The 172,032-nt window shown below is 37.0% G+C and carries 154 protein-coding genes, 1 rRNA gene, 1 pseudogene and 3 riboswitches; of the genes and pseudogenes, 35 read left to right on the forward strand and 121 right to left on the reverse strand.

Annotated features, from left to right (window positions below; translation table 11 throughout):
- Positions 1–280: 280 nt before the first annotated feature.
- On the forward strand, positions 281–775 hold the full coding sequence (locus tag MJG50_RS04305) for a L,D-transpeptidase family protein (protein WP_240253061.1): 495 nt from the start codon (positions 281–283) through the stop codon (positions 773–775).
- Between the two features lie 251 nt (positions 776–1,026).
- Here the strand turns inward: MJG50_RS04305 and MJG50_RS04310 are convergent, their stop codons facing one another.
- From MJG50_RS04310 to MJG50_RS04365, 12 genes are all read right to left on the reverse strand, one after another.
- Positions 1,027–2,319: an MFS transporter gene (locus MJG50_RS04310; RefSeq protein WP_240253062.1), complete on the reverse strand. Its 1,293-nt coding sequence runs from the start codon at positions 2,317–2,319 to the stop codon at positions 1,027–1,029.
- A 129-nt stretch (positions 2,320–2,448) separates the two neighbouring features.
- Positions 2,449–3,603: a winged helix-turn-helix domain-containing protein gene (locus MJG50_RS22085; RefSeq protein WP_275695503.1), complete on the reverse strand. Its 1,155-nt coding sequence runs from the start codon at positions 3,601–3,603 to the stop codon at positions 2,449–2,451.
- Between the two features lie 223 nt (positions 3,604–3,826).
- The gene (locus MJG50_RS04320) at positions 3,827–4,498 is read right to left on the reverse strand and encodes a YdeI/OmpD-associated family protein (RefSeq protein ID WP_240253063.1); all 672 of its coding nucleotides are present in this window, start codon (positions 4,496–4,498) and stop codon (positions 3,827–3,829) included.
- Between the two features lie 146 nt (positions 4,499–4,644).
- Positions 4,645–5,982, reverse strand: coding sequence for a glycoside hydrolase family 30 protein (locus tag MJG50_RS04325; RefSeq protein WP_275695504.1), 1,338 nt, complete (start codon positions 5,980–5,982; stop codon positions 4,645–4,647).
- Between the two features lie 48 nt (positions 5,983–6,030).
- Entirely contained in the window at positions 6,031–7,365 is a 1,335-nt protein-coding gene (locus MJG50_RS04330) for a GH1 family beta-glucosidase (RefSeq protein WP_240253066.1), read from the reverse strand.
- A gap of 67 nt (positions 7,366–7,432) precedes the next feature.
- Positions 7,433–8,425 (reverse strand): ABC transporter ATP-binding protein, encoded by a 993-nt coding sequence (locus tag MJG50_RS04335; protein WP_240253068.1) that lies wholly within the window; start codon positions 8,423–8,425, stop codon positions 7,433–7,435.
- Positions 8,418–9,416 carry an ABC transporter ATP-binding protein gene (locus tag MJG50_RS04340; protein WP_240253070.1) on the reverse strand — a complete coding sequence of 333 codons (999 nt, stop codon included), beginning with the start codon at positions 9,414–9,416 and terminating at the stop codon, positions 8,418–8,420. Before MJG50_RS04340 ends, MJG50_RS04335 begins: the two co-directional genes overlap by 8 nt.
- A complete protein-coding gene (locus MJG50_RS04345; protein WP_240253071.1) occupies positions 9,391–10,338 on the reverse strand; it encodes an ABC transporter permease in 948 nt (315 codons plus the stop codon). The genes MJG50_RS04340 and MJG50_RS04345 overlap by 26 nt, the downstream gene beginning before the upstream one ends.
- Positions 10,338–11,324, reverse strand: coding sequence for an ABC transporter permease (locus MJG50_RS04350; protein WP_240253072.1), 987 nt, complete (start codon positions 11,322–11,324; stop codon positions 10,338–10,340). The genes MJG50_RS04345 and MJG50_RS04350 overlap by 1 nt, the downstream gene beginning before the upstream one ends.
- 68 nt (positions 11,325–11,392) lie before the next feature.
- Positions 11,393–13,051: an ABC transporter substrate-binding protein gene (locus MJG50_RS04355; protein WP_240253075.1), complete on the reverse strand. Its 1,659-nt coding sequence runs from the start codon at positions 13,049–13,051 to the stop codon at positions 11,393–11,395.
- A 255-nt stretch (positions 13,052–13,306) separates the two neighbouring features.
- The gene (locus MJG50_RS04360) at positions 13,307–14,311 is read right to left on the reverse strand and encodes a LacI family DNA-binding transcriptional regulator (RefSeq protein ID WP_240253076.1); all 1,005 of its coding nucleotides are present in this window, start codon (positions 14,309–14,311) and stop codon (positions 13,307–13,309) included.
- A 173-nt stretch (positions 14,312–14,484) separates the two neighbouring features.
- Entirely contained in the window at positions 14,485–15,939 is a 1,455-nt protein-coding gene (locus MJG50_RS04365) for a DHA2 family efflux MFS transporter permease subunit (protein WP_240253078.1), read from the reverse strand.
- Between the two features lie 199 nt (positions 15,940–16,138).
- On the opposite strand from MJG50_RS04365, the gene MJG50_RS04370 reads away from it, so the two are divergent.
- Positions 16,139–16,567, forward strand: a complete 429-nt coding sequence (locus tag MJG50_RS04370; protein ID WP_240253080.1) for a MarR family winged helix-turn-helix transcriptional regulator — start codon at positions 16,139–16,141, stop codon at positions 16,565–16,567.
- A gap of 72 nt (positions 16,568–16,639) precedes the next feature.
- Here MJG50_RS04370 and MJG50_RS04375 read toward each other — a convergent pair whose 3' ends face one another.
- From MJG50_RS04375 to MJG50_RS04390, 4 genes are all read right to left on the reverse strand, one after another.
- Entirely contained in the window at positions 16,640–17,227 is a 588-nt protein-coding gene (locus MJG50_RS04375; protein ID WP_240253082.1) for a GNAT family N-acetyltransferase, read from the reverse strand.
- Between the two features lie 281 nt (positions 17,228–17,508).
- Positions 17,509–22,449, reverse strand: coding sequence for a DUF4132 domain-containing protein (locus MJG50_RS04380; RefSeq protein WP_240253084.1), 4,941 nt, complete (start codon positions 22,447–22,449; stop codon positions 17,509–17,511).
- Between the two features lie 11 nt (positions 22,450–22,460).
- Entirely contained in the window at positions 22,461–22,880 is a 420-nt protein-coding gene (locus tag MJG50_RS04385; RefSeq protein WP_240253086.1) for a hypothetical protein, read from the reverse strand.
- Between the two features lie 148 nt (positions 22,881–23,028).
- Positions 23,029–23,481 carry a helix-turn-helix domain-containing protein gene (locus tag MJG50_RS04390; protein WP_240253087.1) on the reverse strand — a complete coding sequence of 151 codons (453 nt, stop codon included), beginning with the start codon at positions 23,479–23,481 and terminating at the stop codon, positions 23,029–23,031.
- Between the two features lie 349 nt (positions 23,482–23,830).
- Here MJG50_RS04390 and MJG50_RS04395 point away from each other — a divergent pair, with 349 nt between their 5' ends.
- A complete protein-coding gene (locus MJG50_RS04395; protein ID WP_240253089.1) occupies positions 23,831–24,253 on the forward strand; it encodes a cytochrome C oxidase subunit II in 423 nt (140 codons plus the stop codon).
- 527 nt (positions 24,254–24,780) lie between these two features.
- Here the strand turns inward: MJG50_RS04395 and MJG50_RS04400 are convergent.
- Complete coding sequence (locus tag MJG50_RS04400) at positions 24,781–25,626, reverse strand: sulfurtransferase (protein ID WP_240253090.1); 846 nt, start codon at positions 25,624–25,626, stop codon at positions 24,781–24,783.
- 18 nt (positions 25,627–25,644) lie between these two features.
- Positions 25,645–25,848 (reverse strand): hypothetical protein, encoded by a 204-nt coding sequence (locus MJG50_RS04405; RefSeq protein WP_240253092.1) that lies wholly within the window; start codon positions 25,846–25,848, stop codon positions 25,645–25,647.
- Positions 25,849–26,148: 300 nt separating this feature from the next.
- Between MJG50_RS04405 and pyrH the strand changes: the two genes are divergently transcribed.
- Positions 26,149–26,883, forward strand: coding sequence for a UMP kinase (gene pyrH / locus MJG50_RS04410; RefSeq protein ID WP_240253095.1), 735 nt, complete (start codon positions 26,149–26,151; stop codon positions 26,881–26,883).
- A 243-nt stretch (positions 26,884–27,126) separates the two neighbouring features.
- Here pyrH and MJG50_RS04415 read toward each other — a convergent pair whose 3' ends face one another.
- The 3 genes from MJG50_RS04415 to MJG50_RS04425 form a co-directional block, all read right to left on the reverse strand.
- Complete coding sequence (locus MJG50_RS04415) at positions 27,127–27,357, reverse strand: hypothetical protein (RefSeq protein WP_240253096.1); 231 nt, start codon at positions 27,355–27,357, stop codon at positions 27,127–27,129.
- Between the two features lie 138 nt (positions 27,358–27,495).
- On the reverse strand, positions 27,496–27,966 hold the full coding sequence (locus tag MJG50_RS04420; RefSeq protein ID WP_240253098.1) for a hypothetical protein: 471 nt from the start codon (positions 27,964–27,966) through the stop codon (positions 27,496–27,498).
- 237 nt (positions 27,967–28,203) lie between these two features.
- A complete protein-coding gene (locus tag MJG50_RS04425; protein WP_240253099.1) occupies positions 28,204–28,461 on the reverse strand; it encodes a hypothetical protein in 258 nt (85 codons plus the stop codon).
- 77 nt (positions 28,462–28,538) lie between these two features.
- Between MJG50_RS04425 and MJG50_RS04430 the strand changes: the two genes are divergently transcribed.
- The 4 genes from MJG50_RS04430 (at position 28,539) to MJG50_RS04445 (ending at position 32,439) form a co-directional block, all read left to right on the forward strand.
- Complete coding sequence (locus MJG50_RS04430) at positions 28,539–28,892, forward strand: PadR family transcriptional regulator (RefSeq protein ID WP_240253101.1); 354 nt, start codon at positions 28,539–28,541, stop codon at positions 28,890–28,892.
- Positions 28,877–29,395: a hypothetical protein gene (locus tag MJG50_RS04435; RefSeq protein ID WP_240253103.1), complete on the forward strand. Its 519-nt coding sequence runs from the start codon at positions 28,877–28,879 to the stop codon at positions 29,393–29,395. Before MJG50_RS04430 ends, MJG50_RS04435 begins: the two co-directional genes overlap by 16 nt.
- Positions 29,392–30,840, forward strand: a complete 1,449-nt coding sequence (locus tag MJG50_RS04440) for a serine hydrolase domain-containing protein (RefSeq protein ID WP_240253104.1) — start codon at positions 29,392–29,394, stop codon at positions 30,838–30,840. The genes MJG50_RS04435 and MJG50_RS04440 overlap by 4 nt, the downstream gene beginning before the upstream one ends.
- Before the next feature lie 171 nt (positions 30,841–31,011).
- A complete protein-coding gene (locus MJG50_RS04445; protein ID WP_240253105.1) occupies positions 31,012–32,439 on the forward strand; it encodes a hypothetical protein in 1,428 nt (475 codons plus the stop codon).
- Positions 32,440–32,543: 104 nt separating this feature from the next.
- On the opposite strand, the gene MJG50_RS04450 is transcribed toward MJG50_RS04445, so the two are convergent.
- Positions 32,544–35,144: a putative bifunctional diguanylate cyclase/phosphodiesterase gene (locus tag MJG50_RS04450; RefSeq protein ID WP_240253106.1), complete on the reverse strand. Its 2,601-nt coding sequence runs from the start codon at positions 35,142–35,144 to the stop codon at positions 32,544–32,546.
- A gap of 157 nt (positions 35,145–35,301) precedes the next feature.
- Here MJG50_RS04450 and MJG50_RS04455 point away from each other — a divergent pair, with 157 nt between their 5' ends.
- Positions 35,302–35,568, forward strand: a complete 267-nt coding sequence (locus MJG50_RS04455; protein ID WP_240253107.1) for a hypothetical protein — start codon at positions 35,302–35,304, stop codon at positions 35,566–35,568.
- Positions 35,569–35,658: 90 nt separating this feature from the next.
- Here the strand turns inward: MJG50_RS04455 and MJG50_RS04460 are convergent, their stop codons facing one another.
- The 3 genes from MJG50_RS04460 to MJG50_RS04470 all read right to left on the reverse strand — a co-directional run bounded on the left by MJG50_RS04460 (position 35,659) and on the right by MJG50_RS04470 (position 38,004).
- A complete protein-coding gene (locus tag MJG50_RS04460) occupies positions 35,659–36,576 on the reverse strand; it encodes a nucleoside hydrolase (RefSeq protein WP_240253109.1) in 918 nt (305 codons plus the stop codon).
- Between the two features lie 16 nt (positions 36,577–36,592).
- Entirely contained in the window at positions 36,593–37,516 is a 924-nt protein-coding gene (rbsK, locus tag MJG50_RS04465; RefSeq protein ID WP_240253110.1) for a ribokinase, read from the reverse strand.
- A gap of 191 nt (positions 37,517–37,707) precedes the next feature.
- Positions 37,708–38,004: a nucleotide pyrophosphohydrolase gene (locus tag MJG50_RS04470; protein ID WP_240253111.1), complete on the reverse strand. Its 297-nt coding sequence runs from the start codon at positions 38,002–38,004 to the stop codon at positions 37,708–37,710.
- Positions 38,005–38,288: 284 nt separating this feature from the next.
- Between MJG50_RS04470 and MJG50_RS04475 the strand changes: the two genes are divergently transcribed.
- The gene (locus tag MJG50_RS04475; RefSeq protein WP_240253309.1) at positions 38,289–38,510 is read left to right on the forward strand and encodes a multicopper oxidase domain-containing protein; all 222 of its coding nucleotides are present in this window, start codon (positions 38,289–38,291) and stop codon (positions 38,508–38,510) included.
- A pseudogene (locus MJG50_RS04480) lies at positions 38,470–38,730 on the forward strand (multicopper oxidase domain-containing protein); the annotation flags it as partial. The gene MJG50_RS04475 and the pseudogene MJG50_RS04480, both read left to right, overlap by 41 nt.
- 233 nt (positions 38,731–38,963) lie before the next feature.
- On the opposite strand, the gene MJG50_RS04485 reads toward MJG50_RS04480, so the two are convergent.
- On the reverse strand, positions 38,964–39,638 hold the full coding sequence (locus tag MJG50_RS04485) for a DUF3889 domain-containing protein (protein ID WP_240253113.1): 675 nt from the start codon (positions 39,636–39,638) through the stop codon (positions 38,964–38,966).
- Positions 39,639–39,847: 209 nt separating this feature from the next.
- Between MJG50_RS04485 and MJG50_RS04490 the strand changes: the two genes are divergently transcribed.
- Both MJG50_RS04490 and MJG50_RS04495 read left to right on the forward strand, forming a co-directional pair.
- Entirely contained in the window at positions 39,848–40,279 is a 432-nt protein-coding gene (locus tag MJG50_RS04490) for a MarR family winged helix-turn-helix transcriptional regulator (RefSeq protein WP_240253114.1), read from the forward strand.
- A gap of 13 nt (positions 40,280–40,292) precedes the next feature.
- Entirely contained in the window at positions 40,293–41,501 is a 1,209-nt protein-coding gene (locus MJG50_RS04495; protein ID WP_240253116.1) for an MFS transporter, read from the forward strand.
- 52 nt (positions 41,502–41,553) lie between these two features.
- Here the strand turns inward: MJG50_RS04495 and asnB are convergent, their stop codons facing one another.
- From asnB to MJG50_RS04555, 12 genes are all read right to left on the reverse strand, one after another.
- Positions 41,554–43,404: an asparagine synthase (glutamine-hydrolyzing) gene (gene asnB, locus MJG50_RS04500; RefSeq protein WP_240253117.1), complete on the reverse strand. Its 1,851-nt coding sequence runs from the start codon at positions 43,402–43,404 to the stop codon at positions 41,554–41,556.
- 69 nt (positions 43,405–43,473) lie between these two features.
- Positions 43,474–44,811 (reverse strand): type I glutamate--ammonia ligase, encoded by a 1,338-nt coding sequence (gene glnA / locus MJG50_RS04505; RefSeq protein ID WP_240253118.1) that lies wholly within the window; start codon positions 44,809–44,811, stop codon positions 43,474–43,476.
- An 18-nt stretch (positions 44,812–44,829) separates the two neighbouring features.
- On the reverse strand, positions 44,830–45,690 hold the full coding sequence (gene dapF / locus MJG50_RS04510; protein ID WP_240253122.1) for a diaminopimelate epimerase: 861 nt from the start codon (positions 45,688–45,690) through the stop codon (positions 44,830–44,832).
- A gap of 13 nt (positions 45,691–45,703) precedes the next feature.
- Positions 45,704–46,936: an LL-diaminopimelate aminotransferase gene (locus MJG50_RS04515; RefSeq protein ID WP_240253123.1), complete on the reverse strand. Its 1,233-nt coding sequence runs from the start codon at positions 46,934–46,936 to the stop codon at positions 45,704–45,706.
- A gap of 24 nt (positions 46,937–46,960) precedes the next feature.
- Positions 46,961–48,445 carry a glutamate synthase subunit beta gene (locus tag MJG50_RS04520; RefSeq protein ID WP_240253124.1) on the reverse strand — a complete coding sequence of 495 codons (1,485 nt, stop codon included), beginning with the start codon at positions 48,443–48,445 and terminating at the stop codon, positions 46,961–46,963.
- Positions 48,446–48,679: 234 nt separating this feature from the next.
- The gene (gltB, locus tag MJG50_RS04525; RefSeq protein WP_240253125.1) at positions 48,680–53,227 is read right to left on the reverse strand and encodes a glutamate synthase large subunit; all 4,548 of its coding nucleotides are present in this window, start codon (positions 53,225–53,227) and stop codon (positions 48,680–48,682) included.
- A 275-nt stretch (positions 53,228–53,502) separates the two neighbouring features.
- Entirely contained in the window at positions 53,503–54,246 is a 744-nt protein-coding gene (pssA, locus tag MJG50_RS04530; RefSeq protein ID WP_240253126.1) for a CDP-diacylglycerol--serine O-phosphatidyltransferase, read from the reverse strand.
- Between the two features lie 179 nt (positions 54,247–54,425).
- A complete protein-coding gene (locus tag MJG50_RS04535) occupies positions 54,426–54,917 on the reverse strand; it encodes a hypothetical protein (RefSeq protein ID WP_240253128.1) in 492 nt (163 codons plus the stop codon).
- 41 nt (positions 54,918–54,958) lie between these two features.
- Positions 54,959–56,461: a GGDEF domain-containing protein gene (locus tag MJG50_RS04540; protein WP_240253129.1), complete on the reverse strand. Its 1,503-nt coding sequence runs from the start codon at positions 56,459–56,461 to the stop codon at positions 54,959–54,961.
- A 140-nt stretch (positions 56,462–56,601) separates the two neighbouring features.
- Positions 56,602–57,207, reverse strand: a complete 606-nt coding sequence (locus MJG50_RS04545; protein ID WP_240253130.1) for a TetR/AcrR family transcriptional regulator — start codon at positions 57,205–57,207, stop codon at positions 56,602–56,604.
- 3 nt (positions 57,208–57,210) lie between these two features.
- Entirely contained in the window at positions 57,211–57,969 is a 759-nt protein-coding gene (locus MJG50_RS04550) for a GTP pyrophosphokinase (protein ID WP_240253131.1), read from the reverse strand.
- 110 nt (positions 57,970–58,079) lie between these two features.
- Entirely contained in the window at positions 58,080–58,238 is a 159-nt protein-coding gene (locus MJG50_RS04555) for an anti-repressor SinI family protein (RefSeq protein WP_240253133.1), read from the reverse strand.
- A 17-nt stretch (positions 58,239–58,255) separates the two neighbouring features.
- A riboswitch (cyclic di-GMP riboswitch) is annotated at positions 58,256–58,338 on the reverse strand.
- A gap of 221 nt (positions 58,339–58,559) precedes the next feature.
- Between MJG50_RS04555 and MJG50_RS04560 the strand changes: the two genes are divergently transcribed.
- From MJG50_RS04560 to MJG50_RS04570, 3 genes are all read left to right on the forward strand, one after another.
- Positions 58,560–59,744: a sensor histidine kinase gene (locus MJG50_RS04560; protein ID WP_240253134.1), complete on the forward strand. Its 1,185-nt coding sequence runs from the start codon at positions 58,560–58,562 to the stop codon at positions 59,742–59,744.
- Positions 59,741–60,364 (forward strand): response regulator transcription factor, encoded by a 624-nt coding sequence (locus tag MJG50_RS04565; RefSeq protein WP_240253135.1) that lies wholly within the window; start codon positions 59,741–59,743, stop codon positions 60,362–60,364. The genes MJG50_RS04560 and MJG50_RS04565 overlap by 4 nt, the downstream gene beginning before the upstream one ends.
- 78 nt (positions 60,365–60,442) lie before the next feature.
- Positions 60,443–60,610, forward strand: coding sequence for a hypothetical protein (locus MJG50_RS04570; protein ID WP_240253137.1), 168 nt, complete (start codon positions 60,443–60,445; stop codon positions 60,608–60,610).
- A 41-nt stretch (positions 60,611–60,651) separates the two neighbouring features.
- Here MJG50_RS04570 and MJG50_RS04575 read toward each other — a convergent pair whose 3' ends face one another.
- A complete protein-coding gene (locus MJG50_RS04575) occupies positions 60,652–61,638 on the reverse strand; it encodes an HAAS signaling domain-containing protein (RefSeq protein WP_240253138.1) in 987 nt (328 codons plus the stop codon).
- Positions 61,625–61,972 (reverse strand): PadR family transcriptional regulator, encoded by a 348-nt coding sequence (locus tag MJG50_RS04580; protein WP_240253140.1) that lies wholly within the window; start codon positions 61,970–61,972, stop codon positions 61,625–61,627. Before MJG50_RS04580 ends, MJG50_RS04575 begins: the two co-directional genes overlap by 14 nt.
- A gap of 196 nt (positions 61,973–62,168) precedes the next feature.
- Between MJG50_RS04580 and MJG50_RS04585 the strand changes: the two genes are divergently transcribed.
- Together MJG50_RS04585 and MJG50_RS04590 are read left to right on the forward strand one after the other, a co-directional pair.
- On the forward strand, positions 62,169–62,696 hold the full coding sequence (locus tag MJG50_RS04585) for an RNA polymerase sigma factor (RefSeq protein WP_240253142.1): 528 nt from the start codon (positions 62,169–62,171) through the stop codon (positions 62,694–62,696).
- Positions 62,680–63,573 carry a hypothetical protein gene (locus MJG50_RS04590; RefSeq protein WP_240253151.1) on the forward strand — a complete coding sequence of 298 codons (894 nt, stop codon included), beginning with the start codon at positions 62,680–62,682 and terminating at the stop codon, positions 63,571–63,573. Before MJG50_RS04585 ends, MJG50_RS04590 begins: the two co-directional genes overlap by 17 nt.
- Before the next feature lie 33 nt (positions 63,574–63,606).
- Here the strand turns inward: MJG50_RS04590 and MJG50_RS04595 are convergent, their stop codons facing one another.
- From MJG50_RS04595 to MJG50_RS04615, 5 genes are all read right to left on the reverse strand, one after another.
- Positions 63,607–65,871 (reverse strand): EAL domain-containing protein, encoded by a 2,265-nt coding sequence (locus MJG50_RS04595; RefSeq protein ID WP_240253153.1) that lies wholly within the window; start codon positions 65,869–65,871, stop codon positions 63,607–63,609.
- A 235-nt stretch (positions 65,872–66,106) separates the two neighbouring features.
- On the reverse strand, positions 66,107–67,255 hold the full coding sequence (locus MJG50_RS04600) for a trans-sulfuration enzyme family protein (RefSeq protein WP_240253154.1): 1,149 nt from the start codon (positions 67,253–67,255) through the stop codon (positions 66,107–66,109).
- An 84-nt stretch (positions 67,256–67,339) separates the two neighbouring features.
- Positions 67,340–68,539 (reverse strand): sensor domain-containing diguanylate cyclase, encoded by a 1,200-nt coding sequence (locus tag MJG50_RS04605; protein ID WP_240253155.1) that lies wholly within the window; start codon positions 68,537–68,539, stop codon positions 67,340–67,342.
- 165 nt (positions 68,540–68,704) lie between these two features.
- A riboswitch (cyclic di-GMP riboswitch) is annotated at positions 68,705–68,790 on the reverse strand.
- 131 nt (positions 68,791–68,921) lie between these two features.
- Positions 68,922–69,629 carry an MOSC domain-containing protein gene (locus tag MJG50_RS04610; RefSeq protein ID WP_240253156.1) on the reverse strand — a complete coding sequence of 236 codons (708 nt, stop codon included), beginning with the start codon at positions 69,627–69,629 and terminating at the stop codon, positions 68,922–68,924.
- 93 nt (positions 69,630–69,722) lie between these two features.
- On the reverse strand, positions 69,723–70,697 hold the full coding sequence (locus MJG50_RS04615) for a proline dehydrogenase family protein (protein ID WP_240253157.1): 975 nt from the start codon (positions 70,695–70,697) through the stop codon (positions 69,723–69,725).
- Between the two features lie 258 nt (positions 70,698–70,955).
- Here MJG50_RS04615 and MJG50_RS04620 point away from each other — a divergent pair, with 258 nt between their 5' ends.
- The 4 genes from MJG50_RS04620 (at position 70,956) to MJG50_RS04635 (ending at position 74,914) form a co-directional block, all read left to right on the forward strand.
- The gene (locus MJG50_RS04620; RefSeq protein WP_240253158.1) at positions 70,956–71,765 is read left to right on the forward strand and encodes a YitT family protein; all 810 of its coding nucleotides are present in this window, start codon (positions 70,956–70,958) and stop codon (positions 71,763–71,765) included.
- 145 nt (positions 71,766–71,910) lie between these two features.
- Entirely contained in the window at positions 71,911–72,669 is a 759-nt protein-coding gene (locus MJG50_RS04625; RefSeq protein WP_240253159.1) for a hypothetical protein, read from the forward strand.
- Complete coding sequence (locus tag MJG50_RS04630; RefSeq protein ID WP_240253161.1) at positions 72,666–73,901, forward strand: glycosyltransferase family 2 protein; 1,236 nt, start codon at positions 72,666–72,668, stop codon at positions 73,899–73,901. The genes MJG50_RS04625 and MJG50_RS04630 overlap by 4 nt, the downstream gene beginning before the upstream one ends.
- Positions 73,898–74,914, forward strand: coding sequence for a hypothetical protein (locus MJG50_RS04635; protein ID WP_240253163.1), 1,017 nt, complete (start codon positions 73,898–73,900; stop codon positions 74,912–74,914). The genes MJG50_RS04630 and MJG50_RS04635 overlap by 4 nt, the downstream gene beginning before the upstream one ends.
- A 40-nt stretch (positions 74,915–74,954) precedes the next feature.
- Here the strand turns inward: MJG50_RS04635 and MJG50_RS04640 are convergent, their stop codons facing one another.
- The 4 genes from MJG50_RS04640 to sstT all read right to left on the reverse strand — a co-directional run bounded on the left by MJG50_RS04640 (position 74,955) and on the right by sstT (position 78,892).
- Positions 74,955–75,395, reverse strand: a complete 441-nt coding sequence (locus tag MJG50_RS04640) for a hypothetical protein (protein WP_240253165.1) — start codon at positions 75,393–75,395, stop codon at positions 74,955–74,957.
- A gap of 250 nt (positions 75,396–75,645) precedes the next feature.
- Positions 75,646–76,404, reverse strand: a complete 759-nt coding sequence (locus tag MJG50_RS04645) for an SDR family oxidoreductase (RefSeq protein ID WP_240253166.1) — start codon at positions 76,402–76,404, stop codon at positions 75,646–75,648.
- Between the two features lie 355 nt (positions 76,405–76,759).
- Entirely contained in the window at positions 76,760–77,455 is a 696-nt protein-coding gene (locus tag MJG50_RS04650; protein ID WP_240253168.1) for an OmpA family protein, read from the reverse strand.
- Between the two features lie 198 nt (positions 77,456–77,653).
- Entirely contained in the window at positions 77,654–78,892 is a 1,239-nt protein-coding gene (gene sstT, locus MJG50_RS04655) for a serine/threonine transporter SstT (RefSeq protein WP_240253170.1), read from the reverse strand.
- A gap of 323 nt (positions 78,893–79,215) precedes the next feature.
- Between sstT and MJG50_RS04660 the strand changes: the two genes are divergently transcribed.
- The 5 genes from MJG50_RS04660 to MJG50_RS04680 all read left to right on the forward strand — a co-directional run bounded on the left by MJG50_RS04660 (position 79,216) and on the right by MJG50_RS04680 (position 85,020).
- Positions 79,216–80,970, forward strand: a complete 1,755-nt coding sequence (locus MJG50_RS04660) for a sensor histidine kinase (protein ID WP_240253171.1) — start codon at positions 79,216–79,218, stop codon at positions 80,968–80,970.
- Complete coding sequence (locus MJG50_RS04665) at positions 80,960–81,745, forward strand: response regulator transcription factor (RefSeq protein WP_240253178.1); 786 nt, start codon at positions 80,960–80,962, stop codon at positions 81,743–81,745. Before MJG50_RS04660 ends, MJG50_RS04665 begins: the two co-directional genes overlap by 11 nt.
- A 108-nt stretch (positions 81,746–81,853) precedes the next feature.
- A complete protein-coding gene (locus MJG50_RS04670; RefSeq protein WP_240253179.1) occupies positions 81,854–83,161 on the forward strand; it encodes an extracellular solute-binding protein in 1,308 nt (435 codons plus the stop codon).
- A gap of 72 nt (positions 83,162–83,233) precedes the next feature.
- The gene (locus MJG50_RS04675; protein WP_240253180.1) at positions 83,234–84,112 is read left to right on the forward strand and encodes a carbohydrate ABC transporter permease; all 879 of its coding nucleotides are present in this window, start codon (positions 83,234–83,236) and stop codon (positions 84,110–84,112) included.
- A gap of 14 nt (positions 84,113–84,126) precedes the next feature.
- Positions 84,127–85,020: a carbohydrate ABC transporter permease gene (locus MJG50_RS04680; protein WP_240253181.1), complete on the forward strand. Its 894-nt coding sequence runs from the start codon at positions 84,127–84,129 to the stop codon at positions 85,018–85,020.
- Positions 85,021–85,242: 222 nt separating this feature from the next.
- Here the strand turns inward: MJG50_RS04680 and MJG50_RS04685 are convergent, their stop codons facing one another.
- The 3 genes from MJG50_RS04685 to xylA all read right to left on the reverse strand — a co-directional run bounded on the left by MJG50_RS04685 (position 85,243) and on the right by xylA (position 88,857).
- The gene (locus MJG50_RS04685) at positions 85,243–85,890 is read right to left on the reverse strand and encodes a YesL family protein (protein ID WP_240253184.1); all 648 of its coding nucleotides are present in this window, start codon (positions 85,888–85,890) and stop codon (positions 85,243–85,245) included.
- Positions 85,891–85,944: 54 nt separating this feature from the next.
- Complete coding sequence (xylB, locus tag MJG50_RS04690; RefSeq protein ID WP_240253185.1) at positions 85,945–87,444, reverse strand: xylulokinase; 1,500 nt, start codon at positions 87,442–87,444, stop codon at positions 85,945–85,947.
- 81 nt (positions 87,445–87,525) lie between these two features.
- On the reverse strand, positions 87,526–88,857 hold the full coding sequence (gene xylA / locus MJG50_RS04695) for a xylose isomerase (protein ID WP_240253186.1): 1,332 nt from the start codon (positions 88,855–88,857) through the stop codon (positions 87,526–87,528).
- A 288-nt stretch (positions 88,858–89,145) separates the two neighbouring features.
- Between xylA and MJG50_RS04700 the strand changes: the two genes are divergently transcribed.
- The gene (locus MJG50_RS04700) at positions 89,146–90,297 is read left to right on the forward strand and encodes an ROK family transcriptional regulator (RefSeq protein WP_240253310.1); all 1,152 of its coding nucleotides are present in this window, start codon (positions 89,146–89,148) and stop codon (positions 90,295–90,297) included.
- Positions 90,298–90,357: 60 nt separating this feature from the next.
- Here the strand turns inward: MJG50_RS04700 and MJG50_RS04705 are convergent, their stop codons facing one another.
- Positions 90,358–91,341, reverse strand: coding sequence for a glycoside hydrolase family 43 protein (locus MJG50_RS04705; protein WP_240253187.1), 984 nt, complete (start codon positions 91,339–91,341; stop codon positions 90,358–90,360).
- A 236-nt stretch (positions 91,342–91,577) separates the two neighbouring features.
- On the opposite strand from MJG50_RS04705, the gene MJG50_RS04710 reads away from it, so the two are divergent.
- Positions 91,578–93,575 carry a S9 family peptidase gene (locus tag MJG50_RS04710; protein ID WP_240253188.1) on the forward strand — a complete coding sequence of 666 codons (1,998 nt, stop codon included), beginning with the start codon at positions 91,578–91,580 and terminating at the stop codon, positions 93,573–93,575.
- A 33-nt stretch (positions 93,576–93,608) separates the two neighbouring features.
- Here the strand turns inward: MJG50_RS04710 and MJG50_RS04715 are convergent, their stop codons facing one another.
- The 9 genes from MJG50_RS04715 to MJG50_RS04755 all read right to left on the reverse strand — a co-directional run bounded on the left by MJG50_RS04715 (position 93,609) and on the right by MJG50_RS04755 (position 103,764).
- Positions 93,609–94,853, reverse strand: a complete 1,245-nt coding sequence (locus MJG50_RS04715; protein WP_240253189.1) for an MFS transporter — start codon at positions 94,851–94,853, stop codon at positions 93,609–93,611.
- A 139-nt stretch (positions 94,854–94,992) separates the two neighbouring features.
- Positions 94,993–95,829, reverse strand: coding sequence for an ABC transporter ATP-binding protein (locus tag MJG50_RS04720; protein WP_240253190.1), 837 nt, complete (start codon positions 95,827–95,829; stop codon positions 94,993–94,995).
- 31 nt (positions 95,830–95,860) lie between these two features.
- Positions 95,861–96,907 carry a FecCD family ABC transporter permease gene (locus MJG50_RS04725; protein ID WP_240253192.1) on the reverse strand — a complete coding sequence of 349 codons (1,047 nt, stop codon included), beginning with the start codon at positions 96,905–96,907 and terminating at the stop codon, positions 95,861–95,863.
- A 49-nt stretch (positions 96,908–96,956) separates the two neighbouring features.
- Entirely contained in the window at positions 96,957–98,027 is a 1,071-nt protein-coding gene (locus MJG50_RS04730; RefSeq protein ID WP_240253194.1) for a FecCD family ABC transporter permease, read from the reverse strand.
- 5 nt (positions 98,028–98,032) lie between these two features.
- Complete coding sequence (locus tag MJG50_RS04735; RefSeq protein WP_240253196.1) at positions 98,033–99,040, reverse strand: iron-siderophore ABC transporter substrate-binding protein; 1,008 nt, start codon at positions 99,038–99,040, stop codon at positions 98,033–98,035.
- A gap of 212 nt (positions 99,041–99,252) precedes the next feature.
- A complete protein-coding gene (locus MJG50_RS04740; RefSeq protein ID WP_240253198.1) occupies positions 99,253–100,539 on the reverse strand; it encodes an ATP-binding protein in 1,287 nt (428 codons plus the stop codon).
- A gap of 179 nt (positions 100,540–100,718) precedes the next feature.
- Positions 100,719–102,431 (reverse strand): NAD-dependent malic enzyme, encoded by a 1,713-nt coding sequence (locus MJG50_RS04745; protein WP_240253200.1) that lies wholly within the window; start codon positions 102,429–102,431, stop codon positions 100,719–100,721.
- Positions 102,432–102,540: 109 nt separating this feature from the next.
- Positions 102,541–103,248 carry a M48 family metallopeptidase gene (locus MJG50_RS04750; RefSeq protein WP_240253202.1) on the reverse strand — a complete coding sequence of 236 codons (708 nt, stop codon included), beginning with the start codon at positions 103,246–103,248 and terminating at the stop codon, positions 102,541–102,543.
- 18 nt (positions 103,249–103,266) lie between these two features.
- Positions 103,267–103,764: a YehS family protein gene (locus MJG50_RS04755; protein ID WP_240253203.1), complete on the reverse strand. Its 498-nt coding sequence runs from the start codon at positions 103,762–103,764 to the stop codon at positions 103,267–103,269.
- A 188-nt stretch (positions 103,765–103,952) separates the two neighbouring features.
- On the opposite strand from MJG50_RS04755, the gene MJG50_RS04760 reads away from it, so the two are divergent.
- The gene (locus MJG50_RS04760; RefSeq protein ID WP_240253204.1) at positions 103,953–104,579 is read left to right on the forward strand and encodes a TetR/AcrR family transcriptional regulator; all 627 of its coding nucleotides are present in this window, start codon (positions 103,953–103,955) and stop codon (positions 104,577–104,579) included.
- Between the two features lie 33 nt (positions 104,580–104,612).
- Here the strand turns inward: MJG50_RS04760 and MJG50_RS04765 are convergent, their stop codons facing one another.
- Both MJG50_RS04765 and MJG50_RS04770 read right to left on the reverse strand, forming a co-directional pair.
- Positions 104,613–105,065, reverse strand: a complete 453-nt coding sequence (locus tag MJG50_RS04765) for an SRPBCC family protein (protein ID WP_240253206.1) — start codon at positions 105,063–105,065, stop codon at positions 104,613–104,615.
- A 34-nt stretch (positions 105,066–105,099) separates the two neighbouring features.
- Positions 105,100–106,728, reverse strand: coding sequence for an FAD-binding protein (locus MJG50_RS04770; protein ID WP_240253207.1), 1,629 nt, complete (start codon positions 106,726–106,728; stop codon positions 105,100–105,102).
- 172 nt (positions 106,729–106,900) lie between these two features.
- Between MJG50_RS04770 and MJG50_RS04775 the strand changes: the two genes are divergently transcribed.
- Positions 106,901–107,662, forward strand: a complete 762-nt coding sequence (locus MJG50_RS04775) for a glucose 1-dehydrogenase (RefSeq protein WP_240253208.1) — start codon at positions 106,901–106,903, stop codon at positions 107,660–107,662.
- A 114-nt stretch (positions 107,663–107,776) separates the two neighbouring features.
- On the opposite strand, the gene MJG50_RS04780 is transcribed toward MJG50_RS04775, so the two are convergent.
- The 33 genes from MJG50_RS04780 to gatC all read right to left on the reverse strand — a co-directional run bounded on the left by MJG50_RS04780 (position 107,777) and on the right by gatC (position 141,600).
- Positions 107,777–108,754, reverse strand: a complete 978-nt coding sequence (locus MJG50_RS04780; RefSeq protein WP_240253209.1) for a tRNA dihydrouridine synthase — start codon at positions 108,752–108,754, stop codon at positions 107,777–107,779.
- Between the two features lie 757 nt (positions 108,755–109,511).
- Positions 109,512–109,976, reverse strand: a complete 465-nt coding sequence (locus MJG50_RS04785) for an ankyrin repeat domain-containing protein (protein WP_345893201.1) — start codon at positions 109,974–109,976, stop codon at positions 109,512–109,514.
- Positions 109,977–110,149: 173 nt separating this feature from the next.
- Positions 110,150–110,563: a DUF4303 domain-containing protein gene (locus MJG50_RS22095; RefSeq protein ID WP_345893202.1), complete on the reverse strand. Its 414-nt coding sequence runs from the start codon at positions 110,561–110,563 to the stop codon at positions 110,150–110,152.
- Entirely contained in the window at positions 110,491–110,745 is a 255-nt protein-coding gene (locus MJG50_RS22375) for a DUF4303 domain-containing protein (protein WP_431307259.1), read from the reverse strand. Before MJG50_RS22375 ends, MJG50_RS22095 begins: the two co-directional genes overlap by 73 nt.
- 323 nt (positions 110,746–111,068) lie before the next feature.
- Positions 111,069–111,692, reverse strand: a complete 624-nt coding sequence (locus MJG50_RS04795; protein ID WP_240253212.1) for a hypothetical protein — start codon at positions 111,690–111,692, stop codon at positions 111,069–111,071.
- A gap of 40 nt (positions 111,693–111,732) precedes the next feature.
- A complete protein-coding gene (locus MJG50_RS04800) occupies positions 111,733–111,999 on the reverse strand; it encodes a hypothetical protein (RefSeq protein WP_240253213.1) in 267 nt (88 codons plus the stop codon).
- A gap of 351 nt (positions 112,000–112,350) precedes the next feature.
- Positions 112,351–112,620, reverse strand: a complete 270-nt coding sequence (locus MJG50_RS04805) for a hypothetical protein (RefSeq protein ID WP_240253214.1) — start codon at positions 112,618–112,620, stop codon at positions 112,351–112,353.
- A 304-nt stretch (positions 112,621–112,924) separates the two neighbouring features.
- Positions 112,925–113,305 (reverse strand): hypothetical protein, encoded by a 381-nt coding sequence (locus MJG50_RS04810; RefSeq protein WP_240253215.1) that lies wholly within the window; start codon positions 113,303–113,305, stop codon positions 112,925–112,927.
- Between the two features lie 29 nt (positions 113,306–113,334).
- Complete coding sequence (locus MJG50_RS22100) at positions 113,335–114,369, reverse strand: RHS repeat domain-containing protein (protein ID WP_275695505.1); 1,035 nt, start codon at positions 114,367–114,369, stop codon at positions 113,335–113,337.
- A 205-nt stretch (positions 114,370–114,574) separates the two neighbouring features.
- The gene (locus MJG50_RS04825) at positions 114,575–115,033 is read right to left on the reverse strand and encodes an Imm44 family immunity protein (protein WP_240253216.1); all 459 of its coding nucleotides are present in this window, start codon (positions 115,031–115,033) and stop codon (positions 114,575–114,577) included.
- Between the two features lie 288 nt (positions 115,034–115,321).
- Positions 115,322–115,855, reverse strand: a complete 534-nt coding sequence (locus MJG50_RS04830) for an SMI1/KNR4 family protein (protein WP_240253217.1) — start codon at positions 115,853–115,855, stop codon at positions 115,322–115,324.
- Positions 115,856–116,188: 333 nt separating this feature from the next.
- Complete coding sequence (locus tag MJG50_RS04835) at positions 116,189–116,515, reverse strand: DUF5713 family protein (protein WP_345893203.1); 327 nt, start codon at positions 116,513–116,515, stop codon at positions 116,189–116,191.
- Positions 116,516–116,845: 330 nt separating this feature from the next.
- The gene (locus MJG50_RS04840; protein ID WP_240253218.1) at positions 116,846–117,313 is read right to left on the reverse strand and encodes a hypothetical protein; all 468 of its coding nucleotides are present in this window, start codon (positions 117,311–117,313) and stop codon (positions 116,846–116,848) included.
- A 377-nt stretch (positions 117,314–117,690) separates the two neighbouring features.
- Positions 117,691–118,161, reverse strand: a complete 471-nt coding sequence (locus MJG50_RS04845; RefSeq protein WP_240253219.1) for a hypothetical protein — start codon at positions 118,159–118,161, stop codon at positions 117,691–117,693.
- A gap of 359 nt (positions 118,162–118,520) precedes the next feature.
- Positions 118,521–119,420: a hypothetical protein gene (locus MJG50_RS04850; RefSeq protein ID WP_240253221.1), complete on the reverse strand. Its 900-nt coding sequence runs from the start codon at positions 119,418–119,420 to the stop codon at positions 118,521–118,523.
- A gap of 25 nt (positions 119,421–119,445) precedes the next feature.
- Positions 119,446–124,875, reverse strand: coding sequence for an RHS repeat-associated core domain-containing protein (locus MJG50_RS04855; RefSeq protein WP_240253225.1), 5,430 nt, complete (start codon positions 124,873–124,875; stop codon positions 119,446–119,448).
- 29 nt (positions 124,876–124,904) lie between these two features.
- Positions 124,905–125,303: a DUF4280 domain-containing protein gene (locus MJG50_RS04860; protein ID WP_240253226.1), complete on the reverse strand. Its 399-nt coding sequence runs from the start codon at positions 125,301–125,303 to the stop codon at positions 124,905–124,907.
- Positions 125,304–125,396: 93 nt separating this feature from the next.
- The gene (locus MJG50_RS04865; RefSeq protein WP_240253227.1) at positions 125,397–125,900 is read right to left on the reverse strand and encodes a hypothetical protein; all 504 of its coding nucleotides are present in this window, start codon (positions 125,898–125,900) and stop codon (positions 125,397–125,399) included.
- 53 nt (positions 125,901–125,953) lie between these two features.
- Positions 125,954–127,051 (reverse strand): pentapeptide repeat-containing protein, encoded by a 1,098-nt coding sequence (locus tag MJG50_RS22290; protein ID WP_240253228.1) that lies wholly within the window; start codon positions 127,049–127,051, stop codon positions 125,954–125,956.
- 15 nt (positions 127,052–127,066) lie between these two features.
- Positions 127,067–128,713 (reverse strand): phage baseplate assembly protein V, encoded by a 1,647-nt coding sequence (locus tag MJG50_RS04875; protein ID WP_240253232.1) that lies wholly within the window; start codon positions 128,711–128,713, stop codon positions 127,067–127,069.
- Between the two features lie 8 nt (positions 128,714–128,721).
- Entirely contained in the window at positions 128,722–129,363 is a 642-nt protein-coding gene (locus MJG50_RS04880) for a hypothetical protein (RefSeq protein ID WP_240253234.1), read from the reverse strand.
- 658 nt (positions 129,364–130,021) lie between these two features.
- Positions 130,022–131,362, reverse strand: coding sequence for an FAD-binding oxidoreductase (locus MJG50_RS04885; RefSeq protein WP_240253315.1), 1,341 nt, complete (start codon positions 131,360–131,362; stop codon positions 130,022–130,024).
- Positions 131,363–131,598: 236 nt separating this feature from the next.
- The gene (gene rlmD, locus MJG50_RS04890) at positions 131,599–132,981 is read right to left on the reverse strand and encodes a 23S rRNA (uracil(1939)-C(5))-methyltransferase RlmD (RefSeq protein ID WP_240253235.1); all 1,383 of its coding nucleotides are present in this window, start codon (positions 132,979–132,981) and stop codon (positions 131,599–131,601) included.
- A 185-nt stretch (positions 132,982–133,166) separates the two neighbouring features.
- Positions 133,167–134,084, reverse strand: coding sequence for a diacylglycerol kinase (locus MJG50_RS04895; protein WP_240253237.1), 918 nt, complete (start codon positions 134,082–134,084; stop codon positions 133,167–133,169).
- Between the two features lie 394 nt (positions 134,085–134,478).
- Complete coding sequence (locus MJG50_RS04900) at positions 134,479–135,045, reverse strand: GNAT family N-acetyltransferase (protein ID WP_240253238.1); 567 nt, start codon at positions 135,043–135,045, stop codon at positions 134,479–134,481.
- Between the two features lie 15 nt (positions 135,046–135,060).
- Entirely contained in the window at positions 135,061–136,011 is a 951-nt protein-coding gene (locus tag MJG50_RS04905) for an exosporium protein E (protein WP_240253240.1), read from the reverse strand.
- Positions 136,011–137,105, reverse strand: coding sequence for a hypothetical protein (locus tag MJG50_RS04910; protein WP_240253241.1), 1,095 nt, complete (start codon positions 137,103–137,105; stop codon positions 136,011–136,013). The genes MJG50_RS04905 and MJG50_RS04910 overlap by 1 nt, the downstream gene beginning before the upstream one ends.
- Positions 137,105–137,548: an anti-sigma factor family protein gene (locus tag MJG50_RS04915; protein ID WP_240253243.1), complete on the reverse strand. Its 444-nt coding sequence runs from the start codon at positions 137,546–137,548 to the stop codon at positions 137,105–137,107. Before MJG50_RS04915 ends, MJG50_RS04910 begins: the two co-directional genes overlap by 1 nt.
- Positions 137,548–138,063: a sigma-70 family RNA polymerase sigma factor gene (locus MJG50_RS04920; RefSeq protein WP_240253245.1), complete on the reverse strand. Its 516-nt coding sequence runs from the start codon at positions 138,061–138,063 to the stop codon at positions 137,548–137,550. The genes MJG50_RS04915 and MJG50_RS04920 overlap by 1 nt, the downstream gene beginning before the upstream one ends.
- A 121-nt stretch (positions 138,064–138,184) precedes the next feature.
- Complete coding sequence (locus MJG50_RS04925; RefSeq protein WP_345893204.1) at positions 138,185–138,373, reverse strand: DUF3949 domain-containing protein; 189 nt, start codon at positions 138,371–138,373, stop codon at positions 138,185–138,187.
- Positions 138,374–138,396: 23 nt separating this feature from the next.
- Positions 138,397–139,827 (reverse strand): Asp-tRNA(Asn)/Glu-tRNA(Gln) amidotransferase subunit GatB, encoded by a 1,431-nt coding sequence (gatB, locus tag MJG50_RS04930; protein WP_240253246.1) that lies wholly within the window; start codon positions 139,825–139,827, stop codon positions 138,397–138,399.
- 12 nt (positions 139,828–139,839) lie between these two features.
- The gene (gene gatA, locus MJG50_RS04935; protein ID WP_240253248.1) at positions 139,840–141,294 is read right to left on the reverse strand and encodes an Asp-tRNA(Asn)/Glu-tRNA(Gln) amidotransferase subunit GatA; all 1,455 of its coding nucleotides are present in this window, start codon (positions 141,292–141,294) and stop codon (positions 139,840–139,842) included.
- Positions 141,295–141,309: 15 nt separating this feature from the next.
- A complete protein-coding gene (gene gatC / locus MJG50_RS04940; RefSeq protein ID WP_240253249.1) occupies positions 141,310–141,600 on the reverse strand; it encodes an Asp-tRNA(Asn)/Glu-tRNA(Gln) amidotransferase subunit GatC in 291 nt (96 codons plus the stop codon).
- Positions 141,601–141,866: 266 nt separating this feature from the next.
- On the opposite strand from gatC, the gene MJG50_RS04945 reads away from it, so the two are divergent.
- Positions 141,867–142,184 (forward strand): thioredoxin family protein, encoded by a 318-nt coding sequence (locus tag MJG50_RS04945; RefSeq protein WP_240253250.1) that lies wholly within the window; start codon positions 141,867–141,869, stop codon positions 142,182–142,184.
- Positions 142,185–142,431: 247 nt separating this feature from the next.
- Positions 142,432–142,734, forward strand: a complete 303-nt coding sequence (locus MJG50_RS04950; RefSeq protein WP_240253251.1) for an iron-sulfur cluster assembly accessory protein — start codon at positions 142,432–142,434, stop codon at positions 142,732–142,734.
- Between the two features lie 86 nt (positions 142,735–142,820).
- Here the strand turns inward: MJG50_RS04950 and pruA are convergent, their stop codons facing one another.
- The 8 genes from pruA to MJG50_RS04990 form a co-directional block, all read right to left on the reverse strand.
- Entirely contained in the window at positions 142,821–144,368 is a 1,548-nt protein-coding gene (pruA, locus tag MJG50_RS04955) for an L-glutamate gamma-semialdehyde dehydrogenase (protein WP_240253252.1), read from the reverse strand.
- A gap of 177 nt (positions 144,369–144,545) precedes the next feature.
- The gene (locus MJG50_RS04960) at positions 144,546–145,748 is read right to left on the reverse strand and encodes a CamS family sex pheromone protein (protein WP_240253253.1); all 1,203 of its coding nucleotides are present in this window, start codon (positions 145,746–145,748) and stop codon (positions 144,546–144,548) included.
- 12 nt (positions 145,749–145,760) lie between these two features.
- Positions 145,761–147,758 carry an NAD-dependent DNA ligase LigA gene (ligA, locus tag MJG50_RS04965; RefSeq protein ID WP_240253255.1) on the reverse strand — a complete coding sequence of 666 codons (1,998 nt, stop codon included), beginning with the start codon at positions 147,756–147,758 and terminating at the stop codon, positions 145,761–145,763.
- Positions 147,759–147,774: 16 nt separating this feature from the next.
- Positions 147,775–149,991 carry a DNA helicase PcrA gene (gene pcrA / locus MJG50_RS04970; RefSeq protein WP_240253257.1) on the reverse strand — a complete coding sequence of 739 codons (2,217 nt, stop codon included), beginning with the start codon at positions 149,989–149,991 and terminating at the stop codon, positions 147,775–147,777.
- Positions 149,992–150,055: 64 nt separating this feature from the next.
- Positions 150,056–150,751 (reverse strand): heptaprenylglyceryl phosphate synthase, encoded by a 696-nt coding sequence (gene pcrB, locus MJG50_RS04975; RefSeq protein WP_240253265.1) that lies wholly within the window; start codon positions 150,749–150,751, stop codon positions 150,056–150,058.
- A 150-nt stretch (positions 150,752–150,901) separates the two neighbouring features.
- Entirely contained in the window at positions 150,902–151,210 is a 309-nt protein-coding gene (locus tag MJG50_RS04980; protein WP_240253267.1) for a YerC/YecD family TrpR-related protein, read from the reverse strand.
- Positions 151,211–151,275: 65 nt separating this feature from the next.
- Positions 151,276–152,316 carry a DUF3048 domain-containing protein gene (locus tag MJG50_RS04985; RefSeq protein WP_240253269.1) on the reverse strand — a complete coding sequence of 347 codons (1,041 nt, stop codon included), beginning with the start codon at positions 152,314–152,316 and terminating at the stop codon, positions 151,276–151,278.
- 55 nt (positions 152,317–152,371) lie between these two features.
- A complete protein-coding gene (locus MJG50_RS04990) occupies positions 152,372–154,114 on the reverse strand; it encodes an adenine deaminase C-terminal domain-containing protein (RefSeq protein ID WP_240253274.1) in 1,743 nt (580 codons plus the stop codon).
- Between the two features lie 255 nt (positions 154,115–154,369).
- On the opposite strand from MJG50_RS04990, the gene MJG50_RS04995 reads away from it, so the two are divergent.
- A complete protein-coding gene (locus MJG50_RS04995) occupies positions 154,370–154,627 on the forward strand; it encodes a YgaP family membrane protein (RefSeq protein ID WP_240253276.1) in 258 nt (85 codons plus the stop codon).
- Between the two features lie 52 nt (positions 154,628–154,679).
- Here the strand turns inward: MJG50_RS04995 and purD are convergent, their stop codons facing one another.
- From purD to MJG50_RS05065, 14 genes are all read right to left on the reverse strand, one after another.
- Entirely contained in the window at positions 154,680–155,951 is a 1,272-nt protein-coding gene (gene purD, locus MJG50_RS05000) for a phosphoribosylamine--glycine ligase (RefSeq protein WP_240253278.1), read from the reverse strand.
- Between the two features lie 566 nt (positions 155,952–156,517).
- Positions 156,518–158,056 carry a bifunctional phosphoribosylaminoimidazolecarboxamide formyltransferase/IMP cyclohydrolase gene (gene purH / locus MJG50_RS05005; protein ID WP_240253280.1) on the reverse strand — a complete coding sequence of 513 codons (1,539 nt, stop codon included), beginning with the start codon at positions 158,054–158,056 and terminating at the stop codon, positions 156,518–156,520.
- Positions 158,046–158,630, reverse strand: a complete 585-nt coding sequence (gene purN, locus MJG50_RS05010; RefSeq protein ID WP_240253282.1) for a phosphoribosylglycinamide formyltransferase — start codon at positions 158,628–158,630, stop codon at positions 158,046–158,048. The genes purH and purN overlap by 11 nt, the downstream gene beginning before the upstream one ends.
- Positions 158,627–159,667: a phosphoribosylformylglycinamidine cyclo-ligase gene (purM, locus tag MJG50_RS05015; protein WP_240253284.1), complete on the reverse strand. Its 1,041-nt coding sequence runs from the start codon at positions 159,665–159,667 to the stop codon at positions 158,627–158,629. Before purM ends, purN begins: the two co-directional genes overlap by 4 nt.
- Positions 159,668–159,755: 88 nt before the next feature.
- Complete coding sequence (purF, locus tag MJG50_RS05020; RefSeq protein WP_240253286.1) at positions 159,756–161,174, reverse strand: amidophosphoribosyltransferase; 1,419 nt, start codon at positions 161,172–161,174, stop codon at positions 159,756–159,758.
- Positions 161,150–163,378 carry a phosphoribosylformylglycinamidine synthase subunit PurL gene (gene purL / locus MJG50_RS05025; protein WP_240253288.1) on the reverse strand — a complete coding sequence of 743 codons (2,229 nt, stop codon included), beginning with the start codon at positions 163,376–163,378 and terminating at the stop codon, positions 161,150–161,152. Before purL ends, purF begins: the two co-directional genes overlap by 25 nt.
- A complete protein-coding gene (purQ, locus tag MJG50_RS05030; protein WP_240253290.1) occupies positions 163,362–164,051 on the reverse strand; it encodes a phosphoribosylformylglycinamidine synthase subunit PurQ in 690 nt (229 codons plus the stop codon). Before purQ ends, purL begins: the two co-directional genes overlap by 17 nt.
- A complete protein-coding gene (gene purS / locus MJG50_RS05035) occupies positions 164,048–164,302 on the reverse strand; it encodes a phosphoribosylformylglycinamidine synthase subunit PurS (protein ID WP_240253293.1) in 255 nt (84 codons plus the stop codon). Before purS ends, purQ begins: the two co-directional genes overlap by 4 nt.
- Entirely contained in the window at positions 164,290–165,015 is a 726-nt protein-coding gene (gene purC / locus MJG50_RS05040; protein WP_240253294.1) for a phosphoribosylaminoimidazolesuccinocarboxamide synthase, read from the reverse strand. The genes purS and purC overlap by 13 nt, the downstream gene beginning before the upstream one ends.
- 51 nt (positions 165,016–165,066) lie before the next feature.
- Entirely contained in the window at positions 165,067–166,359 is a 1,293-nt protein-coding gene (gene purB / locus MJG50_RS05045) for an adenylosuccinate lyase (RefSeq protein ID WP_240253296.1), read from the reverse strand.
- Positions 166,360–167,505: a 5-(carboxyamino)imidazole ribonucleotide synthase gene (purK, locus tag MJG50_RS05050; protein ID WP_240253297.1), complete on the reverse strand. Its 1,146-nt coding sequence runs from the start codon at positions 167,503–167,505 to the stop codon at positions 166,360–166,362.
- Positions 167,492–167,980, reverse strand: a complete 489-nt coding sequence (purE, locus tag MJG50_RS05055) for a 5-(carboxyamino)imidazole ribonucleotide mutase (protein ID WP_240253298.1) — start codon at positions 167,978–167,980, stop codon at positions 167,492–167,494. Before purE ends, purK begins: the two co-directional genes overlap by 14 nt.
- A 111-nt stretch (positions 167,981–168,091) precedes the next feature.
- Positions 168,092–168,193: riboswitch (purine riboswitch) on the reverse strand.
- A gap of 80 nt (positions 168,194–168,273) precedes the next feature.
- Positions 168,274–168,471, reverse strand: coding sequence for an NETI motif-containing protein (locus MJG50_RS05060; RefSeq protein ID WP_240253300.1), 198 nt, complete (start codon positions 168,469–168,471; stop codon positions 168,274–168,276).
- Positions 168,468–168,989, reverse strand: a complete 522-nt coding sequence (locus MJG50_RS05065; protein WP_240253320.1) for a DUF2179 domain-containing protein — start codon at positions 168,987–168,989, stop codon at positions 168,468–168,470. Before MJG50_RS05065 ends, MJG50_RS05060 begins: the two co-directional genes overlap by 4 nt.
- Before the next feature lie 194 nt (positions 168,990–169,183).
- On the opposite strand from MJG50_RS05065, the gene MJG50_RS05070 reads away from it, so the two are divergent.
- Entirely contained in the window at positions 169,184–169,612 is a 429-nt protein-coding gene (locus MJG50_RS05070) for an Hsp20/alpha crystallin family protein (protein ID WP_240253321.1), read from the forward strand.
- 68 nt (positions 169,613–169,680) lie between these two features.
- Here MJG50_RS05070 and MJG50_RS05075 read toward each other — a convergent pair whose 3' ends face one another.
- Positions 169,681–170,619 carry an MBL fold metallo-hydrolase gene (locus MJG50_RS05075; RefSeq protein WP_240253301.1) on the reverse strand — a complete coding sequence of 313 codons (939 nt, stop codon included), beginning with the start codon at positions 170,617–170,619 and terminating at the stop codon, positions 169,681–169,683.
- Positions 170,620–171,818: 1,199 nt separating this feature from the next.
- Positions 171,819–171,934: ribosomal RNA gene (gene rrf / locus MJG50_RS05080) — 5S ribosomal RNA — on the reverse strand.
- Positions 171,935–172,032: the final 98 nt, after the last annotated feature.

A 172,032-nucleotide genomic window follows, 5' to 3' on the forward strand; every position in this document is an offset into this window, starting at 1 on the left:
TTAATTTGAGAGTGGTTGTTTCTCTAAAACTGTCTACTATATAGGTACAATAGCAGATTAACGACCGTATTTCTGAAATAACAGCCGTATTTCTGAAATAATGACCGTATTTCATTAAAATAGCAAATACCCTCTTCATACCAACAGCTATTTGTATGATTTAGAGGGTTATCTTCATTTCAATGCACGAGTATATTGGAAAAAATCTAATATTGAGTAAGATTTACTCATACTTGTGCATATAATGTGGTACTCATTACTAATCCGGGAGGTGTGTATATTGATCCATATTGTTAAATCTGGCGAAACCCTAACCCAGATATCAAAAGACTATCGTACTCCTCTTTCAGAAATTCTTCGTGCGAATCCATCCATCAATCCGAACGTCATATATCCAGGCCAACCCATTACTATTCCAGGATTTCCACCTACAAATACGATCCCTTATAAAATCGAAATATCCATAAACAACCGAATCCTAAAGCTATTTAAAAACAATGTTCTTCAAAAACCGTACCCAATTGCTGTTGGAAAGATGCTGACGGCAACACCATCAGGGAATTATATTATAATCAATAAGGCTCCTAACCCAGGTGGACCATTCGGCACAATGTGGATGAGCCTCTCAAAAGAACATTACGGAATTCACGGGACGAATAATCCAAGTTCAATTGGTCATGCAGTCTCCCACGGATGTGTTCGCATGCACAACAAAGATGTAGAAGAACTAGCAAGAACAATTCCAATTGGAACACCTGTTATTATTCACCCTTAAGCTAATCTCCTCATTTACAATTGCATTTTTTACAACAATTTTGGTATTCATTTAGTCTTCTAATTGTGCTTGCTGAAATATAGGTTCAATTTTCCCTTCTCGTAAAATGCTACACCCTACCTATTTTGCCAGTTATTTTTTGAAAAAATGTAATGGTGGTGTAATTGTTCGTCTATTTCAATACCACCTTTATAGGTGAAGCCTAGTTTTTGAATAACCTTTACATTAGCTCCTGTTTCCTTTGGTCGTAATTACATATTTTTTTGTAGATGACCTACATTTTTTTCAAAATCAGCTTCTTTCTCTTTCCATAATCGTTTCTGAAATAAAATTGCCAAGCTGCCAATTAACGTACAAATGATTCCTATACTGATAAATATAGTTCCTGCTCCCCAATTTTGAACAAGGAAACCACCGATTAGTGGAGCCAATACAACACAAAAACTTGCGATAGAGTTGCTAATTCCAGATATACGGCCAATAGTTTCTTTTGAAGTATGCTTCTGAATAATATATTGAAACCCTATTGAATATAACGCAACACCAATCCCAACAACAATTCCATATACGATTGGCAGCCATAGTTGAAATCCAATTTGTAGTAATCCGACTCCACCAAAGCCTATACCAATACAAACAAGACTTCCCCCCAATAACCAACCATACCCTCTTAAATGTTCATAGCGATTTAAAAACAACATCATCATTACTGCTCCTAATCCTGAAGCTGCAAAAAGCCAACCAAGTATCTCTTGTCTGTTAGGGGCAATTTCACGAAACCACGTTGTGTACTGTACATCTATCATTTGAATGAAGAGTAATCCCACGAATGATATAAGAAAACTTACCCAGAGAATACGGTGTTCAACGATAATCACCCAGCCCTCTCTCCAAGATTGCCAAAATGTCGGTTGATGTACATCTCCTTCTCTTTGTACTTGTACCGTTTGTGAAAGTTCAATCTTTTTTTGTACTAAAATAGTTAACAAAATTAATGAAGATAGAAAAAAAGCAATTGCATTGATTAGAATACATATTTGGGGAGAAGTTGCACTAGCTAAAATTCCTCCAATAAAAGGAGCGATTATCTTTGAAAGTTGCATCACTATTCCATTTAATGAAGCTGCTTTTACTAGTTGATTCTCTGGTACAACTAGTTTAATTAGCCCTTGTTGAGCTGGAAAATGAACTACATTGACGATAGATCGTAACGAAATAATCAACAGTGCCCACCAAGGATTTGATGCTAAAAATAATAGAAGAGTTAACAGGGAAGTAAGTACATCGGCTACCATCATTAGCTTGACTTTATTCACTCTATCAGCAAAGACACCTGAAAATTGACCCAATATCGCCTGTGGTAATGCAATTGCCACTGGAATTAATGCGATAAGAATAGGGTCTGCTTGCCATACATAACCAAAAATAATCATAATGGCAATCATATCAAAATAATGTCCCATCATTGAAACCGAGTATGATGCAAACATTCTCATAAATATTCCATTTTTCCAGATGCTTGACTGATTAATTATACGTTTCAACATTGGTATCACCTTTTCCTTATAGTAATCAACAAGAAATTCAAGATTTTAATCTCTTTAAATCTTCTTGTTAATTCCATAGTAGTGATCCAATATCAGAGGAATATCAAATAGCCAATTTTTAAATTTTCAACCTAAATGCTTATGTAATATATATTTCACTTCTAAAAGTAGTTCAGGAAAGTTATATTCTTTATTCAATTTTTCCCTTCTCTCTTTTAATCTTTTGTACGTAACATCGTCCGTTACTGTATGCTCTAATAAAAACATAGAAACATCTAAAGCTAGAAAGAGATGTGATTTAAAATTCGTTTTTCTTATGATCTCATAACCAGTTTCTGTTTCTAATCTGCCACGGTTCTGTTCACCATTTCGAATCAAAAACAAACCTTTCAATATGGTGAAAATTCCTAATTCACGTTGATATGGCTTTTTAATGTAAAATTCATCCATTTGATTGCAAAGCTCTTCAAAAACATCATCATCATTTTGATAGAGTGCTAAAATCATTTTAATATTTTTTAAAAAGGGATAATACCCGTGATCTGTATTTGTAATCTCAGGTGCTATCGTCTCGGAGAGTTTATTCATATATTGACTTGCTCTAGTGGCTTCCTGATTAAAAACATAGGCAAATAATAGTCCTAATGTTTCTGCTTCATATCTAGTATTCTTAGAGAATGCATTTCTATTTATTCCATTGTTAAGATATGTTATCGATTGGCTGTAATCCCTTGATATTGTTTGGAAAATCCCGATTAGAAAATACAATTTTTCTGACATTGGAATCTTCTTATCATGAATAAACCACCAAAAATCACCTTTCTTATAAGCCATAATTGACTCATAGTCTTTTGGTAGTTCTATACCTAATGACTTCTTTTCAATGAACGTATCAATTGCTTCTCCTTGCCCATAAAGATGATACTTTTTAATCAAGGCTTCCATTAATTGATGAAATTCCTCGTCTTTGCTGATTGGAGCGATTTCATTTTCATTTTTATCATAAGTCATTTGATAACCATAACCTTTAACGGTCTCAATAGTAAAATCGGCTGACCATGGTTTAAGCTTTTTCCTCAACCGATAAATATGATCGTCTACCGTTCGATCAGAAGGTGATTCCATGGACCAAACTGAATTTAAGAGCTGCTCACGGGAAAATGCTTGATTTGCATTCTCATAGAGGTATTGAAGCAGAAAATACTCCTTACGTAATAAGTTGATTTGTTCACCCTTGAATTTCACTGCATATTCAGTCAATGTAAATAGTAGTTGAGCCATTGTTTATCTCCCTATTCCACTTATTAGGTAGGCAAAATTAAAATTTCTTCAAATATATTCGCTATCTGAATTGAATTTACCTGCATTTGAATATTATAAAGAAAACTCGGCGACAGCAGAGCCGTAGTTGCACTTATTCGGATAAGAAAGTTTATACTTTCTTATCCGTCAAAAAAGCGATCTTCATTACTGAAGAATCGCATTTAAAAATTATAATAGACTGCTATTTCTTATCTCTCCGATATAAATCCATTGTCTTATATCCCTCAGCCAGTACAACTTCCATTTCTAGCAGGCGTTTTTCCTGTGTTTCTTTCCTTTTTGCACTGTACACATATCGCGCCCAATCCTTTTGGTAACCAAATGTTAATTGCTCGTATATGTTTAATAGATCATCATTCTTACTCAGATATTGCTTAATATCTTCAACATTTGCAATATAGTCATCAACACATTGACTAGGCTTCGCACTACCTTTCTTCGCCTTCTTTGGTGCTGGCCTTAGGCCAATAACCGTGAAATCATCATTCAAGCTAACCATTCTTGCAAATTTAATATCGCTACCTAACGCATATCCTTCCTCATTGACCTGTAAAGCTGGAAAAATACTATCACGCTCGATATATTCCTTGTATTTTTTATTACCCTTTTTGGGATAAGCAAAATATAAATACCCTTTATCGGTCAGCAATTGTTTATCAATAATAGATTGTAACTGTTCCTTTAATTCGTCTAATTGAAAGACAAAAGTAAAAATAAGATCGTATTTTTCATTTTTAATTGAAACGTCATACTCTAATTCATTAAAATCATTAATTTCTTCGGGGGTCTGTATAATAAGTTTTGCAGGGTATTTTTGTAGATTTAATTTCTCAATTATTGTCTTAGTTGGCATAGAAAGACCTCCATACTATACGATTGATTTTATCATTATAGTATCACAAATAAAGGACCTAATCCCAATAGAAGAGTGAAGATAAGTACTTTCAATCAAAATAAGAGGAGGGCTATATTTCTCCCTCCTCCCCCTATGAAATTTAGTCAATTAACAATAAATGTTGTAATTGAATGGGCAGGTACATCAATCTCACCAAATTCTTCATCAATACTAAGTGTGAAATTCTGTCTATTATCGGTTTCATTTAATATAATGATAACATTTGATCCATCTGGGTTATTGAATCCCGTCGCGGCAAGCTTCACATTGTTTACAGAGACGGCTATGCGTTTTGCCCCCACTTGAATATACTTACTAAAATGTCCAATAAAATAGAAAGAGCTATTATAATGAACAATATCTTTTTTTGAATCGATAATGACTGGAGCGTCACAATAATTACCGACATGGTTTGGTCCGCCCTGTTCATCTAAGACAATATTCCAATCAATGAAGCCTTCAAGCCAGTTATTTATATCCCCGATTATATTTCTGGCATAGCGCTCACCCGTATGCCACTCACCAAGCTTTACTCCTCCTTCAATACAGCCTTCAGTAAAAAGTAAGTGCTTATCCGGGAATAATTCATGCACTTTAGTAAGATTTTCAAATTCCTCAGATATGTACCAATGGTTGCCAATTCCCCATACATATTTGGATGCTTCCGGGTCGTTTAACACCACACTAGCTCTCTCTACTATAATATCGCGATTATGATCCCAGATAATAATCTTCACTTGATCTAGATTCGCTTCAGCTAGCGTTGGCCCTAAATGATCCCTAACAAAATCCCGCTCCTCCTCAGCGCTATATAAACAAGAATCCCATACTTGCTTAGCTTCTGGCTCATTTTGAATAGAAACAGCCCATATTGAAATCCCTTTTTCATTCATCGCTTCGATATACTTAACAAAATACTTCGACCATAATGAATCGTATTCCCTCTTCAGCTTACCACCGTGGTTCATTTCATTATTTGTTTTCATCCATGATGGTGGACTCCAAGGAGATGCCATTAGCTTCAACGGCTTCCCTGCAACCTTTTCTATATCATGAAGAAGTGGCAATACATATTTTTCTTCATGTTCAATCGAAAAGCTAGCAAGTGTTTCGTCCATATAGTCCACATAATCATAATTACCAAGTGAGAAGTCACTGCTGTTAATATGGACACGCCCCAAGTTATAGCCTAGACCATTATCTGGATCATAATAAGCAGTAATAATTTCTTCACGATGCTTTTGTGATACTAGATTTAAGTTATATGCGGATGATTCAGTTATCGCACCACCAAATCCTAACCAGGTTTGAAATGTTTCCGATGGGTTAACCATTACATCTGCATTGTTGGCTTGTTTCTTATCAAATGTAAGGGATGACTCCTGCCAAAAGACATTCGTCTCCTTAACCGACTGAATAACTTTCACCTCTTTTGTCACCATTATTCATCTCCTGTTAAAAATAGTTTACTATTTTGATATTCAACTCATTTATACTTCTCTAGCCATAACCACATCACGGTAGAATTTTGCACTATCTTTTAGTGTTCGCTTTTGTGTTTCAAAATCAACGTAAACGATGCCAAATCGTTTATTATAACCAAAAGCCCATTCAAAATTATCCAATAGAGACCAAACAAAATAGCCAGAAATATTCATTCCTTCATCATTTAATTCGGCAATCGCTTGTAAATGTTGTTGGATATAACTAGTCCGCTCACTATCATGAACACTTCCATCTGGCATCAATTGGTCAGGATAAGATGCACCATTTTCAGTGATAACGATAGGTAAGTCTGTGTAATTTGCACGCAGGTAGTGGATAAGCTCTTGAAATTCTTTAGGTGATACATCCCAGCCCATGCTGGTCTTATCATATTCAGAGTGAGCATACCCAAATAGAAAATCACTTGCGCTATTAAATTCCACCAAACCCCTGCTATAATAATTAACCCCAAAAAAGTCACATTCAACTGAAATAGTGTCAAGGTCTTCATCAAGGATAAACGAAAAATCATGAACATATTTTGAAAAGAGATTAATCATATCAACAGGATAGCATCCTTTAAAAATAGGATCTAAAAACCACCGATTTGTATAACCCTCTGCATTATTTTTTGCAATTTTATCATTGTAGCTGTTACTAGCTGAATAAAATGGAGTTAAATTTAATGTGATACCAATAGGTGTGGATGATTGAAACTCTTCTTTTAAAAGCTTCACTGTTTGCCCGTGGGATAATAAAATATGGTGCGCTGCTTTTAAAGCTTCTTCCATGTTTCTGTGACCAGGTGCATGTACTCCTTGATGGTATCCAAGGAATGCCGCACACCAAGGTTCATTCTGTGTAATCCAACTATCTACTTGACCATCTAGTTCTTCAAATACTTTTTTAGCATACTCTCGGAACCAGTCTAATGATTTACGTGAAGCCCACCCACCTTGATCTTGTGCCCATTGTGGAAGATCCCAATGGTAAAGTGTGCCCACTGGTTTAATATTATTTGCTTTCAGCTCAGAGATTAGATTCTTATAAAACTTCATTCCAGACTCATTATAGATACCTTCCTCCGGAAAGATTCTAGGCCACGCAATCGAAAAGCGGTAGCTTTCTACACCAAGATTTTTGATAATTTGAATATCTTCTTTGTATAAATGATAATGATCACAGGCTACTGCACCGTTATTCCCTTGAAACACCTTTCCAGGTATATTAGCGAATGTATCCCAAATGGATGGTGTACGGCCATCTTGAAATGCCCCGCCTTCCACTTGATACGAAGAGGTAGCTGTTCCAAAAACAAATGACTCTCCAAATTTTCTCAATGTTTAATCCTCCTATAGATTTTCTCTTCAATCCGTTTCTCTTAAGTAAGAATAATAAAGTTATAACTCAAGCTAATTCTGATCCAATATGGTGACAAGCTACATAATGTCCTTCTTTCACTTGGTCTAAGGACGGGATTATCTCTTTACAAATATATGTTGCCAACGGACATCGATGGGCAAAAGGACAACCTTTTCTTCCATCTGATAGATCAGGTGGTTCATTCTTCATATTTGTTAAATCGATTTGCGATGCACTACCGGGTGTTGCTGAAAGTAATAATTGAGTGTACGGATTTAAAGGTCTTTTTATTATTTCTTTTGATTCAGCAACTTCCATCACCTTTCCACCATACAAAACCATGATTCTATCCCCAAAATAACGTGCAGAAGCTAAATCATGTGTAATGTATAAATAAGATAATCCTAAATCTCTTTTTAATTCGTTCATTAGTTGCAGAATTCCAGCTCGTATAGAAACATCCAGCATTGATGTAGGTTCATCTGCCACAATGAATTGTGGATTAACTGCCAAAGCACGTGCAATAGCGAGACGTTGCCTCTGCCCACCTGATAGTTCATGTGGATACTTTTTTCGAATTTCATTGACAGGCGTTAGACCAACTTGAAGGAGTAATTCAGTAATTTTTTGATCTAACACTTCTCCCTTAAAACCCTGATGCTTTCGCAAAGGGAATTTTACATGACTTTCGATTGTTTTAACTGGATTCAAAGAACCAAATGGATCTTGAAAAATCATTTGTGCTACTTGTCTATAACTCTGAAGTTCTTTGCCTTTAATATCATTTATCCTATTACCAGCAACGAGTATCTCACCTTCTGTAGGATTAAGCAGGCGTACCAAAGCTCTTCCAATTGTTGTTTTTCCACTTCCTGATTCCCCTACTAATGCCAAGACCTCACCTTTATTTATTTCTAGACTAACCTTATCAACAGGTGTGATAAACTTTTTCCCTTTATTCCCACGAACCGGAAACTTTATTACTAAATCTTTTACTTCTACTAATAAAGAGGTTGCTAGCATGACTTCATTATTCATGAATTGTCACCTCTTCTCCAACCATGTCATAAAGATGACACTCAATATATCTATTTCCCACCTTACTTCCTGCTGGTTGCTCTGTCTTGCACCGATCATTAGCATATGGACATCTTGGATGGAAGGAACATCCACTTGGCAAATCTATAAGATTTGGAGGATTACCAGGTATCCCTTCAATAATCACCTCATCTGCAGTCAGTTGAGGAATTGCATTAATAAGTCCTTTCGTATATGGATGGTGTTTATCCTTATGACTAAGGGATTGACTATCTGTTACTTCTATAAATCTACCTGCATACATAATCGCAACCTTTGAAGCAAGTTCGGTTACTAAACTAAAATCATGACTGATAAATAAAATAGCAAACTTCTTTACCTTTTGAATCTCTTTGATCTTATCTAAAATAGAACGCTGTACAACAACATCTAATGCAGTTGTTGGTTCGTCCATAATAACTAATTTTGGATCAAGTGCAATCGCAATCGCGATGACAACCCTTTGTCTCATTCCGCCAGATAATTCATGTGGATAACTATTCAAATGAGTTGGGTCGATACTTACAATTTCAAATAACTCTTTCGCTTTTACTTTCGCTTCTTTCAACGTCATTTTTTTGTGATGACTCAAGAATACATCAACGATTTGAGCCTCAATCGTTAATACTGGATTTAGTGCATTCATGGCACTTTGAAAAACCATTGACATTTGACTCCAACGAAACTTACGTAGTTCCTTTTTATTCAAGCTGTATACATCTTGCCCCATTATCTTAATTTTTCCATTTGTTAACATGGCATTATTTTTTAAAAGTCGAATAATCGCATTACCCAGTGTAGATTTACCAGATCCAGACTCCCCAATTAATCCTACAATCGTATTTTCATAGATTTTTAGTGAGACATCATTAACGGCTTGAACCATCCCTGCTGGCGAATCATAACCAACTGAAACATTTTCAAGTTCAAGCACGGGCAGCTTTTCTTCCATGTTTCCTCCTCCTTTTTTGCCTCTTGAGGCGAGGATTGGTAATCTGATCAACCGCAAAGTTCATAAGCACTAAGCTCAGTCCAACTAAACCGATACCTAATCCTGGAGGGATAAACCACCACCAAACACCCCTTAGCATTGCACTATTATTACTTGCCCAGTAGAGCATCGTTCCCCAACTAATCGAGTTGATATCTTGGAAACCAAGGAAAGCCAAACCTGCTTCCGCTAAAATTGCTCCCAAGGTCGCAAACATAATATTGCCTGCTATAATGGACATCATATTGGGACATATTTGTGTAACCATTATTCGGAATGAAGACATTCCTGACATTTTGGCTGCTGATATAAAATCGCGGTTCGCTAATGTCATCGTTTGAGAACGGAACACACGCGCACCCCATGCCCATCCTGTTAAAGCAATAATCAAACCGGTTACCAATGGTGAGGATGCTTTTAAGTAAGCCTGAATAACAATCAATAACGCTAAACCAGGCATTACTAGAAAAAGGTTTGTAAAAAAGCCCAGGATTGAATCAGTCCATCCACCCCGATATCCACTCACAACTCCGACTAGCAACCCTATTATTGTGGTAAGAATACCTGCTCCAAATCCTACAACCATTGTAGTTCGAGCACTAAAAATGAATTGGGAGTATATATCTTGACCTATATTCGTAGTTCCAAGCCAATGATCAGCTGTGGGAGCTAAATTTGGTTGATAAATTGCTGCAGATGGTGAATATGGTGCAATCCATGGTGCGAAGACTGCAGTTATTAGGAAAATAATAAAGATGACGAAACCCGTTGTTGATTTCACATTGGTGAAAAATGGTTTAAATACAGCTAGTATTCTCCATAAGGTATTTGATCTTATAGTTTTCTTATTATAATCAGATGATGTTGATAGTTCAGTTTTCACTATTCAATCCTCCCTGCACGAATCCTTGGATCCAAACGACTGTATAATAAGTCAACAATTAAGTTAGCAACAAGGACAGCAATAGCAATTAGAAGAAACGAGGATTGAATCATAGGGAAATCCTGCGATCGAACAGCATTTGTTAACTGATTGCCAATCCCTGGATATGAAAATACCTGTTCTGTTAGGATTGATCCGCTAACTACATTCCCCATTGCAATTGCAAAGCTTGTTAATTGAGGTAGAATAGCATTTCTTGCTGCATACGAAAACATAAGCCGTGATGTCTTTACACCTTTTGCCTCTGCAAATGTTACATAATCCTCATCGAGTGTATAAATCATATTATTGCGCATTCCTACAATCCAGCCACTTAATCCTCCAAGCAGCAATGTAATACCAGGTAAAAAAGCATGATTTAATACACTTAATATAAAGTCCATGTTAAAACCTGGTGTTAGAAGTGGATCATATCCATGATTCATTGGAAACCATTCGAGTTTAAATCCAAAAATAAATACGAATAGCAAAGCAACCCAAAAATAAGGTAATGCCTGAAAAGCCATAGATACTATAGGAAGTGTATTATCAAGAAATCCATTTCTTCTCCAGGATATATAAACACCTAATGCGGTTCCGAGAAAAACAGAAATCAATGTAGAAATACCAACAAGGCCAATTGTCCATGGTAAACTTGCTTGCATCATATCACCAACAGGTGTTGGATATTGCATAAATGACAATCCCCAATTGAATGTAAATAGCCCTTGAAGATAGTCTATATATTGCTGCCATAAACTAGCTTCCCCTATGCCGTAAGCCTCCTTCATTGCGTCTAATGCAGCTGTAGTCAACCTCCCTTGAAATTTCGCAAACATTGCATCTGCGGGATTTCCTGGCATCATGCGTGGCAAGATAAAATTTAAAGTAATGGCTGCCCATAACGATAGGAAAAAAAAACCGAAGCGATTAATTATATAACGCATTATTTCCCCCCAGTCTGAAAGTTGTTAGAAAGAAGGGAAAAGAAACCACTCCTTTTCCCTCCATACTATTAGTTAGCTGGTTTTAATTTTGAAATGGTAATGGCTGGTGCTGGCCAGTTAAATGGTGCTGGATTTACATATGGATTTTCTTCTGTTGGCCACCCTTCCCAATTTTCCGTCCTGTACTCATACCAGACTGGACCATTAACTAATGGAATCGTAGGTAAATGCTCAACCATAACATTTTGGAGATAATAGACTGCCTCCAATTGTTTCTCCTTATCTGTAGTTCCTTGGTAAGTTTGTAAAGCCTCGTCTGTTTTTGGATCACTCCATTGTTGTAAATTCCAGGAACCATTACTGTTCAGCATATCTTGATATTGGCGATATGGAGTTGACCCTGCATTTGTCCAGGAAATTGCTAGATCATATTCTCCCCCTTGAACATTTGTTGAGTAAGTAGCAAATTCAGGCATATCTACAATAACTTCAATGCCCATGGCAGTTAATGATTGGGATATCAACTGTGCCATTGTTGCCCAGTCAGTCCAGCCTGATACTGTTTGTAGAGTGAACGATAGTTTCTTGCCATCTGGAGACACAAAGATTCCATCATCACCTTTTTTATAGCCAGCATCTTCTAGTGTTTGAACTGCTTTATCTACATTTAACTCGTAACTTAATTGATCATTAGGAATACTAGGGTCAATCCACTCTTTGTCTCTTGGAAGGATTAAGGCTGTAGTACTTGGTAGTGGGTCATAACCAGATGCTGCTTGATCTGATAATTTTTGACGATCGATTGCAAGGCTTATTGCTCTACGAACGGCAATATCACTTAATAGCTCATTCTTTAAATTCGGATACAGCGTTACGTTATTACTTGCTGGAAACCAGAAGTTATTATGATCGGGATCTTGTGCGACGAATACATTTTCAGCATCTGGAATAAAAATACCTGCCCAATCGATTTCACCTTTAGACAGTGCGAGTTGTTCGCTATCATTTCCGCTAAAGGCTGGGAATTGTATTTCTTCTACAGTATATTCAGCTGCATTATAGTGATCGGGATTCTTTACCATAGTGTATAGCTGTGGTGAAAAGGATTTTAATAAGTATGGACCAGTTCCAATAGGATCTGTAATTTTTGCTTTAGAAGGATCGCCTTGGTCCTTCCAAATATGTTCGGGAACAATTAATGACCCTAATACATAATCTTGGAATGGTACGTTAGCTTGATCAAAGTTGAAGGCTACTGAATAATCACTCTGTTTTTCAATAGATGTTACCTGAGCCCAAATTCCAGAATTATCTGATGCCGGATATTCCTTAAGTAAATTAAATGTAAATAGTACATCATCAGCATCGAATGATTCTCCATCTGACCATTTCACTTCTTCACGGAGTTTAGTTACTAAAGTTGTATTATCATTTGTCCATTCAAATTCAGTCGCCAGCATTGGGTACTCATCACCACTTACATTATCAAAATAATAAAGTGATTGATAAATCAAACCATTTGTTCCACCCATCGCTGTAGTTGAGAATGGGTTAAAGTTTTCTTGCCATTGTCCTGCGGGTGATAGCCCTACAATCAGTGGTTTTACTTTGCCATTTGAATCAGCCGGTTCTTTTTTAGAAGACTTTTCGTTTGAACATCCTGTCAGTACTAGTACGATAGAAAAGACCGCAATAAACAAAATCAATGCATTCTTTTTTAAATTCATTTTACTATCCCTCTCTTCTTTCCGGAAAATAGGTTCCAAAAGTAACTAATCAGAGATGCGTACAACAGACGGATTTTGCAACCGCTTCCAAAGTAATGAATAAAGACATACGAAATTCTATGTATCACCCCCTTTAATAGCCTAATTCATGAATATAGTAATGTTCATGTTTCAGGTATTTATTTCTAGTAAAGCGCTTTACTTTTGTGCTAAAAAAAGTGAAATCCAATCAATCTCTTCTGTTTTCACCTTTAATCATTCTTTTACGCGTCTACAAGAATGTCTTTTAATTAACTGCACAGGGATAACCTTACCATTACGATTCTTTAAAACCCCATTAATCTCATCAAGTAACAATACTGCTGACTGACGACCTATTAACTCCTTATCTTGCTTAATAGTCGTCAATGGGGGATCAATATGTTTCGCTAATGGGATATCATCAAAACCTATAATTGAAATATCTTCAGGTACCCTAAGTCCTTCTTCTTTTATGACTTTCATTGCACCTACTGCCATTTCATCTCCAGATACGAAAACAGCTGTGGGCTGCTCTGGAAGTGATAATAATCGTAGCATCGCCTCACGACCACCCTCGTATGAGTAATACCCTCCATCAACAATATAGCTGCTCGGAATATTCAACCCATATTTCTTAATAGCCATCTGAAAGCCATTTGTACGTTCCACCGCTGTAAACATTGTCTGTGCTCCTGAAATATGAGCTATTTTCCTATGACCTAATCCATATAAATAATCAACCGCTAGCTCACTGCCTTTTTTATTATCACTTACGACAGCATTAGCGCCTTTTTCTGGCATATCGATGAATACTGTTGGCATATTAAATTCTGCAAAATCTAGTGTTTCCTCACCTAATGATTGAATAACCACAACACCATCAACACCACGACGCTTAAGGTGCTTATATGTATCCTCCTTCAAACCCATGTTTCGGGGGACAAATAATAAGTCATAATTATATAATTCCATATGCTTTTTAAAGCTTTCGATTACCTCACTAAAAAACGGATGGGCCACACCTACATCTAAATGTTCAGCAAACACCACACCAATCATCCAGGACTTATTAGTTGCTAATGTTCTTGCCGACGAGTTAGGTGTATAACCTACTTCTTCTACTACAGCCAACACTTTCTGTTTTGCTTTTTCGCTCACATTCTCATAATTATTTAATACCTTAGAAACAGTCGTGATCGAATAACCAGTTTTTTTAGCAATATCATATATCGTTGTCATGTCATTCTCCTATCGAAAAGCGCTTTCCATTTTAATATAAAATCATCATTTTTATTTGTCAACACTTTTCTGAAATTTCAAATAAAATAATAATATTTTTAGAGAATAAAAAGAAACCATTCGTACATACTTACATGACGAATGGTTTCCTCTGTTCACAAATAAAAATTCTACTAATTCCGAACTGGTTCTGCTGTTTTCACAGTTGATTTTACATTTTCCTTAACATCGACTGATTTTCTTACAAATAACGAGGCTATTAATGTAACTACCGAGATACCAGTAATAAAGTAGAAAGCATATTTTACTCCGGCAGCTAATACTTCTGGCTGTGCAGCATTTGGAGAATCGATAAGAAAATTGCTTTGACCAGCCGTAAACAATGTAATGGCGATCGCTGTCCCTGCAGCACCAGCTACTTGATTCAAAGTATTCATTGCCGCTGACCCGTCAGCATATAATTCACGTGGCAATTGATTAAGGGCATTTGTTTGTGATGGCATCATTACCATCGATATTCCAAAGAATAAAGCAATAAATGCTACCACAATTTGCCAAGACGGTGTTGTTGCTGATATCGTTGACATGAACATAATATTCCCAATTAATACAAAAACAGATCCCATCAAGACAAAAGGACGTGGCCCCAATTTATCAAATAGTGATCCGACAATTGGTGCCATAATAACATTAATTGCATTACCTGGAAGCATTAATAAACCAGCTACTGCAGCACTGAATAATAAAGCACCTTTTAAATAAAGTGGCAATAAAATAGCTGTTGATAAAACGACTAAAATATTTAAAAACATTATCAATGTTCCTAATGTGAACATCGGAAACTTGAAGACTCGCAAATTAACCATTGGCTGAGTCGTTGTCATTTGTCGAACCCCAAATAAAATAAGTGCGATAACCCCTACAAGTAATGGTGCCCATACTTTTGGTGATGAAAATGCTTCTTCTGCCATTGTGCTTAAGGCAAATATTAAACCACCAAATCCGATTGTTGATAAAAGAATCGACAGTACATCGATAGCTGGTTTTGTAATATCTGAAACATTAGCAATCTTAGCTACTGCAAATAGTGTCAATAACACATAGAAAATTGCACTAATCCAAAAAATATAATTCCACCCTAATGAACTAATAATCACGCCTGAAAGTGTTGGACCTAAGGCTGGACCTAGTGTAATAACAAGACCCATAATCCCCATGACAACACCACGTTTATGAACTGGGAAGATCAGTAAAAGAACATTCATCATGACCGGTAGTAAAAGACCTGTTCCGATCGCTTGAACCAATCTACCAACTAATAGAATAGAAAAACTCGGAGACAATGCTGCTAAAATAGCTCCCATTAGTGAAATCACAAGTCCTCCTATAACTAATTGTCTTGTCGTAAACCATCTCATTAACAGTGCTGAAATCGGCACTAAAATTGCTAATACTAATAAATATCCTGTTGTCAGCCACTGTGCAATGGCTGCCTTGATTGAAAAATCGTCCATAACATTTGTTAATGCCATATTTAATGCTGTTTCACCAAACAATCCAATAAACGCACCTAGCATTAAAATAGAGGCCATTGTCTTGGGATTTTCCACCTGAATCTGAGTACTCATATAACTCTCCTTTTCCTATTTCACTTCTAAGATACCTCTTACACGTCCTATGATTGATTAATCATGTCAGCTCTCTCACTATCGTCAACCTGGTTGACTAAATTATAATACATTAAAACCTTCCACTTTGTCAACCTAGTTGACATCCTGTGTTAATTTATGTATATTGGTGTCGAGTACGGTGATGGGAGTGAAAATATTGAATTCTGATTTCCATAACTTAGATATAATCGATTTAATAAGTGAGAGACACGGACAATTACGAAAAATTGCAGAAAAATTGTGGAATGACACTAGTGATATCTATATTTCAAATTCCGAATGGTATATTATGTCGAGAATATATAAAAAGAAACCAACCCTTTCGTACGTGTCCAAAAATGTAGACATCTCTCGACAAGCAACCCATAAATTTATTAAAAAGCTCGAGTCAAAAGGCTTAGTTGAAATGATGAACGTAACAAATAACAATAAAGAAAAGTGCATCCAATTAACGCCACTTGGAGAAGAATGCTTCAGTAAAAACGAAGAATTAAAAGCAACACTCGAAAATAAGATTGCAAAGGTGATTGGTGAGAAGGAGTTAAAATATTTGAAAGTACTACTACAAGCAGATTGGGGACTATAATCTAAAATCGGACATTATTCTTAAAAGAAAAAGACCTTTGAAGGTCTTTTTCATCGATTTATGTTAAACAATTTAGTTCAATATTTTTTCATAACAAACGCATTCATGAACTCGTTTAAATTTCCGTTTTATGTTTTCTTTATCTTCACCTACATAATGTGCAAATGTATGAATGGGGAATAAATTAGGTACTTCACTTTGAATATGTTCATTATGCTCCTTCCCGCCATCCAAGTACACGTGTAAATATGAATCTACTTTAAGGAATCTACTATTTTCATACCAATTATTCACCCATTTGTCATCTCTTGTCCATGCTTCAAGGCGATTTAACTGCTTTTCCCTTGCAATTTGTTCTGCTTTTTTTAAGAGAAGCTTGCCAATTCCTCTTCGACGAAAATCGGGATGTACTGCAATATGCCAAATCATCCCGCCAAATCCTGTTCCCCTTGAACAAACTGTACCTTCTTCAATTTCATATTCAATATCCAACAATCCAATGATTTGACCTTCACTTACTGCAACTAATTCGATCGAAGGATTTTCATATCTTTCTTTCTCTCTTAGCACATTATCGAAATATGCTGTATCTAGAAATGATAAAACCCTACAACGTACCCAACCTTTTTCATCACTTGAACGATATTCTCTAATTTCCATATTCGTCTCCTCTTTCATTTTAAATTTTTCCAGAGAGACTCATTTCCCAATAAATAAAGACCCTCTTGTAAACACGAGGGTCTTAGTAAGTTATATCTTTAAAAAATCTAAAATTCTTTACTGAAGGGGAATGAGCCACCGTATTTATTGATTACATGTATGCAGTTTAAATTTATCATTTTAATCCCCTCCTCTTCCGTTTATTATATTACAGTTAATACTATATCAAATTTTCTGATAAGTTAAAATGATTTTTTATAAAATCTTGTTTGTATATCCGTCTATACATTCACATTATTTGCAATCTGCACTAATACTGTTGGATCTTTAATTTTATGATCTTCTGCAAGCATCACGATCTTAGATGTGATCTCAGCCGTTTTCGGATCATCATCGATGAATGGCAGGAATATACGCCCTCTATGCTGGGAGTGAATAGGTAGTATATTAACCGCTCCTGACGCCATTTTGTGAACCACACCACTTCCGAGATGGACAGTATATTCGCCAAGCTTTCCATCGATAAGCGCATGAGATCCTTTTAACTCCACATTCGTTATCTTCAATAACCTTAGCAGTTCCCCCATAATAGCCGCTCTCATTTCAATTGTAGATAGGCTTGCTTCCGGATCAACGCCCCCAACATGGGCAACACTGACGACTAAATCAACATCCCTCATGATTTCTGAAAAAACGATATCAGGAATATCTGTAAATGGTACTAATTTCCCTGTTTCTCTGCTCGAAAATTCGACGCCTTCAATTGTTGGTGCCTCTACATCAGCAGGTGAATACCAATCAGCCATTGCGTAAATATGGGCAATGATATTCTCTTTATAATATACTTTCTGCAGTCCTTCATCATAGCTTACCGTCCAGCCTCTACCTTTCAGAAGAGCTGCAGCCTTCCTTGGCTGAATTTGATGACCATCATATCTTGCAGAGACGGTCAGTGATGCAAGCTCATCTGCATTAGGTCTATATAACTCCCTAAATACTTGCTTGAAAGGTTGGATGATTTCTCTTTCAAAGATATCTTTCTGAAATGCTGCCCATTTACCAGTTTTATATAAGTGAACAGGATGTGCAATGATGCATACATCCTCTGGCCCTAATTGTAAAGTCTGATCTTCAGTGTCAACAAGGGCCCCATCCTTAAAATAACCTAAATGAGTACCAGATTTGAAGACTAGGTTCTGTAATAACGGATAGATTACTGGATGCTCCGAAAGACTTATAAGCTCACTCGTAACAAATTCATCTCCTGCTTCCATCGCCTTTTCTAGCATGTACCGTGCACGTGAATATTGTTCTTTTAAGGATTTATGAACAGCTTTTATTTCTTTCACATACTCATGATTTTTTAATTTAGATGGGATGCTTTTGAGTTGTTTTCCACTTTTTTCAACTTTAATCTTTGCTCTGCCCAGTTCATCAATTTGAATATGCACGGAAACAGCCTCGACAGTTGCTGGCTTCAAAAATTGCTCAATAGCATGTATTTTTTCTGTCTCCATCGACCAAGTGAAGCGATTTGTATCTGAGAAACCAGCATTCCGTGCCAAATTATCAAGTGAAATGGAGACGACCTTTGCTTCACTTGCCCGGCGTTGAGCACCAAACTGCTTACTCTCTTTCAGGAAATTATTTAGAAATTCATATCTATGCAAGGTTTCCATTCTCTCCTTGCTTAAGGGAATAAGTCCATAGCAGAGCACATAGTCTTTATTTCTCTTATTCTTAATAATTTCTTCTGCTTCTTGCTGAGAGAGCTTACCTAACATCGCATCTGTAAAAAGCTGTGATCGTTTATGCAATCCTCCCCCAGCGATATATTTTGCACTATTGTAAACAACATTAAAGCGTTTTTCACCCAGAATTGAATAAGACTCATGAAACCAGTCAATATCAAAAGCACCATCTTTAAAGTCATCTGGAGAAATCGGTGAAAAGCGAGCAACAATGGTTTGCTTATCATTCGAAAATGCTTCATTGATATGGGCATGGAAATACCAACCTGTCGACTTAAGCCCTGGCCAGTTCAAATACTTTTCTACTATATCCAACCATTGCGGGGAATACATCGCTGCCTCAATTAGCTGCTTATCTGTCACCTTCCTTTTGCCTATCAATTCTTTGAGTGTCTTCTCATCCTCATCCTCTGCTGGGTAACAGTTTTTCAGCAAATGGCTAAAAATCTCTTTTTTCGTGCTATCGCCACCTACAAAATTATAACCACGGACATACGTATCCTTTCCAGCACCTATGAGTATATCTACAAAGAATTTTGTACCTGAGAGCCTATAAATATTAGAAGCTAGATGGCTAACCTCCGTTGCCATATCTCCTCTCTTAAGCTCGATAGTAACGATCCGGTCAACTACGTCCTTACAAACCTCTTTCAGTTTCTGACAATCAGTAACGGTCTTGTGATAATAAAAATCATAATCGGTTAACATTCGTAAGTTATCAGGGCTTAATGGTCTCCCACTTAACTCTGTGTAAAGTTCGTTCTCATCGACAAGGCCAAGCTTATATGCCCGATCAAAATCTGCTAATTGAATGCAAGTATGAGCTACAAAGCCTGATGCTTTATACAAGGCATAGCCGATTTGGAATACATCTTGGAAATCCTCATCAACTTCGCTGCTAAATTTCCGCATATTGTCATACCAAAAAGAAATCGCATTGGCATTTACTAGCGTAGATGAATGTCTATTATAATAATGTGTTGATTTGTTTCGATTTTCGTAATCCACAGCAAAACGTTCTACTGGAATCTGATTAAAAATAAATCGGACCATATCCCGGCAAATTTGAAACACTTCTGTTCTTGGACACTCATTTAATAATGCTTCAAACACAGTTTGAATATGATTGGAGTAAGGTAACTTCTTCGTAAACTCCTTAAATTCTTTGTCCTTTATCGGAAGAAGCCCTGCTACTAATTTGACATACCAATCCTTTTTTGAACGATACATATAGTCATCATTATAATAGAATAGTATTTCTAGCAGCTTTATAGTCGAAAGTTGATGTTCAGCAGCAGCTTCCCTCCATACCTCCGGGAGCGGATAATCCTCTAATGTAAAAGCTTTCTCTCGATCAGTGCGTCTTCTTTGAGGTCGAATATTATACTCACCACCAAGAATTACTTTCTCAAGTCTACCGTCCCAGCCTTCAGTCTCATACTCGTATTCACGGTATTCTTCTACAAGATTACTATAAGCCTGCAAAATCTTTTTAATATCCTGAATCGATGAAGATAGTATTTGTTTACTAGAAAATCCAGTTGGTACTTGGATATTAGGTAAAGGTATTTGTTTGTTCAGATCAAAGAGTCCAAATCCTTCCTCTTTCGAAAAGATTGCCCTGTCGTTTTCAGTTATTTTTTCGACCAATACTTTTGCAGTTTGTGAAGTTTCCGAAAGAGAAACTGCTAGTTGTCTGCACTCTTCGATGATTTTTTCATTTTTAGGATTCCCTTCAATCGTTGCAAGCATATCAAGGGCTGCTAGCTGTTTATTTTCATTCTTTGCCTGAATCAATCGTTGCACACTGCCTAGTAGCTCTTCTTGAGGCTGCTTTAGCAAAATAGAAATCGCATTTTTCCGCAAATCCCCTGCTTTAAACCGTAGTAAATCTTCAATGATTTTGTAATCCTCTGAAGTCAGAGCAAGCTTCTTAACAAATTTCAATGCATCAGAACGAACATAGGAGCTCTTATCTCCTAAAAATTCAATTAGGGCAAGCTTTTGTTTTATTGTACTCGGATTTTTTAAAAAGCCTGTAAGAAATACTGAGCGTGTATCAGCACTCATATTATTGATATAATCCAACATTTCATCAATTTTTTCTGCTGACGGTTTGTCTGCAAATGTAAGCATCATTTTTACAAGAATATCATCACGTGTTATAGCAATTTGGCACCATGGAAAAACACTCTCAGTAAAAACCCTTTCCTTTTTAGTCATTTTGCCGAGCATATTCTTAAGTTTTTCGAACAGTTCCTCAGAGCTGCAAGCCCCTTCAATTCCTTGATATTTTGTGAGTCCGCTACGGTGTTCTGTTCGAATTGAATAATAACTTTCATCACTAAAAAGATTCTTAAGTGCCCAGCCTTGTACTTCTAGATCAGGATCATCTAAAAGTGGTATTGCAAATCCGTGTTGAAGTCGCGGAATCTGAATTTGTCTTAAAAAATATAGTGCCACTAACCGCTTATATTTTTCAGGTGCTGCCATCAATTCTAAAAGCTTACCTTCAACCAATGCTACATCGTCAAATGCAATTGACCATAATGCCATATAGATCAACATCGTATCATTGCTTTTTAAGCATTCCGTTTGATACTCATTTTCTGTAAGGCATCTATAAGCTGTTTCTAAGCATTTCTTGATGACGTTTGGTTTCTGAGCTGTTATATCAAGTCCTGTCCAGACATCTAGTGCGCGAACTATCGATGAATATCTAACGAGATCATGATCAAGAATGACTTTTAACATATACATAAAGCCTTCCTTAGACCCTTCATCCATACATTCAACAATTGTCTGCCTTAGACCCTCTTGCAGCCTGGCAGCTAGGAGTAAGTCGCTTGCCCACTTATGTGCTTTTTCATTACGGCTCATTAATAATCCCATAATTATTTCACGGGTGATTAGGCCTGTATTGTTATCCCCGTACACAATATCCTCAATGCTACTCATGACCTCTTCAATGTTCTCATCTATTTCTAAAGCTAATAAATCTGGAAGAACCGGATTCCCTGAAAAGTAATTACTCTTCTCTGAAAAGTATCTTTGATAAGTAAACTCCTCCGCCACTAGGTGAAACATACCATGCAGTTTTGAGATTGCACTATTTAAATACAGCACATCATACGCTTTTGACCGAAATGAACGTCTACTATATCCACGTTGGTATGTATAATTTGGACTGTTATCCCAAATCTTCTTAAACTTTCTAGCCCATTCATTGCCAAAAAGTGTTACCAACACTTTAAATTCAGAACCTCCAAATATTGAAGAAAGTTCATCCGTATTCTCTGTCCATAAAGTATCATAAAGTACCTTATCCTGTTTTCCACTATATCCCTTTCTTTTATGACAACTTAAAATGGCGTCCAGTATTTCTTTATTTCTCCCAATAGTTAAAACTGACTTTAGATGAATCTTTTCAACATATTTTTTTACTTTTTTGCTTTTTTCGTAGTAGTACATCTAGCCACCCCTCACCACATTCGTCCTGAAAGCATGGTAAATCTAATGAAAGTCAAAATATCCCCCTCTTGAATCGTAAGAGGTTCATCAAGCTTTTCAATTTCTTTATCTTCAACAAACACCCTGTATAAGCCATCAGTATAAGCCAAAATAGCTGTTTCAATGGCTTTTTCAACATCAGCCTTCTGTTCATTTGTCCGATATCCAAAGCCGACCTTTCCCGTTTGTATCTCAGTTTCTATTTCATCAAAGGAAAGATATTGGACAAGAGGAGAATCCAATGCTTTATCATTGTATTCCTCTACTTTCATGGAAATAACCTCTGTGATTAAGGCTCTTAAGCTTGTTGGCTGATTTTTTAGTTCCAGCTCTTCTTTTGTAAGAAATGCTCTCCGTTTTCCCGCCTGCTTTACCGAAACATATACTTTCATGGGGCTTCACCTCTTCTTAGGCAAATTATAACAATTTCCAGAATCAGTTTCATGGTACTTTCCACTTATTTGGAACCATGGGGACGGTTCTTGTGGTCTTATTTCAAATAAAAACAGAGCCTTCGAATACCATCGAAGACTCCATTATTTAATCCTCTTTATACTTCTCTTTAACTATTCCGGAACCGATACCTGCACCGACCATTAATATCAATGGTCCAAAGTTCCAAAAAAATGATCCACCATATAAGCCAATGTCTAACGCAGTAAACTTATTTAAAAGGAGAATTCCTATTTTTATAATCAAAAGTACAACACCAATTAAAAATACATTATCAAATAATGCTTTTAGTCTCGGATATGCTAATTGTTTACTATCTCTAATCACTTTTTCCTTCAACTCCTCATCTGTCCTTAACAATTCATCAATGGTAACACCAAAAAGATCACTTAGCTTAATAATGATTTCAATGCTTGGATAATTTTGTCCATTCTCCCACTTTGAAACAGACTGTCGGCTAACAAATAGCTTTTCAGCTAATTCTTCTTGGGACCAACCTTTTTGTTTTCTCTCCTTTTTTAATTTCTCAGCAAAATCCATCTTAGCAGTCACCTTTCTTCTGTTTATAATTTATTATTGTTAAAACTTATTCAAAAAGTAAAGAGAGCAATGGTTGCAAGGTCCGCACGCTGAGGTTTACATCTCAAGAGGACCTATTTTAATCACATTTTTGACTACAATAGAAATCATTTTGAACAGAATTTCTAATTACTTCATTAACTTTCCCCATTCATAATTTTCACGTACTTTTTTGAAAATTGACCTATGTCAAGGAAAATAAAGAATGGGAGTCTTAAGATAAAAGTAACTAAACAGAGGGGCACTACAGATACATGTGAAAGACTCAACACCTGTTTAGTTAAATTAAATATAAAGGAGATTATATATCATGAAAGTTCTTAGACTGTTTTTATTAATGAGTGCACTTGCAATTGTTTTAGCAGCTTGTGGAGGGACAGATGAGGAAAAAACTACCCAAAAGGAGCAACCCGCTGAAACATCTACTGAAGCAGATACTACCACGAATACTAGTTCAGATGTTGAAGAGTTTACGATCAATGCAACGAACTGGGACTTCACTTCTGATAAAGAATTAGTTGTGAAAAAGGGAACAAATGTAAAACTTAATTTAGTTAATGAAGAGGGCGTTCATACAATTAGTAATGAAGAATTAGGAATTGACCTAAAAGTTGATACACCTGCTGAATTTAAAGCAGATACAACTGGGGAATTCGAATTAATTTGTTCTACTATATGTGGTGCCACTGAAGACCATGAAGCTATGAAAATTTCTTTAAAAGTAGTAGACTAATGACCATAAGAATGCGCAAGGTTTTTTGAACCTTGCGTTTTTAATATTTTAGTTAACTACCCAGGTGTGTTCACCAAAATGGTCACCAGAGATCCGTCATCTCGCTTCCTTTTTCAATAAGAATTGTGTACTTGTAAAATAAGCGGAGTTTTTCCGGTTATATGTAGAATAGGACCCGATTCGGGGTAAATAAGGGAAGATTTTCCCCTTATTTGAAGAAAAATCCCCAATTTTCATGTTTTTCGGGTCAATAGGCGGAGTTTCTCCGGCTATTTAAACCATATTTTATTATATTTATTAATTAGAGGAACTTTTTTCCGCTATTTATCTGATCGGATGCTTAACCTGATTCCCCAACCGATAAGAGTAGGCCCCAGGAAAATGTTCTAGTCATTATTCGGAGAAGTGAGCTGGACAATATTATCATTAATAATATCCTGTCCAGCCGCTACTATTATAAAATACTAATTGAAATTCATGTTATCTATTTCTAGTATAGTTAACCCCATTGTATCCTGTTTGAACCGTTATTTAGATTCCTTGCCTTTAACCACTGGATTATCATCATATGAGACCCAGTCACTATAGCTTCCAGCGTATAGCTTTACATTTTGATAGCCTGCCATTTTTAGAGCGATGTAATTTGGAGTGGCTGTTACACCTGATCCACAGTAGACGATGATAGGCGCCTCCTTGTCCAGTTCTGCAAATCTCTTCTTCTGTTCTTCACTATTTTTAAATGAACCCTTTTCCAATCCTTCTACCCAACATTTATTAATGGCACCAGGGATATGCCCTGCTATTCGATCAATCGGTTCAATTTCCCCATGATAGCGTCTTTCATCCCTTGAATCGATTAAGATAGGTGATTTTTTCTTATGATCAACAACTTCTTTTACTTCCTCGTAAGTAGCGAGCATATCTCTTCGGATATTAATTTCAAATTGAGATGTTTCAAAATCAGGAACTTCCTTCGTCGTTGGATAACCTGCTTCGACCCATCCTTTAATCCCTTCATTCAACACATATACCTTTTCATGACCTAAATAAGTAAGTAACCACCAAAAACGGGAAGCATACTGCCCCTCTCCTTCGTCATATGCAACAACTGTTTTCGTATTGTCGATTCCGGCTTTCTCAATTTCAAGTTTAAATTGTTCTATATCCGGAAGCGGATGTCTTCCTCCGTGCTTTTCAACAGGCCCGGATAACTGTTGTTCTAAATCAAAATAGATGGCACCTGTTATATGACCATCTTGATAGAAGTTCTTCCCTAAATCTGGATTTCCCAACTCAAAGCGGCAATCCACAATCCTTACCTGTTCATTATTTAATTGTTCAAAAAGCCATTCTTTGTTAACCACAAAACTCACCTAGTCCGCCTCCTGTCATTATTTAAACAACTTCTTAATTATCTTAAAAATATCAAAGGTTACACGCTGATACACTTTATTATACACATATCTTTTTGGGTTCCTAAGCCACCCATACCCTCTTGGCATTTTCAAACCGGCTCGATGGACAATCTGTCTTTTTATGCTAGTTCTAGCGGATATTCTTCTCCTCAAACTTGGCTTTCTCATTCCAAATTTCATCAGAACAACTCCTTCTATTTAATATCGTCTAGACGAAGGATAGACTCCTTCCCCTTTGTTTCATTTTACGAGTGATCTGTATGTATAGTTTCACATTTCTACTCTTGACCTTCTGCTTAATATTATATAAAATACTTAAGAATATTCAAATAAATCAATCAGTGAGGAGGAATGTCAATGATTACATACGTACGTGTAAAGCTTACTAGTTATCAATCACCATTTCTCCTCATTTTCTATTGAACTAAAGGTTATTTTATCTTTAGTTCTTTTTTTATGATTTCAAAAGGAGGAGTTCATATGAATCAGTATAAACGCATTTTAATTAAGCTTAGCGGCGGTGCTCTTGCAGATCAAAATGGCAATAGTTTTGGTACATATAATTTAAATCATATCGCTAATGAAATACTCTCTATTGTCGATGCTGGAATTGAAGTTTCAATCGTTGTAGGTGGTGGAAATATCTTCAGAGGAAATTTAGCAGATACATGGGGGATTGACCGGGTGGAAGCTGATAATATCGGTACGCTTGGAACGATTATCAATAGCCTAATGCTTAGGGGCGTTTTAAAAAGTAAAACAGAAAAAGAAGTACGTGTTATGTCCTCCATTCCCGTTTCCGCTGTTGCAGAACCGTATATTCGATTACGGGCGGTTCATCATTTAGACAAAGGGTATATTGTCATTTTTGGTGGTGGAAATGGGCAGCCTTTCGTAACTACGGATTATCCAAGTGTTCAACGGGCCATTGAAACAAATAGTGATGCGATATTAGTTGCGAAGCAAGGAGTAGACGGGGTTTTTACTAGTGACCCAAAACATAATCATTCTGCAAAAATGTATAGCCATCTCAACTATAATGACATTGTTTCAAATAATATTAAAGTGATGGACCAATCTGCACTTCTTCTCGCACGAGATTACAATCTTCCAGTTCATATTTTTAATTTTAATGAAGCAGGAGTTATGAAGAGAATCTGTCTAGGTGAGCAAATTGGAACACTTATTAATCATGGGGCAACGAAGGTAATCTAGTGTTAGAGATTTCAATTGGATAAGAGGATGACGTTGAAAATTGCTCTACCTAAAATTCAATATGAAAGGATAGGGTAGCAGAATCGATACTGCGACTCCTATCCTCTATTTACTACAAATGTCACGTTTCCGACACTAACAGTTTTAATATTATTCAATGAAGTCTACCTCAATAAGATAAACAAATAGACCAATTAGACTGAAATAATCTTGTATGAATCTGCTGGTTTCATATAGTAAGAGTTATTTTTTCCTTGTAATAAAAAAACAGATTATAAAACCACTTAATGTAAATGCCAACGCACCAACTATTACTTTTACAAATGAAACACCTATTTCAACTGTATCTTCTGTTGTCTGTTTTATTTCATTGACAGTCCACCAGTGATTTATTGAAGATTTATATATTGCAAAATAAAGCCATATTAAAAAACAGAAGAAAATAAATAGACTAGCACCCAATTTTTTATTCACAGTATCACCCTTTTTGTGATAATACGTTTATATAAAAACATTCCACACTTTCGGTAAATCATGGCGCTGCCGAATCAAAAGGAATTCCTTTTATTTATGAGGTTGCTAATTAGCTAAGAACGGATCATTACTGTCCCCTTATTCCTTTTCAATAACAAAAGTGTAAGATATCTCACCGTTCTTCCAATTTGCTAAAGCTTCATATACATAACGCCCCTTATCAGTAGGTACCGTGAAAGAACTTTTCTCAAGTGAAACTTCCTCGTATGTTTCATTCTCTTCCCACTTACGAAGAGTTATTTGGGGATCCTCATCGATTTTTATCGTAATTGTTTCATTACCTTTAACTTGAATTGCCTTATAGCTTTCTGCAATTTGAAGCGGAGAAGCTGCATCCGTCGTAACTACCTCGGTTGTTAGTCCTTTTTTCCTTTCCCAATGAAATCCGCCACGTGTCATTTCAAAATCTGTTTCGTTCACAATGATTACCCCATTCATCTTAGGTGGAAAATCATCTTCGTTTTCCTCACTTGCATTATTCACTGAGCAGCCTGTTAACACAAGCGAAATAAGCAGTACGATCATTAAAAATAATGGTTTTTGTTTCAATTTTTTCTTCCCCCCCTATTTAAGTTGTCGAAAGATTTGTTTGAAAGGTTTCAAAACTATGAAAAATAGCTATTTTGACAACTATAATGCAGGTGCTGCGGGGAATACGGCCGTTATTTTTGAAATACGGTCAATAAAATTTTTTTACGGTCATTATTTCGGATTTACGGCTATTATTTCAAAAATACGGCCATTAACTATTTTCTACCACAAAAAATGAATCGAAGCCTCCACTCATTATCCTGCTTTTGTTTGTATTATAAATCGGTGTTGCTTCACATCAAAAAATCCCTTTTCTTCAATTATCTTATGGATTAAATATAAAGAATCTATGAATTTTTTAGGTTCAAAACCCGGTACCTGCCATGGGATTGCATATGACCAAGAAAGTAGCACACTCTTGATCCTTTCAGTGTCAGTTACATATTTGAAATCCCAACCTGAGAACGGTTCATTAATTTGCTTTATTAAAGATAAAAATTGTTGATCCTTCATTTTATATTCCTCCAATTATTTTAATATTTTGTAATTATATACTTGAATGAAGTATATACTTCTGATAAATTCAAATTATGGATAAAACAAGTTTAATTAAAGGTCATTTAGAAATGTGTGTGTTAGGTATTTTGTCAAATGGTAAAAGTTATGGCTATGAAATTATGAAAGAATTAGAGAAATATAATTTAAAACTGAAAGGAGTAGGCAGTATCTATCCCATTTTAACCAAACTGAAAGATAATGAATGGGTAAATACATATCGTGAGTTAACTGAAAGCGGAAAGTTTAGAGTCTATTACGAGATTAACAAACAGGGTGAAATCATACTCCAAAAGAAAATTAATGAATGGTTGGAAATACAAAATGATATTAAATCCCTGCTTAAAAATAATGTCAAAGGAGAAAGAATGAGATGGGAGTCGAATTAAGTATTGCTGAAAAGCGATTTCTCAAAGCTGTACTCGATGAGTTAAAGAACCTTCAAATCAGCAAAAAGAAAAGGGAGAATATTCAAGATCAAATAATCGAACATATTCAAGAAGCCCGTGAACATGGTGAAGATAGTTTAATAGATTTAGGTGATGCACCTACATTTGTTCGAGATTTTTTAGAGGTTAATGAAGTCGATCTTCATTCCGAGATTATACAATTACGAACAACAAAAGTCAGGAGAGGAACCTTATTAACAATTGGCTTAGGGGTCTTTACCCTAACTTTCCTCATCCTTCAATTACTTTTTACAATGTTCCTAACTCAATCCTTTAATCCGAATTACAGTAATGCGGTATTTGAGTATAATATCTTATTTCGAATTTCAGATAATCCTTGGTGGAATGCACTTTTACTGATAATAAGCACCTCATCTTCAATACTGATTACTACGTTGCTACTGTTCTTTATTCGAAAAACAAAAGGAAAACTGAGTGTATGAAAGTTGTAGCTACATCAGGTAAATTTATAACTTTTTCTCTTTTGTTTTGCTTAATATTTTTTGTTCTGCCAACCTGCCGCACTTCAGCAGAGGTCAGTATAAAAAATGCATTGGATCAATATATTGAGTCTTTTTTAGAGGAGCAAAAAGTACCAGGTGCTTCCATAGCAATTATTAAAGATAATAAAGTTATCTATACTAAGAATTGGGGAGTTACTGGGGAAACCGAGAATAAGGTATCAATCGAAACTCCCTTTCTTTTGGGCTCAATTAGTAAATCGTTAACTGGATTTGCCATCTTTTCTTTAATAGAAGAAGGAAGGATTGCACTAGATGAACCTGTTCAATCATATATACCATGGTTCTCACTCAAGAACCATGAAGCTGCAACTCAAATAACAATTAAGCAATTACTTACTCATACAAGTGGAATAAGTACATATGCAGGATTATCCATAGCAGATAAAGGTTCTAATGAGCTGACTGCAATAAAAGAAAGTGCTAAAAGTTTATCTACAGTCGAACCTACCGCTACCCCAGGTGAAAAATATCAATACAGTGATGCAAATTACCTTATTCTAGGTGCAGTTATTGAAGAAATAACACAACAACTTTATTCGCAATTTATGGAAGAGAATATATTTACCCCTATTGGAATGGAGCACACCGCTGCTGATAATGAAACAGCTTATGCAAAAGGGTATTTGGGAGGTTATCAATCGTGGTTTGGAATTCCTGTAAAAAGTTTAATTTCCTATGATAATGGTGGTTCTCCGTATGGATACATTGCTGCAAGTGCTAAGGATATGGCCAGTTTTATTAGTTTTCTTTTTCAACAGGAGCAAAAGGATGGGCTGAATCAGTATTTCGCACCTCTCTTAAAAACGACAAAAGATCGATACTACGGCTATGGGTGGAGAATCACCACATCTGATGATCAAGAGGAGATGATTTGGCATTCAGGCTCAACACCCGACTCACGCTCAGAAATATTCTTATTCCCAGAATCGAAATGGGGTGGAGTCATCTTAACCAATAAAAATCATATTCTAGAAGAAAATGCATTATTACAACTTAGAAATGGCATTATCAACATTGTTAAGAATGAAGTACCTAGTAAGATAACAAGGGGTACTCCTATTTTTCAGCTCATTATTTTAGGGTTCGTACTCCTACTTGTAAGTATTGTTATTGTTCAAATTGCCAGATTAAGAATTCATCGTTCACGTAATAAAGCATTAAGAATTGTCACGGGAGTTATACTATTCATTCTTTCGGTCTTCATCATACCTATACTAATCAAGGCAACAGGAAGCCCATGGAATTCGATTAAAGTCTTTGCACCTGATATTGCTTTAATGACTATCTTAATTGTCATACTACTAGCATTAAATGGTTTGCTTGTTATTTATAAGTCCATAAAAAAGGGGAATCAGTTAACTTAATGCTTTAGAAGCCTTTACGAGGTTGGTAAAGGCTTCTTTATATAATTCCCTCACGACTTCATCCACCCTTTCCTTTGATTTCCGTTCCTTCACCAATGCCTATATTCACGCATATCTTATTTCAAATAAAATAATACTTTCTAATTCAAAAAGGAAGGGAGTTTTAGATAGATGGAATTAACAGCAGCACATTGGATGTATTTAATCGGAACATGTTTGATCATCTTAACTATGCTATTTCGGCAAAATATTGTTGTTCCTTCGATTATCGTTACATTTTTAGTAGGTTGGATCTTTACTGGTTCATTTACTGTGGGATTACAGACCATCTTTAATGCAAGTTTAGTTGCTGCAGGCGAGCTATTCAACATCTTCCTTATTATCGCAATCATGACTGCATTATTACATTCCTTGAAATCACTCGGTACAGATGAACAGATGATTACACCCTTTCAACGAGTTATGAAAAATGGACATATTTCATATTGGATAATAATCTTAGTAACATATGTGATCTCGTTATTCTTTTGGCCAACACCCGCTGTTCCATTAGTTGGAGCATTGCTTATTCCTGTAGCAGTACGTGCCGGGCTTCCACCAATTGGGTCTGCAATCGCAATTTCACTTGCTGGCCAGGGAATGGCATTGTCCTCAGATTATGTCATCCAAATTGCACCTACTTTAACTGCAACAGCTGCTGCAGCTGACGTTAGCATTCTAGCCGACCGGGCATTCGTTCTATCCCTCATAACTGGTATCACTGCTATTGTCCTTGCATATGTATTTTTGCGAAAACATATTTTAAAACCTTCAAATAGTCATCTTACTGCTTGGGAAAAAATTGATCAAAGTGAAGATCAGCAGGACGATTCAGGTGGAGATCCCCAACAAAAAAGCAAATATAGCTTACTATTCGCAATCCTCGTACCGGTAACTTTTTTAATAATCATTGTCTATATGTTCCTCGGTAAATTTACAGATATTATTCCCGCAATTGAAGGAGGTACTGGAGCTGCATTAATAGGCGGCGCTTCTGCTATCCTTCTAATTGCAGCTGCCATGTTCAAAAATATGCGTTCTTCATTAAGTAATGTTAGTGACAATCTTGTAAAAGGCTTCTTGTTCGCGTTTAAAGCGATGGGACCAGTAATTCCTATTGCAGGATTCTTCTTTATTGGGAGTGGGGAATTATCATCTAGAATATTAGGAACACCTGTAGATAATTCTCCATCATTTTTATTTGATTTAGTTGTTTCTGGACAACAGTTCATCCCAGAGAGTGCATTTATAGCTGGTTTTGGCATTCTGATAATTGGGATGATAACAGGCCTGGACGGCTCTGGATTTTCAGGTTTACCATTAGTCGGATCTCTATCTGGCGCATTAGGGGAAAGTGTAGGGGTTGATGTAGAAACATTAGCAGCAATCGGCCAAATGGGATCTGTCTGGATCGGCGGGGGAACTTTAATTGCCTGGTCATCCCTTGTTGCAGTTGCTGGCTTTGCCAAAGTTCCTGTCATGGAACTTGTTCGAAAAAGCTTCTTCCCCGTTATGATCGGGTTAGTTCTTTCTACAATAATAGGCTTATGGATTTTTTAAAAATTCATTCCACCTTCAAATACATTTTGAAGGTGGATACATAGAATTTCACGAAGACGCCTTCCGGAAACTAGCTAAGCTTGCACGTTACGCTTTCCTTTTTTTCAAACTCCTGTTTGAACACATAAGAACTCTTCCATTCCTTCTTTACTTAAAGGTCGACTATACAAATAACCTTGGATTTCACCTTTTCCAATTCCGACCAATAACGCTCTTTCATTTTCAGTTTCTACACCTTCTGAAACGACATTGATCTTGAGTCCATTTGCAATATCAAATATCGATTTAACAAGTAAGGCCTTTTTATCATTTTGATCAATATCCTGAATAAACTGTCGATCAATCTTAATTTCATCAATCGGCAGAAGGAGTAATTGTGATAGAGATGAATATCCCTTTCCAAAATCATCGATTGAAATAAGCACTCCCAAGCTTTTAATTTGACGTATCACTTCCGCTACACGGTTTGGATCTTTAATGAACACACTCTCAGTAATCTCAAGCTTTAAATACTTCGCTTCCATTCCTGATTCAAGCAATGCACTCTCAATCATTGGAATTAAATAATCCTGTTGGAAATGCTTTGCTGAAATATTTACCGAGATGGGAACTTCTATAATACCTTCATCCTGCCACTTTTTATTTTGCCTACACGCTTGGTTAAGTGACCACTCATCAATTTGAAGGATCAGTCCAATATCCTCTGCAATTGGAATAAATGCAGAAGGAGACACATGCCCTAAATCTGGGTGATGCCAACGAATTAACGCTTCCATACTCGTTACCTCTCCAAATTGAGTTTTTGGTTGGTAATATTGTTCAAATCCACAGCCATTTTCAACGACTAATCGTAATGCATTTTCAATCAATAAGTTATCCTGGAACTTATATCTCATCGAATCATCGAAAAACTGGGCAACATTCCCCCCTTTTTCCTTAGAGATGTACATGGCAATATCTGCATACCTTACCAATGTATCCAAATCGCCTCCATCTTCAGGAAATATACTAACACCAATACTTGCAGTAATGTATAGCATTTGTCCCTGTATCTGAAAGAAGGTTGAAAACTCCTTAAGGATTGACTCAATAGTTTCACAAACTTCTTCCTTATCGTCAACACTATGTACGATAACAAATTCATCTCCGCCGAGACGAAATACTTCTCTATCATTATTTTGTAAAACGCCTAACCTTTTACTAGTTAGCTTTAGTAGACGATCACCGACATCATGACCTAACGTATCATTAATCTGTTTAAATTGATTTAAATCTATAAAAATAATTGCAATAAATTCCTTTGGTTTATTTAAAATTAACTCTTTAACATAATTTTGAAAATACAAGCGATTCGGTAATGATGTTAAAACATCATAGTATGCTAATCTATGTAACTGATTCTTCATCTCAATACTTTCTTTAAATAACTCTTTTAGCGTATTTGCCATTTTCCGCAAGTTTCTTGTCAGCATTCTTAGTTCGGAAATTGTACTTTGAGGCCACTCAATCGCTTCAAGACTTATTAGTTTTTGCGGCAACCCTGTTGTTACAATTGTTAATTGCTTCAGGTTTTTAGTTAGCACCCGACTTACAATCATTACAAGAATAATAGTAAAACTAGCAAAAAACAGTAAATATTTTAATTGCCTAATAGAATTAACGAATAATTGGTTTTGATAGTGAGATATAGGCATTACAAGCATCACTTTTAAAGATGAGGATTCTATATTTTTGATGTATATATATTTCCCTTCAGCCCAGCTCTGGATGGGCCGCACGTCCTTCTTCGCAACAGGAATTGCCTGAAAAATATAATTGGATATATTTTTTATATCATATGTTTTTTGCCAATTAGTTAACTGCTTTGCAGAAACCTTACTAGATGTTGAAGCGAGCACATCGTCAGCCATGCTTTGAATGATAATCTCAAAATCTTGCGGTTTATTTCTTTTAATCATTGAATGTAATCGTTCCATTTGAGTAGGGTTATTCAACAATAGATTATGAACGTCCGCTTTATTCCAGAGATTAAGCTCATTCTCCAAACGGCTAACACCATAGTCCGCTTGCAGTTCCAAATCCTTCCTCATCATCCCACTTGTATTCCACGTATTGGAAAAAATATTGATAAAAAAAGGAATAAGGAACGACAGAACCGTAATATGGAATAATAACTGATGAATGGATACGCTATTTTTATTAATTCTATTGTTTTTAATAAATCGATAAAATGGAAAATAGGCTAATAGCATATCTGCAATGACAACATTAAATAATCCATTTACAATATTTTTTATTACATTAAAATATTGTGCTGGACCGGATAAGTACATACTACTTATAAAAAAGAGCATTAATATGCCAATCGTTAACCAAAAATACAAGTCAACAAAGAACATTTTTGCCCTTCTACCATTCCTAAAAAAGCAACCTATAGCAATTATTTCAATTATTCCGATAAATCGATAGGAAAGATTAATATAATCGAATGGAACCAATAACATTCCAACTAGTCCCGATAGTACAGCAGCTCGTATCCCATAAAGTCTAAGAATTACGAACATAAAAATGCTTACAAAGGTAAATATAATTCCAAAGTCTAAGGTTAAATGTATTCTAGAAAAGAGGATAACCAATCCCATAAGTACTAAAAATAAGATAGTTTCACTATTTAATCGCTTATTGACTCTATAATGTCTTAACATTATTATCTCCTATTTTATACAAAAAATGTATTTACCATAATGCTTTAATAATATCATAGGTTATCATTGTAGACATAGTAGATTCCTAGCGATATTACTACTATTTGATTGTAACCTACTTAAATGAATTTCGTCATATTTTATGGGAGGTGTTTTTTTGAAAAGATTGTTAATTTTTTTGTTTGCACTGCTACCTATTGTAGGATGTTCGCAAATCGATAAAGTCATTGTCTATAAAATAGAGGCATTTTCTGAAACTGATGAGAGTGCGAAAATTTCATATACAGATCCAAATACTATTAAAGAAATAAGGCATGCCTTTAAAAAGGCACAAAGAGTAGCATCTATATCCATTCCTTTCTTAATAAGTTTTTTTGCGATTTCTTCATCTGAATATTGTAGTAATGTTTTATTGAATTCGTAAGCTACGGTTTAAATAAAAAACCAAGCCCAACCCCAATTGTGAAATAACTTGGTGCGAGCATGGTTCATTAATACTTATTTATCTTACCAACTACTTTATAACCCTCTCCAAAAAGTGTTGGACAAATCTATCTGCATCCACTTCTGTACAGACTTGGACTTTCGGTTCAACTTCAAGGTTAGGCACGGTTTTCCCGACTTCTTCCCCTTCCGTTATTACCCTCACATTAACAGTCTTCGTTTCTACGAATGACGAGTCGATTGCTACACCTACAGCAAGGGGATCATGAAGTCCACAGCCACCAATACCAGGATAATTAGACTCATAAAAATCCATATAAAATTCAGTCATGTTAGCAAAAAATTGTGCGACAACAGAATTGGTTTCGCGCCATTTCCCTAATGTAGACTTCGGTAATAAAGTTTGAAGAGTTACATCTAGCCCGACTAGAGTGATTGGCATTCCAGATGAAAGAACAATTTCCGCTGCTTCAGGGTCTGTAATGATATTCGCCTCTGCATAAGGTGTTTTGTTTCCTGGTACATACACTGCGCCACCCATTATCACTACTTCTTTTATAAGTGATTTAATTTCCGGTTCCTTTTGAATAGCTAGCATTAAATTAGTTAGTGGCCCCACCGCAATAATTGTAATTTCATGTGGGAGTTTTTTTACTTGCTCAATGATAAAGTCGGCAGCAGACATTACTTCAGCCTTCGTAGTTGGATTAAAATCTAAAACATTTCCCAAACCATCTTCTCCATGAACTCTTTTTGCATATCCTTCTCGAGGCTCCCGTACTAATGGTTTAGCAGCACCAGCGTATACAGGGACACTTTTTTCCATAAGCTCTAAAATTGCTAATGTATTACGAGTGGCTTCTTCCACGGAGACATTTCCAAAACAAGTTGTGAATCCGAGTACTTGCAGTTCTGGTGAGTTCAATGCATATGCCATAGCCAGTGCATCATCAATCCCAGTATCTACATCAAAAATAACCTTCTTCATTCTTTACACCTCATTATCATGAATATCGTGCTATAAATTCTTCAGCTTCTATTCGATTTGGCATCGAATCTTGTGCACCTTTCTTGGTTACGGTTAATGCCCCAACTGCATTGGCGAACTCTGTTGCGGATTGCAAGTCCTTACCGCTCACAAGCTCTGCAGCAAGTGCACCAGCAAAAGCGTCACCAGCAGCTGTCGAATCAATTGCGTTGACCTTATACGGATTAATAGTAAATGTTTGATTTAAACTCGACACAACGACACCCTTGCTCCCAAGCTTTGAAAAAACGGTTGTTACTCCTTTTTGTAAAAGTTCCGTGCTAGCCACTTCTGCACAACTCTTATCAGATATTTCCCTACTTGTGATTACCCCTAATTCACTTTCATTCGGAACAATATACGTCACTAATTTGTATAACTCATCTGGCAATATTCTTGCAGGGGCTGGGTCAAGCATCAGTGGAACACCATATTTTTTCGCAATTATAGCAATCTCCATGACAGACTCCAATGGTATTTCAAGCTGGACCATTACTAACTTTGCATGACGGATCAATTGCTCATATTTTTTAATATACTCAGGTGTTACGTGTAGGTTAGCACCTGGGGAGACGATGATACAGTTTTCACCAACGTCATTTACATTAATAAGTGCTACTCCAGTTGATACACCCTCATCCTTTTCAATATAAGTTGTATCAACTCCCTGATGATTCATACTTGTTAAGAGCTGATCAGCGAAAACATCATTTCCAACTTTACCGATCATAGCTACCGTAGCTCCAAGTCTACTTGCCGCAAACGCTTGATTTCCACCCTTCCCTCCATTTCCTGTAAAAAATTGACCACCGTGTACGGTCTCTCCCCACTCGGGTCTTTGATTGATATTCACTACCATATCTACATTCAAACTACCAACAACTACAATATCTGCTTGCATTTTGGGTCCTCCTGATCCATTTACACATTACCATATACAATTTATGCACCCTTTTTAACATACCTCCAAAAGATTAAAAAAGAAATAGGATTCGAATCACAATGATTAGCGCAATCAATCAATCATTTGATTGAAAAAATAACTTGAGCCTGATGCCCCTTTAAACCATCTTCCTTTCGAAAACTGTTGTACTATCGAATTACCGGATACTTAACACCATTTTTCTCTATCTTTTTATATACTTCCTCTTCCAAGTCAACTTCCATTTTATTCGCTAGTTGAAGGAGATATATAAGTACATCAGCCATTTCTTCTTTAATATTCTGTCTTGATTCTGCAACTGCATCCTCACTACTTCTCCATTGAAAGTTTTCTAGAAGCTCACTTGCTTCTAGGGAAATTGATAGAGCCAAATCCTTTTCATTATGGAATTGTCTCCATCCTCTTTCATCACAAAACTGCATGACTTTATTTGTCATTTCTTTCATAAAGATTCCCTCCACCTGTATTTAATGACTTTATATTGTAAAAATATAATCTATTTTAGCACTATTCCTATCACATTATTTTAGGAAACGCATTTTAATTTATATATACGTCATACACCCATCCATCTATAGTGCTTTTGTCATATCTTATAAAGAAACGCAATTAGTAAAGAGGTGACGAAAACATGAGTACTAAGCTTGTGAAATTTGTAGATCGCCTGCCAGTTGTTGAAACATTAAAGCCAGTTAAAAAGGGGAAAAAATCAACATATTATGAGGTTCGAATGGAAGAGTTCATACAAAAACTACATCGTGATTTGAAGCTAACCACATTATGGGGGTATAATCGTCAATTTCCTAAACCAACAATCGATTGCAATCAAGGAGAACTTGTTCGGGTAAAATGGGAAAATAATCTTCACGACAAACATATGATTCCTGTCGATACTTCAATATTCCATGGGGATCACATCCCAAATCTTGGATCGCCGACCTTTCGACCTTGACCTTTACAATAAAGATGGAACATTAGTCTACACAGGTCCAGCCACTCTCCCTCCCCCTAATAAACGAGGATGGAAGGATACGGTTGCAGCACCAGCTGCTGAAATTACACGAGTGATCATGAGATTTGCCCCTTATACTGGTCATTATGTATGGCATTGTCATATTTTAGAGCATGAAGACAATGATATGATGCGTCCATTCATCGTAATTGATCCATAAATGCTATTTTACGTCCACTCTATAGGTACCTGATAAGCATGATTTTTGAAATACGGTCATTATTTTTGAAATACGGGCGTTATTTTAAAAATACGGTCATTATCTTAGATTTACGGCCGTTATTTTAAAAATACGGTCATTAACAATTTTTCGTTACGATTCCCTGAAAAAATCAATCAAACATTTGTAAGAATTGTATATTCCTTACGAATGTTTGATTGATTTGTTTTTTATTAGACTTCCTGCAAATCAAAGGAAATAACTCGATTTGTTTTTGGATTATAGATTACCGTACCTCTAACCTTTATACTCTCTTGTGGTGACTGTAAAATGAAATCAAAGGTTTCTCTCGTTCTTTCAGGAGACATCTGTGTTTTTCCTACGGTTTTGTAATCAACCACATTAAATCCGGGATATGCTGTTTGAGCTACTTCTAATAAATATTTTCCCCATTTTTCATGTGAAAGATCTGGAGATGGGATAATTTCAATCGGGATCACACCTTGATTAATTGATGCTCCTAGTGCTTCAAATGCATTCCGATGTAGATTGATTTTATTTGGCGGATAGCTAGCAACATGATCAACTACTGTTACGATAATCTCCCTCGAACCAGGCGTGGAAAGATTTCTAATCTTAAGAGTTTGACCGCACTTGTATGGAGAATGATCTCCAACAGCAGCAGTCATATATTCATTATATGACCATGGTATCCCACATTTGGTAACCCTTCCTCCATCTGTCCATGTTGCTTGACCCCTAATTGCTTGCTGGCGTGACACATAATGTGGATAGCCTTGATAAATTCTACTATAGTCATACGTATACTGCATATTTGGATATTGCTGAAAGTAAATATCTCCGTTTCCGTATGGATTTGTTGTTGGCAAAAAATAATTTGAATACATGTCTAATCCTCCCTCATTTACCTAATCATCATGATAGGATATACACCTAATGATTGAAGTGTGACGGGATTCATATTGATTTCAAAAAGAATGCAAGTAGAAAATGGGAAAATTTATGCTCCTTTTTAGCTAGACACATTATTTTATTTTTGCTATTATAATATAGTTACTCAAGATAACTGTTACCAAAGGTAACTATTTTAAAATGGATGGTGATTCTAATCAAAACTAGCCAAAGATTTTTCCATCAATTATTACAGATGTATCGACCGTTTGAGAATCATCTCAATATTCATCTTAATAAACACCAGCTACATCGTGCGCAGTGGACAATTTTATACTATTTATCCAATTTCGGTTCAGCTACACTTGTGGAGCTTTCAACTTACCAAGGCGTCGAGAAACCTACAGTGACAAGAACAATGAATCGCCTAGAAGAAATGGGATATGTTGAACATGTTCCAAGTAAAGACAAGCGTGAAAAACGAATGCAGCTTACTGTACTTGGGAGAAAAATTTATACAGATGTCCGTGTGACAATCGATGAATATGAAGATGACATTTTAACGGGAATCTCTGAAGAAGAGCAGCTTGAGATGATTCGTATGATGGAAAAAATACGAACCAGCATCTTAAAATAAGGAGTTTTTAAAATTGAATCAGAATAAACAAAAATTATGGACGAAGGATTTCATAGTTGTATCCTCCATTAATTTTTTCCTAACATTAGTATTTTATTTATTATTGGTTACAATCGCAGTTTATGCGGTAGATGAATTTCATGCATCTACAAGTCAAGCCGGACTTGTTACGGGGATATTTATAATTGGGACTTTAATTGGACGACTGTTCATCGGCCGTATGATTGATACAATTGGCCGTAAAAGAACATTAATCATCGGTTTAATCCTCTTCATACTTACAACAACCTTATATTTTGTAAATTTAGGCATTACCTTCCTGCTTATTAACCGTTTCATACACGGAATTACTCTCGGAGTGGCAAGTACTGCAACTGGAACAATTGTTGCTCAAATTATTCCATCATCACGAAAAGCTGAAGGAATCGGCTATTACAGCATGAGTGCCACTCTTGCAACTGCTATTGGACCATTCATCGGACTTTACATGAGCCAACATACAACCTTTCAAATGATTTTCAGCTTCTGTCTTGCTTTAGGAATGATTAGTTTACTTACAGTATTTTTCTTGTATGTTCCTAGGCTTACAGAATCCTCTAATACAAATGAAACAAAAGGGTTCAAAGTTTCCAATTTTGTTGAACCAAAAGCCCTTCCGATTGCACTCGTGACATTAGTACTGGCATTTTGCTATTCAAGTGTCCTCTCTTATATTAACTTTTATGCAATTGAAGTAAACCTTGTAGACACAGCTAGCTTCTTTTTCGTTGTTTATGCGATAGCAGTATTAGTATCACGACCATTCACTGGACGATTAATGGATGTGAAAGGTGCAAATTTCATCATGTACCCTGCCTTTATTATTTTCGCTGCAGGAATGATTCTACTAAGCATTGCACATACGAGTATTACACTTTTATTAGCAGGTGTCCTTATCGGCCTCGGATTTGGTAATATGCAATCAAGTACACAAGCAATTGCTGTGAAATTGACTCCTCCTGAAAGAATGGGGCTTGCAACATCTACCTTCTTTATCGCTCTCGATGGTGGACTTGGATTCGGGCCATATTTACTTGGGTTTATCATTCCTATTACTGGCTACAGTACCTTATATATCATATTAGGTATAGCAGTCCTAGCCTCAATTATTCTTTATTATTTCTTACATGGCAGGAAAGAAAGCGTAGCAGGGGTACGTTCAAGAACAACTATTTCAGCTTAAACTACCTAAGGGTATCCACGAAGATGGGTACCCTTATTCATTCAGCTGTATTCTAGTTGTCAATTATATTAATCCTATAGTGTTTAAACCACATGTTGATTTGAACAAGATGAGCGATTAGCTGAGGACCGGTCATTAGTTGACCGTACCAAGGTAGTTTAAAGGAGAAACCATTAGTTTGGATGATGTTTTCTACCTGCTGTTTAGATAGAAATTCGAATAGTGGGGATGATTTATCATGTAGCACATTTTTTAGCATATTTTTTACAAGCTCCATATATTTGGGGTGATGAGTTTTAGGGTATGGACTCTTTTTACGATATAGAATTTCATCTGGAAGAATTCCTTCTAATGCCTTTCGTAAAATTCCTTTCTCGCGGCCGTCTAGCATCTTCATTTCCCACGGTATGTTCCATGCATATTCAACCAGTCGGTGATCTGCAAACGGTACACGTACCTCGAGACTTGCCCCCATACTCATACGGTCCTTTCGTTCCAGTAAGGTTTGCATGAACCAGACCATATTTAAATAAGACATTTCTCTCCGACGTGCTTCAACGACACTTTCTCCTTCAAGCTTTGGTGTTTCTTCGATCGTTTCCAAGTATCTGTCTTTAACATACCCTTTCAAATCAAGCTTCTTTTGCCAGGCTGGTAATAATAATTGCTCCCTTTCTTCATAGGACCTCATCCATGGAAACATATTTTCATTCAATAATTCTTCTTTGTAAAACCAAGGGTACCCACCAAAAATTTCATCTGCACATTCACCAGATAAGGCAACTGTAAAATTTCCCTTTATCTGTTCACAAAACCATAATAGTGAAGAGTCAACATCAGCCATACCCGGTAAATCCCGCAACACCATTGCATCTTCTAACCTTTTCGCAAGCTCTTCATTATCAATCACACAAAAATGATGCTTGGATTCCAAATATTCCTGCATTTTTTCAATCCATGGTCCGTCTTGCCCGGGCTGGAAGGTGCTCGCTTGAAAATATTCTTCATTTCGATCATATTCAATCGAATACGTATGAAGCTTACCTCTCCCTTCCTTCTTAAAAAAGTTTGAAGCAATTGCACTTAAGGCACTCGAGTCAATTCCACCTGATAAAAAAGTACAAACGGGAACATCAGCCACCAATTGGCGTTCAGTAGCATCCTTCACAAGATCCCTTACCCGTTCTACTGTTTCAGAAAACGAATGTGGATGTGTTTTGCTCTCTACATTCCAATACCGCCACATTTTAATGCCACTTCTTGTAAAAGTAAGAGCATGTGCAGCTCGAAGTTCATTAATCCCTCTGAACACACCATGCCCTGGAGTTCGGGAGGGCCCGAGTCCGAAAACTTCCCGCAAGCCTTCTCGGTCTACTTCAGCTTTTACATTTGGATGAGACAAAATAGCTTTTAGCTCTGATGCAAATAAAATCGTCCCATTTTCTTCTTTATAAAAAAGCGGTTTAACACCAAGTCGATCACGAGCCATAAATAATTTCTCATGTAGATGATCCCAAACTGCAAAGGCAAATATCCCATTTACATAGTTAACACATTCTTCTCCCCATTCGATATAAGAGCTCAACAGAACCTCAGTATCCGAATGCGCGCTAAAAGCATGACCTCTTTTTAATAATTCTTTTCGAATATCTTCTGTATTATAAAGCTCACCATTATAAGCAATGGTATAGGTATGACCTTTATGAGTCTTAGTCATCGGCTGCCCCCCACCTGCAGGGTCAACAACAATTAGTCTTTTATGACCGAATGATGCATGGCGTGTGCTCCAGACACTCGAAGCATCTGGGCCACGTTTCGCCAATGTATCAGCCATTTTTCCCACGATGAATTCTTCCTTTGTCAAATCTCGCTGCCAATCAATCCATCCTGTTATTCCACACATTCGTTATCACGCTCTTTCTTAAGATATCCATTTCATTGCTGCATTACATTTTTTCGTAATCTTCCATTCTTAATATTGTTGTATATATTGTTCTCGTTCCCATGGATGGACCTGTGTACGGAATAGATCCCACTCAATTTCTTTAGCCTCAATAAACCGTTCATACAAATGGGTACCTAAAGAAGCAATGATCACTTCATCGTTTTTAAGGTTTTCAAGTGCTTGAGCTAATGTTGCAGGTAAATCAATAATTCCATTCTCAGTTCTCTCTTCCTTAGACATCGTATAAATATTTTTGTTGATTGGTTCAGGAGCCCGTAACTTATTTTTTACTCCATCCAATCCCGCCGCTAGCTGTACCGCCATTGCCAAATACGGATTTGCGGAAGGGTCAACACTGCGTACTTCGATGCGGGTACTTAATCCTCGAGATGCCGGAATACGAATAAGAGGGCTTCTATTTCTTGCCGACCATGCTACATAACATGGCGCTTCATATCCAGGTACTAATCGTTTGTAAGAATTAACTGTCGGATTTGTAACCGCCGTGAAATTCGGGGCATGCTTCATGATTCCAGCTAAAAATTGTCTAGCAGTCTCGCTTATTTCTAAATCACCCTTTTTGTCATAAAAAGCATTCTCCCCATCTTTAAATAAAGATAAATTACAATGCATACCAGATCCATTCACTCCAAACAAAGGCTTTGGCATAAATGTAGCATGAAGACCATGCTTACGTGCGATTGTTTTCACGACAAGTTTGAACGTTTGAATGTCATCACATGCCTTTAATGCATTTTGATATTTAAAATCAATTTCATGTTGACCTGGTGCAACCTCATGGTGTGACGCTTCAATTTCAAAGCCCATTTCTTCAAGCTCTAACACAATATCTCGTCTGCAGTTTTCACCAAGATCTGTTGGGGCGAGATCAAAATATCCACCACGGTCATTTAACTCCAAGGTAGGAGATCCTTTTTCATCAAGCTTAAATAAGAAGAATTCTGGTTCAGGACCAACATTGAAATCAGTGAACCCTAATTCCTTCATCTCACTAAGTACCCGCTTCAAATTATTGCGTGGATCACCTTCAAAAGGGGTACCATCTGGATGATAAATATCACATATAATCCTCGCGACTTTTCCTTTCTCGGAAATCCAGGGGAAAATGACGAATGTATCTAAATCTGGATATAAATACATATCAGATTCTTCAATGCGAACAAAGCCCTCAATTGACGATCCATCAAACATTATTTTATTATCAAGAGCCTTTGATAGCTGTGAAACCGGGATTTCTACATTTTTAATCGTTCCAAATAAGTCCGTAAATTGCAGGCGAATGTAGCGAACATTCTCCTCTTTAATAATTTCAATGATTTGGTTTCTATTGTATTGTTTTGACATCTATCATTACCCCCTATTTTAGTTGATTTCCTCCATTACAAGTTCCCCATGGCAAATATATTCGGCTTGCCCTCTCATCCAGACATGATCGTGTTCATCCCAGCTTACCGTTAAGTCACCGCCTGGAAGATGGACGGTTATAGGAATATATTTATCTATCATATCGTTCAGAGTAGCAGCCACAACCGCAGCACAAGCCCCTGTCCCGCAAGCCATTGTAATACCCGAGCCTCTTTCCCAAACTCGGTAATTCAGTTCGTTCCTGTTTCTAACAGTTACAATTCCAACATTCACACGTTCTGGAAATAGATTCGAATGTTCAATGATAGGCCCATTCGTACTCAATGGATAATCTTCTATATCATCAACAAACTGAATCGCATGGGGGTTGCCCATTGATACACATGTCATATGGAATAATTTTGCACCTATTGATATTGGCTCATTGATAGCTGTCGACGAAGGATTTCCTGCCATCGGAATCATTCCTTTCAATAGTTTCGGTGTCCCCATATCTACCGTCACATATCGAACAATCTGCCTTTTATCTACTTCCACCTCAACCCTTACTACCCCACCTAATGTTTCGATTGTAAAATCTCTAGTCGCCGCATACATATGGTCAAATAAGTACTTAGCTACACAACGAAGACCATTTCCGCAATTCCTTCCCTCTGATCCATCTGCATTAAAAATTCTCATCTGAAAATCAGCAACATCTGATGAACCAATTAAAATAATCCCATCCGAACCAATTCCGAAGTTCACATTTGAAACCTTTTTCGAAAGCTTTGCAAAATCTTGTTCACCCATTGAAGTTTCTAATAGGTTAAAAAAGATATAATTATTCCCTAGCCCATGCATTTTAGTAAACTGCATTCCGCTCCCCTCCTTAGAAAGCAAAAGAAACCTTACTCAATCGTCCCTTCACCTCATCAATCACTCTTTTTTCCTCCTCAACACCGCTTGCTTGAAATGTAACTGAAAAACGTACGTATTGCCCAGCATCATCCCAAGGAACACTCGAAATTAAATGCTCATGAATTAAATAGTGGCTAAACTCTTCTGCAGTCATAAATTCCGGTCCATTCACCACGGATTTTGGTGCCCTTGTGTATAAAAAGAAGGATCCTTTCGGTTTCTTAGCTGGTATGCCACATTCACGTAGTGCATTCACCAATAAATCATGGCGACGAGAATACTTCACAGCCGTGAGTTCAGTTATTTCGGGATTGGATAGTGCAAATGCTGCCGCTTTCTGAATTGCCATAAATTGTCCAGAATCATGATTATCCTTCACCATTGCAAACGCCTTAATAAGCTTGGAATTACCCGCAATAAACCCAATTCTCCACCCAGTCATATTGAATGATTTCGATAAAGAATGAAGCTCAACTCCGACTTCCTTCGCACCTGGAACCGAAAGGAAGCTTAATGGTCTCTCACCATCAAAAACAAGGGCAGCATAGGCGGCATCATGCACGACAATTAAGTGATGTTTCTTAGCAAACTTGACAACCTCTTCAAAAAATTCTGCTGATGCTAACGCTCCTGTAGGGTTATTCGGGTAATTTAAATACAGTAATTTTGCTCTTTCTAGTACACTTTCACTCAATAAATCTAGCTTTGGCAGAAATGAATTTTCCTCTGTAAGTGGTAATTGAATAATTTCACCACCAAAATATTTCGTATGTGTTCCTAAGATTGGATAGCAAGGGGCGGGCATTAACGCAATATCTCCTGGATTAATAAAAGCAGCAGGAAGCATTGCTAACGCAGATTTTGACCCAATTACATGATTAATTTCTGTTTCAGGATCTATTCCACTTACATTGAAGACCTTTTCCATATAAGAGGAAGCCGCTTGCTTAAATTCATTTATTCCATTATCTGCATAAAAGCGGTTCTCTGATTTTCTCGCCTCTTCGTATAATTTTTCTACAACTTGCATATCTGCCATTGCATCAGGCTCACCAACACCTAAATCAATTAATTCCTTTTCAGGATTCGCCAAGATTGCCTCTCTTTTTGCCTTTTTAATTTTCTCAAATTTATATATTTCTTCTTTTAGGCCGAATTGATATCCCCCTATACGATCCGCAAACAAATGTTGAATATAATCCATGAGCACTTTCCTCCACAAAATTTGTTAACTTAAAGATAAATTACTTTTCAGATATTTATCACATTGATATGCTACCTCTCTTCCTTCTTGTATGGCCCAAACTACTAAGCTTTGACCTCTTCTGATATCTCCTGCAACAAAAACACCTTCAATCTTCGTTGCAAATTTCTTACTAAGTGGTTTAACTTTTTTGAATTCCTCTTGATTTAAATTAAATGCTTTAAGGACTGCATCCTCAGGACCGCTGAATCCAATTGCAATAAATACGAGCTGTGCTGGCCATATTTTTTCTGTCCCTGGTACCTCATGAAAAATAGCATTTCCGTATTCATCATTAGATTTTTTTATTTGAACCGTATGAAGCTCTTTCACATATCCATTCTCATCTCCAATAAATCTTTTCGTTAAAATCGAATATTCACGTGGGTCTTTTCCTAACTGTGCACTTGCTTCCTCATATGCATACTCAACAGTAAATGTATTAGGATATTCCGGCCATGGATTAGATGACGCACGTTCAACCGGAAGCTGTGGATGCTTCCCAAACTGCACGATACTTTTACACTTTTGGCGTAGCGCAGATGCAACACAATCCGCACCAGTATCACCACCGCCAATAACGATTACATCTTTTCCTTCAGCCGATATAAATGCACGATCAGCAAAATTAGAATCTAGTAAACTCTTTGTATTTGTTGTTAAGTAGTCCATTGCATAATGTATGCCCTTTAAATCTCTACCCTCAAGCATTACATCTCGTGGATTTTGGGCACCTGTACAAAGAATAACTGCATCAAAGTCTTCTCTTAACTTTGCGGATGAAATATCCTTACCTACTTCAGTGTTGGTTACAAACTGAACTCCCTCTGCTTCTAATAAACGGACTCGCCTTTCAACGACATTTTTTTCAAGCTTCATATTTGGAATTCCATATGTGAGCAAGCCACCAATGCGGTCCGCTTTCTCAAACACGGTTACCCAATATCCCAACTTATTCAGCTCGTCAGCACAAGCAAGACCTGCAGGACCGGATCCGATAACAGCTACTTTGTTACCTGTTCTTGTTGATGGCGGATTAGGTACAATCCATCCCTCCTCAAAACCCTTATCAATGATCGCACGTTCAATACTCTTTATCCCAACTGCTGTATCAGATATTGCGACTGTACATGATCCTTCACAAGGGGCAGGACATACTCGTGAAGTGAATTCTGGAAAATTATTTGTTTTTAACAATCGATCTAGTGCTTCTCTCCATCTACCTCGATATACGAGATCATTCCACTCGGGGATCAAATTATATAAAGGACATCCGATTGTTGAATAACCTAACTGGATCCCTGTATGACAAAACGGTGTCGCACAATCCATGCAGCGAGCAGCTTGTTTTTTCAAGCTTTCTTTTGATAAGCCATACTGGAACTCATTCCAATCATTCAAGCGTATTCTCTCATGTCGTTCAGTAGGTACTACTCGTTTATATTCCATATACCCTGTTGGTTTCCCCATACCACCATTCCCTTCTAGAGGTTGTTCAAAAAGTCCGGTAAAAATGACACATCGAATTTCTTCGTTGGCTTGCTTTTCCGTTCCTCACGTATTAACCCCATACGTTCCGCTACTCAAAGCTGCGCCGCCTCGAACTTTCGACGCACAGGACGTGCTAGTGTCGGCGTCGCCACAGGACGTGGCGCTTTAGCCGACTCGGTCCTTTTTATCCTCCTTTTTGAACACGCACTTCTATTAATTTCGTAGACCTATAGGTGTTTCCGAATCTATATTTCGTTTTTCATTTCGGTTAGCTTCTTGCATGATTCGCTTATATTCTTTCGGAATCACTTTCACCCATTTTGAACACTTCTCATGCCAATTTTGAAGAATATACCTTGCTCTTGAACTATTTGTATAAGAATAATGATTTTGAACAAGCTGTTTGACCTCATCTTGTTCTTGATCATCATTGAGCGACTCTATATACACCATTTCTAGATTGCAGTGTTTGGGGAAAGCCTCGATATCCTCTGTGTATACATAAGCAATTCCACCAGACATTCCTGCCGCAAAATGTTTACCAACAGAACCTAGAACAACAACTCTGCCTCCCGTCATATACTCACAACCAAGGTCACCAATACCTTCCACAACAGCATCCACCCCACTATTTCTTACACAAAAGCGTTCTCCAGCCAAACCACGAATATAAGCTTCTCCCGATGTTCCTCCATAAAACGAGACGTTTCCAATTATTGTATTTTCTTCCGGTAAAAAAATGGACTTTTCGCATGGTTTTACAATGATTTTTCCGCCGGATAACCCTTTTCCAACATAATCATTTGCATCACCTTCAAGTGTAACTGTCATTCCTTTCGGTAAAAATGACCCAAAGCTTTGTCCTGCGGAACCTTTAAAATACAGCTGTATCGTATTATTAGGTAGTCCCTTAATACCATACCTTTTCGTTATTTCACCACCAAGTATAGTCCCGACTGTCCGATGAATATTTTGAATAGGAAAGCTGGCTTTAATAGGTTCCTTATTTATAAGAGATGGCTTACAAACCTTTAATAGTTCTTGGTAATCAAGCGATTTTTCTAGTTGATGATTTTGTGGTTTCTGGTTGAAAACCCCATCCATTTGAGACGGCGTAGGTTTATACAACATTGGGGATAGATTTAAATCTTTTGTTTTCCAATGCAATCTTGACTTATCAGTTTGGATAAGGACATCTGTCTGTCCAACCATTTCATTAATTGTTCGAAATCCTAATTCTGCCATTATTTCACGTACATCCTGTGCAATAAATCGCATGAAGTTGACAATATACTCTGCTTCACCATGAAATTTTTTACGTAATTCAGGATTTTGAGTGGCAATTCCAACTGGACATGTGTTCAGGTGACAAGCTCGAACGAGGACACAGCCTAGAACGACAAGTGGAGCAGTACCAAATCCATACTCTTCTGCGCCGAGTAGTGCTGAGATTACGACATCACGTCCGGTCATCATTTTCCCATCCGCTTCCAAGACCACTCGATTTCGGAGACCATTCAGTAGCAAGGTTTGATGAGTTTCTGCAAGCCCGATCTCCCATGGTATCCCAGCATGCTTAATACTCGTTCTAGGCGCTGCACCTGTTCCACCTTCTGATCCACTAATTAATATGACATCTGCTAGACCTTTCGCCACCCCAGCAGCAATCGTTCCAACACCTTCTTTTGCTACGAGCTTCACACTTATCCTTGCTTTTGGATTAACATTTTTCAAATCATGGATAAGCTGTGCAAGATCTTCGATGGAGTATATATCATGGTGTGGTGGAGGTGAAATTAATCCTACCCCAGGTGTGGATCCCCGTACTTCAGCAATCCATGGATATACCTTATTCCCTGGTAGATGCCCACCTTCGCCCGGCTTCGCTCCCTGGGCCATTTTAATTTGAATTTCTTCGGCATTATTTAAATAAAAATTAGTAACACCAAATCTTCCTGATGCAACCTGCTTTATTGCACTTGAACGGGAATCACCATTTTCATCTGGAATAAAACGACTTGGATGCTCTCCACCTTCCCCGCTATTGCTTTTCCCACCAATTCGATTCATTGCAATTGCTAATGTTTCATGAGCTTCCTGACTTAATGAACCATATGACATTGCTCCAGTTTTAAAACGACGACAAATTGATTCAACACTTTCCACATCTTCCACTGGAATTGCTGTTCTTTTTTGAAACGCGAACAATCCTCGCAAGAATATCAGTTGTTCTTCATTCGCCATCGCTGCATACCTTTTATAAAGCGGATAATCGTTGGTACGACAAGCTTGCTGGAGAAAATGAATCGTTTCTGGTCGATATGCATGAGCTTCTCCATCATGACGCCATTGAAAATCACTGCCTGAGTTAAGTGGTTCGTTTTGAACTGTTGAATCATAGGCTTTATAATGGCGCATTCGTGTTTCCTTCGCAATTGCTTCTAAATTCATGCCTCCCAATCGGGACGAAGTTCCTGTGAAATACGGATCAATAACTGAAGATGAGATTCCAATTGATTCAAAAATTTGTGCTCCACGATAGCTTTGTATAGTAGATATCCCCATTTTGGAGAGAACCTTTACAATTCCACTTGTTGCGGCATTAATATAATTTCCAACTGCTTTCTTGTGATTAATTTGCTTTATATCACCATTTTTTTGCATCTCACTAATGGTTGCAATTGCCAAATATGGATTTATTACATCTGCTCCATATCCAATCAACATACAGAAATGATGAATATCCCGTGCTTCACCTGTTTCTACTAATATGCTCACCTTAGTTCTTGTACCTTTACGTACCAAATGATGATGTAGTCCACTAACCGCAAGTAATGATGGGATAGCTGCCTTTTCTTTATTCATACTTTTATCTGATAAAATAATCAGTGATGTCCCACAGTCAATCGCTTCGTCAACAGATTGAAATAAATTATTTAATGCAGCTTCCAACGCTTCTTCACCTTTATTTATGTCGAATAGCATTGAGAATTCTTTCGTTTTTAAGGATGGATACGGATTATCGCGTAGCATTGATAATTCATAGTCTGTACATATCGGTGTTTTTAATCGGATTCGTCGATAGTTCTTATCATATGGATTGAGAAGATTTCCTTCTGCTCCAAGTAAAGTGGTTGTTGAGGTTACAAATTTTTCACGAATAGCATCAATCGGTGGGTTAGTCACTTGAGCAAATTGCTGTCGAAAGTAATTGTATAGAAGCTGAGATTGTTTCGATAGTATTGCTAGAGGTGTATCATTTCCCATCGAACCAATCGTCTCTTTCCCCTCAGTAGCCATCGACTTAATATGCTTTGTTACTTCTTCATACGTATAGCCAAAGACTCGTTGATATTCAGAAATCTTGGCCTCATCCATTTTACAATGGTCTTTTGATTCGGGAAGCTGTTCAAAATAAACACACTGTGCATCAAGCCATTTGCGATACGGCTGACTATGTGAAATTTCTTGCTTCACTTCTTCATCTGTCTTGATACGACCTTCTTCTAAATCAACAACAAGCATTTTTCCAGGTCGTAACCTTCCTTTTTCGATAATTTGATCTGGTTCGATATCAAGTACACCTGCTTCAGATGCAAAGATTAAATGTCCATCCGCTGTAATATAATAGCGACCTGGACGGAGACCATTCCGATCGAGCATTGCACCAATTTGTTTACCATCTGTAAACGCGAAGGCTGCAGGTCCATCCCAAGGCTCCATGAAATGACTATGGTATTCATAAAAAGCTTTCAATGAATCATCCATTGAAATATCTGTCTCCCACGGTTGAGGAACCATCATCATTGCTGCATGTAAGATAGAACGACCTGATAAAGTTAAAAACTCAAGGCAATTATCAAAAGCAGATGAATCACTCCCATTTTCATCGATTATTGGCATGATATCTTTTAACTGGTTATCAAAGACAGAAGATTCAATTATTTTTTCGCGTGCTTTCATCCAATTTACATTACCCTTTAACGTATTAATTTCTCCATTATGAATTAAATAGCGGTTTGGATGCGCCCTTTCCCAGCTAGGAAAAGTATTTGTACTAAACCGAGAATGAACAAGCGCAAAGGCTGATTCATATGCTTGATCTTGCAGGTCAATATAATATGCATGAAGCTGTTTTGGCGTCAACATTCCTTTATAGACAATGGTTCTTGCTGAGAGGCTTGCAATATAAAAAGATTCATCCTCGTTAATTCCCGTTTCTTTAACAGCTTTTTCAACCTTTTTTCGAATCATATATAGTTTTCTCTCAAATGATTGTGTATCCACTATTTCATCTGATTTTGAGATTAATATCTGTCGGATAAACGGCTGACTACCTTTAGCTGACTCTCCGATCGTTGTATCATCAGTTGGTACGGTCCGCCAGCCAATTAATCGCTGATTTTCCTCTTCAACCATTTGTGTAAATAAGCTTTCACATCGCTCACGTAATTTTTTATTTCTAGGTAAAAAAATCATTCCAATACCATAGGATCCAGCTTCAGGAATTGTCATCCCTTTACATACTCTTCGTATCAATTTATGTGGTAGCTGTGTCATGATCCCTGCACCGTCACCAGTATTAGAATCACTGCCTTGACCCCCTCGATGCTCTAATCTGCATAGCATTGATACACCTTGCTCAACTATTTTATGAGTAGGTCCTCCTTTTAAGCGGACAATAAATCCATTGCCACATGCATCATGCTCAAACACCGGGTCATACAATCCACGCTTTCCCGGGCGTATATATGATTTCAATTTTTTCACCCTTTCTTTTTCAAGTATCGCAATTGCCATAAAAAGTAAAATTTTCTTGTTTTTATTGTATAATCAATTAATAATCTAATCAATATTAAGTTAATATGTAATCAATCTGTTTTTGATATGAATTATCAAGAATTGCATTCTAATCATTTTCCTTTTTTATTCATCTCATACCAAATAGGCATTTTATCCATAAAAAAAAGCCGCTACAGATGCTTGTCAAATTCAAGACAAACATTTATAGCAACTTTCCTCATTTGATCCTTCATTTATTTCTTTTTCCGTTTCGATATTAGTTTAAATCTTTTCGCTAAAAGTCTCTTTGTTTTTGGAAATCTCGTTTCTTTTTCTTTTATGTATCTCACAATGATAAATAAAATATATGTACCTAATGCAACATGATAGAAGATTGGAACCTGTGCAAAGTTTTTATCTGCTATCAAATAAAACATATAGATTAGAAATAATGTGATCAGCACACTATTCTTTGGTAAACCAATCTTTTTAAAACTCGGAATTTTAATTGTACTAACCATTAAAATACAAAGGCTATAATAGATTAGAATAAAGACCCCTAACGCAATAGACTTTTCAAATAATACTAAAAATGCAACAATTCCACCCGCTAAAGTGATCGGCACCCCTTTAAAATGCTTTAATGATTCATCCTGGGAAGAAATATTAAATCTTGCTAATCGATAGGAACCAAATATCGGAAAAAGGCTCGCAGCTACTAAACCATACATTCCGAAATCCGCATAATAGGAGTGAGCAACTAAAAATGCAGGTGCCACCCCAAAAGAAACTATATCAGCTAATGAATCAAGCTCCTTCCCAATATCATTCGAAACCCCAAGTATTCTTGCCACCCTACCATCTAAGGCATCCAGCATTAATGCAATAAAAATCAAAATTGTAGCATTTTTACTATCACCATTAATGATGTAACCAATTGACAGGAATCCACAAAATAAATTTCCAAACGTTAATAAATTCGGTATATGTCTCTTCATTCCACACGTCCTTACAAAAGTAACTATTAATACTATTACTTAACTATATATTCTATTCCTTATAAATTATAACTTCAATATCAATATAGTTATTATACCACTCTATACAAGAGAGTTAAATTAAGGAAATTCGCACCTAAATGAGAGACAAATTATTTTAATCTTATTCCAAACCATTCCTACTTACTTTTCAACTGCTTATATACTTCATCCTTTATTTCCCTTAAAGTAGTTGAATGCACCAATGTATAAGTACTAATTTTCAGATAATCCGATTCATCAATTTTATCTTGTTCAAGTAAACGATCTAGTGTTGAAAGTCGAAAATGTTTTATTGGTAAATAAGCTATTATTTCATTAACCATATCAGATTTAATGAGAATCTTTATCCCTACTAATTTTGGAAAAAGAAGTGAGGTATAATCTAATTCAATCACGATATCCTCTTTATTTACATTTTTAACAAATGGTAAATTACTAGGTAAAGCTAAAAAGTACGTCATTTGTTCGAAGGAAAAATTTAATTGTAAAATATCCAGTCCGAGCTTCTTACTTATTCTCTTCGTAAACGACTTTAATTCTAAAAAATAAAAAAATCGGCCGCTCAATATAAGAACAGCTATGAAAATAAAAATAAGAAAAAGTAGTAAAAAAGCATTAAGTCCAGTCATTGATCATGAACTCCTTTTCAAATCCGCCTTGGCGTATAAAGTTAAAAAACGACTTTATTTTTACCAGACTCTTTTGCCTTATATAGTGATTTATCAGCTTCATCAACTAATTCAAAGGTTGCTGTTGTTTTTAGTCCCATTGATGAGGCAACACCAAGACTAATTGTTAAGCAGCCTTTGGGTTGATTCTCACCATATGGAAATGGAGTTTTTTCAACATTTTCTCGTATTTGTTCTGCAATTTTTATTGCAATTAATTTCTCAGTATTTGGGAGTAAGACCACAAATTCTTCTCCACCAAATCGAAATGCTAAATCCATTTCTCTTATAGACTGTCGAAGCACATTAGCAAGTTGTATTAACACTTCATTACCCAGAAGATGACCATTTGTATCATTGTAATGTTTAAAATAATCGATATCTATGAGAATAAGTGATAATTCACTCTCATTATTAGTAGGAAAGTGTTCTTTTAATAGCTTTTGAAATGCCCGTTGATTTAAGAGATCGGTTAATCCATCCTTAAGGGCCATATCTTCAATTTTTGTGTAAAGATGTGTATGCTGGATTGCTATAGCAGCTTGGTTTGCTAACGGAATAACACTATCAATTCCTTCCGCAGTAATTGGCCTTTTATTTACTGGATTATCAATTATGAGCACACCCACCTTTGCTCCTTGATTAATTAATGGAAACACGGCCAGTTCATTCATTTTAAATTGAACTGCAAATCGAACGAGAGTTATATCTGTTTCATCAATATCTCTTATATGCAAAGGCTTCCTACTATTTAATGTTCTCGAGAGGAAATTAGACTCTTCTAATGAAATTTCGATTTTTTTCACTTGTTCATTTAGTAACTTATCAGTAGATTCTATTTCCTTTATTTCAATTAGATCCATCAGCTTATATCTCTTTTTTGTGAGCTTATCCCATGTTGCAAAGCCTTCGTCAGCAGTCATCGGACCTGTCCCCATGATTCCTTTTAATTTCGTTCCTTCATCATCCATTAATAGAATCATTGCCCTATTAAAGCCTAATCCATGTCCGGCGGTTACAGATGTTAATATCGTTTGTAATAATTTTTGCAACTGAAGAGTTTGTTGCATTGAATAGCTTACTTCCCTAAATATATTTAATTGCTTTGAATTTCCAATAAGCTGCTTAAGCCATCGATTTCCATCCATCCTGATTTTCGTTATGTAATGGATGAAGAAAACAATACCGGCTGCAAAAAGTAGGAAATTTAACAAAAGAAAGATATCAATTTTTTCCACCTGGAGACATATTAAATACCAGGAAACCAGAGCGCTTACAATACCTCCATACAATTTGAAGCAGACAACTGATACTCCAATAAATATTAACACCAACCACTTCATATGCAGAAAATCAAATAGTAGCCCATCAATTGCAACTACTACTATACTAGAAATAAGAAGAATCCATTTATTAAAAGTATCGTTTCCTTTAAAGCGTATATAATTCGTTATTATCGCAGTAACACTTATGTATAGAATGAATTGAATATATTGCATAACCATCAGCAATCACCTCTGATTCATCTGAAAAACTAGTTAAATCGTCCTATGATAATTTTATCATATTTTCTAAATAAAGGGCACTTTAGACAACAAAGAACCGCCCTCAACTCTATGTGTTAAAGGCGGCCCACTTAATATTATTATTTTCGAGCAAGTCCATGTTTTAATAACCTTACTTCAATCATATAATTTTCTATTGCTTCTTCTGTTGATAATTCTTGAGCAAATGTCTCGATCAAATGTCGAAATGTAATGGTTTTAATAATTTGTAGAACATGAAACAATTCTTTGTCATTAGAAATATTTAAATTACTCTTCTTAATCAATGGACTTATCGCTCTAAAATTTTCACTAATTTCATTGACATCAATAATTCTGCCAAATGCATGTTCAATTTTATACGTCATATTTAAAAATGCATTTCTTAAAAAGTTGAGGTTCTCTTCTTCTCCTATGACTAACTGAAAAACCTCAACCATCGTATCAAATATATCACCATCATTTCTTCGTAAAATATCCACGAAAGAAATATTCATTTTTCTTGCAAACTCATTAACTAAAAAGAAAAAGGCATCATCTTTATCCTCAAAATATTGATAAAAACTTCCACGTGGTATACCAGCTTCTTTTATGATGTTTGTGATCGACGCTTCAAATAAAGGTACTCTTGAGAATTCCTTTTCAGCTGCTTGAATTAATGTCTGTTTCTTTTCCTCCGGTAAATTAAAGAAGGTTAGTTTTGGCATAAACTATTCACTCTCTCTTATCTTCTTTGTGGCCAATGTTAAAAAATCATATGGAAGACGAAATTTTTCATTATTAAGCTGAAGCTCCTGAATATTCCCCTCAGATTCTTGAGAAGTTTCCTTAAGCATATTCATTTCCTTCTGAAGCTTCTCCATTTTCCGATCTAGAAGTGTCGCTGAATCTGCAGCTTCTTTTAGTTCATCCTTCATATGCTGCGGAACTTCTTTATTATATTTATAGTAAATTTTGTGTTCCAAGCTTGCCCAAAAGTCCATTGCAATTGTTCGAATTTGAATTTCCACATACACATGTTCTACCCGATCAGACATGAAGATAGGGATTTGGATGATTAAATGAAGACTTCGGTATCCATTTGGTTTTGGGTTTTTAATATAATCCTTACATTCAATTACTGTAATATCCTTTTGCTTCTGTAGCATATTACTAATCTCGTAAATATCAGAAATAAAGGAACAAGTAATACGAATTCCAGCAATGTCTCGAATATTATCTTTTATCGATGCTAGAGAAAACTCATAGCCTTTTCTTTGAACCTTGTTTAATATACTTTCTGGTGATTTAACACGCGATTTCACATGCTCAATCGGATTATAATCATGAATATATTCGAATTCCTGTTTTAAAATATCTATTTTAGTATTCACTTCAGCAAGTGCGAATTTATACGACATCATGAAACGGATTAAATCCTCTTTTATTGCTTTTATTTTATTATTATTATTTAGTGTGCTACTAATCATTCTTTCCCCTCACATCTAATATGACATCGTGTCATCTTTACTATATTAATAGTATATGACACAATGTCACTTGTCAATATAAAAAAATAGAGTGCATAACCCACAAGGTTCTACACTCTACTAAGTATTTTAGCATTTCCTATTTTATTCTGTTCCAATCTCCCTAATAAATACTTCCTAACCTCTTCAACAGATAGCCCTATTTGTTTTGCTTGTATCATTAACTCAAGCCACTCACTGTCGAACTTTTCATCTAACACCGTACTCATATTCATCCCCCACTTTTATAGGAAATCCAGCCGTCATAGCAAAAGCCTTAGACCCGAGATTTTGCGTCCTTATTTTTCAATAAGTTTGCCTTTTTCTGATGAATTTCTTTACACTATTGAGCTTTTTCTACTATATATACTATTGTAATAGAGGGAAATTAGATGTAAATATATTATGGCAAGATTGTGACTATTACAAAGTAAAATATGACCATTCGACAGATTCCACTTAAGTGGAAGTGACAATTTCCACCAATTAATGATAAAATACTACTAAATTCCGAAAATAGGGAATCGTATTTATTTTCCGAGGGGATGTTTATGACTAATAACTCTGAACGAATCGTCATGTTTGTTCTATATTTTTCATTACTGATTGCTTTTGGTTTTCTTGTCACTGATAACCCAGATAATCAGGTGAAGATGATCATACTCACCACATTCTTCACACTTATCCAAGTTTTTCGCATTTCTATTTTACCTCGAATAAAATTCAAAATTAAAACACCAATCGAGGTATTATTAATTACAATTCAATTTGTATTTGCATTTTTTATTCAAATGATTGATGGCTATTTTGTTCCACAAATTTATTTTTTCATTTTACTTAGTGAGGTTGCCTATTCATATCGGTTAGTAATAAGTATTCCATTCACATTCATGAACTATCTTGCCTTCGTTTTCGGAGTCTACATTAACCATAATTATCCACCATTCGCTGACATTAGCTTCGTTATTCCAAGAATGCTTGAGTATTGGCTAATCTTTGGTTTTAGTTATATGGCAAAACGGTCTAACGAACAAAGCAAACAACTTGAAATAGCCTTTCAGCAGCTGGAGATAGCAAATGCAGAACTAGCAGAAAAAACATTAATCGAGGAAAGAATACGGCTTTCTCGGGAACTTCATGACACAATCGGTCATTCACTTACAACAACGATTGTTGGACTCGAGGTAAGTAAGCAACTTCATGAAAAAGGACTTACACAAAAGGCTATTGAACGAATTCCTACCATCCAAGATCAAATAAAAAAAAGCTTACAAGATATCCGATTATCTTCCAGAACACTTCATGATAACCCATTACGTCTTAGCTTCAAACAACAGGTAGAAAATCTTCTAAATAACACAGCACAGCAATCTGATATCATCATTACACACGACATTTCTGATATTCAAAATTTAAGCCCCAATCAAGAGATAACCTTATATCGAGCATTGCAGGAAGGCTTAACAAATGGAATCAAACATGGTAAAGCAACACAGTTTTCTTTTTCATTGAAGGAATCAGGTGATCATATTCAATTCCACCTTCAGGATAATGGAAATGCTGGGCAGGGTTTCGAATTTGGCTTTGGCCTAACATCCATGCATGAACGTATTTGTGCTATTGGAGGAACACTAGAGCTAAATCTTACCCAGACTAAAGGATGCTCGCTTATTATCTTAATTCCAATCATTCACAAAGGAAAAACATACGAATCAACGGAGGAATCTGCTATATGAAGCCAATTAAAATAGGTATAGTTGACGACCATCCAATTATCCGGGATGGTTTTAAAACCATCCTTGAAATCCAAGATGAATTTCTTATATTAGGGACTGCTAAGAATGGGGAGGAAGCAATAAAACTTGCCGAGTCCCAACCTGACGTTATGTTAATGGACATACAAATGCCAATTATGGATGGGATAGAAGCAACTAAAATAATAAAGAAGATGAATCCAACTATATGTATTCTTATGTTGACATCAAATTCAACTGGACAAGAAGTTATCGAAGCCATTTCATCAGGTGCAAGTGGCTTTTTATTAAAGGATTGGGAAACTGCAAAAATTATTCATTCCATCAAAGAAGCATTATTTGGAAACTTTCCATTCCCATGGTCTACATCCTCCCCTTCAGCAAAAGTAAAGAGCATATCATGGAACCAGCTACCCTTCCCTTTATCCTCAAGAGAAAGGGAAATTGCGACTCTACTTATCCTTGGATATAAAAATGAACAAATAGCTTCAGAATTGTTTTTATCAGTAGGGACAGTGAAAAATTACATTACAGGAATGTATAAAAAATTCGGTGTTAAATCCCGTAGGAGTGCGATCCTCTATTTGAACAAATATATTTAATAATCGAGTTTTCATTGACATAATTTCCTGACGATGGATAACACTATAATTGCATATCAGCGAAAGGAGATTATAAACATGAGCCGAGGTAAAAGCTTTAATCATAAAGAAAAAGGACACCCAGGAAACTTCCCTAAAAATAGCATAAGTGAGGAAAAAGATCATAGTCGCCAGTTTGAACAATTAGAAGGAATCGTATCACACGAGGCATTTAAAAATCGCGAAAAAGAAGATGAAATGCCATAATAATAAGGAAGAGAGTTGACCATTCATCAACTCTCCTCCTATCATGAAAGAATATTTGCTTTTCGAAACCCTTGGTACACGTCGATTGCTACAGTTATTATATAAATGAAAGCAATCCCATAAAGAAATTTTATTTCAACCCCTTCTTCAGAAAAGATATCAGTCCAATATGCGATAAATTCTCCTGTCAATAAGTTGGGATTACTAATAATCATGAGAAAGATAATTGTAGATACAAGCAGACAAATTGCGTTTAAGACCGCAATTTTTTTCGTCCATTGCCCAACTATAAACTTATTAATTGCCAGAAGGAATTCAAGACCAGCAACAATCACAGCGAAAGGCCAATAAGATAACAAGACATCATGGTTAAATGATGGAGTTACATATACAAGACCTTCTGCCCCCTTCTCATATACCCCTACGAGACTAGATGCATAAAAGTAAACGGTTACCCAGATGGCAATCCACAATAAGCTAAAAAATACTTCGGATTTTGAAATCATCTTTTTCTTAGGTATATAGGTTACGCTTTTCAAGTCCTCAGGTGTCCACTTCTTAAGAGTAGGAAGATGAGTATTTGCTGCATCTGTACGTTCCAAAATTGCGAACACAAGTGTTAACCAGAAAAACACATGAATGCCTATACTAATAACTTCCCAAATACCCTCACCAATCATATCGAGTACAAGATTTAATACAGCTTCTTCCCCATCATAGGAAAGGATCTTAGAAGCAAACAATGCAATCACTGATACAACTACCGCAATAGGGATAATCATTTTCAATAAATGAATATACATATAATATAAACGTGGCCCGATTAAATGCTTCGGACGATCTTGATATCCATTCGCAAGGTCTACTGGATCCCCCAGCTTGACTAAAGCATCTTTCACTTCTTGCTCTGAATAATCATCTGGAAGCATATCCATAATCGTTGACCTTAACTCCAGAGCAATATCCCCGCGATTTTTCTCAGGAAGCCTTTTCGTTACTTCTTGAATATATATTTCAATTAGACCCATCCTCTTCCTCTCCCTTTAGCAAAATATAAAGCTCATTAGATGTTTTCTCCCATTCCATTTTAAGCTCACGAAAAATATCTTCACCATATTCACTTAACACATAATATCTACGCGGCCTACTCTCTGTCGTATCCCAGCTGCTCGTTACCAATTCTTGCTTTTCCAAACGGCGAAGTAGTGGATATAACGTACTTTGCTCAATCACAATTCCTGATCTTTCTAATAATTGAACAAGTGAATATCCATATTGAGGTGTTCTTAACTGACTTAAAACCGCTAAAGTCAATGTACCTCTTCTCAACTCCGTCGTTAATGAGTTCAATAAATTACTCATCCACCCACCTCATCTGATTTATACTGTGTGTCATACAATATACTTTATGCTATGCATCATACACTATTGTGTTACACATATCAATATGGAATATTAAATATTATTAATTATTTATTTATCTGATTAAACGTATTTTTGTAACCTTTCACTCTTCAGATTCGTCAAAATATAGAATTTTATGTAAGGAGGGCTGGAATTGTCAGATTTTAAAAAACAAGTATTAACAGATTGGTATGAGCAATATAGTGACTCACTTTTTAAATATATTTGTATGATGACGCGTGATTACCAGGAGGCTCAAGATTTAACACAGGAGACCTTTATTAAGGCATACAATAAATATGAATTTTTCGAAGGCAGAGCAAACGTAAAAACCTGGTTATTCAGCATCGCGCATAATGTCACGGTCGATTTTTTAAGAAAGAGAAAACCCCTTAGAATGATCGAAGTCCTATTTCAAGCAATGAAAGATCACAGTCCGCTACCCGAGGATATTATTGAGATGAATGATAGCATAAGAGAACTATATAAAGCACTTGGTAATATGAAAGCATCCTATCGTGAGGTAATTATTTTACGAAAAATTAAAGAGTTTAGTATTCAGGAAACAAGCCAAATCTTAAATTGGCCAGAGAGTAAGGTTAAAATTACACTTCATCGCGCTTTGCCCGTTCTTGAACAACAGCTAAAAAAGGAGGGATTTGTTTATGACAAAACACAATGAATTCCAATCTTTAGATGACCTTTTATTAAGTGCAGATAGAGAGAGCCTTTGGGATAAAGAACATCAAGCTAGACTATTAGTCAAAATTGAGAAAAACATTAATAAGTCGAACCGTAAAATAAATGTAAACAATACGTTCGTCTATATATCCTCTATCGGTGCCTTTCTACTTCTGTTATTTATGGGCTACCATTTATTGATCCAAGATGTCGAACAAAAGCCAGGTCAAAAAAACCTGCCCCTAGAGGTAAATGAAGGTGTAATATCCGAAATAAGTAGCAGTAATTTCCACTATACCAGGGATACAGACGAGGAGAAAATCAACAAAATAGCAATTGCATTATCTAGAAGAAATGTTACAAATCTTCAACCTGATACAGAGCCTAAAAATTTAGCGATAACATACGAAAATGGAAAAATTGGTGACTATAAAATTTGGACACAGCTGCATGTAGTAGAAGGACTTGTGACTTTCGAAGGTGTTTTTCAAATCGAGGAAGAACCAACGTTATATACATTAGATTCAGCTACTGCAGAAATGATTTTTATTGATAGTAGACCTGATAATCTTCCCAATTTCAAATCGATCCAAATCAATAGTGTGTATGAGAATGGTGAACGTATTCATGTCAATGCAACATATACAACAAAGATTGCTGATTCTTCGCAACCGAATGGTTACCGATTAGAACTTGGTGACAGTGAAGAATTCATCATCTCTCAAAATGCATCTATTTATTTAATTGATTATGAAGACGGGAATCTTGCTGCTCGTAAGGTGGAACTTGAAAAGATATTAACCCAACCCGGCTTATTCGGCCAAATGTTTGTACATGAAGGTGAAATGTTATTGTTTATTGAATCTTATTTACCTTAATAATAATGGCCTGCTCATGCAGGCCACAATTTATTAAATAGCAACTATATCAGATTGTTTCCTTAAAAGCATTTCAAATTCCACCGCGTTTAAGGGCTTTGAATAGTGATATCCCTGTCCAAAGCTACACTTGTTTTCCATTAAAACCTTACTTTGATACTCATGCTCAATTCCTTCAGCAATGACATTCAGATTAAAATTTAACGCTATATCAATGATTGATTTTATCATCGATTCACTCTTTGGATTTGCAACATCATCAACAAATGATTTATCAATCTTTATTGTGTCAATTGGTAATTCTTTAAGAATATGAAGTGATGAATAACCTTTACCAAAATCATCAAGTGCGGTCCATATTCCAATTGATCGTAATTCATTTAATACAACGGTAGATTCTTCTATATTTTGCATAACACTTTCAGTAATCTCCAACTCTAAATATTTCGCACTAAGACCGGTCTCTCGTAAAACCTTGCTGACAGTTTTAACGAAATCACTATGCTGCAATTGGCGTACAGAGACATTCACTGCAACACATAATAATGGAAGACCTACTTCCTGCCAAGCTTTATTTTGTTTACAGGCTGTTTTTAAAACCCATTCTCCAAGTGGCACAATAAGACCTATTTCTTCTGCAATCGGGATAAATTCAACTGGTGAAATAAACCCTAATTCTGGATGTTCCCAACGTATCAATGCTTCCATTCCAACAATTTTTCCCGACTTCAATTCTACTTTCGGTTGATAAACTAGAGTAAATTGATTTTGATCAATCGCTTTTCTTATTTCATTCTCGATTTTCATTTTCCGCAAAATAATTTCATTCCAGCCTGAATTATAAAACTGAAAATTATTCTTTCCATTCCCTTTTGCAAGGTACATTGCCGCATCAGCATTTTTCAGTAATACTTCCCGATCCTCACCATTTTCCGGATATATACTAATACCAATACTTGGGGTAATTGCTATTTCAAAAACATCAATCATATATGGCTTTGTTATCTCTGATAGAATTGTTTCTGCAATAATAAGACAACTCTCATCAGTCGCATCTGGATGAATAATAACAAATTCATCCCCACCTAACCGATATAACCGGTCATATTCACCTTTCATATTTTTCAATCTATCCGAAACTACATTTAATAAACGATCGCCAATGTAATGTCCAAGTGTATCATTAATATTTTTAAACCTATCAAGATCGATTAGTAACAACGCAACCTTACTATTCCTAACTTCCGCTTCAACCATAATTTGATCTAAATCTTTCTTAAAGCTTGTTCGATTATGTAATCCTGTAAGCGAATCATGATAAGCCCAGAACTTAAATTCATTAATGAGATTCGCATTCTTTTTCACAATATAAAGCTGACGGAAAATAATCGATATGAATACAACGTATAAGCCAATACTTAAAGCATTAAAATCCCAATTATAGCTAAATGCAACGCAAAGTAATAGAAGGATAGCACTCACATATGGAAAAAAATTCACTTTACTTTCAAAGTAATTGTGTATCACCCAATTAAAATCCATCGTTTTCTTCTCAGCATTTAATCCTGTAATTCCGATAATTAATAATGCAATAAGCCATAACGGCTCAATATATCCCCCTGGCTGGTAGTTCTCAGTAATTGTTTGGTAAATAAATATTGAATCAGCTACTACTTGTATGGCAAAACCAATTACTATATAAAGTAAAAGCCGCTTTTCTTTACTATACCTAGAAAGATAAAATAAATTCGTTGTTACAAACAGGATGCTTAAGCTCAGTATAGGATATGCTAATACAATAAGTGTAGTAGATAATGAATGATTTGCATGGTCCAATATAGGCTTAATAAAAAAATGCACACTAAAGGCGATTGCACTCGTCATAAAAATCAAAATATTAAAGATATATGTATTATTCGAAACAGAAACTTTGATTACTTTTGTTTTATAGATTAATGCGACCAAGTAAAAGAAGTATGCTGATAACCAAAATACGTCGGATAAATCACCGTAATTAGCAATTCCTCCTGTAGCCTGTTGAAATAACCAGATAATATGACATATGACATAACAAAGAGCACCAATACCTAAGAATAACCAAAAATGCCTTTGAATATTTGATTTATTACGAAATGCCTTAAATAACCAAATACAACTAGCGATTCCCCCTATTGTTATAAACATAGTTACACCAAATAATCGTAATGATTCATTTTCCCTAACTACGAATATCCACACGTATAATAGCGCTGCACTAATGACAAGGAAGAGCGTTGCAGACCAACTTTTTTGTAACATATTAATCCCTCACGTAAATTCTTAGATGTAAACAGTAGTCTTCTCATATAAATTTCATACTTGGCTATAATATTTCTATTATTCTCTTATACTTATTTATTTTATCACTTTTCGTAGCTTTGGAAGACACTCCAAATATTAACAGTAATTAATCTGATCAAACGTTTGATTGAGGATTAATCCTTACAACCCCATTCAATTCAGAATTCAATCAAACGTTTGATTGCTTAGATACTCAAGGCAACTGAATTGCACTTTGAATGGCCTGTTCAAATGTATTGATGATGTCCTCATAATGTTCTATACCCACCGAAATTCTAACAACCTCTTTTGTGATTCCTAATGTCGCACTAGCTTCAGGTGGTAAAGCTCGATGTGAAGTGGTTATTGGGTGGGAAACAGTCGTTTCAACTCCAGCCAGTGTAGGAACAATTTTTACCCATGAGAGAGATTTAAAAAATGTACTTACATCGATTTCTTTTGATAATTCGATCGAAACCATTGCGCCATAACCTGATTCGTCTTCATCAAATGGATAATACACTTTTGAAATATGGGAATTTCCACGAAGTGCTTCAGCTAGCTTCCTTGCATTAAACGATTGTGATTTCATTCTTAGAGCCAATGTTTTTAGTCCTCGACAAGTGAGCCAAGCTTCAAATGGACTAAGATTTGCACCAAGATTTACAACCTTTGTTCTTGCCTTCTCAATAAGTGATTCTCTACCTACTAGGACACCAGCTGTTACATCACTATGTCCGCCAATATATTTAGTTGCACTATGAACAACCAAATCAATTCCTTTGGCAAGTGGTGTGCAGTGATATGGAGTTGCGAATGTATTATCTACAAGTGTCACTAGATTATATTTTTTAGCCAATTCTGAGACAGCCTCAAGCTTCTCTACACGTAAAAGGGGATTTGTTATCGATTCTGTAAAAAGTAATTTTGTATTTGATTGAATTGACTTCTCAACTTGATAAAGATCTGAAAATGATAGGAATGTTGTCTGAATACCAAGATCATTCAATTCTTCTTTTAATAGGTGGAAGCTACCTCCATACAAATCATCAGCAGCTATTATGTGTTCTCCGCTTTTAACAACAGCCAGAATACCGACTAAGATTGCAGATAATCCAGATGAAGTTGCAATTCCTGACACTGCACCTTCAATTGCAGCTACAGCTTGACCTAGCTCATCTGTATTCGGATTTCCAACACGGGAATACAGGTAATTTCCTTCACCTTGATAAAACCCTTCAAGATCATCTAAGCTGTTAAATGCAAATGCTGAAGTTTGATAAATTGGCATCACTTTACTTTTAATCTCACGTTGATTCTTTTTTGTACTATGTAATAGCTTTGTTTCAAATCGTTTTTCCACTTTGTCCACCCTCTTTTTATGATTTCACCTAAGAAAAAAACCAGTGGTTAACAAGTACACTGGATTTTTAAATAAAAATTGTATTTATTTTGCAACTACCATAAAATTCTTCCCCTGTTCTTTTGCCTCGTACAACGCTTCATCTACTGCCTTTTTCAATGAGTCCACCGTTAATCCATTTTGAGGATACACTCCTACTCCGGAACTAATTGATACGGTAATTTGCTTATTGAAAATCACGATTGGATTAAGCATGTAATATTCCTGTAGTTTTTCAAAAAGGTCTTTAATATTCATTTGTACCTCGGATTTCATGATAATCATAAATTCATCGCCGGCATATCGATAACCCTCTATCCCATTACAGCTTACATCTTTGATTCCATTTGCTAATATCTTTAAATACAAATCACCTATATCATGACCATAATTATCATTAATCCTTTTCAAATTATCAGAATCTATCATGATGAGCGTGATTTCTTGATTACCTTCTTCAATTAGCTTAGATAAGTCATTATGGAAAGCACGATGGTTTTTTAATCTAGTCAATTCATCTGTCTGAGACATCGTATATATTTTTTCATAAAGTCTTGCTGTCTCTATTGAATTAATTACTTGTGCTCCAATCATCTGCAGCAACTCTTCATGTTCTTTCCGAAAAGCAAAATCTGCTGTACTTTGGGCAGAGATAACTCCTTTTACATGATCATCAATAACAATAGGAACAAAAAGACAGGAACTTGTATCAATCTCTCCCTCACCCATTTTTGCATGGTATTCCTGGGACTTACTTTGCTGTTTCAGATGGACAATTTCCCTTGTTCTAATTACCTTTGTCGTATAATTCTCACCTAATTCCACTCTTCGGGGTGGAGCTTGTTCCCCATTATCCATAATGAAAATAAAGTTTGTATGGGAGTCCCCATCATTATACAAAGCAATATAAAATGAATCAGTTCGCATTACTTGTGACACCATCTCATAAGCTTTCAGCAATAGGACGCTTTCATTTAGTGTCTTGCTGCAAACTTGAGCAAATTCATGCAAAATTCGGTAATGCTTGTTCATCCAGTTTACATTTTCTAACTTTTCGTTGATTGTTTGTATTTGGAGTAGTAATGTATCGATTATTTCCAGTTCGGCTTCATTTTTAATTTTACTTTCAAAAAGACCCTTTACATCCTTAGTTAAAACCGACTTTTCAAGCCCTACCCTATTCAGTAGTTCACTTATGATATTTAATACTTCACGATTATCAGTACCATGAATTTTCTTTTCCAATACAATCACTTCCAGACATTCATCATATTGCGTATTATTCCCTATTTGGTAGAGGATTTTAAACCTATATTGACTTAAACCATTCAAAAGGCCTATTATTCAGATTACTTTTCAATAAAAAATAGACTAATCTTTAACCGATTAATCCATTCCAAAAATGATTTATTCGGCAACTGGCTGGCATTATCAATACGATAGAAGCCCCTATAGTTTTGCGTCTCCATTTTTCAATGAATTTGCCTTTGACTTATATATATGACAGATTTGTTCCATATCAAAAAGAATTTTCCTAATATTAAAGCAAGTATAATTATATAGTTCATTTATACCATTGTCAATTATTAGGAATTGCTATATTTTAAAAAATTATCTGTATACAATTTTATTCATTTGGTCCAATAACCCTTTCGCTAATATCGACTATTCCTCTATTTTTAACACGATTCACTAGTGAAGCTTTCCAGCTTGGAGCAAGTAGTTCACATGCTGCAAGTTCTTTCATTTTCTCAAAATCATGTTTTTCATGATGCATAATTTGATTGCACACTTCTACCGTCCAATTGGGAAATGGTCGCTCTACTAATGTGAATTTTTGTCCTGCCTCCACAAAGCCTTCTTGTAGAACTCTAAAATACCATCCTGTTCGACCAGTATTTTGAATGATTAATGGTAGTTTTTTTATATTATATCGACGAGCCGGCTTCCAGCATGGCTGTCTAGGCTGTGAGACTTGAACGACTGCATCCCCTATTTGAAAGATATCACCAATCGAAATCTCCTTTTCCGTTAAATGTTCAACTGAGAAGTTTTCTCCCATCCCACCAGGAATCATGTCATTTATCCCTAGTTCTTCTTGCCACTTCATATAATGCTCGAAGGAATATACAAAAACCGCCTTCTCTGGACCCCCATGATGTATCAAATCTGCTTGTCCATCACCATCTAAATTGGTTCTTCCAAGCCAAATTGGCCCCTGAACTGGTTCTTTGAACATTCCACTACTCCATTCGCGATCCATTAACCGTTCAGCGTCTTTCATCCCCACTGTTTTCGGTTTGCCCACAAAAATCCCTTTTAATAAACTACTCATTTTTCTCCCTCCATCATCAATATGTATTGAAAAAATATGACACAAAAAGGCAACTCCCTATTGGTTAGCTGCCTTTTAGTTTGTGAATTTAGCTTATTTACGTTTCTTTTTAGTCAATCTCCCTAATAAAAATGCCCCTGCAGCCACACCAATGACTGTATTCGTTTTCTTGTTAAATACTTGTTTTGCAACAAGGTTTAAATTTTGTGGTCTTTCAGCTAATCGTCTCATGAAATAACCATACCAGTCTTTCCCAAACGGTACATACGTACAGAAGTTATAGCCTTCACTTGCAAGCTGTAATTGAAGTTCTCTTCTGAATCCGTAAAGCATTTGGAATTCATATTTATCATTCGGAATATTATTTACTTTTACAAATTCCTTAACCTTATTAATAATATGATGGTCATGAGTCGCGATAGACGTGAATTTACCATTTAATAGATGCCATTCAATCAATCTAATAAAGTTCTCATCAATAGCCTTCTTCTCTTGATAAGCTAATTCCGCTGGCTCTTTGTATGCACCTTTTACGATACGAAGACGATAATTTTGATACTTTTGAATATCCTCTTCCGCGCGGTGGAAATATGCTTGGATAACGGTTCCAACATTATCATATTCAACTGATAGTTCATCTAAAATTTTAAAAGAAGGATCTAAATGACCATGATCTTCCATATCAAAATTAACAAAAATACCATATCTACTTGCTTTATCTACAATCTCTTTTAGATTATTTAAACAAAAATCATACTCAATGTCTAAACCAAGCTGAGTTGGCTTTAATGAAATATGAGCATCAACTTGATTATTATGAATTGCTTCTATTACATTAAGTATATTTTCCTTCGCCTCTGTCGCTTCTTCCTTTTTATAGACAAATTCGCCTAAGTTATCGACAGTACAAGAGATTCCATATGCATTTAACTCTTTAATACTTTTCATCACTTCTTCTATATTCGTCCCCGCTACGACACTTTGCGCTCCCAATTTTAATCCGTACTTTTTAGCAGCACTATTAAGAAATTGGTTTTGGGATAAGCCTATAAATAGATCTTTTAACATAGCGATTACTCCTAACTATTTAATCTGTTTTTACCAAAATAATTATAGCATATTTTTTTGATAGATTTCGTTTTGCAAATATTCAATAAATGCGTCGAGCCCTGTCATAGTAACGCTTTACACCATTGACGTATATTCAAGAATTGAGTAGACAAATTATTTAATTTTTTTGTAAAAAACTATTAAATTTACTTTGGATACTAGAATTATTATTATGTTAGAAAGAACTAAACGTAGCTATTTAGGAGGAGGGTTCTAGTGCGATCAATAGGTATACTATTTGGCTCCCTAATTATAGTATTTGCTTTTAATTTGTTCCTAATCCCACATGATGTGCTTAGTGGTGGTATGAGTGGGATTTCGATCATTCTTGGAATGTTTACACCTTTGAATACAGGGTTTGCAAACTTCCTATTGAACTTTCCATTATTAGTGATCGGTTATCTAAAGTTAGGAAGAAAATTTGTTATAAACACGATTTTATCTGTGGTTATTATATCAATCGGACTTGATATTGTTCCAGTACAGGCGATTGCAGGTGATAGCATCCTTTCATCGATTTTTGGAGGGGCCTTAGCAGGTCTTGGCATCGGGATTGTATTTCGATCTTCAGGTTCTACAGGGGGATTTGATATAGTTGGGATGCTTGTTGCTAGAAAACGAGATTTTCCAATTGGTACACTCCTATCTGGAATGAACGCAGTTGTCATTGTGATAAGTGGCTTTCTATTAAATTGGGATTCAGCGCTATATACATTAGTATCGATCTTTGTCACTGGTAAAGTCGTTGATGCTGTATATACGAATCACGAAAAACTTACCTTGACGATCATTACTGAAAAAGGTGCAGAAATGAGACCACATCTACTTGCTAATCTCTATCGGGGCTTAACAATTATGGATGGCGTTGGCGGCTACTCGAATACGAGCAAAAATATATTAATGGTTGTCATTTCCCGCTACGAACTAACAGAAGTTAAAAATCTCATTGCAGAAATCGACCCATCCGCATTCGTTAACATAACCGAAACCCTTGAAGTTATGGGTCTCTTCCACCGAGGACATTAAGTACAGGTCCCTTTTCCACTTTACTTAGGAAAAGGGTTTTTCTATTGTCCACTTTTTCCGAATTCCAAAAAATAAATTTCTTTCAAAGTGAAGTATAATTACTGCTTATTTTCAGAAACTTAAAAGAGCAGGAAAGGGAACGAATATGAGAAAAAACTTTATTATTGGTCTTTTGATTAATTTAATTCTATTTAATGGATGGGCAATCATTCATTTTGAATTGCCATTTTATAAATTAGATTTGGCAATTGCAGCTATCTCCATTATTTTGATGAGCATTATACATAATCGCTTTGCATTCTTATATTTGATTACATCTACCCTCGGGTATGGAGCGTTTATCACAGTATTTGCTTTTGTTAGTAATGTATCTGCTAAAAGTCAATTGGATTATATTTATGAACATTTATTAGTGACAAGCTTTTTATTACTCTTCTGGATATTAATTCACTATCTAAAAAAAATTAGCTATGAAAACACATCTTTAAAAAAACAGTTAGCACTATTAGAAAAATATGATAAGAGAACGAATATTTTAACTCCTTATGAATTTATTTACCAAGCAAAGTGGATTATTAAGTCAGCTATCCGCAATGGGCAAGCATGGTTGGTTAAAATAGAAATGACCGACAATAGAAAACACACAAAGAAAAACTTACAGGAATATTTAGAAACTATTGTTCTTTCATCAGTAAGGGAGCAATTTGATATTGTAACAGCAGTCCCTAAGAAAATATTTTTTATTTTAAAAGATACCGATGAAACAGGGGTTAAGATTGTATTAAATAGAGTTCAGGACAAATTAAAGACGGAATTAAATACCATTAGTCCCCCTTACGAAGTAAAAATTGAACATATTAAAGATGAAACCACACTTGCTGTCGTAGAGGAGGAACTTCAATGACATGGCCCTTAATGATAACCATGACTTTTTTCTGGTTATTGCTAATGGTCTATTCAGCTTTGACCATTGCAGGTGTCTGGTATCGTCTCTCCTTTAAATCATCAAAAGAACTTGAACAATATCCAAGTGTGGCTGTTCTAATTCCTGCGCATAATGAGGGTGTTGTCATTGGTGATACATTACGCGCAATGGCAAGATTAGACTATCCTGGGCATCTAGACATCTACCTACTTGATGACAATTCAAAAGATGAAACTGGTGTGATTGCTCAAGAGTTTTCTGAGCTATTTTCACGTATTCATTATATTCCTGTACCGCCAGGAGAACCGAAAGGAAAATCCCGTGTTCTTAACTACGGATTAAGCATTTCCAGTTCAGAGTATTTCATTGTATATGATGCTGATAACGAACCTGAGCCAGATGCAGTTCGATTATTAGTAGAAGCCGCTGAGGGAAATCCAAAGGCCGCTGGAGCGGTAGGCTATGTTAAAACTAAAAACCTTCATGTAAATAGTTTGACACGAATGATTGCACTAGAATTTCAAGTGTTTCAATTGCTAATGCAGTGTGGAAGATGGGCAATGTTCAAATTAGGTTCACTTGCAGGTACAAATATGTTATTAAAAAGGAGCGTACTAGAAGATCTTGGAGGCTATGACGTATATGCTTTGGCAGAAGATGCGGAGTTAACCATTCGCGTCACAGCTGCTGGCTATCAACTTCCGGTTATCCCTTCTTCAAGGACTTGGGAACAAGAACCTGAAAAGGTCAAAACATTTATTAAACAACGGACCCGTTGGCTTACAGGTAATATCTACTTACTTGAAAAGTCATTACATGATCTCTCCCACTGGAAAGGTAAGACATTTATTCTATCAATTCAACATGTGCTAACCTATCTAGTCTTTGTCCTTTTGCTCTTGTTTTCAGATATTTTCTTCATTATGAGTGTAACAGGATATGAGTTACCTCAGATGAGGGCACCTTTATTAATTTTATGGTTTATGAGTTATATCGTTTATACCTCCCAATTGCTTAGTGCCATAGTTATTGATCGTAATGTCTCACTTCTTAACGTTTTATTTGTGCTAATTATGTATTTCACCTATGCCCAATTATTTATCATCCTATTAATGCGTAGTTTTTCTATTTATATTTGGAGTCGAATTCGCAAGAAAACAATTGGTTGGGATAAGACAGTGCGCTTTGAAACAAAGGGAGATAACGAATGAAAGTGCGGAAATTACAATGGGGATTAGTTATTCTAGTCATTTTTATATTCATTAGTGTAGGCTTTTACTTTTATATAGAAAAAGGTAGAAAAATCGATAATAAAGTGTTGAGTACTGTCAAAAACCATTATACGAAAGTTGAAAACGGATTGATTCATGCTTATCCAGATCAGTCCGAATCTCAATATCTTTCCGAAAGTATTGGATTGTACATGGAGTACTTAATTGAAAGTAAAAATAAGGAGGCATTTGATGAGCTTTATTATGCTTTCCAGCAACATTTTATTGTTACAAAAAGAGGAAAAACATTTATCAAATGGCAACTAGATGATCAAACGAACACAAATGCATTAATTGATGATGTCCGTATTGTAGCTGCACTGCAGCGAGCTAGTGATATTTTTCATGAACCAACGTATAAACAACTAGCGGTGAATATTCGGGATACACTCACATTCGTTCAAAAAAAAGACGGCTACTATACTGATTTCTATGATTGGTCCTTTGAAAAACCTGCTGCACGAATAACATTAAGTTATTTAACCAGTGACTTTTTCTCGCTTTTTCCAAATACTGAGCAAACAAAAGAACTACTTATTTTACCAGGCTATACTGAAGTATTTTTTCCAGAGTACTATAATATTGATGAAAAATCTTATGTAAAAAGTGAAACCGTCCATATGATTGATCAATTACTAATTTCACGTAATCGGAATAATATTGGCTGTAACTCGGATGTATTTAATGAATGGCTTATGAAGGAATGGATGACAAGCCACAAGCTATACGGACAATATAATCGTCACACCTTGCAGCCAGCAGTTTCGTATGAGTCACTGTCAGTATACTATTATTTGCATGATTACTTTGTACAATTCAATAAGCAGAAGATGGCTGATGAAGTAATGGACCGAGCAAAACAATTAGCCGGCAACCCAGTCCAACAAAATGCCCACTTCTTTGATTATATTCACTATCAATTATTAGAAACTAGCCGATTTCAAAAAAGATAGACATTGGGGCATCCCATGTCTATCTTTTTTTGCAATAGATTTATTTCATTATTTCATCCAAACTCATATCATCAGCGTAAAGAACATAGTATTTTCCATCTACTTCTTTTAGCAGCCATAAAAATACTTCTCCCTCATCTTCACTTATTTCCTCAGCTACAAGCTCCCAATCGTCACCATATTCCTCAGTAATTCCATCTAAAGTTTCTTTATTCAAGTTACTTTTCTTAATCTTAGAGAATTTCATCTTTTCAACCCCACCCTTATCAACTACGGTTGAGGCGAATTCTTCCATTGCGCTTAATTGGCTCCCGCTAATTTCATCAAATTGCGAGGTGATTTTTGAAAATGTATCAAGATCATTTTCAGCTGCAGCATTATACAAATCTTTAACTGTATTAACTGGATTGTTGCCAAGGCTAGAACATGCTCCTAATAATAAAATTGAAGCAGCTAGCGGAATAAATAGTACTTTTTTCACCTTGTTTTCTCCTCTTCTTGATGTAATAAATTGTATAAATAAGTTCGTCAACTGCAATATTTTAACATATAAAAAGAGGAAAAATAAGCTAATTATGATATGTAAATTATTCCAATTATAGAAGAGCATTATTTCATGATGGGGCTTGGAACTACTGCTAGCTATTGATTAGGAGCATAACAGAAATAGATGTTAAAGGCCTGTTCCCTAATGTAATATGCACTAGAGAGCAGGCCATTGAATGTAAGAGTTAATAAGCAGTCCAGCCACCATCTGCAGTAATGACAGTACCGTTAACAAAGCTAGAGTCATCTGACCCTAAGAAAAGAGCAACTGTTGCAATTTCCTCAGATTCACCAGAGCGTGGATTATTTCCAGATCCACTCATGGCTCGTTCCATTCCAAATTTATTCGGGTTATTCATCGTTGTTCCAATATTTGTATTAACACCACCTGGTGCGATTACATTACAGCGTATTCCTTCCATTGCATATTGGAAACCTACATTTTTCGTCAAACCAATTACAGCATGCTTGGATGCAGTATATGCAGCACCCGCACGTGAACCATGTAATCCTCCAACTGATGCATTATTAACAATTACACCACTCTTTTTTTCTAAAAATATTGGTAAGGCTTTGCGAATCGCTCTCATTGTTCCCGTTGTATTAACTGCAATAACTCGTTCCCATAATTCATCTGTTACATCTACTGCAGGAACAAAATTATCCATAATCCCAGCGTTATTCACTAATATATCCAATGTGCCATATTTCTTCACAGCTGTATCTACCATATTACCTACATCATCTTCACTTGCAACATTAACAACCACAGCTGTTGCCTCTCCACCAGCATCGATTATTTCTTGTGTTACTGCATGTACTGACTCTTCATTTAAATCAGCAGCAACAACCTTTGCACCTTCCTTCGCATACAATAAAGCAATTGCTCTTCCCATTCCAGACCCTGCACCTGTAACGATAGCTACCTTGTTTTCTAGCTTCATAAAAGCACCTCCAAAATGATTGTATCTTCTTACAATTCTATTATAATCTATTAAATTATGTTTGTTCAGTATTTCACAAATACTTCATAAATTAATTTTTATTGCGATAAGCTAGGCATTTTGTACTAATGACCGTATTTTTGGAATAACGGCCGTATTTTCGGATTAACGACCGTATTTCTGGAATAACGACCGTATTTTCTGAATAACGACCGTATTCCTTAGGAACGCACCTATCTCAAAAGAATTATCATCGATATTACAAAAAAAACGATCAATCTATGACTCTATTTCCATAGAAGTCCAGATTTATATAGGTTTTTATCCAAAACCTCTCTTTCCACTCCGATAATACCTAGGATTTTGGCTCAATTGCTAATTCTACACGCCTATTCTTCTGACGACCTTCTTCGGTATCATTAGATTCAATTGGACTTGTCTTTCCATGACCAAAAGTAGCAAATTGGATATGATCTAATTCACCGGCATCTTCGAAAAAGGCTTTAACTGCGGCTGCACGACGCTTCGATAGGTCTAAATTATATTCATCTGTTCCCTTACTATCTGTATGACCATGAATTTCCATCTTTGCACCCTTTAAATCACGTAGAGCCTGGACGACTTCCCCCAGCACCTCTTTGGCTTCAGGCTTTAACTGATCCTTGTCGAAATCGAATAAAAAGGTTTCATTAATTTGAAGCATGACAACCTCTTCATCTTCTTCAATCTCCACTTTTTCTCCAGGAGTTATCGGTGTCCCAGACCATGGTTCACCACTCCATGCGGAACCTTCCCATGATTCACCCGACCATGCTTTGCCACTCCATGAATTTCCACTCCACGCTTTGCCGCTCCAAGCTCCTACCGATGATTTCTTTGATTCTTTATCATCCTCAGAGGATTTCTTTTTATCTTTTTCTGGTTTGTCTTCCTTATCGGTTACTTCCTCTTGCTTCTCTTGCACCTTTTCTTTACTGTCTCCTTCGCTACTACAACCAACAATTAGAACGCATAAACCTAATAATACAATTCCCAATTTTAATTGCTTCATTTTACTCATCCCCTTAAAAAAACACTTACTTTTCATTATCCTATATTAAATGTCCGCATCGAAACTTACTTTAGATGGAAAATATATAGGTATTTCTGTTTAGTTACTGTTGATAAAAGCCCCTCCACCACAAAAGCCCCACTACTTTTTTCCTTCATCAAAAAACAGTACCCCATCTTTGGGGTACTGCTTTGTTATCTATGCTACTTTATTAATCTCTATTTTTTTACCTTCTTTTCGCCACTCTTTATATTCAGCTGCTGCTGTGAATAGTACGTCTGTAGATGAATTAAGTGCTGTTTCAAATGAATCTTGTAAGACACCGATAATAAAGCCTACTCCCACCACTTGCATTGCAACATCGTCTGGGATTCCGAATAAGCTACACGCTAGAGGAATCAGTAATAATGATCCTCCTGCAACCCCTGAAGCACCACAAGCACATACAGCTGATAATACGCTAAGAATAACGGCTGTAGGCAGATCCACTTGAATCCCCAACGTATGAACTGCTGCAAGAGTCAACACAGAGATCGTAACAGCAGCACCTGCCATGTTGATGGTTGCACCTAATGGAATGGATACTGAATAACTATCCTTATTCAAACCGAGATTTTCGCATAATTTCATATTTACAGGAATGTTAGACGCCGAGCTTCGAGTAAAGAATGCAGTAATTCCACTTTCCTTTAAGCACTTGAACACAAGTGGAAATGGATTTTGTCTAATAAATACAAACACAATGAGTGGATTGACCACCAAAGCTACAAAGATCATACATCCAATTAATACAAAAAGTAGGTTCCTATAGTCTAACAAGGACTCAATTCCATTTGCTGTAATCGATTCAAATACGAGTCCCATAATTCCAAATGGGGCTAACTTAATCACCCAAGTAACCATTTTAGAAATAGCATCAGAAAAATTAGAAATTAAGGTTTTTGTCGAATCAGCGGCATTTCTTAAAGCCAAGCCAAGGAGAACAGCCCAAGCTAAAATACCAATATAGTTTCCATTGAAAATTGCCTTCACTGGGTTATCTACAATATTCAATAGCAATGTTTTAAGAACCTCAACTACACCGCTAGGAGGTGTCACACCTTCAGCACCTTTTACAAGTGTTAAGCTTACTGGAAAAATAAAACTCACAATAACAGCAATTAATCCCGCTAAAAAAGTTCCTAAAAGATATAGTATGATTACGGATTTCATATTCGTTTGCTGGCCACTTTTGGGCTGTGCAATGGCTGACATTACCAAAAAGAGCACCAATACAGGCGCAATTGCCTTCAATGCACCTACAAATAAAGAGCCAAATATAGCGATTGGCTTTGCTGTTTCAGGGATCGCTAAAGCTAGGATAATACCAATAATCAAACCGATAATGATTTGTTTAACTAGGCTCAATTGATTCCACTTTTTCAATAAACTTTTCATAGATGCTCCCCCTAGATTCCATCATAAGAATACAATTGTATTCGTTGTAAATACAATAATACTAATTTTTTTGATATATTACAATATTATTATTTTGTTAAAATTACCCTTTTTCTAAAAATAACTTCCCCTTTTCGCTACTTTTATAGGAGCTGTTTTACTACCAGTTGTTGAGGAATAAGGCGATCAAACTTAGTTTATACACTAGATAAACTAATGTTTAAAAATATTTTGAAGAGTGGTAAAATTGAACTAAGATTCATTCACTTACATAACGAATGCTACGTGAGCATCACCTATTTTACATAGAAAGGCGACTACCAATGTTCAACCTCATCAAAAAATGGAATACATTACGCAACCAAATTTTGTTTATCTTCATAATCGTTATGATCATTGTTCTTTTAATTGTTAGTCTTCTTACGCTAAGACAAGTTTCCTTTCTATTAAAAAATAATGCTGAAAAGCAAATTCAACAAGTTGCGATTGAGGCAAACGGTAGAATTGAATCACTATATGAACAAGTTAACATGGCTTCAAAGCTTGTAATAACAGATGAAGAGGTTCAAAAGATATTAACGAATGTGTATGACGGGAATAAGGTAACCTTTAGCACACGTCAGAATTTAATGGGGCATATTAACAGAATAATGGGCAATACAGATGGTATCTTTTCCTTTCAGATCTACTCCGAAAATCAGCAGCGTGTTCTTCCACTAGATGAAGACTATTTAAAAAACCGGATCGATCGCAAATGGATTGATGAAGCAAATCGGGCCAAAGGTAGAATGGTTTGGATTGGCGATGACCCCCATGATAAAAATAACTTTCTTGCCATTCGTGGTGTAAGTTTAATGGAACGGCAATTTAAGAATGGTGGTTATTTGTTAATTAGTATTAACCGTGATCATTTTAATTTTGCTAATGAAAATTATGATAACGATCAATACTCTATTCTTTTAGATCAAGATCAAAAGCCAATTATTCAAAATTACAACGGTGATATTACTAGTATTATTGAAAGCTATAATAGAAGTATCAAGCTAAATAAACGTGATTATATGGTAACCAAGCAATCTTCCAAAATCACTGGTTGGACAGTATTTATATTGACCCCTGTGAGCGAGTTGACTAAGGGGATTTCTGGGATTCGGACTGGGATTCTATTATCCGGAGTAGTTGGTGCCTTTATTTTTACGATATGCTCAATTTTCCTTTCAACTATTATTACAAGACCGATTGTTCGATTAACGAAGACGATGCAACTCGCAAAAGAAGGCTCATTAACCTTGAATCCTAGTGTACCTTCTGTTAATGAAATTAATGAATTAAACAGCACATATAATCATCTAGTTAAAGAAACAAATCATCTCATTCAAATGGTATATCAAAAGGAGATTTTAAGAAGCCAAAGTGAACTGAAAGCCCTTCAATCACAAATTAATCCGCACTTTCTCTTCAATACTTTAGATGCACTTCATTGGTCTTTGGAGGAGAAAAATGAAGAAGAGTTGTCTGAGCTTGTTATTGCCATGTCTGATTTATTTCGTTATACAATTTCAATGGAAACCGAGAATGATTGGGTATACTTGAAGGACGAATTTAAGCATATCAGCGACTATATGGAAATTATGAAGATGCGTTTTGGTGAACGATTACAATGGCATATCTCAATTCCACAAGAATATGAGTTTATTAAAATACCGAAACTGACCATTCAACCTTTGGTGGAAAATGCGATTCTCCATGGAGCCGGAAACATCGTTGGAAACTGCCTCATACGTGTAGCGGTCGAACCTATTCAACGTGGATATCATAAATGGATTCGTATCTCCGTTCAGGATAATGGTTCTGGTATCGATCGTGAGAAACTTAAGTGGATTATTCAATCAATGAAAACAGGCGGTACATCCTCTATGAACGGAAAAGGAATGGCCATTTCGAACGTCTACAAACGCTTAAAGTTATATTACAAGGGAATTTCACATACAGACCTATTGATTGAAAGCGAATTAAACAAAGGCACGCGGATTTCATTTGAACTACCGATTGATGGGGGAGATTATATTGTTTACTAAAAATATCGTAATCGTTGACGATGAACCGAGAACAAGGCAGGGCCTACAAAGAACATTGGAAAGTTGGAATAATGGTGAATTTATGATTCTTACTGCTGAGAGCAGTGAGGTGGTTATGCAGATCATCGAAGAAAGGAAGATTCATATTTTACTTTCTGATATCCGCATGCCAGGAATGACTGGTCTACAACTTTTAAAGAATATTAAAGCAAAAGGCATGTCCCCAGTAGTCATTATGATTTCGGCCTACACTGAGTTTGAGTATGCCCAGGAAGCGTTAAGACTGGGTGTCGTGAATTACCTTTTAAAGCCAATTGCCAAGAAGAAGCTAATTGAGGCGGTTGAGGAAGCTGTTAGGATATTAGAAAAGCAAGTCCGTGTTGGGATGATTGAAAAAGTAGTTGATGAGAAGATCATCTCAGCAAACACCAAGTTCGATTTAACTAAAGATACAATCCGCGGTGCCATTGCCTATATTGATCAACATCTAAAAAGTGAGTTAACCCTAAAAGAAGTAGCTGCTCATGTTCATTTGAATCCAAGTTATTTTAGTGTACTGTTCAAAGAAGAAGTCAAGCTGACATTCAGTGAATATGTAACAAGAAGAAGAATTCAACGTTCGAAAGAACTAATGATTTCCACCAATCTTCCAATCAATGAAATCGCTGAGGAAGCAGGCTATAAAACATCCAAATATTTTATTAAATTATTCAAAGAAATCGAAGGAATAACACCAAGTGCGTATCGAAAGACAAACAATGAAAGGGCTTTCTAAAAATAGTAGTATTTTTCCCAATCATAGTTACCTTTTTTGGTTATTCCCCCAGTGATAGACTTTAAGTTGTAAGAAACAGTTAAACATACATTAAGGGGGTTTTAAGTAATGAAAAAGAAAGCGTTTACTGCCGTATTGTCTTTAGCATTAATAAGCGGACTGGTTTTAGGAGGCTGTTCATCCTCTTCAGGTACTAAGGATGATTCGGGTAATTCAAGTGGTGACAAAACAGTTGTTAAAATGATGCATTTATGGCCTGAAGGAAGTTCCAATGCCCAGTATACAATAGTTGATAACATTATCAAAGCTTATGAAGATGAAAATCCAGATATCGATATTCAAACTGAAATTTTAGGTAATGAACAGTACAAAGAAAAAATAAAGGTATTATCTGCCTCAAATGAACTCCCAGACGTTGGAATTACTTGGGCAGCAGGTTATATGGAACCTTTCGTTGAAGGTAAAATGTTCACATCTTTAGATGACATTGTTAAAGAAGATCAATTTGTTGCAGGTACACTTGAAGCTTTCTCAGTTGAAGAATCAGCTTATGCCCTACCTCTTGAATTAAACATCACCCCGGTATATTACAACAAAGAAATCTTTGAAAAACACAACTTAGAGGCTCCAGAAACATATGATGAATTTTTAAAGGTTGTTGAAACACTTGTTGATAATGGTGTTACTCCAATTACGTTAGGAAACAAAGATCGCTGGACAGGATCTATGTGGTATATGTACCTTGCAGATCGTATTGGCGGGCCAGAAGTATTAAATAATGCAATTAATCGTTCTGGAAGTTTTGAAGATCCAGCATTAGTTCAAGCTGCTGCAGAAATAGAGAAGCTTGTTAATATGGGGGCATTTGTCAAAGGCTTTAATGGTCTCTCAAATGATGAGGCAAAAGGTTACTTTATGAATGAACAAGCGGCTATGTACTTAATGGCTACATGGGAATTACCTAACTATACAACAAGCCCCGATGTTGCTCAAGAATTCAAAGACAAGGTTGGTTACTTCAAGTTCCCTACTTATGAAGGTGGAAAAGGTAATATTGACAGCTATGTAGGTGGTCCTGGAGTTGGTTTATTCGTATCTGAACAATCAAAGGTAAAAGACGAAGCGAAAGCATTTGTTTCCTACTTAGTTGAAGAATGGGGCAAGCATTCGGTTGTTGATGCAGGCGTTATCCCTGCTACCGTAGTTGATACATCCTCTGGTGATCTTGACCAAATGTATATCGACATTCTAAATGACCTAGGAAATGCAACAAACCTTACACTATATGCGGATGTTCAAATGACAGCAGGCGTTGCTGATGTTCACTTAAATCAGATTCAAGCATTATTTGGAGGTCAGTCAACCCCTGAAGAATTTGCAAAATTGCAGGAAGAGGCTCTTGCTGCTGAGGAATAATAATTGCTTAGGAGGGCATATTGCAGAATAATATGCCCTCTTTTATATAAAATGGAAGGGGAATAAACCAGCATGAGAAATGTGATGTCAAATAAGTTTGTTATCACCCTTTATACACTCCCTGCTTTACTTCTTATTCTAGTCCTTATCTATATTCCGATTGGGTTGTCAGGATATTACGGTCTCATGGATTGGGACGGAATTGGTCAGATGAGCTTCATCGGGTTAGAGAATTATATCACCTTGATTCAAGATAAGATGTTCTGGACAAGCGCATGGCATTCTTTTATATTAGCTATTTTCTCTACAGCTAGCTTACTGCTTTACTTAGGGATTTCACTCGTTTTGGCAAGTAAAATTAAGGGCTCTGATTTATTACGAAAGATTTATTTAATTCCAATGCTATTATCATCTGTTGCCATTGCCCAGCTTTGGATGAAAATTTTTGACCCAACGAACGGGATGGCTAACAAACTACTCGAATCCTTAGGGGTAGAAAATACACCTATTTGGTTAGCAGATCCATCCATTGCTCTTTACGCCATTTTCATCCCTGTTATCTGGCAGTTTGCAGGGTTTTACATCCTTATTTATTATGCAGCATTAAAAAATGTACCAGATGAAATTATTGAAGCAGCTAAAATTGATGGTGCCAACCCATTACAAATTGCATTTAAAATTAAATTACCACTTATCTCAGGAGTATTTAAAGTAACCATCATGCTAGCAGTTGTAGGATCATTGAAATATTTTGATTTGATCTATGTAATGACTGGCGGTGGACCAAACGGGGCAAGTGAGGTAATGGCTTCATATATGTACAAGGAAGCGTTTAAACTAAATAACTTTGGCTATGGTAGTGCGATCGGTTTTGGTCTTCTAGTTATTTGTCTTGTGATGACTTGGCTAACTTCGAAATTAACAAAATCTAATGATGATGTTCAATATTAAGGGGGAGTGACACAATGAGTGAGGTTATCACACAGCAGACTTCAGTAAAACCAACCGTACCCAAAAACACGAAGAAAACTTACTTGAACAAAATCGGATTTGGATTACTTTATCTAATTTTAGGATTATTTGCCATCATACAAATTTACCCATTAGTATGGCTTGTATTTTTCTCTTTGAAAACAAATCAAGAAGTGTTTGGGATGTCTCCATTTGCTTTACCGCAAGATCCACAATGGGAAAACTACACAAAGGCATGGACTTCTGGAAATATTGGAATGTACTTCTTTAATAGTGTTTGGATTACACTATTATCAGTCCTACTGACAATCATTCTTGCTAGTTTCGTAACATTTGCTGTTACTCGGATGCATTGGAAATTAAGCGGTCTAGTTCTTGGATTATTTTTAGTAGCATATATGATTCCACTGCATTCTACTTTAATTCCTTTATTTAACATGTTTAACAATGTAAATTTAATTGATAATCCTGCATCGATTGTCTTGTCATATACAGCCTTTAACTTACCGTTAACGATTATGATTTTACTAGGTTTTTATAAAACATTTCCACGTGAAATTGAAGAAGCAGCTGTAATGGACGGATGCTCGGTTCACCGAATCTTTTTCCAAATCACGCTGCCAATGACTGTTCCTGTACTATCAACTACAGCTATTATTAACATGATCTACAACTGGAATGAATTTGTATTTGTGAACACATTCATCAGCTCTGACAGTTGGAAAACCTTGACTGTTGGGATTAATAACTTCGTAGGTCAATATTTAACAGATTGGGGTGCTATTGGTGCCACTCTCGTAATAAGTATTGTTCCAATTTTGATCGCCTTCTTATTCTTAAGTGATAAGATTGTCGAGGGAATGGCAGCAGGTTCTGTCAAAGGTTGATTACCAAAGAACAAAAGCGCAAGCGCCTTGTCCAGGCCCGACAAGCAAATGTTCTGATGCAAAAAAGTCGCTCTTTGACTTTTCTTGCATCAGGTTATTTGACCTCGAGGGCCTAGGCGCTGGAGCTGAACGTAGATAAACTTTATTAAAAGATATCCACATGTTTAAATTTTATAATTTCCTGGTAAACAAAAAAAGGACAATCCGTCCTTTTTTTTGTTTCTATTTATCCTTCATTTCGTTTATTATGCTATTTTGCTTCTGTCTTTTGTCAATTTTATTAAAAGCTAGAAAGCCTGTAGCCATAATTATAGCTGCCGACAAACTGCCACCGAAGAAAAAACCTAAACCCGGAATGAATTTAACTACAAAGAACATAGCAGCGAGACCACTAATCATGACGAGGTTTTCAATCGGGTGAATAAGCATCATGAAAAAGGAATTCTTAATCATTTGAAATAGCTTTAATTCATAATGAACATAAACTGGAAACAAGTAGAATATCGTCATCACTGCGGCAAGCATAAACAAATACAGTGGGATATGAATGACACTTATAAAACTATTTCCAGAATTCCTCATGAAGGCTAAATCAAGTACAATAAGCCCCCCTACAACTATTACTAGTAAACCTAATCCATTTCCTCGAATAAACTCCGATTTATAGGTACTCCAGAAGGTCTGAAAAATAGGAATATCCGTTTCGCTCCTAATCCATTTCCGAATAACCGCGAACATCGAAATCGTTGCAGGAAAAAAACCTAAAACGACCAGACCTAATAATGAGAACCCAATCCATAATAAATTTACATAAGCGAATTTTGCAATCCATTCAGTAGCAGAATAAATCCGATTTACCGTCTTGTTCATCTAACCCCTCCCAAAAGAAAACGATAAAGTGTTAGGGCTTTCTTTACGATGAAATTACCTTCTAAATTTTATTAACTGATCATTTAGCATCTTTGTTTGTGTGTAAACCTGTTGGTAAATCGTAAAGATATTCTTATAGGTTTCCACATTTTTCGGTATCGGATGATAGGTTTTAGAAGTTTGAATGAATACATCCGCACATTCCTTCAAAGAGGTAAACCAGTCGCAGCCATATGCAGCTAATATTGCTGCACCCATGCCCGGACCTTGCTCACTTGTAAGCCTTTCAATCTTTGCATTGAATATATCCGCTTGCATCTGCAGCCATGTTTCGTTTTTTGCGCCACCACCGATGGAAACGATTGAATCGATTGTTTTCCCACTATTTCTAAAAATCTCAATTGATTCATTTAAAGAAAACGTAATCCCTTCAAGGACAGCACGAACAAAATGCTTCCTCTCATGCGCGGCATCTATACCAATAAAGCTTCCACGTATATTTGAATCAGCATGTGGAGTCCTCTCCCCCACTATGTACGGAGTAAATAGCAGCCCATTACTCCCCACTGGAACCTCATCTATGTCTTCTAATAATTGCTCGAAAGCATCCAGTTTGGCAAACGTTTCTTTAAACCAACTTAAACTATAGCCTGCAGCCAGGGTCACCCCCATCGTATAATAAGCATTTTCTTCACCGTGATTAAAATAATGAACCTTACCTTCAAAATCTAGGTCATTCCTTTCTTCATAGGAAAGAACAACACCCGAGGTTCCGATACTGCATAAGGTTTTGCCTTCCGATAATATCCCAGAACCGATAGCACCGCATGCATTATCCGCTCCACCCGCGAAAACCTTTATCGTTTCTGACAATCCCGTTGTCTGTGCAAATTCAGCTGTTATATTCCCTACAAACATGTGAGATTCTACTAATGGTGGGCAAAACTCTGGCGAAAGATCGAATAGATTTAATATTTCATGACTCCATCCCCGCTTAGCCACATTTAATAAAAGAGTGCCCGCAGCATCTGAGTAGTCCATATGGATATTACCAGTCATTCGGTACCGTAAATAATCCTTCGGTAGCATGAAAACACTTGATCGAGCAAAAATTTCAGGCTCATGCTCTTTTACCCAGAGAATCTTTGGTAAAGTAAAGCCTTCCAATGCAGGGTTCTTTGTGATCTCTAATAGCCGCTGTTTGCCGACAACTTCATAGATTTCTTCACATTGTTTCGTTGTTCTTGTGTCATTCCACAATATAGCATTTCTTAGTACTTGTTTGTCCTGATCAACTAAAACGAGGCCATGCATCTGACCTGAAAAGCTGATACCTTCAATATTATTCACATCTCCATCAAATTCCTCAACCAATTCAACAAGACCAAGAGTGGTTTTTTCAATCCAATCCTCTGGGTTTTGTTCGCTATAGCCAGACTTTTCACTAATAAGGGAATAGGATTTAGAAACTTCCTTACATACTTCTCCATTTTGATTAACAAGTAGTATTTTTACCGCGCTAGTACCTAGATCAACACCAATTACGTACTTCATCCGTATCATCCATCCCTTTCGACGAAAACATGCTGGAGTAAAATACCGCCAGCACATTTACATTCTATTCAATTTAAATGATTACACCGTTACACTTGAAAGCGTTTCTACTAAGTATTGGTTGATTATAGCTTTTAAGCGTTCTGTTCTTCCTGATTGGTTCTTAATTTCTGTTAACCCTAGGGCGTATTCTTCAAGCTTACGGAAGTTCGTCTTACCTTCTACAATATCCAAACCAATTCCTTTTGTATAGCTGCTATAGCGTTCGTCAATGAAGCTATCAAGCACTTTATCTTCAATTAATCGATTTGCAACCTTTAGACCGATAGCAAATGCATCCATCCCTGCAATATGTGCATGGAAAAGATCCTCTGCCTCAAATGATCCTCTTCTGACTTTTGCATCAAAATTGAGACCACCCTTACCTAAACCACCATTTTTTAAAATTTCATACATGGCTAATGTATTCGAATATAAATCAGTTGGAAATTCATCTGTATCCCATCCAAGTAGTGTATCTCCTTGGTTCGCATCAACAGAACCAAGCATTCCATGAATACGTGCTGTTCTTAACTCATGCTCGAAAGTATGGCCAGCAAGCGTAGCATGGTTTGCTTCAATATTAAATTTGAAGTAGTCAGTTAGATCGTATTTTTGCAAGAATGCTAGGCCAGTAGCCACATCGAAATCATATTGATGTTTCGTAGGCTCTTTTGGTTTAGGTTCAATTAGGAATGGTACACTCAATCCGATTTCTTTTGCATAATCTACTGCCATATGGAAGAAACGCGCTAAGTTGTCCTGCTCGAGCTTCATATTAGTGTTAAGTAGGGTCTCATACCCCTCACGTCCACCCCAGAATACATAGTTTTCTGCACCAAGTTCTTTCGCTACTTCTAAAGCCTTTTTTACCTTTGCTGCAGAATATGCAAATACATCTGCATTTGGAGAAGTTGCTGCACCGTGTGTATATCTTGGATTCGTAAACATATTTGCAGTATTCCAAAGTAATTTTGTTTTACAAGTTTGCATGTATTCTTTTATCATCATAATGATAACATCCTGATTTTCATTCGTTTCTTTTAATGTGCTTCCTTCTGGAGCAATATCAACATCATGGAATGCGAAGAAAGGTACATTTAATTTTTCAAAAAGTTCAAATGCTGCTTCAACACGCGCTTTTGCTAGATCTAAACCCTTTAAGTGATTCCATGGACGGATGGCAGTCCCTACACCAAATGGATCTGTACCATCAGCAGTGAATGTATGCCAATAAGCTACAGAAAAGCGAAGAATTTCTTCCATCGTTTTTCCATTCACTATTTCCTCTGGATTATAATATTTAAAAGCAAAAGGATTTGTTGATCTAGGTCCTTCAAATTGAATGTTAGTAACAGTTTCGAAATAAGCCATGTGGTTACTCCTCCTAATAGATTTATATTTTCACATTAATCTTGTAATTGCTTACATTAATTAAGTAAAGTATAGCACCGCTCTTCTACTTTGTCTATCGGATGGACTAAGATTATATAAATATTTTTCATGGTTATTTAAAATCGTCTATTTTAATTTAACAACCAACTAACATGAGCAAATTGCAGTCATTATAATACCTCATTTATAAGTTTGTATATTTGATAAATAAAGTTTGTGATAAAATTACATTACTATCGAATAAGGAGTTTTTACAAAGTGGGAACTATGACCTGGAATCAACAAGTTGTTAAAAAAAATAATAAAGCACTCGTTCTACAATTAATTATGGAAAAGGAGCCAATTTCAAGGGCAGACATCGCCCAAGTATCTGGCTTAAATAAGACGACCGTATCCTCATTAGTAACCGAATTACTTACTGAGGAACTTATTTATGAATCAGGACCTGGAGAATCAAGTGGCGGTCGTCGTCCGGTTATTCTACATTTTAATAAAAATGCAGGATATGCGATTGGAATTGATATTGGGGTGAACTACGTACTATGTATCTTGACTGATCTAAAAGGTAAAGTATTGATTGAAAAGAATGAAATGGTGAATCGAACCCCTTATTCTACCATCATAAGTATCGTTCAAAAAATGATTCAGTCAATTATTGATGAAATGCCAAGCAGTAAATATGGAATTATCGGCATCGGAATTGGTGTACCTGGCATAGTTAACAAAGAAGGCACTATCCTCCTTGCTCCAAATCTGGGATGGACTAATATTCAATTAAAAGAAGACATAGAGAAACTATTCGATGTGCCGGTAATCATTGAAAATGAGGCAAATGCCGGGGCGATTGGCGAACAACGATTTGGCATAGCTCAAGATTATAAAAATATCATTTACATTAGTGCTGGAATTGGAATAGGTGTCGGCATTATCCTGAACAAGGAATTATATCAAGGGAATAATGGATACTCTGGTGAAATGGGACATATGATTATTGATATAAATGGAAAGCAATGTAACTGTGGCAGCAGAGGATGTTGGGAGGCTTATGCTTCTGAAAGTGCTTTGCTCGAGATGGTTCATCCAAATATTGATTCACTTGAATCATTAATAAGCCTAGCCGAAAACGGTGATGAAGTAGCCCAAGATCTCTTTGACAAAATCGGGACTTACTTAGGATTTGGTATTAATAATATCATTAATACATTCAACCCTGACTACGTCATTATCGGTAACCGAATGGCATTAGCAAAAGAGTGGATTGAGCAGCCAATCCGTACAACGATTGAGAATCACACACTCGCATACCACCAAAAAGACCTACAAGTAGATTTTTCCAGACTAGAAAAATACTCAACCTGCCTAGGTGTTTCTGCATTTGTTGTCGATTATTTTATCAAGGAAGAAGCAAGAAACTTATAGATAATCGTTTCCAAGATTGCACTCGAAAAAAGCTGCCACAAATTAGGCAGCTTTTCTTAATTATTGATCATAAGGATCAATTGTTTGAATGGATCCGTCTTCGTTATATGTTAATTCAGTAAACTTCACTGAGCGCTTATGATTTACTCCATTTGATAATGAGCAATCATGATAGAATAAATACCACTTATCCTTAAATTGAACAATCGAATGATGTGTCGTCCAACCGCTTACAGGTTTAAGAATCGTACCCTTGAACACAAAAGGTCCAAGTGGTTTTTCACTAACAGCATATACAATTTTATGAGTGGTCCCGGTAGAATAGGAAAGATAGTAAAGACCATTGTATTTATGTACCCATGGGCCTTCAAAATATCTACGATTCTCGTCACTTGCGAGAATCGGTTCCCCATTTTCATCGACAATTTTGATTTCATGCGGCTCGCTTTTAAAATTCAACATATCTTCAGTCAATTCAGCAACAATCGGACCTAAAGCAGGTTCTGTTGGGGCTGGACCTTCTGCATCCGGGTTAAATGTTCCTGTTTGCCATTTTTCCAATTGACCTCCCCATAGACCGCCAAAATAAACATATGCTTTGTCGTCTTCATCCACCAATACAGCTGGGTCAATGCTGAAGCTACCCGGTATATAATTTTCCTCTGGTTGAAAGGGTCCTGCTGGATTAGCACTTGTTGCTACGCCAAGTCTAAAAATACCATCCTTATCTCTTGCTGGGAAAAATAAATAATAGGTGTTGTTTTTATATGCTGCGTCTGGTGCCCATAACTGTTTACTTGCCCACGGAATATCCTTTAAGTGAAGAACTTCTCCGTGGTCTACACATGGTGCGTCAACATCATCCATTGATAAAACATGATAATCCTCCATCTTATATTGATCACCATTATCATTAGAAGGTTCATCATGATCAAGATCGTGAGAAGGATAAATATAAAGTTTTCCATCAAATACATGTGCAGAAGGATCTGCTGTAAAAATGTGTGAAACTAAAGGCTCATTAAATTTTAAATTTTTCCCCATAATAACCTCCATTAGATTTTTTAACCTACTACAATTATTATACCTTTAGTTACTCAACTTTGTATACCCAAACAACAAACTTTCCACCGCTAACCTTCGAGATTTGACCCATAATAGTGAAGGCAACAACATCATATAATACCCCTTAGTTGTTAAAATAGCGTAAAAATTTATTTTATTTCGACTACCGAAATGATAAGATAGATTTATAGACTTTACATATGGAGGGTTATAACATGACGAAACGTCCAATTACAACAGATGATTTATGTGAATTTAAATTTGTAGGTGATCCTCAAGTGTCACCAAATAAAGACAAAGCTGCCTATGTCCTAACTCATGTAGATAAAGAAAAGGATGGCTACTATTCTTACATTTATGTAACTGATTTAAAGGATGAAGGCAGACAGTTTACCTCTCATTATTCAAAGGATCTCTTAGTAAAAGATACATCTCCAAAATGGTCACCAGATGGAAGTACAATTGCCTTTCGTTCAAATCGTACTGGAAAAAATCAAATCTGGCTTTTACATACTAATGGTGGTGAGGCTACCCAATTAACAGATGTTAAGCAAGGAGTTGGTGATTTTGTCTGGTCTCCAGACGGGAAGCAGCTTGCTCTTACAATTACTGGGGATTTAAAACATACATCTGAAAAGACTGAAGAGAGAAAAGAAAGAAAAAGTGATGTGAAGGTCATTACAAGACTTCGTTATAAAGGAGATGGAGTTGGTATTTATAATGATGACCATAAGCATATCTATTTATTAAATGTTGAGACAAAATCTTATACAAAAATTACTGAAGGAGATCATGACTTTTCCCAACTCCGTTTCTCCCCAGACGGGAAAAGCTTATTCTATATTGGCACAAAGGCTGAAGATAAAGAATGGGGGTACCTCCCAGCAATTTGGAAATACGATCTTGCTTTAGAGAAAGAAGCCCTTTTTTATCAAGCAAATGGATATATTGGCGCACCTTCCCTTTCACCAGATGGTAAATGGCTAGCAGTTGCAGGACATATGAGGGGGGAAAGAAGTCAAGGAAATACGAATATTCTTCTACTATCTTTAGAGTCAGGAAAAGTAACAAATTTAACAGAAGGCTTTGATTATACAGTTGGTAACCTTGTTGGTGTTGATGCGAAGTATGACACAGCAGAATTCCGATTAATTTGGGATTCCACGAGCACTCACATTTACTTCAGTGCAACAGTTGGTGGAGACTGTCAGATATTTAAGGTAACTCTTGAAGGAGAGGTTTCGTCTGCCCTTTCACCTTCTAATGCATCAGTTACTTCCTTTGATATCATAAGTGATGATCAAGCTGTTCTAGTCCTTGCTACTCCTCTTTCTACAGGGGATTTGGTTATACAAGATTTAAAAAATGTGAATCAAGTTGACCAGTTAACAGATTGGAATCATGAGTTATATGAACAGGTTCATTTGAGTACACCGGAAAATTTCCATTACAAGAGCACGGATGGTTGGGATATTGAAGGATGGATTTTAAAGCCTTATGGATTTGAGGAAGGTAAGAAATATCCAATGATCCTTGAAATTCACGGTGGTCCTGCAACCGCATATGGAAATGGTCTACACCATGAAATGCAAGTAATGGCTTCAAAAGGCTATGTGGTGCTTTATACGAATCCAAGAGGAAGTCATGGATACGGTCATGATTTTGTAAATGCAGTTATCGGTGATTACGGTGGAATGGATTATGAGGATATTATGGCTGGTGTTGATTATGCACTAGAAAACTATGATTATATCAATTCTAATCAATTATTTGTTACAGGAGGAAGCTATGGTGGGTATATGACCAATGTCATCGTTACTCGTACAGAGCGTTTCAAAGCAGCTGTTACACAACGTAGTATTTGTAATTGGCATAGCTTCTATGGAACAAGTGATATTGGTTTCTTCTTCACTGAATCCCAGCATGGACATGCCGATCTATGGGATGATGTAGAGAAGCTATTAAAGCTATCACCTCTTACCTATGCACGAAATGTTAAAACACCAACACTCATCCTACACAGCGAACAGGATTTACGTTGTCCAATGGAACAGGCTGAGCAATGGTATATTGCCCTCAAGCGCTTAGGTGTAGAAACAAAGCTAGTCCGCTTCCCAGATGAGAACCACGACCTATCTCGCTCTGGTAAGCCAAAGCACCGCTTAGAACGACTTGAGCATTTAATTGGTTGGTTTGATGATCGATTGAATTAAGAGAGGAACTCTTATTCAACTAAGCAGGAAACCTTAATTGGTTCCTGCTTTTTCTAGTTCCCTACGCTTTTCCTTAATATAAATGACTCCAATCAAGCCAATCATGGAAAAAATAACTGGAGTTATAAAACCGTAATAATATCCATGAAAATGATCCAATATCTTTCCAAATACACTTGGTAGTAAGACCGCACTTAGAAATCCACCAGTATTTGCAAATCCAGAGACAATGCCAGACTCTTTCATTGGAAAAGATTGGCGAACGATTGCAAAAGTTAAAGCACTAGCCCCATAACCAAAACCAATCGTAAAGAAAAGTATAATTAGCAAGAAAAGCGGCGGATTACCATTAAACAGTAGAAAGACTGACCAACTTAATAAAATCATGATATGCACAACAATATAAGGCCTTTTGATTGTTTCTAGCCGACTGGAAATCCAACTAGTTAGAGGTGCACCAATAAGTGCTCCGATAAGACCAATCATGATGAGTTGACTTGCATCTGAACGTGTCATTCCATATACATCCATCCCATATGGCACTGCCCAAGAGCTAATAAATCCTACATATGCACCAACGACTCCAAAGTGACAGAAGAATAATGCCCACGCCTGTCGATTAGAAAATATTCTACATAGTAAAACTTGTGTTTTTTCACGATGTATTTCTTTCTTTTCAATTTCTAATTCAGCGAGAAAGATTTGTTTTGGCTTTTTCAGGAGTACAAAATAGAGAAGAATCCCACATAGAATTAAAAGGATTCCTGCTGAAAAAAATGCGCCCCTCCAACCAAGTAACACAATCCATTCAGAGAAAGGAACTGTCGCCAATAGAAAACCAAGACTTCCTGTCATTCCTGCTAGTCCAATTAAACGAACAAATTCCTTTGCACTGAACCATTGGCTCAAAATTAACACCATATTCACCCAGATGGTTGCATCTCCTATCCCCGTCAAAATCCTTGCAAGGAACAGAACAAGTTCATGCGTACCAAGACTATAAATGATTGTGCCAATACCCGTAAGAAGAGCACCTATAATTAGAAAAAAATTAGGCCCATATCGATCAGCCATAATACCCATCGGAATTTGCAAACCGGTGTATACAAAAAATTGAATACTCGTTAGCAATCCAATCGTCGAGGCGGTCACATTAAAATCCCTCATCACTTGATCCGTAATTAATCCTGGTGCAGTTCGTTGACTCGCCATTAATAAATATGTAAATAGCACAGAAGCAAATACAACCCATCTAAACCCACTATTTTGTTTGTCCAATGATATCTACTCCTGTAAGCTTTTAATCTATGTATATGGATTTCTAGTAAAGGTATGATTTGAATAGTCGGAGCAGAAATGCAAAAAAGGCAACTACCCATAGGTTTAGTTGCCTTCAGAATCTTCTCTTGATTATTCTTTATTTGGATCGTTCACGACCAAGTGGGATGATTAGTGGTGTATGGCTGACTGGGTCTTCGATAACCTTGCACTTTAGCCCAAAGACCTCTTCAACAAGTTCTTCATTTACGATGTCAGATGGGTTTCCTTGAGCGATAACCTTACCCGCTTTCATGGCAATCAAGTGGGTGGCATAGCGCGCTGCATGATTTAAATCATGTAACACAGCCACTAACGTATTCCCTTGTTCATTGAGATCAGTAAATAGTTCAAGTAACTCAATTTGATGTGCGATATCTAAGTAAGTGGTCGGCTCATCCAAAAGCAGCAATGGGGTTTGTTGTGCAAGCACCATCGCAACCCAGACCCGTTGCCGTTGACCTCCGGAAAGTTCATCAACAAAGCGGTTTGCTAGATCTGTTGTATTAGTCAACGCCATCGCCGTCACAACAGCATGCTCGTCTGCATCTGTCCACTGCTGAATGAGGTTTTGATAGGGATAACGTCCATGCGCTACCAAATTAGCGACAGTAATTCCATCGGGAGCAGTTGATGATTGTGGCAGAAGACCAAGCTTTTTCGCCACTTCCTTTGATTTATATGTACTAATTTTTTTCCCGTCCAAAAGCACATGACCTGCTGAAGGTTTAATCAGATTAGAAATGGTACGCAAAAGGGTCGATTTTCCACATGCATTAGGTCCGATAATGACAGTAAAGGATTTATCGGGTATCTCAATCGAGAGATTCTGGGAAATCACTCGATGATCATATTGGATAGTGACATCTTCTACTCCAAGTCGAGAACGTATAGATGAAATCGATTTGCTTTGAATGTCTTCTTTTGTTATGACCATAATTTTTGATCACCTCTTTCAAGACTTGTATTTACGCCGCAGAGCGTGCTTGGTGAAATAATAACCAAACTAAGTACAATCCTCCAAGCGATAAGGTTAGCACCCCTACAGGGAGAATCATTCCGGGAATCATTCTCTGTGCCAGGACATCGGCACTTAATAGAACAAACGCACCGACTGCTGCCGATGGTGCCAAGCTTTCTGCTGTATTTGTTATGCGCAGGGCAATCTGTGGAGCTGCTAATGCCACAAATGCTACCGGTCCCATTACAGCTGTCGCTGATGCAGTGATGGCTACTGCAATTATAATCAATAATAACTGTGTACGTTCAAAATGGACTCCATGGGATTTAGCTGTATCCTTGCCCAGTTCCATTTCACGGAGAGGTCGATTCATTATCATCGCGAATAGAAGCAGCACACATATAAATAGAATTGCTGGAAGTGCATGGCTCCAATCGATACCGTTTAAGGATCCGACTCCCCAAGCCCCAGCTGTTAACGCAACCTCGGCTTGGCTCTGGAGAAGCAGCATCGAATTGACACTACCTAATACAGTCGAAATAGCAATCCCGACAATAATTAACCGAAAGCCCTGTGTTCCATTGCAAAATGCAAATAGATAAATAATAAATGCCGTTACAAATCCACCGATAAGCGCACCTGTTGCGATAGTGGTAAAGGACATCGACTTGATAACTAGCATCACGACTAACGCACCTGTATATGAGCCCGAAGTAAAGCCAAGAATGTCAGGTGAACCTAAAGGATTCCGGGTAATCGATTGAAAAATTGATCCACTTATCGCTAGACCCGCACCAAAAACAATAGCTGCTAGCACCCTTGGCAGTCGCCAATCGATAACAACCGTCCGTTTAAACCCTGTCATTTCACCAAAAAGTGCTGAAAACACCTCAGATACACTTAATTTAAGTGTTCCAACCGTAAGTGAAAATACGGATAGAGCTATCACAGCTACGATGAAGATCGCTGTAACACTTATACTTCTTACATCTAAGCGCAGCTTCACTGGTCCCTTCAGCTGCAAATATTTTCTACCAAAATCAATACGTCCCATGAGATTCACTCCTTTTACCGATAAACCCTGATATTACCTTTTCAGGTCTTCATAGACTACTCGCTTTTCGTCTCCTCACAAGAATGAGAAGAATAGGGGCACCGACAAATCCTGTAATAATACCGACTGGGATCTCTCCTGGAGACATGACAACCCTTCCAATAATATCAGATAGAAGCAATATCAACGGGGCAATGACCAAGGAATAGAGAAATATCCATGGTTGATCAGGGCCAATAAACCAACGTACACAATGCGGAACCATTAAACCGAGAAAAACGATTGGACCCGCAATCGCTGTGGCTCCGCCAGCTAATAGCGTAATCGAAATTAGGCCAAAGATTCGGATCATCTTCACGTTTACACCAAGCGATGAAGCACGATCGTCCCCATAGGCAATTGCATTTAATGCTGGAGCAATCACTAAGGCTATTAATATACCTACAATAAGAAAAGGGATAATCGGCCAAAGATCCTCAAGACCTTTCCTTGCTAACGAACCTACTCTCCAATTTAGCATCCCAGCAAAAGCACGGCTATTCACCAATGATAAGGCAGTCGTTATTCCATCCAATGCCGCTGCCATCGCAACTCCAGCGAGGGTAATTTGGACTGGAGTTGGAGATTTCTTACCTGCACCACCACCAATAATATAGATGGCAATCGTTGCAATGAGTGCTCCGGCAAGGGCAAACCATATATAACTTGACATTGATGTTATAGAAAAAACACCAACTGCCAATGCAACAGCAAAGGCTGCCCCTGCATTCACTCCAAGAATGCCAGGGTCAGCCAGTGGATTCCGTGTCAAAGCCTGGATTACCGCGCCTGCTAGACCAAAGGCTGGTCCAACCGCAAGGGCGACGATCGTCCGAGGTATACGGGACTCGTGAATAATTGTATAGTCATAACTATCGGATGTTGAAAACAGAGCGTTCCATACAACGTCAAAGGAAAGTGGCTTTGCTCCAATCATGAGACTAAGAAAGACAGCCACAGTCAAAAGGAATAGGGCGAAGGCTAATCCTATAATCCGTCGCAACCGCAAGGCAGTAATTGGCTTAATTTTCTTTTCAACTACTTTTTTAAGTTCACCACTTGGCTGCTTACTTGCTGTCACTAGTTTCACTCCTCGCCTTGTAAGGCTTTATTAAACATTGATGGCAATTGATCAATAGCCCATAGTAAGGCTGGTGCAGTACCTGATGAGAAGGCATTTGCATAATCACCATCAATAATCATTGATCTTCCATCAGCAACTGAAGGTATTTTTTGATAAAGGGCATTTCCAGTTACTTCCTTAGTATCTACCCAAATCGGTAAAATAACTGTAAAATCAGCATCTAAAAGCTCTAATTGCTCATCTGCTACTTTAACATAGAAATCACCGTTTGCAAGAGTTTCAATTTCCTTCTTATTTGTAAATCCTAGCTTGGTCATAAAATCAACTCGGGAATCACCGTTTACGTAAGCTCCCCAGCCTTCAGATGTGTATGCACCTACTGCTACCGTCTTGTCTGTAAATTGTGGGTATTCTTCTTTTGCCTTCTCAAAAGCAGTGTCAACATCCTTCAATAATTGCTCCCCTTCTTTTTCCTTACCAAGGGCTTTCGCTATCATTTGAACTTGTTGTTGATATGATGTCAAATAGCTATCGCCACCTTCTGGAACACCTATCGTTGTGGCAATTTCAGACAGACGATTGTAGCGTTCTTGATCACCTGAAGATCTAACATCAAGTATGAGGTCTGGCTCAAGTGACGCAATTTGCTCATAATCAAGTTCCATCGTTCCTAGAATAGTCGGGGCAGTCTTATATGCTCCTTTTAACCAAGGTCCTACACCTTCGCCACCAAAAGCAAGCCAATCACTAGCACCAACCGGCTCTACTCCAAGGGCTAAAGCAGTTTCTGCATCACCCCAACCAAGAGCAACAATACGCTTTGGCTCTTCTTTAATCTCTATGTTACCGAATTTCGTTTCAATTGTACTAGTAGTAAAGTCATTTTGTTTCTTATCTGATTTAGTTTTAGGTTCATCATTTGTATCAGAACCACATCCAACTAATCCAATTGCTACAATTATAACCATCATAAAACTTAACAATTTAGTTAGACTAAACTTGTTCTTCATTATTATTTTCCCCTCTCGGCAACTCTATTAATTAATCATAAGATTACGATAATGATAATGATTATCATTATCTAATATTATTAGAATATAGCCTATTTTGTCAACCGTTCTCATGGTGTCAAACCTTAAGTTCTACAGATTTGTTCACAGCATCTACATATATCAAATGCAATGCGAATAGCACCATTCACTATTCGCATTTTAGCTAGTTATTATTCTTCCATATATCCTACAAATCCTATGCCTCCAGAAGAATCGTCCCATGATTGTTCTTTTTGTTTCTGATGCAGTGATTTAAGCTCGGCGCATAACCGGGTAACATTGACCTCCTTCTCATAATGCCACTCTAAAGCTATCGAAGTATATAATTCATTTAGCTGAGCATAAGAGAAATCTTTTGTTACTTCCACAACCTCCGTAATCTCTTCCTCTGAAAGAATCTGTTCTATTTTTTTATTCATCAAGTATTGAAAACGAAGCTCCTTCGTTGGCAGTTTGATTTCATACGCACGGTCGAATCGCCCTGAGCGGTTCATCATAGCAGGATCAATTTTTTCAGGATAATTTGTTGTTCCAATAAGGAAAACCCCTTCTTTGGAGGTAGCACCATCAAGTGTGTTCAAAAAAACCGATCGAACATCAGCAGGCATTGAGTCAATATCCTCAATCACCAACACCATCGGCGAAAGTTTTAAAACAGAGGAAAAGACTTCTTTGATTGAATAGCTTGAGGTATATTCGGTAATCTGCCAATAGGCCACAGGTGCATGTATACTGCTGGCAATCGACTTCACTAACGTTGTTTTACCATTTCCAGGCTTCCCGTATAACAGTATCCCACGTTTATACGGAATATTATACGTTTTAAAAAATTCACCACCATCCATGAAGAATTCATCAATGGAGCGGTAAATTTCCTTTTTTAATGAATCTTCTAGAAAAACATCCTCTCTTTTGACCATGGATGTAATGCTTTCAATTTCTGTTTCAACACCATCATCCGTATCCGTGAAAACTGTGACATAGTTTTTAATATAATCTCTTTTTCGCTTCAGCACATACTGTAGAAAAGTAACTAAGCTAGAATCATTTTTAGCAAAAATCAGGTCATAACTTCGTTCCCCATCACTTGTAAAAACCTGTACCTTGGCAAGTGCCACCTGATAGTATGGATAATAATATAGACTATTTTCAACCCTTGGTTTCACAATGAACTCCATTACCCTATCTGTATGGTTAGATGATATCGTCTTCGTCTCTGCTTCATGATAAATATGAGAGATTAACCGCACTTCTGGGGATGCCTCTTTCAAGTCCTCTTCAAGAATATCCCAAATCTCATTTGATGTATCCTCATCCGAATACATATAAAACTCAGTATTGGTTTCTTCAACTAGCTTCTCCAGAATGGTAGAAACCACTTTACCATAGTCAAAATAATAAGGGAGCGTCTCCCTGTCAATCTCTTCTATTTTAAAAAGTACGTGTTTACTGCTCATGCAATTCTCCTTTTAATCTATTAAACTTGTGTATTTAATTCATTATCTATTTTACAAGAAATGTCTTTTGGAAGATACATATTTTATCTACCTTACTATTCAATCCAATTACAAACTAAAAGACCCCAAATTCGTAAGAGAACTTTAAACGAATTCGGGGTTTGTCTAATTTTGTATTTCTACAGACTTTTTATTTCCTTATATCTCGGCTTCCACATTGCTTCATCAACCGCTTTTTCTATATCATCAATTTCAGCTTTTGCAATCCCCTCTGAGATAGCAGCTCTTGCCACTTCTATAGCCACAAATTTTGATACATCCGCCAATTGATCAATTGAAGGTAGCAGAGAGGAGCCTAGTGTGCTGCTGTCTGATTTTTGAGCAACCGCATTTGCAGCCGCGGCAAACATTCCTTTTGAGATTATTTTCGCCTTTGATACAATTGCTCCAAGACCTAGTCCTGGAAAAACAAATGCATTGTTGGACTGGCCGATTTCAAAATGAATACCATTATATTCGACCGTATCAAATGGGCTGCCAGTAGCAATTAATGCCTTACCATCTGTCCAGTTGATAAGATCCTCTGGTATGGCTTCAGCTAGCGAAGTCGGGTTAGACATCGGCATAATAATTGGTCTTTCCACATGTTTGGCCAATTCCTTAACTATTTCCTCTGTAAATGCACCAGCTTGTCCTGATGTGCCAATTAGAATTGTCGGCTTAACCCGTTTCACTACTTCTAGTAATGGAATAATGCCAGTATCATCCCTTTGCCATCCTTGAACTTCTTCTGTTCGACGTATATAAGGCATTTGAAATTTGAGAACTTCCGGAGTGCTATCGGTCAATAAACCACGAAAATCATATGCCCAGAAGCGACTATATGCTTCTTCTCTCGGTAAACCCTCCAGAATCATTGCCTCTACCATTTGGTCTGCATTACCAATACCAGCAGCACCTGGTCCAAATACCAGAACCCTTTGGTCTTTTAACGGAATTCCTGTTACACGTAAGGCAGACATAACCGCAGCAAGGGTAACCGCACCTGTCCCCTGGATATCATCATTAAAGGTTAGGATTTGATCGCTATATTTCTCCATTATATTCCTTGCATTTACATTCCCAAGGTCTTCCCAGTGAATCAATATTTCTGGAAAGAATTTACGTGCAGACGAAACGAATAACTCGATGAATCGCTCATATCGTTCCCCACTAACACGTGGAAACCTGTTGCCAATATAGAATGGGTCATTAGTTAAATGCTTATTATTGGTCCCAACATCCAATACAATCGGAAGCACACGGCTCGGATCAATACCAGCAGCTGCGGTGTACACAGCTAATTTTCCGATTGCAATATTTATACCTCCTACCCCTTGATCACCGATACCAAGAATGCTTTCGGAGTCTGTCACAACAATTAAATCAATTCCATCTCGATACGTTTTAAAGTTTTCAAAAGCACTTTCTATTGCTTCTGGATTTTCAATTGATAAATACATTCCACCAGGAAGATGATACTCATGTGAGTATCTCATAATAGCTTCCCCTACCGTTGGTGTGTATATTATTGGGAGCATCTCACTTAAATGATTTTTTAGTAAATGATAAAAAAGCACCACATTGCGATTATATAGATCGTAAAGAACCCCGTTTTTAAAGAAATTATTTGTCCGTGCAGAATAACGCTCATACGCTCTTTCTGCTTGCTCTTCAAGCGTTAGAACACGTGGAGGTAATAAACCTTGAAGCCCAAGTTCATCCCTTTCCTCTTCAGTAAAAGCGCTCCCTTTATTCAAAAATCGGTTAGCTAAAAGCTCTTTTCCTCTTAATTTTGTATAAATAATATTTTTTGTATGATCCAAAGTTGTCACGAAACTTCCTTCTTTCATTTCTATTTCCTTTTGAACTGATTTCCATCTTTCAAAAAATGTCTTAATGACAGTATTTTATAGATTTTCCTTAGTGTCTCCATGCTTAATTAACTTATATCGCATTTTTCTAAACCGTCATCTTCCAATTGGATAGAGCCAACCAGTGCTCGCTTTCCTTATAATGAGGTATTATTTTCCCAACGAGACGCCAGAAGGAGCGGTCATGATTAAGATGAACCATATGACACATTTCATGAACGACAACGTAGTCGATTACCTCTTTTGGTGCCATTGCCAGTCTCCAATTGAAGGTTAACTGCAGCCTCGAGTCACAGGTTCCCCATGTAGTCTTGCTATCAGAGATTCGAATGGAACGTGGTTTTGTTTTGAAATTACTTTGGTAGTAAGCGATACTTTCACCAACTAACACCTTACATCGCTGATAATAAAAGCGTTTTAAAGCTTGTCTAATAAATCCATCCTCCACCAGTTTCACGTAGATTACTAACTTATCCCCCTCAAGCACCACATAATCCCGTTCGATCTGTTTGTCTTGAAGGATCTCTATGGGATAAGTTTTTCCTAAATAAAGAAGGCTCTCACTGTGTTTATAGTCTTTTATCTTTGGCCCTTGCAACCTATCCTTCATTTCTTCTAATCTTTCCTGAATAAGATCCCAATTATCCTCTAATACTTGGTGTACTCTTTCATTTGGTATCCCTTTCGGAGCCTGTACTTCAACATTTCCATAGCTATCTACCGATATTCCAATTGAAGATCGATTTTTGTACTTTATCTCATAACGAATTGTCTGACCTAAATAGGTATGTATCATATCATCACCACAGTGCCACTATCCTCTGTATTTGATAGTTAGTCCTTTTAAGAAGTATCTGGCGAAGTTATCTAAACATACTTTATAATTTTTATGACCTTCTTTTCTTAATAGAGCTCCAAGTTCTCCCTTTGTTACGATAATTCCCGCTTTATCAAATATATCAAGCATATCCTCAGTAGTTAACGCTAGAGCTATTTTCACTTTCTTTAAAAGGAGATTATTAACATTTGAACTTTTGGTTACTATTGGTTCTGGAGTAGTTTGTTGTCCTGGTTTCGGCTCTTGTTTCCCCCTTTTAAAGATAATTAATCCATTCAAAAATGAATCAAACATCCTGTTATTACATTTTATTTGTTCAGAATCCCCTTCTTCATCAACATCTGACTTCATGAGAATCTTTACTACCTCTGGTACGGAAACTTCTTCCCCACCCAGTTTAAATATCTCAACCATTTCCTTATTTTTTAAATCTAACGCATAGCGCAAACGAATTAATATATCATTATTTTCCATTAATAGACCTCCCATTTATAAAACGGATGCCTGTCATTCATAGCATCAGACACTATTATATCAATGTATGGTACCAAAATAAATGTGAACAGTTATGTCCATTGATCTCCATTTATTAGCAGCTGCTTTGAACTAACCCTGTGCTTCATAAAAATATCAGGTTATAATGTTGATAAGTGGGTGATGTATTGAAAAAGAAAATTCTAAAACGGAGAAATATGATAACTGCCGCTAAGAGACTATTCACTGAATACGGGTTTGAAAATACAACGATGCAAAATATTGCCGATGAGGCAAGAGTAGGAGTAGCCACTTTATTTCGTTATTTTCCTAAGAAAGACCTGCTGATCATTGAAGTGGTTAAAGATGCAATCGACCAACAAGCTCCGCGGTTTGAAGAGATTTTAAAGTCCCATAAAACAGGCATTGAAAAAATTGACGACGTATTAACGACCTATATTGGTTTTATTTCTGAAGAGAATCGTGAATCGGCTATGCTACTAGAAGCCTTTGAATTATACATTGCCTTTATACCGATTGAAAAGGAATTATTAGAAGAGGTTGAAGCGGCCTATCGAAAAATAGGGAATATCATTTCAACCATTTTTAAAGAGGGAAGAAATGATGGGAGTATCAAGCCAACATTAAGTCATGAAATGCTTTCGAATACAATTCTAAATATGTTTGGTACAGCGGTAAAAAAGTATTCCTTATATACATTACTGCCAGATACCATTATTCCTTCTCCTAATAAAGAGGAACTTATTATGGTAAAAAATAGTCTTTTATCTTACTTAAAAAATGAACCATTATAAAAAGCGGTCTCGCAAAATGAGACCGCTATTTTCTTATTTTACTAGATTAATTTCTAACAATTTCTCCACAATTGCATCTGTCAGGTCTTTTGCTGTTTGTGGAACAAACTTCGTCAAAATTTGATTAACCATTGCCCCCATCATACCACCAGCAGTGATATCAAGATGTCCGGACATTTTCGTTGTTTTTTCATCAATGGCTTCAGCACGGAAAAAGCCTCCACCTTTAAAGTTGTCTGATATACCTTTTAAATCAAAGGTGACTTCAGAAGGTTCATTCCATTCTTGAATATCAATTTGTAACTTAACAGTCTTTTTCATAAAACCTAAGTCACCTTTGAAAGCCCAAGTGGATTGACGCTCGCTTAAAATTTCATGTTCAATATATCCTGGTACAAGTGGAGCCCAGTTGTTCATATCGTGAACAAAATTCCAAATTGTTTGAATATCTAATGGTACTTCGACTGTATGTGTTCCTTGTGGCATATTATGCACCTTCCCGTTTCTGTATAAGTTCGTATTATGAATTTGCTGCGTGTTGTCCTGCTAAGAAACCAAATACCATTGCAGGTCCGATGGTTCCACCAGCACTTGGATAGATTGGACCAAGTGGATTACCTGAAGCATTTCCAGCCGCATATAATCCTTTAATTGGTTCACCTTTAAAATTAACTACTTGTCCATTTTCATTAATTTTTGGTCCACCATTTGTACCAAGTGCACCTAAATAAATTGGTAATGCATAGAATGGACCTTTTTCAATCTTTCCTAAATTGTTCGCAGGACTTCCTCCACCGTTTGTTAATGCTTCAAATTGAATTGTTCCGCGATGGAAGTCTGAATCCACACCATTCTCACAGTATTCGTTCCATTTACGAACTTCGTCTTCTAAGCCATCTGGGTCAACACCAATTTTCTCAGCTAATTCACGAATTGAATCTGCTTGGTCTACCCATTCTGGTGCAGGTTCGCCAGGCGCCATAGTTATGATAAGCTGACTATCCTTCAGTTGTTGATCGAAAATCATCCAGTTAGGTCCTTGGTTTGGAAATTCTACTTTTACCGGATCGAAATTAAAGAATGCTCTTGGCATATCGTTATACGTTGTTCCTTCATGAACGAATCTGCGTCCATATTTATTCACGACAATAGAGTTTGGCCCCTGTCGACCGCCACCAAGCTGAGCCATCACATTATCTTCATATTCAAATGTTGGGTCCACCATTGCCGGGTACCACCATGCTTCACTCATATTTTCAAGTGCAGCTCCAGCTTTCATCGCCATCATAAGTGCGTCCCCTTCATTACCTGGAGGTGTTACCGGATGCGTGAATTCAGCTTTTAGGAACGCCTTAACTAATTGCTTATTCCATTCAAATCCTCCAGATGCAAGAATAATCCCTTTACGGGCAGCGAAACGCAAGACTTCACCATCTTTTGTCTCTGCAACAACTCCGATAGCTTGTCCATTCTCGCCCATGATTAATTCCTTACCAGCAGTTTCAATTAATGTTTCTACACCACGATCCAAGCAAGCTTTAAATAAAGAAGCAATTAATGAACGGCCCATGGTAACAATATTGTTTTGCATACGTTCAGCCACTAGTTGGAAATCAATTCCCCCAACTGCTCCACCTTCTTCTAATGTAAGAGGAGGGAAAAGTGGATTTTGACGTACTAATGAACCCCATTCACCAATTTCATTTAAATCAAATGGAGCTGGGTCAAGTGAACGTGTTCCTTGCTTCAATGCCTCATCCATACGCGCGTAATATTCAGGATAAGACTTTGGAGAAACAAATTTAACTGGTGTATGGTCATGTAAAAATTTAATTATTTCATGACCTTTATCCACGAAAGTTTCAATCATATGATCATCAGCTCTGTTAAGTGCTAATCGTTTGATAAAATTAATTGCTTCCTCACGATTGTCTTCAAATCCTTGTTCTTTCATATAGTGATTTAAAGGAATCCAAGGAACTCCTCCTGAGAATGCTGTAGTACCACCAATTTGGTGAGTCTTTTCTAGCACAAGAACTTTGGCACCGTTTTCAGATGCTCCCACAGCAGCTGTTAATGCAGCACCACCTGTACCTAAAACTATGACATCAACTTCTTTATCCCAATGTGTAGACATTGAACTTGACATAAAATCATCCCCTTTGGTATTTTTGATAGTGACGCTATCAATAATTAAATTATCAGTGATTTATTTTATTTTTTCAAGATAATTTTTTTATTTTATGAATTTTATCTTAAATGTAGCTTATCTAAGAAAGAATTGAAGTAATACTAAAGTGAACAAAAAAGGAGAGATGGTTTTGGGCCGTTTAAATGATAAGGTCGCTATTATTACAGGAAGCGGATCAGGTATTGGGAAAGAAATCGCATTAACCTATGGAAAAGAAGGGGCAAAAATTGTTGTTGCAGATTTCAATGAAGATGGATTAAAACAAACAGTTGCAGAATTAAAAGATCTAGGTGTAGAGGCTATCGGCATTAAAGTAAACGTTACCAATGAAGAAGATATTGCTAACATGGTAGATGAATCAGTAAAAGCCTTTGGTACTGTAGACATTTTGGTAAATAACGCAGGTATATCTGACCACATGCAAGCTGCAGGAAATGTAACAGATGAAGTATGGGAACGTGTGATGAACATAAATGTGACAAGCGTTATGCGAGGTGTTCGTAAAGTTCTTCCTATTTTTCAGGAAAAAGGACATGGGAACATTATTAACATGGCTTCCATTTCTGGCTTAACTGGTGGTCGTGGAGGATTAGCTTATACTGCTTCAAAACATGCCGTTGTCGGTATGACAAAAAATATTGCCTCTCAATACGGTCCACAGAATATTCGTTGTAATGCAATTGGGCCAGCACATGTTCCAACACCTTTAACAAATAATATGTCTAATATCGATGAATTCGGTATGGGAGTAGCTACCCGTGGTGTCGGCTTAATGACAAAAGCAGGTTCAACACAAGAAATCGCTAATATTGCTCTATTCTTAGCCTCTGAGGAATCAGCATATGTTAACGGCGTTACGATTGCTGCTGATTTTGGATGGAGTGCATACTAAAACTGGATATCATCTTGCTATCAAATCTAGCTAAAATAAAATGACCCCAGGTGCAGTAACGTATTACTTCACTCGGGTCATTTATAAGGTTTATTAAATAGTAGTTACATCATTTCACTGTTTCGAGTCATCAATTTCTTTTTCAAAGCGATCAAGCAATGCTCGCACTTCATCTGTTGATTTCGTGTTCATCAATTGATTCCTTAATTCACCCGCTCCGCGAAATCCTTTGACATAGATTTTGAAAAAGCGATGAAGACCTGTGATTGAACGTGGCAAACTTTCAGAATATTGATCTTGAAGATCAAGCTGCAATCTTAAAAGATCAAGGTATTCTTTACTGCTATGCTCTTTTGGCTCTTTTTCAAAAGCAAATGGATTTTTAAAAATACCTCGTCCAATCATAACACCATCGATCCCATATTTTTCAGCAAGCTGTAGTCCAGTCTGACGGTCAGGAATGTCACCATTGATTGTCAAAAGTGTGTCTGGTGCTATCGCATCACGAAGTTTCTTAATTTCAGGAATTAGCTCCCAATGTGCATCTACCTGGCTCATTTCCTTTCTCGTACGTAAATGAATAGAAAGGTTCGCAATATCCTGTTTTAAAATATTCGTTAGCCATTCCTCCCACTCATTAATATCGTTATAGCCAAGTCGTGTTTTCACACTGACAGGCAGTCCACCCGCTTTTGCTGCTTGAATAAGTTCTGCTGCAACGTCTGGACGCAGAATAAGGCCACTACCTTTCCCTCTCGTTGCCACATTCGGTACTGGGCAGCCCATGTTAATATCGATACCTTTAAATCCTAACTCAGCCATGCCAATACTCATCTGACGGAAATATTCGGGATTATCCCCCCAAATATGTGCCACCATTGGCTGTTCATCTTCTGTAAAAATCAAACGACCACGCACACTTTTCATGCCATCTGGATGACAATAGCTATCCGAATTTGTAAATTCAGTGAAAAATACATCCGGTCGCCCGGCTTCACTTACTACGTGACGAAAAACAACATCAGTCACATCTTCCATTGGTGCAAGTACAAAAAATGGTCGTGGTAAATCACGCCAAAAATTATCTATCATTTCAAACTCAAATCCTCTCATTATGGATACAACTTTAAACTCACGGCATAAAATAATATACCAATCGTTACACTCATATCATGCTTAATAAAGTGAACTTCAATCAGTTGGGGTTTTACTGCCAGTTAATGCTGGATAAATTATTATCAAACAAAAAGACATATGATCATTAATAATTTGTGAAAATCTGCATTATTTATTTTACCGAAAATCGGTTCTGAATGGTAATTTTATTAATAAAGGCCCTGTTTTTATTCATTGCTGGTTTTCGTGTAGGTATGGGAAAGGGAATGCATAAGCGGAGAATTTCCCGCTATTGTATATAGAAGTACTTAAAATGCCGATATAAGAGGAAATATTCCTGTTAACTGTTCTAATTAAAGCAAAATCCAAAGATTTCAATACAATAAGCGAAAAAACTTCCCTAATTTTGAAGGAAATATGGGTATTTCCAGATTTAAAAGGAGTTTTTCCTTTTATTTTGCAAACACAGTAAATCAGAGACAAAACAAAAAGCAGGTGTATAGATTTTTTCTATATCAACTGCTTTTCTATTATATCAAATCCAACCACGCAATTTAACTTTGATCGTAATTAGATCAAAGATAGTAAATATATACAAAAAAACAATTCCTTTTCTAACAAAAAAACATATGTAAAGTAAGAGCATATGACATCTCCTTCACATATGTTTTGGAATCTCAATAAAAATCACATTATCATCCATCAAATAATAAAGACTTGGTTATAGATCAAACTATTCGAGTAAATCCTTGGGTGCTATCCCACGATTATTTGCCTTGTTAGGATCTGCTCCATTCTCTAATAGATACCTTATAGTTGGTGTTTTATCACTATTTTCCATTATCGCCCTCCATAAGGGAGTATTACCTATGCTGTCTACTGCATCAATTTCAGCACCATTAGTTATAAGAACCTTTGCAATATTACATCTGTCATAAATAGCTGCAAAATGCAGTGCGGTTAATCCCGACTTATCTTTAGCATGAACGTTGCATCCTTTATTTACAAGATAATTAACAATATTCTCCTTACCTTCAACGATTGCAGACATCAAAAACGTACGTCCATCCCTATCGACACTATCTAAACCATATTTTTGTAAAAAAACTTCAATATTCCCATAATTTGATTCACTTAGTAACGTATATAACTGTGTATCATCGAATTTATTCATCTTCTCTTCTTTCCCTTCATACACGTATACCTGATTTATACACAGGGTTCTCGATAGGGGATAATCTAGTTTTTGTATTGAAACTACTTAGTTCTGTAAGACTAAATACTGAACAAATTTGAACCTCCCCATATCTATTAGCTTTAGGGATGTACTTATTCCTAACCTTTTCTCTTATTTTACCATACCTATTGCATTCAATTATATCGTTTACTGAATTTATTGTAAATTCCTTCAGAATTAAGTATTTTAGCAGAGAAATTTTCTATTTCTTCTGTTCGTTCATCATCAGATATTGAAATAAATATCGTAATTTCTTGAGTATCATCAACAAAAATCCCTTTTTTTACCAATGTTTGTAGTGTAGATGTTAAACATTCAAAAAATGATCTTTGAAACAAGAGTTGTTCCTGTGACTCTATTGCCGACGCTTTTTCAAATAATATTGGAATGATTAAAGCTATTTCACTATACTTTAAATCATTATTAGAATATCTCCATTCAGCAGGTATCCATTTTGGATCATAGGTAATATTATCTAACTCATCAATCTTCTCAGGAAAAAACTCTGCAAATTGAGCAAATAATTCGTCATCCTGACTATTTTCCACATCATTTTTTTCTCTAAAAATTCAATTGTGTTCAACGCCAAGAATAGACTAACTGCGTCACTATCTGTTACTAAACTTAGTGCATATATTTTTTCATTACCTATCATTTTTTTTATGTTAGTAAAATCTATTTCTATAGCTTTCACTAGCCTTTCCTCTAGATCAATAAAAAAATTTCCCATTGTTTTTTATCTTCCTTCCATATCAGTACCCTAGGTTACATTTTAATAACGATTTTATGTTATTATTATTAGATTCATTTAATTACAACTTAAAACTTGCTTACCTAGTTTTCCTAGCCCGTTAAATCTAAGGGATCAGCTTCAATATTTGAATCCCTAATATATCCATATAACATATGATTGTTTCCTATAAAATTATGAATATTGCCAATATTCTACTACAGGATCCTTTATAGAACCCTTCTAAAGACTAGACTCCCCACAGAAAGAGTAGCAATTAGCCTTGCTATAAAAGGTTTGCTACTCTTTTGCTATACAAATTTTTAAGAAGAGATAATGTCAATATATTCTTGGTATTCAAGAGGGATAGGTCTATCAAATATCAAATCTTTTAAAGGGTCTACATTTTTCCCAAACCTATAGCAAAGATATAGTCGTTCATTAAATTCTGAATAGATACGAACATTTGTTAATTCATATTTATCAATAGTATCATTGTCTGTTAAAGGTATTTTAGGAATAATGATATTTTCTTTATAACTTCCTGTAGACATATCTCCTTCTATTAATCTCCCTCCACCTTTTCCCAATATTAATATTTCTCGCTCATTTGCAGTACCCTTCCATACAGTTACACGTCTGCTTCCCATACCTAAAGCATCTATTTTATATTTAGGAGGTTGATACCCTGCTAGTGGTTTTATTTTTTGCCTGAAAATATTACTATTTGAAATAAACTGTCTTGTTACAGTCGTACAGAATAAAATAGGTGCCTCATTCAAATCAATATCCTCCCAATTGTTATCATCTTTAAATAAATTAAAAACTAACAATTCAGCTTTATTGATCATTTGTGCTAAAACATAAATATTACTTTTTCGATTTTCATCTTTACGTTTTGTTTCTATGCTGATTACTTGATTAGCTTTCCATATCACTTTTGACATCACTCGCAACTCCTTTTGACTATCAACATATCTTAATAGCTTATAAATGTTGATCGACTGAATCAAGATAGCTTTTCCTATTTACATTGTTTTGTCCTACTTGGTTTTGCCTATTAGTCATATGGTCGTTGGCAGTTTCTACTAAAGTACCATTTTTACCATAGCCAAACGTTTCCCAAGTATCATCATAATAATCAGATCGAATGACATTTCCTAGACTGTCATGCTGATAGGCTGTCCAGCGATCACCAGGTCGATTTATCCGTTGAACCAATCCTGCCTGACTTCGCTTATACGTTTTTTCCATGTCATCGAAGCCAATTTCCTTGATGATATTGCCTTTCGTATCACGGCTTCACATTCCCCACAGAAAGCTCCTCAATTTGGTCAATTAATTCTTCAAGCATTTACAATCCGGATAATTTATCTGCTACTTCATCTGAAAAAGACCTAATTTAATTAAAGAAAAAGAGTAGCAATATCATCCAGTGTTCAAAGGATTTATGCTACTCTTTTGATGATGGTATAAATAAAGTTACAAGCACAGCCACCAAATATTTTTTTGTTTTCTTCCTATGTTCGACCTAAAACTTTTTGTTTATTTCCTCTGAGAATAATTGGATAATTCTTTATTTAGTGATATGGTACTCTCTCCCACTTAGTTTGTGTTTCTGCTAAAGCTTTTTTGATAATCTTCAAATGACATAGATCTAGCTGCTTGAATAGTTCCGTGACCAAGTTTATCAGGAACATGAACCAAATCAGAACCTAAATTATTTGCATTCATTTTCCAAATTGGATCTTTACCGGTACCACCAAACTCTGGATATTTAAGATGTGTTGGTAAATCTTGTGTGCTTGGAGAAACAGATATACCAACAGTTTTTGGATGAACTTTTCGATTCAGCTGAAAGGACGAACCCATCATTAAATACCCATGTGCCTAGATTATCACTTTCTTGTTCAACTGAATCACTCTGCAAACAATACTCATTTAAATTCGTATTGCCACCCCATACAAAATGAGTAGCCTTATCTTCGGAACTCTTCTCAATCCGCCTACCTAGCGAATCATACTTGAAGGTCACTTCTGTCCGATTTGGTTTGATGACCTTCGACACAACCATTTCCTGTAAGTACTTATATTCTATTTCTCTCATTTTTATATTACATATGTAAAGAAAACAATAATTTTTATCCTTACATATGCTTTTGAGGCTACTATTACTTTTCTATTTTTTTAATGAATCTAATAAGGTACAATATTCTTTTGTTTTTGGATTATTTTTATCATTACAAAGACGTTCTAATAAATAAATTGTATACTTCTTAGGTTTTCGATGTAATGATTTTACTAATAAGTCTTCATAACCATCGTGATAAAACTTTTCTAAAAAACTCCCAAATGGTCCAGGACCGCCAAAATCAATATCTGGGCTTCTTTCAACTAATAGAAATATAGGCTCTATAAAATCAAATGCATTATCTAACTCTTCAATTTCATCCATTATTTCATATGCTGGGTCTTGGAATAAATATTTATCCTTTTTATTTTCAGCCAGTCCTACTAATCGTTCTAATTCATGAATATAATCTTCAATTTTCTTTTCCATATAAAACTTCTCCTTTGTAATTGATTTGTCTATCCAAGTTTATAACAGGATACTTTACCTCTTGGAACTTCCCCTGCTTTTATTTTCCCTTTTAACCTAGTTTGTAACCTTTGTAATCTTTTCATAGTTGCGTCATCATTTATTCCTGGTTTCCATTTACTTTTTATTTTATTCACTCGACTATCTACATAACGGCTATATTGAGGGTGAGAGCCACGATGATATACTTCCGCTCCCCTCTGCATTCGACGAGAATTACTACTTGGCAAGTGAATTCCATTAGATTTTAAATCCATTCCCATGCCTAAATGATCAAACATTGCTTGATGTTTCCCCAAAATTTCCTCAGGGATAAGATTATGGGCTTCCTTGCCATCACCAATAGATCCACCTAAAGCTTTATCTAACTTGGCACTATCCAATCCAAAAGGAGCAATTTCAATCAAAGGATTATGGACATACCCATACAAAGTTGGATTCCCACCCGTAATTCCAATCGGATCAACCTGAGTATAATTCCCTTGCTCTGGGTCATAGTATCGGAATCTATTATAGTATAATCCTATTTCCAGATCTTCATACTGCCCCTGATACCTAAATGGTATAAAGTCTTTCTCACCTGTAAATTCTTTCACTCTTCCATAAACATCAAGCTCAGCTGACCAAACCTTTTTACCTTCTCCATCATAAGCTTCGACAGGTGTACCCAGATAATCACATATAATACTATAATTACCCTCACTCGTAATTTTAGCTGATGGTACGAAACCTTCATTAAATACCCATGTGACTAGATTATCATTTTCTAGTTCAACTGAATCATTCTGCGAATCATATTCATAAAGAATCGTATTCCCATCCCACACAAATCTCATTGTCTTCTCTTCAGAACTCTTCCTTATCTGTCTACCTAGCGAATCATACTTGAAAGTCACTTCTGTCTTGCCTGACATAATGACTTTCGCCATCATCCCATTGCCATAGTACTCGTACTTCCACGTATCACCATTCTTTTCGACTTTCTCTACGAGATTTCCTTCTTCATCATAAAAAGTATTTTGCATCTTCCGTTTCTAGTAATCTACTGCCTGCACCTACATTCATACTTCCTAATCTTTCACGAAAATATATTCCAATTAAAGATAGTAAATAAATACAGAAAAAACATATATAAATGAAGACAACAACATCTTCTTTACATATGTTTTTAATTTCTTTATTTGGTCAAATAAAATTTTAAAAATTCTTTAAACCAAGATAAAACCATCTTTATTTATCAAGATCTATGGACCAATCAATCTCTTCATTAAACCAATTACACAATTTAGTTGAACCATTATCCATTTTCAAAGGGATCTCTCTTGCCCACATTTTAATGTCATTTATGAACATCTCTTTTTCAAGCCCTTCAAAATTGTGTTTTTCTAACGCAGTGTTTAGAAACTCTAAAAATAGATTCCCCAAATAATACCTTTGCTCTACTTTATACATTTTTTCATATTCTTCTACAGTAACTGCCATATCGATTGTCAGATAGTTATCTTTTTTAGTATATCTGATAAATGACTTTCTTCCATATGATTCAGGTAAGCATCTAAAGGCTATCCCAATCGAAACATCGACATTCCTATATTTTGAATTTATATTAGATTCCAATGCGTTTCTTAATTCACTAATTAATTCACCAACGCTCGCACCTGCAGTGTCTGTAACTATTGAAAAATCCATACAACACACACCTTCTATAACTTATTTAGGGTCTACCCTTATTGCGTTGAGGTAAAAATCCTTTCCATTGTTCATAACCTCTAATTTTCATATTTTCATTATTTAATTTCGACTAGTTGTGTAGCCATTCTAATACTTTTTTAGAGACAACATTTGGATAAAGTATAACAATCGTCACACTATCAACAAGTACAACAACAACAACAACAACAACAATATCGTATGGCGTTCTAGTTTCCTTCGTAGTCTTATTTCCTTTTACACATTGTTTCTGAAAACAATCTTCTATTACTTAAGTTTTGCCTGAATGTGCTTGCAAAAATCGGGAAATGAAGGTGCAACAATTATTGCATCCTTAGGGTCGGAACTTATTTCATAATCCATGTATTTAATTTCTCCTGTTTGAATATCAATCCAAAAATCATTATCTGCATGATTATCAGCAAAAGGAATATGAAATAGAACAAAATCTTCGAATTCCTCAGAGTAATCTATCCTCCTATCTTTTGCCCTTTCAATAGATGTTGTATAAACAGAATCAGCCTCATCTTCTATTAACAGAATATGATAAAAACTACCAATTTCTATAGAGTAATAATCCTTATTTAATACTTCATAAAAATTATTTGGATAAATATATGCTCCTTTAGAAAACACACCTCCATTAGTAGTAAGGTAAAACTCTATAAAATCTTTTTTTCCTGGAAACTCATCAGGTACAATTTCATTTATTTCGGAAAGAGATACACTCTTCCAGGAATTCTCAAATAAAATGTCATTATCCAAAAATTTATTAGAATTACTTTTATAATTGTTGTTCATTTAGGTTACACATCCTTTTAATTTATTTCTTCTTTAAGTCTAGTAATCTACAAACTGCGCCATAGATGCGATCTGTTTTTTCCCGAGTTTCATACAAATCCTAACAACGTTGACACTGCGGTATAAGAAATCAAATTGACTGTCTTGATTGGCCCAGACGAGGTTACTAAAATTCGTCATAACCATAGGTAACTTTTACACCAAGAGCTTATGACGTCTTCTTTACATATGTTTAGGAATCTTTATAACCAGCATTTTACCAAGTATATAATAAGGAAACTGATTTAGTTCAAATCTTGAGTATCGTATAAAGATACCTTGACTATTGAATTTTTACCATTCTCGTTCTCTTAAAGCTTCTTCAATATCAATATCAAGCTCAAAATATTGTAAAATTTCTTCTACTGTTGCTCCGATCGAATCTCGTGCAACAGTTTCAATTTCACTATTATTTTGATAAAACTCACTCTGTAATTCATTGATAGCTAAAGTCATTTTATCTAACTTTTCCTGAACCTCTTCAATTGTATGCGTACTCTCTTCAATAAAATGGACTACCTTAATTATTTTCAATTTAATTTTATCCACTAAAAACGTTGGATAAAAAGAATCTTCATACATATCCAATAGGTATTTGAATTCAGAATCTAGTTTCTTCACAATATTTCCTCCTTTGCTCCATATACTCTAAGATTATTTTTATTTAGAAAAATTTTTTATTTATTTATTAACTGCTCTTGATTCTAAAAATGTGTATTAACGATTACTTTTTTCCCATTTGTATTATCTACTATCTTATATTTTCTCCGAATTTCCTTAATGTCGGTACCAGTAGGTAGTTAAATTTTCAGGTGCATTATTTCTATTATCCTCATTATTTTCACCTTCGTCTAAATTTACTTCTATTTAGTAAATAGGAGATCTTTTGAATTCTTATTTACATATGTTTTGAAAAGTACAAGTAAATACTAATAGAATCGTAATAAGCTCTTAATTGATAAAATTATATAACCCTCTCACCTTTTCCTTATGTATAACTTCCAGCATATTAAATAACAACTTTACATTGTTACTTTTCTCTGTATCTGTCAAAATAGTATAGATATAGTTATGCACTGGACAGCAAAACTTTTGATCCTCCGAGACTACACAATAGCCTTTATTATCATTTTTCTCTATATACCGCCATTTCCAACCGTATTTTCTTTCGATAAACGTTCCATATAAAGAACCAATTTCAAATGCTATCTCTTCTACCTCCTTCTCAATTATTTTATTATCTCTATAAAAGGCCAACTCTAATTTAATTTTGTCAATTGAAATTAAATAATCATCAATATTTACTATTTCTAATTTCTCCTGACTTAAAACAGATAAACGCTTTATTTCATTCATTTCTTCATTTTTCAATTTACGTACTTTTAACTTATCCTGAAAAACTACCCAATTTTCTTGCATGTATAGTTACCCCCAAGAAACTTCTTCAAATTTTATTTCCGCTCTAAATTTCGAAAACATTTATAGATAAGTATCATTCACAAAAAGGGGTGGCAAAAAAAACCAATTCCTAAGATTCTTGCTATTCTTTTAAAAATTTTAAATATCAATTTTACTATTTTCACCAAGTACATTGGCAAACCTTAATCAATCAACTAAAAAGGGTAAAGTCAAACTATCTTTGGTGTTAAAAAGAAAATAGTTACTACTTACAGTTTTTATTTTTTGATTACTATTTCTGATGACTTGACCGGATGGGTCTCGCTCTTAGCTTGACATTTACATGCTCATTTTCCCTTCTCAAGTAATGAACCATTTTTGTCATAGCAGACCCTTCCTTAGATGCAACGGAATGGAAACTGTTCTCTTACTAATTGTATGAAAAAAGAAGGCTTAAGCGCCTCTTGCGTGTACGCATTCAAGCGTTCTTCTCTTACTTTAAGTCGGATATTGTGTAGGAAGTTAATCATGTCACAATAAAGTGAATTATCCTCAAATGTAATAAAATCTGGAAAAATCGCTATGACTTCGTCAAAAACATGCTGCAAATGCTGCAAGCTAAATCTCGGCAAAACCTCAGAAATATACGGTACGAGTTCCAGCTGATTCGAAATGATACCGTCCCAACCATCCGACTGCCAATTACCAATCGTATTGATTGCAATGTAAAGTTGAAATAACTCTGGCGACACCTTCTCTTGAATAACGCCCAGTCCTCCGATTTCCCATATTTTATCGGACAATCCCGCTAAATCCATTTCATCTACAGGGATTTTCCCATTCAATATCTCATTCAATCCAATAATCATCGTAACACTACTCCCGAAATCAGAATTCTTCTCATTCTCCTTGCTTTTTTATGATATTTTCATCCGTGCATCTTCAATCGCCTAACGTAGCAAGTCTTTAATAGTACTTTTTTTGCAATAGCCATTCTCTTGTTACCTTTAATCTTGTGAGTTTACTTATTTAGTTCTTATAATCTGCTTTCATTGCTTTGCTGGCACCTAATTTTATTAAATAAGAAAGAGTAGCAATATCATCCAGTGTTCAAAGGATTTATGCTACTCTTTTGATGATGGTATAAATAAAGTTACAAGCACAGCCACCAAATATTATTTTTTGTTTTCTTCCTATGTTCGACCTAAATCTAGTTGTATTGAACTACTTAGTTCCGCAAGCCTGAATACTGAACAAATTTGAACCTCTTTAAGTCATCATCAGTTATATCATAATGTTTTTTTAATGTTATATTAGCTTTTTCAAGGCCTGTTTTTTCAATAATATCTTTCAATAATCCATCCTTAATAGTTGTATTACCAGTGATCATTAGCATTTTTAGATTTGGAAGCTCATTTAGAAATGATACCGATTCAATTTCACCGCAATCTGCTAAGTAAATTTCCTCTATTTTTTCCAACCCTGCTATAATTTCCCAATCAATTACTTTTTTACAATTTACGATACTAAGACCCTTTAGATTAGTTTTATCTAAATCTTTTATTGTAGTTATGTTCCTATTATAAGAAATACCAAGAAATTCTATTTTTTGTAATTGAGATATAAATTCAAGATTCTGCAACTTGAATTGGTTTAGATTAAGTCTCTTTATATTCTTTAATTTAGACAAATCATTATGATGTTTCTCTTTATAATTATGAAGAGTAAGGTACTCTAGCTCCAAATTATCAAAAATCAAATTACACGTTTTTTTATCGTAGTTTATTTCTGCACACCATAGCTTTTCAAAGTTATTAAACGGAATTACATTGTCACATAAATTCAGTAATTGGAAATATTCAAGCTCCCTAAACTTTGAAAGAGTATCAACTGATGTATAGAGATACCTATTTAATGCAATTGCCTTTATTCCACTCAAAGCACTCAACTTTTTCAAGTCTAATATTTCTTCTTGACCATATAGAGAAAGTCCATTAATAGAATACATCTCCATATCTTCATTTTGAAGTGAATCATTGCCATCTAAACTGTACTTGTAGTATTTATAAAGGCGGTCATAACATTCTCTTTCATAAATATTTAAAAAAATCTGTTCTTCAGTTAACATAATTTCTCCTTTATATATGAAAATTTTACGGACATTTTACTTTCTTACTTTCAAGAGAATTTCCTGGACTTGCAATTCTATTTGCTAATGGTTCATCACCAAATTCTTCTATCAACTTACTCTCAAGTCTAAAATGATCGTTTGACGATCCCCCAGGATTGACTATTACGCCTACTGTTTCCATAAAATTCTCTTCTAACTTAGAGTTTCTCATGTGCCCTGTTAATCTTCTGTACAAATCATTTGCTTTACCCACATACCATTTTACCTGCCCATCTCTTGGATCAATTGTTTGAAAAACATATGCCCCTCCTGCATGTAAATCAGCACCCAAAATCTCTCGCAAATAATCTCTCATCCATTTTTGAGTAGGTTTTAAACCAAAGGGATCGACACTTATCAATGAATTACTTACATATCCATATAATGTTGGATTATTCCCCATAAGTCCAATCGGATCAATCTGAGTATAATTCCCTTGTTCTGGGTCATAGTATCGGAATCTATTATAGTATAATCCTATTTCCAGATCTTCATACTGTCCCTGATACCTAAATGGTATAAAGTCTTTCTCACCTGTAAATTCTTTCACTCTTCCATAAACATCAAGCTCAGCCGACCAAACCTTATTGCCTAGTTCATCATAGGCTTCCACTGGCGTCCCCAGATAATCACTAATAATACTATAATTACCCTCACTCGTAATTTTGGCTGAAGGTACAAACCCATCATTAAACACCCATGTGACTAGATGATCATTTTCTAGTTCAACTGAATCATTCTGCGAATCATATTCATGAAGAATCGTATTGCCATCCCATACAAAATGAGTAGCCTTATCTTCAGAACTCTTCTCTATCCGTCTACCTAACGAATCATACTTGAAAGTAACCTCTGTCTCGTCTGGCTTGATAACTTTTGACATCATCCCATTGCCATAGTACTCGTACTTCCACGTATCACCATTCTTTTCGACTTTCTCTACGAGATTTCCTTCTTCATCATAAAAGAATTTGGCATCTTTCGTTTCTAGCAATCTACTGCCAGCGCCATAGACACGATCTGATTTATCTCGCGTTTCATACAAATTCCCGACATCGTCGACGCTGCGGTATAAGAAATCAAATTGACTACTGTCTTGGTTGGCCCACACAAGGTTACTAAATTCGTCATAACCATAGGTGACTTTTACACCAGTTAATTCGTTGACCGTGCTGCGTAATCGGTGATTAACATCCCAATTATATACGCGTCTTCGTGTATCCCGATTTTGACTACTTACTCGATGATGTGTCGGTCTACCAGTTATATCATATTGCCATTTACTGATGACATCCCCTGGTAGAATTCTCTCAATCTCTTGACCAAGTTCATTGTACTGCATGGAGGCTGTCCACTGAGCTTGTTCAGAGCGAGAAGCTGTCATTTGTAAGACATTGCCCATCTCATTACGTGCGACATCAATTTTTGCACCGAGGCTACTCGTAATTTGGGAACGATTGCCTAACTCGTCATAGCTACTGGCAATCCAATGGTCATTTTGCCACTCTTTGATCACTTGTCCAGATAGGTCGCGCTCTAGCTTGACGGTCACATGGTCGTTGGCAGTCTCTTTTAACAAACCATTTTTGTCATATCCAAATGTTTCCCATGTGCCATCATAGTAGTCTGAACGAGTGACATTTCCTAGACCGTCATGCTGATACGCTGTCCAGCGATCACCAGGTCGGTTTATCCTTTGAACCAATCCTGCCTGACTTCGTTCATACGTTTTTTCCATCTCATCAAAGCCGATTTCCTTGATGATATTGCCTTTCGTATCACGTTCAAACTCATACGCTTCGCCTTTTTCATTGAACACTGCGGTTAACTGCTCTTCTGTATCATAGGTGAATTTGACTTTCTTCCCGCCTTGTTCGCGAGACGTTAAACTGCCAAGAATCGTGTAATCAAAGGAAACTTGCGTATGATTGTCTTTCGCAAAAACAACATCATCATAGGCATTATACTGCAATTGGACGTCGTTACCATCTGAAAGATTTGCTTGGACAAGCCGATTTAAGTAATCATAACGGAACTTCTCTGTGGCTCCTAACGGATTGGTCGTTGTTGTACAATTGCCACGATGGTCATACGTCCATGTCGAGCTTGTCCCGTCTGGCAATATCACTTGACTTAAGTTCAGATCTACATCATAAGCTAAGCGTACCACATGACCTTGTGCATTCGTTACTGTGTCAATTAAGAGATGCTCATTATAGGAGAATTCAGTCTTTGTACCATCTTCTAATATATTTGCCTGTAATGTGCCGTCTTCATTATATATCCATTGACGACTGCCGCCCTCTGCGTTCACAGCTTGAATTAGCCTATCTTTGTCATCATGCTGTGAGGATAATGTACTGCCATCCGCAAGAGTAATTGTCACTGGATTGGCCCACTCATCATATTGATAGGTTGTCACACGGCCATCTTCATCGACTTCCTGGAGTAATTCAAAGTCTTCATTATATTCGTAACTGACTTCACTCCCATCTGGATGAACGATTTTCGTACAAAGATTATCCTCATTAAAATAATAATAACTTTTATGACCTAAACTATTGGTAATTTCATTATAGCCCTCGTGATAAGAAAGCTCACCCGCAAGAACATTTCCATCGCCCCATGTTTTAATTACACGTGCCCCTGTTGTTGGGCCGTCATATCGCCAGAAGAAGGAGTTTTGATTCCGATCTATTTTTTGCGTCATTAGGTGGTTTTTATATTTTATATACGTACTTTGCCCTAATGCATCTTGGATCTCGATTAAATCTTGTACATCATTGTATACATAACGAACCAAGACTTCTCGTGCCATTCGCTTACGCAAGGCAACTTCTGTCATTCGGCCTGCCTCATTCGTAGTAACCTCAAGCACACGCCCCACACTGTCGGTCACTTGAGATAAATTGCCTCTATCGTTGTATGCAAACAGAATCTGATGATCTTGTTCGTTTCTCACTGCTTTTAATCGGTAGATTGTCTCTGTTGTTGGTTCGAATACATAAATCAATCGAGTATCATGTTCAAATAAATGGTACTCCTCACCTGTATTTGTTAGCGTCATTCTTTCACGCTTGTTAAAATACGGCAAGTTCGTAGGCAAAATCGGAAAGCCAACCGCTCGTCCATCAGTTACAACGATCCCAATCAATTCTTCCTCTTCAAAAATCTCAAATGCTAGATCATATTTAAAATGCATCCCATGACCTGTCAAGCTGATCCGACCACTATCACTATACCATGCGCGTTCCCATGATAAAGGAATAGGTCCAGGCAGTTCAAAATCGACGCCTTCATAAATCATACGTCCTGTGATTAAATCAACCGGTTCAAACCCTCTTTTACAAAATTTCTCACTCAACCCTTTTGTACAATTAAATTTCTTTAATACTTTGTGATTAACATTTGTCAGGACATTTTTGGCCATTGCTTTCATGCCATCTACTGCCTTCGAGACGCCAAGCACTTCATCCATCGATTTGACGACTTTATCTGCGGCCGTTTTCACGGGCTTCGATCCCTTATTGGCTAGCTCTGTTACTTTATCTAGTGTTTTGGCTACTTTACCATAAGCAGCCTTCATCCCTTTTACTGCTTTTGATGCACCTGCGGCTTTATCCGCAGCTTTACTTGCTTTCTTTGCGGCTTTTGCCGCTTTGTTAGCCTTATAGGCTGCTTTGGCTGCATCACCAACACCTGGGACTGCCCCTACTAAGTTCATCGCTGCACCCGCGTAATCTCCTCGCGCCAAGCTTAGTCCTGCATTCGCAACATCCGCAATTGCACCTATACCAGGAATAAACCCAGCGACATCCAGCGCGAGACTTACGCCATCTAAAATTTTGCTAAACAAGCCTTTCTTCTTTTTCTTCTTCTCCGCCTTTTGTGGGAATATTACGTCAACTTTTTGCGTAGCTTCGACCGCTTCTTCATTAATCTTCAGTGGTTGACTTTTCTTCTCTATCCCTTCTTGATGGATGAGCGTACTCATTAACTGAGTATCAGCCGCAAGGATCACATGACTATCTTCCTGTGCTGACATGGCAATCCATTCTTCCGCCTCCATGAATAGCTCTTTCATTCCACTCATTTCGAGAGTTTCGTCCGCTGCTAGCATGATCGTACTATCGCTTAGAAATGTAATTCCTTCTCCATCATCCATTTTTAATTCCAATACCCCATCTACCGCACTGAACGTAATATCTTCAACACCTAATGTCATGTCTTTCCCGTAATTGGTTACCAATGACTTAACGGTAGAATCCGCCATTTTCTTCGATGCCTTTTGGCTCCCCTCTGGTGTGGCTGGATCCACACGCACCGAATTGATGACGATTGCCTCTTCTTCAACGGCACTTAGAAAGTGCAATTGGACACGTGAACCTAATTGTGGCATTAAATACATGACGCTATTGGCATCTGCTGAATAAGCAAACCAATGCGCTTTTTCTTTATCTTGCTTCTCATCAATATCTAAATGGACCTTGACAGTGTTTTGTGTGATATCAATAACCTTGCCTGAAAATGCTGCACCAATGAAATCTAAATTGCGTACCAATCGCTGGCGAATACTTCTTTCTGGTTGGGCAGTATATTGAAACTTCAGTACGCCACCATCAAGGTTGATTTCCCGAACAGTTATAATATAGTTTCTTCCCTTTAAATGTACCTTTGTCCCCAACTCATGGGATTCCGTGCTTTCAAACTCACAAAAGATATAATCAGCTTCGCTCACATCTGTGCCATCGTTTTCTGTAATCAACCAAAACGCATCCATATCCTTACGTAATTTATAAGGCAGATGGTCGATCGTTACACGTTTGCTACTTTGAGGTGGACCAATCCAGAACCGAGGACTATTACCTTGTAGATCAGGAAAAACAACCGCTTGCAAATTGGATGCCATTCTTTTGATAAATGTCCAATCTGTTTCCATATATTGAATCGAAATATGACCAATCGCTTGATCGTCAGACGCATTATCGATGTAATCCCCGTGAGGATAGGCTTCGACGACGGTATCCATTAACTGCTCATACGTCATACTCGCATCTTGAAAAGAACGTGAGCGCTTCACAATATCCATATTTGCCGTAAATGATACAGCATCAACTGTGACATAATGCACCCCTTGCGATGCTTGTAACTCCGCATTTTCAATTCTTCCTGAGAATAAAATGTCTTTATCCTTTCCAAATTTCACAACAACTTCATCTGTATGACTGACCTGTTGTATATAGTTCTGAGCTTGCTCTTCGGCGATTATTCCAGTAAAGTACAATCTTGCATGGTCATTGCCACTATGTTTGATTGTTAGTTTATCTAAACGAACAAGTGGATACGGCCATACGAGTTCAATATCCACATAAGTACTAACCATATGTACTCCTTGTTCTCCTTGCGAATTCATAACTTACCTCCTTTCTATCAATTTCATATTTAAAACCCTTGTTTCGGTATGTCCAAATCCTCTTGCCCGTCATGGACAATATCAATTTTCCCTCCGCCTGCGGAGCATTGATTATGACAGCGGTTTAATAACGCTTGCTTCCCTTCTATATGAACATTCTCCATCCCATCGATCCAATCAATGGAACATACTGGTGTACACGGTTTTTTCAATTTCAAGCAGACACCGAATGTGGGGATGTTTTCTGGATTTCGATCTCCTACATTCATCACAGCTTTCCCTTTAATATAAACACCATGATCTTGCGGCAAGTTTAAATAATTGAGATGGCTGCCATGTTCACAGGAAATAATTGCTCCATGTACCACATAACTAAATTGTTCCTGATCCGAACTCTCAGTCTCCAAATTTTCCACAACTTGAGCCATTAGATATCCTTCCTTTCGTATCGTTCTGCGAATCAACACTTACGTCCCAAACTACTCTCAGGCAGTAATTTGGAATGATTCAGCAAACATTATCTATCGTCTTTCAAGTCTTACTCTCTGTAGCTGGAATCCTAGAAGTGATCGTCGTAACATACTTTCTGCAACATCTAAATTGACAATTGTGAAAGATTCTTTAATGGTGTCGACTTGAAAAATACAATCCAATTCCACTTTCTTGGGATCAATCACGAGTTCCTTAATTAGTCCGTCTGGGGTAAAAGTTGTCTCATGGGATATACAGTTTTTCCTCACAATGTCTAAAAGCCAATACAAACGCTGTGTTCCTTTCTTTACATCTGTAAATACAATCGCTGTAAAATCTAAGTCATCCTCGTATTTCGCAAATAACTCTTTCATATCATTTGACACAATTCTTTCGGGCTTGTCCAAATAATCCAGATACAGTGCATTCTCCTTCTCTACCACTTCCGCGAATACAGACGAATAAACAAAATCATCATCGAAAGCTTCACTAGTCGCTAAAGGAATGATTGGATTTGTAATACTTTGATCTTGCCGAAGAATAAAATACTCCATCTTTTCCTCCTTTACCCATCACTGTGCGTATCTAATTATTTTTGTGACTAGAGTCAACTAATCCAATGAATGTCTTTCATTTGGTCTGGGCTAAATTGGTACTTCTCTTGATCTCGTTTAAAGAAGGTAGCCCCTTTTAAATTTGCGCCTGTAAAATGGGCACCTGTAATCTGTGCAAACTCAAACCTTGCATTTTCCAAATTCGCATTTCGAAAATCAGTACCAAGGTAGCACGCAACTTCACCATCGGAAAGCCTCATTGTTTTTCCTTGTGCATGAGTAAAATTAGCACCTACTAAATTGGCATTTCGAAAATCAGCATCCTGAATGGCTGCATAAGAAAAATCAACATTCGATAACTGACAATCTACAAAACTAGTACCAATGCAAACACTTTGTTTCAATAAAGCACCTTCTAAGTTACTCCCGTTGAAATCCGCATAGGAAAAGTCCATTTGGTTGAACTGTTTCTGCTGTAATTGCAGATTTGAGAAGTTTTCAAACGTATACGCTTTGTCAGCCTCTCTTTCCTCTAACCATGAGATAAGACTTTTTTCCACTCGTTCCCGTTCGTCAAAGATCGCTACATCCTCACTAAAGCCTTTATATTCACCAACACGAAATCTCAAGCACGCTGCTCGCTGAAAATTCATTTCTGGTACGTATTCTTTTTGATAGCGAAAGAGATAGCGTACCAATTGAATGATATACTGATGAAACAGAATCACTGTCTGTTGAATGATGCCTCGAATGTCAGCTGTTTGAATGGTGAGATACGGTTTTCTTTCTTTTTCAAGTGTCTTTTGTAAATCAATAATCGCCTCACTAAGCCATTCCGCTTCAAACTGTGCCGTGCACTCGACCAAATCGTAATACCATGTTTTCCCATATGCTTCTAGCAAGTATGTACACTTATTTTCTAGTAATGATGTTCTTAGTAATGATAGATGAATAAAGGCAACTGGCGCTAACTCTCCCTGTTCTTGCCGGTCTCTAATATTTACAAACAGTTGTTCAAGTGAAGCAATGATTGGCTGCAGCAATGTTTTCTTATCTTGCCGAAACTGTTGATCTACCAACTCTTGCAACCGGCTGACATGAACTGACACATATTCATCCATAAAATGCTGTAATGCTTCTTCTCGCTTCACGCATTCACGCCCTCACTAATTTGCTCGTACTTCCGTTCCTTTAATCTCCATTTTGTCTTCCATCTTGATTGAATTTTCTTTACAAATCATCTCAATTTTCTCATCCGCATTTATCATAATTTGCTTTGCATTGATGACGACTTTCTCTGTTGCTTTAATGTTAATATTTTTATCACTTATAATCGAAATTCCATTATCATCCATAAGTGTAATCAATAACCCTCCACCAGATATGACAATCCGATCTGGTGCAAGTAGAATTTGTTTGCCATGCTTGGTTCTGAGTGTTTTGACATCTGGATCAACCATCCGCCCTGGATCTTGGCGACTATCTGCTGCTGGTGCAGCACTTGATTGACCGCCACTTGCTTGATTACTTTCTGCTAACATCGCACCAGATTGTGGAGGTGACTTAGTTACTGAGCTTAGCGCAATCCCTTCATCCTCACGATTGCTAGGGAAGTAGATTCTCACATTATCAGATAACTCTGGCATGACATACCAACCTGTATTATCCTCTGATGCATAAATTGTTGAATATGGAAACCAATAGGCAGTATCTTTATCTTGATCCTCATCAAAATCGACATGAATGCGAATTTTATCGCCTTTAATGTCAATCACGTTTCCTTGAATAGAGGCGCCAATAATGGCTTGATTATAGGAAGTGCGGAGACTGAAACCGTTCTCAGGTGTTAACGTATAGATATGCTTGAACAAACCATCTTTGATCGTCGAGAAGATTTTATATACATACAGTTTTCTTGATTGGAAAGTCACTTCATTGCCTATTTTGAATGGTTGAATCGATTCAACTTCATAGTACATATAATCACTATCAGTAATTCCTTCAAGATAATTTTCACTTGAGACAAGGAAGTTACCGATTGACTTTTTGATTCGATAATTGATTGCTTCCATTTCCTTCGTACCGTCAGCTTGATACGGTACACCGAAGTAAAACTTTGATGATGGGTAAACTGTTTCCGGCACCAATCCTGTATGGAATCGCGATGCCATTCGTTTAAGAAACTCCCAATCTGTCTCTAAATATTGCATCGTGAAATTGCCAATTTTGGCCCCATCCGTTACACAATCGATGAAATCTGCACCTTTTTGATCGGCAATACATACGTCTATTAATTCACTGTAGGGCATACTTGCATTTTGATAGGTTTGGTTTTTCTTCTTCACATCTAACACATACGTATGGGAAACTGCTTTAACCTCTAAATAATAGTTGTTCATAACCGATTTCACTTGTACATCTAATGCCAGCCCATTAAAAATAGGAATCGCTTGTCCATCGCTAACGATTTGCAATACTTCAATAGCCGTTTCTACATCTGTCGTATATACATATATATCTTCGAGTTCACTTGGGATCAGACCCGTTAAATGCAATGTAGCATGCTCATTCATTTGTTGTGTTATTTCGATTTGATGGACGCGAATATTATAGGGCATGACAATAATATCCTTATAAGTTAAGGCAGGCTCTTTCCCTGATTGATTGCCATTTTCGCTTCTTTTGTATACCTTATCTACTGATTCTTTCTGATTTGCCCCAGCAGCTATTTTTGCATTCATTTCCTCTGCAAAAGGACTGCTTTGAACGGGTTTTCCAGCCAACGAATGATTATCAAGTTTTTTCGTATTCATCCGGTCCATCAGACAACACCTTCTCCTTCTACTATTTTGTCTTCAATCGAGATAGATTCCATCATGCCGTAAGCAAGTGGCTTCCAAATATTCATCTCTTTTTTCAAACAATTAACCGAGCCCATCGTCACATTCTCACCAACCATAAACAGAAACATTAAGTTATAAATCTTGCCATCTAATGCTGGCGTGATGAAATCAAAATAGCCAATCTGTTCTCCGTTAACTTCCTTCATGCCGATATCTAACATTTCTGCACTTGGCTGCATTTTACTAAGCATATTCATCATATTGTGTGTGAAATCTTCTAATTCCTCCGATTTAATCTCTTGTTCCATGATTTTCATCGTGACATTGATTGATGTACTTTCACTTGTATAGATATACTCGGGTCTGCGGCTTGATGGGTATTTAATATCCATCAATTCTGGTGTCATCACTTCAAATGCTGCTGGGATGCACATCCGGATTTGATTGTCATAAAAGCCAATTTCTATAAACTCCATCGTTTCATCTTCGATCATTAGTTGACCCGCTTGGATCGCTTTGACAATGTCAGTATGTACTAATTGTTTTTCGATGTTCTCCATTCGTTTCTTCTGTCTTGCATGTTTCGTCATTCCGGTAATTTGTTCATCCATATAATCCATCTTTGACACTCCTTTGTACCGATTAATTTCTATTAATCGTGCTATCTAGTATTTTTACTTCCCTACAGGCTAGACAATTTCGTTAGCTCTCACTCATCACAATCCCTCCAAACTAGCTTTAATTGATGTTATTTATTATGGGAAATTTACCTTTTACGGTAAATTATTGAAGTTCAATTATTAGTTGTTAAATATAGTATATTATTGTTACTTTTTTTGTAAATATGCTATAAATCCTATAAAAAACAGCTAGAATAGCAAGCTATTATCATAAAATTCACTTTAATAATATGGCTTCACTTCAGCATTTATAGGCATATGCCAAGGATAGCGGATTGGAACCCATTCTCTTTCTAGATATTGTAAGTGGTGTAGGATGATTATGCCCAATGTTCAGATGGAGGAAGTTCGGCACGGGTAAAAAGTCTCGTTCTGTCGAATTATACTTTCCTATCTTTTAAAAAGAAGACGGCACATCGGTTATTCATTACCGATGTGCCGCCCCAACATATAAATAGAAGCAGGTCTCCCTTTATCGGGAGCCTGCTACTTCTTTTAAAATCATTTACGTTACTACCTCGACGTGCACTGAGTGTAAGTCGCAACACATAATAGGGTGCTGGTGATGGTGAATTAACACTTATTGTACTAAGCTACACTAATGGGCAGGGGGGATACTTTGCGGATAGTGGAATACATTCATCGGATCATACTTTGCTTTTACTTTTCGGAGTCTGTCAAAATTCCTTCCATAATAGGCAGGTCCAAAGTTTTCAATATTAAAATCTGGAACATTAACATAGGAGCCCTTGGCGAACGGCTTCATCATCTCCCTCGTTCTTTCCACTAAGGCAAGGTTTCTCTGAGCTTCAGAAGGATCCGTCCAGGTTGCACTAAACTCAAAATAAAACTTTGGATCGCGCCAGAAGAATGCTGTGGCATTTGGAGAAATTCTACTAACTGCACCTCCCCAGTTTAGAAAGAAAAAGTTGGATTCGGTTCCGGTTGCTTCTTCAAGAAAACGGCGCATGATTTTGATTGCTTCATTTGGAAATGGCTCAAATCCCCAGGATGATGAAAATTTATTGCTCATGTCTGTCGGTATTGGGTCAGGTGCAAGCCATTTGTCAACGAGAGCTGGCCAAGGTAAAGCTTGAATGTTAATCTCTGTAGGCGTACCTGTTGTTAATAATGGTTCTAACAAATCGGTTAATTCTGCTTTTGAACCGAGAAATAGTCCAGTTGCGTGGAGTAACCCATTGGTTCTACTGAAAACCTCCAATATAGCGCCTAATCTATCGTCAACAGAAGGTGCCCATCTCTGCCAGACTTTAACAACCTCTTCCATTTGCTCCCACGGCCATATAATATCATACATCGTTGCTTTTGCAGGTGCACGATGTACTTTCAACTTGTATTCTGTAGCGATGCCGAAATTCCCCCCGCCTCCACCGCGCGATGCCCACAAGAGGTCGGAATTATTATTTTCATCAGCAATTAGTGTTCTTCCCTGAGCATCAACCATTTTTACCCCAATAAGATTATCACTGGCCAGACCAATTGTGCGTTGGATTGGCCCAATTCCACCGCCTAGTGTAAGACCGGCAATTCCGACGGTCGGGCTATCTCCAAAAGGTGTCATGAAACCTTTTTTAGCTAAAGTCTTCACAGCTGGCCCCACATCGTTACCGGTTTCTACAAGTGCTATTTCCTCTCTGCTATTTAGTCGAACGCGAGTCATTTCACTGACATCTATGACAATGCCATCTTTTACAACAGACATATCTCTTTCCAAAGCATGGCGCCCGCCACGGGCACGAAGAGGAACATTGTTTTCCCGTGCCCATCTTATTGCGTTGGACACATCCTTATGATTTTGGGCGAATACAATAACGAGGGGAAATGTGTTAGTATACGGATTCCAATTTAGTCGTGCTTTCTCATACCCGGGGTCGTCTCTAAAAATCACTCGTCCCGTCAATTGTGTTTTTGAGTTGATAAATACCACCCTTTCAAGACCAATATTCTTTACAGAAGTATTCTTTCATAATAAAGTATGTAGAAGTATTATGAAGGGTATGGGGCAAATATCCGTTTTTGGAAACGAATGCATTATAAGGGGTACCAAGGGAGAAGTTTACTGCATTTTATAAGATTATCTATTCAAATCGTTCTTTTTTAATAACTAATTTGTATATCCGTTACAAGAAACATGAAAAGGCAACTCCCATAGGGTTAGTTGCCTTCTTTTAATATGAGCTGGGCTACACACTCCACATGCACCGTGTGCGGAAACATGTCTACTGGTTGCACCTCTACCGTTTCAAACCCACCATCTTCAAGTATTCGCAAATCCCTTGCCAATGTTGCTGGGTTACATGAAACATACACGACCCGCTTTGGCTTCATTTCGATAATGGTTTGCAGTAATGCATCGTCACAGCCTTTACGTGGAGGATCGACGACAATTACATCAGCATGAATTCCGTCCTTTTTCCAGTTTGGAATGACGACTTCTGCTTCACCTACTGCAAATTCAACATTATCTATTCCATTTAGGATTGCATTACGTTTCGCATCTTCAATGGCTTCTGGAACAATTTCAACACCATATACCTGCTTTGCGTTTTGAGCTAAAAATAAAGTAATCGTTCCAATGCCACAATACGCATCAATAACCGTTTCCTTACCTGTTAAGCTTGCATATTCTAGCGCTTTATCATAAAGCACCTTCGTTTGTTCAGGGTTGACCTGGTAAAAAGACCGTGCTGAAATGGCAAACTTAATTTCACCAATATTGTCGTAAATGTATTCTTCACCCCAAAGGACGTTCGTTTCATCACCAAATATTACATTTGTTTTCTTTGGGTTGATGTTTTGGGCAATTGATTTCACTCCTACAATTTGTTCAGTGATTTCATCAATAATTTTATTCTTATTCGGAAGATCCTTCGTTCTTGTGATAAGAACTACCATTATCTCACCAGTAACAAGCCCATATCTCGCCATAATATGGCGAAGTGTACCCCGGTGGTTTTGTTCGTCATATGCTTTCACACCATATTTTTCGCATATTCTTTTCACAGTTTGGACAACTTCATCATTTTTTTCCTGTTGAATCATACAAGCTTCCATGTCAATGATTTCATGGCTGCGTTGCTGGTAAAATCCTGCTGCAAGTCCACCTTCGCGATCTGCAACAGGTACTTGTGCTTTGTTTCGATAGCGCCATGGTTTTTCCATTCCAAGAACAGGGTGGACCTTGATATTTTTTAGTTTTCCGATTCGGGTCAGTACTTCCTGAACTTGTTTTTGCTTTGCGACCATTTGACCTTCATAACTCATATGCTGAAGCTGGCACCCACCACATTCTTTATATACCGGGCAGGGTGCGTCAACTCGATATGGACCTTTTTCATATATTTCAATAAGCTTACCAAAGCCGTAGCCTTTTTTCACTTTGATGACTTTAATTTTTGCTCGTTCATCTGGCAATGCATTTGGTACAAAAATTGGATACCCATCTATTTTAGCAACACCTGCCCCATCATGGGTGAGGTCTTCAAATGTCACATCATAATATGTATTTTTTTCAATTGATACTTGACCATTTGTCATGTCATTACGTCCTTTACCTTCAAAATGCTAAAACTGATTGTATCATAAAATCTATATTGTTCGCTAATTCACTTGGGGAATATCAAAGATAAATCCCTTCTAAGGTACCTAGAACCCGTTATGGTGACCTCTAGAGCATCTTAAACTCCCCAAAATCAAAGAAAAAAACCTGGCAAATCGCCAAGTTATGATTGTGTAAGCTCCATTTTTTCGGCCTTATCTTTTCCAACAAGGACATTAATATGCTGATACAGATTTTCGAATTCTCCAGGGAGCAGGCCGCCGTATTCCCCATCAAGGTTCAACTGCATTTTATCAGTTGGATTTACCTTAATCCGATTTGCTTTTGCATAAATTACATGCGGATCATGTATATGCTCCCCACGTATCGCGAGTGAAGCAACCTTTATAAAATCTGCTAAATTTGCCTTTTTTAGAATAAGTAAGTCGAATAAACCATCATTCAATGATGAATCTGGAGCTAACTTCTCAAATCCACCTACTGAATTTGTTAGGGATACAAGGAATAACATGATTTCCCCTTCAAATAGCTTTCCATCATATTCAATACTAACATGTGTAGGCTTAATTGACGGCAGGATCTCCATACCCTTTAAGTAATAAGCAAGCTGTCCGAGCATGGTCTTCAGCTTACTTGGCACTTCATATGTTAACTCGGTCAAACGTCCTCCGCCAGCTATATTGATAAAATATTTATCATTGACTCGTCCAATATCAATTGGCGCAGTAATGCCCTCAACTAGAACATCACATGCTCCCTCGATTGTTCGGGGTACACCAATTGCACGAGCAAAGTCATTTGTAGTACCGACTGGAATAATTCCCAATGTTGGTCGGTATTCCTGTCCTGCAAGACCATTAACGACTTCATTAATTGTACCATCACCGCCCGCTGCTACGACAAGATCATATTTCCTTTCAACAGCAATTCGTGCAGCATTTGTTGCATCACCTTCACATGTTGTCGCATGACAAGATGTTTCATATCCAGCACCTTCAAGTCTCATTAACACCTCGGGAAGATGTCTTTTAAAAATCTCCCTGCCTGAAGTTGGATTATATATAATTCTTGCTCTTTTCATTACCCATCATCCTATTTTGAAATATAATTAATCAAATGCGCCTTGGCGTATTTGCGCCCAGATTTTTCGAGCATGCTCGAAAATTCCCTTTAAAAATCTGAGGCAACCGCCGGAGGCTTTAACTTTATTCAGTTGTGTATGAACCCCCATGCAAATTGAAAACTGATTTGCATTCATCTCACCAATAATTGAAGTGGGAGACTTCTGCTGAATAAAGTTAATCCGTTACTCACTATTTCACATAATAGCTCATCAAACGAATTTTATCAATTTTTTAGCTAACAAAAAAATCCAATTAACTACCATATATTCTTCACACCTCATTATAGTCAACCGCGATACGTAAAGCATGCACCGGAATACCTATTTACTATAATGCCCACGAAAAAACGCCTCAAACTGAAGCGTTTAAATCTTGATTTGCATTCCATTCACTCGCCAATAAACTATACGTAACCAAATCTTCAAAATGGTCATAGAGCCATTGACCTTGACGCTTTATACACTCGTTCGTAAACCCTAAACGTACAGGAATTGCCCTGCTTTTACAATTGCTCGCAGCAACTTGAATTTCCACACGATTAAGACCCAATTCGGTAAAAAGATAGCATAAAAGAGATTGGATACATTTTGTAATAATACCCTTACTCTGTGCATCTTCTGATAAAAAATACCCGATACTTGTTGTTTTATTTTTCCAATCTATATAATGAAGACCAATCATTCCTACTAATCTACCTTCATAACGAATACCAGCATCAAATCCGTTATTATCTGCATAATTTTTCAACCAAATCGGGATAATCGGTTCAAGATCTTCCGCTGATTTTCGTTTATCTACCCATAGTAACCATTTTCGTAGATGCTCACGATTTGAATCGATCAAATCAAATAATTCTTCTTTATGATGCTGTTGTAAAAGTTCTATGGAGATTTGTTCGTTCACACGATATGCAAACATCATATCCTCTCCATTCTATTTTCCTTCAACTAGATTAACAGAAACGAGCTCACTATTAAAAATGTTGAGACGATGTGTTCCATTGCCTAACTTTAAAATTCCCTTATATAGCTTTTCGCTGCTTTCCTCTTCATATGTTTCATCGATTCCACCTCGATCAGTCGTTTCAATCGAATCCCATTTTACATGCCCATCCTTCAAATCATTATTAGATGTAGCAGTCAACAATACATCATTTGTCTTGTTAACATGAACGGTAACATAGGAAGCGCCATTCACATTCCAATTGTTCTCAAGAGAACCTGGGTATAGTTCAAGATTATTATGATCTCCCCTAACTTCAAGACTAATGCTGTTCGGCACGATAATGGTAGGCTCCATCGCCGTATAAGTTGAGAATGGCCCCTCATAGTTAGCTGGCTCTTTTAACGTCACATACATTGTATCTCCAACAATCTTCGTTAATACATAATCATCCTTATCCTGAATTGGCGCATGGACATCCTTATTAATCGTTGCACGGTATGTACCAAACACATGTAATTCATTTGCATTAGAACCTTCAATATTCACTGTGTTATTCGTATCAACGACAATTCGTTTAACTGTAGTTGAAAGTTCTTCCTTAACTTCGGGAAGATTAAGTGTTGTATGCTCTGCCCCAACAAATTTTTGTGCCTCTGTTAAAAGACCAGTTGAACTAAGAATCGTAAAACCAATCCCAATTGTCCCGATAATCCCAACAAATAGAATGCTTAGAAAATCATATTTTACAACCGGATTCTCTTGCTTTGATAAAAAGAGGTACACTAGAATTTCGATTCCTAGTACGACTAAAATGAGCGGCCACCACACAAGTAGTGGCTCAACCATTTTGATATCACTAACCTGTGATATGAACAGGAGCACCCCTAAAAGTACGAGGGACAGCCCCATTGATATTGTACCAACTCGCCATTTTCTCATCATGCACTCTCCTTCTTGCTTTTACTTCCGAACAATAACTTTAAGCCACCGCCAATTAATAAAATACAAATAATTGTGCCTTGGAAGTAGTTATAGTACAAGTAGCGAATATCGATTCCAAAGTTAAGATTAATGCTTGGTGCAATTGCTGGAATCACGATACTATCAAACATGTAGTACAAACCAAGTGCTAATAGGCCAATTCCAATCCATTTTTGGTGATTCATGAAATACGAAATTACTGGAATATCCTCAAGTTCCTCTTCCCCATGCTTCGAAACCTTTTGTAATGCATCAAAAAAGCTATAAAACCAAATAATTGGAATCAAAAACATGAAAAGGGAAAGTCTTAAACTATCTAAAATATAGATTCCAAACAAGAAAGCTGCCATTAACTGTAGGCCGCGTTTCTGCAATCCAAGGTACATATGGCCAGCACCAGGAAATATTGATAATACAGTTGCTAATGTTTTACTCTTTTTCCCTTGTTCTTTCTTTGTTTCCTCAAGATCTTCTAATATGGTACGATCGACAAGTTCCTCGCCCCTTTGTTTCTTACCAACCTGTTGAATCGCATCAAACATATTGTACACCCAGAGAATCGGCAGGATTCCGAGGAATACCAAAAATCCATCCTGACTTGTAAATACTGTGATAAAGAAAATCATCGTCCCTAGTCCAAAGAAACCTATTAAAAACGTCAACCCTCTATTCATTAAGCCTAGTTGAAAATGGCCAAGCCCCGGAATAAATGACAGCAAGATTGTATAAAAACGTTCAGATTCATCATTTCGTATTTGTGGCTGAACTGCGGTCACTCCGTCATTCTGTCCAGTTTGCACGGACTTCTGAGAATTTTTCAATAGATACAGAACCATATCCAATAAATTAATAGCCGTAACGACAATTCCAAATCCTGCACCTACAAAAAACACCTGTGGTGCATAATCAACCATTGCTATAAAAAGACCAAAAGCCACTGATCCAATACCAAAAAATCCGTATAGAAACCCTTTTACATTACGATTTACATAAAAAAACCCAACTCCCGGTATAAACGAGAGAAAAAATGCGAGTAATGGATTTTTATTCATTATTCTTTGCCTCCTTTTTGTCGTGGTTCGATTTTGTCAAATATAGATAACGCCTTTTCCATTAAGCTATTTGATAGAGTTTGCTCTTGCTTTGACATCGACGATGATGCCTCAACCGTAGCAACAATGCCTGTAATGCTTTGGAAAACGCCTGTTGTCATCAACGTGATTGTAATAATTGCTGCGACTCCATAATGAAATAACGGATGTTGATAAACAGTTCTTTTTCTTGCCTTCTTTTGTGGAAGCTTAGCCATTACTTCATCTGTGAAGCTACTATCATCTAAGTCTGGAAGTTGCTCGGCTTGGGTATCTATCAATTTTATATAGACGTCCATACACTGGTCACAGGAAAATAAATGATCTTCAAGCTCTTCTCGCTTCGACTCAGATAGCTCATCCTTAATATATGTCAACCAATCATCCTCGCTGAAATGCTTCATCAAAAATCATCCTCCTTCCAATGCTTCTTCATCCAACTTCTAGCCCGATATAGCTTCGTTTCAACCGTCTTAACTTCAACTCGCTGCTCGTCAGCAATTTGTTTATAGCTCTTCTCGGTTATGTAATACGCATAAATAACTTCCCGATAATTCGGGGGCATTTCATCTAATCGATTACGAACCAGTTCTCTTTGTTCTTTACGTAAAAGGGGTACAACCACATTTTCATCAGACTGAGAGAGTTGTGAAAATTCCTCTGGTTCAATAGTTATCTCCTTTTGCCGCTGCTTTTTACGCTTCATATCAATTGCATGATTCACCGCAATCCGTGTCATCCACGTCTTTAGACCTTGAGAATTATACTCGGGGAGAGCATAATAAATTTTCAGAAACACTTCTTGAGCCGCATCCTCCGCATCCTTTTCATTCTTTAGAATCGGATAGATGACTTTGAAAATGCTATTCTTATATCTTTCAACAAGTAAGCGAAACGCATGCTCATCGCCTGCCCTCACCTTTTTTACTAGTAACTCATCTTGAATCGTGCTCCCCCCCTTTCTCTCTTGTCTACCTTAATAGACGAACTTACTCCTACTATACCCTACACTTTTTTATAAAAAAAATAAAAAAAGGCCCTCACATATTGAAGGCCAGCCGGTTATAGTATTTTTTATTATTCAAATGGAGAAGTTTATAGATTAAAGTAGCGATAAGTGTTGATGGTATTGTTAGTAGATCTCCTTGAAGATTGTATTGCATTTCTTGTTGTTCAAAGGAAATATTTCCATTATCCCTTTTCTGTCTATTCAAAAAAGGACCAGACACAAGTCTGATCCTCAACCATCACTTTAACGCTTATTCATTTCTTCAACTAAAATCTTGTTTACCATTTGTGGATTTGCTTGGCCTTTTGTTTGTTTCATGACCTGACCTACTAAGAAGCCAATCGCTTTCCCTTTTCCACTTTTAAAGTCTTCGATTGATTGTGGATTTTTATCAAGAATTTCAACAATTATACTTGTAAGTGCACCCTCATCAGAGATTTGAACAAGTCCTTTTTCTTTGACGATGGTTTCTGCATCTCCACCATTTTCGATTAACTCTTTGAAAACGGTTTTCGCGATTTTAGATGAAATCGTTCCATCTTCAATTAGTTTGATCATGCCAGCTAATCCTGAAGGAGTAAGGGCAATCTCATGTAATTCTTTTTGTTCTGCATTTAAATAGCCAGAAACCTCACCCATAATCCAGTTAGAAGCTTGTTTTGCATCCGCCCCACCTGCTACTGTTTCCTCAAAGAAATCCGCCATTTCTTTTGTTACAGTTAGTACGGCAGCATCATAAGCTGGAAGACCGAGTTCTTCTGTATATCGTTTTTGACGTGCATCTGGAAGCTCTGGGATTTGCGCACGAACCCTTTCTTTCCATTCATCATCAATATAGAGTTCAACTAGATCAGGCTCTGGGAAGTAACGGTAATCATCAGAGCCTTCTTTAACACGCATTAACAATGTTGTTTTCGTTGCTTCATCATATCGTCGTGTTTCCTGCCCAATTTCTCCACCTGCTGAAAGAACCTCTGCTTGTCTTGTTTGTTCATATTCTAATCCTTTTTGAACAAACGCAAATGAGTTCAAGTTTTTCAGCTCCGTTTTTGTACCGAATTCCTCTTGTCCAACTGGACGCAATGAAATATTCGCATCACAACGAAGTGAGCCTTCCTCCATTTTACAGTCAGACACACCCGTGTACTGAATGATTGATTTTAATTTTTCAAGGTATGCATAAGCTTCCTCTGGAGTACGGATATCCGGTTCAGACACAATCTCAATAAGGGGTGTACCTTGACGATTGTAGTCGACTAATGAATAACCATCCCCTGTATGTGTCAGCTTACCTGCATCCTCTTCTAAATGAAGACGAGTAATACCGATTCGTTTCTTTTCCCCATTCACTTCAATATCAATCCAGCCATGTTCCCCAATCGGCTTATCAAATTGAGAGATTTGGTAGGCTTTCGGATTATCTGGGTAAAAGTAGTTTTTACGATCAAATTTTGTATCTGTAGCAACCTCACAATTCAGTGCCATCGCTGCACGCATCGCATATTCAACAGCTGTTTTGTTTAAAACAGGAAGAACCCCAGGATAACCTAGTTCGACGACACTTGTTAGTGAATTTGGCGGAGCACCAAATTCATTAGGACTGCTTGAAAATATTTTTGATTGTGTTTTTAATTCAACATGGACCTCAAGCCCAATGACCGTTTCATATTTCATCTTTTTCACCCCTTACAATTGTGGTTTCTTTTTATGATGATCAGTTGCTTGCTCAAATGCGTGTGCAACTCGATAAATAGTACCTTCATCAAAATGCTTTCCGATGATTTGTAATCCAAGTGGAAGACCTTCCGAGAATCCACAAGGCACCGAAATTCCTGGTACTCCAGCTAAGTTTACCGGGATTGTTAAAATATCATTTGCGTACATTGTCATTGGATCCTTCGTGTTTTCGCCAATTTTAAAGGCTGGTGTTGGCGTAGTTGGTCCGACAATAACATCATATTTTTCAAATACATCTTCAAAGTCCTTTTTAATTAATGTACGGACTTTTTGTGCTTTTTTATAATACGCATCATAGTAGCCTGAGCTTAGTGCGAATGTTCCAAGCATGATACGACGTTTGACTTCATCGCCAAAGCCTTCACTTCTCGTTTGCTTGTACAACTCAAGTAAATTTGACGCATTATCCGTACGATAACCATATCTTACACCATCAAAGCGAGCTAGATTTGCAGAAGCTTCTGATGATGATAAAAGATAATAAGTTGCTAATGCATATTTTGAGTGTGGAAGTGAAACTTCTTCCCATGTAGCACCAAGTCCTTCAAGTACCTTTAGTGCTTCGAGCACAGATTGACGAACCTCTTCATTAACGCCTTCACCTAGGTATTCTTTTGGAACAGCGATTTTTAGACCCTTCACATCGCCAGTTAATGATGATAAAAAGTTCGGTACATCGACATTTGCAGAAGTCGAATCCATCTCATCTAGTCCTGAGATTGTTTGAAGAAGATAGGCATTATCTTCAACTGTACGTGTAATCGGTCCGATTTGGTCTAATGAAGATGCAAATGCGATCAGCCCAAAGCGCGATACACGTCCATATGTAGGCTTTAATCCAACAACTCCACAAAAAGCAGCAGGTTGACGAATAGATCCACCCGTGTCAGAACCTAATGAAAAGAGTACTTCCCCAGAAGCCACTGCTGCTGCAGAACCACCACTGGAGCCACCAGGTACCCGATCTGTGTCCCATGGGTTTCTAGTCACTTTATAGCTTGAGTTTTCGTTGGAAGAGCCCATTGCAAACTCATCCATATTTAATTTCCCTATCGTAACCGTTTGAGTAGCTTTTAACTTTTGAATAACTGTTGCATCATAAATTGGATCAAAGTTTTCAAGAATTTTACTTGCGGCAGTAGTGCGAAGCCCTTTCGTGACAATATTGTCCTTGATTCCAATTGGCATACCGAAGAGAACATTATTTTCACTATTGCTAATTGCATCATCCAGTTGCTTCGCATATGTTCTTGCATTTTCTTCATCTAATGTTAAAAAGGCCTGTACCTTATTCTCGACCTCATGAATCCGTTTATATGATTCATCAACTAAGTCAGTAATTGATATTTCTTTTTTATGTAAAAGGTCATGTAATTCCGAAACCTTGTGGTCAAATAGAGACATAATATGCTCCCCTCCTTATTCAATTATTGATGGTACTCGAATTTGTCCATCTTTTGCATCTGGTGCATTTTTCAATACTTCCTCTATAGGTAATCCTTCGGTTGCTTTATCTTCACGAAGGATATTTTTCATAGTAAGAACATGGGTTGTTGGCTGAACTCCTTCTGTATCCAATTCATTCAATTGCTCTGCAAACGTAATGATCGCATCCAACTGTTCTTGAAACATTTCAGCTTCTTCTTCTGTAACAGCCAAACGTGCTAAATTCGCAACATGCTTAACTTCATTAATCGAAATTCTAGACATTCTTCATTCACCTCCATGGCTATACGACCGCAATATTACTACTGATAATAACAAAGTTTTACCCTCCACGGCAACAATTTCCAACATACCACCGTAAATTTCTCTCCATACTAATACATAGCACCTTGCACCTTTGCACCTATCCAGCTATCGGCCTCTAAAAAAGCTTAGCTTTGACACTTGAATACTTTTGAAGCATAATATTCGTCAATCAATGGAGAAATTTGCTATATTTAATACATATTAAACATGTTGGAGTGAATGAAATGGAAAAGATAAATTCTGCTGAACGTTTTAATGAGGTCATTAATTCAAACGGAGCTATTGTGATTTTCGATACGACATGGTGCCCAGATTGCAGACGTTTGGAAATGTTCATTGATGATATTATTGCTAATCATAATCAAATAAGCTGGCATAGTATTGACAAGGATGAGTTCCCAGAATTCGCTGAGAAATATAATGTAATGGGAATCCCAAGTCTACTTTATTACAAAGGTGGAGAAAAGCTTGGGCATTTACACAGTGCAAATGCAAAATCACCTGAAGAAGTGAATGAGTTTTTAGAAGGTTTAGGGATTTAATGCATGTAAGAGCTTGGAGATTATATTCTAAGCTCTTTAATTCGTACTTTTTTTGAAAATAGTATAAGATTTTCCTCATTTTTATGTGTAAACACAAAAATACGGCCGTTATTTTCAATTTACGGTCGTTATTCGAAAAATACGGCCGTTAGCCTGAAAATACGGTCATTATTCTGAAAATACGGCCGTTAGCACTTTTACAGTGATATTTAACAACTACATTTTTTATATAAGGAGACTTAACACAATGAAGGTTAAAATTAACCGAAATGCAGCAAAAGTAATGAATAAAATGTTAAATGATCCAGAATCTGAGGGTAAAATGATTCGTGTAATCATTACTGAACAGCACGGAGACCATGCCCATTATGCGCTTCAGTTTGATAATCCGACAGAACATGATGAGATTGTCAAAACAGACAAAGATATCGACATACTACTTGATACACGGGATGCAGATTTTCTTGATGGTGTTTGGATTCAATTCTTTTACGTACCAGAAGAAGGATTTGTCATCACCAATCCTTCAAAAGGACATCATCACCATTAATATCTTAACAAAAGCGAGGAATGCTCCTCGCTTTTCTACTGTCATATACAAAAACCTCCCCATCACCTTGGGGAGGTTTTTACTAGTTAAAACATTTCTGATGTTGTTTTTCCTTGCATATGAAGAACAAGGTAGTCTGGGCCACCAGCTTTTGAGTCTGTACCTGACATATTGAAACCACCAAATGGTTGGTAGCCAACGATTGCTCCAGTACAGCCACGGTTGAAGTAAAGGTTTCCTACATGGAAATCTTCACGTGCTTTTTCAATGTTTGCACGATTGTTTGTGATAACTGCACCAGTTAAACCGTATTCTGTGTTATTCGCAATCTCAATTGCATGATCAAAATCGCGAGCTTTACAGAATGCAACAACTGGCCCGAAGATTTCTTCCTTCATTAGGCGTGCATCTTCAGCGACATCAGCAACGATTGTAGGTTGAATGAACCAGCCTTTTGAATCATCGCCTTGTCCACCATGAAGAAGTCTTCCTTCTTGCTTACCAATTTCAACATAACTCATAATTTTATCGAATGCAGCTTGGTCATTAACAGGACCCATGTACATTGATGGATTTGTTGTATCACCAACTGTTAATTCCTTCGTTAACTCGACTGCACGGTTTAATACTTGATCATACACATCCTCAACGATAACTGCTCGTGAACATGCAGAACATTTTTGACCTGAGAATCCGAAAGCAGATGCAACGATTGATTTAGCAGCTAATTCAAGATCAGCTTCTTTATCTACAACGATTGTATCCTTACCACCCATTTCAGCAATTACACGTTTTAACCAAATTTGGCCTTCGTTCAGCTTTGAAGCACGTTCGTAAATACGTAAGCCTACATCACGTGATCCTGTGAAACTAATGAAACGAGTGCGCGCGTGATCTACTAAGTAATCACCAACTTCAGAGCCACTTCCTGGAACGTAGTTAACTACTCCAGCTGGCAGACCAGCTTCTTCTAATACTTCCATGAATTTTGCTGCGATAACCGGAGTTGTACTTGCTGGTTTCAATAACACCGTGTTACCTGTAACAATTGCAGCAGTTGTCATTCCAGCCATAATAGCAAAAGCAAAGTTCCAAGGAGAAATAATAACCCCTACACCTAAAGGAATATATGAAAAACGATTATATTCAATCGGACGACTTTCTACAGGAATTCCGTCTTTTAATTTCAGCATTTGACGTCCATAATACTCCATGAAGTCAATTCCTTCAGCTGTATCTGCATCTGCTTCATTCCATGGTTTACCTGCTTCTTTTACTAGAATTGCAGAAAACTCATGTTTGCGGCGACGTACAATTGCTGCAGCACGGAACAGAATATCAGCACGCATTTCTGGGCTGGATTTTCTCCATGTTTGGAATGTCTTATCTGCAACCTGCATTGCTTTTTCAGCAAGCTCACGGTTTGCCTTTGATACACGTCCTACAATTTCTTCCTTGTTAGCAGGATTAACAGAGACAATTTTATCTTCAGTTGAAATACGTTCTCCACCAATAATTAAATCATAGTCCTTACCAAGATAAGCCTCTACAGTTGCTAAACCAGCTTCAAAGGCCTTCTTATTTGCTTCAATTGAAAAATCTGTAAATGGTTCATGTTTGTATGGTACAACCATCCATCTTCGCCTCCCTTTCAAATTCAAAAAGCGTTTACAACATACAATCATATTCTACAAGATATACTTGACTTCTTCAAACAATGTGGTAATAGTTGTAATTTTAAGTTTTTTCATCACTTTAATTAACTCATTTCAAAAAAGATCTAACCCATTCTTGAGTTAGATCTAAATGTACTAATTATATACATGTACGAACGGCTCTTTCTCTCCTGCTTCCCGGACAATCACACTTTCTGGTCCATCCTCAGAGGATATATAGACTTGCACTGAAATATAGTCATCAAAATGCTCCATAATCAGGCCTGTTATATATTGTGTAAAAGCAATAACTTCTGCCTTCCCATGGAATTCCATTGGTACCGTGAGAGTTAACTCTCTTAATTCATCATCTTTATAAAAGCCTTGACCAATAACGGCAGTAAAATTCGGAAAGAATTCTTCAACATCAGATGAAAAGTTTTCAAACATGACAGAATCCTCTCGATAAACCTTTTTGGCATCCTTTGATGGGAAGAAATAATATTCTTCATTTATATTCTCCCATTTATTTATCTCCGCACTATTTGCATTAACTGTAGCTTTTGCGATGAAATTACCAGGCGCAATGGAACTAGTTGCTTCCTGTTTAAAAAGAGCGATAACAATAGGGACATCTTTTATATCTTTATAAGCTTCATTACTACGCATTCGCTGGATAATTTCCTCTGCAATCCTTTTTCCTTCTTTTTCAACTGTTTCTTTGTCAATGGTTACGTCACGAGGGTAACCTCCCACCTGATCAGGAAGATTATAATAATAATGAGAATTCATCCCTAATCCGATGACGATTCCACCTAGTTCGAGCTTATCATCATTATTTTTCACTAGATAGTTTTGTTCTAAAACAGTTGAAAGATAGATCGGACTATTTTTCATTAGTTCTTCATATTTAGAAGCATCGTTCCCGGGCTCAAATATTGGATTTAACCCTTCATTCGGTGCCTTTTTCTTCTCTTTCTTCTCCAAAGCAGCATATTGTGCAGCTGAAAGTTTACGCGTAAGCCAAGCTTGAATCGTTTTCTTTTCTATATTTTGCCCTTCTTGATAATAATATTTATCAGACGGAAATGATTCCTGAGCAATCCGCATTAACCCTGTCTCAAATTCATTAACATCCAAACGATTATTAACATTTTCCGAAACGATACCCCTTGCTATTCCCGTTTTAAAAGGTAAAATAGAGCGATAATACGATTCAGAAATATTATATTTCGGGATAATTGCCTTTTCTCCCTTTTCATTTGTTTTCTGAACTACCTCTGTATCCTCACCAAATTTCGGAGCACAACCGGCGAGAAGAAGTAGTAAAGATACCCCTAGTATTAGTAGTCTTCTCAAGCCTAACACCTCTTACTTCCTCAATTCTTGGACCAAACGGTCCTCATCCCATATTTCAATATTCAACTCTTGTGCTTTCGTAAGCTTTGAACCAGCTGCCTCACCAGCAATTAAGAGATCCGTACTTTTACTTACACTACCTGTTACTTTTCCACCTAATGCTTCAATCTCTGCTTTTGCATCATTCCTAGTTAATTGTTCTAGCTTCCCAGTGAGGACAATTGTCTTACCAGAAAAATAGGAATCACTATTTTCAACAGATATTGCCTTAGGTCCTTTATATTCCAGATTAACACCGTAATCCCGTAGTTCCTTGAGTAGTTCTTGAACTTCAGGTAATTCAAAATAAGTGACAATTGCATCTGCCATTTTTTCACCAATTTCATTAATTGCTGTTAATTCTTCCTTGGTTGAATGCTGCAACTTTTCCATTGTTTCAAAATACTGTGCTAATGTCTTTGCTGCCTTTGCCCCAACATGACGAATTCCAAGCCCGAATAGGAGTTTTTCGAGTGAATTCTGTTTTGACGCATCTATTGCCGCAACAAGGTTACTAGCTGATTTTTCGCCCATTCTTTCTAATTGAAGTACTTGTTCTTTTGTTAATTTATATAGGTCAGCCACATCAACGATTAATTCCTCTTTGAAAAGCTGTGATATTACCTTTTCACCTAGTCCATCAATATTCATCGCATTACGTGAAACGAAATGGATGAGTCCTTCGCGAATTTGAGCCGGACACTTTGGATTAATACATCTTAATGCAACTTCACCATCAAGGCGCACTAATTCACTCTCGCATTCTGGACAGTGAGTCGGCATATGGAATTCGATTTCTTCACCAGTCCGTTGCTCAATTAGAACATTCACAACCTCTGGAATAATATCCCCAGCCTTTTTTACAACAACAGGGTCACCAATTTTTATATCTTTTTCACGAATTAAATCTTCATTATGAAGGGATGCGCGTTGGACCGTTGTTCCGGCAACAAGTACAGGCTCCAATATCGCTGTTGGCGTAATGACACCTGTTCGGCCGACACTTAATTCGATATCAATAAGCTTTGTAACAACCTCTTCAGCAGGAAACTTATAAGCTATCGCCCACCGTGGACTTTTTGCAGTAAACCCAAGCTCCTCTTGCTGATCAAGTGAATCAACCTTAATAACAATTCCATCAATATCATACGTGAGTTCTGGGCGTTTAACTACCCACTCATTCACATACTCAATTACCTCATCAATAGTTGCGCACTTTCTACGTTCTCGATTTGTTTTAAAACCAATTTTCTCCAGCCAATTCAATCCGTCACTATGTGAAACAACATTTGTTTTACTTGTATCTGCAATATTATAGATGAATACATCAAGATTCCTCTTTGCTGCAACCTTTGGATCAAGCTGTCTTAATGAACCTGCCGCAGCATTTCGCGGGTTTGCAAAAGGTTCCTCTTCATTTTCGAGACGGCCGGCATTTAATTTTTCAAAGGATTTACGTGGCATAAAAACCTCTCCACGTACTTCAATATTTACTGGTTCCTTTAAACGCAGTGGAATCGAACGGACTGTTTTTAAATTCACTGAAATCTCTTCACCTATTGTCCCATCTCCACGAGTAGAGCCTTGAACAAAAATACCATTCTCGTACATAAGTGAAACAGCTAAACCATCAATTTTCAATTCACAAACATAAGATACTGTCTCCCCAACCGCTTGGCGAGCACGGCGATCAAAATCCCGTAAGTCCTGCTCGTTAAAAGCATTTCCTAGGCTAAGCATCGGAATCCGGTGCTCAACCTTCTGAAATCCCTCTAATACTTGCCCACCGACACGAACTGTTGGAGAATCTGCGGTCTTTAACTCCGGGTTCTCTTCCTCGAGTTTAATAAGCTCCTGCATTAAACGGTCATACTCCGAATCAGGTACACTTGGTTTATCTAATACATGATATTCATAATTATATTGATTTAAAAGCTCATGAAGTTCGCTTACTCTTAATTTATTATCCATTAAGGTATCTCCTTATCTAAGCCTTTGTGATTGGCGCAAATTTAGCTAACAAACGTTTAATACCAGTTGGGCTTGGGAATGCAATATCAAGCTCCTTCGATTCTCCATCACCTTTTACACTTACAACGGTGCCAATTCCCCATTTTTTATGCTCTGCCTTATCTCCGACATTCCAGCCGATTTCATCTCCACCAGTCGATGTCGCAACAGGACGAGCAACTGCAGGTCTTGAAGGGAACGGGGTAGCTTTACGATGTTGTTGAAGTCGTTCTTGTTTAAGTTGCTCTCCAAAATCTTCAATAAGCTCCTCAGGAATTTCCTTAATGAAACGAGAAACTGAATTCATCGACGTACGCCCATACAATGTCCGCATTTGCGCATTCGTGATATAAAGCTCCTGCTCAGCTCGAGTTATCCCAACATACGCGAGTCTCCGCTCCTCTTCCATTTCTGCCTCTTCCATAAGGGATCGACTATGTGGAAAAACTCCTTCCTCTAAGCCAATTAAAAAGACAACCGGGAATTCAAGACCCTTCGCGGAGTGTAATGTCATCAATACAACTGCATCGTTTTTGTCGGTTTCATCTTCCTCAAGTTTATCAATATCCGCAACTAATGCTAGGTCAGTTAAAAATGCAACCAAGCTTTTATCATCATTTTGTTTTTCAAAATTTTGTGTTACAGACAAAAATTCATCAATATTCTCAAGGCGGCTTTGCGCTTCAAGGGTTTTTTCCGCCTTTAACGCATCTTTGTAACCTGTCTTATCAATTACCTGTTCAACGAGCTCTGTTACAGATAGAAATTCCTGCATTTGACCCCAATTTTGAATTTGGTCTCTGAATTCTCTTAATGTATTCGTGACCTTCCCACTTACCCCAATTTGCTCAATTTCATGAAGTGCTTGGAAAATGGAAAGCTCATTAGCGATCGCATAATTTGCAATTTTATCAAGTGAGGTCGCACCAACTCCACGCTTTGGTACATTGATAATTCTTGCTAAGCTAATATCATCATCTGGATTAGCAATTACACGTAGGTATGCGAGAATATCCTTAATTTCCTTACGGTCGTAGAACTTAATACCGCCAACAATTTGATACGATATATTTGATTTTAAAAGAACTTCCTCCATTACACGCGATTGGGCATTTGTTCGATATAAAATCGCTATATCAGCATACTTTCTTGCCCCGCTATTAACCAATTCTCTAATTTTCCCGGTCACAAATTGCGCTTCCATCGCTTCACTATCAGCACGGTAATAAATGATTTTATTGCCTTCATCATTTTCCGTCCAAAGATTCTTCGGCTTTCGGTTCGCATTTTTTTCAATGACTTCGTTTGCCGCTTGGAGGATGCGCTTTGTCGAGCGATAATTTTGCTCCAATAAAATCACACTTGCGCTTGGGTAATCTTTTTCAAATGATAAAATATTTGCAATATCGGCACCACGCCAGCGATAAATTGATTGATCAGAATCACCAACAACGCATAGGTTTTTAAACCGAGATGCAAGCAATTTTACTAATAAATATTGAGCACGGTTCGTATCCTGATACTCATCAACATGAATATATTGAAACTTTCGTTGATAAAATTCTAACACCTCTGGAACACGTTGGAATAATTGAATAGTCATCATAATGAGGTCATCAAAATCTAATGCTTGGTTTTTTCGTAGTCTTTTTTGGTACATCGTATACACATCACTGACAACTTGGTCATACCACCCGCCAGCATTTTTTGCATATTCTTCTGCCGTTACTAGTTCATTCTTTGCACTACTAATCGTCCCAAGAATACTACGTGGATCGAACTTTTTCGGATCAATATTTTTCTCTTTTAAAATATTTTTAATGACTGATAATTGATCGGTCGTGTCTAGAATCGAGAAGTTTCGATTGAACCCGATTCGATCAATATCTCTTCGTAAAATTCGAACGCACATCGAGTGGAAGGTAGAAATCCAAATATCCTCTGCTGCCCCACCTAAAATTCTTTGTACACGTTCTTTCATTTCACGTGCTGCTTTATTTGTGAACGTAATCGCGAGTATATTCCATGGTGCGATTTCCTTTTCCACCATGAGGTATGCAATTCGGTGGGTAAGCACACGTGTTTTTCCACTTCCCGCTCCAGCCATTATCAGAAGTGGACCATCTGTAGACTTTACTGCTTCTTGTTGTTTTTTATTTAATCCCGTTAATAACTTATTACTTATGAATTGCAATCTTTTCACCGCCCATTATTTATTCCAGAAACATATGTTCTATTTTACATGATAATTATACTTTTTAATAGTGCTTTTCCTTCACTGCTTGTACTGTTTGCAGTGCGGCCTTTATATCATCATAGACAATATTTCCAACAACAATTGTATCGGCAATCGAGCCCATTTCAATTGCTTGTTCCTTTGAACAAATACCACCGCCATAGAAAAGCTTTGTCTTATTCAATGATTGCTTCACTTTTTGAACTGTCTCTTTATCACCATATTGTCCACTGTATTCCAAATAAAAAATCGGAAGCTGGAACATTTTTTCTGCCATATTAGCATATGCCACAACATCATCGACACTCAATTCTGTAGTGGCATCCGTTAATTGTGCTGCCTTACAATCCTTATTCAAAATACAATACCCTTCAACTATGAATTCATCCCAATTCATAACTTCACCATACTCCTTAATCGCTGAATGATGAAGACCTGTAATCCATTTAGTTGTTTGGCTATTAAGAACGGTTGGGATAAAATAATAATCAAATCCAGGTGTGACAGACTCTATATTTGAAATCTCTAATATACAAGGAACCGTGTAACGACGTATTCTTGACATCAATGCAATTACATTATCCAATGTAACTCCATCACTTCCACCAACAATAATGGCATCTGTTCCAGATTCACAAATCTCCTCTAAGTGCTGATCACTAATTTCCTTATTTGGATCAAGCTTGAAGACATGTCTCCATTCTCTAAAATCGTACATGAAGATCCTCCATTTCTCTCACAACGTCAATATTTCCATTCCTCCATTATATCAAAACCGTAACACCAATTAATACCCATAAAAGTGTCATGTATTACTTTTACAAAGAGAAAAGCCGAAACAAGTGGTTTCGGCTTTTAATCATTATGTCTATTTCTCTATATTTTCATCAGATTTCAATCGGTCTAATGCCATAAGATATGCGTCATTTCCATAATTTAAGCATCGTTTTACCCGTGAAATTGTCGCTGTACTTGCACCAGTTTCTGATTCTATTTTATGATAGGTCTTTCCTTCTTGAAGCATTCTTGCTACCTCAAGACGTTGTGCTAAAGATTGAATCTCATTCACCGTACATAAATCATCAAAGAATCGATAACACTCTTCTAAATCTTGCAAGGTAAGTATAGCATTAAATAATTGGTCAAGCTCCTTGCCGCGTAATTTATCAATTTGCATTCATTTTGCTCCTTCTACTACGTGTTCAAATAGGAGGACTCACCATACCTTTTGAACATCCTTACTTAGTTACCAAACGAAACAGCGCCAGCTATTCCTGGAGAAGTTGGAATAATATTAATCCATGTCTTCCCTGGGATTAGTCCTACTTCTCTTCCATCTATAAATGGCACAATTCTACCATCTACATTTTGCCATTCTACCTCATTTGCTTTACCATTTTGAAGTAAATAGCCTTTTCCACCTGAAGTTAGTTCCACTTCCCGTCTTCCGTAATCATCAATAAAGTGATGGTTCATCTCAACGATTAACACATTATCTATGAGAATCGGTGTATTTGTTTCACGGTCAACGGTCTGCTCTCCTCCGCTATAGCGTTCATATTTACCTACTTCTTGATTGAAATCATAAACAGCAGCAAATGAATCACGTGATGAATAGGAGATTCGAACATGTTCTGCAGTAGTACCTTCGATTCCCTTTGTTTCATCCTCTGAAAGGAATTTAAACGAAGGAGCTTCTTTAATCATGTGATACCCTTCTTTTTCAGCACCCTTTATAATATTTTCATATGATATATAAGAATTATGAGGTGCTACACGGAAGTCTGCCCTCCAAAATAGACTTCCATCGTACTCCATCCCATTTAAATTATCGACAGCTCCACTTTGCAAAATTTCCTTCGCCTCTGGACTCCATCCATGTGCAATGTATAAAGCATCAAAGCCACTGCTCAATTCAATAAAATAATCCCTCGAGCTGCGAACAGGTCCAATTATTTCTGGCTTTTCACTTTGATAAATAGCTAGAAATCTCGTTAAATCTCCTTCAGCTAATACTTCATACACAATATCTGCCATATGCAGTCCGGATTGAGGTCGTGCTTTCGGATGATTATTAATCATAACGGCGACTGGTCTATCCATCACCTGTTCATCCGTCCCAATACCTGTAAGCGGATACATATTAGTAAACCTTGGTTCATCCTTCTCGACATTTTCCACTTGTTCAGGCTCTTGTTCGTCCTTCGTAGCTTCTTCTTTTTTACTACATGCAGTTGAAAAAAGTAATAGAAAAATAGCTAGTACAATTAAGTATTTCTTCATACGTCAGACCCACAACCTTTTTCCCTAAAAATTAACGCTTCATCACTTTTATATTTTAACGCATTATTGACGGAAAGAGTACAATTTTATTCATGACATCATAAATTCCTTGTGGCGTGATACGAATATATGGTAAATGTGTCGATGATAAAAACAATAAAGTATAGATCGGATCACTAAATTTATATCCACGTTCCCGTAATAATATATCAAGCTCCTTCTCTTCTTTCATTAAGTCTCCCATTTGTTTGTGAGACATATGCCCGCCTAGTTCTAACGGGATTTCATACAGCACTCTGTCTTTCTCTGTTAAAACAATTCCCCCTCCAAGCTCTTTCATTCTTTTAAAAGCCAAAAGCATATCTTGCTTATTTTTCCCAATTAGCAAAAAATCACCCGTATTTGAATATGAGCTTGCAAAACCTGAAACACGATTAGCAAATCCCTTTATCATTGTGTTGATTCTCCATTTACCTTGACGGTCTATCAACATTAAGTAACTTTCATCATGCTTCATGGAAAGCTGATCATATGAGGCGTCAATTGTAACCGAATATGGTTTCATAATGACTGCATTTTCCATCTTCATCCCGAATGGCATTGAAAATTGTAGGTCATCCATCGTAACATTCCAATCACAGGAAAGCTTATTAAAGCTGTAATTATTCCATGGAAACTCTACAAATTCATTCATTTCTACCTCATCTTTTTTCACCCATTTTCCTTTTGCCAATACGGACACTGGTGTAGGTTCTTCTTTAGATCTTAAAAAGTTAATATTTGCTATTCTACCGGTAGTTATGCTTCCATGAAGATGTGCTATATTATAGTGCTTGGCTACATTAATCGTTGCCATATTATATGCATCAATTACGGGAACACCTTTTTCAATTGAAATTTTAATCAAATTGTCAATTATGCCCTCCTCGTAAAAGGCAGGAGGTGAACCATCTGTTGTCAAAACAAATTGATCGTATTGGTCAATACCAAGCTCGTGAATTTCATCAAGAATTTTTGGCAAATCTGGACGAATCGAGGAATATCGTAAAGAGGTTGTATATCCTTGTAACAACCGATTCATAACATCTTTACCAGTCATCGACTCATGGTCACAATCAGCACCAAGTAGCATCAATTTGGCAAGTGTTTTTTCAGATGCTCCAGGGAAATGCCCCTCAATTTTTTTACCAAGTCTTTTGGCCTCTTGAATCCAATGCAGCATCAAATCATCGCCATCAAGTAATTTCGGCCAACAAGTTAGTTCACCACCTTGAACGACAGAATCATGTTCTAACCAATTTTTAATATTTCCATTAGAAAAGATTTGCTCTTCATTATGAATTTCAGTCTGCGGGTCGAATCTACACCACCAGTACATGGATACAGGTAGATCTTTCATTTCTCGCAAAAAAGAAAACGCTTTCTTTTTGGTTAATTGCAAAGCGAGCACGAGATTATCATTGATTAATGTTGTCGTCCCACTCTGTGATGCATATTGTGCAAAAGAGTGGGGATTATATAACTGAAATGGGTGTACATGCGGCTCGATATATCCCGGCACTAAAAATTGGCCGTCACAATCAACAATTTCACAGTTAGTAAGCTTTGATGGCAACTGCTGGCCAACATATATAATTCGGTCTGCATATATCCAAATATGTGCTTTGAGCCATTTCTTAAAGATTGGATTTAAATAAGTAGCATTTTTCAATAATATTGATGGTGACTTTTTTCCATCTATAACAGCAACATGCTCTCTAAGCTGCTTATTTTTCCAACGGTATCGCTGATCTAGCATGAATATCTCCCCATTCTTTCTAAAGCTTTCAATTGATGGACAAGAAAGTATAAACTTAACTAACACCTCTGACTTCGCCCATTAGGGCTTGCCAATCGGTGAGTTTTCTATAAAAGCTTAAGCTTATAGTACCATATTAACCGATTTAACGCATTAGTGTATTAATTAATTGTAAAAATTTTGTGAATTTACCATTTCATGAACAATTTAGATTTTTAAACATCTTTACATTTGTATGTTTCAGGAGGAATAATTATGAAACCCAATATAGGAGCAATCAATGCATTACTTCGAATTACATGTGGACTTACAATGTTAGCATGGACAACGTCAAAGCTAACGAGAAGACCTTGGTGTGGGGGTAGATATTTATTCATTGCCATTCTTGCTGCCATGAAGGTTGGTGAAGGAATTACTCGCTTTTGCCCAATAACAGCATTATTTGAACAGCGTGCAAATGAAAAACAAGAAAATGCTGAGGAACTATTACCAGCCGTAATCAATCCGACTTAACATAGAAAAGGTGAGAAAGCCTACTACTTTTGCTTTCTCACCTCTTTTAACTTTATTTAAAAGGAACATATGAAATGGCTTTATTGCCGATATCCTTCCTGTAAAAGAGGCCGTCACATTGGATTTTTTGTGCCTCTTGATATACCTTTTCCTGTGCCTGTTCAAGGCTTAATGCCCTTGTTGTAACTGTAATCACTCTTCCGCCATTTGTGATTATCTGATCATCATGTATCGTTGTACCTGAATGGAAGACCATCATCTCATCTGTTAAATCAGGTAAACCTTCAATAACCGCACCTTTTTCATACTCTTCTGGATATCCTTTCGATGCGAAAACAACACCAATCATTGCATCCTCCGACCAATTCAATTCGACTTTCTTATTTTGTAAAATACTAAGTAAAATGTCGACAAGGTCATTTTCTAATCTTGGTAGGACAACCTGTGTTTCAGGATCACCAAATCTCGCATTATATTCAATCACTTTTGCACCTGTAGCTGTTAAAATTAATCCCGCATACAATATTCCGGTAAAACGTCTATTTTCCTTAATCATCGCACTCACAGTTGGCTTTAAAATAGTCTCAACTGCTTCATTCACAACTTTTGTTGGAATTTGGGGCACGGGTGAATAGGCACCCATTCCGCCAGTATTCGGCCCTTCATCATTTTCATATGCACGCTTGTGATCCTGTGAAATCACCATTGGATACACATTCTCTCCATCAACAAAAGCCATTAATGAAAATTCCTCACCATGTAAAAATTCCTCTATGACGACTTGTGCACTTGATTCACCAAATCTTTTTGCTTCCATCATTTCATATAAACTAGTTAACGCCTCGTCCAACGTCATCGCAACTGTTACACCTTTTCCTGCTGCTAAACCGTTCGCCTTGATAACAATTGGAGCACCTTTTTCTAGAATATATGCTTTTGCTGCTTCATATGATGTGAATGTTTCGTATTCTGCAGTTGGGATGCTATATTTCTTCATTAGGTCTTTTGCAAACGACTTACTACCTTCAATGAGGGCCGCCTCCTTCGTAGGACCGAAGATGACTAATCCCTCAGCTTCGAAGCGATTTACAATCCCATTGATTAATGGAACCTCTGGACCGACAACCGTCAGATCGATGCTCTCAGACTTTGCAAAAGAAACCAATGCATCAAAGTCATTTTCATCAATAGGGACTGATGTTGCCACATCTTTCATCCCCGGGTTTCCCGGTGCCACATAGATAGTCGTAGTCTTCTGACTTTGAGCAATCTTCCATGCTATTGCATGCTCACGACCTCCACGTCCAATAATTAAAATTTTCATCAAATTCACCCCTTTTTAGCAAGTTATATTGGGTATATGCGCACTCTACTGGGGATTTGCGCGTTATTCCGGATTTATGCGCGCTCTCACGTAGATTTGCACGTTATTCCAGATTTATGCGCGCTCTCACAAAGATTTGCACGTTATTCTGGATTTATGCGCGCTCAAGCGTAGATTTGCGCGTTATTCTGGATTTATGCGCGATCCCGTGTAGATTTGCGTGTTACTCCGGATTTATGCGCGGTCCCGCAAAGATTTGCACGTTATTCCGGTTTTATGCGCGCTCTCACGGAGATTTGCACGTTATTCTGGATTTATGCGCGCTCTCACGAAGATTTGCACATTATTCCAGATTTATGCGCGCTCACGCAAAGATTTGCACGTTATTCTGGATTTATGCGCGCTCTCACGTAGATTTGCGTGTTATTCCGGATTTATGCGCGCTCACGCGTAGATTTGCACGTTATTCCAGATTTATGCGCGCTCACGCGAGGATTTGCACGTTATTCCGGATTTATGCGCGCTTACGCAAATCCCCGTAGATTAACTAACTATCACTCAATAAATTAATGTTTAAAATGACGAATTCCTGTAAATACCATCGCGATTCCATATTCATCTGCTTTCTTAATTGAATCCTCATCACGTATTGAACCACCTGGTTGAATAATTGCTGTAACTCCCGCTAGTGCTGCTGCTTCAACAGTGTCATCCATTGGGAAAAATGCGTCTGAACCAAGTGCGGATCCTTTAGACTTATCACCTGCTTGAGCAATTGCAATATTTGCTGCACCAACTCGATTCATTTGGCCTGCACCGATACCGACTGTCATATCATCCCTTGTTAACACAATTGCATTAGATTTCACATGCTTCACTACCTTCCAGGCAAGCTTCAAATCTGCCCATTCTTGTTCAGTCGGTTCTCGTTTTGTCGGAACTGAAATTATTGCATCGTCAAATGTGAATCCATCCTCATCCTGTAGAAGTAGCCCGCCCCTTACTGATACAAGCTTCGACGCTATTTGACCATTGTCCGAAAAATCAACTGTCAACAGGCGAAGATTCTTTTTCGATGATAAAGTCTCGAATGCTTCCTGACTAAATGATGGTGCAATAATAATTTCTAAGAAAATCTCATGCAATTTTCCGGCCGTAACAGCATCTACTTCACGATTAAAAGCAATAATTCCGCCAAAAATAGAGGTAGAGTCTGCCTCATACGCCTTATTAAATGCCTCTTCGATTGTCGTACCAACACCAACTCCACAAGGATTCATATGCTTAACCGCAACTACCGCCGGTTCATCAAACTCCTTTACAATCTGAAGGGCTGCATCTGCATCATTAATATTATTGTAAGATAATTCTTTCCCGTGCAATTGAACTGCAGACGCAATTGATAATGTAGTACCCAATGGCTTTTTATAAAAAGCAGCCTTCTGATGCGGGTTCTCTCCATAACGTAGGTCTTGTTTTTTCTCATATGTAACAGTTAATGATTCAGGGCTTTCTTCCCCGACCTCTTTAGTTAAAAATTCAGCAATGACTGCATCATAGGCAGCTGTATGGCGAAATACCTTTGCAGCAAGTCTTTGCTTGATTTCAAATGGAACTGATCCACTCTTTGAAATTTCATCTAATACAGTATGATAATCAGTCGGATCAACCACAACTGTAACAAATTGATGGTTTTTTGCTGCCGATCGTAGCATCGATGGTCCACCAATATCAATATTCTCGATTGCATCCGCAAATGCTACATTTGGCTTTGCAATAGTTTGCTGAAACGGATATAAATTTACGACCACTAAATCGATTGGTGTAATATGATGATCTTGAAGTTGTTTTAGATGGTCCTCATTATCACGAACAGCTAAAAGTCCGCCATGGATATTTGGATGCAAGGTTTTCACCCGCCCATCCATAATTTCAGGAAAACCGGTCACATCAGAAATACCGATAACTTCTACACCATTTTCCTCAAGCGTTTGTTTCGTTCCCCCTGTGGAAATTACTTCAATTCCGTTTTCAATTAAACCTTTTACAAAAGGTACTATTCCTTCTTTATTCGACACACTCACTAGCGCTCTTTTAATTGCCACGATCATTTCGCCCCTTAATAAAAGATTGCAATACCTGTGGATAAAATTCATGTTCAATTTTATGGATTCTATGTTCAATACTTTCTAATGTTTCGTTCTTCTCAATTGCAAGCTCCTTTTGTGCAATAATCGGTCCTGTATCCATTCCCTCATCGACAAAATGGATCGTTATGCCGGTCCTGCTAACACCAGCCCTATACGCTTGACCGATTGCATCCTTACCAGGAAACAATGGTAAAAGAGAAGGATGTATATTAATAATTTTATTTTTAAAAGCCCCTAGCAAAGTTTCACCAATTAGCCGCATATAGCCAGCCAAAGCAATTAGCTCTACCTGCTTTTCCTGTAGCTTTTCTACAATCTCCAGTTCAAAAAATGCTTTACTAGGATAAGACTTCGGTGAAAAAACAAAACTCTCAATTCCCACCTGTTTTGCACGTTCAATTACCTTTGCTTCCGGCTTATCACACACAAGCAATGTTATTTCTGCATCCAGCTTACCATGTTGGATTGCATCACAAATCGCTTGAAAATTTGTACCGCTGCCTGAAGCAAATACAGCTATTTTCTTCATACAAGAGCTCCTCCGCCAAAGGAAACTCCTTCACCTTCTTTAACTCGCCCGATAATAAATGCTTTTTCCCCTTGTTCCTCAAGCAATTGGATTACATCATGAAAATTGGACTCTGCCACTGTTAACACCATACCAATTCCCATATTAAAAATATTGAACATTTCTGTTCGATCTAAATTTCCTGTCGTTTGAAGCAAATCAAAAATGGCTGGTATCGGCCAAGAACCATAATCAATTTCTGCCCCTACGCTGTCCGGCAACATACGTGGAATATTCTCAATAAATCCTCCACCAGTAATATGAGACATCCCTTTAATTTCATATTTCTCCATCACTTTTAAAAGTGATTTAACATATATTTTAGTTGGCTGAAGCATTTCTTCTCCCAATGTTCTACCGAGTTCACCATATGTTTTGCCTAAATCCAACTTCCCATCTTCTAATAGTATTTTACGGACCAGCGAGTATCCATTGCTATGAATGCCACTTGATGTTAGCCCAATCAGTACATCACCTGGACAAATTGAAGTACCTGTTACCAACTTTGACTTTTCCGCTACACCAACAGAAAAGCCAGCTAGGTCGTATTCGTCCTCTCCATACATACCAGGCATCTCAGCTGTTTCTCCACCAATCAAAGCACATCCCGCCATTTCACAACCATCTGCAATCCCTTTTACGATTTGTTCAATTTTCTCAGGATGTGCCTTGCCACATGCAATATAATCTAAAAAGTATAATGGCTCTGCTCCTTGCACAATGATGTCATTCACACACATGGCAACAGCATCAATCCCAATTGTGTCATGCTTATCCATCATGAACGCCAGCATTAATTTCGTTCCGACACCGTCCGTTCCTGATACTAGAACAGGCTCTTTCACATTTACCTTCGAAAGATCAAACATTCCCCCGAAGCTACCAAGTCCACCCATCACTTCTGGTCGTACGGTTTTTTGAACATGCTTTTTCATTCTGGAAACAGCCTCATAGCCTGCTTCAATATCTACCCCAGCTTGTTTATAGGCATTTGCCATTTTATTGAACACCCCTATTCAGATGAATGTAACAACAGTCCCAGGACGTTGCAAATATCGCAATTTGGCTCATTTTTGAACAACATATTTACATATAGACTTTTTCGTGTGGCAGCACTGTGTCAGGGAAAATCTCAGTTGGATATTTTCCAGTAAAGCATGCCAAGCATTGGCCGCATGTTTCACCGTCAGATTTTCGGCCAATGGCTTTTAACAATCCTTCAATACTTAAGAAGGTAAGTGTGTCTGCCCCAATAATTTCACGAATTTCCTCTATTGAATGATCTGATGCCACTAGTTCTTCATGTGTTGATGTATCGATTCCATAGAAGCATGGATTTTTCATTGGCGGTGAGCTTATACATACATGTACTTCTGCCGCACCCGCTTCACGGAGCATTTTTACAATACGACGGCTTGTTGTTCCACGTACAATTGAATCGTCTACCATCACTACCCGCTTTCCTTCAACTACTCCGCGTACAGGCGATAGCTTCATTTTCACTCCTTGCTCACGTAATGACTGTGAAGGTTGAATAAAGGTACGACCTACGTAGCGATTTTTAATCAGACCTAATTCATATGGAATACCTGAGGCCTCTGCATACCCAATCGCTGCAGAGATGCTTGAGTCTGGCACTCCTGTCACAACATCTGCATCAATAGGTGCCTCGAACGCTAATTGCTTACCTAAATTTTTACGTGCGGTGTGTATATTAATTCCGTCAATGCTACTATCAGGTCTTGAAAAATAAATGTATTCCATGCTGCAAATCGCTCGATTAGTGTTTAATGAAAAACGTTCTGAATGAATTCCTTGGTCATTAATGATGAGAAATTCTCCCGGCTCTACGTCGCGCTCATATGTTGCACCGATTACATCAAAAGCACAAGTTTCCGAAGCAACGACATAGGCATCACCAAGTCGACCAAGTGATAATGGACGAAGACCGTTTGGATCAAGAGCAACCATCATTTTCTTCTCTGTCATTACAACAAATGCATATGCCCCCTTGATCATCGTTAATGCATTTTTGACACGATCCTGTATTTTCGTATAACCACTTCTTCTTGTTAGATGTGCAAGTACCTCTGTATCAGAGGTTGTTTGAAAGATACTGCCTTGATTCTCTAATTGATGCTTCAAATCATTGGCATTGACGAGATTTCCGTTATGAGCAATCGCTAGCCCACCAACCATTGAATGAAAGAGGAGGGGCTGAACATTCTCAATTCCGCCACCCCCAGCAGTTGCATAGCGAACATGGCCAATGGCAGCTTTTCCTTGTAAATCATTCAATTGTCCGTTACTAAAAACCTCATTGACTAGACCTTCCCCTTTTGCAACACTAAGCTTTTCACCATTGCTGACTACAATCCCAGCGCCTTCTTGACCACGATGCTGTAGGCTATGCAGTCCATAATAGGTGATTTGAGCTGCGTCTGGATGGCCCCATATTCCAAAAACGCCACATTCTTCATTTAAGCCTTTGAGTTCAGCAAGCATGGAATCGCTCCTTTCCAAGAGCTTAGAAGTTCTTCCACCTGAAGGTCGACTAGTTTTTTGCCAAAGCTATCATTAATAATTAAATTCGTATGCTCAGTAACTACACCAATACATGTAGCCTCAACAAACTGTTTAAATTGATCTTTATTTTCCGGTTTGACTGATACAATAAAACGTGATTGTGTCTCACTGAATAATTCCACTAATGCTTCTCCTTGCACTTGAACTGAAGCACCCAAACCATTTGCCCCCATGACACTTTCAGCTAATGCAACAGCAAAGCCACCCTCTGCAATATCATGAGCTGAAGCAACAACTCCAGCACGGATTGCCGATAAAAGTTGTTGTTGGCGTATTGCCTCAATCTCTAAATCTAGTTCTGGTGCTCTACCATAAATTTCACCATTTACTAACTTTTGAAGCTCACTCCCACCAAATTCATGCTTTGCTTCTCCAATTACATAAATGAGATCACCAGCTTCTTTGAAATCCTGTGTTGTTATGTGAGCAACATTTTCAATCAACCCAACCATTCCAATGACAGGTGTTGGATAAATGGCAACACCATTTGTTTCATTGTATAGCGAAACATTCCCACCAATAACAGGGGCTTTTAATGTACGACATGCTTCACTAATACCGTCAGCTGCTTTCTCAATCTGCCAAAAAATTTCTGGTTTTTCAGGGTTACCAAAGTTTAAGCAATCAGTAATGGCTAGTGGCTCTCCCCCTGAACAGACAATATTTCGTGCCGCCTCACTAACTGCAATTTTCCCACCAACCTCTGGATCTAAATATAGATACCTAGAGTTACAGTCAGTTGTCATTGCTAATGCCTTTTCAGTGCCTCGAATCCTAACGACTGCTGCATCTGATCCTGGAGAAACCACTGTATTCGTACGAACCATATGATCGTATTGGTCATACACCCATTCTTTACTCGCAATCGTTGGCTGTGACAATAAATCTAGTAATGTTTGATTATAGTCATTTACCTCAGGTGCTTTCACGTCCATTGCTTGAAACTCACCATAGTATGCAGGCTCAGCTGATGGTTTATGATATACAGGTGCCTCTTCTGCTAAGGCATCAACTGGAACATCCGCAATAACTTCTCCTTTATGAATCAAGCGAAGCTGTTTATCATCGGTAACTTTACCAATTGCTACTGCTTCTAAGCCGTATTTTTTTACAATCACTTGAATTTCTTCTTCTCTTCCCTTTTCGACAACGATTAACATTCGTTCTTGAGATTCAGAAAGCATCATTTCATAACCTGTCATCCCAGTTTCACGCTGTGGAACAAGGTCCAGGTTCATTTCAATCCCTGATCCAGCTTTACTTGCCATCTCAGCTGATGAACTTGTTAAGCCCGCTGCTCCCATATCCTGAATCCCAACTAATGCATCACATTTTACAAGCTCCAAACAAGCTTCCAACAACAATTTTTCCATAAATGGATCGCCTACTTGAACGGCTGGACGTTTTGCTTCAGACTCTTCTGAAAGTTCTTCAGATGCAAAGGTTGCACCATGAATACCATCACGACCTGTTTTCGCACCTACATACATGACAGTATTTCCTACACCTTTTGCAAGGCCTTTTTTAATATCCTCATGATTAATTAAGCCGACACACATTGCGTTTACGAGTGGATTACCTTCATAGGATGGTTCAAATTGAATTTCCCCACCAACTGTTGGAATCCCTACACAATTTCCGTAGCCGGCAATCCCTGCCACTACTTCTTCAAACAAGTATTTCACTCGTGGTGAAGTTAATTCACCAAATCGAAGTGAGTTTAATAGAGCAATCGGTCTTGCCCCCATTGAGAAGACATCGCGAATAATTCCGCCAACCCCTGTTGCTGCACCCTGATAAGGTTCAATTGCTGATGGATGATTGTGGCTCTCGATTTTAAAAACAACGGCTTGGTTGTCTCCAATGTCTACAATTCCTGCACCCTCACCAGGACCTTGCAGCACTCGTTCACCACTTGTTGGAAACCTTTTTAATACAGGCTTCGAGTTTTTATAGCTGCAATGCTCCGACCACATGACAGAGAGTAGCCCTGTTTCTGTATAATTCGGGAGCCTTCCTAAAATCCCTTCAACTAATGCAAATTCCTCATCATTTAAACCCATCTCACGATATACTTTTTCTACTTTGATTTGTTCCGGACTTGGTTCAAGAAGTAACGCCATATGCTGATAACCTCCATTGTTTTACAATTGATTGAAATAACTTGATTCCATCTGCACTTCCAAGAAGCTCTTCAACTGCTCGTTCAGGGTGGGGCATCATTCCGAGTACATTTCCTTTTTCATTCGTTATTCCCGCAATATCTGCAAGACTTCCATTTGGATTATCACCAAAATATGTGAATGCAATTTGTTGATTTGTTTGTAAGCTTGCTAGAGTTTCCTCATCACAATAATAATTTCCTTCTCCATGAGCAATTGGAATTGAGATGATATCGCCTGTCTCGTATTCAGAGGTAAACATCGATATATTGTTTTCTACACGTAATTTAATCGTACGGCACATAAATTTCAATTTTTCATTCCGTCTCATTGCTCCAGGTAAAAGACCTGCTTCTAGTAATATTTGAAATCCATTGCAAACTCCTAAAATCGGTTTACCCGCTTCTGCTGCTTTTACAACTTCAGTCATCACATTAGAAAAACGCGCAATTGCACCGGTTCGTAGGTAATCACCGTATGAAAATCCTCCAGGTAGTAAAATCCCATCGTATTCGTCAAGATTTGTAGCATCATGCCATACGTATTCAACCTCTTCTTCTAAAGCATCCTTTATGGCATGATACATATCGACATCACAATTCGAGCCAGGAAAAACAATCACTGCAAATTTCACTGTGCGACAACCTCCTCAACCTCATAACGGTAGTCTTCAATCACCGTATTGGCTAATAATTTTTCACACACCTCACGTACGGTTCGGTTAAGATCTGCAACTGATTTATCAATTGTTAATTCCATATACTTTCCAATTCGAACATCCTTCACCTCGTTATAATTAAGACGATGCAATGAACCTTTTACTGCACTCCCTTGAGGATCTAATACACTTTCCCTTAATGTTACGAATACCTTTACTTTGTACATGCTATTTGACCTCCTAGTCGGTGTAAAATTTCCGTATAGCTTTTAGCTAAATCCCCAATATCTCGACGAAACACATCTTTATCAAATTTCTCATTTGTCGTTATATCCCATAGACGACAAGTATCCGGTGAAATCTCATCTGCTAGTAAAATTTCTCCTTCTTCCGTCAATCCAAATTCAAGCTTAAAATCTACTAAACGTATCTCCACTCCTAGGAAATGCTCTTTTAAAACTTCATTCACACGTAGTGCATTTTCCTTTAACTCTTGTACCTGTTCTTTCGTTGCAGCTTGAAGGATTTCGATATGATCCTCATTAATTAATGGATCTCCTAATGCGTCATCCTTATAATAAAATTCAACGATTGGTTTCTCTAATTGCGTACCTTCCTCAATTCCCAATCGCTTTGAAAGACTTCCAGCGATTACATTTCGAACAACAACCTCTAAAGGTATAATCACAACCCTTTTTACTAACTGCTCAGTTTCTGAAAGCTTGCCTATATAATGCGTTCTAATGCCTGATGCATGAAGCTTTGAAAATAGTAAACTCGTAATTTCATTATTCAAATGGCCTTTTCCAGTAATTTGTGCTTTTTTCTCACCGTTGAATGCTGTTGCATCATCCTTGTATTCCACCAAAACTGCATTCTCTTCATTTGTGCGGTAAATTCTTTTCGCTTTCCCTTCATACAGCAATTCCAGCTTTTTCATTTGGCAAGGTCTCCCCTCAAGATTGTAGGGAGGTTGGAAACCCCAACCCCCTTATAGCCCTAATCTTTCAAAAATCATATCCACGTGCTTGATGTGGTAACGATAGTCAAAGCAATCATTAATTTGTTCGTGAGTTAAACGGCTTGTAATGCTATCTTCCCCTTCGATCAACTCGCGGAATGGCACTTGTCTTTCCCACGCTTCCATCGCCTTCGGTTGCACGGTGTCATATGCCTCCTCTCTCGTCATACCAGAGTCAATTAGAGCTAATAACACCCGTTGTGAATAAATCAATCCCAGTGTTCTGTCCATATTTCTCTTCATATTTTCCGGAAAAACAGTTAAGTTTTTCACGATGTTCCCGAACCGATTTAACATATAGTTTAAGGCAATAGTCGCATCTGGAAGGATAATTCGTTCCGCTGATGAATGTGAAATATCACGCTCATGCCAAAGTGGAACATTCTCATAAGCAGTCATCATGTAGCCACGAATAACTCGAGCTAAGCCTGTCATATTCTCAGACCCAATTGGATTACGTTTATGTGGCATCGCAGACGACCCCTTTTGACCCTTTGCAAAAAACTCCTCTACTTCTCTTGTCTCACTCTTTTGTAATCCACGAACCTCAACTGCAAATTTCTCGATTGATGTCGCAATAAGTGCAAGTGTTGACATGTAATCCGCATGACGATCACGTTGTAATGTTTGGGTTGAAATTGGTGCAGGTGTGATTCCAAGCTTTTCACATACATAGCTTTCAACAAACGGGTCAATATTTGCGTATGTACCAACCGCTCCCGAAATTTTCCCGAACTGTACTCCACTTGCAGCATTTTTAAAGCGTTCTAGATTGCGCTTCATTTCTTCATGCCATAAGGCAAGCTTCAAACCAAATGTAGTCGGCTCTGCATGTACGCCATGTGTACGCCCCATCATGACGGTATACTTATGCTCCTTTGCCTTATCAGCTAAAATCTCGATAAATCTTTCGATGTCCTTTTGTAAAATATCATTTGCTTGTTTTAGTAAATAAGATAATGCTGTATCCACCACATCTGTTGATGTTAAACCGTAGTGAACCCATTTCCTTTCCTCACCTAAAGTTTCAGAAACTGCACGAGTAAACGCAACAACATCATGCCTTGTTTCTTCTTCTATTTCCTTAATTCTAGTAACATCAAATGATGCATTTTTTCGAATTAGTTCAACATCTTCTTTCGGAATATCGCCTAACTCAGCCCATGCCTCACACGCTAAAATTTCCACCTCTAACCAAGCCTTAAAGCGGTTTTCCTCCGTCCAAATAGCTCCCATTTCCTCTCTTGTATACCGTTCAATCATTTAATTAGCCTCCAACTTATTATTAAAAATTCGGATTGATTCTGATTTTTTTAATGCCTCTTCGATAGTATCTCCCAAAAAGGTAATATGCCCCATTTTCCGTTTAAATTTGGCCTCTTTTTTCCCGTATAAATGGATTTTTGCACATCCAAATGAAGAGATATCTTCTAAAAGGTGGTGTAAATGTTCACCCAATACATTCGTCATTACTACCGGCTTTAATAAAGTTGTATCACCTAGTGGCAAATTGCAAACCGAACGAATATGCTGTTCAAATTGAGATGTTTCACATGCATCAATTGTATAATGACCTGAATTATGTGGTCGCGGCGCTAATTCGTTAATAAAAATATCCCCATTTTTAGTTACAAACATTTCAACTGCAAGTGTCCCAACAAGTTCAAATCCTTTTGCAAGCTTCATTGCCATTTCTCTAGCATTCTCTTCTATTTCAGTTGATATCCTTGCAGGCACGATTGATTGATGGAGAATATTTCCAATATGAATATTTTCTGATACCGGAAATGTCTTTACATCACCACTTGAATTTCTGGTAACGATGACTGAGATTTCTTTTTCAAACGGAATCCATCCTTCTAAAATACAAGTTCCTTGATCAAATAAGGGTAATGCCTCTTCAATATTTCCCTGATGTTTCAGAACAATCTGCCCTTTGCCATCATAACCACCCCTGCATGTTTTCAAGACGGAAGGCATCCCAATTAATTGAATAGCTTCAACTAATTCTTGCTCATTATTTACGATTTCAAAGGGTGCGACTTTGAGACCCATTTTTTGAATTGCACTTTTTTCCGTACCACGATCCTGTGTTATTTTTAATAATTGACTCCCTTGGGGTAAGTTCGCATTCCATTCAAGCCATGTTAACGTTTCATAATCAATATTTTCAAATTCATAGGTAATAACATCACTTATACTTGCAAGCTTCTTAATTGCTTCTAAATCATCATAGCTTGCAGTAATTTCAATATCTGCAACCTGGCCACAAGGTGAATTTGGTGTTGGATCTAAAACAGCAATATTAAAGCCCATTTCTCTTGCTGAAAGTGCCATCATGCGTCCAAGCTGCCCGCCACCAATAATTCCAATTGTCTGTCCAGGTAAAATATGACTAGTTAAGCTCATCGCTGCTCTCCAATACGGTAGATTTCAATTGTTCTCTTCTTTGTTCAAGTGCTGCATTCCACTCCGGATGAGAGATACCTAATATAGAAGCTGCTAATAACCCTGCATTGATAGCCCCAGCTTTCCCAATCGCCACTGTTGCGACCGGAACTCCCCCAGGCATTTGAACAATTGACAGTAATGAATCCAATCCATTTAACGTCTTTGATTGTACCGGTACACCTATTACAGGTATTGTTGTTTTTGCCGCCACCATACCTGGTAAATGTGCTGCACCACCAGCACCCGCAATAATCACCTTCAAACCTCTATCTTTCGCATTTTCCGCATATTCAAACATTACATCAGGAGTTCGATGTGCTGAGACAACTCTTTTCTCATAAGGGATCCCAATTTCATCTAAAATACCACATGACTCCTTCATCGTTTCCCAATCTGAAGTACTCCCCATAATCACACCAACAAGTGGTTCCATAATATCCTCCTATGATTTGTTCAAATTAAAAAAGACCAGATAGAACTGTTTTCCCATAAAAGGAAAGCAATTCTACCTGGACATGTAGGCACACCTAAATAAGACCAGATAAAAACAATTACTCTCCCTCATAGTCCAATAATTTACGGTTATCGGGTAGAAACTTATGGGCCATATTCCCAAGATTATATGAGGTAAATCAACTATTAATTAAGTTTATCTTAACAACGCTATGTATCAATTGTCAACTATAATCGAACAATTCTATAAATGTATATTTTAATGTTCGTATTTTACTCTAATCTTCCTTCAAAGATGATTCTCCTACCACAAGGTTCCACTTCAATTCTCCCATTTCGATTTACTTCTTGGAAGATAGGTTCCTCCATTCTTCGTGTCGGGGCATAGCCTTCAGTCTTCATTCGTTCTAAACATTGATCAATCGTTTCATTTTCTTCAACTGTAAATTTCTGTTTATTTGGTTTCTTCATACCTTCAATTTTCCTTTCCTAACAGACTTCACCCAGAATCCACCATGTATTGTCTTTGGCTCATATGCAATGATAAATGCTTTTGGGTCAATCTCTTGGATTGTTTGATATAATCGTAATTCATATTTTCGTGGTGTTAAAATTTGCATCGACTGACGGTCACCTTCTCGTCCTTGCGCTAGCCATGTTGTCACACCATATCCTTTTTCCCGGAGCAGCCTTGGCAAATCCTTGTCATATTCTTTTGTTATAACATTGACCGTAATATATCCAAGTGCCAGCTTTTCCTCAATTTTCATCCCGACAATAACACCAAGGCCATAACCTAGCGCATATGCAATTAAATTCTGGATCTGATCTAGGTTATCCAAGACAAGTCCAAGCCCAATTACATAAATAACTACCTCAATCGTACTAATAAATGCTGCTAAATATCGCTGCCCTTTCATTGTTAAAATCATTCGAATCGTAAAAAATGAAACATAGACTATATTAATCACCAAGATAATTAGTACCATAACAATACCATTCTCTAACAAAGTAAATCCTCCTATCTATGTCACTTCTATTAGCTTTCCAAAATAAAGATTTTACTAAACATGTACCCGATTTAATAGAAGGTTAATCAACATTATGTTTTGAATATTCCAGTAGGCACTTTTTTTTCTAAAGCCCATATAATAAGCAATTATAGGAGGTTGTAAAAGTGAGAATGGATCAATTTAAAAACATTACTGAATGGAAAAATCAATGGGATCAATTTTTTGGAGAAGAATTTTGGAATAACTTTGAACCGTATTTTGATAATTCCAAATCCCAACTTAATATCTATCAAGCCGAAAACGAACTTTTAGTTGTACTAAGCCTACCTGGTTTGGCTCGAGTAGATGATGTTGATATATATGTACAATATCAAACACTTTCAGTAAAAGGGAAGATTAATTTGAACTTTAAAGGTTATGAAATTATTCAAGAAGGGATTATTCAAGGGAAGATTGAACGTGAGATTCAATTGCCTTTTGCTGTTCGAGAAGATCGAATCGATGCCAGCTACAAAAGAGGACTATTGATCATCCATCTTCACAAATTAATACCAGACGAAACCAGAAAGAAAATAACAGTCAAGGATGAGGACAGATAGCCCATCCAATAAAGATGGGCTTAACTTATTTTGCTTGTGTTGACCACTTAAAAGATGTAAAACAGAGCTTATCTTAACCATTTTGTTTCTCCAATTGTTAATACTGACAACATATCTTTAGATAAGCCGACTCTATTCCATTCCTTTATTAACCGTTCAAGAGCCTCTGGTCCAGTATCATCAGCAAGACGGTACGCTCCATAATGCATTGGTATGAAGGTTTTTCCATTTAACTCTTTGAATGCCTTTATCGCATCCTCTGGATTAATATGTGAATCCTTCATAAACCACTCCGGTTCATATGCACCAATCGGCATTAAGACAATGTCTATTTTATATTTCTCACCTATCTCTTTGAATCCTCTAAAATAACCCGTATCACCTACAAAATAAATACTTTGCTTCGATGATTCCTCTTCAATCATCCAACCACCCCAATGAGAGGTATTTGTATCTAATAAACTTCTTCGTGTCCAATGCTGTGCTGGTACGAAAGTCAGTTTTAACCCTTCGAATGTAAAGCTCTCCCACCATTTTGCTTCCACTACATTTTCATATCCCCTTCGTGTAAAAGCGGATTTCAATCCAATTGGTACATAAAATGTTGGGTTTCCGATTAGCTTTTTGATCGTTGGAAAATCAAGGTGGTCATAATGACCATGGGAAATACAAACTATATCGATTTTTGGGAGATCTTGTAACGCAATACCTGGAGCAGTCATTCTTTTTTGAATGCCCATTCTCTGTGCCCATACAGGGTCAGTTAAAATATTGATCCCATTCAATTGTATGAGAAAGGTCGAGTGTCCAACCCATGTAATCGAAGGTTCTTGCCGATTACTCCGTAATTGATTGATATCTTTTGCATCATGTTGTGGAATTTGTATTGTAAGATCTTTCTTTTTGGAACGTCGCTCTTTTGACCAGCGAAGCATGTCTTTGATGCTTTTGAGATTATTGATTTCATCGTAGTTGAAGTATCTTGTTTTACCATTTTTATTTTTCATTATACTTGTACTTCCCCCATACATAAGTTTGTTTGGTTCTGTATTGTGCATTTACTTTCGGTATCGATGCATTACTGGTTATGGTGGTGCTTTTTATTCTGCTAACGTGCATATGATCTTGCTAGCGCACATATGTTTATTTTTCTGTTCATATGTTGGAATTAACGAGTATATTATCATTTTATCGTACATTTATCCAGAATATCGTGCATATTAGGAATTTTAGGTTAGGTACATACTGTGGAAGTTTATTTGAAATCAATATTTAAGCAGAAAGCATATACTTATATAGATGATTTACTTTAGTTGGAGCACAAAGTGCCATATTTTATATGTAAACAGGTTTTTTAAAGCACGGAATGTTAACTTTTGCTGGTTGGGTTTGGTGATGTACTTATGTAGCGAATCTTAACTTATGTTAGGTGGTTATCCTCTAGGTGGGTGGGTCTTCGTTAACGTGCATTTATTTTGGCTATCGTGCATATAATTTTGCTAAAGCGCATAAATTTTGATTTCCGTGCATTTCTTCTAATGTACGAGCATATCAACTTTTTATCGTGCATTTATCCGAAATATCGTGCATATCGGGTGTTTTAGTCTAACCACATACTCTGAAAATAGATCTGAAACCAATATTTTAGCGGAATACATACACTTCTATCCGTGATCTACTTCAGTTTGAAGTAAAAGCACCTTATTTTCATCCTAAAACAGGTTTTTTAAAGCACGGAAAGTTAACTTTTGCTGGTTGGGTTTGGTGCGGTACTTATGTAGCGAATCTTAACTTTTGTTGGGTGGTTATCCTCTGAGTGGGTGGATCTTCGTTAACGTGCATTTATTTTTGCTATCGTGCATATATTTTTGCTAAAGCGCATAAATTTTGATTTCCGTGCATTTCTTCTAATGTACGAGCATATCAACTTTTTATCGTGCATTTATCCAAAATATCGTGCATATCGGGTAAATTAGACTTGTTACATATCCTGAAAATTGATATGAATCCAATAGTTTAGTGGAATACATACACTTCTACCCGTGACTTACTTCAATCTAAAGCGAAAATACCTTGTTTTTAAACTATAATATGGTTTTTAAAGCACGAAGTTAACTTTTCTCTTTTAAGACTATCTACTTACTCCACCAAAAACCAATTTAAATGAACGCAAAAAAAAGACCAGCACTCAACTGGTCTTTTACTTGCTTAGCGACGTCCTACTCTCACAGGGGGAATCCCCCAACTACCATCGGCGCTGAAGAGCTTAACTTCCGTGTTCGGTATGGGAACGGGTGTGACCTCTTCGCCATCGTCACTAAACTATTTGAAGAAATTTCATTCCTTCAAAACTAGATAACATTCGCATTCATTCAAACATTTTGGTTAAGTCCTCGATCGATTAGTATCAGTCAGCTCCA

Origin of the sequence: Fredinandcohnia quinoae (genome assembly GCF_022427965.1) — a bacterium.
Lineage (GTDB): Bacteria > Bacillota > Bacilli > Bacillales > Bacillaceae_L > Ferdinandcohnia > Ferdinandcohnia quinoae.

Coding starts and splice junctions, on each gene's coding strand:
- MJG50_RS04565 (WP_240253135.1), top strand. CDS start 59,741: ATGAAGCCAATTAAAATAGGTATAGTTGACGACCATCCAATTATCCGG.
- MJG50_RS04985 (WP_240253269.1), bottom strand. CDS start 152,316: ATGAAGAAATACTTAATTGTACTAGCTATTTTTCTATTACTTTTTTCA.
- gatA (WP_240253248.1), bottom strand. CDS start 141,294: ATGTCTCTATTTGACCACAAGGTTTCGGAATTACATGACCTTTTACAT.
- MJG50_RS04950 (WP_240253251.1), top strand. CDS start 142,432: ATGAAGGTTAAAATTAACCGAAATGCAGCAAAAGTAATGAATAAAATG.
- MJG50_RS04900 (WP_240253238.1), bottom strand. CDS start 135,045: ATGTTTGCATATCGTGTGAACGAACAAATCTCCATAGAACTTTTACAA.
- MJG50_RS04590 (WP_240253151.1), top strand. CDS start 62,680: ATGACAAAACACAATGAATTCCAATCTTTAGATGACCTTTTATTAAGT.
- MJG50_RS04615 (WP_240253157.1), bottom strand. CDS start 70,697: ATGTTAAAAGATCTATTTATAGGCTTATCCCAAAACCAATTTCTTAAT.
- pyrH (WP_240253095.1), top strand. CDS start 26,149: ATGAATCAGTATAAACGCATTTTAATTAAGCTTAGCGGCGGTGCTCTT.
- MJG50_RS04725 (WP_240253192.1), bottom strand. CDS start 96,907: ATGGGACGTATTGATTTTGGTAGAAAATATTTGCAGCTGAAGGGACCA.
- MJG50_RS04650 (WP_240253168.1), bottom strand. CDS start 77,455: ATGAAGCAATTAAAATTGGGAATTGTATTATTAGGTTTATGCGTTCTA.
- MJG50_RS04825 (WP_240253216.1), bottom strand. CDS start 115,033: ATGGATTTTTCAATAGTTACAGACACTGCAGGTGCGAGCGTTGGTGAA.
- MJG50_RS04755 (WP_240253203.1), bottom strand. CDS start 103,764: ATGGAAAATAATGATATATTAATTCGTTTGCGCTATGCGTTAGATTTA.
- MJG50_RS04945 (WP_240253250.1), top strand. CDS start 141,867: ATGGAAAAGATAAATTCTGCTGAACGTTTTAATGAGGTCATTAATTCA.
- MJG50_RS04635 (WP_240253163.1), top strand. CDS start 73,898: ATGAAAGTGCGGAAATTACAATGGGGATTAGTTATTCTAGTCATTTTT.
- MJG50_RS04375 (WP_240253082.1), bottom strand. CDS start 17,227: ATGGAAATTAGAGAATATCGTTCAAGTGATGAAAAAGGTTGGGTACGT.
- MJG50_RS04645 (WP_240253166.1), bottom strand. CDS start 76,404: ATGAAGCTAGAAAACAAGGTAGCTATCGTTACAGGTGCAGGGTCTGGA.
- MJG50_RS04625 (WP_240253159.1), top strand. CDS start 71,911: ATGAGAAAAAACTTTATTATTGGTCTTTTGATTAATTTAATTCTATTT.
- purF (WP_240253286.1), bottom strand. CDS start 161,174: ATGCTTGCTGAACTCAAAGGCTTAAATGAAGAATGTGGCGTTTTTGGA.
- MJG50_RS04705 (WP_240253187.1), bottom strand. CDS start 91,341: ATGGGGAAAAATTTAAAATTTAATGAGCCTTTAGTTTCACACATTTTT.
- MJG50_RS04320 (WP_240253063.1), bottom strand. CDS start 4,498: ATGCCAACTAAGACAATAATTGAGAAATTAAATCTACAAAAATACCCT.
- MJG50_RS22100 (WP_275695505.1), bottom strand. CDS start 114,369: ATGCAAAATACTTTTTATGATGAAGAAGGAAATCTCGTAGAGAAAGTC.
- MJG50_RS04545 (WP_240253130.1), bottom strand. CDS start 57,207: ATGCCAAAACTAACCTTCTTTAATTTACCGGAGGAAAAGAAACAGACA.
- MJG50_RS04490 (WP_240253114.1), top strand. CDS start 39,848: ATGGTGATTCTAATCAAAACTAGCCAAAGATTTTTCCATCAATTATTA.
- MJG50_RS04765 (WP_240253206.1), bottom strand. CDS start 105,065: ATGCCACAAGGAACACATACAGTCGAAGTACCATTAGATATTCAAACA.
- MJG50_RS04450 (WP_240253106.1), bottom strand. CDS start 35,144: ATGTTAAGACATTATAGAGTCAATAAGCGATTAAATAGTGAAACTATC.
- MJG50_RS04860 (WP_240253226.1), bottom strand. CDS start 125,303: ATGGCTCAAGTTGTGGAAAATTTGGAGACTGAGAGTTCGGATCAGGAA.
- MJG50_RS04340 (WP_240253070.1), bottom strand. CDS start 9,416: ATGGAAGAAAAGCTGCCCGTGCTTGAACTTGAAAATGTTTCAGTTGGT.
- pcrB (WP_240253265.1), bottom strand. CDS start 150,751: ATGTACGATTTTAGAGAATGGAGACATGTCTTCAAGCTTGATCCAAAT.
- MJG50_RS04660 (WP_240253171.1), top strand. CDS start 79,216: ATGTTCAACCTCATCAAAAAATGGAATACATTACGCAACCAAATTTTG.
- MJG50_RS04475 (WP_240253309.1), top strand. CDS start 38,289: ATGGAAGAGTTCATACAAAAACTACATCGTGATTTGAAGCTAACCACA.
- MJG50_RS04425 (WP_240253099.1), bottom strand. CDS start 28,461: ATGAAGGATCAACAATTTTTATCTTTAATAAAGCAAATTAATGAACCG.
- MJG50_RS04910 (WP_240253241.1), bottom strand. CDS start 137,105: ATGAATAAAAATCCATTACTCGCATTTTTTCTCTCGTTTATACCGGGA.
- xylA (WP_240253186.1), bottom strand. CDS start 88,857: ATGGCTTATTTCGAAACTGTTACTAACATTCAATTTGAAGGACCTAGA.
- MJG50_RS04670 (WP_240253179.1), top strand. CDS start 81,854: ATGAAAAAGAAAGCGTTTACTGCCGTATTGTCTTTAGCATTAATAAGC.
- MJG50_RS04830 (WP_240253217.1), bottom strand. CDS start 115,855: ATGAACAACAATTATAAAAGTAATTCTAATAAATTTTTGGATAATGAC.
- MJG50_RS04780 (WP_240253209.1), bottom strand. CDS start 108,754: ATGATAGATAATTTTTGGCGTGATTTACCACGACCATTTTTTGTACTT.
- MJG50_RS22375 (WP_431307259.1), bottom strand. CDS start 110,745: ATGGGAAATTTTTTTATTGATCTAGAGGAAAGGCTAGTGAAAGCTATA.
- MJG50_RS05070 (WP_240253321.1), top strand. CDS start 169,184: ATGGATCAATTTAAAAACATTACTGAATGGAAAAATCAATGGGATCAA.
- purE (WP_240253298.1), bottom strand. CDS start 167,980: ATGGAACCACTTGTTGGTGTGATTATGGGGAGTACTTCAGATTGGGAA.
- MJG50_RS04540 (WP_240253129.1), bottom strand. CDS start 56,461: ATGGTTATGCAATATATTCAATTCATTCTATACATAAGTGTTACTGCG.
- MJG50_RS04990 (WP_240253274.1), bottom strand. CDS start 154,114: ATGCTAGATCAGCGATACCGTTGGAAAAATAAGCAGCTTAGAGAGCAT.
- MJG50_RS04865 (WP_240253227.1), bottom strand. CDS start 125,900: ATGGAGTATTTTATTCTTCGGCAAGATCAAAGTATTACAAATCCAATC.
- MJG50_RS04350 (WP_240253072.1), bottom strand. CDS start 11,324: ATGCGTTATATAATTAATCGCTTCGGTTTTTTTTTCCTATCGTTATGG.
- MJG50_RS04845 (WP_240253219.1), bottom strand. CDS start 118,161: ATGATTATTGGATTGAATGAGATATTGAATGGGAAAATCCCTGTAGAT.
- MJG50_RS05060 (WP_240253300.1), bottom strand. CDS start 168,471: ATGAAGAAACCAAATAAACAGAAATTTACAGTTGAAGAAAATGAAACG.
- MJG50_RS04750 (WP_240253202.1), bottom strand. CDS start 103,248: ATGATACATACCTATTTAGGTCAGACAATTCGTTATGAGATAAAGTAC.
- MJG50_RS04445 (WP_240253105.1), top strand. CDS start 31,012: ATGGAATTAACAGCAGCACATTGGATGTATTTAATCGGAACATGTTTG.
- MJG50_RS04795 (WP_240253212.1), bottom strand. CDS start 111,692: ATGTCAAAAGTGATATGGAAAGCTAATCAAGTAATCAGCATAGAAACA.
- MJG50_RS04905 (WP_240253240.1), bottom strand. CDS start 136,011: ATGAGAAAATGGCGAGTTGGTACAATATCAATGGGGCTGTCCCTCGTA.
- MJG50_RS04770 (WP_240253207.1), bottom strand. CDS start 106,728: ATGTCAAGTTCAATGTCTACACATTGGGATAAAGAAGTTGATGTCATA.
- MJG50_RS04855 (WP_240253225.1), bottom strand. CDS start 124,875: ATGAATTCGCAAGGAGAACAAGGAGTACATATGGTTAGTACTTATGTG.
- purB (WP_240253296.1), bottom strand. CDS start 166,359: ATGATTGAACGGTATACAAGAGAGGAAATGGGAGCTATTTGGACGGAG.
- MJG50_RS04610 (WP_240253156.1), bottom strand. CDS start 69,629: ATGAGTAGTTTATTAAAAGGGATTTTTGTGGGCAAACCGAAAACAGTG.
- xylB (WP_240253185.1), bottom strand. CDS start 87,444: ATGAAGTACGTAATTGGTGTTGATCTAGGTACTAGCGCGGTAAAAATA.
- MJG50_RS22085 (WP_275695503.1), bottom strand. CDS start 3,603: ATGGCTCAACTACTATTTACATTGACTGAATATGCAGTGAAATTCAAG.
- MJG50_RS04915 (WP_240253243.1), bottom strand. CDS start 137,548: ATGAAGCATTTCAGCGAGGATGATTGGTTGACATATATTAAGGATGAG.
- MJG50_RS04980 (WP_240253267.1), bottom strand. CDS start 151,210: ATGCAAATTGATAAATTACGCGGCAAGGAGCTTGACCAATTATTTAAT.
- MJG50_RS04460 (WP_240253109.1), bottom strand. CDS start 36,576: ATGAAGAAGGTTATTTTTGATGTAGATACTGGGATTGATGATGCACTG.
- MJG50_RS04440 (WP_240253104.1), top strand. CDS start 29,392: ATGAAAGTTGTAGCTACATCAGGTAAATTTATAACTTTTTCTCTTTTG.
- MJG50_RS04850 (WP_240253221.1), bottom strand. CDS start 119,420: ATGTTAACTGAAGAACAGATTTTTTTAAATATTTATGAAAGAGAATGT.
- rbsK (WP_240253110.1), bottom strand. CDS start 37,516: ATGCAAGCAGATATTGTAGTTGTTGGTAGTTTGAATGTAGATATGGTA.
- MJG50_RS05075 (WP_240253301.1), bottom strand. CDS start 170,619: ATGAAAAATAAAAATGGTAAAACAAGATACTTCAACTACGATGAAATC.
- purK (WP_240253297.1), bottom strand. CDS start 167,505: ATGAGCTTAACTAGTCATATTTTACCTGGACAGACAATTGGAATTATT.
- MJG50_RS04520 (WP_240253124.1), bottom strand. CDS start 48,445: ATGGGGAAACCAACAGGGTATATGGAATATAAACGAGTAGTACCTACT.
- gatC (WP_240253249.1), bottom strand. CDS start 141,600: ATGTCTAGAATTTCGATTAATGAAGTTAAGCATGTTGCGAATTTAGCA.
- MJG50_RS04735 (WP_240253196.1), bottom strand. CDS start 99,040: ATGAAGAACAAGTTTAGTCTAACTAAATTGTTAAGTTTTATGATGGTT.
- MJG50_RS04325 (WP_275695504.1), bottom strand. CDS start 5,982: ATGGTGACAAAAGAGGTGAAAGTTATTCAGTCGGTTAAGGAGACGAAT.
- MJG50_RS04380 (WP_240253084.1), bottom strand. CDS start 22,449: ATGTACTACTACGAAAAAAGCAAAAAAGTAAAAAAATATGTTGAAAAG.
- MJG50_RS04335 (WP_240253068.1), bottom strand. CDS start 8,425: ATGAATAATGAAGTCATGCTAGCAACCTCTTTATTAGTAGAAGTAAAA.
- MJG50_RS04580 (WP_240253140.1), bottom strand. CDS start 61,972: ATGAGTAATTTATTGAACTCATTAACGACGGAGTTGAGAAGAGGTACA.
- MJG50_RS04570 (WP_240253137.1), top strand. CDS start 60,443: ATGAGCCGAGGTAAAAGCTTTAATCATAAAGAAAAAGGACACCCAGGA.
- MJG50_RS04875 (WP_240253232.1), bottom strand. CDS start 128,713: ATGAATACGAAAAAACTTGATAATCATTCGTTGGCTGGAAAACCCGTT.
- MJG50_RS04675 (WP_240253180.1), top strand. CDS start 83,234: ATGAGAAATGTGATGTCAAATAAGTTTGTTATCACCCTTTATACACTC.
- MJG50_RS04685 (WP_240253184.1), bottom strand. CDS start 85,890: ATGAACAAGACGGTAAATCGGATTTATTCTGCTACTGAATGGATTGCA.
- MJG50_RS04395 (WP_240253089.1), top strand. CDS start 23,831: ATGAAAGTTCTTAGACTGTTTTTATTAATGAGTGCACTTGCAATTGTT.
- MJG50_RS04745 (WP_240253200.1), bottom strand. CDS start 102,431: ATGAAAGAAGGAAGTTTCGTGACAACTTTGGATCATACAAAAAATATT.
- MJG50_RS04355 (WP_240253075.1), bottom strand. CDS start 13,051: ATGAATTTAAAAAAGAATGCATTGATTTTGTTTATTGCGGTCTTTTCT.
- MJG50_RS04560 (WP_240253134.1), top strand. CDS start 58,560: ATGACTAATAACTCTGAACGAATCGTCATGTTTGTTCTATATTTTTCA.
- purN (WP_240253282.1), bottom strand. CDS start 158,630: ATGAAGAAAATAGCTGTATTTGCTTCAGGCAGCGGTACAAATTTTCAA.
- MJG50_RS04405 (WP_240253092.1), bottom strand. CDS start 25,848: ATGAAATTTGGAATGAGAAAGCCAAGTTTGAGGAGAAGAATATCCGCT.
- MJG50_RS04470 (WP_240253111.1), bottom strand. CDS start 38,004: ATGAAAGAAATGACAAATAAAGTCATGCAGTTTTGTGATGAAAGAGGA.
- MJG50_RS04515 (WP_240253123.1), bottom strand. CDS start 46,936: ATGGATTATATTCAACATTTGTTTGCGGATCGTATAGGGGGATATCAA.
- MJG50_RS05065 (WP_240253320.1), bottom strand. CDS start 168,989: ATGGTACTAATTATCTTGGTGATTAATATAGTCTATGTTTCATTTTTT.
- MJG50_RS04805 (WP_240253214.1), bottom strand. CDS start 112,620: ATGATGGGTTCGTCCTTTCAGCTGAATCGAAAAGTTCATCCAAAAACT.
- dapF (WP_240253122.1), bottom strand. CDS start 45,690: ATGCAGTTTACTAAAATGCATGGGCTAGGGAATAATTATATCTTTTTT.
- MJG50_RS04575 (WP_240253138.1), bottom strand. CDS start 61,638: ATGGGTCTAATTGAAATATATATTCAAGAAGTAACGAAAAGGCTTCCT.
- MJG50_RS04390 (WP_240253087.1), bottom strand. CDS start 23,481: ATGGATTTTGCTGAGAAATTAAAAAAGGAGAGAAAACAAAAAGGTTGG.
- pruA (WP_240253252.1), bottom strand. CDS start 144,368: ATGGTTGTACCATACAAACATGAACCATTTACAGATTTTTCAATTGAA.
- ligA (WP_240253255.1), bottom strand. CDS start 147,758: ATGGATAATAAATTAAGAGTAAGCGAACTTCATGAGCTTTTAAATCAA.
- pssA (WP_240253126.1), bottom strand. CDS start 54,246: ATGAAGAGACATATACCGAATTTATTAACGTTTGGAAATTTATTTTGT.
- purS (WP_240253293.1), bottom strand. CDS start 164,302: ATGTACAAAGTAAAGGTATTCGTAACATTAAGGGAAAGTGTATTAGAT.
- MJG50_RS04700 (WP_240253310.1), top strand. CDS start 89,146: ATGACCTGGAATCAACAAGTTGTTAAAAAAAATAATAAAGCACTCGTT.
- MJG50_RS04710 (WP_240253188.1), top strand. CDS start 91,578: ATGACGAAACGTCCAATTACAACAGATGATTTATGTGAATTTAAATTT.
- MJG50_RS04385 (WP_240253086.1), bottom strand. CDS start 22,880: ATGAAAGTATATGTTTCGGTAAAGCAGGCGGGAAAACGGAGAGCATTT.
- MJG50_RS04720 (WP_240253190.1), bottom strand. CDS start 95,829: ATGGTCATAACAAAAGAAGACATTCAAAGCAAATCGATTTCATCTATA.
- MJG50_RS04880 (WP_240253234.1), bottom strand. CDS start 129,363: ATGGATTATATGGATGAACAAATTACCGGAATGACGAAACATGCAAGA.
- MJG50_RS04595 (WP_240253153.1), bottom strand. CDS start 65,871: ATGTTACAAAAAAGTTGGTCTGCAACGCTCTTCCTTGTCATTAGTGCA.
- purC (WP_240253294.1), bottom strand. CDS start 165,015: ATGAAAAAGCTGGAATTGCTGTATGAAGGGAAAGCGAAAAGAATTTAC.
- glnA (WP_240253118.1), bottom strand. CDS start 44,811: ATGTCAAAACAATACAATAGAAACCAAATCATTGAAATTATTAAAGAG.
- MJG50_RS04800 (WP_240253213.1), bottom strand. CDS start 111,999: ATGGAAAAAACGTATAAGCGAAGTCAGGCAGGATTGGTTCAACGGATA.
- MJG50_RS04535 (WP_240253128.1), bottom strand. CDS start 54,917: ATGACTGGACTTAATGCTTTTTTACTACTTTTTCTTATTTTTATTTTC.
- MJG50_RS04550 (WP_240253131.1), bottom strand. CDS start 57,969: ATGATTAGTAGCACACTAAATAATAATAATAAAATAAAAGCAATAAAA.
- purM (WP_240253284.1), bottom strand. CDS start 159,667: ATGGCAAATGCCTATAAACAAGCTGGGGTAGATATTGAAGCAGGCTAT.
- MJG50_RS04810 (WP_240253215.1), bottom strand. CDS start 113,305: ATGGAAAAGAAAATTGAAGATTATATTCATGAATTAGAACGATTAGTA.
- MJG50_RS04360 (WP_240253076.1), bottom strand. CDS start 14,311: ATGACAACGATATATGATATTGCTAAAAAAACTGGTTATTCGATCACG.
- asnB (WP_240253117.1), bottom strand. CDS start 43,404: ATGTGTGGAATAACAGGATGGATTGATTGGCAGCGAGATTTGACAAAG.
- rlmD (WP_240253235.1), bottom strand. CDS start 132,981: ATGACAAATGGTCAAGTATCAATTGAAAAAAATACATATTATGATGTG.
- purL (WP_240253288.1), bottom strand. CDS start 163,378: ATGGCGTTACTTCTTGAACCAAGTCCGGAACAAATCAAAGTAGAAAAA.
- MJG50_RS04630 (WP_240253161.1), top strand. CDS start 72,666: ATGACATGGCCCTTAATGATAACCATGACTTTTTTCTGGTTATTGCTA.
- MJG50_RS04680 (WP_240253181.1), top strand. CDS start 84,127: ATGAGTGAGGTTATCACACAGCAGACTTCAGTAAAACCAACCGTACCC.
- MJG50_RS04995 (WP_240253276.1), top strand. CDS start 154,370: ATGAAACCCAATATAGGAGCAATCAATGCATTACTTCGAATTACATGT.
- purD (WP_240253278.1), bottom strand. CDS start 155,951: ATGAAAATTTTAATTATTGGACGTGGAGGTCGTGAGCATGCAATAGCA.
- MJG50_RS04365 (WP_240253078.1), bottom strand. CDS start 15,939: ATGAGTACTCAGATTCAGGTGGAAAATCCCAAGACAATGGCCTCTATT.
- MJG50_RS04485 (WP_240253113.1), bottom strand. CDS start 39,638: ATGTATTCAAATTATTTTTTGCCAACAACAAATCCATACGGAAACGGA.
- MJG50_RS04430 (WP_240253101.1), top strand. CDS start 28,539: ATGGATAAAACAAGTTTAATTAAAGGTCATTTAGAAATGTGTGTGTTA.
- MJG50_RS04740 (WP_240253198.1), bottom strand. CDS start 100,539: ATGAGCAGTAAACACGTACTTTTTAAAATAGAAGAGATTGACAGGGAG.
- gatB (WP_240253246.1), bottom strand. CDS start 139,827: ATGAAATATGAAACGGTCATTGGGCTTGAGGTCCATGTTGAATTAAAA.
- MJG50_RS04895 (WP_240253237.1), bottom strand. CDS start 134,084: ATGAAAAGAGCAAGAATTATATATAATCCAACTTCAGGCAGGGAGATT.
- sstT (WP_240253170.1), bottom strand. CDS start 78,892: ATGAAAAGTTTATTGAAAAAGTGGAATCAATTGAGCCTAGTTAAACAA.
- MJG50_RS04555 (WP_240253133.1), bottom strand. CDS start 58,238: ATGAGTACGGTGTTAGATGAAAAGTTCGACAGTGAGTGGCTTGAGTTA.
- MJG50_RS04435 (WP_240253103.1), top strand. CDS start 28,877: ATGGGAGTCGAATTAAGTATTGCTGAAAAGCGATTTCTCAAAGCTGTA.
- MJG50_RS04840 (WP_240253218.1), bottom strand. CDS start 117,313: ATGCAAGAAAATTGGGTAGTTTTTCAGGATAAGTTAAAAGTACGTAAA.